Below are 226721 nucleotides of genomic sequence, written 5' to 3'. Positions count from 1 at the left end.
GCTTCGGGCCGTGCCGGTCCGATGCCAGGTGGAAATGGATTACGCCCGGCGCCGTGACGGCGACCTTGCTCTGGCTGGCGGCATCCATCGGCTTTTCGATCTATGCGGCTAATTTCGGCAGTTACAACAAGACGTTCGGCAGCCTGGCCGGGGTCATCATCCTGCTGATGTGGCTGTGGATCTCCGCCTATATCGTTCTGCTCGGCGCGGAACTGAACGGTGAAATGGAAGCCCAGACGCGCAAGGACAGCACCACGGGACCCGAAAAGCCCATGGGCGAGAGGGGCGCGGTCAAGGCCGACGTTCTTGGAAAATCCTTGACTGCCTCAGACTAGTGGATCCTGGTCCGTGACCGAATCCGCCCCCTTCGGCCGTCCGATGGAGGTCTGCAGTTCTTCTTTCAGCCAATTGCCGAACGCCCGCTTGGCTTTTGTCTCCGGCGCGTTCCGGCCACTGATAAGCCAATAGGCCATGCCTGTGGCAGCGCGTTCGGGAAAAGGGGCAATCACCTGGCCTGAATTCACCGCGTAGACGGCGAGTGTTTCCCAGGCGAGGAAGACACCCTGTCCGGCAATGGCTGCATCAAGACACAGGGAACCGTCGGAGAAGGTCGGGCCGCACTGCAAAATGCTCTCGTCCAGCCCGAACAGGTCCAGCCAGCTCTTCCAGGTAAACATCTGCCCTGGATCGTGGATGATTGGCAGCTTGCCGATGTCCTCTGGTTTCCTGATCCCTTCGGCAAGTGCCGGACTGCACACCGGGAAGACCCGTTGGTTCAGCAGTTTTTCCGCATTGACGCCCGGATAGGGGCCGCGTCCGACGCGGATGCAAAGGTCCACGTCCGACGTATCCGGATCGACCAGATCGACCGTCGCCTCCACCCGAACCCGGATGCCGGGATGCGCCTTGCTGAAGTTCTTTATGTGCCAGACGAGCCATTTGCCTGCGAAGACCGGGGCGACAGAGATCGTCAGCGCATCTTCCCTGCCGCGTTGCGTGGTCGCCACCGCAGTGGACAGTGACGTCATCGCGGAAGTCAGATGCGGTTGCATCGCCAGCATATGCGAGGTGGGAAGCAGCAGTCTGTTCTGTCGTTCGAAAAGCTGAACGCCGAGCTGCGCCTCCGTCTTCTGAACCTGCTGGCTGACGGCGCCAACGGTGACACCAAGCTCTTCCGCGGCGGCCTTGACCGAGCCGAGCCGGCCGACGGCCTCTACGGCGCGCAGACCCGATAGGTGGATGTTGATGAGGCTTTTCATTATAGGAAATCTAAATCAAAATCCAGAAGAAGTCGATTTTTATAAGGGGTTTTTGCTTCTATATTTCGAGCATAGCTAAATTCAAAAAAAGGGATTTGGCAATGAAAAGAACAATAATAAGGAAACTGAAAATCATGATGAAATTGTTTATGCGCCGCCAGCTGACCGCCAGACCGGCGTCCGCCTACGACCGCACCGACCCGCTGTCCCATCCGGCCATTGTCCGCATGAGCCAGCGCGAACTGGCCGACCTGCCGCTCGGCCGGCGCTGACGGCCCGGACCTGCTGTCGGACCGGTGCAAGCTCCGGTCCTGAAAATTCTCTGATCGGCCCCACTTCACCGGCTGGCCGATTGGACCTATCCGGTATCAGAAAACGGCGTTCGGGCTACGGCACGGCGCCGTTTCTGTTTAAGGGTCTTGACTTGGAGCCACTCCAGACCGGTAGGTTCGGAACCGCAACACACGAGCAAGGACCCATGCGGATATCGGAAGCCTCCACAAAAAGCGGCCTGAGCGCCGACACCATCCGGTTTTATGAAAAGACGGGCATCGTCCCTCCCATCGAGAGGAGCCCGGACGGATTGCGCCGCTTTTCACCGGAAAACGTCGAGTGGCTCACCTTGCTGTACTGGCTCCGCAAGACCGGCATGCCCCTGAAGGAAATGCAGCGGTTCGCGGCACTCTACCGGCAGGGCGCGGCAACTGTTCCGCAGCGCAGGGATCTGCTTTTGAAACATGAACAGCGCCTGCAGGACCGCAGGGTCGATCTCGACAGATGCGAGGAGGTGCTCGGCCACAAGCTGGCCGCATATGACAGGATCGAGGAAAGGACATCATGAAGATCATCGTCATCGGCGCCGCAGGCGCGATCGGTCAGGCGGTCTGCGCCGAACTGTCACCGCGTCATGACATCATCACCGCCGGTCGCACCTCCGGCGACATCCGCGTCGATCTGGCGGATGAGGCAAGCATCAACGCGATGTACCGGTCCGCCGGAACGGTGGACGCGGTGGTCTGTGCGGCGGGAGAAGTCGAATTCGGCCGGCTGGCCGACATGACCGGAGAAAAATACCTCTACGGGCTGAAGAACAAGGTGCTCACCCAGATCAACCTGGTGCTGGCCGGACTGAACCTGCTGGCCGAGGGCGGTTCGTTCACGCTGACGAGCGGCATTCTCGACCGGGATCCGATCCGGGTGGGTTCGGGCTCCGCCACCGCCAACGGGGCGCTGGCCGGTTTCGTCAAGGCGGCGGCCATCGACATGCCGCGCGGCCTGCGCATCAACGTGGTCAGCCCCGGCCTGCTTGAGGTTTCCGCGCAAAGATACGGCGCCATCTTTCCCGGCCATGATCCGGTCTCATCGCGCCGTGTCGGCCTCGCCTACGCCAAATGCATCGAGGGTGCCGCGACGGGGCAGATGCTGCCGGTGGACTGAGCCTGGAGCCTTTTGCGGCTCAGGACTTCTTGACGAACTCCGTCAGGATGACGATCCGCTGGTCGTTCACCCGGCCTTCGATATGGGCGGGGTTGTCGGCAACGAGGCCGATGTTGCGCACGGCCGTGCCGCGCTTGGCCGTGAACCCGGCGCCCTTGACCTTCAGGTCCTTGATCAGCGTCACCGTATCGCCTGAAGACAGCACGGCGCCATACGTGTCCTTGTGGACCACGTCAGCGGCTCCGTCGGTGGCCTCGTCAGGCGCGGTGCCGGTCAGACCGGCCCTGGCCCAGGCGAGCACATCGTCCTCAAGGTACAACATGTCCAGCAGGTCCCGGGCCCAGCTTTCCTCCGGCATTTTGGAAAGCAGCCGGTAAGCAGCAACCTGAACGGGGGGCACCTGGCTCCAGGCGGTCTCGTTCAGGCAATGCCAGCGGGTCGGGTCGATGTCTTTGGCGCCGGAGACCTGGTCCGCGCAATCGGCGCAGGCGAGGATCGCCATGTCCGCGCTGCCGTCCGCATCCGGGCCGATTTCCAGCACCGCCAGTGCCTCGGTGGCGCCGCAGAGTTCGCAGGCATTGCCGGCGCGTTCACGGAGGGTCTGCTCCATGGTCATTTCCTTCAAGTGGTCAGTCGCATTTTTCACAGGCTGGCTGTGAAGTTCAAGGTAATCTGGTGGAGACCAGCCGGCAGGGCGCCGACGTCGCGGTCTCGGAGATGCTGCCACGGCACCTCCTGCCGGGTGCCGAGGGGCGCCGGGCAGGCGCATGTGTCTGGCGGTCGTGAAGGTCCGCCGGACCTTCACGTCGGGCAACGCACGGCTGCGTTCGTCCCTTCGATTGATCCATCGGCTCAATCAATAACGCAAAGCGTGACCGCATCAGCCCGATCGACGGCGCTGCGCGCCTTGCCCTCACGGGCGTTCGAAGCTCGGCCGCCTTGGCCCGCTCGACGGTGCTGCGCACCTTACCCTCGCGTGCGTTCGAAGCTCGAAAACGTCCACCGGACCTTTTCGCCGGGCGAGGCCCAACCGCTTCTCACTCATCCATCTTCAGGGCCTGAATGAAGGCTTCCTGCGGGATTTCGACCTTGCCGAACTGGCGCATCTTCTTCTTGCCGGCCTTCTGCTTTTCCAGCAGCTTGCGTTTGCGTGTGGCGTCGCCGCCGTAGCATTTGGCGGTCACGTCCTTGCGCAGGGCCGAGATGGTTTCGCGGGCGATCACCCGTCCGCCGATGGCGGCCTGGATCGGGATCTTGAACATGTGCCGGGGGATCAGCTCTTTCAGCTTCTCGCACATGGCCCGGCCGCGGCGCTCCGCCTGGCTGCGGTGCACCAGCATGGACAGCGCGTCCACCGGCTCGTCGTTGACAAGGATTGACATCCGGACCAGGTCACCCGCCCGGTAGTCGGAAATCTGGTAGTCGAAGGAGGCGTAGCCCTTGGAGATCGACTTCAGCCGGTCGTAGAAGTCGAACACGACTTCGTTGAGCGGCAGGTCATAGGCCACAAGGGCCCGCGAGCCGACATAGGAGAGATCCACCTGGATGCCGCGCCGCTCCTGGCACAGTTTCAGGATTCCGCCCAGATAATCGTCCGGCGTCATGATGGTTGCCCGGATCCACGGCTCGCGGATCTCGGTGATCTTGACCACGTCCGGCATGTCGGCCGGATTGTGCAGGTCGATGTCCGTACTGTCCGTCAAGGTCATCTGGTAGACGACCGACGGCGCGGTCGCGATCAGGTCGAGGTCGAACTCGCGGTAAAGCCGTTCCTGGATGATCTCCAGATGCAGCAGGCCCAGGAAGCCGCAGCGAAAGCCGAATCCGAGGGCCGCGGAGGTTTCCATCTCGAAGGAGAAACTGGCGTCGTTCAGGCGCAGCTTGCCCATGGCGGCGCGCAGGTCGTCGAAATCGTTGGCGTCGACCGGGAACAGTCCGCAGAACACCACCGGCTGGGCCGGCTTGAAGCCCGGCAGGGCCTCGGCGCAGGGCTTCTTGTCCAGCGTGATGGTGTCACCGACGCGGGTGTCGGCCACTTCCTTGATAGAGCCGGTGATGACGCCGATTTCGCCGGCATGCAATTCATCCACCTGCAGGAACTTCGGGGTCATGACGCCGACGCGATCCACGTCATAGGCGGCGCCGGTTCCCATCATCTTGACCTTCTGGCCCTTCTTCAGCGAGCCGTTGATGACACGCACCAGAACCATGACGCCGAGATAGGTGTCGTACCAGCTGTCGACCAGCATCGCCTTCAGCGTGTCGTCCGGATCGCCCTTGGGGGGCGGCAGCTTCTGCACGATGGCTTCCAGCACGTCGTCCACGCCAAGGCCCGTCTTCGCCGAGATCATGCAGGCCTCGGAGGCATCGATGCCGATGACATCCTCGATCTGTTCCTTGATCCGGTCCGGTTCGGCGGCCGGCAGGTCGATCTTGTTCAGCACCGTGACGATCTCGTGATCGTTCTCGATGGCCTGGTAGACATTGGCCAGGGTCTGGGCTTCCACCCCTTGTGAGGCGTCGACCACCAGCAGCGAGCCTTCGCAGGCCGCAAGAGAGCGGGAGACCTCATAGGCGAAATCCACGTGGCCCGGCGTGTCGATCAGGTTTAGCGTGTATTGCTGGCCGTCCTTGGCGGTGTAGATCAGCCGCACTGTCTGGGCCTTGATCGTGATGCCGCGTTCGCGCTCGATATCCATGGAATCGAGAACCTGCGAAGTCATTTCGCGATCTGTCATCGTGCCGGTCATCTGGATCAGGCGGTCGGCCAGTGTCGACTTGCCGTGATCGATATGGGCAACGATGGAAAAATTTCGGATGTTGGAAAGGCTCTGCGTCGTCATGGCCGCCCCTTTACCATTGCAATTCGATTTCGACCAGTGAATTGCGCGCGCCGGAAGCCGAAATCCGTGGTTTTTTGAGGCGTGCCAGCCACTCCGGCCTGTCGCGGCCGGCAGGCATTGGATGGCCGCCTGCCCGGGTCAGGCAATTGACGTATGCCTTTCCGGTCGGGAATCATGAAAAATCGGTCTCAAAGTCCGGGCACCGGTGTGCCCAAACGCCTTTGACCGTTCGAACGAGAGACCCGCATGATCATCCAAACTGCCGAACCCGGTGACATTCCGGCCATTCTGCTGCTCTACAACCACGCCATACGCGAAACCACCGCAGCCTGGGTGAGCCGCGAGGAAACCCTGGATGACCGTCAGGCCTGGTTCGAGGGCCGCAGAAAACAGGATCTGCCGGTCCTGATCGCGTCGGCGGCTGACGGCACCTTGCTCGGCTTTGCCAGCTACGGTCCGTTCCGCCCGCGAGAAGGCTATCGGCTGACGGCGGAGCACACGGTCTATGTCGATCCGAAGGCCCAGCGGCGTGGGGTCGGCAAGGCCTTGCTGTTGCGGCTGCTCGACATGGCCAGGGCACAGGGTCTGCATGTACTGGTCGGCGCCGTCGACGGTCAGAACAAGGCCTCCATCGGCTTGCATGAAGCGCTCGGTTTCGAAGTCACTGGGCGCCTTCCGCAGGTCGGCACAAAGTTCGGCCGCTGGCTGGACCTGGTATTCGTGACCAAGGTTCTGACTGAGGAGGACGCGCCGGAGGGCTGAGGCCGGGGGGAAACCGGAAGGGCGGTGACGGAGGCCTTAATTCGCCGTCAGAACCGAGCGGCAATCGCGGGGCAGGGCGGCCAGGGCCATGGGGCGTTTCTTGACGACCTTGGGCTTTTCGCCCTTTTTCGGCGGATTTTTCGGCACCCAGGGCTCGTCCGACAGCCAGTAGGACAGGTGCTGTCCGCAGCCGTCGCCCGGCGGGGGCGGGTTCTGGTTCTTGCAGCCGGCGCTGCCGGGCGGGCAGGCCAGGCGGACATGGAAATGATAGTGGTGCCCCCACCAGGGCCGGACCTTGCGCAGCCAGGTCCGGTCGCGGCCGGTCTCGAAGTCGCACAAGGCCTTCTTGATCGTCGGGTTGACGAAAATCCGGGCAACCCGCTTGTCCGAAGCGGCGCGCCGGATCAGCCGCGCATGGGTCTTGCTCCATTTTTTCCGGTCGACCCGCCGGTCGGCGCCCTTGATGTCGAGCGGCCCCTTCAGCATTGAAATCGCCGAGATGTCCTCGCGTTCCTGCGCACTCAGGCGGCGGTCGGGCATCTGCGTCAGCCAGATATCGGCGTCGAGGCCGATCTGGTGGCTGGCATGTCCTGACAGCATCGGACCGCCGCGCGGCTGGGCCAGATCGCCGACCAGCAGGCCTTTCCATCCGAGCTTCGGCGCATCGCCGGCAAGGTCCTTCAGATAGTCGATCAGGTCCGGATGGCCCCAGTTGCGGTTCCTGGAAAGCCGCATCGCCTGCCAGGCAGGACCGTCCGCCGGCAATTCTGCGCCGCCGGCCAGACAGCCCTTGGCATAGGACCCGATCGAGCGCGCCTTGAGAGGCGCCGGGCCGTCGGCGGTGCCGAAATAATCCTTGGCCGGTTGATCGGAATACAGCACCAGCTTGGGTTTGCTGGCGACATAGCCTTCCGGCACGGCGCGTTTTTTCACCGGCAGGGGCGTTCCCGCGACGATCCTCACGCTCGGCGCATAGGGGGCCGTATCCGTGTCTGTTGCCGCGCTGGCCGGTTTAGGGTCCGGAACCGGCACCGCGGCCGCCGCCGGGGAGAAGAGAGCCGCCAGAACACCCAGACCTGCCAGAAAAGCCAGACCGGCCCGTGCGGCGGCCGGTTTGGTCGAGCCTGGCAGCGCGGCCGTCAGCGCTGATATCTTCTGAATGATCACCTTGGGACCTCTCGCGCCGGTCGGGTCGGCCAGCCGCCGGTTTCTTCCGCGCTGTTGTTCGCGGCCGCCGGGGCTGTTTCAGCCTTCAGGCAGCATGCACCAGATCGACCGCCGGCGCATCCGATTCCGGATCGCGCATGCACTCTGTCAACATGTCAGCGAAAGTGTCCAGGAAGACGGTGTTGTCCCGGATCACCCGGTCGGCGGCTCCGTTCAGGGTGATGATGTTGCCGGGACGGGCGTTGTCGGTGTCCTCGGCTTCGGGCGGCAGTTCCGCTTCCAGTCGGTGATAGGTCACATTCGGCAATTCGGCAAACAGGTGCTCCGCCTGATAGGACGCGGTCTGGGACTGTCCGTCGGCGAAGATCGACAGGATCGGCACGCCCTTGGATGGCTGCATCCAGCCGAGCGCACCCCAGCTGATCGCATCCTTGTAGAGGAAGGGCCGGCCGGGCGCCCGGCCGGTGCCCAGCGACAGGATGACGATTTCGTCGTCCCCCCAGCCGAGCTTGCGCGCTTCCAGGTAGGCGGCGATGGTCGGGTCCTTCATGAAGACGCCGCCGTCGATCAGGGCTTCCTCGCGCCGCCGGCTGAGGTTTTCCACCTTGGCCGGTTCGAAATAGGACGGGGCGGCTGTGGTGGCGCGCACCGCTTGCCAGAAGTAATAATCGTCCGGGCGGCCGCCGTCTTTCTCGGCGCCGTTGGTCATGAACACAGCCTTGCGCCGTTCGATGTCATAGGCGGTCAGGACCAGCCGGGTGAGGCCGCTCGCCATCGAGGTCCAGCCGAAACGCTCCTTGAGCAGCTTTTCCAGGGGGCGGGCGTCATAGGTCTCGTCGAACAGACCAAGGGGGTTGGTCACGGCGCGGGCGAGCCGCGCGCTGATCGATGATGTGAAAATGTCCCGGGACTCGCGTTCGAAGAAAGCCCGGAGCTCGGCCAGCGTGGTCGCGGCTTCGCCGGCGCTGCCGCCGGGGCGCGGCGCGGTGAGACCGGCGGCGATCAGACCACCGGACGAACTGCCGGCCATCAGGTCGAACACCTTGTGCATCGGTGCGGCGACGCCGCGCTGGCTCAGCCGGCTTTCCAGCGTCTCGAGGAGGCGTACGGGAATGAGGCCACGCACGCCGCCGCCGTCGATGGAAAGGATGAAACGTTTTTTCTGGGCCATGGTTTTCCCCGGGATGTCAGAGCGGAAGGTCCGGCGCCTTCCCGCGGCCGCGGCAGTCGCCTTGTCATCTGACCCACAATGTTTGCCACCAATTGCGACACTGCAATGGCAAAGACCGAAGGAAAGGCGCGTTTTTCCTGAATTGGCGAGCAACCGGTTAACGCCTTCACGCTGCCGGCCGCCAGAACGCTTCAATTCAACGGTGAAAGGCTTTAGGATCGGAGCACACTCAAATCCCGTACAGGAAAATCCATGAACATCGATCTGCTGCGCCGACTTTGCGAAACTCCGGGCGTGCCCGGCCACGAACACCGGGTGCGCGACCTGGTCCAGTCGGAAATCAAGGGTCTGTTCGACGAGGTCAGTGTCGATCCGATGGGATCGCTGCTGTGCCGCCGCGACAGCCGCAAGGCGTCCAGGAAGGCCGCGCCGAAGAAGGTCATGCTGCTGTGTCACATGGACGAGATCGGCTTTCTGGTCTCTCACGTTACCGACAAGGGATACCTGCATGTGCAGCCGGTCGGCGGGTTCGACGCGCGCAATCTGTTCTCACGCCGCGTCTTGGTGTCCACCGACGAGGGGGATTTCAAGGGTGTCATGAACCCCGGCGGCAAGCCGATCCACATCTCCTCGCCCGAAGAGCGCAAGAAGATCCCCGAGCCGAAGGACTTCGTGGTCGATCTCGGCATGGGCGAGAAGGCGAAGGACATCGTCAAGGTCGGTGACATGGTCACCATGGACGAGCCGCTGATCGAGATCGGCGACAAGGTCGTCTCCAAGGCCCTCGACAACCGCATTGCCTGCTGGCTCGGCATCGAGGCCATCAGGGGGCTGGGCAAGGCCAAGCACGGCTGCGAGATCCATGTCGCCTTCACCTGCCAGGAGGAAGTCGGCCTGCGCGGTGCCCGTACGGCGGCCTTCGCCATCAAGCCGGACATCGGCTTCGGGGTCGACACCACGCTTGCCTGCGACACGCCGGGCGTTCCCGAACAGGACCGCACCACGGTTCAGGGCGAAGGCTTCGGACTGCATGTGAAGGATTCCAGCTTCATCGCCGACCGTGACCTGGTCAGGGAAGTCGAGGCGATCGCGCTGAAGGAAAAGATCCCGTTCCAGCGCACCATGCTGGCCGCCGGCGGCCAGGACGGCGCCGCGGCCCAGCAGGCGGCGGCCGGTGCCAAGGCGGTCGGCATCGTGGTCGGCACGCGCTACATCCACACGGTCACGGAAATGATCCACAAGGGCGACCTGCAGGCCGCGCTCGACATCCTGGTGGCGTATCTCAAAAAGGCGTGAGCGGCGTCATGGAAAGGGGCGCTGCGGCGCCCCTCTGTCTGCTGACAGGCTTTGGGGCGTTCGTGCGCTCCGGTCAGCTTCGCCTCAGGCCAGCAGGCCCGCGAGGTTGGAAACCTGCTCGCCGGTGCCTGCATAGAGGTTGCTGACCGAGGCGCTCTGGTAGCTGAAGGAACCGTTGCCGGTGGACCCTTCGATGGTCGCTGCGCTGGCGGAGCGCGCCGACAGGCCCGTTTCGCTGTCATAGGAAACCCGGTCGAAGGAAACGAACTGGGCCGACAGGGTCTCCCCGCCGATTTCAGCCTCGATCGTGGTTGTGGAGATGGTCGCGCTTTCATAGGCGATCGACGCGGACGGCCCGCCGTCGCCCTCTCCAAGCGCCGACTTCAGCTGGCCGGCCGCCTTCTGGTAGTCCTCGACGGTGGCGAGGGTGCTGTCCTCGTTCTCGTCGTCGTCGTTCTTGCCCTTGTCGACCGCATCCTGCAGGGCGGCGATCACAACCGCGTCTTCCTCGGCCTTCTTGCTGGCCGCTTCCAGAACGCTGACGGCCGGTGCCTGCGCACCGCCGGTACCGCCGGCAAGTGCATCGGGACGGCCGTTGCCGCCTTCGGAGCCGCCGCCGGAAACGGACGCGGAAAACAGGCTGGTGCTCTGGACGGTGGTCTCGATGGAAATCTGCATGGCGCCGGATCCTGATTTGTCCGGCCCGTTCTGGTCCGGCAAAGATTCTGAAAGCATCCTGCAAAACCGTTAACAGGTCATTAACCTATGGCGCCGGGCATTTTCCGGTCCTGCGGACCAAAAATCCGGACTTTCAGGCAAACGCTCTTTCCAGAAACCGCCCGCCGAGCACCATGCCGCGCTCGTCGATGGAATGGCCAAGGCCGGAGAGCAGATGCAGGCTGGAAACCACCCCGGCCTGTGTCAGCGCCTGATCGGCCGCCTCGGCATGATAGGCCGGCACGACGTTGTCATCGCTGCCGTGCACGATCAGGACCGGGCTTTCGGTGCCGATTGTCTCCAGGCGGGTGGCGCCCGGTAGCAGACCTGAAAAGGCGATCAGCGCCGCCGGCGCCACCTTGCTGCGCAGGCCGCATTGAAATGCCATCATGGCGCCCTGGCTGAAGCCGACAAGGGCAAGCGCGCCGCCGTCAAGCGACAGCGCGGCAAGTTCCGCGTCGAGAAAGCGGTCCAGCACAGGTCGGGCCGCCTCCGAGCCGAGACGGTATTCATCGGGCGAACGCTCGCTGAGCGCGAACCACTGCCGGCCGCCAACCGCTTCGAACGGCAGCGTTTGCGGAGCATCGGGAGCGACGAACGCGGCGTCGGGGAACTGGCCCTGCCAGGCGCGACCCAGGTCGATCAGGTCCGCGCCGTCGGCGCCATAGCCATGCAGGATCACGATCAGCTGGCGCGCGGGACGGCCGGAGGCGGGCGCCAGGCGGGGGCCATCGAGTTGCGTTGGAGCGGGTCTGACGATCATGGGGTGTCTCTGGTATCCGTGTTTGCAGCAAGTGTCTGCTTCGCCTCCCGGCGAATGAACGGCAGGGATATCACAAGGGACGCGACGATCAGCGCACCGGCAAGCGCGAACGGGGCACCCGGAAACGAGATTGTCGCATCCGGGCCCGAGAAGGCCGCGAAAACCTGTGTCATGACCAGTGGGCTGACCACCATGGACAGGCCCGCCGCGCTGGAGATCAGGCCCTGGAGTTCGCCTTGCGCGTTGTCCGGCATGCGGTTCGACATCAGGCCGGTGAAGGCCGGTGTTGCCAGGGCGCCGAGCGCGGCGAAGCAGATCAGCCCATAGGCCATCCAGCCGGCATCCGCGACCGCAAGACCGGCAAAGGCGATCAGGTTTGCGGCCAGGCCTGCCAGCAGGGTCCGCCCGGGCCCGAGCCTGGGGTCCAGCACCCGGATCAGGTACCCCTGGACAAAGGCAAAGCCGATCCCGACAAAGGCGAGCGACAGGCCGATGTCGCCCGGCGACCAGCCATAGACCTCTTCGGAGTAGTAGCTCCAGATCGCCGGATAGACATAGTGGGCGATGTCGAACAGGAAGACCGCGATGAGAAGCGTTCTGACGGCGGGATAGGCGGCCAGTTGCTTCAACGCACCCAACGGATTGGCGCGTTTCCAGTCAAACGCCCGCCTGTTTTCGTCCTTCAGCGTTTCCGGCAGCACGAAAAAGCCGAACACGAAATTGGCGAAGGACAGGATGGCCGCCGCGTAAAAGGGCGCGCGCGGCCCGAATTCGCCCAGGTAGCCGCCGATCATCGGGCCGAGCACGAAACCGACGCCGAATCCGGCGCCGATCAGGCCGAAATTCTTGGCCCGGTCCTCCTTCGAGGACACATCCGCGATAAAGGCCGAAGCCGCGGAGAAGGTCGCGCCCGCGATGCCCGACAGCAGCCGGCCGGCGAACAGCACGGCAATGTGCCAGGACAGCGCCATGATCAGATAGTCCACCGCCATGGCGAACATGGAGACCAGCAGCACCGGGCGCCGCCCGAACCGGTCGGCAATGTTGCCGAGCGTCGGACCGAAAGCGAATTGCATCAGCGCATAGACAAGGCTGAGGGCGCCGCCCCAGCGGGCGGCATCGCTCACAGGCAGGTCGGTCAGCTCGCGCAGCAGCGACGGCATCACGGGCATCATCAGACCGATGCCCATGGAATTGAGGGTCAGCGTAACGAGGATGAAACCGAGCGCGCTGCGCCTGGAGGAGCCTGTCTGCAAGCTGGTGTCCCGGATTGCACGTTCGTTCGTCCCGAGCCGGTGTCCGGTCCGGGTTTCCTGTCCGATCTATTCGGCGGCGACCAGCGCGGGCTGCTCCCAGCGGCCTCTTTCGATATCGGCGATCTGCTTGTCGATCTGCGCAACGACGAAACGCGAGAACGGGCCGAGATGCACATAGAGCGCCAGCATCATCATCACCGGCTTGATCGCCCGGAAATTTGTGAAAGCGGTCACGAACAGGGTCTTCCAGAACGGCCCGCGATACGTGGTCTCCTTGAAGGTCATCGCCAGCATGAGCCGGCCGAACAGCTTGAGGTCGTGGAAGAAACCGGCTCCGAAAATCGAACCGTTGGCACCGCTCATGTCGAGCATGGATGCCACTTTCCTGACCCGGCCGAAATAGGCCTCAGGTCCGTAGACCCGATCGATGACCTGCTTGAAATCCTCCAGGATCTGCTCACGCGGCCGTTGCGTCGTGAAGTTGAGCCCCGCGGTGCACTGGTCGCCGTGTTCCGTATCCGGATCGTCACTGGCGAAGTCGGCGTGCAGGCGCCCTTCCTTGGCGAGACGGCGGGTGAGCTGCGTGTTGGGCAGGGCGTAAAGCAGCCCGGTCATGGCCACCGGGATGGCGGATTCCTCGATCAGGGCCGAGATTTCGTCGGCGACCTTGTCGCTCTCCCCGTCGAAGCCGACGATGAAGCCGGCCAGAACGAAGATCCCGGCGTCGTAGATCTGGTGCACGCTCTTGGCGATGTCGCGGCGGGTGTTCTGCTTCTTGCGCGTGGCGATGAGCACGTCCGGATCCGGGCTCTCGATGCCGATGAAGACCGAGAAAAATCCGGCCTGCTGCATCATCGTCAGAAGGGCCTTGTCGTCAGCCAGGTTGAGCGAGGCTTCCGTCGACATCTCGAACGGATGATTGCGCTTCTTCTGCCAGGCTGCCAGTTCCGGCAAGAACATCTTCACGGCTTTCTTGTTGCCGATCAGGTTGTCGTCGACGAAGTCGACATGGCCGCGATATCCGAGTTCATGGAGGCGGTCGAGTTCCGCCAGCATCTGGTCGTTGGTCTTGGTCCTGGGCACCCGGCCATACAGCTCGATGATGTCGCAGAATTCACAGGTGAACGGGCAGCCGCGCGAATATTGCACGCCGATCTGGACGTAATCCTCGAATTTCAGCAGGTCGAAGCGGGGCACCGGACTGGAGGTCACGTCGGCCTTGAATTTTTCGGCCGTGAACCGGCCGTTGCGGGCACCTTCGTTCCAGGCATCCACGAAGGTGTCGAGGATCCCTTCGGCTTCACCGAGAACCAGGAAATCCGCCGATTCATAGACTTCGGGGGAAGACGTGGGATCGGGACCGCCGACAACCGCCGGAATGTTTTTTTCCTGAGCTCTCCGGATCACGGCGAGGCTGTCTGCCTGCTGGGGCAGCATGCCGCCGGTCATCACCATGTCCGCCCAGTCCAGGTCGTCATTCGTGAGCGCGCCGGTGTTGCGGTCGATCAGCCGGACATTCCAGTCTTCCGGAAGCATGGCGGCAACCGTGATCAGCCCCAGCGGCGGAGCGGGATACTTTGCACCGACCATTTCGCAGGTGGCGCCGTAATTCCAGAAAGATCCGGCATTAAACCGCGGATACACCAACAAAACATTGCATTCCGACATAAACGGTCCCTCCAGACGGACACTTGCCCCCAACGGCGTCACCGTACCAAGTTTCCGCGCCGGCACAACCGCTTTGACAGACTGTCACGCGTTTCCGCTCAAGGGACCTGCCGTATGATGATGTCAGAGCTGGCTTGCGCCAGGCTTGCGGGCATGAAAGACGAGGCCGTGCACCTCCTTGCCGAGTTCATGGCGCAGCACCAGCGGTTTTTCGACCTCATAGACAAGCCCCGCGGTTTCCGCGCAGTTTTTCAGGTAGGCCGGTGTGTGGGCGTAGCGCCCTGTCGGGTCGACGCGGTAATCGGGGCCGGACGGATCGGACAGGTGCTCGACGCTGGCAACCAGCACCGCGCCCGGAGTGAGCGCGGCCCACAGCGCGTTCATGAAGGGCTGCAGATCGCCGAGATAACACAGCGTGTCGACACAGACGGCCAGGTCGAACCGGGTCGGCAGGTCGGAATTCAGGAAACCGACCAGTTCGCCTTCGACCAGAAAGTCGTAGACCTCCAGTGCCGAGGCCTTGCGCAGCATGCCCGGGGACAGGTCGATACCGGTGAGCCTCGTGCAGTGTTCGCGGATGAGCGGGCCGCACAAGCCTGTTCCGCATCCCAGATCGATAACGTCTCCAAAGGGGGACGACTGCGCGGAGGCGAGGCTGGCCACTTCCTCGGAGACCCGTTCCGGAGCCCGGTAGCCGAGATTCTTCAGGACCTCGTCGAAACTGTCGGAAAAACTGTCGAAATGCGATTTTACGTAGTCCTCGGGGGCGTGGTCCATGTCGTCGCCGCGAACGGCTGCCAACTGGTAGCGGGCGATGGTATTGCCGGGGTCCGCCGCGACCAGCGCTTCCAGATGCTGCAGGGCCCGGTCCCGGCGCCCGAGCGCGCACAGCACGCGCGCGTGCCAGATCGGATCGGTCCAGACTTCCGAGCCGAATTCCAGGCACCGCTCCAGCGCGTCCGCGGCCTCGTCCCTGTGACCCGCCAGCATCAGCGACAGGCCGAAATTGTGCCAGGCGTTGGGATTGTCCGGGTCCAGACGCACGATTTCCCTCAGGACCGGCAGCAGATCGTCATTGTTGGAGGCCCCTTCCATCATGACGTTGATGTTGCTCCAGGCTTCTTCGTGCCGGGGCTCGATCTCGACCGCGCGCACGTAGGCATCGAGCGCTTCATCAGGCCTGTCGCCGAGTTTCAGGATGTTGCCGAGATTGTTGCAGGCTGCCGCATTCCGCGCGTTGTGTTCCAGCGACTTGCGGATGAGATGCACGGCGTTGTCCGGCTTGCCGGCCTCGAAGTGCAGCAGACCGAGGAAATGCAGGCCGTCCGCGTTTTCCGGTTCGGCGGTCAGAACGTCCTTGTAGGCCGCAAGCGCGCCCTCGAGATTGCCGCTGCGATGGGCGGCAATGCCCTCCTGCAACCTTGCATCGATCTGCATGTCGCACCACTCCCGAAAATCATAATATAAAAAAAGGGCGGTCGAACCGCCCTTGTTGCCAGAAAGTTCCTTCAGGTGACCTTACAGGACTTTCAGGTCTTCAGCCACCATCCGGCCGCGGCGCCACTCCAGGTCGAAAACCACGAGCTGGCCTTCCGTCAGGGTGTCGATACCGGACCGGCGCAGGGCCGTGATGTCGACGATGATGTCCTCGCCGTCCTGGGGTTCGATAGTGCCGATACCTCGGCCCTGATCGAACCATTTTACGTTTCCATGCAGCATGGAGTCTTCTTTCCAATTTTTTTGCATCGAGGCAGGAGACCGGCACATTTAGCCGTCTTTTCCAACGCCTGGATGACAGTGTTTTTATAATAAAAAAGTAGTTATCAGGTCCTCTCGGAAATAAACCTCGTAGTGCGCAGTCGAAGTCGACCGCAGCATCCGCAAGTTCAGATCCTTCAAAGGTGGGCCCTGAATACCCGGCTCAATGGCCGGGGCTTTTTCACAGTATCTATTAGTATGGTAATGAATTTGTTAATTTCAAGACCCTGGTCACCGATCGAGCTGACCATGAATGACATATCTGAGGATATCGACCACTTGTTCGGAGGTTTGTGCGACTGCAAGTGCAGCTGCGTCAACTTCCTTGAGTGGATGGGTCAGCGACGGATCGTGAACGACGATCAGCGATTTGCCGAGCGCTGACGCATAGCCGGCATCGAACGCCGCGTTCCACTGCTTGTACTTGTCGCCGAAACGGACCACGACGATATCGGCCTTTTCGATCAGGGTGCGCGTGCGCACGGCGTTCACCTTCGCCCCCTTGTGATCGTACCAGAACTTGTTGTCCTCATTGCCCAGAATGACGGCGCCGCAATCGTCGCTGGCATCGTGATCCGTGACAGGTGCTGAAAAGGACACCGGCAGGTCCAGTGCCTTTGCGCCGGTCATGATCTTCTCGCGCCAGTCGGTGTGAATTTCGCCGGACAGATAAACGCGCCAGGTATCCATGTGATCCTCCCATCAGGTTTTTATATCCCGTTGTGAATGTCATACGGAATTGTCTTGAAGCTGGTGTCTCGCAGCGCGAACGTCAAGGACTTCGAGCGGGGCGGCCGCGAACGGTTGGTTTGCGCGCTGGGAAACCCGGGGCTCGTCCGGTCCGGCCTGGAACCGGCGCCGCGTGCCCTCACAGGGTTTTCAGCAGGTCCCGCAGCGCGACGCGATAGTCGGGGTAGCGGAACGCATACCCGAGCTCGTCCTTGAGGCGCCGGTTGGAGACCCGCTTGTTCTCGCCGTAGAACGAGCGTGCCATCGGTGACAGGTCCGCGGTCTCGAACGGGATTTCGGGTGGTGGCGCGACGCCAAGCAGCTTCGCGGCAAAAGCCACCACATCCTGGGGAGGCGCCGGTTCGTCATCGGTCACGTTGAAGATCCGGGTGGACGGCTGCGCCATCGCCGCCTCGAGCGCACCTGCAATGTCGGCCGCATGAATGCGGTTGAACACCTGGCCCGGCTTGATCAGGCGCCGGGCCGTGCCCTTCCTGAAATTCTCGAACGCATTGCGGCCCGGCCCGTAGATGCCCGACAGGCGGAAGATCTGGACGGGCAACTCATGGGCGCGCGCGAACTCCAGCCATGCCTGTTCCGCGGCCACCCGCTGCACGGAGCGTCTGGACACCGGTTTGCACAGGGTGTCTTCGTCGACCCATTGCCCGTCATGATTGCCATAGACCCCGACCGTGGAGAGGTAGCCGGTCCAGTCGGGGCGACCGGCGGCGATGTCGTCGCCATGGATCCGCAGGACAGGGTCGCCGGTCTCGCCGGGCGCAATGGACACCAGCACATGGGTGGCGCTCTTCAGCGCTCCGGCGATGCCGTCTCCCGGTTTGGTGCCGTCGAACAGGAACGGCTCGACGCCCGCCTTGTCGAGGTCAGCCGCCTTTTCAGGAGAGCGCGTGGTGCCGCCGATCCAGTCGAAGCGGTCGCGGACCTGGTCGATGAAGGCCCTTGAGGAAAACCCGGCGCCGAAAACGAACAGTTTCAAGGTTCAAAGCTCCAGATGCTTGCGGCGGATCTCGTAAAGCGCAACGCCGGTTGCGACCGCAAGGTTGAGGCTGTCCGCCTGGCCCGTCTGCGGAATGCGGATCAGCGTGCCGCAGGCGGCGGCCATGTCGTCTTCCAGGCCCTTCTGCTCATTGCCCATGACCAGCAGTACCGGCTCCTGATAATCGGGTTTGCGGTAGTCGACCGAGCCCTTCAGGTGTGTGGCCGCCACGGTGCCCGGCCAGGATCCGGCAAGCGCCTTGAACTGGTCTTTGGTCAGTTTCGCCAGCGGCACGTGGAACAGGGACCCCATGGTGGCGCGCACGGCTTCGACGGCGAACGGGTCGGTGCAGTCGCCGACCAGCATGACGCCTTTGCCACCGACCGCGTCGACCGTGCGGATGATCGTTCCGAGATTGCCCGGGTCGCGGACCCTGTCGAGGGCCACCCACACCGGGACACCCGACGGATCGATGTCCCTTGCCTCCAGGATCTGCTGTTCATAGACCCCGACGACCATCTGCGGGTTGTCCTTGCGGGTCATGGCCGACATGACGGCGGTCGAGGCTTCCAGGATGAGCGCGCCCCGCGCCTTGGCCGTGGCCGCGGCCTTCTGGGCCACCGGATTGTCACGGGCTTCCGGGCCGAGCGCGAGATAGCGCACGCCCCAGCCGGCCTCGAGCGCGTCGGTCGCCAGCTTCAGACCCTCGGCAACGAACAGACCGGACTGGCTGCGGTGCTTGCGCTGGGCGACGAGGCCCTTGATCTCCTTGACGATCGGATTGGAATGGCTGGTGATCTGCTTGACCGCGCCCTGGCGTTGCTCGCTCATCGGCCGCTCCACCGGGAGAACAGAGAACGTCGACAACGCGCGGCCATCGGTATCGTTGCTGCCCTCTTCGCGGATGACCAGTTCACCCGATTCCAGAAGACCTCCCTGAGTGGCGAGTGTTTCGGCCATCAGTTCGTGAATTGCGACGAAACTGGAGCGGATGGCGTAGGCGGTCAGGATCATGAACAGCGCATCGCCCGAGAGCAGCTTCTGCAGATCGGCCAGCATGCCGGGCAGACTGGTATAGAGATCCCATACCTCGCCCTTGGGACCGCGTCCGTATTTGGGCGGGTCCAGGATGATGCCGTCATAGGTGTTGCCGCGCCGGACCTCGCGGGCGACGAACTTGCCGGCGTCCTCGCAGATCCACCGGATCGGCAGATCTTCCAGGCCGGACAGGGCCTGGTTTTCCCGAGCAAAGCCGATGGCCTTTTTCGACGCGTCGACATGGGTGACCTGCGCGCCTTCCGCTGCCGGCAGCAGCGACGCCAGGCCGGTATAGCCAAACAGGTTCAGGATCTTCAAAGGCCTGTCGGGCGCGCGGGCGCGTTCAGCGCGGATCTTGCCGTTGACCCAGTCCCAGTGCGCTGCCTGTTCGGGAAAGACGCCGACGTGGCGGAACGACATGAAACGGCCGTTGTAGCGCACGGGGCCGTAGTTCATCGGCCAGGTCTCCGGCACATCGCCGGAGAATTTCCAGCGGCCGGGCCCTTCCTCTTCGGTGTCCCCGGAAAAGACCGCGTCGGCGCGTGTCCAGACACTTTCCTTCAGCCGGCGGCTGCCCATGGCCTGCGGTTCCGGCCGCACGATCGTGAACCGGCCGTAGCGTTCGAGCTTCTGCCCCGCGCCCATGTCGAGCAGCCGGTAGTCCTTCCAGCCCGCGGTTTCCAGAATCACCGGCAAGGTCTGCACCGGGGGCCGGCCCGAAGGAGCAAAGGAAGAGGCGCTGGTCTGATCCGCCACGTGTGTCTCTCGTCAATCTTGGTGTTGAGCCACATCACCTAGTCGGCAAGCGCGCCAAGGTCAACTTTTTGCGGTGCCGCCAAAGGAAAAGGGCGGGGAGCCGAAGCTTCCCCGCCCTTGGCCGGCAGTGAAATGAGATCAGGCGGCGGCAACCTCGGAGAGGAATTGCTCGACTTCCCGTTTCAGTTCCTGGGTCTTGTCGGTCAGCTCGCCGGACGCCGAAAGCACCATGTCCGCTGAGGACGAGGTCTGGTCGACGGCCTGGGAGAGCTGGCCCATGGAGGCGGACACGGCCCCGGTGCCTTCCGCCGCCCGCTGGACGTTCTGCGAGATTTCCGCGGTCGCGGCGCCCTGCTGCTCCACGGCGGAGGCAATGGCGGCCGTGTAGCTGTTGACCTCTGTCATGGTCTCGGTGATTTCGCCGATCGCGACAACGCTGTCCGCGGTGGCGTTCTGGATTTCGGTGATCTGGGAACCGATTTCCTCCGTCGCCCGGGACGTCTGGGTGGCCAGTTCCTTCACTTCCGCAGCGACGACCGCGAAGCCCTTTCCGGCATCTCCGGCCCGTGCGGCCTCGATGGTGGCGTTCAGGGCGAGCAGATTGGTCTGTTCCGCGATTGCCTGGATGAGCGTGACCACCTGGCCGATCTTGGTTGCAGCCTGCGCCAGACCCTCGACCTTCTGGTTGGTCTCCCGTGTGCCGGTGGTGGCCCGATCGACGATTTCCGTGGTCTGGGCGACCTGGCGCGAGATCTCGCCGATTGAAGCGGACAGCTCCTCCGCGGCGCTGGCGACAGTCTGGACATTGTGGGTGGTGTCGTCGGAGGACACCCGTGTTTCGCTTGCATAACCGGCGCTGTCGCGCGCAATTTCCGTCAGCGCCTGGGCGGTGCTGTCGAGGCCGCCCGCCGTTGCTTCGACGGAGCCCAGTGCCGCTTCCGCCGTGGACCGGAAGGACAGGATCATCGCGTCGATGCGTTCCTGGCGCTCCTGTCGTGCGGCTTCCTCCTGGGTGCTGTGCTCCTGCAGTTGCGCCCGCTCGATCGCGTTGTCGCGGAACACCTGCACTGTGCGGCTCATGGCGCCGATTTCATCCCCGCGGTGGATGCCCGGAATGTCGACTTCATTGTCACCATTGGCAAGGCGGTTCATCACGCCGGTAATGGTATGGATCGGACGGGTGATTGCAAGGTTGAGCACGAATGCCAGGCCGATGCCGCCCAGAATGGCGAGCAGGATGGTCACGATGATCTGCATTTCCGCACCGCTCGAGGCGGCTTTGGCCGCCCGGGACTGGGCGGCGGAAATCGCGGAGATATCCGCGGTGACCTTGTGCGTCAGGCTGTCGAGCTGATCGCGCTTGGCCATCAGCTCCGCCTTCGTGGTCAGCATTTCCTTGAAGGACCGGTCGAGTGAAGCGACGGAAATGGCAATCGCATTGATGGCATCGGCTGCGCTGGGCAGGGTCTTGGCGTATTGCACCATCTCCGTTTCCAGTCGCGCAAGGCCGGCGACATGCGTTTCCACCTTTGTCGCGTCGGAAGCCCCGAAGGAACCGAACAGGTAAAGCGTCTCCGCGCGCGCCGCCAGGGCCAGTTCATTGAGATTGGTTGCGTGCTGCGCAATCGACTGGATGGTCGCCAGCCGTGTCGAGGCGGTCATTGCGTCCGTCTTGGCTTTTGAAACAACCGGCTGAACCTGGGCCAGAATTTCCTGCGTAAGCGCATTCATGCCGTCGATGGCGGTACCGACCGCGTGGCGGGCTTCATAGGCTTCTGCGAAGCCGAGATCCTTGGTCAGGTTTTCAAGCGTCCCGTCCAGCTCCTTCGCCTTGGAGGCCAGTTGGCTGACGGTCTTGCGATCGATGCCCTCGATCTTCTTGTAGTTCAGTTGCTTGGTCACGCCGACCAGATCGGCGGAGGTTGCGATGGCGTTGGTGAGATCGTCACCTTCGATGTTTCCGCTGCCCTTCAGGTACAGCATGTGAACCTTGACCACTTCGTCCTTCAGCTCGAAAATGCTGCGCTGAAGATTGTTTGTGTCGTCGAGCTGGCTGTTCGCGGCGAAGGCCTCGGCACCGATCTTGGTCTCTTCCGTTTCGACCGCGTCGGAGATGCTCATGGACAGGGCTTCAAGATCGGCCGTGCTCGCCAGCAGGGTTGTCAGCCGCTCGGACTGCTGACTGCTGTGGTCGACAACCTCCGCAAAGGTTTCCGCGAATTGGGCGACCGCGTCACGGGCGTCCGAAACCTGTTGTACTGCGGCCGTGTCCCCGGCGGCATTGCCGGACAGGACAGCCAGTTCCGCTTCGAGTTTCGCAATCCCGTCTTCCACGGAGGTTCCCAGGGCGTCACCGGGATTGTTCAGATAATCCTCGCGCAACAGTGAAGTCGTCTGCACCTGGGCCGCGACCTTGGCAGCCTGGTCCGCGACCACAAATCGCGATGACAGATTGTGAATGGCGAGAAAACCCGCCCCGCCCACCAATGCCGTCAACAATAGAACAGCAAAGAAACCACCACCGACCTTGAACCCGAATTTCAGGTCGGTCAGAACATTCAAAATGCGCTTCATGTCATCCCCACACAGCTCGAAGAACCGTATTTTCGTTTTGTGACTATTGCCGATGGCCATGAAGAAGAAGTAAATCGGGAAAATTTAGATTGCTTTGGAAATGTGCAGATCAAGAAAGCTGACCGACACACGAAAGAAAATCGCAAATAAAGATATTATAATGCTGGTCTATCAATTCAGGGTTGCGCCGTCAGCTAGACGTGCTGGCCTCCATTGATGTGGATCTCGGCACCGCTGACATAAGAAGACTTGTCGGAGCATAGATAGTAGATCGTATCGGCAACCTCGGCAGGCAGTCCCAGGCGGCGCAAGGGGATGTCTTCTATCATCTTTTCCGTTCCGGGCGAGAGAATGGACGTGTCGATTTCGCCAGGCGCGATGGCATTGACCCGCACGCCGTGGGGGCCGAAATCTGCTGCCATCTCGCGGGTCAGCGAGGCCAGCGCCGCCTTGGACGTGGCATAGGCGGTGCCGGCGAACGGATGAACCCGCATGCCGGCGATCGAGGTCACGTTGACAACCGATCCCCGGGCGTTCTTCAGTTCCCTGAACAGGCCCCGGCCCAAAAGGATCGGGGCGAAGAAATTGACCTGGAACACTGTCCGCCATTCATGCATCGCGGTGGTCAGCGAATCGAGGCGCTCGCCCTCCGGGCCTTTCAGGCTGATGCCGGCATTGTTGACCAGGGCATTCAGTCGGGAGCCGTTCGGTTCCAGCCGCTTGCGGATCTCCTGGACTGCGAAGCCGAGATTTTCCGGATCGGACAGATCCACCTGGATATGGTCCTCGGGGCCCATCGGCCATGGGCACTTGTCGGAGAAGGCGTGACGCGAACAGGTGATCACCCGCCAGCCTTCCGCGGAGAACCGTTTGACGGTCGCGTGACCGATCCCGCGGCTGGCCCCGGTCAGCACGAGTGCGGGGCGTTCGTCTGCGTCAGACTTGTCTGTCATGTCGATCCCCAAATATGCGCCGATGGCCCGTAAAAAGTTGACTCTCTTGGTAGAGTTTCGATATTGCGCTGAAAAACAGCTATGACACTATGTCCGCTCATGAGGACTCACGCCGGATCCTGCAATGATCATATGCTCCTGTAACGTTCTGTCTGACAAGCAACTTCGCGAGGCGGCGAAGGAAATGCGCGCGGACCCGAACGGCAAGGTTCCGACCCCGGGAGCGGTTTTCCGGCATCTCGGGTGCCGTCCCCGGTGCGGCGGCTGTTTTTCGTCAGTCATTGACATCATCCATGAAAAAGTTTCTGAACAGACGCAGGATGCAGAATCGACGGCCGTACCGGACAAGCGGGCAGCCGAAGGGTAATTCAGGAGAGGGCCGATGAAGGGTGATCCGCGGGTAGTCGAGTACTTGAACAAGTCGCTGCGGCACGAACTGACAGTGGTCAATCAGTTCTGGGTCCATGCGCGCCTCCTGGCCGACTGGGGATTCGGCAAACTTGCCGAAAAGGAACTGGTCGAAGCCGACGAAGAGCGCCAGCACGCCCAGGAGCTGATGGACCGGATCATTTTCCTGGAGGGACTGCCGAACCTGCAGACCCTCGATCCGCTGCGCATCGGCCAGTCCCTGAAAGAGTGCCTGGAAGGCGACCTGGCGGCGGAATATGTGGCGCGTGCGCTCTACAAGGAAGCCCGCGAAGTCTGCCGCGAACTGGGTGATTTCGTTACCATGGCCCTGTTTGAAAGGCTGCTCGGCGATGAGGAAGGCCATATCGATTTCCTCGAAACGCAACTCGGGCTGATCGAGCGGATCGGCATCGACAATTACGCGCTGCTTCAGGCGAAATCGGCCGATCAGGCCGAGTAGGCTTCGCAACCGTTTTCAGATGACACGCCGTTCCGGCCAATTTCACCGGTCAGCCTTGCAAAAGGTCCCGGCTCAGGGCCGGGACGGCGCACTGCCCCGGCAGGTCTCCAACCGGTGAACCATGCCCCCGCCGGTTGTTTCGGCGTCTTCCTCATCATGAGTGACCAGCAGCACCGGCAGGCCCTTGCGCCGCGCCGCATCGAAGACCAGCGCCCGGATATCGGCCCTGCGGACCTTGTCCAGGCTTGAGAACGGCTCGTCGAGCAGCAGGGCCTTTGGTTCCGAGAGCAGATTGCGCATCAATGCAACGCGCGTCTGCTGCCCGCCGGAAAGGGTTGCCGGGTCACGGCTGCCGAACCCGGCAAGACCAACGTCCTCCAAGGCCTGTTCGGCGAGATCGCGCCGCGCGGATCGCTTCCGCACATCCGCCGGGATCGCGAACATCAGGTTCTGGAGCACGCTCATGTGCGGAAACAGCAGCGGGCTCTGGAACATCAGGCCGATGTGCCGGTCCTGCGCCGGCCGATCGGTCAGGTCCCGGCCATTCAGGAACACGCGACCGGCTGACTGGAAGTCCCGCCGCAGGAAACCGGCGATGAAATCCAGCAGGCTCGACTTGCCGCTGCCGCTCTCGCCCATGATGGTGAGGATGTCGCCTGGCGCGATCCGGCAGTCGATCTCCACGAGCGGTGCCCCGTTCAGGTGGAGACGCACCTTGTCGAGAACGAGACCGGACGCATCTGCTGGCGTGTTCATGGCGGTCATCCTCTTTCCAGCCGCATGGCGGCCCTGTTCCGGTGAACCAGCGCGGGCACCAGCGCAGCCAGCACGAAGCCGCCGAGCGGGATCAGGAGCTGCAACAGTGCATACAGGGCGGCGGCCTGCCTGCTGCCGCCGCTTGCGAGTGCAACGCTTTCGGTCGTGACCGTAACGATCCGCCCGGCACCGATCATCAGGGTCGGCAGGTATTGGCCCACGGAGACGGCGGCGGCGACCGCGAAGGTCACGAGAACGGGCCGCAGCAGCAGAGGCAGGCGGATCCGCCAGAAGATCCGCGCCCGCGAAGCGCCCAGGGAGGCGGCCGCCTTGCCATAGCGCGGGTCAAGCCGGGCCCAGGGATCACTCAGGGCGAGCACCGCGTAGGGCAGGACGAACACCAGATGGGCCAGCAGGACCGCCGCAAAGGTCCCGGTCAGTCCGGCATGGAGAAACAGCATCTGCAGGCCGAACAGAAATCCGATCTGTGGCAGAAGAAGCGGCAGGAAAACGAGAGCCTTCAGTCTGGCGCCGGTGGTCCGGCCGGCGGCATCACGTGCCTCCAGAAGCCAGAGCGTCACGGCCGTTGCAACGCCGGCGGCCGAGACGGCGAGGGCAAGGGTTGCCCACAGGGCCGGGACGCCCATGACGGCCATGTCCGCGAACCGCATCACATCCAGGTGTTGCGGAAGCGCCGCCGGAAACCACCACGAGCGCGCCAGGCTCCACAGGCCCAGAAGAACCAGCGAAAGACCCATCGCGAGAATGACGGCCAGCATGAGCAACAGCCCGGCGAGCCGGCCGGAGGTGTCGTGCGCATGCCGGTGCCCGCTGGAAAGCCGGCTGCGCAGGAGACGGACCGTGAGCCGCTCAAGTCCCAGATAGGCCAGCAGTGCGGCCGTCGTGACGGCCAGTTGCAGCAGGGCACCCGCGGAGGCCATCAGCCGGCGCGACAGGTCGGGATCGTTCATCCAGCCCACCAGCCGTGGCGCGAGCGGGGAGGGTGTCGCCGGACCGAGGATTTCGGCCACGTCGACCACCGAGGTCGCGTAGGCGATGACGGCGAGCATGGGCAACCGGATCAGCGGATAGATCTGCGGCAGGATCAGCTTGAAGAATGTGGCGATCCGGCCATAGCCGAGGCTCGCGCCGGCCCGGTAGGTGTCATGAATATGTGGCCTATTGAGTGCAGCCAGGGTCATCAGGAACAGGAACGGCACTTCCTTGGCCACGAGGCCGAGTGTCATGGCGACGCCGAACGGGTCGTTGAGGATCAGCACATCCGGCGGGCGCGTCCAGCCGGTGGCCCAGGGGGATGCGAGGCGCACCAGAAACCCCGACGGGGCGATCAGGAAAGCCAGACCGATTGCGGCGGCCGCATGGGGCACCGACAGCAGCGGCGACAGGAACCGGGCAAGCCGGCGGAAGGTGCGCGTGCCCGACCAGCCGGCGGTAAAGACCAGCACGATCGCCAGCGAGGCAAGCGAGGCGGCAAGGCCCGTGGAAAAGCTGAGCGCGGCGGATCTGGCCAGACCCGGCGTCTCGAACAGGCGCCGCATCGGCTCCAGCGACACCGTCTCGTGACCAAGGACCGGCAGATACCCGAAAGCGGGCAGCGCGGTTCCGGCCAGGCCGGCCAGAACCGGTCCCCCCAGCAACGCGATGACCAACAGGGTCGGAACGTCCACGATCCGTTTCTGCCGGATGGTCAAGGTCCCTGTCCGCCTAGTTGGCGCCGTAGCGGGCGATCCAGGCTTTTTCCAGGGCGCTGACCCAGCTTGGATGCGGCTCGGGCAGGACCGGACCGAGGTCTTCCGGTGTCAGCGTTGCGGGGCCGAGGTCCAGCGCCTCGAACAACGCTTTCTCGCGGCCGGGCAGGGCGGCGACATTCAGCACGGTCGGATCGCCCCAGAACTCAGGATCCTGCTTGCGCGACTGGGCCTCCGGCGACAGCAGGTAGTTGGCGAACACCCGGGCGCCGGCCGTGCTGGAGCTGTTGAAGGGGATTGCGACGAAGTGGGTATTGCCGATGGTGCCGCCGTCCAGAACGAAGCTGCGCACACTGGGCGGCAACTCCCCATTGGCGATCGCGCCGGACGCGTCCCCGGGATTGAAGGAAAAGGCGATGTCGAGGGCGCCGTCGGCCAGGAGCTGGCGCATGTGGGCCGCGTTCTTTGGAAAGGCATTGCCCTGCCGCCACATCAGGTCATGGAGTTCGTCCAGGTAGGCAAACACGGGCGCGCTCAGATCCGCGAACCGTGCCGTGTCGACCGGCCTCGACAAGGCGTCCCTGTCTTCGACTGTGTCGACGAGGATCTGTTTCAGGAAGGTCGTGCCATAGAAGTTCGGCGGCTGCGGGTAGGAGAACCGTCCGGGGTTGTCCCTGGCATGGGCCAGCAACGCCTCCAGACTGACCGGCGGGGTGTCGAGGCGCGCGCTGTCATACATGAACACCAGCTTGGCCATGCCCCAGGGACTTTCCTGGCCGTCCGTCGGCACGGTGAAGTCCACCTTTACGGTCGGTTTGTTCTCGATATCGACATGGCGCCAGTTGGGCAGGGTCTCCGCCCAGCCCGGCCCCGCGAGCAGGCCCTGTGATTTCATGGCAGCGAAGTTCTCGCCGTTGATCCAGACGAGATCCACGGCGCCGCCGGACGATTTTGTGACGGATTTCTCAGCCAGAACCTGGGAGACGACAGTCGCCGTGTCGCTGACCTTGACGTGGATGACGCGGACGCCGAAGTCGCGGACGACCTCGCGGGCTGCCCAGCCGATATAGGCATTGATACGCGGTTCGCCGCCCCAGGCATGAAAATAGACGGTCTGTCCCCTGGCCTCGCGAAGCACGTCCTGCCATTTCGAATCCCCGGCCGGCGCCGTCTCCTGCGCCGCAGCAGGCAACAGCAACGTCGCGAGCAGGCCGAGCGTGACAGCAAGAAGTCGGGTCATTGAAATGTCCTCAGGTTCCGGAGCGAAGGCGCACCCGTTCCCTCGCGCAGGCCGCATGGCACGGTCAAGACAAGGCTTTGTGAACTGCCTTCACACCTACACCGGCAGGATGTGAGTGTCCTTGATTTCTTCCATAACCGCGTAGGTATGGGTCCCGCGGACACCGGGAAGGGCCAGCACGACATCGGACAGAAACGCCCGGTAGGCTTCCATGTCCTGCACCCGGCTCTTGATCAGGTAGTCGAACCCGCCGGCCACCATGTGGCATTCCAGAATGTCGGGTGACCGTTCGACGGCGGTCTTGAAGGCGTCGAAGATCTCCGGAGACGTCCGCTCCAGCCGTATTTCGATAAAGACCAGCAGGCCGCGCCCGACCTTTCCGGGGTTGAGGCTCGCGGAGAAATGCTCGATGTAGCCGTCCCGGACCAGGCGCTTCATCCGCTCGGCGGTCGCGGTTGCCGACAGGCTGATCCGTTCGGACAGGTCGGTGTTGGTAATCCGGCCATCTTCCTGAAGAACCTTCAGAATGCGCCGGTCAAGTCCATCAAGCATAGTGAAAAAGCTTTCTGATATTCAATTTGAAAGAGGATTACGCTAAAAAATGTCTGAAATACAGCGATATCACACCATGAATATCGAATATTCTAGGGAAATCTGATGACCGGGCCCCAGGCCCATCGGGAGGCCCCCATGACCGCGACCACCGCTGCCAGAACGACGATTGAACAGACCGACCTCGAGCCGTTCCGCGCGGCCTATGCCCCCGGCGACAAACCGCTTGTGGACGCGCTGCTGAAGGAAGCCGCCGGCGATGTCGTGGTGGAAAAGCTGATCGACCAGCGGGCCCGCGGTTACATCGACGACATGCGCTCGGTTCAGGTGGGGCTGGGCGGTGTCGAGGACTTCATGCGCGAGTTCGGCCTGACCACACGTGAAGGCCTGGCGATGATGGTTCTGGCCGAAGCGCTGCTGCGCGTGCCCGATGCCCAGACGGCGGACAAGCTGATCGAGGACAAGCTGGCGGCGGCCCGGTTCGACGATCCGTCCGGACCCAAGTCGGACACATGGCTGGTGTCCGCCTCGTCCTGGGCGCTGGGCGTGACCTCCCGCCTGCTGCATCCCGGTGATACGCCGCAAAGCATCCTGTCGAGCCTGGTCAGGCGCATGGGCATGCCGACGGTCCGGGTTGCCACCCGCAAGGCGATGCAATTGCTCGGCCATCAGTTCGTGCTCGGCGAAACCATCCACAAGGCGCTGGAACGTGCGAAGACCCAGGAAACCAAAGGCTACCGGTATTCCTATGACATGCTTGGAGAAGGCGCCCGCACGGCAAGGGATGCCGAGCGCTATTTCCGGTCCTATGCCGATGCCATCGAGGCGATCGGCATGGCCGCTGGCGACAGGCCCTTGCCGGACCGGCCTGGTATCTCGGTCAAACTGTCCGCCCTGCATGCCCGCTACGAGGCGGTCAATGGCGAGCGGGTGCGCGACGAGCTGTTGCCGAAGCTGCGCGAACTCGTCCGGATGGCCAGGGACCGCAATCTCAATTTCACCATCGATGCCGAGGAAGCCGACCGGCTCGAGATTTCGCTGGACGTGATTGCAGCGCTGCTGTCGGATCCGGTGACCGAGGGCTGGGACGGCTTCGGGCTTGCGGTCCAGGCCTATCAGAAGCGCAGCATACACGTGATTGACTGGCTCGTCGGGGCCGCCCGCAAGACAGGACGCAAGCTGATGGTGCGTCTCGTCAAGGGCGCTTACTGGGACACGGAAATCAAGCATGCCCAGGAAAACGGCGCGCACGCCTATCCGGTGTTCACCCGCAAGGCGGCAACGGACCTGTCCTATCTGTGCTGCGCCAAGCGCATGCTGGCTGCGCGCGACGTGCTCTATCCGCAATTCGCCACCCACAACGCCCTGACCATTGCCCAGATCATCGAACTGTCCGGCGGCAAGGCGGAGGGCTACGAATTCCAGCGTCTCCACGGCATGGGAGAAAGTCTCTACAAGGCCGTTTGTGAGCGCGACGGATTTCCGTGCCGGATCTATGCGCCGGTTGGCGGCCACAAGGACCTTCTGGCCTATTTGGTCCGCCGCCTTCTTGAAAATGGCGCCAATTCCTCTTTCGTGACCATTGTCGGCGATGCCTCCGTCCCGGTCGAGGTCTTGCTCAAGCGGCCGCAGGAACTACTCGACAACGGCCACCACGCGACAAACCGGTCGATCCCGTTGCCGCGGGGCCTGTACGGGGCCAGCCGCAGCAATTCCGCGGGTGTCGAGTTCGGATGGGCCGCTGAACGCAATCTTCTGGTCAGCGGCATGGAAAAGACGGTGGCCCCGTTCACCGAGGCCGGACCGCTCGGCAAGGGCCTGAGCGCTTCCGGCGATGCCCATCCGGTGTTCGCCCCCATGGACGGCAGCACGAAAGCCGGCACCGTCCGCTTTGCCGACAAGGAGACTGCGCGCAAGGCGGTCGACAATGCGCGCAAGGGGTTCGAAACCTGGTCCCGCAGGCCCGTCGAGGAACGAGCCGCCGCGCTGGACAAGCTCGGCGATCTTCTGGAGGAGAACCGGGACAGGCTGATGACGATCCTGGTCATCGAGGCCGGCAAGTGCCTGACGGACGGGATCGCCGAAATTCGCGAAGCGGTCGACTTCTGCCGCTTTTACGCCAACGAGGCCCGCACGCAGTTCGGCGAAGGCCGGCTGATGCCGGGCCCGACCGGCGAGGAGAACCGCTACCGCCATCGGGGCCGCGGCGTGTTCGTGTGCATTTCGCCCTGGAACTTCCCGCTGGCGATTTTCCTCGGCCAGATCAGCGCGGCGCTGCTCGCGGGCAATGCGGTCGTTGCCAAGCCGGCCGAACAGACGCCCCTGATCGCCTTCGAGGCGGCGAAGCTGATGTATGCGGCAGGTGTTCCCGAGGACGCCTTCTACCTGGTCCCGGGAGAAGGCGACATCGGCGCGGCGCTGACCTCTCATCCGGCGGTCGCCGGTGTGGCCTTCACCGGCTCCACCGAAACCGCCTGGGCGATCAACGGCACGCTTGCGGCCAAACGCGGCCCGATCGTGCCGCTGATTGCCGAGACCGGCGGCATTAACGCCATGCTCGTCGACGCGACCGCATTGCCGGAGCAGGTCTGCGACAACGTCATGATGTCCGCCTTCCGCTCGGCCGGTCAGCGCTGCTCGGCCCTGCGCCTGCTCTACGTCCAGGAGGATGTCGCCGACACACTCCTGACGATGCTGGAAGGCGCCGCGATGGAACTGGCGCTCGGCGATCCGCGTCTGCCGGCAACCGACATCGGCCCGGTGATCGACGAGGAGGCACGCGACGGCATTCTCTCTCATGTCGACGACATGAGGGAAAGCCAGACGCTGCGCTATGCGGGCAGAACACCGCAAGGCAAACTCGCCAACGGCTCCTGGGTCGCGCCGCATATCGTCGAACTGGACAGCGCCGGGGCATTGACCCGTGAGGTGTTCGGTCCTGTCCTGCATGTGGTCCGTTACAAGGCGAAAGACCTCGACAAGGTGCTCGACGAGATCGATGCCACCGGCTACGGCCTGACCCTCGGCGTGCACAGCCGCATCGACGCGACGGTGAAGCGGGTGGTCGATCGGCTTTCCGTCGGCAATGTCTATGTCAACCGCAACACCATCGGCGCGGTGGTCGGCACCCAGCCCTTCGGCGGCTCGGGCCTCTCCGGCACCGGCCCCAAGGCGGGCGGCCCGGCCTATCTGACCCGGTTCGCACTGGAACAGGTGGTCTCGATCAACACCGCCGCCGCCGGCGGCAACGCGAGCCTGGTGGCCGCGTCGGACGATTGACGGGTGACGTTTGCGTGGATTTTGTAAAGCTTCGCCTTTGGGCTGACGTGATAGCCGTGCATTCGGCCTGATCCCCGTCCCCCTTGTGGGGAAGGGTCAGGGAAGGGGATAAACCGCGAAGCGGTAATCCGGAAGACCCGTTGGCACCCCCCCCACCCCTAACCCCTCCCCACAAGGGGGAGGGGGACTTTGCTGCGGCGTCCCGCATGGATGAAGTCCCCCTTTGTACAGCGCGAGCATTGAACAGCTGGCCTCTCCGTTCAGGAGGTCCTTCTGGCGCTGGAGATCTGACGGATCGTCGGAACCCTGTGGGACCGTCACAGTGCCATGTTGGAAACTGCGGAAGACCCTGGAACTCGGCCTGGTCCCCTTCCCCCTTGTGGGGAAGGGTCAGGGAAGGGGGTAAACCGCGAAGCGGTAATCCGGAAGACCCTTTGGAAACCCCCACCCCTAACCCCTCCCCACGAGGGGGAGGGGGACTTTGCTGCGGCGTCCCGCATGGATGAAGTTCTCTCTTTTACAGCGTGAGCATTGAACAGCTGGCCTCTCCGTTCCGGAACGTCCTTCTGGCGCTGGAGATCGGACGGACCGTCACAGTGCCATGTTGGAAACTGCGGAAGACCCTGGAACTCGGCCTGATCCCCGTCCCCCTTGTGGGGAAGGGTCAGGGATGGGGGTAAACCGCGAAGCGGTAATCCGGAAGACCCTTTGGAAACCCCCACCCCTAACCCCTCCCCACGAGGGGGAGGGGGACTTTGCTGCGGCGTCCCGCATGGATGAAGTCCCCCTTTGTACAGCGTGAGCATTGAACAGCTGGCCTCTCTGTTCCGGAACGTCCTTCTGGCGCTGGAGATCTGACGGACCGTCACAGTGCCATGCAGGAAGCTGCGGAAGACCCTGGAACTCGGCCTGGTTCCCTTCCCCCTTGTGGGGAAGGGTCAGGGATGGGGGTAAACCGCGAAGCGGTAATCCGGAAGACCCTTTGGAAAGCCCCACCCCTAACCCCTCCCCACAAGGGGGAGGGGGACTTTGCTGCGGCGTCCCGCAAGGATGAAGTCCCCCTTTGTACAGCGCGAGCATTGAACAGCTGGCCTCTCCGTTCCGGAACATCCTTCTGGCGCTGGAGATCTGACGGATCTTTGGAACCTTGTGGGACCGTCACAGTGCCCCGGTGTCACTTCCCCCGCGGCTTCACCCGCCGTGTCGCCTCGGCAACGGTCGGGTCGTCCGGCCAGGGGTGTCTGGGGTAGCGCCCCTTCATGTCCGCCTTCACGTCCGCCCAGGACCCGGCCCAGAAGCCCGGCAAGTCGCGGGTGATCTGGATTGGACGTTGCGCCGGAGAGAGCAGCTCCAGGATCAGCGGCAGCCTGCCGCCGCACAGGCTCGGATGGTCGCTCAGGCCGAACAGTTCCTGCACACGGATCGACAGCGTCGGCCCGGCGGCGGCGCCATAATCGATCGGCACCCGGCTGCCGGTCGGCGCCGTGAAATGAGACGGGGCCAGCGCATCCAGCCTGGCTGTGGCGTCGTAGGGAAGGAGCGCCGAAAGCGCAGTGCCGAGAACGGCGGCATCGATGGCGCCGAGACCGGTACAGCCCGCCAGATAAGGCTGCAGCCAGGTTTCAAGGCTTTTGCTCAAGGCGGCGTCCGACAGGTCCGACAGGTCTTCTGCGCCGTTTTCGCGTGCGTAGGCAACCCGTTTCTTCAGGCGTTTCTGGTCCTTGTTCCAGTCCAGCTGGGCAACGCCGCGGCGGCGGATTTCCGCAATCAGGGCGCGTTCGACGGCGTCCGGGTCCGCAGACTGGATTTGCCTCGATTTCAGCTCGACCGCCTTGTAGCGCCTGACGCGCCGCGCCTTCAGCGCGCCGTCGCCGCTCACGTGGACCTCGTCCTGTTCGATGATGTCGGCGGCAAACAGATCTTCAATGTCGTCCTTCGATATCGGCGCGCAGAGCTGGATGCGGCCGCTGGCCGCCTTGCCCTGAATGTCGGCAACCGTCAGGAACGGCTCGCGCGCCAGCCCGTGTTCCGGTTCCAGTTCGGCGCCACGGCCGTTGGCAAGGCGGAACCGGCCGGTCTGGCCGCGCTGTTGCGCGACCCTGTCCGGATAGGCCAGTGCCAGCAGCGTGCCCGCGCTTTCCATGTCGATGCCCGATCCCGAGCCGCCGGCCTGTTTCAGCCAGCGATCCGCGAGCAGCCGGCCGTCCTTCGCCCGCTGGCTGGTGTCGTGCCGGAGAGCCTGGAGACGCGCGCGCAAGTCCGGATCGCGGCCACCGAGGCCGGGCTCCGACAGGAGCAGCGCGATCAGCGCGGCCGTGCGGCCAAGCCCCAGCGCGCTTGCCTCGATCACCATATGGGCCAGGCGCGGATGCAGCGGCAATTCCGCGAGCGCCTTGCCGGCATCCGTCAGCCGGCCGGTGCTGTCGATCGCGTGCAGATCCTGGAGCAGCGTCCTGGCTTCCCGCCAGGCGGCCTGCGGCGGCGGATCGGCGAAGGCGAGATCCGCGGGATCGAACGTGCCCCAGGCGGCCAGGTCCAGAACGAGCCCGGTCAGGTCCGCCTCCAGGATTTCCGGTGCCTCGGCGCGGGGCAGGGCGGCGGTCTGGGCTTCGGTCCAGAGCCGGTAGCAGACGCCGGGTTCCGTCCGGCCCGCGCGGCCCCGGCGCTGATCCGCGGACGCGCGCGAGACACGCACGGTTTCCAGCCGGGTAAGGCCAGTCTGCGGCTCGAATTTCGGCACGCGGGCCAGACCGCTGTCGATGACGACCCGGACCCCCTCGATGGTCAGGGAGGTTTGTGCGATGGCGCTGGCAAGAACGATCTTGCGCTGTCCCGCAGCCGCCGGCCGGATGGCGGCGTCCTGCATTTTCGCGTCGAGCCCGCCGTAAAGCGGCGCGATCCGGCAATTGGCGGGAAGCTTGCCGTCCAGCAGACCGGCGGTGCGCCGGATTTCCCCTTGTCCGGGAAGGAACACCAGAACCGACCCGGTGTCTTCGTTTACCGCCTGAGAGATGGCCCGGACGACTTGCGCCTCGATCCGCTCGGTGGCGTTGCGGCCCAGATACCGGGTGTCGACGGGAAAGCTGCGGCCTCTGCTTTCAATCACGGGAGCATCGCCGAGCAGCCTGGAAATTCCGGCCGCGTCAAGGGTGGCGGACATCGGAACAAGGCGCAGGTCGTCGCGCAGGGCCGACTGGACGTCGAGCGCAAGCGCCAGTCCCAGGTCGCCGTCGAGCGAGCGCTCGTGGAATTCGTCGAACAGGACGGCGGCAACGCCGGTCAGTTCCGGGTCGTCGAGTATCAACCGGGTGAAGACACCCTCGGTGATCACCTCGATCCGGGTCCGCGCGCTGACCTTCGTGTCCATGCGCACCCGGTAGCCGACGGTCTCGCCGGGCTTTTCGCCGAGGTCGCCGGCCATGCGCCGGGCGGCGGCCCGGGCGGCCAGGCGTCGCGGTTCCAGAACAAGGATCTTGCCGTCGCCGCGCCAGGACGCGTTCAACAGCGCCAGCGGCACCCGGGTGGTCTTGCCGGCTCCGGGCTCGGCCACCAGCACCGCATTGGCCCTTGTGTCGAGCGTTTCCAGAAGCTCCGGCAGAACACCGTCTATCGGAAGCGGGGATCCAAAGGTCGGCACGGTGGTCATGGACGCTCCGTCAGGGTGTCTCCGCCGCGCCGCCAACCATCCACCGGCGTCCCTGCAGGTCGACGGCAAAGGCGCCCGGCGTGCGGGCAAAGGACGCAAGACCCTCCAGCGCGGGATCCGTGTGCAGGACAATGAAGGTCGGGATCCTGGCCATCAGGGCCTCATGGGGCGCCTTGGCCTCGAAGGCGGCCCGGAAACCGCCGTCGGTCAGGAAGCGCTTGATCCGCAGTGTCACGCCGCCGGTCAGGTAGACGCCGCCCTGGGCAAGCACGGTCAGCGCGAAATCGCCGGCCACACGGCCGAGGCAGCGGGCAAAGACCTCGAGCGTCTTGACCGCCACGGGATCATTGTCCTCGGCGGCCCGGGTCACGTCGGCCGCCGTCGTGAAAGTGCGCTCGGAATTGAGGTAGGCCGCCACGCCCCGGGCAAGATGCGGCATGCCGGTGCCGCTCAGAATCTGCTCGGCGCCAAGGCGGTCGCCATGCCGCTCCAGATGGGGCCAGATGCCGAAATCTTCGGGGCTGACGGGACCGAGTTCGACATGTCCGCCTTCTCCCGGCACCGGGATCCAGGTGCTGGCCGCATAAATCATTGCCGCCGCACCAAGACCCGTTCCGGGCCCAAGCACGAATTTGGAGCTGCCCGTGCGGCTGGTTCCCGGGCCGATCTGTTCCACGTCCCCGGCCCGATAGTCGGGCAGGGCCAGCGCCTGGGCCTCGAAATCGTTGAGAACGATCACTTCCTGAAGACCCAGCTCCGCGATCATCTTCAGGGGTTCGATCACCCACGCGGCGTTGGTCAGCGGAATCCGGTCGCCGGTTACCGGACCGGCAACCGCGATGATTGCGGTGCGCGGCTTCCGGGGCGCATCCGGCAGGACCACTTCGCGGATGGCCGACGAGATGTCCGGATGATCGGCGGTCGCGGTCTTGCCGCACATGCGTGTCTCGGCGCTGGCGTCGTCCACCAGCGCGAAACGCGCATTCGTGCCGCCGATATCGGCAACAAGAACCGGATACGCAAAGGACTTAAAACGATTTGAAAAACTCATGTGGTCAGGGAACCGACTTCGGGTGTCTCGGAGGAGGTCTTCAGGCCCTGCAGCCGGGCCGAGCGCAACAGGATGTCCGCCGTCGACGGATTGAGCGCCATGGGCATGTCGTAGACAACGGCGAGCCGCATCAGTGCCTTGACGTCGACATCGTGGGGCATGGTGGACAGCGGGTCGACGAAGAAGATCAGACCCTGGAGTTTGCCTTCCGCGATCATCGCGCCGATCTGCTGGTCGCCGCCGAGCGGGCCGCTTTTCAGGCGCTTGAGATTGAGCGTCGGGCAGGCGTCCAGGATCCGGCCGCCGGTGGTGCCTGTGCCCACAAGACTGAAATCCGACAGCTTGTCCAGGTGGCGTCTGGCGAACTCCACCATCAGATCTTTCTTGGCGTCATGCGCGACAAGCGCAAGCGTTGGAAGGGCAGGCATCGGCGGTCCTCTTCTGCACTGAAGCAACAGGCTGCGGAAAGTTGTTTAGCCTTTCAAAGCGCTTTAGGCAAAGGAAGATGCGCGGCTTCCGCGCAGAACATGTGCAGGACACCGGAGCGAAGCGGCACGAAAAAACGCCGCGCTCCGGGAGGAACGCGGCGCAAAAGAACGCGGAAGACGTAGCGTCAGTCGAACAGGTTGCAGCGGATCGGCTCGCGTGCGGAAGCCCGCTGGAAATAGGGGCCGGGTTCATGCATGTGCAGACCGGCGATCTCCATAACCAGCTTCATGCGGATGGCGTCGGCGAAGCCCTCCTGGGACCGCACCGGGATCGCGAAGGAACCGGGGCCGCCGATCACGCAATCCTCGTAGTAATGGTCGAGGTTGAGCATGGCCTGCCAGGTGTTCTTGTTCGACTTCATCATCAGCGGAAGCCCGTTGATCGTGACACCCGCGGCCACCATCCGGTCGCGCATGTCCGTGACCGAACCGCCCTGGTTGTTCGGGCCGTCACCGGAAATGTCGATCACCTGACGCAGACCCATGAACTGGTTGGTCTGCACAAGCTGCACGGATTTTTCCAGCGCCGAGGCAATTGAAGTGCGCTGCACCTGGCGCAGCGGGGCTTCTGCGATCTTGGAGGCGAAATGGGCGGCCGAGCCTTCGTCCCTGATCACGGTCCAGTCGGCGACGATGAAATGCTCGTCAACGCCGCCCCATTCCATGTAGGTCACGGCGACGCGGCCGATCGGGCCGACCTCGATGGCATCCAGGAACTCTCTGGAGGTCAGGGCCGCCACATAGCCGGCGCGCTGGACTTCCTGTTCCTCGGTGTCCATGGACTGGGAAATGTCGACAGCCAGCACCAATTCCACGTCCACTTCGCTGGCCGGGTCGTAGGTGTACTGTTTCGCCGCCTGCAACATCGGACGATAGTCCCGGGCAGCGGCGGGTGCGGTGAAGAGAACGGCCGCACAGACGATGGGTAGTATTGTCGTACTTGTCAGGTTGCACAGTTTTACTATGTCGAGACGCATTCTTTTTCTCCTTAACGACAGCCTGGCGGCTGGGTGGTCACGTCTCCCCAGTTATATTTTGTTATATTTTTACTTGTCTTCGCGGCCCTCGTGAATCTTGCCTAGTGGTCATCAAACGCCTTGTCGGGTTCAAATATTTACTTAGCAAGCTATATGCCAAAGTTACCGGCTTTTCCTTTGCTGGCAAAGATAAAGTGCACGGAGTGCGTGTCATATCCACAGGTGGGGATTGCGCGGTTTTTTTTGCCAGGCAGAATTTTCCGCCCGCATTACCGCTGGCAACCTTGATTGCCGTAAGCGTGTGTTTTTTCGCTGAAATTTCGCTCTTCAGGTCGGTTCACAACCGTGTCAACAAAGTGGCTCCGCAAGGCATTCCATCTTCTCCGGCAGGCCGAGCGAACGCCTTCGTTTCCGTCCCTGTGGAAAATGGTAATGCCGCGAAGCCGACAAAGGCGCACCAAGCGCGCCTTCCGGGCGAATCGGTCTGCCGTCAGGCGTTGGGCAGAAATTGCCGTGTTTCCAGGCAGGATTTACCGGGTTTGATTAATTTTGCGGCATCGGTAGGCAGAAATTGCCGATGCCCGGTTTCAACGGGCAAGAGGGTGACTTCCTGCCTAGGAAGGTGCCAATTGGCCAGTTTTTCGGCATTTTTTTTGGTTGACGGCAGCTATTGCGCTCGCCATGATCCGAAGAAATTCTCAGCCGGTGAAGAATTTTTCGGTACGCTCGAAGACGCGGAAAACCGGGGGCCGGCAGAGGGCGAGGCGCGGACAGCGGTGCACAGGAAAGCTCTGGCACGGCGGCCGGCGCGGCAAACAGGGGAAGGTAGCGAGGCGGCATGCAGGCGCGAGACGACTGGACGACCTATATGGCCATCCGCGCAGCCTGGCTGTCCTTTGTGGGAGGCCGGACGCAAGGCGAGATCGCCACGCAGCTCGGCATGTCTCCCGCCAAGGTGCACCGGCTCATTGCCCATGCTCAGAAGGCCGGTTTGGTGAAGTTCCAGATCGACGGCCGGCCACTGGAATGCCTGGAGCTTGAAAACGAGCTCACCGACCACTTCAAGCTGACCAATTGCCTGATTGCGCCGGATCTCGGCGGCGACGACGACAGCGCTCTGAGGGCCGTGGCCGCCTCCGCAGGCCAGTTCCTGTCCGGTCTTCTCGGCGGCTCCGGCGTCACCCGGCTGGGCGTCGGCATGGGGCGCACGCTGACCGCGGCGGTGGAAGCCCTGCCCAGGATTTCCCGGTCAGATCTTGAAATCATGTCGATCTGCGGTTCGCTGACCAGAACGCTGGCGGCAAATCCCTACGACATCGTGCAGAAGATGCAGGAGCGCACGGGCGGGATCGGATACTATCTGCCGGTGCCGTATTTTGCGGAGAACGAGGGTGAAAAGGCCATGTTCCTGACCCAGCGCAGCGTTCAGGACCTGATGACGCGCGCGCGCCAGTCGCAGGCCTTCCTGATCGGCATCGGCTCGGTCGAGAACGAGGGCCATCTGGTCCAGCGCGGCATGATTTCCAAGACCGAACAGGAAGAATTGCTGTCGGGAGGCGCTGTCTGTGATTTGATGGGCCGGTTCCTGACGCTTGAGGGAAACCTGGCACCCGATCCGCTCGGCGATTGCGCCGTCGGTCTGCACTTCGATGAAGTGCGCGGGCGCCGCGTGATTGCGCTGGTGGGTGGGGAAAGCAAGGTGGATGCCACGCTTGCGGCCCTGCGCACCGGTGTCATTACCGACCTTGTGACGGACGAGACCCTTGCCAGGGCTCTGAGGACACGGGCCGGATTGAAGCTGGCGCAGTCCGCTTGAGGCGGTTGTGTCACGAGGGGAAACGGGCGCGCCATGAGGCAGGCCCCGCATGTCGGAGGACATACACGTGAAAAAGTTTCTTACCATTGGAACGGCACTTGCCGGTCTGGCCATGTCTGTTGCAACTGCTGCCGCCGCGGACATCAAGCCGGCCGTGCTCTACGATCTGGGCGGCCGTTTCGACAAGTCGTTCAACGAAGCCGCCTATTCGGGCGCCGAAAAATACAAGGCAGATACGGGCACCGAATACCGCGACTTCGAGATCCAGAACGACAGCCAGCGCGAGCAGGCCCTGCGCAATTTCGCCAAGCGCGGCATGAACCCGATCGTCGCCATCGGCTTCTCCCAGGCGAATGCCGTCGAGAAAGTCGCCAAGGAATTTCCGGACACCCAGTTCGCCATCGTCGACATGGTCGTCGACCTGCCGAACGTTCGTTCGATCCTGTTCAAGGAACATGAAGGCTCCTACATCGTCGGCATGCTGGCCGCGATGGCCTCCGAAACCGACAAGGTCGGCTTTATCGGCGGCATGGACATTCCGCTGATCCGCAAGTTCGCCTGCGGCTACAAGCAGGGCGTCAATGCGGTCAATGCGGATGCCGAAGTGTTCGAGAACATGACCGGCACCACCGGCGCGGCCTGGAACGATCCCGTCAAGGGCGGTGAACTTGCCAAGTCCCAGTTCGATCGCGGCGCGGATGTGGTCTACCACGCCGCCGGCGGCACCGGCATCGGCGTGCTGCAGGCGGCCGCGGACGCCGGCAAGCTCGGCATCGGCGTGGACAGCAACCAGAACGCCCTGCATCCGGGGTCCGTGCTGTCTTCCATGCTCAAGCGTGTCGACATTGCCGTCTATGAGGCTTTCAAGGACGCCCAGAACGACACATGGTCGTCGGGCTTCGAGGTTCTCGGTCTGAAGGAAGGCGGCGTCGACTGGGCGCTTGACGACAACAATGCCGACCTGGTCAACGACAAGATGAAAGCCGCCGTCGAGGAAGCGACCCAGAAGATCGTTTCCGGAGAAATCGTCGTCCACGACTACATGAGCGACGAATCCTGCCCGTTCTGAGGGCACGTCTCGGACCTCCGCGCACCGAGCGCGGAGGTCTTTCCTCAAGATAATGCGCCAGCCGAACTGCGGAGAACGCCATGATACGCGTCAAGTCATGTCTGTTAACGGCCGTGTTTGCAGCGGCATTGGGGACCGCTTCCGCTGCTGCGGAACCGGCCATCGTCTATTCGGTCGGCGGCAAGTTCGACGGCTCCTTCAACGAAAGCGCCTATTCCGGCGTGACGCGGTATCAGGAGGAAACGGGCGTCACGGTCCGTGAGTTCGCTCTTGAACGCGATTCCCAAAGCCTTCAGGCCCTGCGCAACCTTGCCCGCCGCGGCAGCGCGCCCATTGTTGCCATCGGCTTCAATCAGGCCAATGCGCTGTCCCAGGTGGCCCCGGATTTCCCGGAAACGAATTTCGCGATCGTCGACATGGTGGTCGATCAGCCGAATGTCCGGTCCTACGTCTTCAAGGAACACGAGGGCGCCTATATCGGCGGCCTGCTGGCGGCGATGGCCTCCACGAGCGGAACCATCGGCTTCGTCGGCGGCATGGACATCCCGATCATCCGCCGGTTCCTGTGCGGCTACAAGCAGGGCGCCCTGGCGGCCGATCCGGACACCAGGGTGCTTTTCAACATGGCCGGCGACACGCCGGCAGCCTTCACGGATCCCCTGCGCGGTGGCGAACTGGCGATCAGCCAGATCAGGCGGGGCGCGGATGTCATCATCCAGGCGGCCGGCGGGACCGGTCTCGGCGTTCTGCAGGCCGCCGCCGACGCCGGCGTGCTCGGCATGGGCACGGACAGCAATCAGAACGGCCTGCATCCGGGCAAGGTGCTGACCTCCATCCGCAAGCGCGTCGACAATGCCGTTCATGACAGTTTTCTGACCGCCGAAAACGGCTCCTTCGAACCCGGCATCCAGGTGCTCGGACTCAAGGAGGGCGGCATGGACTGGGTCCTCGACGACAACAACCGGGATCTTGTCACGCCACAGATGCAAGCCGCAGCCGACGGTGCCGTCGCCGGTATCGCCGACGGCACCGTCAAGGTCCATGATGTCGTCACCGACGGAACATGCCCGTTCTGAATGAAACAGGTGACGACGTGAGGGGACAGGGGCGCATGATAATGACAAGGACAAACGGTCAGGCCCGGGGGAGTGCATGAGCGAAACGCCCGCAATTGAGCTGCGCAAGATCAGCAAGAATTTCGGCCCGGTACAGGCCAACAAGGATATCGACCTCGTGGTCAGGAAAGGCTCCATTCACGGGATCATCGGCGAGAACGGGGCCGGCAAGTCGACCCTGATGTCGATCCTCTATGGCTTCTATCAGGCCGATGAGGGCGACATTCTGGTGGGCGGCACCAAGGTGTCGATCCCCGATTCCAAAGCGGCCATCGGTCTGGGCATCGGCATGGTCCACCAGCACTTCATGCTGGTCGACAATTTCTCGGTTCTGGAGAACGTCGTGCTGGGAGCCGAGGACAGCCAGTTGCTGGCCGGCGGGCTGTCGCGCGCGCGCACCGAACTCAAGCGGCTCGAAGAGGAATACGAGCTGCGCGTCGACCCGGACGCCCTTATCCAGGATCTGCCGGTCGGTCTGCAGCAGCGGGTGGAGATCCTGAAGGCGCTCTACCGCAGCGCGGGCGTGCTTATCCTGGACGAGCCGACCGGCGTGCTGACCCCCGCCGAAGCCGATCACCTGTTCAAGATCCTGGAAGTCCTCAAGAACGAGGGCAAGACCGTTCTCCTGATCACCCACAAGCTGCGCGAGATCATGGCCGCGACCGACATGGTTTCCGTCATGCGCCGGGGCGAGATGGTGGCGACACGGGAGACGGCGAACACTTCCATGGAGGAACTCGCCGAACTGATGGTCGGACGCAGCGTTCTCCTCAGGGTCGACAAGAAACCAGCGGAACCCAAGGCCCCGGTCATGGAGGTCGAGAACCTGACCGTGACCGACAGCCGCGGCGTCCAGGTGGTCAAGGATGTCTCCTTCAACGTCCGCGCCGGCGAGATCGTCGGCATTGCCGGGGTGTCCGGAAACGGCCAGTCGGAGCTTCTGGAAACCCTGTCCGGCATCCGTCGGGCCACCAGCGGAACGCTGAAGATCAATGGCGAGACCATCGATCTGGGCACCAGCACGCTGGACGCCGCCGACATGCGCGACAAGAACATGGGGCATGTGCCCGAAGACCGCCACCGCATGGGGCTGATCAACAGCTTCGCCGAATACGAGAATTCCATTCTCGGCTATCATCGCGATCCGGCCTATTCCAGGGGACTTTTCCTGGACCTTGGCGCCATCCGGAAGAACGCGGTCGCCGAGATCGAGAAATACGACATCCGCCCACCGAGTCCGATGCTGAAAACCGCCAACTTTTCGGGCGGCAACCAGCAGAAGATCGTTCTTGCCCGGGAGATCGAGCGCGACCCGGAGGTTCTTCTGGTCGGCCAGCCGACACGGGGCGTCGATATCGGCGCGATCGAATTCATCCACCGCCGCCTCGTCGAACTCAGGGACCAGGGCAAGGGCATTCTTCTGGTGTCAGTCGAACTCGATGAAATCCGGGCTCTGGCCGACCGCGTGCTGGTGATGTTCGACGGCAGGATCGTCGGTGAGCGCGGCGCCGGCGCCGAGGAAGGCGATCTCGGCCTGCTGATGGCGGGTGTCGAAGACACGCACAGGAACACGATCGAGGGAGGTGTCCGATGAGTGCCGGTCAGCTTCCGCGCTGGGTCGACCTCGGTCTGATCCCGTTTTTGAATCTTGCCGCGGCCTTTCTGGTCTCCGGCCTTGTGGTGATCCTGATCGGGGAGAACCCGCTCGAGGCGGTGAAGATCCTGGTGTGGGGATCGCTCGGCTACGGCGAAGGCATTGGCTTCACCCTGTTCTATGCCACCAACTTCATCTTTACGGGGCTGGCCGTCGCGGTCGCCTTTCACGCGGGTCTCTTCAATATCGGCGGCGAGGGCCAGGCCTATCTTGGCGGCCTCGGGGTCGCGATGGCCTGTCTGGCACTCGACACTTACGTGCCCTGGTACGTGACCCTGCCTTTCGCGATCCTGGGGTCCGCCGCGACCGGCGCCGCCTGGGCGCTCATTCCCGGCTGGCTGCAGGCGACGCGCGGCAGCCACGTGGTGATCACCACCATCATGTTCAATTTCATCGCGGCGTCGCTGATGGGGTACCTGCTCAACAACATGCTCAAGGAACGCGGCTCGATGCAGACCGAGACCCGCACCTTCGAGGACGGCGGCCGCCTGCCGATGCTGAACGACCTGTTTCCGTCCTTCGGCTTCGGCTATTCGCCCGTCAACCTGTCCCTGTTCATCGCGATCCTGGCTTGTCTCCTGGTCTGGCTGCTGATCTGGCGGACCCGGCTCGGTTTTGAAATCCGGTCCTTCGGCGCCAACGCAACCGCTGCGGTCTATGCCGGCATCTCTCCCGTGCGCACCATCATCATCACCATGCTGATTTCCGGCGGACTTGCCGGAATGATGGCGATCAACGAGATCATGGGGTCCCAGCACCGGCTGTTGCTCGACTTCGTGACGGGCTACGGCTTTGTCGGCATCGCGGTGGCGCTCATGGGACGCGCCCATCCGGTCGGCATCGCGCTGGCGGCGGTCCTGTTCGGCATGCTCTACCAGGGTGGCGCGGAGCTGTCCTTCGAAATGCCGAGCATCACCCGCGACATGATCATCGTCATCCAGGGTCTGGTGATCCTGTTTGCCGGCGCGCTTGAATACATGTTTCGCCCGGCCATCGTGCGGGTGTTCACGCCCGCGCAGCCCTTGCAAGCGGAGGAGGCATGATCATGTTCGAGAGCCTCATCCTGATCCTCGACTCCACCGTGCGCCTGTCGACGCCGCTGTTGCTGGCCTGTCTCGCCGGCCTGTATTCCGAACGCGCCGGTGTCGTCGACATCGGTCTGGAAGGCAAGATGCTCGGTGCTGCCTTCGGTGCCGGTGCGGTCGCCTACATCACCGCGAACGCCTGGCTGGGTCTTCTGGCCGGGATCGCGGTTTCCGTTGCCCTAGGGCTGCTGCACGGCTTTGCCTCCATCACCAATCGGGGCAACCAGATCGTGTCGGGCGTCGCGATCAACTTCCTGGCCGCCGGATTGACGGCCCTGCTCGGGCAGACCTGGTTCCGTCAGGGCGGCAGGACACCGGCGCTTCCCGAAGGCGGCCGGTTCACCGAGATCGTCTGGCCGTTCGCGGCAGGGATCCGGGACGTGCCGGTCATCGGTCCGATCTACGCGGAACTGTTGTCGGCGCACAACATTCTGGTCTATGCCGCCTTCCTGGCGGTGCCGCTGACCTGGCGGATCCTGTTCCGCACCCGGTTCGGCCTGCGTCTGCGCGCCGTCGGTGAAAATCCCGCTGCCGTCGACACGGCCGGCATATCGGTGACCTGGCTGCGGTATCGCGCGGTCATCGCCTGCGGTATTCTGTGCGGCTTCGCCGGGTCCTACCTGTCGATCGCGCAAGGGGCCGGCTTCGGCGTCAACATGACCGCGGGCAAGGGCTTCATCGCGCTGGCGGCACTCATTTTTGCCAAATGGCGCCCGATGGCGGCCATGTTCACCTGCCTGCTGTTCGGTTTTCTGGACGCGGTTGCCATCCGCATGCAGGGGCAGGAGGTTCCGGGCATCGGTGAAATTCCGGTGCAGTTCTTCCAGGCATTGCCTTATATACTCACGGTGATCCTGCTGGCGGGCTTTATCGGCAAGGCGATCCCGCCGAAGGCTGCCGGTGTCCCCTATTTGAAGGAGCGCTCATGACCGATCTGAACGACCTGTTCGAAGCGGCCAGAACGGTTCGGAAACGGGCCTATGCTCCGTATTCGAATTTCCTGGTCGGCGCCGCCCTGCGGACACCGGATGGCTCGGTCTTCACCGGTTGCAATGTGGAGAACGCATCCTACCCGGTCAGTGTCTGCGCTGAAGGAGGCGCCGTCAGCGCGATGATCGCGGCAGGTCACCGGGAGATCTCCGAGGCGCTCGTGATCGGCGACGCGGCCCTGTGCACACCCTGCGGCATGTGTCGCCAGCGGCTCAAGGAATTCGGCACGGACACTCTTGTCGTCCATGTCGCGGATCTGGAAGGCATCCGGCGCAGCTTCACCATGGACGAGCTGCTGCCGGCGGCATTTGAACTTGAAGAAAAAAGGACTGGCTCTCGATGAGTGGTTACGGCCGTGAATGCGCGGAGATTGTCCGCGCCGCCCGCAAGGGGTCTTACAGGATCGGCATGATTCTTGGTTCCGGCCTCGGCGCGCTGGCCGACGAGGTCGAGGACGCGGTGCGCATTCCCTATTCGCACCTGACGGAATTTCCGGTGTCCTCCGTGACGTCCCATTCCAGTGAACTGGTGGCCGGAACGCTGGCCGGCGTCCCGGTGGTGATCCTGTCTGGGCGGGCCCATTTTTATGAAGGCGGCGATCCTTCCGTCATGCGCACGCCCGTGGAAACGCTGAAGGAACTCGGCTGCGAGATCCTGCTGGCGACCAATGCGGCCGGCTCCCTGCGCGAGGATGTCGCGCCGGGATCGCCAATGCTGATTTGCGACCACATCAACTGGTCCGGCAGGAACCCGCTGATCGGCGAGGAAGACGAAAAACGTTTCCTCGACATGAGCGCGGCCTATGATCCGGACCTGCGCACCGCCATGAAGAAGGTGGCCGCGGAAACCGGCGACGCGATCGCCGAGGGGGTCTACATGTGGTTCTCCGGTCCGTCCTTCGAGACCCCGGCAGAGATCCGCATGGCCAGGTTGCTCGGTGCCGATGCCGTCGGCATGTCCACGGTTCCGGAAGTCATCATGGCCCGTTTCCTGGGGCTCCGCGTTGCCGCCATGTCGATCGTCACCAACTATGGTGCCGGCATGCAGGCCAATGCGCTCTCTCATGACCAGACCAAGTCCGTCGCGCTTCAGGGCATGGACCGGATGAAGGAACTGGTGCGGGCCTTCGTGAAGGAGATTGGCGAATGACCGACATGATCGAAACGGCGAAACGCGCCCTCGGGCTGGTCGACCTGACCAACCTCAATGACGATTGCACCTCCGCGGACATCACCGGACTGGTGAGCCGGACCGTGACGGACCACGGCTCGGTCGCGGCCGTCTGCGTCTGGCCGCGTTTCGTCGCCCAGGCTGCGAATGAATTGAAGGGCACCGGCGTCAGGGTCGCCACGGTTGTCAACTTTCCGCAGGGCGGCGAGGACACCGATGCGGTGCTGGCCGAAACCCGGCAGGCGATCGCGGACGGTGCGAACGAGATAGACCTGGTGATGGCCTACAGGGCGTTCGTTTCCGGCCGCAAGGGGTTTGCCGAGGAACAGATCATCCGGGTCAAGGAAGCCTTGCCCGCGCCCGTTCTACTCAAGGTCATTCTGGAAACCGGCGAGATCGGCGATCCGCTGCTGATCCACGCGGCCTCGAATGTCGCCATCGCCGCGGGCGCGGATTTCATCAAGACCTCGACCGGCAAGGCCGAGGTCAACGCGACGCTGGAGGTCGCCGAAATCATGCTGACCGTGATCGAGGAGGCCCGGCGCGACGATGGCGAGCGGGTGATCGGCTTCAAGCCGGCGGGCGGGATCAGGACATCCGAGGACGCGGCGTCCTACCTGGCGCTCGCCGACAGGATCATGGGCCGCAACTGGGTGTCCGCCCACACCTTCCGGTTTGGTGCGAGCGGATTGCTGGATGCTCTGATTGCCACGATCGAGGGCGGTGGGCACACGCCCAATCAAGGATACTGACGACCATGTTGCCTCAGGAACTCATCCGGAAAAAACGTGACGGGGGCACCCTCGACGCGCAGGAAATCGCCTTCTTCGTGAAGGGTCTCGCCGATGGATCCGTCACGGAAGGTCAGGTGGCCGCATTGGCGATGGCGGTCTTTTTCAAGGGCCTCACCGTGGACGAGCGGGTCGCCCTGACACTGGCCATGCGCGACAGCGGCGACGTCCTGGACTGGTCCGGCATCGACGCGCCCGTTCTCGACAAGCATTCCACCGGTGGTGTCGGCGACAATGTCTCCCTGATGCTGGCGCCCGCGCTGGCGGCCTGCGGGGCGGCCGTGCCGATGATCTCCGGGCGCGGCCTCGGTCACACCGGTGGCACGCTGGACAAGTTCGACAGCATTCCCGGTTACCAGACCCAGCCCGACAACGCGCTCTTCAAGAAGGTGGTGCGCGAGATCGGCTGCGCCGTCATCGGTCAGACCGGCAATCTTGCCCCGGCGGACAAGCGCTTCTACGCCATCCGCGACGTCACCGGCACGGTGGAAAGCATCGATCTGATCACGGCCTCGATCCTGTCGAAGAAACTGGCTGCCGGCCTGCAGGGGCTGGTGCTCGATGTCAAATGGGGCACCGGCGCGTTCATGGGATCTCTGGAAGAAGCCCGCGCCCTGGCCGAAAGCCTTGTGCTCGTGGCCAATGGTGCCGGTCTGAAGACGACGGCTCTCCTGACCGACATGAACGAGCCGTTGGCCTCGGCCGCCGGCAACGCGGTGGAAATGCAGAATGCGGTCGACTTCCTGAAGGGCACTGCCATCGACAATCGTCTTTGGGACGTGACGGTCGCCCAGGGCGGCGAGCTGCTGGCCACCGGCGGCATCGCGCCCACCGCCGAGGCCGGTTGCGAGATGATGCGGCAAGCCTTTCAGAGCGGCAAGGCGGCGGAGAAATTCGCGCAGATGGTGCATGCACTGGGGGGACCGGCGGACTTCATGGACAAGGCAGAGCTCTATCTGGCCAAGGCGCCGGTGCAGGCGCCGGTCTATGCGGATCAGCCGGGCGTGGTGACGGCGGTCGATACCCGGGCGGTCGGCGTGGCCGTGGTTGCCCTTGGCGGTGGCCGCAGGGCGGCGGCGGACGTGATCGATCCGGCTGTCGGCCTGACGGATCTTGCCGGGGTCGGCAATTCGGTCGATGCGGATGCGCCGCTGGCGATCGTTCATGCGAAGACCGAACAAGACGCGGAACAGGCGGCCATCGCCTTGCGCAAGGCCTATACGCTCGGGGCGGCGATCGATGTCATCGACCGGCCGGGCGTCGTCGGCCGGATCGCGCCTTAAGCAGAAAATTGCACCGGGATGCCCCTGTCCCGGCGCCCCTCCGGTTCTGCGGAAACCGGCAAAGATAAAATTGAGGAGATGCCCATGCCTCGTGCAATTCTGTGCGTGCTGGACAGTTTCGGCATCGGCGGTGCTGCAGACGCGGAGGCCTTCGGCGATGCCGGCGCAGACACCTTGGGCCATATCGCCGAGACATGCGCGGCAGGCCTGGCGGACAAGGCCGGCCTGCGCAGCGGTCCGCTCAAGGTCCCCAACATGGACCGGCTGGGCCTCGGCGCCGCCGGCAGGCTGTCGACCGGCAAGGATGTGCCGGGACTGGGCTTTTCCGGTGATCCGGAAGGGCTGTGGGGCTATGCGGCGGAAGTCTCCAACGGCAAGGACACACCGTCCGGCCACTGGGAGATCGCCTGTGTGCCCGTGCGCTTCGACTGGGGTTATTTTCCCGAAACCATTCCGACCTTTCCGGACGAGCTGATCGCCCGGATCAGCGAGAAGGCCGGGCTGGACGGGATTCTGGGCAACAAGCATGCCTCCGGCACGGTGATCCTGGCCGAACTCGGTGAGGAACACGTGCGCACCGGCAAGCCGATCTTCTACACCTCGGCGGATTCGGTCATCCAGATCGCCGCGCATGAGGAACACTACGGCCTGGAGAAGCTCTATGAGCTGTGCGAGATAACCCGGAAATTCGCCGATCCCTACAACATCGGCCGTGTTATCGCCCGCCCGTTCACCGGTGACAGCGCCGACACCTTTCAGCGCACCGCCAACCGGCGCGACTATTCGGTGCTGCCGCCTGAGCCGACCCTGCTCGACCGGCTGGTCGCCGAAGGCCGCAAGGTCTACGGCATCGGCAAGATCTCCGATATCTTCGCCCATCAGGGGGTCTCGAAGGTCCTGAAGGGAGCCGGCAATGATGCGCTGTTCGACAAGACCCTCGAAGCCATGGATCTTGCAACGGACGGCGATCTGGTTTTCGCCAATTTCATCGACTTCGACAGCCTCTACGGACACCGCCGCGATGTTCCCGGCTACGCCGCCGCGCTTGAGCATTTCGACACCCGCCTGCCGGAAATGATCGCCCGGATGCGGGACGGCGATCTCCTGGTCCTGACCGCGGATCATGGCTGTGACCCGACCTGGAAAGGCACCGACCACACCCGCGAAAACGTGCCGGTGATCGCGACGGGTCCGGGCATCTCCGGTCGCAGCGTGGGGGGACGGGCGACCTTTGCCGATATCGGCGAGAGTGTCGCCGATCATCTCGCCATCGCGACAGGCCCTAACGGCACCAGTTTCCTGTAGCCTGTCTTCACGCAGACACGCACGACCCCGAACGAGTTTGAGGATCCGACCCACATGAGCGATGCCATACAGGTTCCCAAGGCAGAGCTGCATTGCCATATCGAGGGCGCGGCGCCGCCAACGCTGGTCAACCGTCTGGCCGACAGGCACGGCATCGATGTTTCCAGCGTCCTGGATGGCAACGGCAAATTTGTCTGGTCCGATTTCACCACCTTCCTGAAGGCCTATGACCTTGCCAGTTCGGTGTTCAGGACGCCCGCCGACTATGCCCTGCTCGCCGAGACCTATTTTCGCATGCTGGCCGCGGAAGGGGCGATCTACGGCGAGATCTTCATCTCTCCCGATCATGCCCAGGCGACCGGCCTCTCCTACCGCTCCTATGTCGAAGGGCTCGCGGAAGGCATGGAACGGGCCAAGGCCGGCACGGCCATTGAAGGCCGCATGATCGCCATCGGCGTGCGCCATTTCGGTGCCGCTGCGGTCGAACGGGTCGTCAAGGAGGTGATCGGCAATCCGCATCCGCTGGTAACAGGCTTCGGACTGGCCGGCGACGAGCGCTCAGGCCATCCGGCCAATTTTTCCAAGGCGTTCCGCATGGCGGCGGAGGCGGACCTTGGCACCACGGCCCATGCCGGCGAGTTCGGCGGTCCGGACAGCATCGTCGCAGCGCTTGAATTCCTGCGGGTCAAACGGCTCGGCCACGGGGTGCGTGCCATCGAGGACAAGGATCTGGTCAGGCGCCTTGCGGACGAGCAGATCGTGCTGGAGGTCTGTCCGGGATCGAACATCGCCCTGGGCGTCTACACCCACCTGCGCTTCCACCCGGTCAACATGCTGCGCAAGGCCGGGGTGAAGATCACGCTGAATGCCGACGACCCGCCCTTTTTCGGGACCACGCTGGGCAAGGAATATGCGTCCGTTGCCGAGACCTTCGGCTGGACCTTCGACGACCAGATGGAGGTCACCCGCACGGCCATCGAGGCCGCCTTCTGCGACGAGGCCACCCGGAAGAGGCTGCTGGTCCGTCTGGACAGCGCCAGGCAGATCCCGGGGGAGGGCGGTTAGGGTTTATCGCCGCTGCGCGAACGGCTCTGGATCTCCCCGCCGGTCTCGTCCACTTCCGACCGGGGATCGAGCACGACGGTTTCCGGCGTCGTGACCTGAGGGGTGGAAAGGACCGGCACGAAGTCGGATTTTTCCTCTGTCGTCAGAGCCGCGCGCTGGCGCATGCGCCACAGGGCGAAGCCGAGCATCGACAGATGCGCGGCGGCGGTCACCTGGAACAGGGCACCCGGATAGGTGAAGGTCATGAGGCCCGAGGCAAGCAGAGGCCCGAGCATGGTGCCGGTGCCGAAGATCAGCAGCAATCCACCGCTGATGGTCAGGAAATCCGCGCCGTCGGCGTAATCGCTCGCATGGGCGACGATCACCGGATACATCGAATAGACGACACCGCCGAAGGCGGCGATCAGAAGGACGGTCACGGCGGCGTCATTACCGCCGATGAGCGACAGGCTGGAGCCGAGCGACATCGCCACGACCGCAAGGCAGACCAGAACGAGGCGTCTGTCGAGCCGGTCCGAGAGCATGCCCACCGGGATCTGCACCACCGCACCGGCAAGCAGCGCGAGGCTCATCATGATGGCGATATCCGGCACCTCCAGCCCGATGCGGCGGCCGTAGACGGCGCCGAGCGTGCCGAATGTGCCGTTCGAGATGCCGACCATGAAGACGGCGACAACGGCGATGGGGGAGTTCTTCCAGAGTTTCTTCGGGTCGAGCCGCGCCTGCGTCAGCGGTTGCGGAGAGGCCGCCGTCGACAGGGCGGTCGGCAAAAGCGCCAAGGAGTAGATGATCGACCTGAGCACGAAGAAGAAAAAGCCGCTGGGGTCTCCCAGCGTCAGCAGCATCTGGCCCGCCGTCGTCGCCCCGAGATTGATCATTGTATAGAAGCCGAAGATGCGGCCCCGGGTCTCGCCGGTCGAGCGCTCGTTCAGCCAGCTTTCCACGATCATGGCGGCCCCGGAAAAACAGAAGCCCGTCAGAGCCCGAAGAAAGATCCAGAACACCGCGTCGATGAAGACAAGATTGAGCAGGACCGTGATGGCGGCCAGCGAGGCCAGCGCGCCGAAGGCCCGTACATGCCCGACCCTCTTCACGATGAGCGGCGTGCCGAGACAGCCGCCCATGAAACCCAGTGCCCAGCCGGCGCCCAGAAGGCCGAGAGAGGCGTCGGAGAAGCCTTGCGCCAGTCCGGCGAGCGGCAGAAGCAGGCCGTGCAGGCCGCCGGCGAGAAGCAGCAGGCCGGAACCGGCGAGCAGGGCGGCGATGGAAACGACAGAGGACATGAACAATCCTGGCAGGAGCGGCGCGGGTGAGACGTGACTTCGATGATGCCCAATGACGAAGCAATTTGACAAGTTCATGGTTGGGCGATACGCGAACCCATCCGCGCCCCGCTTGAAAAACGGGTTGCCGGCAATTCGGTTCCAGACCCGGCGGAATGTCCATGACTGAACCCAGCCCGTTGTTGACCCTGTTCCAGCCCGAAGAGGTCCACCGCAAGGCGCATCTGTTGCTGGACCGCGCCGTCGCCGGTGACCTTGAACATGTCGCGGTCAGCCTGGACAATCTCGACCGGGCGATCGAAACGGTTCTGGAAACCACGCGGGAAAACTATCCCGATTTCCAGATACCGCCCTATGGCCTCTGGCGGGACCTCGAAGCCGGCGGCATCGACCGCTGGGCGGCCCTCGCCGATGCGCGCGCGTTCGAGACGGCCGGCGAAATGCTGGTCGCCGCTGCGGATCTGGCAATCCTCGGCGCATTCATGACCACGTTGCATCCGGTGAACTGGTCCTATGAGGACCGCATGACCGAGACGCGCGTCACCGGCCGCACGGCATCGGCCCTGGCGGCCTTCCACATGTTCGCGGCCGGGTCCTTTTCCGCGCAGATGACCGACCCCTACCGGGTGGATGCGGAAACGCTTGTCCGGCTGGATCTCAAGGAGCTCGCTGCCGGTCTTCAATGGGACGTGCGTGACAACGTGGACGACCTCCTCGAGATGCAGCGGCATCTCAAGCGCCTGGGCGAGGCCCTTGCGCTGCGTCCGGACCTGTTCGGCACCGAGGAGGCGACTCGTCCGGGCCTGCTGGCGATCGCCCTGGCGCAGAATGGCGACGGCACGGTCGATGCGGGGGACCTGATCGACCGGCTTCTGGAAGGGCTGGCAGCGGTCTGGGACGGCGGCGCGGCCCTTGGTGACATGTGTTTTGGCGACAGTTTTCACCATTCCGGGCTGCCGGGTACAGCCGAGGAAACAATCGTGCCGTTTCATCTGGCCGCCCAGGAAATGGTCTATTCGCTGGTCGAACCGCTCGCCTGGGCGGGGTTCGAGTTGACAGGGCTGGACAAGCTGACCGCGCCATCCGACCGCGCTCATGCGGCGTTGTTTGCACACACGGGCGTCTTGACGGTCCGAGATGACGGGCAGGACCTGCTTCCGGACATCGCGACAGACCGGATGATCGAGATCCGAGCGGTGACGCTGGCCCTGACGGACAGGCTGGCGGATCGGCTTGCCGCAGAGCTGGGGGCCGCGCCCGGCGAGGTTCCGCTCACCTGTATTCTGGAGGGCGGGACGGCCCGGGCCGGGAACCGGATTCTGGAACAAGCCTCGGGAAACAAACGGATGCCGGGCAAATTCCTTAATCCGGGGGCTGTTTTTTGGTTGCCGTTCGGGGCATAGGTCCTGAACAATGAAAGTGTGAACCAGGTCCGCATACGCAGGCCGGAAAATGAGAGGCAGATATGTCCGGAGCCAATGTCATCAGCCACCCGCTGGTCCAGCACAAACTGAGCATCATGCGCGACAAGGGAACGTCCACCCAGGGCTTCCGTCGCCTCCTGCGCGAGATCTCGACCCTGCTGTGCTACGAAGTGACCCGGGACCTGCCTCTGGTCCGCCAGACCATCGAGACACCTGTCGCCGAAATGCAGGCGCCGACGCTCGCCGGCAAGAAACTGGTCTTCGCCTCCGTGCTGAGGGCCGGCAACGGCCTGCTGGAAGGCATGCTGGATCTGGTGCCGTCCGCGCGCGTCGCCCATATCGGCCTTTACCGGGACCCGGAAACGCTGCAGCCGGTGGAATATTATTTCAAGGCTCCGGAAGACCTGAACGAGCGCCTTGTGATCGTCGTGGATCCCATGCTCGCAACCGCCAATTCCGCGATTGCCGCCATTCAGAAACTGAAGGAACGCGGCGCCACAAACATCCGTTTCCTGTGTCTGCTGGCAGCGCCGGAAGGTGTGGCGAAATTCAACGAAATGCATCCCGACGTGCCGATCTTCACGGCGTCGATCGACGAAAAGCTGAACGAAAAGGGCTATATCGTTCCTGGTCTCGGCGATGCCGGCGACCGCATGTACGGCACCAAGTAACCGGGGTCGTGAACTGCGCGTACGGATTTCGACCGCGCAGTTCATGGCCGCTGCCTCGCTGGCCGAGGGCAACATCTGAAAAACGGGAGACGGCATGATCACTGTATTCGGGTCCATCAATCTGGACCTCGTCGTGGCCGTGCCGCGTCTGCCGACGGCCGGAGAAACGGTCAGCGGTCCGGACCATCAGACCTTTCCCGGTGGCAAGGGCGCCAACCAGGCACTGGCCGCACGGCGCGCCGGGGCCGGCGTCAGGATGGTCGGTGCGGTCGGCCGGGACGGATTCGCGGACCTGGCGCTTGCGAGCTTGCGCGAGTCCGGTGCCGATCTTTCCGGTGTTCGCGTGATGACCGGATCCACCGGCCTTGCCCTCATCGGCATCGATCCGGCCGGTGAAAACCAGATTATCGTTGCCAGCGGTACCAATGACCGCGTCGAGGCAAGCTGGCTTGAAGGCGGTCTTGCCTCCGGCGACACGCTGATGATGCAGGGCGAGGTTCCTTTTCAGGAGGCCAGGGACGCTGCCCTGCGGGCCGGTCGGGCCGGCGCCTCCGTGTTCTGGAACCCTGCGCCTGTCCCCGAAGGGGACGCGAGCGCCCTTCTGGAGGTGGCTGCCGTGGTGGTGGTCAACGAAAGCGAGGCCGCTGCCATCGCCAGAAACCTGGGCATTGACGGCGATCCCGAAAGCTTCGCGGAACAACTGGCCGGGCCGGGCCGGGCGGTTATTGTCACGCTTGGTGCCGAAGGCGTTGTCGCGCACACCGGCACGGAGCGGTACCGGTTCCGGTCTCCCGAGGTTGACGCGGTCGATTCCACCGGAGCGGGGGACGCCTTTTGCGGTGCCGTTGCGGCGGCGCTGGACAGGGGGGAGCCCTTCGGGCGTGCCGTGAAGGAGGGCGTTGCCGCCGGCGCGCTCGCCTGTACCGTTACCGGTGCGCAATCGAGCGCGCCTGTGCGCGAGGACATTGTCCGCCTCGCCGACCGGATTGTCTGATCCGGCTTTACAGCCTGCTAAGGAAACCGTGCTACCCCAGAGCGATCCCCGCAACCTCAAGGGTCGGCATGTCCCGGTTCGTCATCATTTTTCTGGTCTTGCTGGCGGTCGCGTCGCTGGTGCCTGTCGTGCTCGATCGGCTGGCTGCGCCGGAAGGGCAGACCGCGGCCAATGAACGACCCGCCCCGGCTGCGCAGGAGACCGGAGAGCGGTCCCACCGGATTTCCAGAAATCGTCAGGGCCATTTCGTGGCCTCCGCGGTTTTGAACGGGCGCGCGGTCGACATGCTGGTCGACACCGGCGCAACCCTGACCGCCCTTCCCGAAACACTCGCCGGGGACATCGGCATTTTTCTCAAGTCGTCCGATTTCAAATACCCGGTCAATACGGCCAACGGCACGATCTATGGCGCGCGGGCGGTGATCGACGGTTTCAGGATCGGCAACATTCGGTTGCGAAACATCGATGCGCTGGTGCTGAAGGACCGGAGCCTTGGGGAACCACTGCTGGGCATGTCCGTTCTCAATCAGCTGGAACGGTTTGACATGTCGGGCGGCACGCTTGTACTGGTTCAGTGACTTGGCCCTCCGTTTCCGCGGTTCGTTCCGAACCCCGCGTTTGTTGTTTGCATTGAGAGGCATTGATGTTTCCAAAACCCGTCCCGAAACTGTCGCCCAACACGCTTGAGTACGAAACGCTTCCGATGGTGAAGCCGACCGGTTTTCGCGAATACGACGCCCGCTGGCTGTACGAGCAGGAAATCAACCTGATGGGCATGCAGGCGCTCGGAATGGGCATCGGCACGCTCATTCACGAACGCGGCGTGCGCCCCGACATTGTCGTCGGTCATGATTTCCGCAGCTATTCGTCCACCATCAAGATGGCGGTGGTCAACGGTCTGATGGCGGCGGGCATCAACGTGCATGACATCGGCCTGGCGCTGTCACCGATGGCCTATTTTGCCCAGTTCGCGCTGGATGTTCCGGCAGTTGCCATGATCACCGCGTCCCACAACGACAACGGCTGGACCGGCGTCAAGATGGGCATCGACCGTCCCCTGACCTTCGGTCCCGACGAGATGGGGCGGCTCAGGGAGATCGTTCTGGAAGCCGCGTTCGAGCTCCGGGGCGGCGGCAGCTACCACTTCGTGGACGGCTTCGCGGACACTTATTTCAAGGATCTGACCGGCCGGGCGAAACTGAAACGGCCGATCAGGATCGTGGCGGCCTGCGGCAACGGCACGGCCGGCGCTTTCGCACCGAAGATCCTGGAGGCTCTCGGCGCGGAGGTCATTCCGCTCGACACGGAGCTCGACTACACGTTCCCGCGCTACAATCCGAACCCGGAGGACATGAAGATGCTGCATGCACTCCGGGACAAGGTCCTGGAAGTGGGTGCGGAAGTCGGCCTTGGCTTTGACGGCGACGGCGACCGCTGCGGTGTCGTCGACAACGAGGGCGAGGAGATCTTCGCGGACAAGGTCGGGGTGATGCTGGCAAGGGACATTTCCGCGCTGCATCCGAACAGCCGGTTCGTTGTCGACGTCAAGTCGACCGGCCTCTTCAACACGGATCCGGTGCTGCAGGCCAATGGCGCCCGGACCGACTATTTCAAGACCGGCCATTCCTACATCAAGCGCAGGGTTGCCGAGCTTGACGCGATTGTCGGTTTCGAGAAGTCCGGCCACTACTTCTTCAACAAGCCGATCGGTCGCGGCTACGATGACGGTCTGGTGTCCGCGATCGCCATCCTCGACATGCTCGACCGCAACCCGGACAAGACCATGGCGGATCTCCGAAGGGACCTGCCCAGGACCTGGGGCTCGCCGACCATGGCGCCGAAATGCGCCGACGAGGTCAAATACGACGTCGTCGACAGGGTCGTTGCCAGGTTCCAGGACATGAAGGCCAGGGGTGAGAAAGTCGCGGGTCAGGCAATCACCGACCTGATCACGGTCAATGGCGTGCGGGTTGTCAGCGAGGACGGCACCTGGGGCCTCGTGCGCGCCTCGTCCAACAAGCCGGAACTTGTCGTCGTTGTGGAAAGCCCGGTTTCCGAAGAGCGCCTGCACGCCATGTTCAAGGCGGTCGACGGCGTTCTGCGCGAGAACACGGAAGTCGGCGACTACAACCAGACGCTCTGACCCCTTGCGCGAAAGGGCGGCGGACGGGTCCGCCGCCGCCACGCCCGATCTTGTCGCCGCCCACACGGCCGGCACCTCAGCGGAGACGTTCATGATCCAGGATTTCGGTGTCCTTCCCGACGGCACCACCGTGCGGGAAATCACCTTGAAAAAGGGCCCGCTGGAAGCATCGGTCCTGACTTACGGGGCCATCACCCGCGATCTGAAGGTGGACGGGCAATCCGTGACCCTGGGATTCGAGGATCTGCAAAGCTACCTTGATCATTCGCCCTATTTCGGCGCTGTCGCCGGGCGCTGCGCCAACCGGATCGCGGGCGGGAACCTCACTGTGGACGGGGTCGGTTACCAGCTCGATCTCAACGACAATGGCCGCCATCACCTGCACGGCGGCTCTCTGGGATTTTCCGCGCGCAATTGGCAACTTGAACAACACGACAAGGCAAGCGTGCTTTTGAAACTGATCTCCGAGGACGGCGACATGGGCTACCCCGGGCAGGTGGAGGCGCTGCTGCGTTACACCCTGACCGGGGCCGGCGCGCTGCGCGTGAAAATGACCGCGACCACCAGCGCGACCACGCCGGTCAATCTGACCCAGCACGCCTATTTCAACCTGGACGGCAGCGCCGACGTTCTCGATCACACTCTGGAAATCGCCGCGGACCGGTATCTGCCTGTGGATGAGGCGCTGATCCCGACCGGAGAGATCCGGAAGGTCGCCTGGACCCCTTACGATTTCCAGGAAGGACGCAAGCTGCGGCGCAAACCGGGTGAGCAGGGCGTGCTCTACGACCATAATTTCTGCCTTGCCGACGCGCCCGTTCAGGAGCTCGCCTTCGCCGCGGCCCTTGAGGATGGCGTGGGTTCCAGACGCATGGAGGTGTGGACCACCGAACCCGGACTGCAGCTTTTTGACGCCGAAGGGATGGATGTGCCGGTGCCGGGTCTGGCCGGCAAACGGTATGGTGCCCATGCGGGCTTGTGTCTTGAGGCGCAGCGCTGGCCGGACGGTGTCAATCAGAAAGAATTCATGGATGTTTTGTTACGGCCCGGAGAGACCTATAGTCACGTAACGGAATTTCGTTTTTCCTGACTTGGAGTAGTTTTTCCGGATCGGGCCACGGCAGGCAGCCGATTGGGAGTTGGACCGGGGGCGGCGCGTGAAGACAGTATTTTCAGACACCCAGCTGGCGCATGCGCCGGCACAGGAAATCTCCGACGGCGAGTTGAAGCCGGCGGTTGAAATTCCCGCCCGTGCCAAGATCGTGCTCAAGACGATCAGGGACCGGAACGCCGGGGAGATTCTGGCGCCGGAGGAATTTCCGATCCGTCCGCTGCAACGGGTCCATTCGCCGGATTATGTCGCCTTCCTGGAAGGCTTCTGGCAGAAGTGGACCGCCGCCGGCCGGACCCGCGAGGCATTTCCGTTCGTCTGGCCGGTCCGGAGCCTGCGTGAAGATGTGTCGGTCAACCATATCGACGGCCTGCTCGGACGCTATTCGATGGATGCCGGCACACCGGTCGGGGAGCATTCCTACAAGGCCGCGCGCGCGTCCGCCGACACGGCGCTGACGGCCGCCAGGCTGATCCTCGATGGAGAGAAATCGGCCTTTGCCCTGTGCCGCCCGCCCGGCCACCATGCCGGGTTCGACTTTTTCGGCGGCTACTGTTTCTTCAACAACGCGGCCATCGCCGCGCAATATCTCCGCGACAACGGTCTCCACCGCGTCGCCATTCTGGATGTCGACTATCACCACGGCAACGGCACCCAGGCGCTGTTCTACGACCGGCCGGACGTGCTGTTCCTGTCCTTGCACGCGGATCCTAAGGACGAATATCCCTATTTCCTGGGCTATGCCGATGAAACGGGAGAGCACGCCGGCACCGGTTTCACCCGCAACTGGCCCCTGCCGCTGGGCACCGACTGGGAAGCCTATGCTCCCGCGCTGGAGGAAGCCTGCCGCTGGCTCCTGGTCTACAAACCCGAAGCGATGATCGTTTCCCTGGGCATGGATTGCTACGAGAACGATCCGATCTCCGGCTTCAAGTTCAAGAGTGCGGACTATCTGCGTCTCGGCCAGCGCCTGGCGAAGGCCGGTGTGCCCACCATTTTCGTGATGGAAGGTGGTTACGCCGTCGACGCCCTCGGCACGAATTGCGTCAATGTTCTTGAGGGTTTCGAAGGCTGAGGGGCCTGACCTGAGCATCAGGCTCCGTCTTCGGGTCCGGATCCGGGTTCAGAACCGGATCCGGACCCGGCGGCATGTCAGTGCGGCAGCAGCCGCAACTGCTCCAGATCCCCGCGCAAGCCGTCCGCGCCCTTGAAGTGATGGGCCGTCATGCCCAGCCGGCGGGCGGCCTCGACATTCGCCGGGCTGTCATCGATGAACAGACAGGCCCTCGGGTCCAGCGCATTGCGCTGGAACAGGACCTGGTAGAGGCGCGGATCCGGCTTTGCCAGCTTTTCATCCCCGGAAACGACGATGTCCAGAAAACTGGTCTTGAGGAAGGGAAAGCGGTCCTGTGCCTCGGCGAATTTTTCAGCCGAAAAATTGGTGATGGCGTAGAGCGGCAGACCGCTTTCCTTGAGCGCTGCCAGCAGCGCCGGCGTACCTGGAATTTCTCCCGGTACCATATCGTGCCAGCGCGTGTAGTAGGCCTCGATCAGGTCCGCCCTGTCCGGGTGCCGGCGCACCAACTGCGCAACCGCCTCCGGCCACGGCCGACCGAGATCCTGTTCCAGGTTCCACTCCGCGGTGCACACTGTTTCCAGGAAGGACGACCGTTCGGCGGCGTCGGGAATCAGGCGCCGGTAGAGATGTTCGGGATTCCATTCGATCAGGACATTTCCTATATCGAAGACAACGGTCGTGATAACATCGCTCATGCAGGCCGGTCCTTGTTTCGTGAAAGGGATCAGGAATGCCAGTTTCAGCAAAAGGTAAAGTCGATATTGTGTCGTTCCTGAAGAATCGGGCCATTGCGGCTGTGACGATCCTGTTGTCCGCGGCCTTCTTCGGTGCCCAGGCCCAGGACGCCGAGGACCTGCCGGACAGGCTGCGTCTGGGTGTGATCGTTGCCGCGGACGAAGGCGCGCGCGACCGGGTCGAGCCCTTTCGCCTGGCCCTGGAGGACATTGCCGACCTGCCCGTCGATCTTTTCCTGATGGAAACGATGGCCGATGCCGCCGAGGCGATTGCTGCTGGCCAGATCGATTATGCGCGCCTGTCTCCTTCCGCATATGCTGCGGTGCATCAGCTTTGCGCCTGCGTGGAGCCGCTGGTGACAGCCGGCCCCGATGATTTTCCGGCGCGCTTCTATGCCATTCTGGTCGCGGGGGCGGGCGCGGAAAAGGCCACTCTGACGAGCCTGAGAGGCACACGCCTTGCGGTCGGGGGCGCGCATGCCGTTACGGGCTACCGCGTGCCGCTCGCCAACCTGGCGGCGGACGGCATCGATGCCCGGTCGCATTTCGGCACCCTGGTCGAAGTCCAGAACCCGCTGGAGGGTCTGCGCGCCGTGCTGGACGGGCGGGTGCAGGCAGCGCTTGCATGGTCCACCCTGGCAGGTGAAGCCAAGAATGGTTACACCGCCGGAACGCTCAACGACTACTATGTTTCGGGCGGTGCCGGATTCGAGAACCTTGAAATCGTCTGGCGCTCGCCACCGATACCCTATTCCGCCCACAGCTTGCGCAAGGACCTGCCGGATGTTCTGAAGCGGCGGCTGAGGGCAGGGCTGATGGATCTGCGCCGGGAAGCGCCGGACGCCTATCTGGCGATCGAACCGGACCTGCCCGGTGGTTTCGAACCGGTCGTGCATGCGGACTACCGCCCGCTGCTGCGTACCTTCGAGGACGCCTATGCCACCGTTCTGGATCCTGCCGGCAGATAGCAGGGCTCAAACGGCCGCCGCCTCCTTGCCCAGAAGCGCATGGGTGTGACGGCGGATCATTTCCTCTTCATTGGTCGGAATGACCAGGACACTGACACGAGATCCCGGCGCGGAAATGTCCTCGCCGGCGCCCCTGTTGCGGGCCGTGTCCACGTGCAGACCCAGCCAGTCCTGATCATCGCAGACCTTTTCGCGGATCACGGCGGCGTTTTCGCCGATGCCGCCGGTGAACACCACCGTGTCCAGACCGCCCAGCACCGCCGCCATTGCACCGAGTTCGCGGCGGATGCGGAAGACGAAATAGTCGATGGCTTGCCTGGCTCGCGGATCGTCGCTTGCCGTCAGCGTCCGCATGTCCTGGCTGATGCCGGACAGACCCTTCAGACCGGAGTTCTTGTAAAGAAGATCGGAGACGTCTTCAGGGGTCATGCCCTTGGTGGTCAGAAGATAGAGCACGACGCCCGGATCGAGCTGACCGCAGCGCGTGCCCATCGGCAGGCCGTCCAGAGCGGTGAAGCCCATTGTCGAGCCGATGCTCTGGCCGTCCCGGACCGCGCACATGGACGCGCCATTGCCTAGATGAGCGACAATCACGCGGCCGGCATAGGCCTCGGGGCGCGTCACTTTCAGGTAGCTGCAGATATATTCATAGGACAGCCCGTGAAAGCCGTAACGGCGGACCCCTTCGTCATAGAGCGGTCGTGGCAGGGCAAACGTGTCGTTTACCCAGGGATGGTTGCGGTGAAAGGCGGTGTCGAAACAGGCGGTCTGCAGGGCATCTGGAAAGGCCGCGCGCGCCGCCTCGATGCCGGCCAGGTTATGGGGCTGATGCAGCGGTGCAAGGGGTTCCAGCGCCCGCAGGTCGGCCATGACCCCGTCCGTGATCCGCACCGGGGCGGCATGGGTCACACCGCCATGGACGACCCTGTGCCCGACCGCGTCGACTTTGCGTCCGCCGAGTTCGCCCTCGAGCATCGGCAACAGGGCCGCCAGCGCGGCAGCGTGGCTGCTGCCCTCGGCGGGGGACAAGGAGCGGTCGATGTGGGTCTGCGAGACCTGGGACCTCAGCGAGAGGTGCGGCGTGGCGCCAAGACCGGAAATCTGCCCGTCAAGCTGCACTCTTTCGCCGGTGTAGAGCGTGAACTTGATCGAGGACGAACCGGAGTTCAGAACCAGAATGACCCTGTCCACGATCAGCCCTCCTCACGCTCGAAGACACCGACCGGCGCGCCGCTGGTCTGCCAGTGCATGAACAGTTGCGCCAGGGCGCAGGAGGCAAGCCGCGAACGGCCGTCATCGGCCCGGCTTGTCAGCATGATCGGAACCTTGGCGCCGATCACCAGCCCGGCGGCTTCCGCATGGGCAATGAAGGTCAGCTCCTTGGCAAGCATGTTGCCCGATTCCAGGTTGGGAACGATCAGCACTTCCGCATGCCCTGCGACCAGCGAGGTGATGCCCTTGGTGCGGGCGGCCTGCACGTCGATTGCGTTGTCCATGGCCAGCGGCCCGTCGACGATCGCGCCGGTGATCTGGCCGCGTTCGGCCATCTTGGACAGGACCGCCGCGTCCAGGCTGGAGGGGATGGCGGGATTGACCGTCTCGATCGCCGACAGAACCCCGACTCTCGGCATGTCCAGTCCGAGGGAGCGGGCGGTGTCGATGGCGTTCTGGGTGATGTCGACCTTGGTGTTGAGATCCGGGGAGATGTTGATGGCGGCGTCGGAGATCAGGACCGGTGTCTTGCGGCCGGGTATGTCCATGACGAACACGTGGCTGATGCGGCGCTTCGTCCTGAGCCCGCCGTCGCGCTTGACCACATGATGCAGCAGGTGGTCCGTGTGAAGATGGCCTTTCATGATCGCCTTCACCCGGCCTTCATGGACCATGGCGACGGCTCGGCCGGCGGCTTCCATCTCGTCTTCGATATCGATCAGTTCAAAGGTGCCGATATCCTCGCCGATTTCTCTGGCGGCAGTGTCGATCCGGGATCTGGCACCGATCAGGATCGGTTCGATCAAGCCTTCGCGCGCCGCCATGATCGCGCCTTCCAGCGAGTTCGGATCGTCGGGTGCGACAACGGCGGTGGGCAGAGCCGGCAGCGTTCTGGCCAATTCGATCAGGCGGTTGAAGTGCCGGTGACGCTGGACGAGCAGAGCGGGGAGGCTGCTGGAATCGAATTCGATGGGTTCTGTCGGCGCGGCGACTTCGGCGTTTCCTTCCACCAGACGGGTGCCGTCGCCGCGGGTGACCGAGAGCTCGAACACCACGATATTGTCGGCCTTTTTCTCTGTCGCCGTCACCTTCACGGTCAGCTTGTCGCCAACGACGGCGCCCCCGAGAAAGCGGAGGGACTGGGTCTTGTAGATGGTGCCGGGGCCCGGGAGAATGTTGCCGAGCACAGCCGAAGCGAGCCCGCCGACCCACATGGCCGGCGCAACCGGCTTGTCGATCTGTCCGTCACCGGTCCAGTCCGTGTCGGGCAGATGGATCGGATTGTGGTTCCCCGATGCATGAGCGAACACCAGCAGATCGTTGGTGGAACACTCCCGCACGATTTCGGCGCTGTCGCCTATCTGGATCTGGTCGTAGGTCTTGTTTGTCGCCATCGGTCCCGTCTTCCGGTGAAAAAACAAATATTGCGGCGCAGCAATCAAAATGAATGTAGCTGTGGAATGCGACGGAGGAAATACGGGAGATCTCTTAGGAACCGAAACGCGCTATGGACAGTTGCTGCATTGGACCGTGTTGGTGAGGCGGGGACGCAGATAGTAGCTGTCGCTGAGTTCGATCAACGCATCTCTGTCGAAGTAGCTCGTGAAAATGCCGGCGAAAGGCGGTTCGTAGTCGAGCGTGGCGACGCTGACGACGATGGACGTGTTCGGCGCGGCAATGGTATCCGGCAGCGTGATCGGCGGTGCGGCACCTTCGGTCCAGGGGGCGTTGCCCGTGGAATCGTAGCTCCAGTCGACTGTGGCATCTTCGTTGTCGTCAAAGGTCACGCTCGCGATGAGGATGACCAGCTCGTCCGGCGGGTAGGGCACGAGAATCTTTTCACCGAGGTTGAAAACACCGTCGAGTTCACCCGTGGTCACCGTCTGGGCCTGTGCGACAAGGTCGGCGATCGAGTTGGAAATGCGGCTGATCTTGCGGTCATGATTCATGGCGCCGGTGATTTCAGCCATGCCGATCAGCAGGATTATCATGAATGGCAGGATCATCGCGAATTCGGTGGCCGCGATCGCATGCCGGTCCTGCCAGAGCCTGCGCAATGCAGCCGGGCATGTCGCGAGTCCGTGCCTGAGCCTGCACGCGAGCAGGCTCCTGAAATCATTCCCAGGGTTCATTGCGAAACACCATAGTTGAGGTCAGGTGGCGCTCGAAGCCGTGGTCGCCATTGTCGAATTCAAGCACGGACGACATCATCGGCCACTTGTAGACGACATTGACCACGACGATCTCGCTGGCGTTGCCGATTTCGTATTTCGTTTCGTCCCTCAGGTTGCCGTCTTCGTCATAAAGACTGTCGGTGGACTGTGCGTCGGAAAAATCCGCGATCGATTCGACTTCGATGACCATCCGTTCCTCGCCGGTGATCTCGTCCTTGTCGCACATGAATGAGGGCATGTAGCCGCAGAGCTGGGTCTTGAAAGCATCGGCGGATATATTGCCCTGGGCCTGACCGGTTCTGATCAGCCTGGAGGCTTCCACCAGCGCGTTGTCCAGCATGCGGTTCGCAAGGTGGGCAACGCCGATCTCGATGATGCCGAACGCAAGCAGGAAGAATGGCGGCGCCACAAAGGCGAATTCGATCGCGGTCACACCACTGCGGTCTTTCGCCAGCGAGTGTCCGTTCCGTCCCCTGACGGACCAGAAGTTCCGCATTTTCCGGTACATTCCTTGTTAGCTCCGAAAACGGGCCCGGCCGGTCACTTGCTGCCGGCAGCCTCGAGGGACAGACTGTTGCGAGATGTGGCCTGTTCGGCGGCTTCCTTGAACGCGTCTTCGGAATCGCCAAGCCGCAGGGTCGGTTCGCAGGTCGGATTGCACGACATGGTGACCCTGGCCGCTTTCCGGTAGACCGAGACCACATCGTCGTCGGACGCCCTGACCGTGATCACCTCGTCGACGATCGGTTTGTTGTCATCGTCCAGGATGACAAGGTTCGTGGTGCCGTAGCTCTTGCCGGTGATCACGACCGTGTTCTGGTCGAACATGGCCACGTCCGCGATGAAGGGGTTGCCGACAATGACAGCAGAGGCGCCATCATCGATACGGAAGACCTTGGCGCGGTCGACCGTCACCATGACAGGGCCGTCTTCAGCCAGAACGGTGCCGGCCTGAAGCGCCAGCACAAGCACGCCTGTCCATCTCAGTATGTTCGTCAACATGCGTGTGGGTACTCCATGTGTCCTTGTTCCTGCGACAGCATGCGGCAAACGTGGTGAACGATCTGCTAACGTGATGTTTCAAGAAGTGTAAATCACTGCTTTGTCGGGTGGGCCGATGCTTGCCTTCCATCCGGTGTATTCGTGACGTTCCGACAGAAAACTTCTGCGCCTTGAAATCAGCAGTAACATAAGATCATGACTGTAAATATTGAATTTTGATGCAATAATTAATAAAAACTGAATTGTTATTCTGAAAGAAAGGGCGGATAAATTGGTTTAGAAACAGACGGAAATGTGATATTACTTAAAAATTCCGGTAAAAATCAAAGTTTAATGATCGGATTAATAGTTTTTTATCTATACATATTGTTAACTATAGTTATATCTGCCAGTTTTTTATCGATGGCGGATGGTAAATTTAACTCGTTGGAAAGCTCTCTGTCCTAGGGTGAGTTCATGTTCGAACGGACAAAAAAAGATCCGTCGAGCTTTGAAGCTGTCAACTTAGTGGTACTTGGAGCAAACACATGAAAAATCTTCTCAAGCGTTTCGTCAACGACGAATCCGGCGCGACTGCAATCGAATACGGTCTGATCGCAGGCCTGCTGTCCATCGTCATCATCGGCGCTCTGCAGCTGGCCGGCACGTCCATGACGGCCCTGTTCACGACCATTCAGACCACCCTGACCACGGCTGCCGGTTCCTGATACACGCCAGATCGGAAACGATTTGGTGGAACCACGTCGAGAAAGCGGGCAGTCAACTGCCCGTTTTTCTGTTTCGCGGCCGCCATGGCTGCGAAACATTAACTCTTGTCCGATAGGTTCGGATGAATAGGGTTTAAAGAGTGAAAGTCCGATGATCGAGGCTGCAATCCTGGTGATCTTTCCGATGCTTGTCGCCTTTGGCGGAGCCTCGGACCTATTGACCATGACCATCCAGAACAGGGTTTCCGTCCTGCTGGTCGCCGGCTTCGCGGCTGTGGCGATCGCGATCGGCCTGCCCTTGTCGGACTGGGGTGTCCACGTGCTGGGGCTGCTTGCGGTCTTCGCCGTCTGCTTTGCCTTCTTCGCGGCGGGCTGGATGGGCGGCGGCGATGTCAAGTTCATCAGTGCCATCGCACTCTGGATCGGCTTCACCCCGGAACTTGCACAGTTCACGCTTCTTGTGACCCTCTACGGCGCGGTTCTGACACTGGGCCTGTTGTCGATGCGGCAGATGATCGTCGTGCCGGGCGCCCTGGCCCGCCAGGACTGGTTCGCCAGATTGCATGACCGCGAAAGCGGGATCCCCTACGGGATTGCGATTGCCGTGGCCGGATTGCAGATCTACCCTGCAACTCAATGGTTCAAGCTTCTCGGCCAGGCCTGATTTTACCAGCACATTCATTACAAATTGACCGGGACAATTTACCGGGCGGGGTTGGCTGTCTGCCTTTCGCGCGCCTGGAAAGCCACCGGTTTCGCTGGTTCTGTGCCAGGGTTTCTCGCAAATTGCAGTCGACTTAAGAAAGCATTCAGTAAAGTTAATGGATATTAACTGAAAACATCTACCGTTGATTAACCATGTTTTGACCAATTACCCCTCATTCTAGAGTTTGACGGTGCAAGATTGCACGGAATTATTGGGTATTGGTCATGAAATTCGCACGAATTTTCGTACTGGCAATTGCGGTTGCTGCGGGCATCATCGCCTTCCGGATGGTGATGATGTCCGGCGGCAAACCCGAGCCGCAAGTCGCGCAGGCGCCTCAGACCGACCAGCAGAAAGCCGAGGTTCTTGTTGCCGGGAAGGACATTCACCTGGGCAACAAGATCGGCAAGGATGACATGTCGTGGGCAAGCTGGCCCGAGGATGCGGTCCCCCTGGGGGCGATCACCAGGAAGCTGAAGCCGGCAGCGGAAGAAGAATACGAAGGCCGAATCGCCCGGGCCCCGATCTTTGCGGGTGAGCCGATCCGTCCGGAGCGTCTGATCAACACCGACAAGGGGTTCATGGCCGCGATCCTGCCCAAGGGCATGCGGGCCATCGCCGTCAGCGTGGAAGCGGAGACGACCGCGGGCGGCTTTATTCTGCCGGGCGACAAGGTCGATGTCATCGTGACGCGCAAATCGGATTCCGGCGCGCTCAGTGAAACAATTCTTGAAAACATACGCATTCTGGCCATCGACACGACCACCGCCGGAGAACAGGACCAGAAGAACCTGGCGCCGAAACGGACGGCGACACTGGAACTGACGCTTTCGCAATCGGAAATCGTTGCCCAGTCGCAGCAGATCGGAACGATCGCGCTGGCGCTGCGCAGTGCCCAGGATTCCGCCGACGACGCGGAAGCGGACAACAGCCGGCGGCGCGGTGTCAGCTATGTGAAATACGGCGTGACCAGCCAGGCAGGTGGGCAATGAGAACGGGCGGAAAAACGTCCAGCGAGAGGGGCGTCATGAAACACCATCTTCTTAGGTTCACAGCCGCGGCAGTCCTTTTCGGCGCCCTGCTGGGAGCGCCGCTTCAGGGGGCCCTGGCGGAAGGCAACTTCCCCAGCCAGGTGCACGTGGCTGCCGGCGAACGCGCAAGCGGGCGCATCCTCAATGTCGGGATCGGCCGGTCGGTCGTGATCAATCTTGCCGAGGACGCAGCGGACGTGCTCGTGGCCAACCCGGAAATTGCCGACGCCGTCCTGCGCACACCCCGCCGGATCTTCGTTATCGGCAACACGGCGGGCCAGTCCCGTCTTGTCCTTTTCAGCAGAAGTGGCCGTGAACTGGCCAGCTTCGACGTCCGTGTCGAAAAGGACACGTCGGACATGACGCGGATCATCCGCAAACTGATCCCCGGATCGAATATCTCTGCTGAATCCATCAACGGCAGCGTCGTGCTGAGCGGCTCCGCCAAGAGCTCGCTCGAAGCCCAGCAGGCCGCGGATATTGCCGCCAAGTTCGAAGGCGCGGAAAGTGCCTCGCAGATCGTCAATCTGATTGCGGTCGAAGGCAAGGACCAGGTTCACCTGAAGGTGACCGTGGCGGAAGTCGAAAGGTCGATCGTCAAGCAGCTTGGGGTGCAGTTTCAGGGAACCGTCGGAACCGGGAATTTCTCCCCGAACGGCTCGCTCGTGCCCAATTACACGGTGAACCCGTCCATCGTGAACCAGGCCGCCGTCGGTCTGCAGTTCGTGAGCGGTGCCACCAACATCCAGGCGGAATTGCAGGCGCTGCAGCGCGAAGGTGTCGTGCGCACGCTTGCGGAACCGACGCTGACGGCGATCTCCGGCGAGAATGCAAGTTTTCTGGCCGGTGGCGAGTTTCCGATCCCGATCTCACGCGATGACAACGAGATCACGGTCGAATTCAAGAAATTCGGTGTCGGCCTCGATTTCACGCCGGTGGTCCTGTCGGGCGGACGGATCAGCTTGCGGGTGAAGACCGAGGTCAGCGAGCTCAGCAACGAGGGCGCTGTCTCGGCCGGCGGCATAACCATATCCGCGCTGAAAGTACGGCGGGCCGAGTCCACGATGGAACTGCCCTCGGGTGGAACGCTGGTGATGGCCGGATTGCTCAAGGAATCCTACTCGCAATCGATCGAGGGCGTGCCGGGACTGATGCAGATCCCGATCCTTGGCGCATTGTTCAAGAGCCGCGATTTCCTGCGCAATCAGACCGAGCTTGCCGTCTTCGTCACACCGTATGTCGTGCGGCCGGTGGCCGTCAGCAAGCTGGTGCGGCCCGACAAGAACCTCATGGCGCCTTCCGACGCCGAAACGATCTTTCTGAACCGCCTGAACAAGATCTACAGCCCCGGCGGAAATGCCGAAGGCACGTATCACGGCCAGGTCGGTTTTATCTACAAGTAAGGACGGACGGATGATCAGGAACACTACAGTCCGCAAAACAACCGCTTCCAGGTCCGCGCTTGTCGCATTCGGATGCCTGACGCTGTTGGGATGTCAGAACCAGTCGCAGCAGCCCACAGCGCTGCTCGCATCGCACGACTACCGGCTCCAGCACCCGATCGTGGTCACCGAAGCCCCGGAAACGCTGGATCTGCCGATCGGCCGCAACACGCGCAGCCTGAACGGTCCGATCGAGGGCACGATTGCATCCTTTGCCGTCGATTCACGGCAAAGAGGCAACGGTGCGGTGGAAATTCTGGTGCCTTCCGGCGGTGCCAACGAAGCCGCGGTCCATGCGGTGACGCCACAGATCCGCAGGTCCCTGCAGCAGGGCGGTCTGTCCGGGTCGCATATCAGGACCCGCACCTACGCGGTTCAGGATCCTTCGGCCGATGCGCCCATCAGACTGTCCTATCCGCGCATGCAGGCAACCGCGGGAGAGTGTGGCGTCTGGCCGAAAAACCTCGGCGGCGGTGTCGGCGAAAACGCCAATTACGAGAATTTCGGGTGTGCCGCACAGGCGAACCTGGCTGCGATCGTCGCCAATCCGTCGGATCTGTTGACGCCGAGAGCGTCGACACCGGCAGATCAGAACCGACGGGCCGTTGTCCTCGAGAGATACAGAAAAGGCGAACTGACAGCCTCTGAATACAAGGAAGGTGTCGGAGCCGAGATCGCGGAAGACTAGGTGATAAAATGAGTGCCAATCCAGAAATGAAAGACCTGCCCGGATATATGGAGTCCTATGCGGAGCCGTCTGATCAGGGCTATGGCGGCAGCGAGGAAGGGGTCCATATCGGGTCCATTCCACGCATCACCATTCACGGGTTCTGTCTGACGGATGCGACCATGCGCGCGGCCGAGGCCGCGATGGAAGACCGCAGGATGGCCAAGGCCCATCTGAAGCTCGACATGGGCGGCATTCCGGCCGCCATCGAGACCTTCGAGCACGCGCCGACGCCCAATCTCATCATGGTCGAGACCTCCGGCAACCGGGAGGACCTGATCTCGAGCCTCGATCATCTCGCCGAGTATTGCGATGCCGGAACCAAGGTGGTCGTCATCGGCGACGTGAACGATGTCACGCTCTATCGCGATCTCATTCACCGCGGCGTCAGTGAGTACCTGATCACGCCGGTCAACGTGTTTCAGCTGATCGGAGCGATCGGCGATCTCTACGCCGATCCGGAAGCTGAACCGCTCGGCCGGACAGTGGCATTCTTCGGCGTCAAGGGAGGCTGTGGCGCGTCCACGGTCGCCCATAACGGCGCCTGGGCACTGGCGCGCTGCTTCCAGAGCGAAGTTGCGGTAACCGACATGGATCTGCCATTCGGAACAGCCGGGCTCGACTTCAACCAGGACCCGTTGCAGGGCGTCTTTGAGGCGATCTCGGCTCCGGAACGGCTCGACGAGACCTATCTCGACCGGATTCTCTCCAAGTGCAACGAGCACCTGAGCCTTCTGGCTGCTCCGGCGACACTGGAACGGACATACGATCAGGGCGAGAAGTCGTTCGAACTCCTGATCGAGACCATGCGGGCAAGCGTTCCGCACGTGGTTCTGGATGTGCCTCACGTCTGGAATGCCTGGGTCAAGCAGACGCTGCTCGGCGTGGACGAGATCGTCCTGATCGCGGAACCCGACCTGGCCAATCTGCGAAACGCCAAGAACACCGTTGATTTCCTGAAGCAGTTGCGTCCCAACGACAGGCCGCCTCATCTGGTCATGAACAAGGTCAACGTGCCGAAACGGCCGGAAATCAAGCCGGACGAGTTTGCCAGTGCGCTCGGTCTTTCGGTGCAGGCGGCCATTCCGTTCGAACCGCAGCTTTTCGGAACGGCGGCCAACAACGGCCAGATGATCGGTGAACTCGACAACAAGCATGCGATCGCGCGCATGTTCGATGATCTGGCACAGTCGGTATCCGGCAAGGCGCAGCCCAGCAGGTCGTCCGGATCCGGATTGAGCGGCTTGTTGTCAAAATTCAAGCGCAAGGCCGGCTGACCGGTCCGACAGCGGAGCAGATAGTTCGTTATGTTTGGAAGACGTGGCAGTTCATCGTCCGGTCCTCAGACCATCCGCCCGGGAGGTGTTCCCGGGTTGCAGGACCTGCCTGCTCCGGCGGAACCGGAAGACAGGGCAGAGCAGCCTGCGCCTCAGGAGCGTCAGAGCGAACCCGCGCAGGCAGCACCTGCACCAGCGCCCGTTTCCGAACCGGAACCGGAACCGGCGCCGAGCGCAGCGGCGCCACGCAAGAAAAACAGCGAGTACTACGAGACCAAGGCCCAGATCTTCAATGCTCTGGTGGAGGCGATCGACCTGTCGCAGCTGGCGCGTCTGGACGCGGAGGATGCCCGGGACGAAATTCGCGATGTCGTCAATGACATCATCGCCCTCAAGAATGTGGTCATGTCCATCTCCGAGCAGGAAGACCTGCTTGAAGATATCTGCAACGACGTGCTCGGCTATGGTCCCCTGGAGCCGTTGCTTGCGCGCGACGACATCGCCGACATCATGGTGAATGGCGCCCACACGGTCTATATCGAGACGGCGGGCAAGGTCGAGCAGACCGGCGTGAGCTTCCGCGACAACGCCCAGCTGATGAACATCTGTCAGCGGATCGTGAGCCAGGTCGGCCGGCGCGTGGACGATTCCAGTCCGATCTGTGACGCGCGTCTTCCCGACGGCTCCCGTGTCAACGTCATTGCACCGCCGCTGGCCATCGACGGCCCGGCCCTGACCATCCGTAAGTTCAAGCGGGACAAGCTGACCCTCGACCAGCTGGTCAAGTTCGGCTCGATCACGCCGGATGGGGCGACGATCCTGCAGATCATCGGCCGCTCGCGTTGCAACATCCTGATTTCCGGCGGAACGGGTTCGGGCAAGACGACCCTGTTGAACTGCCTGACGGCCTATATCGAGAACACCGAGCGCATCATCACCTGCGAAGATTCCGCCGAGCTTCAGTTGCAGCAGCCCCATGTGGTGCGCCTTGAAACCCGGCCGCCCAACCTGGAGGGCGAGGGCGAAATCACCATGCGCGATCTGGTGAAGAACTGTCTGCGCATGCGTCCGGAACGGATCATCGTGGGCGAAGTGCGCGGACCGGAGGCCTTCGATCTGCTGCAGGCCATGAACACCGGTCATGACGGTTCCATGGGCACGTTGCACGCCAACTCGCCGCGCGAGGCGCTGTCCCGCCTTGAATCGATGATCACCATGGGCGGCTTTTCGCTGCCGTCCAGGACCCTGCGCGAGATGATCGTGTCGTCCATCGACGTCGTGGTGCAGGCGGCCCGTCTGCGCGACGGATCCCGCCGGATCACCCATGTCACCGAGGTGATGGGCATGGAAGGCGACATCATCACGACCCAGGACATTTTCCTCTATGACATCGTTGGCGAGGACCCCAGCGGCCGGATCATCGGTCGCCACAGGTCGACCGGCATCGGACGTCCGAAGTTCTGGGAGCGCGCGCGTTACTTCGGCGAGGAAGCGCGCCTGGCACAGGCGCTCGATGCGTCCGAGATGGCCGAGTAGGGAGTAAACTGGGATCTCATGTCCGCATTAGCAGAGTTTCTCACACCTCAAATCACCGGTCTGGCCGTGGCGGTGCTCGTCATGCTGGCCGTTGGCGGTGTCATATTCAGCCTGTTCCAGCCGGCCCTGTCCGGAACCAAGCGGCGCGACCAGCGCATGCTGGCTGTCTCGGCGCGGCCGCAGAGCGAGACACAACGCAAGGTGCTCAGGGACACCGACCGGCGCAAGAAGTCCATACAGGATCAGCTGAAGGATTTCGAGGATCGGCAAAAGGCGAAGCAGGACAAACAGCTCAAGGTTTCCCTGAAGACCCGGATGGAGCAGGCCGGTCTGAACTGGGAAATGAAACATTTCATTATCTTCAGCATCATCTGTTGCGTGATCTTCCTTGTCGTTGGACTTCTCGTGAGCGGCAATCTCTGGATCAGCCTGGCCCTGGGTTTCGCCGGCCTGTTCGGCATGCCGCGCTGGTATGTGGGCAGCAAGCGCAAGCGCCGCTTCAATGCTTTCCTCGATGAACTGCCGAACGGCGTCGACATCATTGTGCGCGGCGTGAAGGCCGGACTTCCGCTCGGGGATTGCATCAAGGTTGTTGCACGGGAGGCGCGCGAGCCCGTCGCGACCGAGTTCCGCAAGATCACCGAGACACAGATCATGGGAGTTTCGCTTGCCGAGGCGGTGGCGAAACTGCCTGACCGGGTCCCGGTTGCCGAAGCCAATTTCTTCGCCATCGTGATCGCGATCCAGCAAAGGGCGGGTGGCGGTCTCGCCGAAGCGCTCGGCAACCTTTCCAAGGTGCTGCGCGGGCGCAAGGCGATGAAGCGGAAGATCACGGCCCTGAGTTCGGAAGCCAAGGCCTCTGCAGGCATCATCGGCGCCATGCCTTTCGGTGTCGGAGGCATCATGTTCCTGGTCGCCCCGAACTACATCATGCTGCTGTTCACGACGACATCCGGGAACATCATCATTGCCGGGGGGCTGTTCTGGATGTTCATCGGCGTCATGGTCATGCGCCAGATGATCAATTTCGACTTCTAAGGGCTGCAACATGAATCTCGAAACAATCGCCTCGACCCAGTTCCTGGCCGCCGTCCTGGCAATGGTGGCCGTTACCGGCACGATTTTCTCGCTGGTGATGCCGCTGCTGTCGAACAACACCCTGAAGACGCGGATGAAGTCGGTCGCGCTGGAACGTGACAAGCTGCGCGCCCGGGAACGGGCCCGTCTGCTGGAGCACCAGGCGGACGCGCGCGCGTCCCTGCGCAACCAGCCCAAGGCAAAGATGAAGAGCTTCGTCGACCGGCTGAACCTGAAGGAAATGCTGTCGGACGAAACCACGACCGACCGGCTGCGGATGGCAGGGTATCGCGGTTCGGCACCGCTTTACTATTTTCTGACGGCACGCATCGCTTTGCCCGGCATCATTTTTGTTTTTGCGATCACCTATGCGTTCCTGGTCCTGCCGGCGACGCTTCCGGCCCTGTCCAAGATCTGCTTTTGTATCGCGATTGCCGGCGTCGGTGCCTTTCTTCCGAACGTCTACCTGAAAAACAAGATCGACAAGCGCAAGCTGACGATCCAGAGAGCCTGGCCCGACGCCCTCGATCTGATGCTGATCTGCGTCGAATCCGGCATGGCCATTGAAGGCTCCTTCCAGCGGGTCGCCGAGGAAATCGGTGTTCAATCCGTCGAACTGGCCGAGGAATTGTCTCTGACCACCGCCGAGCTCTCCTATCTGAGCGAACGGCGCGTGGCCTATGAAAACCTGGCCAAACGAACGGGCGTCGACGGCGTCAAGAACGTGATGATGGCGCTGATCCAGGCCGAACGCTACGGAACACCCGTCGGCTCGGCCATCCGGACCATGGCCGACGACACCCGCGAGTTGCGGATGCAGATGGCCGAACAGAAGGCCGCGTCGCTGCCACCGAAACTGACGGTACCGATGATCTTGTTCTTTCTTCCCGTCCTGTTCTTCATCATCATGGGACCGGCGGTGATGCAGGTGCTCGAGGAATTCGGCAGCCCGTGACGGGCCGCGCTTCCGGTCCCGAAAACACACCGGACCGGAAATCCGACTCCAGGCTGCAGCCAAAGGACCAATGGCACGGTCCAGCCTCGTCGTCGTCATCCTCGCCAGGTGACACGCTAGCAAAGCCGTCCTGCGCGATTCAGGTCATGAAGCCGCCAAACGCGTTGCTCAAGGCTGGTGCACCTCTCATCTTGAAGGCGAATGGCGTGGCTGCCCTGGCGCGACAGGCATGGCTCCGGCAAAGCCTGAAGCTTCATGCGCCGGCCTCGTCGAAACGGCTTTCAGAACAATGGTGTAGATGGGCTGTGTACAGGTGTATGCAGCTATCGTTTTAGCGAGCTGGTCAAACATGAAGTTTGAAATTGACAACAAGATAACTGCCAGAATTCTAAATCTGGATGACGCAGATACATTATTCGAATTGATAGACCGCAATAGAGTTTACTTGCGCCAATGGCTGCCCTGGCTGGACTACAATACGAAGCCTGAGCAATCGCGTTTGTTCATTCAAGGAATTCAAAAACAACTGAGTGATGGAAAAGGGTTTGCTTGCGGCGTCTTCTTTGAAGAGAAACTCGCCGGAATATGCGGATATCATGAAATTGATGAAACAACGAGATCCGTTGTTATCGGTTACTGGCTGTCAGAAGAGTATCAGGGAAATGGCATTGTTACGCGCTGCACGAGATTCTTCACGGACTATGCATTCAAGGAATTTAAGCTCGACAAAGTGTTCATACCCGTGGCCGAAGGAAACGCGAAAAGCCGAGCAGTCTGCGAACGACTTGGCTTTGTAAGCGAAGGGTTGCAAATCGATGCGGAAAATCTGTACGGCACTTGGGTAAATCACGTTTGTTACGCAATGTCCGCAGATGATTGGCCAACTGCCTTGAAGTAATTGAAATACGTTCATCGGAATAATCAACGCTCTTTGGTATTACCCTTGTTCCGAAAGGGAAAACGCAACGCTTCGGCCGACAATGCCTGATTGGCTGTGCCTTCTTCGGCTGCCATCATGCGGAACTGGCGCTGCCCCTCCGGTGGGACTTGCCCTCCACAAGATTTGCGACAAGCCCAACCCGAACCGTTCAGCAGCCGAGTGTCGGTATCGAGTCGGGGAAATTTCTTATGCCGGGACCCGCGGGGAACGCGAAGGTGCCGTGTCAGCTGCGGCGTTTTTGCATCATGGCCTGCAGATAGGCGATATTGGCCTTTGCCTGCTGCGGATCGAGTTCGGCCTGGGCGACCTGAATGGCCTCGTCGTATTTGCCCTGAACGCCCAGGACGAGCGCCAGGTTCTGGCGCACGCGGCTGTCCGCGCCGGGCAGGTTTGCTGCCTTGCGCAGAGTGTATTCCGCGTCCGGAAGCTCGTTGGAAAGCAGGTAGGACAGGCCCAGATTGTTCAAAAGGCTGGGATCTTCAGGTGCGATCTTGAGTGCCTGCTTGTAAAGGCTGCGCGCCTTCTGATGATTGCCGGTCTGGTCGTGGATCGCCGCTTCCGCGGACATCAGTTTCCAGTCCGGCGTGGCGGGCTGCTGTGCGCGCTGCAGCACGTTGAGAGCCTCGTCGAACCGGCCGTTCATTGCCAGCACCTTGCCGTAGGCCGACGCGATTTCCCGGTCCTTGGGATGAGTGATCACGCCGGACCGGAGCACGGCCATCGCCTGGGGCATCTGGCCGTTCTGGCTGAGTGCGCTGCCGTATCCGAGGATCGCGCTGCGGTCCTTGGGTGCGCGCTGATAGGCCTTGGACCACTTCGACACCTGGGCCAGGGCTTGACCCGAGCCCGGCGATGTGAACCCGGAGGCGGGCGAGTGGGTGCCCGTGTTCGACTTGTTGGAAGCGCAGCCGGCGACAAGGACAAGCGCCGTCATGGCCATCAGCGTCGAAGCCAGTCTGGTGCGACGGGAAACGGTACCGGGTCTGGACGCGTGCATTTTCAATATCCTTGTTGTCCGCGGCAGGTCATGGCAAGAGCTGTCTCGCCTTTCGGACCAGCTCTGCTTTCCCTGAGAAAATAGATAATTAACCCTAATGCTTGGTTAAGCCGCGTTGCGGATTGCGAGAACCGACATGTGCCTGCCGCGGCATGTTGCGCTGCCGCGCAGGGGGCCTTAGGCTTCGGTGACTTGCCGATTTCAGCCGACTCGGCGAGCGGACGCCGAAGGGCCGGTAGCTCGGATGCCGGATCCCCATGCGTCTCACGCCGATTTCATTTCAACGGAGTTCTTCCCTTGCGCGAAAGTCTTGTCCGCAAAAGCGATGTTGCCAGCACCACACCCGTGATCGCCGTCACCGAGGCGACTTTGCCCGATGTTCTGGCAGAACTCGGTGACGCCGCAAGAAGCTGGTGTACCCTGAACGATTACATCGGCAGGCCGGGGACTTTTCTGCTTGTACCGGGTGCGAACGGCACCGGGGCGGCGGTCCTGTTCGGGACAGAGCAGACGGAGCTTCCCCATCCGTTCGCGCTCGGCGGTCTGGTCAACGCGCTGCCGGCCGGAGATTATCATCTTGCCGACGGGTTCCCCGATCCGGAACAGGCCGCGCTCGGTTTTGCCCTGTCCGCCTATTCCTTCGGCCGCTACCTGAAGGATGCCGGCAAGACGCGGAGGCTTGCCGTTGCCGATGAGCTCGATCTCGACCGGCTCGGCGTCATTCTGGACGGCGTGAAACTGGCCCGCGATCTCATCAATACACCTGCCAACGATCTGGGACCCGGAGAGCTTTCCCAAGCGGCCGCCGTCCTCTTCAGGCAGCATGGGGGCACCGGCCGGATCGTCATCGGCGACGACCTTCTGGAAGAGAATTTTCCCATGATTCACGCGGTCGGCCGGGCCAGTCCGCGCGCTCCGCGTCTGGCCGACTTCACCTGGGGCAGCGACAGCGATCCGAAGATCACGCTGGTGGGCAAGGGCGTGATCTTCGATACCGGCGGTCTCAACCTGAAGCCCGGCTCTTCCATGTCGCTGATGAAAAAGGACATGGGCGGCGCGGCAAACGTGCTTGGCCTGGCCGCGATGATCATGGCCACGAAGCTGCCGGTCCGGCTGCGTGTGATCATCCCCTGCGTTGAAAACGCCGTGTCCGGCAACGCCTTCCGCCCCGGTGATGTCCTTCAGAGTCGCAAGGGTCTCACGGTCGAGATCGGCAACACCGATGCGGAGGGCAGGCTTGTACTAGCCGATGGGTTGGCGCTCGGCGATGAGGAAAGCCCGGACCTGATGATCGACATGGCGACCCTGACGGGGGCGGCCCGTGTTGCGCTCGGTCCCGACCTGCCGCCGTTCTTCACCGATGACGAGGTCCTGGCCGACGACATGGCCGTCATGGCCGAGGCCGCGGCGGACCCGCTCTGGCGCCTGCCGCTCTGGCGTCCCTACATGAAATATCTCGACAGCAAGATCGCGGACATCAACCACATCAACACGTCGGGCACCGGCTTCGCCGGTTCGATCACCGCGGCCCTGTTCCTGTCGCGGTTCGTCGAGAATGCCGGAAGCTGGGCGCATTTCGACATCTACGGCTGGACCCCGATGGAAAAACCCGGCAAGCCCGCCGGCGGCGAGGCGCAGGGCATCCGCAGTCTGTTCGACCTGATATGCGATCGGTATGCGGACACACAATAACGGTTCCGAAACGTCTTTGTGGTTTGCTGTCCATGGATAGGGATACGCTCATACATGGCTGTCGACCTGCGCGCCTCCCAGGCGCTGAAATTGCTGCATGATGTCAATCTGGCGCTGGTGCGGGACGGCGAACAGGATCTGTCCGCGCGCCAGATGACCATATTGCTGATCGTCTACCTGGAGCCGCCGCCCCACACGGTGCGCGGGCTGGCGTCCAAGCTGAACGTGACCAAGCCGGCAATCACCAGGGCGCTCGACACCCTTGGCGGCATGCGCTTGCTGTCGCGCAAGCGGGACGAGGCCGACAAGCGCAACGTGATCATCACACGCACGGTTGAGGGCGCGCTCTATCTGGAGCATCTTGGCGACCTCGTGGTTGAAAAGGCCGGCGAGCTGCCGCGCTGACGTTACATTTTCCCGAAGAGGCCCCGCCAGTCATGTCCCAGGTTCTTGACCGCCGCCGTCATCCGGTCCGCCCGGATCTTGCCGCCATCGATTACCAGGGCCGCGCCGAGGCGGACCGGTTTGTCGAAGGCGAGGTCATGCGGGTCACCGCGGACCGGCTGACAATCCGGCCCGAGCCGCGCGCCGACAGGCCCATCGACACCGAAGCACTGCGCGGCGAATGGATTACCGTCTATGAGCAGACACCCGAGGGCTGGGCCTGGGGGCAGCTCGACACCGACGGCTATGTCGGCTGGCTGTCCTCCGACGGCTTGGGTCCGGTGGCAGCCGCGACCCACCGGGTCCGGGCGCTCAGGACCTACCGCTATCCCGGACCGGAACTGAAGCTGCCCCCGCTCGGGCTTCTCTCCATCGGTTCAAAGGTGACGGTCACCGGCGAGACGGAGACGCGCGGTCTCGGCTATGCGCTGCTCGGTGACGGTTCGGCGGTCGTCGCGAAGCATCTGGTGCCGGTGGACGCCTTCGAGGAGGACTGGGTCACCGTTGCCGAGGAATTCGTCGGCACACCGTATCTCTGGGGCGGCCGCTCCAGCCTCGGGCTGGATTGCTCGGCGCTGGTCCAGCTCGCCGCCCAGGCCGGCGGAATTGATCTTCCGCGTGACAGCGACATGCAGGAAGCCGAGGCCGGGGACGAAATTGCGCATGACGATCCGTCGGCGCTTCGGCGCGGCGATCTCCTGTTCTGGAAGGGCCATGTCGGGATTGTCGCCGGCCCGAACCGCCTGCTCCACGCCAACGGCCACACCATGACGGTGGCCTTCGAGGATCTGGACAAGGCCATCGAGCGTATCGCCGCGAGCGAATGGGGCGCGATCACCAGGGCGCGGCGGCTGGCGTAGGCCGTTGCGGGAAACGGTGGTGGACATTGACGCGGTCGCCTCGGCGTCCCTCCTCGGGATCGGCGGGCCGGACCGGGTTGATGTGGCGGCACTCCAATTGTGTCGCCCCGGCCGATCCGGGCGTGAGCCAAGCCGCCGCCCTCAAACGGTTCCCGCGATCTCCCGCCACAGCCGCTCTGCGTCCCGTTCCACGGGTTTGCCCGCGCGCCGGAACCAGTAGGCGGCGTTGCCGGGATCGTCCTCGATCAGGTGGCAGAGGGCGTGGATCCAGTCGTGGGCCGGATCGCCCTCCGCGCTCTGGCAGATATCATGCGCGCGCTCCCATTCCGGACCGAGGCTCAAGGAGCCCTTCGCCAGCCACCAGAGCGCCTGTTCCGGTGGCGAGAAAGTGTCCGGCGGCGCGGCGGTTGAGAGGTCCATCGGGAATTGATCGGACATGAAACCCTCCCGGGTTGAAGTGACCTGGTGAAGAAAGATTCTACGAACTGGACGGTATGGGCAATTGCGGCTCGGGGCCGGACGCATCCTCGACCGATCCCTGAACCTCGCCCAGCTCCAGATCCTCGATCTTGCGGCTGCGCTTGGATATCTTGTCGGTGGAAATGAGAATCTGGTCGATGTCCTTGTTGGCCTGGGAAAAGTGCGACTGCAACTTGCCGACCCGGTCGTTCAGCCGGCTGACATCGCTGATCAGGTGACCGACTTCGGCCTGGATCAGATGCGCCTGTTCGCGCATCTTGGCGTCCCTGAGAACCGACTGGATCACCTGGATCGACAGCATCAACAGGGACGGCGACACGATCACCACCCTGGTCCGGTGAGACTTCTGCACCAGATCTTCGAAATTCTCGTTGAGTTCGGCAAAGATGCTCTCCGACGGCACGAACAGGAACGCGGTGTCCTGGGTTTCGCCGGGCAGCAGGTATTTCCCGCCGATATCCTGGATGTGCTTGGTGAAATCGCGGCGGAACTGCGCCTGGGCGTATTTCAGCTGGTCGTCGCTGTCCGCCTTGCGCAGCAGGTTGTAAGCCTCCAGCGGGAACTTGGCATCGATGGCCAGCGGCGGCGCGCCGTTGGGCATGTGGATCAGGCAGTCCGGCCGGCTGTTGTTGGACAGGGTCGCCTGAAAGGAAAAGGTGCTCGGCGCCATCTGGTCCTGGATGATCGCCTCCATACGCCCCTGGCCGAACGCACCGCGTGTCTGCTTGTTGGACAGGATTGCCTGCAACTGGCCGACCTGGCCGGAGAGGTCGGTGATCGTGCTCTGGGCCCGGTCGATGACGGCAAGACGCTCGTGCAGGTGCCTGAGGCCGTCCTGGGTCCGCTTGCTGGTGTCGGCCATGGACAGGCCCAGCTTGTGGCCCATGCCGTCCAGGCGCTCGTTGACGGCGCGCATCATGTCGGACTGGCGCGAGCCGAACACCTCGGCCATGGTCTGCATCCGTCCGGTCATTTCCCCCTGGGATTTCAACAGCTGGGACAGGTGGCTTTCCAGTTCGTGAATGCGCTCCGCCGACGCCGTGTCCGCCTCTCCGCGCAGCCTGATCTCACGCATGGTCTTCAGCACCAGCCAGACAATCAGGCTCAGCAGCAGCAGACCGCAGGCAATCGCGGTTTCCAGGACTGTTACCGGACGGCCGCCAAACTCAAACAGGATCTCGTTCATGAAACAAACATAGAACGATTCGCGGGCCGCGCCCATCCGCATGCAGCCCGAACTGCGTCGAAAATGGCTGAGGTCCGGGAGAATTCCGCGTTGACCGGGGCAGCGTGATTGCCTATGTGAGGCAAATGAGCAAACGACCGATCATCACGATTCCCGACCCTGTGCTGCGCGAGATCTGCGCACCGGTCACCGCCGTGGACGACAGCATCCGCGCGCTGGCAGACGATATGCTGGAGACAATGTACGATGCGCCGGGCATCGGCCTTGCCGCCAGCCAGATCGGTATCCTGCAGCGTATCTTCGTGCTCGATGTCGCCCAGGAGGATGCGCCGAAGGAGCCGCTGGTGTTCATCAACCCGCAGATCGTCTGGGCCAGCGAGGACACATCCGTCTATCAGGAAGGCTGCCTGTCGATCCCGGAATTTTTCGAGGATGTCGAGCGGCCTGCGGAAGTGACGGTGAAATTCCTGAACCGCGAAGGCGGCGAACAGGAACTCAAGGCCGACGGCCTCCTGGCGACTTGCATCCAGCATGAGCTTGACCATCTCAACGGCAAGCTGTTCATTGACTACCTGTCGAAACTGAAGCGCGATCGCGTGGTCAAGAAATTCTCCAAGCAGGCAAAGATGGCCGGCAAATCCTGATAGTCCGGACACCCTGGGACGGACTGCAGGGAACCAAAAAGGGCGGTTAACCTATGGATCAGGCCTTATTCCTGAAACTCTTCGCCGCGCTCTTCGCAATCATGAACCCGATTGCCAATCTGCCGGTGTTCCTGTCGCTGACGGCGGACAAGGGCGCCGCCTTTGAGCGCAAGGTTGCCGTTACGCTGCTGATCGGTCTTGTGGCAGGGTCGGTCGTGATCGGCCTGACCGGCAGCGCGCTTCTGAAGGTCTTCGGCATCAGCCTGGACGCCTTTCGCCTTGCCGGCGGATTCCTGATCCTCCTGATCGCGCTCAATCTGATATCCGGTGAAAAGAGCAAGGCGCATCACGGCACCGAAGAGGAACAGGAACATCATGCGGAGCAGGACAACCCGGCGATCTATCCGCTGACCGTGCCGATCCTGCTGGGGCCGGGGTCGATCTCGACGATGATCATCTATCGTGGCCAGGTGAGCGATTTCTCCGGCGAGATCGCCTATGTGGCGGCCATAGCCGCCGCCATCGGACTTCTGGTCGGCACCTTCTTCGCCGCGCCCTATCTGTCGCGATTTCTCGGTCAGACCGCCACCAGTGTCATGAGCCGCCTGATGGGCATGATCCTGGCGGCGATTGCCATGGAAATGATGGTCGACAGTCTGAAAGCCCTGTTGCCGGGCCTGGCCTGACGGCGACCCGGTCCGGCAGAGCCGCTGTAAAGTCAGGCATGAAGCGTTGCCGCGAGGGATCGCGGCAAATCGGGGACCACGCGACATCGCGCTCTTGCAAGGCTCGGTCCGAGACGCAATAAGGGGCCGACTGTCTCGAACCGCTCAGGAACCTCATGTCTCTTCGCGTCATCTTTATGGGCACCCCGGACTTCTCGGTGCCGACCCTGATGGAAATCGTCGGCCAGGGCCATGACGTTGTGGCCTGCTACTGCCAGCCGCCACGGCCGGCGGGCCGGGGCATGGAGCTGAAGAAATCACCGGTGCACGAAGCGGCCGAATCCTTCGGCATCCCGGTGTTCACGCCCAGGAGCCTGAAGGACAAGGACGAGCAGGCCGCGTTCATGGCCCATGACGCGGATGTGGCTGTCGTGGTCGCCTATGGCCTGCTGCTGCCGAAAGCCATCCTGGATGCACCGCGACTGGGCTGCCTCAACCTGCATGCCTCCCTGTTGCCGCGCTGGCGCGGTGCCGCGCCGATCAACCGGGCCATCATGGCAGGGGACACCGAAACCGCTGTTCAGGTGATGCGCATGGAAGAGGGGCTCGATACCGGGCCTGTCTGTCTGTCCGAAACACTCGCCATCGGCGAGAACATGACCGCCGGTGAATTGCACGACCGTCTTTCCACCCTGTGCGGCGACCTGATCGTGCGGGCGTTGCCGGCGCTTTCCAGGGGCGCGCTCGGCGAGCAGCAGCAGCCGGAAGACGGCGTGACCTACGCGGCCAAGATCTCCAAGCAGGAAACCCGCATCGACTGGTCGAAACCGGCGCGCGAGGTTCACAACCACATTCGCGGCTTGTCGCCCTTCCCGGGCGCCTGGTGCGAGATGACGCTTGGCGGCAAGCCGGAACGGGTCAAGATCCTGCGCAGCGGTCTGGCGGAAGGCGCGGGCGCGCCGGGGACTGTTCTGGCGGCAACCGGCCAGGGCGAGGCCCCCCTGATTGCCTGCGGTTCGGGCGCGGTGCGTCTGGAGCAGGTGCAACGGGCCGGCAAGAAGCCGATGAGCGGCGCCGATTTCCTCCGCGGCACGACACTTTCTGCCGGCACGGTTCTGGACTAAGCTGGGCCACAGGAGACACGAATGACCGATGCCGCCGCTGCCCTCGGGCTGACTGTCCGGGATTTTATATCCGCCGACGAGGCGGTGGTGCGCGATCTTCTGATCGCAGCTTTTCCCTCGGACATGGAAGCGCGCCTCGTGCACACGCTGCGCCATTGCGGCGCTTTGGTGCTGGAGCAGGTCGTGCTCGATACCGACGGGCGGATCGTCGGCCATATCGCCTACAGCCGGGTAACCCCTGCCGGTGTCGGTCCGGGGCAGGCCATGCAGATCGCATGCCTGGCGCCGGTTTCCGTCTGGCCGGACAAGCAGAAATCCGGCATCGGCTCGGTCCTGATCCGCGCGTCGCTGGATCGGCTGAAGCAGCTGGGCGAGGATCTTGTGCTGGTGCTCGGACCCCCGGCCTATTTCCCGCGTTTCGGTTTTGACGCCGGCCTGGCCAGGAAGGTGCAGGGGCCCTATGCAGGCGCGGCCTTCATGGCCCTGGCCCTGACCGAGGCCGGATCGCGAGACCTGCCGATCGAGGTCGCCTTCGCGACGCCCTTTGAAGAATTCGAATAATGCCACGCTACAAGCTGACTGTGGACTATGATGGCCGTCCCTATTGCGGCTGGCAGCGACAGGCGAACGGCCCGTCCGTGCAGGCGGTGATCGAACGGGCGCTCAAGGCGTTTACCGGCGAGGACGTCTCCATCGGCGGTGCGGGCCGCACCGACACCGGTGTCCATGCCACCGGGCAGGTCTGCCATGCGGATCTGTCAAAGGACTGGCCGGCCGAGACGGTGATGCGCGCGGTCAATTTCCATTGTCTGCCGGATCCCGTGGTGGTGCTGCACGCGGAGCAGATGCACACCGGCTTTGACGCCCGCTTTTCCGCGATCAGGCGCTCCTACCGCTATCGCATCCGCAACCGGGTGCCGGCGCTGACCCATGACCGCGGCCTTGCCTGGCACATCAAGACAGAGCTCGATGCAGAGGCGATGCACGCGGCGGCGCAGGAATTCGTCGGCCATCACGATTTCACGACTTTCCGTCACACCCGATGCCAGGCGAAAAGCCCGGAAAAGACGCTGGAACATTTTTCAGTGCGCAGGGAAGGCGAGTACGTGATTGCCGAATGTGCCTCCCGTTCCTTTCTGCACAATCAGGTCCGTTCCATGGTCGGGTCCCTGAGGCTGGTCGGAGAGGGCAAATGGCAGCCGGGCGACATCACCCGGGCTCTGCAGGCGCGTGATCGCCAGGCCTGCGGCCCGGTGGCACCGGCTGACGGGCTTTACCTCACCCGGGTCGACTACCGACCGGTCGAGGTCGATCTGGAAGAGTGGCAGGACAAGAAAGCGCGCAAGGCGGCGATGGCAGCCGGGGATGACGGCGAGGCCTGAGCCTCGGGCCACACGGGAAAACCAGGCCCAGCCGTACCAGTGACCCAGGCGGCAGGGCTTCGCCTTACAGTTCCTGAAGAGCGGATTGCCGGGATATGGATACGCGTCCGCCCGATAGCAGGCGGGGCAACGATCATTCTGCCTTTTCGAGCGCCTTGTTTTCGAACAGGGCGATCAGCCGGCCTTCTTGAATTCTGACCAGATCGAACCCGTTCCGGATGAGCTGGTTACAGACCGTGGGCAACGTGCTTTCCTGATCGAAACCCCGCTCATAGCCGCAATCGACGGTCACGAATTGCGTTCGTCTCAGCGTGTCGACCGCGCCTTCCAGCACTTCCGGTTCCGCGCCTTCCGCTTCTATCTTCAGATACCTGACCGCGCCGACGCCCCTGGAGGCGCAATAGGCGTCGATCGTGGTCGCCGGCACTTCGGTGACGGTCTCGTGGCCGCCAAACTCGATCAGGGAAGAATCGGCACTGTCCGATTTTTCGTAGAACTTCAGGACGCAGGTCTCCTTCCAGAGAGCCGTCTTCTCGCAGCTCGATCCGGGATTGTTGAGGCTGCAGGCCCCGTGTTCTTCCTCTCCGGGCTCGAAGGCAATGTAACGCAGCGCTTTCCCGGCCAGCCCGAGGCCGACGCCGATTTCACCAATATTGGCGCCGCAATCGATGAAGACATCGCCGTCGCGCAGGGCTGACCGGTCAATCATGTAATCGTCGAGCAGTCCGTTGACCCTGGGCGGAACGCCGCTCTTGTAGAACGGCAGCCGGTTCTTGTGGATGATGTGCAGGCGGTTGCCCTGGCGGTCCGTGACCTGGAAGAACCGGCCGCCATCGGACACGGCGACCTTCCAGCTTTTGTTCAGTTTGGTGTAAAGGTCCAGGAGCCGGAGAAACAGGCGTCTGTTTTCAATCCGGAACAGCAGCTTCTGAGCCGTCCTCGAGCGCTTTCCGGATCTTTTTTTCTTCTTCCGCTCGGGTGTGTTTGTCATTTCGGTGCTCTTGAACTCCGGGAATGGCCTCGGGTCGCTCTGCCTGGGATCCGCGCCGCGCGGAAAGCGGGCGTCCGTCCAGGCTGGGACATGCTTGTCGATGTCATTTGGAAAAGAGTCAAGACTGCGCACCGGCCCCTTGAGCGGTCCGGGGCCGGTCTTTGCCTGATCTGGGCCCGAACAGGGTCCGGTCCTGGGCCGGTTCGGGCCCATCCGGCGGCCTTCAGCTTCGGCCCGCGTTTTCCTCCGGAGCCGCCACGCATTTCCGGTAAAGGTGCCATGTCGTGTGCCCCAGCACCGGCAGGGTGACGATCAGGCCGAGAAAGGCCGGGGCCATGGAGACAATCAGGACAGCGGTGACCACGAAGGCCCAGCCGATCATCGGCACCGGCGAGGTCACGACCGCGCGCACGCTGGTGATCATGGCGGTGATGAAGTCGCGGTCCTCTTCCAGCAGCAGCGGAAACGAGATAACCGTCAGGGAGAACAGGAGCAGCGACAGCACGGCGCCGACCACATGGCCGATTGCGAGAAACATCAGCCCTTCCGGCGTGGTGATCAGCTCGGTCAGGAACTCCCCGAAGGACGCAAAAGAGCGGAAGCCGAGAAAGAGAGCCAGCAGCAGGCGCACCTGGTACATCCACATGATCTGGATGAACAGCACGACAAACGCCATCCAGGACAGCTCCCGGCCCTTCTGTGCCCACATGGTGCCGAAGACTTTCGACCAGGACAGCTCCTGGCCGCTCGCCAGCCTGCGGCTCACCTCATAGAGCCCGACTGCGGCGAAGGGGCCGATCAGCACGAAACCGGCGGCGGCCGGATAGGACAGGTAGCTCATGTTCAGCGCCGCCGCGCTCAGGATCACGAACAGGCCGCCGACTGCGAAGAACGCCCCGATGGTGAGGCCATAGACAGGCGCCGCGCGGAAATCGGACAGCCCGGCCGCCAGCGCGTCGATCACGTCGTTGACGGTGATCCTGTTCACCCTGGGCATGGGCTTCAGCCCGTCCCCTGTGAACGCCCCGGATGTACCGTCCGGCGTCGAGGTATCGTCGGGGATCGAAGTCTTTTCGTTCATGCGCCAGCCTCCTCCCAAAAGCTCCACGCCCGCCTGCGACCGGCGGGCCTGCAATACTAGGCACGGAAAGAGCGCCCGCTCAATCGGGAGAAGGACTTACAAATGTCGGTTCAGCCGGCTTGCATTCCATTTCCGGCTTCGTCGGCGCAACAGAAAGCGCGCACCGCGGCGAGAGTGTGGAGGCGGCGGGGACGGGGCACCCGCCGACGCGCGTTATTGCGCTGCCGGCTTGATCTCCGTGGCCGCGGCTGCCGCGGCCGCCGCGGCGACGGTTTCTCTCTGCTTGTCGTCCAGATTGGCATTTTCCGGGATCTGCACGCGGACTTCCTTGCGGGCGAACTGGATGTCGTTCTCCTCGAAAGTCTGCTGCACGCGCTTGTAGATTTCCTTGCGCACGCCGAATTGCTTGCCGGGCTTGGTGGTGAACTTGCCGCGCACAACGATGCCGACATCGTCAACGTCGGCGACCCCCTGACCCTTGAAGGGCGCCAGGATGTCGTCCTTGTATTCTTCCATCTCCATGATGTCCTGGCCGATCTTCTTGAACAGTTTGCGCACCTTTTCGACGTCCGTGTCGAACGGGACGGTGAATTTCAGTTTCATGATCACCCAGTCGCGGGAGAGATTGGTGAGTTTGGGGATCTCGCCATAGGGCACGATGTGAACCGCACCGCGGGTGCCCCGCAATTGCAGCGACCGGATCGAGATCTTCTCGATGGACCCCATGGTTCCGCCGGCGTCGATAAATTCGCCCAGCCGGAAGGCGTCGTCCATCAGGAAGAAGATGCCGGCGACGACATCGCGGACAAGGGTCTGCGCGCCGAAGCCGATCGCAAGGCCGACCACGCCGGCACCTGCCAGAAGCGGCGTGATGTTGATGCCGAGCTGGCTGAGCGCCAGCAAGCCGGTGAGCGTGAGAATGGTGATCTGAAGCACCACGCGGATCAGCGGCAGGATGGTCGCCATGCGCGATTTTCCGGCTCCGCCCATCTCGGCATCGTCGTCCTGTGTTTCCGTCGGAGGCGAGTCCTTGGCCAGCTGATGGGACACCCAGAGATTGGTGATCTCCCAGGCCAGATAGCCGGCGGCCAGGATCAGCAGGAAAATCACGCTTCCGCGCGCGACCGCCGAGCCGCTGTCACTGCCGAAAGCGAGCAGGTTCAGGCCATAGATGCGCCCGACCACCAGGATCAGAAACGCAAGCAAGGCGACGCGCGCAATGCGCACATAACTGTGCCGCGTCTGCTGGTGCGCCGCCTCGGCAACCGGACCTTCGCCCTGCATGGGGGGGATGATATGAGACACGATACCGCGCACCATCGTGTCGAGGAACGGCGCGAACACAACCAGCGCGATCACACCCAGAGAGCGCCCCGCCGTCAGGGCCTCGATTCCCATGCTGGCGGTGACCTGCACCAGAAGCCAGTTGAAGGCGATGAACGCCATGGAGAAATACGGCCAGAACCGGGCCATGCGTTCCAGCCCGCTGGTCGGGTCGGAGTCGTCGCCCAGGATGATGCTTGTCAGGCCGTGACGCGCCTTCCAGATCACCACGATGATCCAGACATTGACGCCGAGGCCGAAAAAGAAACGGAACGGGCCTGCAACGCCGATCTCGCCCGACGCGAGCATGATGTTGCGCAGCACGAAGATCACGCCGACAAGGACAAAAAGGATCGTGAAGTTGCGGTAGAGCGATTTGGCGGTGGCGTCGTCCGCGGTGACCAGCCGCAGCTCCCTTCGGTGCGGGGCAAGGGCAAAGCGCAGAAGTGCGGCCACGAGCCGGGGCAGAAGCACGATCCAGTAAACGACCTGGAAGGCGAAGACGCGGGTTGACGGATCCAGGATGGCCATCCGGCCGACAGCGAAGGCCACGATGGCAAAGACGATCAGGCCGCCGAGGTCCAGGCCCGCACGGGCGGACACCAGTTTGACTGTTTCAAACAGGTTTTCCGGTTGTCGGGCCCGGATCCTGTCGCGCCGGGCGGCAAAGAGACGGTTGACCAGATATTCTGCGGTCAAACCTGCCGCCAGGATCAGGGCGACAGCACCGGCCAGTATATGCACCGGGCCGGCAACACTGCCGGCGAAAAGCGCGCCGACCGCTGTCAGAACCGCGGTAAAGAGTGCCGGCAGGCTCCGGAAATGCTCCGCGACCATGGTGCCGAACCGGTCGATCATCGCAACGGCCTGATCGGCAAGCCCCGGCGTTTCGACCGACGATGCCCCGGCGGCGTTGTTTGCCGTCGCACCTTGCTGCAGGAGTGTCATCAGGTCGGCCAGCGCCCTGACCTGCTCGGGATCAAGGTCGGATACAAGCTTTTCCAACGCCTCCGGGCGCAATTCCGGCGGCAGTTCCGCACCGCTTTCCTGCGCGGTGGCGCTCAGCGGCGGCATCAGGATTCCGGTCAGAAGGCAGGCCAGAGAAAAGGCGGCGACGAAGGCGAGGGCGGACGCCCGGATGGTCGCACAGAAGGTTCCCGAGGCGGTTGATCTTGGCTTCCTGGCACCGGTCATCGGCATGCCCCCTTCTTTATCTCAATCTGCACGGCCTTAGAGTTGACACAGCAAATGCTTGAAATCCACCAAAAAACGCAGCGTAATCAATGCGAAGCAGCTTGATGTATGAGTTCGCTGGAACCGGCGGCGATCCACCAGTTGCATGACAGAGCTTGATCCATGCCGTTTATGCGTCTACCTCCTTGCCAGACCCATCAGCAAGAGCGGGATGAATGAATACCCCTCCACCAAGCGCGAACATTTCCCCGGGACCCCTCTGGGCACTGCTCAGTCCGATCGGCCGCATCGGACGCGAGCCCTACTGGCTCTGTTTCGCGATCATCTGGATCATTTTCTGCATCGCGATGAGGATCTGGTGGCTTTCCGAGCCCGGCACCCCGACGCCTGAGGCCCTGCTGGCGGGAGACTTCATCAACACCAATCCGCTGTTTCCGGTGCTGATCCTGGTGCTGCAATGGTTCCAGCTGGCGCTGGTGATCAAGCGCTTGCAGGATGTCGGTCAGAGCGGCTTTCTGGCCCTGCTGATTTTCGTTCCGGTTGTCAGCCTGATCATGCTGATCGTTCTGGGCCTGGTGCCGAGCCAGGCCGCGCCCAACCGGCACGGTCCGCTTCCCAACAGCTACTGGCGCAAGCGCTGACTGCTGCGTTGCCGCCAACCAACGTCCATACCGAGAGACCGATTTCATGCCTTCCTCCGCCGTTGCCATTGCTCAGGACCTGATCCGTTGTCCCTCGGTCACGCCTGCCGAGGGCGGCGCTCTGGAAACGCTGGAACGGCTGCTCGCTTCCGCGGGTTTCGCCGTCTCCAGGGTCACGTTCCAGGACACGGACACCCCGGACGTGGACAATCTGTTCGCCTCCATCGGCACCGGCGCGCCCCATTTCGTCTTCGCGGGCCACACGGACGTGGTTCCGGCGGGCGCGGCGGGCGACTGGCGTCACAGCCCCTTCGAGGCGGCGATCGAGGATGGCATGCTGTATGGCCGAGGTGCCGTCGACATGAAGGGCGGTATCGCCGCCTTCGCGGCCGCCGCCCTCGATTTCGTCGCTGAACAGGGCAACGGCTTCGGCGGAACACTCTCCTTTCTCATCACCGGCGACGAGGAAGGGCCCGCGGTCAACGGCACGGTCAAGCTGCTTGAATGGGCGAAGGCACAGGGGCATGTCTTCGATGCCTGTATCGTCGGTGAGCCGACCAATCCGGAGACACTCGGCGATGCCATCAAGGTCGGCCGGCGCGGGTCGCTCTCCGGAACGGTCTCCGTCACCGGCACCCAGGGGCATGTTGCCTATCCGCATCTGGCCGATAATCCGATCCCGGGTCTCCTGCGCCTGATGGCGGCGCTCGACGCGCTCGCGCTCGACAACGGCAACGACCGTTTTCAGCCGTCCAATCTGGAACTTGTCTCCGTGGATGTCGGCAACCCGGCCTTCAACGTCATTCCCGCCCGCGCCGAAGCCCGCTTCAACGTCCGCTTCAACGACGCCTGGACGCTCGGGGCCCTCAAGGACAGGATCCGGCAGACGCTGGAACAGGTCGATACTGGAAAACTCGAACTGGGACTTGAGTTCAAGCGCGATGCCAGTGAATCATTCCTGACGCGGGACGAGACGTTGATTGCGGCGCTCAGCGATGCGGTCGCGGCTGTAACCGGCCGCACACCTGAGCTGTCGACCGGAGGCGGCACGTCCGATGCACGGTTTATTAAGAACTACTGTCCGGTAGTGGAGTTCGGTCTGGTGGGGCAGACGATGCACAAGGTCGATGAATGTGTCGCCGTCAGCGATCTGGAGCGGCTGACCGCGGTCTACAAGAGATTTCTGGACAGTTTTTTTCAGGGGTGAACGGCATTTGATCGGTTTGGGCGAAATTCGCGCGGCACTGGACGGGTCCTGGCTGCTTCTGCGCAACCGGCCGGAAGGCATGGCGTTTTTCGACCAGTCGATCGGCGGGTTCTGGCGCTCGTTCCTGGTGATCTTTCTGCTGGTGCCGGCATTTCTGGTCAGCGGTCTGGCCGAGCAACGCTTCTATTTCATCGAGAACCTTTATCATCCGGACAGTTTTCCAGGTGACGCCTTCTGGTTCGCGCAGGCGGTCGGTCTGGGGGGCGACTGGCTTGCGCTCCCGGCTGTCCTGGCTGTCCTGGCGGTTCCGATGGGCATCTCGCACCGCTACGTGCCCTTCATCGTGGTGCACAACTGGACCAGCTTGCTGGCGTCAATTCCCTACCTTGTTACCTATCTGCTGTTCCTGCTCGGCGTGATCAGCCCGGGCTTTGCCGTGCTGTTCTCGCTGACCTGCCTGGTGGCCGTGATCTGGTACCGGTATCAGGTCGCCCGCATCGCCCTTCAGACCGGCATCAGCCTGTCCATCGGCATCGTCGTTCTGGAAGTGCTGATGACCCTGGTGATCTCCCAGATCGTCGGGCTGATGTGGGGAGGTTAGGGCAGCCGGTCACAGGCGGGCGGCCTTGGTGCAGCCGCACGCCCTGCCGCTTCAGTTCGCTCTGCAACAGCGAGATATTCATCGCGTCCAGATCCAGTCCGTGCTTGACCGATAGCGCGGCGGCGACACCCGTGCCCTGTCCGGTCACCGTGCAGCACATCATGTTGCGGGTGGCGGCGGGGCCGTTCAGGACCCGGGCGTATAAAGCTTGCTGCCGACCACCGGAAGGGCCGTGCCGGTGGTTTCAGGATAGGTTGTCGGCAATCCGGCCATCAGCCGCCCGCCCAGAAATGCCATCGCCTGTGCTTCAAGCGCATCGCCGTCGATCCGGAACATGTCCGAGGTGGCAACGTCCCCGGCAAGCAGATCCGCCAGTGCCCCCATCAGAACCGGATTGTGCCGGCCGCCGCCGCAGACGATCCAGAGGCGCGGGACCCGCGGCAGCAGGGTCTCCGACTTCGCGATAGCCTGCGCGGTGAAGGCCAGCAGGGTCGCCGCACCATCCTCAAGGCCGAGGCCTTCGGCAAAAGCTCCGGAGAAACTGTAGCGGTCGAGGGATTTCGGTCCGGGCGCGCCCAGAAACGGGTGGTCCAGTGCCTGCCGCAGCCTGGTCTCATCCACCTGCCCCCTGGCGGAGATCGCGCCGCCCGCGTCGTAGTCCCCCGCGCCGTGATGGCGGATCCAGTCGTCGAGAAGCGCGTTGCCCGGGCCGATGTCGAAAGCCAGCAGGCGGTCACCGTCGACATAGGTCAGGTTGGAGACCCCGCCGATATTCAGAAAGCACAGCGGTTGCCTGTCCTGACCGACCAGGGACCGCGTCAGGGCCTGGTGGTACACGGGCACCAGGGGGGCTCCTTGCCCGCCCGCGGCCATGTCCGCAAGCCGGACGTTGCCGATCACCGGCACCTGCAACGCATTGGCGAGGGCCTGCGGATCGCCGAGCTGCACCGTTTCGCCCGCCGCCGGGTCGTGCCAGACCGTCTGGCCGTGAAACACGACGGCATCGGGGTGAAGGCCGTGCTTGTCCAGGAAACTGCGGAGCGCTGCGGCGTGGTCCTGCGTGACATCCCGGGCAAGATCGGGCCAGGCGTCGCGCCGGGTTCCCTTGCCCGCCGCCGCCTCCAGCACGCGCCGTTTCGTCTCGGGCCGGTAGGCCACCGTCTCGGCCGGGCCGAAACGGGATACGGTTGTGCCGCCGGTTTCAATTTCCGCCAGATCAATTCCATCGGCGGAGGTTCCGCTTATGGTGCCGACGACAGACCAGGTGGTCATAGGCTCTCCGCGACAGCGTCCAGGCCGGCCCGGGCAATGTCGAACATCTCGTTCACCTGCGCCTCGGTGATGATCAGCGGCGGGCAGAAGGCCATGGCATCGAGCATGTTGCGCGAGATCAGGCCCCTGTCCTGGAATTCCGCGTTGGTTCTGACGCCCAGAGCGCCGGGGGTTTCGGCCAGGGCCGCGTGAGACAATTCGGCGGCCCCGATCAGGCCGATGCCGCGGGTCTCGACCACCAGCGGGTTTTCCGCCAGTTCGGCGAGGCGCTTCTGGAACACCGGCGCCACGGCCTTCACATGGCCGACCAGGTCGCGCTCCTCGATGATCTTCAGGTTTTCCAGCGCGACGGCGGCCGCCACCGGATGACCGCTGCCGGTGTAGCCGTGACCGAGCACGCCGATCCTGTGGCTTTCATCGGCGATCGGCTGGTAGACGGCGTCATTGATCAGCAGCGCGGAAATCGGCTGATAGGAGGACGACAGCGCCTTGGACAGTGTCATCATGTCCGGCTTGAGATCATAGGTCTGGGTCCCGAACATGTTGCCTGTGCGGCCAAAGCCGCAGATGACCTCGTCCGCGACGAACAGGATGCGGTATTTCTTCAGGACCGGCTGCACCGCCTGCCAATAACCGTCCGGCGGCACGATGACGCCGCCGGCGCCCATGACCGGCTCGGCGAAGAAGGCGGCGATCGTTTCCGGGCCTTCGGCCAGTATCATGTCCTCAAGATCCTGCGCGCATCTCCCGGCGAAATCCGCTTCGCTTTCCCCGTCCTTCTTCATGGTGCGGTAATGAGGACAGGTGGTGTGCAGGACCTGGGGGATCGGAAGGTCGAAGGACCGGTGATTGTTGACCAGTCCGGTCAGGCTGGCCGAAGCGAGCGTGACCCCGTGATAGCCGCGCACCCTGGAAATGATCTTCTTGCGCTGCGGCTGGCCGAGCGCGTTGGAACGGTACCAGATCAGCTTGATCGCGGTGTCGTTGGCCTCGGAGCCGGAGTTGGTGAAATAGACCTTCGACATCGGCACCGGCGCCATCTCGATCAGCTTTTCGGCAAGTTCGATCGACGGGCCGTGGGTCTTGTAGGTGAAGGTGTGATAATAGGGCAGCTTCTGCATCTGGCGGGTGGCCGCGTCGACAAGACGCTTTTCGCCGAAGCCGACCGCTACGCTCCACAGACCGGCCATGCCTTCGATGTAACGCTTGCCGCCGATGTCCTCGACGTAGATGCCGTCGCCTTTTTCAATGACCAGCGCGCCGGTCTCCTCCTGTCGGCGGGCATCGGCATAGGAGTGAAGCTGACAGGCGGAATCGCGGGCTTCGAGTGAATTTGGCAACTGCGCCATGGGAGGCCTCATGTCGTGAGCAATGATAAGATCCGCAGGACGACCCATCCGCAGGGCGACACGGCGGTGCCGGCGCGGTCAGGACCACGTCAGGGTAGGGACCCTAGTCCCACCCGTGCGAACGGGCAATCGGTGCCGTGGGAAAAACAGGCTTGCGGAACCAGGTGCTGCCGACCCTCGGGATCGCGTCACCATTGCAGCCAGGGGGAGCAACCAGGGGGGAGCAGACGCAAAGGGCTCTTTCCAGGGTCCCTTTCAACTGGGCCCTTTCAACTGGGCAAGCCGCGGGCGAGGGGGCGGAAGGACTGCCGGGCACGTCCCGCCGCGCCCGAAACATTCGGGAAACCTTGCGTTTTTTGAGGGAATACAAGGCTTTCTTGACGAAACCCTGCCGGAGGATGCGCGCTGAAATTGCATAAACGAGAAAAAGTCGGACTATTTTTTGTAATCTGCCTTGTTTTTACCATTGTTTTCGCCTAGATAAAGCTCATCGATATTGTTTGACGAACTTTGTGACTGCGCGGCGTGCCGCGGCCCGAACGATCTTCCCTATCAACGTCGACCTAACCGCATTGTCGCGCAAAATTAGTGGCATGCATACATTCATGACCGATTGAAAGGTAATCGTTATGACCGTTGGAACCGTTAAATTCTTCAACTCCACCAAAGGCTTCGGCTTCATTCAGCCGGACGATGGCGCTGCAGACGTGTTCGTTCACATCTCCGCTGTCGAGCGCGCTGGCATGCCGCCGCTCGTCGAAGGCCAGAAGGTCAGCTTTGACGTTGTCCAGGACCGTCGCTCCGGCAAGTCCGCTGCTGACAACCTGCAGGCCGTTTAAGGCTTCGTCCCCGGTCCCTGACCACGGATGTACTGGCAGGGACGAGACGGATGAGACGAAAGGTCGGGAAATTTCCCGGCCTTTTTTTATGCGCACTTTTTGATGCGCACCTTTGAAAGGATCGGAAGTCATGTCCACGGAGACCACCGACGGCAAGCTCAGCCGGACACGGCGGGAGACAGCGGAATCAAAGGCTGAAACGACCAAGCGGATTTCGCAGGAGATCCTGCAGGCAGAAGTAGACCTGCGCGAAGCCAAGACCAATAAACTGCGCGCGGCGCGCCTGGCCATGCAGGCGGACCAGCCGGCCCCGGAACCGGCCGGCAAGACAAAAAAACGCAAACGGTCCGCTTCCTGAGGCGACCATTGCCTGCGCCCCTCAGAGAAACCGGCGCGGAGCCCGATATCAATTCCAGGGCGCGCCGATTTTTCGGCGGGAACCAGGCATCACCCGCCCAACGGAAACGCGCCGGGCAGATTTTCCCGAAGACGCAGACGCACTGAAGAGACTGTTGTGCCAGGCACCCGTTTCGCTGGACAACCGGAACACCCGAGACCAACCGCTGCCGCCGGAGAATGCCCTCTCGGCCAGGGATACAGACGCGAGCATGTCACTCCGGGTGCGAGGGGGTGCTGGGCCCGGCCGGAAAGTTCACCAGATCCACATCGGGCGCAATGATCGAAATCCGCCAGGACCAATTCGGGATATGGGCACGAGAGCCTGGATCAGTTCGGTGCTTGCCCGAGTTCTTCAGCAGCACCGCACAGGCCCGTGAAAAACTCTTTGGCGCAGGCTCACGGTGATAGCCGATGCTGCATGAACGGATTACCCTGAGCCGATGGATGTCACCGTTTTCCTGTGCCCGGTCAGTCCTGCCGACGACGCGCTGCTGCCGTCGATTTCGGCGCAGCTGATTGCCGAAGAACGTGCCCGGGCAGATCGCTTCGTCGTGCAGGGTGCACGGCGGCTCTACATCGTCGCCCACGCCCTGCTTCATCACGCACTTGGTCGGCACGGGGTGGTGGCTCGCGAGTTCGCTCTGAATGCCTACGGCAAGCCATTTCTGCCCGGCGCGTCCATTCGGTTTAACGTCAGCCATACCGAAGGCCTGGCCGCAGTCGCAATCGCAAGGGAAATCGAGATTGGAGTCGATGTCGAATTGGTACGCGACCTGCGCGACCGCGAAAGTGTGGCGCGTGCCGTCTTTTGCCAGGAGGAGATCGAGGAGATCGGCAAGTGCCGCGAGCCGCTTGAACGGTTCTTTCAACTCTGGACCGCGAAGGAGGCGGTGATGAAAGCAAACGGCCTGGGTTTCTCCATGCCTCCGAAACAAATTGGCTTCACCGGTCACAAGCCGCAGCTTGTCGCCCTGCCGCAAGATTATGGAGCGCCACAAGACTGGTGGCTCGAAAGCACGCGCATCGGGGCGCACTGGTTCGCGCTTGCAGCGAGAAGCAGGTTGAACGGGCTGAGCCGTGTCGACCTTTGCCCCAGCGACCTTGTTCCCGGCTAGTCCCGCACCGCACGGACTTCGATCAGGCATTCCGAACCAGGCTCTTCTGCGCCGCGACGCCGACTTGTCGAAAACAACAGCGCCGTCCGCTCTGCCCCCGCGAACCTGAGAAAGGACCTTGGCAGGATCAATCGCCAATATGGGGCTCTCTGACGTGGATGCCGCCATCGCTTTGGTTCCTGCAAAACCATTTTGGCGCATTCGATATCGTCGGGCGGGGGCAAAAACCGCATCGGTTCGAATTCAACGCGAAGCGGCTCCATGAAGCATTGGCCACGAAGAACCCCGGCAGAGGTCTACCGGCCCTCGCCAAGGCCTTGTCAAGGCCTGCAGGAGTAGACTATCCCTTCCATGCCCGCGATGCCCTGGGGACCGCCCGCGGCCGGATCTGCATGCATCGCAAGAAGATCAGCGTCTCGACCGTGCTGGCCGGCCAGAAGCCCGGGATCAGGGAAATGGAGAGAGCCTGCCCCGGACCTGATCCGGGGGAAACCGGCTGATCAGCTTCCTGAGCTGTGATCCGGGCTACATCGATCTGGCGCAGGGAACACCACAGACAATCGACACCCGGTTTGGCACGAGTTTGTAACTCATGTCTCCGGTATAAACTGTTACCTATGTCTCAAGGCTGGACATTTTGGGAAATGGCGCACCGGAGAGGATTCGAACCCCTGACCCCCAGATTCGTAGTCTGGTGCTCTATCCAGCTGAGCTACCGGTGCGTATTGCGAAGACCTTGCCATCGGGTTTTTCAAAGAACCTCGGGATGGCCGGTCCAGGCGCTGCGGGGCGTTTGTGCGTGCCCCGGACAGGGCGCTTAGTTACTGCGGACAGGCGGGGATTGCAAGCGACTTTTCGAACTTTTTTCAAGGAACTGTCACATTCCCCGGGAAAGCCCGCGCCTCACGCCCGATCGTGTCGAGACGGCGTTGCCGGAAGCCTCCCTCGGCCCGAAAAACCCGTTGAGAAATCCCGTTCAGAAAATCGGTCGGGAAAACCCATCGGGAAGACCGGTCGCGAAAACCGGTCTGGCACATCGTGTCAGGCGCTCCGGTCAGGCGGTCCGGTCGGGCACCTCAAGGCAGAAGCAGGTGTCAGGCTGGCTTTCATCCAGGTGGATGCTGCCGCCATGGGCTTTCACAAGTTCCGCGACGATTGCCAGCCCGAGGCCGACCCCGCCTGTCTTGGAGCCGCTGTGAAAGGCCTTGAAGAGGGCTTTCCTGGTGTTGCCGGGGATGCCCGGCCCCGTGTCCCGGATGCGGACCTGGACACAGGTGCCTGCGCGTGCGGCTTCCAGGGTGATCCGGCGCACCAGCGTCTCGTCCCGCTCCGTCTCAAGCGCCTGCAGGGCGTTGCGCACCAGGTTCAGCAGCGCCCGGAAAATCTGCTCCGGATCGGCATCGATCTCGATGTCTTCCGGGATCCGGTTGTCGAATGTCACGCTGTCATGATCGGCCAGGCCCAGCACGTCGGCGACATCGTCGCCCACCCGGCACAGGGCCAGAAGCCGCCGTTGCGGCGCGCGTTCCTGGGCCTTGCCGTAGGACATCACCGCCTGCGTATAGCCGACGGCCCGGTCGAGCGTCGCCAGGATCTTGGGAGCCAGCCGGCTGACCGTCGGGTCGGGCACGTGTTCCAGGCGTTCCAGGAACAGTTGCGCGGAGGCCAGCAGGTTGCGCAGATCGTGATTGATCTTGGACACCGCCAGGCCGAGGTCGGCAAGCCGCTGCTTCTGATGCAGGGCGCGTGACAGGGCCTCTTCCATCGCCGCCAGACGGATCTCGGCATCGCCGAGTTCGTCGCGCCGGCCGGAGATCCTGACGATGCGCGAGGCGTCTTCCGGGCTCTCGGCAAAGTGTTCCATGGAGCGCGTCAGCCGCCGCAGCGGCCGGATGAACAGCGCTCTCAGGGTGATATAGACGAGGCTGGCGGTGATGATGGAGATCACCAGGGACAGGGCCAGGATCCTTCCCGAGAAGGCGAGCATGTCCTTTTGCAGAAGCCCGACCGGCAGGACGACGTCCACCCGCTCCGTGTGCCCCATCCGCCCGGTTCCGATGACCCGCATCACACCGCCGCCGCGATATGTCAGGATCTCGAAACTGCTCAGGATCGACGACCAGGGTGTGACATCGGCCATGTCGATGACAAGGTCCACTTCGCCCGGCACATCGCTCATGGCGATCAGGCTGCGCTGGGTGCCCTGGTCCAGGGCGATCGCCAGCGCGCCGGTGGTGTTGAGCAATTCTTCCTGCAGGCGCGGAGCGATCGTATTGGTTTCGGCCAGAACGGAAGCGGCGACACCGGCCGTGGTCAGCCTGTCCATCAGCCAGGTATCGCGGAAGTTGGCGATCGAGGGAACGTAGATGCAGACCTCGGCCAGCATCACGAAGACGACGGTCAGAAGGAGCAGCTTGCCGGACAGCCCGCCGAAGCGGTAGCGTCCGAAGCTGCCGTCGGGCTCGGCAGGACTGACCGCAGCGTCATGCGGGACGGTCGATCCCCGTGGCTGGCCCTCATGTTTCATGTCACGTCTTTCCAATAGTCCATGACCCCGGCCAGGTTTCCAGGATTCCGGAAGTCCGGAAACCTGTCAGCCCCGGTGGATGGGGTCATGCGCCGGCATCTGTGCGGACCGGCAAACAATCAACCCAGTTTGCGCAACATTGCAATCACCCAGCGTACCCAAGCATTTTTGGGGGCTTGCGCATAGTAGGCAATTGCTGCAGTGCGCACCAGTTCCCCGAGGGTGGGGTAGGGCGCGATGAACCCGGCCAGGTCTTTCATGGACATGTTCCTGGTCAGGGCCAGCGAAAGAAGGTTCAGGATCTCGCCTGCCTGGGCTCCGGCAACGCCGGCGCCAAGCAGGCGTCCGCGCGGTCCGGCGATCAGTTTCAGCCGGCCTGTGGTCAGGGCCTCGGCCCGGGCCCTGTCATTGCCGGAATACTCCGCGGCCAGCACCCTGACACGGTCGCCGTACTTCTCGCGGGCCTGCGCTTCGGTAAGACCCAGGTGGCCCAGTTCCGGCGCCGTGTAGGTGACCCACGGCACGATGTCGTTGCGCATGGCGATGGGCAGGCGGAACAGGATCGAGCGGATGACCAGACCGGCCTGATGGCCGGCGACATGGGTGAACTGCAGCCCGCCGGCCACGTCTCCGATGGCATAGATCCTGCGGTTGGACGTGCGCAGGCCCTTGTCGACGCTGATTCCCTTGCGGTCGAAATCGACACCGGCCGCCTCCAGGCCAAGTCCGTCCACATTGGGCGCCCGGCCCACGGCGACCAGCAGATGGCTGGCCGTCAGCGTGACCGGTGTTCCGTCCTGCGCTTTCGCCGAGACGGCAATCCCCTGACCGGAGCTGGCAACGCCTTCGACGCTGGTCTGCTCCAGGATTTCGACACCTTCGGCGCGCACGGTGTCCAGGACGATCGCCGCCAGCTCCGGGTCGTCCTTGCCGAGCGCGCGGCTTGCTTCCAGAACGGTGACCTTCGAGCCGAGACGGCGGTGGGCCTGGGCCATTTCAAGGCCGATCGGCCCGCCGCCGACAACGGCCAGATGCTCCGGCAGGCTGCGCAGGTCGAACAGGGATTCGTTGGTGAGGAAGGGCACCTTGTCCAGCCCTTCAATCGGTGGGACCAGGGCGGTCGAGCCCGTGGCAATCACGAATCGGCGGGCCCTGATCTCGGTCTCGCCCGCGCGCACCGTGTCCGGCCCGGTGAAATGGGCCGCGCTGCGCAGAACCGTCACCCCGAGACCTTCGAACCGTTCCTGGGAATCATGCGGCGCGATGGCGTCGATCACCTGCCGGACGTGATCGTTGACGCGGGCGAAGTCGACGGTTGGTTCCATCGGCCCGACCCCGAAACCGGAGGCCTTGCGCCCCGCGGCGGCGGCCTTGGCGGCGGCCAGCAGCGCCTTGGAGGGAACGCAGCCGTAATTCAGGCAGTCGCCGCCCATGAGGTCTTTCTCGATCAGGACCACGTCGACTCCGAACGCGGCGGCGGCGGCGGCGACCGAAAGACCGGCGGACCCGGCTCCGATCACGCAAATATCCGGGGTCAGCAACTTGGCCATGAGGCAATCCTATCAGGTGCGATATTGGGAAAGGTCAGCGCGTGCGCAGCTTTTTCAGGACAAGGGGAATGAGGCTTGCCAGACCGAGCGCGAAGAAGGCCGCCAGAAGCTGCGGCGTGACCAGAGCGGAGACGTTAATCCGGCAATTTCCGGCTGCTGCGCACCCCGGGTTTGCCGCCTCCTGGGCAGCGATCACGCTGTCCAGTCCGGAGCCGATGAAGGTGAAGGCGAAGGTTCCCGGGACGATGCCGACAAAAGTGGCGAGCGCATAGGCCGGCAACGGCATGCGGAATATGGCCGGCGCGATATTGACCAGCCAGAACGGAAAGATCGGTGTCAGCCGCAGGAACAGGAGGTAATGGAAGGCGTCCTTGCGAAAGCCCTCGGCGAGACGGGCGAGAAACGGCCCGGCGCGGTCGGTCAGCAACTCCCCGAAGGACGACCGGGCCACCAGGAACACGGCGCAGGCCCCGATTGTGGCTCCGATGACGGTGGCGATGCCGCCGAGCACCCAGCCGAACAGGAAGCCGCCGGCGATGGTCAGCAGGGACGCGCCGGGGAACGACAAGGACACGGCAACGGCGTAGAGGCCGAGGTAGACGGCAAGCGCCACGCCCAGATGCGCGCCAACGAATCCAGCCAGCTCCTGGCGCTGCATGATCAGGTTCGACAGGGTCAGGGTTTCATGCAGGCCGAAGGCGAAACCGAGGGCCATCAGGAGCACCAGGGCAGCCACGGGCAGCCACCGGCGCAGCCTTGCAGGCAGGGCAGGGGGCGGCGTGCTCCCGGCGCCCGGCTTGGTGTCTTTCGGCAGCGTCATTGTTCGGCCTCGTCTCCCTGCATGTCGGTTCCCGTCATCTCTCTTTTTCGTGCAGGATCTGGCCTGTCTGTTTGTCGTGATAGGCAGATGTACCTTAAACATGGTAAAAAGAACCGCGCTTCACTGATATGTGAGGCGCCCGGCTCTGCGGGTCACCTGTACGTGATCGAAACGAAAACGCAGATTCTTGTCCGGTCAAAGTTGACTTGAGGCGGCTTGGCGCTTATAAGCGCGCTCGATCGGGACACGCATTCGGACCCAGGCTGACGGAGCCGCGCTCTTTGAAGCGCTTCGGGTGCTTCCTCCAAAGAATTTAAAAATGAACAAGGGCCGCGCTAAAAGTCGCGCGGGGAAGAACAATGAAGCGTACGTATCAACCGAGCCGTCTTGTCCGCAAGCGTCGTCACGGCTTCCGCGCACGTATGGCGACCAAAAATGGCCGTCAGATACTTGCTCGCCGCCGTTCCAAGGGTCGCAAGAGCCTCAGCGCCTGACAGGCGATCAGCCCGCAGCGCGCCGGGTTGGCGGCGTCTGCCAACACCGACCCGCCGCTATGGACACTTTGAAAAAGCGCTCCGAATTCCTGGCGGTCGCCAAAGGCGGCCGGCTGGGGCGGCGCGCTTTTGTCGTTCAGGGTCTGAAACGCGACAGCGACGACGTCTCCCGTGTGGGCTACACGGTCACCAAGAAGACCGGAAATTCGGTCGCACGCAGCCGCATCAAGCGGCGGCTGCGGTCGGCTGTTGCCGCGCTTTCGACCGACGATATTCCGCGGCAGGCGGATTTTGTGCTGGTCGCGCGCGACAGCGCACTCACTCTTCCCTTTCAAAAACTTGTTGCAGACCTTAAGTCTGGCCTACACCAGGTGCTGGATCCGCAAACGCCGCGCGGGCGGGGGAAACCACGCCGGCCGACGCGGCAGGCTGAAACGACATCGCGCAGGAAACAGGGGTAATTCCAGTTGATTTCTGAAAACCGCAACACGATTCTCGCAATCGTTCTGTCCCTGATTGTTCTGCTGGGCTGGCAGTATTTTATCGCCGGGCCCCAGATGGATCGCCAGCAGGCCGAGCTCCTTGCCGAGCAGGAAGCCTCGCGGGCCGTGGCCGGCGGCAACGTCAACCCCGACGCGCCCCAGCCGCTCACCAGCGCCCAGGGCGGCGACGCCGCCGCGCCGGCCGCGGGCCAGCAGGCTGCCTTCGCCAGCCGCGACCAGGCGCTCGCGGCCACCGATCGCGTCACCATCGACACGCCCAGCCTCGAAGGCTCGGTCAACCTGAAGGGCGGCCGTTTCGACGATCTCCGCCTGAAGGACTATCACGAGACGGTCGACAAGAGCAGCCCGACCATCGCGCTGTTTTCCCCCTCCGGCAGCCCCAACCCCTATTACACCGACTATGGCTGGGTGGCCGATCCGGGCGCGGACGTTGCCTTGCCGGGGCCGGAGACCGTGTGGTCCGCGCAAGACGGCGCACGGCTGACGCCGGAAACGCCGCTGACCCTTACCTGGGACAACGGCGCGGGTGTCACCTTCACGCGCACTTATTCGGTCGACGACGACTACATGTTCACCGTCGCCCAGTCGGTCGAGAACAATGGCAGCGCAGACGTCACGCTCTATCCTTATGGCCTGATCGCCCGCAAGGGCATTCCCGAAACAAGCGGTATCTGGATCCTGCACGAGGGCCTGCTGGGTGTCTTCGGGGAAGACGGGCTGAGCGAAGTCGATTATTCCGACCTTGAGGAAGAAGGCACGATCCGTCCCGCCAAGGTGGACAATGGCTGGCTGGGGATCACCGACAAATACTGGGCGTCGACCCTCATCCCGGTTCCGGGTGAGGAATTCCAGCCGAGCTTCAGCCATTCGACCGTGACCGGCAACTTCCAGGCGGACTATCTCGGCAATGCCGTGACGGTCGCCGCCGGCCAGACCGGCGAGAGCAGCTCCTACCTGTTCGCGGGGGCCAAGGAAACCAAGCTGCTCGACGGCTATGAGGAAGCACTCGGCATCGAGCGTTTCGAACTTCTGATCGACTGGGGCTGGTTCTACTTCCTGACCAAGCCGATGTTTTTCGCCATCGACTATTTCTTCCATCTCCTCGGCAACTTCGGCGTCGCCATCCTGGTGGTGACCGTCATCGTCAAGATGATCTTCTTCCCGCTGGCCAACAAGTCCTACGTCTCGATGAGCAAGATGAAGCTCGTCCAGCCGCAGATGACGGAAATCCGCGAGAAATACGGCGACGACAAGCAGAAGCAGCAACAGGCGCTGATGGAGCTCTACAAGAAAGAGAAGATCAACCCGCTGGCCGGCTGCCTGCCGATCCTGGTGCAGATCCCTGTGTTCTTCGCGCTCTACAAGGTGCTGTTCGTCACCATCGAAATGCGCCATGCGCCGTTCTTCGGCTGGATCCAGGATCTGTCCGCACCGGATCCCACAACGCTGTTCAACCTGTTCGGCCTGATCCCCTGGGATCCGCCGCAGATGCTGATGCTGGGTGTCTGGCCGCTGATCATGGGCATCACCATGTTCATCCAGATGAAGATGAACCCGGCCCCGCCCGACCCCACCCAGCAGATGATCTTCACCTGGATGCCGGTGGTGTTCACCTTCATGCTGGCCTCTTTCCCGGCCGGTCTGGTGATCTACTGGGCCTGGAACAACACCCTCTCGGTGACCCAGCAATACGTCATCATGCGCCGCCAGGGCGTCAAGGTGGAGCTGTGGGACAATCTGGGCGCGCTGTTCAAGCGCAAGAAAGCGGCGCCTGAAGACAAAAGCTGAGGCTGCCGGGCAACCGGACCACAGGTAACAAGACAAAAGGCCCCGCCAACCCGGTGGGGCCTTTTCGTGACGGGCTTGTTCACACGAGCTGTATGGGCTGGCCTCCGACAATCGGGGGCACGGGGGCGACCGCCGGCGCCGGCCGGTCTGCGCGGAAGCTGATGGCGTAACGATTGCCCAGCAGAAACGTCGAGATGGCCCGCATGATCCGGGCACGTGCCCTGTTGTCCTGAAACCGTAAATTGCGCAAACCGTTCACGTAGTCCGTGAAGGTGGGATCCGGCGCATTTGTTCTCGGCCGGAAGCCAATCTGCTTGTCGCCAAGCTTGACCTCGTAGCCGAACATCGCGAGCCCGAGCAGTTCGCGCGTCAGAACACGCGGGTTGTTGAAACGTGAATCCCAGAACATGCCCAGGTTCCAGCTGAAAAAGCGCTGCCAGACCATATGCCTGTATTCTTCGGTGTTTTTCAGAAAGGCGTCCGGCGGTCTGCCGCCAAATGCGTGGGCGTATCGTGCGCGCATCCGCTCCAGTTCCGGTCTTAGCGTGACCTCGCATTCCCGCCAGATACCCTGCTCATAGCGGTCAAGCGCAATCACGAAATCATGCTGTGCGGTTGCCGAACCGACGATCAGGGCGTCGTTCAGGATCGGGGTCCAGCGGTCTTCGCTGAGTATGCTGCCAACGCCGGTCACCGGGACGACCCGATTGTCGGGGTTTGCGGCGGGTGCGCCCGGCGCGCCATTTACGGCCGCGCCCGGCCTTGGTGCTTCACGATCCACCTGGGCCTCACGGGCTGCAACCACGGTTTCCCGGTCCTGAATACCGTTGACGCCGGTGATGCCGAAGCTGAAGATCAGATCCCGCGCCATGCGGATGCTGGTGCCGCCCAGGACCACGAACTCCAGCTCGTTCCGGGCCGTCGCCTCGTAGAGCCGGAAAGCCGCCCGGATATAGGCGGGCATGACACAATCATTGTCCCAGGAGGCATGGCGCCACCAGCCGACCCATCTGTTGTCCTGCCGGTAGATCGCCGTCAGCCCTTCGACTTCCCGTTTGAAAGCGTTCCATTGCAAATGCGGCATCGTCGTCTCTCCTTCGCGAGGGACAGGACCTCTGTCCGGTGGCTGTAAGGTAGAGACGGGAACGGGAAGAGACCTGTGACGCCGCGCACAGCAAAATTCGGAAATCAGATCTCTCCGTCCCCTTGACCCGGTAACCGCGACCGTGTTTTATCTCGCTCGCTGGCACCCGGCCGGGTGACAGCTCCAGTTTTCAAGGAGTGCATGGATCAATGACCCGCTAAAGCAAGACCTGATCCGCAAGGCGAAGCCGCTCACCGGCAGGTCGACCGCGCAACCAGCGCGTTTTCCTCTTCCCTTGTTTCTTGCTTATCCGGAGGTCCCATGCACGGCCCCTCTCCCGACACGCTCCACCCGTTCAATGGTGAACCGCATACGGTTTTCCTGAAAAACGTCATCACACGTCCGACCATCGAAGTCGGCGACTTCACCTATTACAACGACGAGGCCCACGCCGCCGAGTTCGAGAGCCGCAATGTGCGCTATCATTTCGACTTCATCGGCGACCGGCTGAAGATCGGAAGGTTCTGCGCCCTGGCCCAGGGCACGACCTTCATCATGAGCGGCGCCAACCACGCCATGACCGGGTTCTCCACCTTCCCTTTCAATATCTTCTGCGACGCCTGGAGGGAGACGTTCGACCCGGCAACGATCTTCGGGCATCTCAAGGATGACACGCTGGTAGGCCATGACGTCTGGTTCGGCGCCAATGCCACGGTGATGCCGGGCGTGACCATCTGTTCCGGTGCGATCATAGGCGCGAACGCAGTGGTCGCTTCCGACGTTCCGCCCTTCGCGGTCGTCGTCGGCAATCCGGCCCGGGTGGTGAAGCTGCGTTTCGACGAAGACACCATAGACCGTCTTCTGGAAATCGCCTGGTGGAACTGGCCGGTCGAAAAGATCACCCGGCATCTCGTCGCGATCCGGGGGGCGGATCTCGGCGCTCTGGAAGCTGCGGCAGCCGAGGACAACAGCAGGCTCGACGCCGTCGGGCAAGCAGGGTAGAAGGCGCTCATGAGCGAAGATCAAACCTATTCCGCGGAAGAACTGGAAGCGGGCCGGCTGTTGTTTGCCCGGCCCTGGGACTTCCTGACCAGCGTCACCGACATGGCGAACCTGCCCGAGGTCACCGGCATCGAGATCGCCTTCGCGGGACGCTCGAATGTGGGCAAGTCCAGCCTGATCAACGCGCTGACCGGGCGCAAGGGTCTGGCACGAACGTCCTCGACGCCCGGGCGCACGCAGATGCTGAATTTCTTCGTCGCCCCGGACACGCCGCTGACCATCGTCGACATGCCCGGATACGGCTATGCCCAGGCGCCGAAGGAACTGGTGGACGCCTGGACACAGCTGGTGTTCGCCTACCTGCGCGGACGTCCGAATCTGCGCAGGATCATTCTCCTGATCGACAGCCGGCACGGCATCAAGCAAAACGATCTGGACGCCATGGACCTGCTCGACAAGGCCGCCGTGGTCTATCAGGTGGTGCTGACCAAGGCGGACAAGATCAAGCCGCCGCAGCTTGTCCGGCTGATCGAGGACACCAAGGCCATTCTGGCCAAACGTGTGGCCGCCTATCCGGAGATTCTGGCGACCTCCTCGGAAAAGAACCGTGGCGTGGACGTGTTGCGCGCCGAATTGCTGTCCCTGCTGGGGTCCTGACGCAGACAGGCCTCTGGCAGACCGCTTGCAAGGCGCCGGCAGGCCTCTGGCAGGCCGCTGCCAGACCCAGATTGTGAAGACCCGGCAAACCGGCTATAGCAAAGATCCTTCGATCCTGTAATTGCCGCCAGATTGAGTATCAATCCCTCCATGACCACACCTGAATTGTCCAGCCGCGCCGAGATTATCGCCCACGCCTTGCCCTACATGCAGCGCTACGACAACAAGACCGTAGTGGTGAAATACGGCGGTCATGCCATGGGCGAACCGGAGCTGGGACAGGCCTTTGCCCGCGACATCACCCTGCTGCGTCAGTCCGGTGTCAATCCGGTGGTCGTGCATGGCGGCGGCCCTCAGATCGGCCGGATGCTGCAGCGGCTCAACATCGTCAGCGAATTCAAGGGCGGACTGCGCGTCACTGACAAGGCGACGGTCGAGGTGGTCGAGATGGTGCTGGCCGGATCGATCAACAAGGAAATCGTCCAGATGATCAATGCCGAGGGCGGCCGCGCGGTCGGCCTGTGCGGCAAGGACGGCAACCTGGTCACCGCGCGCAAGCTGAAGCGCACCGTGGTCGACCCGGACAGCAACATCGAAAGTGTTGTCGATCTCGGTTTCGTCGGCGAGCCGGCAACCGTCAATCCGACTGTTCTGAAACTGGTGCTGAAGGAAGACATCATCCCGGTGATCGCGCCGGTCGCCCCGGGCGAGGACGGCGAGACCTACAACATCAACGCCGACACGGCCGCCGGTGCCATCGCCGGCGCGCTCGACGCGACGCGCCTCTTGTTCCTGACGGACGTCCCGGGCGTGCTCGACAAGGACGGCAAACTGATCAAGCAGCTGAGCGTTGCCAAGGCCCACGAGCTGATCGCCGACGGCACCATTTCCGGCGGCATGATCCCGAAGGTCGAGACCTGCATCGAGGCGCTGGACCGGGGCGTGGAAGGTGTCGTCATCCTGAACGGCAAGGTGCCGCACGCGGTTCTGCTCGAACTGTTCACCGATGGCGGCGCAGGGACCCTGATACGACCGTGACCGGAAAACGCACCCTGCCCGGCGAGGGCGCGCATGCCCACCAACACGACCTGAGACTGTTCAAGGGGATCGAGGCCTGGGTGTTCGATCTGGACAACACGCTGTATCCGCATGAAGCCGATCTGTTCTCGCAGATCGACGACAAGATTTCGCGATATGTGCAGAAGCTGCTCGACCTCTCCCGCGAGGAGGCGAGGGCGCACCAGAAAGAACTCTATCACGAGCACGGAACGACCCTGCGCGGCCTGATGAAGCGGCACGAGATCGACCCGGACGATTACCTTCGCGCCGTCCATGACATCGATTATTCGGGGCTCCTGCCCAACCCGGATCTGGCCAGTGCGATCGAGGCGCTGCCGGGCAGGAAATTCATCTTCACCAACGGTGACCGGCCGCATGCGGAGCGCACTGCGGCGGCCCTTGGCATCTCGGATCATTTCGAGGATATTTTCGGCATCGTCGAAGCCGATCTGATCCCGAAACCCAACCGGGAAACCTATGACATGTTTCTGGCGAAGACCGGCATATCCTCGGCGCGCGCGGCCATGTTCGAGGACCTGCCGAAAAACCTTGCGGTGCCGCATCAGCTCGGCATGTGCACCACGCTGCTCGTTCCCAAAGGCACCCGCGAGGTCTTCCGGGAAAGCTGGGACCTGGAAGGCGAGCCTTACCCTCATGTCGACTTCGTTACCGACGACCTGACGGGCTTCCTGAAGGCGGTCCTTGGCGGCCTCGGCTAGGTCTTCTGCCGGACGCCTCCAGCTCGACACGTGTCGCGCGATCCATTATTGACTTAAATTCAATAGTCCGGAACCGTGCCTCATGGCGTCCCTGCGCGCACTTCATGCCTTTTCCCTGCTGGCCCGCCACGGCCGGGCGGCGCTCGCAGCCGAAAAACTGGGGGTCTCGCCCTCGGCGCTGTCCCACCTGATGCGCAAGCTCGAGAGTGAATTGGGGGCGACCCTCGTCAACCGGGACGGGCGCGGGCTGACGCTGACGGAGGAAGGCCAACGCCTTGCTCTCAGCCTCGGCGACGCCTTCGACCGTATCGGCGAAGCGGTGGACAGCTTCAAGCGGCGCGGCCGCACGGAACTCAGGATCAGCACGGTGTCCACCTTCGCGACCCGCTGGCTGATCCCGCGCCTGCCGGATTTCCAGGCCGGCCAGCCGGATGTGGAGCTGTTGTTGTCCGCGTCCACCCGCATGGTGGATCTCGACCGGGAAAATTACGATTGCGCGATCCGTCTTGGAACCGGCAACTGGCCAGGCGTGGAAAGCCGGCTCCTGTGGCAGGAACATCTGGCGGTCGCGCTGGCACCGGGTCTTCTGAAGGAGACGGCTCCGGCCGACCCGGCCGTTCTGTCGAAGCTTCGCTTGCTGCACAGCGCTTCCCGGCGCGGCGACTGGATCCGTTGGCTTGAGCAGGCCGGTCTCGAGCATCCCGACACCACTTCGGGCACCGTGCTGCAGAGCCGTGACCTTGCCATACAGGCGGCCATCGCCGGCATGGGAGCCATCGTCATCGACCGGCGCTTCGTCAGCCAGGAACTGGAAGCCGGGCACCTGGTCATGCCCGACTGGGCCGTGGTCGAACTCGATACCGGCTACTGGTTCGTCCGCTCCCCCACCCGAACGCTCACCCGTCCGGTCGCCGCATTCAGGGACTGGCTGCAGACGGCGGTGTGAACCCACCCGAAGGATTGGAAGAGACCGATGGTTACAGGAAGATGCGAATGCGGCAAGGTGATCTTCGAGGTCAATGCCGTCCGGGACACGGTGACGGTCTGTCATTGCGGCCAGTGCCGGCGTACCAGCGGCCACCTGTGGGCCAGCACGACGGCGCCTGCGGACACGCTTCGCTTCACCTGTGACGAAGGGCTTTCCTGGTACCGGTCGTCCGATTTTGCGGAACGTGGTTTCTGCAAGGTCTGCGGGTCCAGCCTGTTCTACAGGATGGACGGAGACAACACTCTGGCAATCGCGGCCGGCTGCCTGGACACGGCAGACGATCTGACCACCGGCAAGCATATCTTCGTCAAGGACAAGGCCGCTTACTACCAGATCGGCGACGGCGCGCCTCAGTTTCAAAAACTCTGAGCCGCGCGAAGCGGAAACGAGCGGTCCCTGACGGAAGGTCTGTCCGGTCGTCTTGCCTCGATCCCGGAAATGGCCCCATACTCGTCCGGCTGCCGGGACAGATGCGCTGCACCTGTTTCGGAGGCAGTTCAGGGGATTTCAAGGGCTTTCTGGGGGGGAAGTATGATGCGCAAGGGGCTGTTTAGCGCCGTAATTCTGGTGTTTTCTGTTGTTTATTCCGGTCTGGCCGCACTGCCGGCCTCGGCGGAATCTTTGCAGTGGCGCTTTGAAAGCAAGCATTCGAAGATCGTCGACGTGGAGCTCTATTCCGACACGCGCCGAGGTCATGTCTGGCCGGGCAGCAACAAGGTCTACGTTCTCGACGATTATACGGTGAAGACCATCAGCATCTCCTGCCGCCGCGGTGAAAGGGTCTGCTACGGCGCCTGGGTGCGCAATCGCTCCAACCTCTATTGGGGTGTCGGCCACAAGAATCGCAACAGTTGCTCAAGCTGTTGCTATACCTGCAACGGCGGCCAGACCAGGGTGATCGTGCTCAATCCTTGAGGCTTGACACAGCCTTGTGCCGGGGTCCCCATACGCGGCTTCAACAAGCAGGCATCGAACAACGGGGAATCACATGGCAAAGCGGGTGGGACTGGCGGTCGTCGGACTGGGAATGGGCGCGGCGCCGCATGCGCAGTCGCTGCAGGACCTTGAGGACGTGATCGATGTGCGTGGCGTTTATGCCCGCTCGGAACCTGCGCGGCGCGCGTTCGCGGATACCTACGGCTTCCGCGCGGCCGATGATCTCGATGCGCTGGTCGGGGATCCGGACGTGGACGGCCTTCTTCTGATAACACCGCCCAATGTCCGCGCCGGGATCGTTTCGCGCTTCGCCGAGGCCGGCAAGCACATCCTGTGCGAAAAACCGCTGGAGCGGACGGTTGCGGCCGCCGAAGGCATCGTCCGGATCTGCGAGGATGCCGATGTCCGGCTCGGCGTCGTGTTCCAGCACCGCTTCCGGCCGGCCTCCGAAAAGCTTGCCGCGCTGATCGTGTCCGGAGAGCTCGGTCCGATCCGGCTGGTCCGGGCCGACATTCCCTGGTGGCGTGGCCAGGACTATTACGACGAACCGGGCAGGGGCACCTATGAACGCGACGGCGGCGGTGTCCTCATGACCCAGGCGATCCACATGCTCGATCTGATGATGTCCCTGATCCCACCGGTGACCGCCGTTCAGGCACTGACCGCGACGACCGCCCTGCACACCATGGAAGCGGAGGATGTCTGCGCCGGAGCCTTCGAGTTTGAAGGCGGGGTCGGATCGCTGTTTGCCTCCACCGCCAGTTTTCCCGGCGGAGCGGAGAGCCTGACGCTGGAATGCGAACAGGCTTCGGTTCTGCTGCAATCCGGCGTTCTGACGGTCTCCTGGCGCGATGGCCGCTGCGACCGCTTCGGCGAGGAAGCCGTATCAGGCGGTGGGTCGAACCCGATGGCGTTCAAGTATCACTGGCACAAGGCGGTGATCGCCGATTTCGCCGATGCGATCGCGGCGGGCCGACCGCCTCGCATCACCGGCCGGCAGGCTCTCGCGGCCCATCGGCTGATCGATGCCCTGGAACGCTCTTCCCGGGAAGGTCTGCGGGTCGCGATGGAGTGAGACGGCGGGCCTTTTGGCCTGATGTCGAAGGGGACGCGGCGCCAAACCCTGCCTGGGGGGGCGCGTCCCGTTCCGTCTCCGGAAACCCGGCGCCCCCCGGCAGACGGTGTTCGGGACTGGCGGCCTGTCTCAGGCCTGAAGACCGGTCTGCATGTTCCGGGCGGCGACATATGTGCGCAAATGCGCCTTGAAATCGCTCTTCAGTTCGCTGTCGCCGCGACCCGCAAGGGTGATCATGCAGACAATCTGGACGGCATTGGGAAGATCGACAGGCGCGATTTCCAGACCGTCGCTGCGGTCCGCGCTCATTGCATACCGCGGAAGAATGGTCAGAAAGTCCGTGTTGCGCAGGACCTCGATGATCGCGTCAGCCGAGCCGCTTTGAAAGGCAAGGTGCATGTGATTGACGCCCATCAGCTTGAGCGCGGTTTCCATGTCATAGCGCAACACGCTGCTGTCCGAGTGACCGATCCAGGTGACATCCGAAAGGTCGCGGCCCGAGATTTCCTTTTTCCGGAAAAGAGGGTGTCCGGCGCGGCCGACAACGACGTTGATGTCCTCGAACAGGGGCTCCAGCTGCAATTGCGCATTCCGGTGATCGACGTGTTTGGACGGTGCGATGATGATGTCGATCACGTTCTGCACCAGCCGGTCCTGCAATCCGGAGAAATAGTCGGGCACGAGCTCGATATGCGCCACGGAGCGTTCGGAGACAAATTTGGCGACCGCTTCGGAAACCAGTCTCCTGCACAGGAACGGCGGGACGCCCAGCTTGAGGACGCCGGAGTTTCCCTGGGCGACAAACTGGACGCATTCCCTTGCACGCAGTTGCGCGGACCTGATCGCTTTGCCCTGGTCCGCAAGTTCAAGGGCGATGCGCGTCGGCTTGTGGGGCTTGCTGTCGCGTTCGAACAGCGCCAGTCCGATGCGGGCTTCCAGGGTCTTGATCATCCGGCTCAAGGCAGGTTGTGACGTGCCGATGATGCCGGCGGCCTCATGCAGCGTTTCCGCCTCGACGATTACAGCCAAGTGTTCCAGATGTCGTGGATCAATAAACATATCAAAATCACATAATGTTGGGCACAATAAGCATTAGACGGATATGATTTTTTCGTCAAACATCAAAGAAAACAAGAAAAGTCGATATATTTTTGTCAGGGAGGTGACAAATGAGACAGTATCTGGCTGCGATTGTTGTCGGAATCGCGATTACATTCCTGAGCATGCCGTCTTCGGCGGTTGCCAGGACACGGTTGATTGTCAATTGCTTCTGGCCGCCCCAGCATTTTGTTTGCACCAAGGTTCTGCCGGGCTGGATCGAGGAAGTCGAGCGCGTCACCGAAGGACGCGTGACAGCGAATATCCCGCCAAAATCCGTCTCGCCTCCTCCCGAACAACTGGCGTCCGTGGAAAAAAACCTCGTGGACGCCGCGGTTCAGTTCAATGGACTGATCGGCAACCGCGTGTCCGGTGCCTTAACCGGCATGCAGCCGTTTTCCGGGTCCAGGGACAGCCTTGCGATGACACAGGCCGCCTGGGAAACGAACAGGAAATTCTATCCGGACGAATTTGATACCGTTGAACTGCTGGCACAGTGGGTCATCACCCCGGGGGATCTTTATTCGGGCACCGATACGCCGATTGTGACGCTGGAAGACTTCAGGTCACGCAAGATGTGGGCGCTCCCGGGACCGTTGGCGAACATCGCCAAGGAAATCGGTGCGGGCGTGGTTGCGACACCGGCCGTGCGTTCCAACGAGGTTATCGCCAACGGTGTGGTCGACAGCCATCTGGGATTGAACGGGGACGGCCTGAAGGCCTTCCAGGTGCTTCCCTATACCAGGTCGATGACGCGTTTTTCCCGTCCCGTCTATTCAACGTCCTTCTCGTTCTTTGTGAACAAGGACAAATGGGCCGAAATTTCTCCGGAGGATCAGCAGGCCATTCGCGGCATGTCCCAGGACAAGGTCGGCATGGTGGCGGCCGGGCTGTGGGACAGCGTTTCCCGGGAAGTTCTGGCGGGTTTCGGTGACCTTGGAATTGTCGAGCTGACGGGGGACCCGGACCTGGAAGCAGCGCTTGTGAGCGCCGCTGAGCCCACGACCGCCGCCTGGAAGGCGAAGGCTGCGGAAGCCGGCATCGATGGCGAAGCGGCCCTGGCCTTCTATAGAGAGCGGGTTGCGGACCTTTCGAAATGAGCGACCGGCCCGGGAAAACGGGGTTTGCAAGGTCTGCTCTCAAGGCAGCGGTCACGATCCTCGAGAACATCTCGGGGGTCGTGATCCTGATCATGATGTTGCTGACGTTCGCCGATGTTGTTGGGCGGTACATCTTTCACAGTCCGATCTTCGGCGGAACGGAAATGATATCGGCGCTGCTGGCCCTTGCAATTTTCTCCGGGCTGGGCGTCATCAACGCGCGCGACGATCACATCGCGGTCGAGCTGTTCGATGCCCCGGTGAGGCAGTTTCTGACACCCGTCGTCTATGAGATCTCGATACAGGTGTTCTCGGTTTTCTGCATGGGGCTGATCGCCGTCGTCCTGTTCGAGCATGCATGGGACTCCTACACGCTGAACAAGCTGACCGTCGTTCTCGAGATGCCGCTCTACTATGTCACCGGGACGATCGCGGTGTTCGCGGTCATAAGCGTGATATCCCAGATCGCCGGTGTCGTTCTAAAAATACTGGACCTGAAGAAACGCTCGGCGGGCAACGGCAGATGATCACGGCTCTCCTTGGTTTTGCGCTTCTGCTGGCGCTGTGTTTCTACGGATTTCGTGTCGGCTTCGCGACGCTGCTGGTGGGCTTCGCGGGCTTCGCCCTGGAGCGCGGCTGGACCGCGTCGCTGACAATGGTCGCGCAGCAGGTGACCGAGGATGCACAGAACTACAACCTGTCGGTCATTCCGCTTTTTGTTCTCATGGGCGTCTTTATCTACCGCTCCGACATCAGCAGTGATCTCTACGATGCCGCCTACACGGCGCTTGGCCGGTTCAAGGGCGGTCTTGCTCTTGCGACCGTGTTGGCATGCGGTGGATTTTCGGCGGTGTGCGGGTCGACGCTTGCGACGGCAGCGACCATGTCGAAGGTCGCCATGCCCCAGATGAAGGCCTACAATTATTCCGACCGTCTGGCGGCCGGGACCATTGCAGCCGGCGGCACGCTCGGCATCATGATCCCGCCATCGGTTCCTCTGGTGATCTACGGCATCGTTGCCGAACAGGACATCGGCTTGCTGTTCATCGCCGGAATTCTGCCCGGCATGCTGCTGGTCCTGCTTTTCCTGCTTGCCGTGTCGGTTTCGGTACGCCTCGACCCGTCCTCCGCGCCGGCGGCGGAAGATCTGGACAACGAACGCAAACGAAAGGCGGTGCGGGGAACATTGCCGGTTGTTGCCCTGTTCACCCTGGTCCTGGGCGGTATCTACGCAGGGGTCTTCACCGCAACCGAAGCGTCCGGGATCGGCGCCATGGGAGCCGCGGTGATTGCGGCCCTGCGCGGCCATCTCAGGTCCGTCCAGGCGCTGCGGGTGTGCCTGGTCGAGGCTGCCATGACAACGGCCAAGATCTTCATAGTTCTGTTCGGAGCGGTCGTTTTCACCCAGTTCATCAATCTTTCGGGCATGCCCTACGACCTTCTGGATTTTGTCGACAACGCACAATTCTCACCGGTGGGACTGGTCGCCTTCATCTGCGTGATCGCGCTCCTGATGGGCATGGTTTTCGAAACCATCGGCATTGTGGTCCTGCTGGTGCCAGTCTTTCTGCCGGCCCTTTATGCGACCGGTGTCGACATGATCTGGTTCGGCATCATCATGGTTCTGGTGACCGAGATCGGACTGATCACACCGCCCATCGGGATGAATGTCTTTGTGGTGAAATCCGTTCTGCCCGGCGTCAAGCTGACCGACATCTTTCGCGGCGTGACGACCTATATCGTCGCGCTTGGCATCGGCCTTGTCCTGGTTTTCTCGTTTCCGCAATTCGCGACTTTTCTGCCGTCAATCGCAAGGTGAAAAATGTCAAAGATCAAAAACATCCTGTTCATCATGGCGGACCAGCTTCGTTGGGATTACCTGTCTTGCTACGGGCATCCCCACCTGAAAACACCGAACATCGACCGGCTGGCGGCACGGGGTCTGCGCTTTGACCGTGCCTATGTCCAGTCGCCGGTCTGCGGGCCCTCGCGGGCGTCGTTCTATACCGGGCGCACGGTTTTCAGTCACGGCGCGACCTGGAACCTGGTGCCACTGCCCATCGGTGAATTGACGCTGGGCGACTACCTGAGGCCGAACGGTGTCACGACCGCCGTTGTCGGCAAGACCCATATGGTTCCCGACCGCGAGGGGATGGCGCGCCTCGGCCTGAATGAAACGACGGATATCGGCTGCCTGATCAGCCAGCCGGGTTTCGACCCTTATGAGCGGGACGACGGCCTGCATCCCGACAAGCTCCTGAAACACAAGGGCGGCAAGCTGAAGTACAACGACTGGCTCCGCTCCCTGGGTTACGAAGGCGACAATCCCTGGAACGATTTTGCCAATGCGGGTGAAGGGCCCGACGGCGAGATCCTCTCCGGCTGGTACCTGAAAAACTCCAACCTGCCGGCGCGGATCCGCGAAGACCATTCCGAAACGGCCTATATGACGATGCGGGCCAAGGAATTCATTTCGCGGATGGGAGATGCGCCCTGGTTGTGCCACCTCAGCTTCATCAAGCCGCACTGGCCTTATATCGCGCCCGCGCCCTATCACGACATGTATGGTCCGGAAAGCTTTTCACCCGTTCATCGGTCCGCGGATGAAAAAACAGATCCAAATCCGGTGTTCTCGGCTTTCATGGATACGCAGGTCAGCCGGACGTTCTCCGAAGAGGGCGTGCGCGAAACGGTGCTGCCGGCCTACATGGGGCTGATCAGGCAGATCGACGATCACCTTGGCCGGCTTTTCGACTGGCTTGAGGAGACCGGGAAATCCCGCGACACCATGATCGTGTTCACGTCCGATCATGGCGACTATCTCGGCGATCACTGGATGGGAGAGAAGGAACTTTTTCACGAGCAATCGGTTCGCGTCCCCCTGATCATCCATGATCCACGCGCCGAAGCGGACGCAACCCGGGGCACCGTATCGGACGCCTTTGTCGAAGCGATCGATCTTGTCCCGAGCTTTATCGAGGCGGCGGGTGCTCCTCCTGCTTCGCACCGGCTGGAAGGACACTCCCTGATGCCGTTGCTCAGGGGCGAAAGACCTTCCGGCTGGCGGACCAGCGTGCTGTCGGAAATCGATTATGCGTTTTATACCGTCCGCGAGGCACTGGAACTGGGCCCTGCGGACGCCCGCGGCTACATGATCCGGACGGAAAACTGGAAATACGTCTACTTCAAGGGCTTTCCGCCGCAGCTGTTCAACCTTGTCGATGACCCTGATGAATTCACCGATCTGGGACGCCGGCCCGAGCACCGTCCGAAATGTCAGGAAATGCACAATCTCCTGCTGGACCGCCTTCTGGACCGGAAAAACCGGACCACGATGACAGACGAGGAGGTTCTCGGTGTCAGGGACAAGGAAGACGAACGCGGGATCATCATCGGCAAGTGGGCCGAGGTCGAAGCCGGGACGTGACGCCGGTATCGTCCGGGTCGCAAAAGATCGGAAGGGGCACGCACGCCAAGCGTGGGGACGGCGGCAACGGGCCGGGATGCCGATGTTGCCCCGTCATCCCGTCAGAACAATGCCCACCACCGCCAGCACGATCAGGGCGCAGCCCAGGATCTCGGAGCGGACGATCACTTCCCGGAACACCAGCCAGGACGCCAGGAACGTGAACACAAGTTCGATCTGGGCGAGGGCGCGCACATAAGCGACATTCTGCAGGGTCATTGCCGTGAACCAGCCGATGGAGCCGGCGACGCCGGACAGGCCGACCCAGACAGCACTGCGCCAGGCGGCAAGGCTGGCGCGCAACTGGTCCGGCTCGCGAAAACCCATCCACAGGGCCATGACCGACGTTTGCAGAACGGTCGCATAGACCAGGGCGTATGCCGCCTGCATGGGTACCCCGGTTCCCTCAAGCGACAGCGACGCCGTGCGGTAGGCAACGGCAGAGGCGCCGAACAGAGCCGCGGAGGCCAGGCCGATCAGGGCCGGTCGTCCGGCCAGGTTGCCGCGGACCGCCGAAACCGTCAGCGGCACCCGCGCCAGGGAGATGACGATCACGCCGGTTATGCCGATCAGGATGCAGACAGCAGCCGCCGACGTGACCCGTTCGCCCAGAACCACGAAGCCGAACAGGGCCGCCTGGATCGGCTCGGTTTTGGAATAGGCCGTGCCGACCGCGAAATTGCGGTAGGAAAACAGGTGGATCAGCAGGAACGTCGCCAGGATCTGCGCCAGTCCGCCAAGCGCGCCCGCGACAATCAGGGTCATCGTGGGCTGCGGCAGCCCGTAGCCGAAGCCCAGGTGCAGCACGGCCAGATAGATCATCGCGAAGGGCACGCCGTACCCGAAACGGATGAAGGTCGCTCCCGTGGTGCCGAGCCGGCTTTTCAGATGTTTCTGCAGGGCCGTGCGCAGATTCTGGCAGAACGCGGCGGCGATCGTGATGGGAATCCAGAGTTCCAAGAGAGCGGCTTTCCGAAAGGAGTTGATCTGCCGTCATCTTAGCTTTTCCCACAGACCTGACTATGCGGAGAAAAGGAAATCTTCCGGTTAGATTTGCTCAACCTTTCCGGTCTCTGCGATCGCTTCCCCCAAGGTCAGTTTCCTTGGGTCAGGCAAGGCTCGAACCTGCACCGGGATCACTCCTCCTTCCGCCGTCCCGGACTTGATCCGGGACCTGCCCCGAGGCCCCGGATCAAGTCCGGGACGGCGCAGGATGGCACATGCGGGCACGAACGGCGGACAGAAACTACTTCCTGAGGATCGTCATTGCGGCGACCAAACCGCCGAACGGGACACCCATGGGACGTGTAGCGCTTGACAGTGCGCGGCGCGGCGGCTTAGGTCCGCGCTAAATTCGACACCGCCGGAGACCTTCTGCCAGATGACCCACGACCTCGCTTCCCTGTCCAAGATTATCGATGCCGCCTTTGAAGACCGTGAATCCGTCGGCACCACGACCACCGGTGAAATCCGCGACGCGGTCGAGGAGACATTGACGCTTCTGGACCATGGCAAGCTGCGCGTGGCGGAAAAGAAGGACGGTGACTGGACCGTCAACCAGTGGGCCAAGAAGGCCGTGCTGCTGTCCTTCCGGCTCAATGCCATGGAAGTGATCAAGGGCGGCCCGGGCGACGCGGCCTGGTGGGACAAGGTCCCCTCCAAGTTTGACGGCTGGCGCGGTCTCGACTTCGAGGAAGCCGGCTTCCGTGCCGTGCCCAATTGCACCGTGCGCCGCTCGGCCTTCATCGGCAAGGGCGTGGTGCTGATGCCGTCCTTCGTCAATCTCGGTGCCTATGTGGACGAAGGCACGATGGTCGACACCTGGGCGACGGTCGGTTCCTGTGCCCAGATCGGCAAGAACGTGCACCTGTCCGGCGGCGTCGGCATCGGCGGCGTTCTGGAACCGCTGCAGGCCGGTCCGGTGATCATCGAAGACAACTGCTTCATCGGCGCCCGTTCCGAAGTGGTCGAAGGCTGTATCGTGCGCGAAGGCGCGGTGCTGGGCATGGGCGTGTTCATCGGCCAGTCGACCCGCATCGTCAACCGCATGACCGGCGAGATCAGCTACGGCGAAATTCCGCCCTATTCCGTGGTCGTTGCCGGCTCCATGCCGACCGCGACCAAGATGGGCAACGGCGAACCGGCCCCGAACCTCTATTGCGCGGTGATCGTGAAAACGGTCGACGAGAAAACCCGCTCCAAGACCGGCATCAACGAATTGCTGCGCGACTGATCGGGCCCGGCCCGGCCCGACCTGGAAGCCCGTGCGCACGCACGGGCCTCGGACCTCCCTTGCGCAAAACCCGTGTTGCCGGTAACCAGACCGTATGAACGGATCTGAAATCTACCGGCGGCTGATCGGCCTTATCGAGGAACGGGTTCTCAAACCCGGCGACCGCTTGCGCGAGGCGGATCTGGCCGAGGAATTCGGCGTTTCCCGCACACCGATCCGCGAGGGACTGAAACGACTGGAAGCCCAGGGTCTGGCCGTTCACGAGCCCAACCGAGGCATGGTCATTCCGACGCTGGACCACGGTCAGATCAACGAAGTCTATTTCATGCGCGAAGTGCTGGAAGGAACGGCGGCGGGCCTTGCCGCAAAACACGCCTCGAAGCCGGAAATCGAGATCCTGCAGGACCTGGTCACGGCCGACCGCAAGCGCATCGCCGACCGGGACAGCCTGGTGCGCTCCAACCGGGAGTTCCACCGGCGCCTGTGCCTGGCCTCGCACAACCGCTATCTGGTCGACCAGATCGAGCATCTGCGCCTGTCCCTGATCCTGATGGCCGGCACGACGCTGGACACGCCGGAACGCCGGGAGACGGCAGTCGAGGAACATGCGGACATTGTCAAGGCGATTGAACGGGGCGACTCCGAGGCAGCGGAAACCGCCGCCCGCCGGCACATCGCCCATGCCCACAAGACCCGCCTCCAGCAGATCTGACTTGCCCGGGAAAGCCCTCAAGGACGCTCGCGCTCACGGCACCTGCCGGCAATAGTCCTCGTGGTACTCGCAGATCACCTGCCGGGCGAAGGCGCCGATGCTGGCGTAGTCCGCCTCGGTCAGGTTGGCCAGGGACACCCTGGCTGAGGCGTCGACGACCGCAAAGCCCTTTCCGGGAAGAAGAACAACGCCGGTTTCTTCCGCCAGACGGAACAGGAAGTCGTAGCCCTTCCTGTTGGCGATGAACCAGTCGGCGAAGGCGTCGCCGTAAAGCCGGCCGCTCAGGTGCTGCAGGTTCACCAGCGTATAATAGTTGACGTTGTTGGGCTTGTGCTCCGGCTTGACACCCATGCTGAGTTCCAGCGTGTCGAACCGCTTGCGGATCAGGCTTTTGGCAGCGTTCTTGTAGCGGTCGTCCCTGTCGAGCAGGCCGGACAGGGCGAACAGCATCATCTGGATCTGCTGCGGTGTGGACAGGCCAGCGGTATGGTTGAGGGCGACAGCCCGGCTGTCGGCCACCAGCCGGTCGATCAGCCTTGTATCGCGCGCATGGGTGGTCAGCGATGCATAGCGCCGGTCGAGGATGGTCTTGTCCGCCTCCGGCAGGGCCGCCAGCGCCGCATCGAAGACATTGTCCTCATGCAGGGCAATCGTCCCGAGCCGCCATCCGGTCGCGCCGAAGTACTTGGAGAAGGAATAGACCAGCAAGGTGTTGCGCGGACACCTGGCGAACAGCGAGACGAAATCGTCTGCAAAGGTGCCGTAGACGTTGTCGGTCACCACGAACAGGTCCGGGCGCCTGGTTTTGACCACGGCCGCGATCCGGTCGAGACCTTCAGTAGACAGCTTGACCGAGGGCGGGTTGCTGGGATTGACGATGCAGAAGATCCGGATTGCCGGATCTTCCAGTTTGGCAAGCTCATCGTCGCTGAATTGCCAGTCCGCGCCTTCGTCCATGCGGATGTTCACGATCGGCAGGTCGTATTCAGGCAGCGGCGGAATTTCCAGGTAGGGGGAGAAGATCGGTGTGCCGAGGGCCACCTTGTCTCCCGGCTTGATCAGGCCGTTGGCCTTCAAGGTCTGGAAGACATAGGTCATTGCCGCCGTGCCGCCTTCCGTCGCAAAGACCGAGAACGGGCCTTGCCGCGGCTCGCCGCCGAACATCTCTTCGGCCAGATAGGCGCCGACGATCTGTTCCGCATGGACCAGCATGCGCGGCGGCACCGGATAATTGCAGCCGAGAAACCCTTCGACCATCTCATGGATCAGGTCATGCCGGTGGATACCGAGCTGGTCCTTTGCATAGGAAAGCGCGGCTTTCAGAAAAACGGTGCCGTCGCAATCCCCCCGCCGGTGCAGGAAGCTCTCGAACCGTTGCAGCAGCCCTTCCTTTTCCGGAAGGCCGCCAAATCCGCTGTCGAGATAGGAATAGGAGCGCTCGGCTTCCTCGACGGCGAAGTCGCCGAGCCGCAAGAAGGCCCGCCTGGGATGGGTGGCAAGAAAATTCGGATTGCCGCGTCCGGCGTTCAGCATCATGCGGTCCGCTGAAGAGGACGCGATCTCGATGAGCCTGTCCTTCAGCTCGAACGGGCTGAGGTCATGGAATTCGGAATAGTCACGTGTGCTCACGGGTGGCCTCCAGACAGGTCTGCAGGAGACCGGACGCAGGAACTATCGCGTGTTCCGGAGGGGCGGACAAGCGGGATCGGGTTACTACGGACCTGTCCGGCTCATGCCAGGAAACGGGAATTGTGATCCGTCTGATGAACCGTTCGCATCTTCCGGCGAGGCGCGTTGCATGTCAGGGCCGGCTGCCCGCCTCGCCCTGCGACCTGGTCCTTGCCGGGAAGTCACCCGAACCGGTCGGATGGATCGCACTCGACGCTCATTGGCGTCAGCACTCGACGATATTGACCGCGAGGCCTCCCTTGGAGGTTTCCTTGTACTGCTCCGCCATGTCCATGCCGGTCTGGCGCATGGTTTCGATGCAGCCGTCCAGCGGCACGAAGTGGCTGCCGTCGCCTCTCAGGGCCAGTGAGGCCGCCGTGACCGCCTTGACCGCGCCGAGGGCATTGCGCTCGATACACGGCACCTGCACCAGGCCGGCGATCGGGTCGCAGGTCATGCCGAGATGATGCTCCAGGGCGATCTCGGCGGCGTTCTCAACCTGTTCGTTGCTGCCGCCGAGCGCTGCGCACAGTCCGGCGGCGGCCATTGCCGAGGCCGAACCGACCTCGCCCTGGCAACCGACTTCGGCCCCTGAAATCGACGCATTCGCCTTGATGATGCCGCCGACGGCTGCGGCGGTCAGCAGGAAGGTGCGGATGCCGGCCTGGTCGGCGCCCTTGCAATGGTCGAGATAATAGCGTGTCACCGCCGGGATGACGCCGGCCGCGCCGTTGGTCGGAGCCGTGACCACGCGGCCGCCGGCGGCATTTTCCTCGTTCACCGCCATGGCATAGACGCCGAGCCAGTCGACAACATTGTGCTCGAAGGCCGGTTCGCTGCGGCCTTCGCGGATCAGTTTCTGGTAGATGTCGGCCGCACGGCGTTTGACCTTCAGTCCTCCGGGCAGGATGCCGGTCTGGCTGATGCCCCGGTTGATGCAGGCATCCATTGCCGACCAGAGCCGGTCGATTCCGGCCTCTATGTCTTCCTGCGGCTGGTCGCGGCATTCGTTGAGGAGCTTCATTTGTGCAATGGTCAGCTCCGCGTCACGGCCCATCTCCAGCATCTGTTTCGCGGTGCCGAATGGAAACGGTACGTCCTGCGCGACCAGTTCGTTGACAGGCTCGTTGCTCGTCTTGCGCAACTCGGTCTCGCTGACGACAAAGCCGCCGCCGACAGAATAATAGACGAATGAGTCGATCACCGAGCCGGCCGCATCGAGAAGATTGAAGGTCAGGCCGTTGGTATGAAGCGGCAACGGCGGGCCGTAGTCGAAGATCACGTCGGTTTCGGCATTGAAGCGCAGCTCCGGCAGTCCGGGAATCCGCAAACGCCCCGCCGCCTGCAGGGCGTCGAGCATCGGCTCGACCTGGTCCGGATCCAGTGTGTCGGGCCTTGCGCCCAAGAGGCCGAGGCACACGGCCTTGTCGGTGGCATGCCCCTTGCCGGTAAAGGCGAGGGACCCGTGCAGGGTGACCGTGAGCCGGGCGGCGCGCTGCTCGGCGCCGGAAAGTCCGCGCAGCCGATCCAGATAGCGGTGGACGGCCACCATGGGACCGACCGTGTGGGAGCTCGACGGGCCGATGCCGATCTTGAATATGTCGAAGACACTGATGAACATCTTTACGGGACCGAATGTCTGGGGTTCGCTGACCTTGTCAAACTAACAGATAGCGTGGCAACCGCCGGCATTCAAACGGGCAATTTTGTGTTGATTGCGACATTCTTCCGAAACAGCTGGTCTCCGTTGCTGTTGATGCGCGGCAGAACGGTTCGCGCAAACGGTTGTTTGCGGAATCCCGCTTTGATAGCGTGCGGCCTCCTTTCAATCGCAGCACCAAGACAAACGAGCCTTTAATGACCAACCGGCACCCGGCAGACCTGACAGATGTCCTGGCATCCAAGAAGGAGGCGTTCCAGCTTCCCGAGGGGGTGATTTATCTGGATGGAAATTCGCTCGGGGTGTTGCCGAAACATGTTCCCGACCGGATCGCCGAAGTGGTCAGCGGAGAATGGGGCACCAGCCTGATCAGGGCCTGGAACACCCACAGCTGGATCGACCTACCGGCGCGCACGGGCGACCGAATCGCCCGTCTGATCGGCGCGCCTGCCGGCAGCGTGGTGGCGTGCGACAGCACGTCGGTCAACGTCTTCAAGGTCCTGTCCGCGGCCCTGTCGCTGCGGCCGGAGCGCAAGGTCATCCTGTCGGACAACGGCAACTTTCCCACCGACCTTTATGTCGCCTCCGGACTGAAGCTGCTGCTGGACAAGAGCCACGAGCTGAGGATCGTGGATCCGCAAGACGTTGGGGCGTCGATCACAGCCGAGGTCGCCGCTGTCATGCTGACCCAGGTCGATTACCGGACCGGACGCGTTCACGACATGGCGGACCTGACCCGCCGCGCGCATGAGGCCGGTGCCCTTGCCATCTGGGACCTGGCCCATTCCGCCGGCGCCCTTCCGGTGGATCTGACCGGAGCCGGGGCCGATTTCGCGGTCGGCTGCGGCTACAAGTATCTGAATGGCGGTCCGGGCGCGCCGGCGTTTCTGTATGTGGCACCGGACCTTCAGGGCAGGGTGACCTCGCCGCTGACCGGTTGGATGGGCCACGAGGCGCCATTTGCGTTCGATCTTGACTACCGGCCGGTGACCGGCATCAGCCGCATGACCGTCGGTACGCCCGCGATCCTGGCGCTGTCCGCCCTGCATGCGGCCCTGGACGTGTTTGATGATGTCGACATGGCGGACATACGCCGGAAATCGGTCTCGCTCAGTGAATTGTTCATCACCGAAGTCGAGGCGAAATGCCCGCAGCTTCAACTGGCCAGCCCCCGCGATCCGGAGGCACGCGGAAGTCAGGTGTCGTTCCGTTTTGAAGACGGTTATGTAGTGATGCAGGCGCTTATCGCCAGAGGGGTGATCGGGGATTTCAGGGCGCCGGACGTCATGCGTTTCGGCTTCACGCCGCTGTACCTGTCGCATCGCGACATTGTCGAGGCGGTGGAGATCCTGCGGGACATTCTGGAAACACAAAGCTGGAACAGGCCTGAATTCAGGGCCCGCGCCAAGGTCACCTAGTGGCGGCCTTGGTCTGATCCTCCAGCATGGCCAGGAAGCGGTCTTCCGGAACCGGCCTGGAATAGAGATAACCCTGGAACCGGTGACAGCCGTTGTCCGACAGCCAGGCGCGCTGATCCACGGTCTCGACGCCTTCGGCGACGACATCCGCGCCGAGAGCCGAAGCCAGCGACAGGATCAATTTGACGATCGCCCCCCCGGAGGCGATGTCGTCCATGAACATCCGGTCGATCTTGATGCCGTCGATCGGATAATTGTGCAGATAGGCAAGGTTCGAATAGCCGGTGCCGAAATCGTCGATGACGATCCGGTAGCCGGCCTGTTTGAGAGACGACAGCGTTCCAAGCGCGTGAGGAATGTCGCCCAGAAGCACACTCTCGGTGATTTCCAGCGAGATCTTGTCCGGGGCGCATCCGCTCAATTCCGGAAGGGAGCGCATCCGCGCCACGAAATTGGGATCGGACAGCTGCCGGGGAGACACGTTCATCGACAGCGGCACGGATTGACCAAGATCTTCGAGATGCGCCTGCATCGCGGCGACCTTGCCGCTGACCCAGAGACCGATGTCGTTGATAAGACCGGTATCCTCGGCGATCGGGATGAATTCGTCCGGAGGGATCAGGCCTTTTTCCGGGTGAAACCAGCGGATCAGTGCTTCGGCGCCGATAACCTGCCCGGTCTCCGTGCAGGCGATCGGCTGATAATAGAGCACAAACTCGTTGTCGACGACGGCGTTCTCCAGATCCTTCTTGATGGCATGATGCTCGTCGCGCAACAGCCGCATGCTCTCCTGGAAACGCACGCATTGGTTCTTGGTGCCGGTCTTTGCCTGGTACAGGGCGAGGTCGGCGTGACGCATCAACTGGTCGATACCGTCACCGTCTTCCGGATACTGGGTATAGCCGACGCTGAGCCCGACTTGTCGCGGTTTGCCTTCGATGAGCTGAGGGGTGGCGAAGGCCGCCAGCAGTTCTTGCCCGAACCAGTCGGGGCCGCGGCCCCCCGGCTGTTCGAGATGGCAGATCAGGAACTCGTCTCCGCCCAGCCGCGCGACGATATCGTCCGGGCCGGTGAGGTCCCCGAGTTTTTTCGCGACAAGCTGCAGCAAACCATCGCCGGCGGCATGCCCCAGCGAGTCGTTGACGATCTTGAAATCATCCAGATCGATCAGATAGAGCGTCGCCCTGTTGTTCTGGTCGTCCGCCGTTTGCAGGACCTGGTCCACGCGTTCCTTCAGATAGGTGCGGTTGGACAGGCCGGTCAGGGTGTCGTGGCTGGCCAGATATTGCGCGCGCTCCTTGGTCTGGTGCAATTCAGTGACGTTGATTTCACTGACCAGATAGGCGGGCTGGCTCGTAACGGCGTCATGGCAAGCGCGTATCGTCAATTCGTGCCAGCGCCGGCCCACGGTTGTAGCGACATGGGCGACCAGACCGGATGTACGGCCGCGTTTCAGGTGGTCGAGCAGTCTGCGCGCATCCTTGCGATCGACGAACTGGTCTTCGAACGGGGCCTCCGGCGCGGAACAGGCGGCCCGGGAGGCGGTGTTCCGATAAAGCGGTTTGCCGTCTTGCGAGAACAGCGAAATCATCACGCTGGTGTGCATCAGGGCTTCGGCGCTTCGCAGGGTCTCCGGCTGCTGCTCGTGATGCGGCCGGCCTTCGCACAGAAGCGCCATCCGTCCGTCCTTCAGCCGGATGCCGCTCATGACCACCTGCAGAACCTGCGCCTTGCCTTTCGGATAGAGCGTCCAGATTTCGGAGAAACTCACGTCGTGTTTGCAGAAGTCCTGCTGGTACTGGCGCAGCCGCTGGTCGACAGAATGGGACATGTCGGAGCCCATGTCACGCGATTGCAGCTCTTCCACGGAGGCCGCGTCGGTGAACTCCAGGGCTTTCCGGTTCGCCCACAAGATCCGCTTTTCATCGAAATCGAAAATCCACACCCCTGTATCCAGGCGGTCGAATATCGAGAACAGCAGGTCCTGATCGATCCTGCCTTCGGCGATGTCGAGCGACTGGATATCTGGTATCCCGGCAGCGATTGGTATTTTCTCCGAACGGTCTGGCATGGATGTCCGTGTTGTTCTCCACGATGCGTATAAGCAGCCGCAACGTCCAACGAAGTTCCGAAGCAGGTATTCTGGTTCGCTACCTTCCGCAAGTGTAGTGAACAAGAATATGCCGATCAATTTAAAATAAATATAATATCGCCGAACCTTGGCAAGGATTGCAGTGGGTTGTATTTTTTAAATAACGAGTGCCGGAAAAAGATAAATTACCCATAGAAATTTACCGATGACAGAAAATGAATAATATTCGTCGGAATATATTGGCGCGGGAGCGTTAAAGATCATTGATTTCAGACAAATTCCGGCAGGAAGAAACATGGCCCTCCCGCGTCTGTTTCACGCAGAAGTTCTGCGTCGTTGCTTCGCTCCACCTTCGCCTTCCCGAAAGGTAATTCCAAAGAGTGTTGGTTACGATAAATCTGATGGCCTCGCTTGCAGGCCCTTCGGGCTGCGTTGCGCCTCTTGTCCGGTACACCGCATCGACCTGCGGCACGCGTCTGGCGTCACCCTGGCGATGCACTTTTTCAGGCCGGTTGCGGGCAAGCTGGTGATGTTGCCCCCTTCATGAAACAGCCGAGGCGTTTTCTCGCGCCGGACAGGAGATTGCTCGTTCCCTTGATTTGAGAAATCTGGAAAATCTTGCCCTTTCTGCGGTGGAACGGGGACATTATGAGTTGATTGCGCCGCCAATGAAGTTAGAAGGTTTGATGCCGCGCCGGAGCGGGCCTGTCGTGCCCGCTTTGAAATTCGCAGCGCAATGGACCCGGAGAATGAGGTCTGAAGCGCTCTGAATTGCGCGGTCAAGGGCAATAAGAAAGACCGTTGGGGGCGGCGAGGAGAGTGAATGCTGGAGCTTGATGAGCTCGTAATGGATTTCAGCGGGTTCCGGGCGGTGAATGGCTGCTCGTTCCGCGTCGAGGAAGGCAGTATCACCGGACTGATCGGCCCGAACGGCGCCGGAAAGACAACGCTGTTCAACCTGATTGCAGGGGCGTTGCAACCTACTAGCGGTACGATCCGGTTCCTGGGGGAGGATGTGACCGCGCTGGCCAGTCACCAGCTGTTTCACAAGGGCCTGGTGCGCACGTTTCAGATACCGCACGAATTCCACAAGCTGACCGCGCTGGAAAACCTGATGATGGTGCCGCCGTCCCAGCCGGGGGAGCGCCTTTTCTCAAACTGGCTGGCCTGGAGACGCGTGACGTTGGTCGAGCGTGACATCGAGACCAGGGCTTACGAGACTCTCGAGTTTCTGGAACTGACGCATGTGGCGCACGAGCGCGCAGGCAATCTCTCGGGCGGCCAGAAGAAGCTTCTGGAACTCGGCCGCACGATGATGACGGACGCCAGGCTCGTCCTGCTGGATGAACCGGCCGCCGGGGTCAACCGGACGCTGCTGCGCAAGCTGGAAACCAAGATCGCGATCCTCAACAAGGAGCGCGGCTACACCTTCATCCTCATTGAACACGACATGGAAATGATCGAGAAACTGTGCGCGCCGGTGATCTGCATGGCCGAAGGCCGGGTGCTGGTGGAAGGTGATTTTCAAACTGTGCGCTCCAATCCGCAAGTCCTTGAAGCCTATCTGGGTGAATCCACGGGGGCCACCGCATGAGTGCCCTTCTGTCGATGGAAAACCTGACCGGCGGCTATGGTGAAGCGGACATCCTGCAGGATGTGTCCCTGCATGTGGATCCGGATGAAATCGTCGCCATTGTCGGCCCGAACGGAGCCGGCAAGTCCACGGCCATGAAATCCGTCTTCGGTCTCCTGACCATCCGTGGCGGCAGGATGCTTTTCGATGGCGACGACATCACCCGCTGGGCTCCGAACCGCATCGTTCAGCGGGGCATCTGCTATGTGCCCCAGGTCGACAACATCTTTCGGGAAATGTCGATCCACGAAAATCTTGAAATGGGCGGGTTTTTGAAACAGGGCGACCTGACCGCGGCCTATGAGCGTGTCTACACGCTGTTCCCGGATCTGAAGGAACGCCGCCGCACGCCGGCCGGAAGCCTCTCGGGCGGCCAGCGCCAGATGGTGGCCATGGGACGGGCCCTGATGCTCGATCCCAAGCTGCTGTTGCTGGATGAACCGACCGCGGGCCTGTCGCCGAAATACATGGAGCAGATCTTCCAGATCTGCCGGGATGTGCGCGATGCCGGCGTCGCCATCATTCTTGTCGAGCAGCATGCCAAACAGGCGCTTGCCTTTTCCGACCGGGGCTATGTGCTTGCCGCCGGAAAGAACCGTCACGAAGGCACGGGCGCGGATTTGCTCGCCGACCGTGAAGTCGCCGAAATGTTTCTGGGGGGCTGAACGGGATGGAACTTTTCGAACTCCTGAATTTCTATCTCATCCCCGGCATCGTGCTCGGGTCCATCTATGCCCTGGGCGCGGTCGGGATCACGCTGATCTTCGCCATCCTGCGCTATGCGCATCTGGCCCATGGCGACCTGGCGACGCTGGGTGCGTTCATCGCCCTGGCCGCGGTCACGGCACTGGGGATCTCGCCGCTGCTGGCCCTGCCCATCGCGATATTGGGAACCGCGGCTGTCGCCGTCGGCATCGACAAGGTGTTCTACGAGCACCTGCGCGAGCGGCCCAAGATCGTGACCGTGATGGCGTCCCTCGGCATCGCCCTGATGGTGCGCTCCGTCATCCAGGTCGTCTGGGGCGTCGACACCCAGACCTACACCCGCGGCATCGTCCGGCCTGAAGACTATTTCGGGCTGCGCATCCGCGACCGGGAAATCTATACGGTCGTCGCGATGATTGTCCTGGTAGGCGGCTTGCAGGTCTTCCTGACCCGGTCAAAGTGGGGCAAGGCGATGCGGGCCATGTCGGACAATCCGAATCTGGCACTGCTGTCGGGCATCGACAACAAGAAGGTCGTCATGCTGACCTGGGTGATCGCCGGTGGCCTGTGCGCGGCGTCGGGCGTCTTCCTGGGGTTCAATACCGAGCTGAAATCCATGATGGGCTGGCACATGCTGCTGCCCATGTTCGCCGCCGCCATCCTGGGCGGTGTCGGCCGGGTCGAGGGGGCTGTTCTGGGTGGCCTGATCGTCGGCATCGCCGAGGAACTGTCGGTTCTGGTGATCCCGAGCGAATACAAGGCGGCGATGGCCTTCGCCATTTTGCTGTTCATGCTGCTTGTGCGCCCGACCGGGTTGCTCAAGGGCAAAGTACTGTAAGGGGGCACCATGGAATTTCTGGGACTTGTCAATTACGCCCTCTTCATGGCGATCTTCATCGGCATCTATGCGCTGCTGGTGCTCGGCCTCAACATCCAATGGGGTTTCGCCGGCCTCTTCAATGCAGGCATCGCCGGCTTCTTCGCCATCGGTGCCTACACCTCCGCGATCCTGACGACACCGGCCGATCCCGGCCGCATTGGCGGGTTCGACCTGCATTTCCTGATCGGCCTGCTCGGGGCGATGGCGGCGGCCGCGCTGGTCGCCTGGCCGATCGGCAAGATCTGTCTGCGGTTCCGCTCCGACTATCTTGCGATCGCCTCCATCGGCATTGCCGAGATCATCCGGCTGGTGGTCAAGTCCGAACCCGCGCTCACCAATGGCGCGCGCGGCATTTCCGGCATTCCCCGGCCGGCCGGCGACATCGGCTACATGGAATCGCAGATCGCCTATCTGGCGATCGTGCTCGTGATCCTGATCGTGGCCTATCTTCTGGTCGAGCGCCAGTTCAACGCGCCCTGGGGCCGGATGATGCGCGCGATCCGCGACAACGAGGATGCCGCCAGGGCGATGGGCAAGGATGTCGAGTTCCGGCGTCTGGAAGCCTTCATCTTCGGCTCGGCGCTGATGGGACTGGGCGGCGCGCTGTTCGCCCATTTCAACCGCTCGATCACGCCCGAAGCCATCGACCCGATGGTGGCGACCTTCCTCGTCTGGATCATGCTGATCCTGGGCGGATCGGGCAACAACCGGGGCGCGATCCTGGGCGCCGCTGTTGTCTGGATCATTTGGTCCGTTTCAGAGATTGCAACGGACCGGCTTCCGCATGAATATGCGGTTCAGGCAAAATACATCCGCCTGTTCCTGATCGGCCTCATGCTGCAGCTTGTGCTGCGGTTCCGGCCGGAAGGGCTCTTGCCGGAGCCTCTCAGGGGCGACCAGCGGACGACACGATCCGGTGCGGACCAACCGTAAGGCCCGTTCCCTCAGGCAGGCACGTGATCCCTCAGGTGTCTCGCCCGGAAAATCCAAAGACCCGGCAAAGACCGGATAATTGAGGAGGTACTGTTATGAAAACCAAGATTCTCGCGCTCACGGCCGGCCTGATGACGGCAACCGCGCTGGCATCCGCACCGGCCCTGGCGGACGTCAAGATCGGCCTGCTCGGCGGCGTCTCCGGCCCGATCGCGGCCATGGCGCCGGCGATGATCGACTCCGCCCAGCTTGCGGTCCAGCAGGTCAACGAGCAGGGCGGTATCGGCGCCGATGAAAAGCTCGTCGGCGTTGTCGGCGACAGCGCCTGCAATCCGCAGAACGGCACCGATGCGGCCACCAAGGCCGTGAATATCGAAGGTGTCGTCGGCATCGTCGGTCCGCATTGCTCCGGCGCCGTTCTGGCAGCGGCCGGGTCCGTGACCATCCCGGCCGGCATCACGCTGATCACGCCGTCGGGCACGTCTCCGGAAATCTCCAATCTGGAAGACAAGGGCACCGTGTTCCGCACCGTGCCGTCCGACGACTATCAGGGCCGCGCGCTGGCACGCACCCTGAAAGATCAGGGCTACGGCAAGGTGGCGGTCGCCTATCTCAACAACGACTATGGCACCGGTCTCGCCAACGCTTTCAAGGCGGAATATGTCGATGCGCTGGGCGGTGAGATCACCCAGTTCGCAGCTCATGAAGAAGGCAAGGCGTCCTACCGTTCAAACTTGGCGGAACTCGCCAAGGGCGGCGCGGACACCCTGGTCATCTTCGATTACGGTGACGGCACCGGGCTGACCATCCTGCGTCAGGCTCTGGAAAACGGCTTCTTCGAGAAATTCGTCGGCGGCGACGGCATGAAGTCCGACGCGGTCATCAACGAACTGGGCGCGGAAAACCTTGCCGCATTCGTGGCATCGTCCCCGGTCGGCGAACAGTCCGAGTCCCTGGACATGTTCAACGAAGCCTTCAAGGGCATCGGCGGCGATCCGGATGCGATCTTCGCAACCACGTCCTATGACGCTGCCTTCATGCTGGCGCTTGCCATCGAGAAGGCGGGCGGCGCCAAGGATGGTGTCGCGGCCGCCATGGTCGAAATCTCCGACGGCAAGGGCGAAACCATCCGTCCGGGCGAGTGGAAGAAGGCCAAGGAGCTGATCGCGGCCGGTACCGCCATCGACTACAAGGGCGCGGCCGGCGACCACAACTTCGACGCCAAGGGCGACGTTCCGGGCACCTATGCCCTTTGGGAAGTTGGTGCCGATGGCTACGAGGTCATCCTGGAAATGAAATAAGTTCTTCAATTGAAGAATGCGCGTTTGAAGCCGGCGGTTCGAAAGAACCGCCGGTTTTGTTTTCAGGAACGATTACCGCGATGCCAGTCCGGTTCTGCGTTCGATGTGCGTCTCACTTGTCCGCAGGAACTGGCGAGACGGCGGTGCGCAGCCTCTCTGTGCGCTCGACCGGGGTGATGACACGCCGGAAGGGCGTTGCGGCCAACTTTCCTTACCCCTGCCGGCCAACCCGTGTATAAGCCCGCCATGCGTGATCTGGATGTTCTTGTTCTCGGCGGCGGCGCGGCCGGGCTGATGTGTGCCATTGAGGCGGCCAAGCGCGGGCGCAAGGTGCTCGTGATCGACCATGCCGCCAAGCCGGCGGAGAAGATCCGCATCTCCGGAGGCGGCCGCTGCAACTTCACAAATATCCATTGTTCGCCGGCTAATTTTCTGTCGCACAACCCGCGTTTCTGCGTGTCCGCGCTGAAGCGTTACACCCAGCAGGATTTTCTGGGCCTTGTCGAAAAGCACCGCATCCCCTGGCACGAGAAGACACTCGGTCAGCTCTTTTGCGACGACAGCGCGAAGGACATCATCCGCATGCTGCTGTCGGATCTGGAAGCCGCCGGCGGCACTCTGCAACTGGAAACGGACATCAAGGCGGTCGAAAAGCCCGACGAGCGGTTTTCCGTGTCAACGTCCAAAGGGCCGCTTCGGGCTGCCTCGCTGGTGGTGGCGACCGGTGGTCCGTCGATCCCGAAAATGGGCGCGACCGGCTTCGGCTACGATCTTGCCAGGCGGTTCGGTCTTGACGTCATCGCGCCGCGTGCAGCGCTGGTGCCGCTGACCTTTTCCGACGCCAACAGGGAACTCTGCGGCCGCCTGTCCGGTGTGTCGGTGGATGCCGAGGTGTCTTTTCAAAAGACCCTCTTCCGGGAAGGACTGCTGTTCACCCATCGGGGCTTGTCCGGACCGTCCGTTCTGCAGATCTCCTCCTACTGGCAGGAAGGCCGGCCGATCTCGGTGAATCTGACACCGGGTACGGAGGTCTTCGACGCCCTGCGCCGGGCGCGGCAGGACAATCCGAAGCAGGATCTGAAAACCGCGCTCGGTCAGTTTCTGCCCAATCGTCTCGCCGACGAACTGTCCGGAGCCTTCTCGCTGAAGGGGCGCCTCGCCGACCAGTCCGACATGGTGCTGCGCCGGGCGGGCGACCAGCTCAATCGCTGGCAGCTGACGCCGGTGGGCACCGAGGGCTACCGCACGGCGGAGGTCACCCTCGGCGGCGTTGACACCAGGGAACTGTCGTCGAAGACCATGGAAAGCGCGAAGGTTCCCGGGCTCTATTTCATTGGCGAGACCGTCGATGTCACAGGCCATCTCGGCGGCTTCAATTTCCAGTGGGCCTGGTCCTCGGGGCACGCGGCCGGGCAGTTCGTCTGACGGCTGGGCAGGGCACCGCCGCATTTCTTGATGACCGTTCCTCATTCGCCGCTATACTGGCGCCGAACAGGGGGGCGAATGAAGCGAGTAACGATCCACGATGTGGCCGATGCGGCCGGTGTCAGTCTGGCCACGGTCGACCGGGTGCTCAATGGCCGGCCCGGGGTGCGCAAGACCACGATCGAGAAGGTCAACCGCGCGGTCGCGACGCTGGATTACAAGCCGGATGTCTTCGCCGCCGGTCTCGCCAAGAAGCGGCTATACCGGTTCCATTTTCTCATTCCCAACGGCCCGAACGCCTTCATGGAGGACCTGACCCGCGAGGCGTTGTCACATGCGCGCTCCATGAGCGGTGACCGCATGCATGTTCATGTGGAACCGATCGACGCCTTTGACGGCCACCGGGTCGCCGGCACGCTGGCGCTGCTGGATCCGTCTGTCTGCGACGGCGTCGCCGTTGTGGCGCCGGCCTTCCCGGAGGTGCGCGCGTCCATCGACCGGCTTCAGGACCGCGGCGTCCCGGTGGTCACCCTCGTCTCCGATCACCCCGCCTCCGCGCGGCAGCACTTTGTCGGCATCGACAACATGGCCGCCGGACGCACCGCCGGCCGGCTCCTCGGGCGGTTCCTGCCCGCAAGTCCTGGGAAGGTCGGCGTGCTGGCCGGATCCCTGGGCCTGCGCGACCACGCGGAGCGCCATGACGGCTTCCGGGAGGTGATCGAACAGGACTTTCCGCATTTGCAATTGCTCAAGGTCCGGGAAGGCCGGGACGACAACTTCCGCAACAAGGACCTCGTCGGCAAGATCGTCGCCGAGCATCCGGACCTTGCCGGTCTTTATAATATCGGCGCGGGCAACCGCGGCACGATCGCCGCGCTGACGGCCTCCGGGCGCGCGTCAGAGATCGTCTTTGTCGGGCATGAACTCACCCCGTACACACGCGAAGCGCTCCAGGCCTCTGTGCTCGATGCGGTGATCGCCCAGGATCCCGGCCACGAGATCCGCAGTGCCATCCGCATCCTGAAGGCGCTTTGCGACAAGATGCCGATCATCGAGGGGCAGGAGCGGATCGGCATCGACGTCTTCGTGAAGGACAATCTGCCGGACGACACCAACCAGAGTGCGCCGCAGCCAGCCAGTTAAGAAAAGAAATGCCGGAGAGGACGCTTGGGAGGCCTAAGATGAGTAACGCACCTCAGAAAATCACCAACCCCATTCTGCCGGGGTTCAATCCGGATCCCTCCATCTGCAGGGTGGGCGACGATTACTACATTGCGACCTCCACGTTCGAGTGGTTCCCCGGTGTCCAGATCCATCATTCGAAAGACCTGAAGCACTGGCGTCTGGTGACGCGGCCCCTGACCCGCCCGGAACAGCTCGACATGCGCGGAAATCCGGATTCCTGCGGCATCTGGGCCCCGTGCCTGACCCATGCCGACGGCCGGTTCTGGCTGGTTTACACGGATGTGAAGCGCAAGGACGGCTCCTTCAAGGACGCGCACAACTACATCGTGACGGTACCGGCCATCGAAGGCCCGTGGTCCGACCCGGTCTACGCCAACTCCTCCGGCTTCGATCCCTCGCTGTTTCATGACGACGACGGCCGCAAATGGTTTCTCAACATGATCTGGGATCACCGGGCCGGCTTCAATTCCTTCACAGGCATCGCTTTGCAGGAGTATGACCCGGTCGGGGAAAGGCTCACCGGGCCGATCAGCAACATCTTCAAGGGCACGCCTCTCGGTCTGACGGAGGGGCCACATGTCTACAAGCGTGACGGCTGGTACTATCTTCTGTCGGCGGAAGGCGGGACGGGCTACGATCACGCGGTGACCCTGGCCCGGTCGCGCCAGCTGGACGGACCGTATGAGCTGCATCCGGACGCCCATGTGGTCACCTCGCGGTTCGACCCCGACAATCCGGTCCAGAGGGCGGGGCATGGCGATATCGTCGAGACCCGGACCGGCGAGACCTACATGGTGCATCTGATGGGCCGCCCGCGTCTCGGCCAGAACCGCTGCCAGATGGGCCGGGAAACCGCGATCCAGAAATGCGTCTGGGGCGCGGACGGCTGGTTGCGGCTTGCCACCGGTGGCATGGCGCCGGAGCTGGAGGTCGACGGGCCGGATCTGCCCGCGCACCCGTTTCCCGAGGACCCCGCGCGCCATGACTTCGACACCGCCGATCTGCCGCCGGTCTTCCAGTGGCTGCGGACGCCCTATCCGGAGCGGCTGTTTTCCCTGACCGGGCGCCCGGGACATCTCCGGCTGTATGGCCGAGAATCCATCGGCAGCTGTTTCGAGCAGGCGCTCGTCGCCCGGCGCCAGACACATTACGACTACGAGGCCGAAACGCTGGTCGACTTCCAGCCGGACACCATCCAGCAGGCGGCCGGGCTGATCGCCTATTACGGACGCTGCCAGTTCTATTGTCTCGCCATTGCCGGCGACGACGACCTGGGCCGTGTGTTGACGCTGTACAGTTTTCCGGGGGGCGCTCCGGACGCCAACATGCAGGAGCCCCTGGACGCGCCTGTCCGAATACCGGAAAGCGGACCTGTCGCCATGAAGGTGACGGTCGAGGACATGGCGCTGCGCTTCTGGTTCAGGACGGAAGGCACGGACTGGCAACGCATCGGCCCGGCCTTCGATGCGACGGTTCTGGCCGATGAAGCGTCGGGCCGCGGCGCGCACGGCAATTTCACCGGTGCTTTCGTCGGCATGCTTGCCATGGACACGTCCGGGCGGGCAAGACCTGCGGATTTCGACTATTTCAGCTATCGGAACCTGACATAGGGGCCGATACCGCGCGGTTTCGGGTCTCTTTTGCTAAAAGTGGCCTGAAACATTCAAATTTTGAATTGACCTTTCGGGCAGCGCGCCTCATATCTAACGCATGCGTTTGACACAACAGACCAACTATGCCGTGCGCGCGCTCATGTATTGCGCCGTCAACCCGGACAAACCAAGCAAGGTCGCGGAGATCGCTGCCAGCTTCGACATGTCTGAAACCCATCTTTTCAAGATCATGAAGGTTCTGGTCGACGCCAACCTGATCAGGACCATTCGTGGCCGCAACGGTGGCGTGATGCTAGCCCGTCCGGCGGAGCAGATCTCTGTCGGCGAAGTCGTCCGGGCGGCTGAAGAGAGTTTCCTGCTGGCCGAGTGTTTCGATTCGGGCCGCAAGGATTGTCCGCTGATCATGTCCTGCGGCTTCAACGGTCTCCTGCACGAAGCGCTCGAAGCCTTCATGGAGGTTCTCGATGGCAAGTCGATCGCCGATCTGTCGGAAGACCGGTTCGGCATGCGCGATCTCCTGAAGATCGATGCGGGCAAGACGCCGATCGTCGCCAACGCGTAATCCGGCACTGAACCGACTTTCTGAAGGCGCCACCGTCCGGTCGGCGCCTTTTTCGTATGTGCCGTGGTTGGATATATATGGCGCTCAGTCACATGCGTCTTTCCCTTGAAGCACCATCTTCCGGCACGGCACGGCACGGCGAGGTGAGGCACGGCGGCGCTGGGCTTGTCCTGGAGAAACATCGGAAAGATTGGAACGGGAAGATCGCGGTTGCGATCCGGAAGGCAAAAGGCCGGGCTGGCTGGCCGCTGAGGGAGAGGAGAGGGCGGTTGGCTGGCCTGGCATTTTTTCCGCCGGTTGCCCGGAGGGCCTGTCTCTTCCGGAACCAGAGGACGCGATTTCCGGTTCGGTTTCGATCAGGCATTGCCTTGATAAAAAAACTTGAGTATGAGTGTCAAGTATAAAGTTGAGTTTGATACTCATCTTTAAGTCACGATGTTCACGCGTCCCGCCCCGAAGGGCCGGTTTTCAGCCGGTCCGGGCGACGCAGATAAAGGCCAAGGACCGAAAGCGCGCCATGACTTTGACTGCCAACAGCCAGAAGAACCGCCTCTCCCTGGGCATCGCAGGCCGCGAGCGCGGCATGCTTGCCGCAAAGCCGGTGCGTGAACAGAAATCGGACTACAACACTCGTGAGCTGTTCAGCGGTCAGCGTCAGATCCAGATCCGGCACAATGAAGAAACCTACCGCCTGTCGATCACCAAACAGGGCAAGCTGATTCTGACGAAGTGATGCGCTCGGCCTCTCGCCCTGTGCGTTGCCGGTGCGGCGGGAGGCTCGTTGCTGCGCCCGGGTTCTGCCTTGCTGGCTGTCGGATCCTCAGGCATGCTGACAGGTGGTGACCTCAGGCGGCAAAAATCGCCACCGGTTTGTCGACGCCGCGCAGGGCGTGCTCGCCCATCGCGTTGAGGCCGGTCACAAGATCCTCCGACAGGGACGCGCGAACCAGTTCCGTCATCAGCAGCTCGCGACCGAGGGGCTTGCACAGGGACTCCACACGGCTGGTTTCGTTGACGGCGCGGCCGATCACCGTGAAATCAAGTCTTTCCTCCCCGCCGACATTTCCGAAAAAGACTTCTCCGCGATGCAGTCCGATGCCGATCCTGACCGGGTGCCAGAGTGCCGGATCCGGAAGGCCGTCCGGCGGTGCCTCGTTCAGCGCGTCGATCGCGGCCAGTGCGACCTTTGATGCTCCCAGGGCGGCATCCGCGGCGGCAGATACCCCGAGGGATTTTTCGTCGAAGACCGCGAGCAGGCCATCTCCCATGAATTTCAGGATATCGCCACCATGGCCGAGCACCGCCGCCGAGACACGGTCGAAATAGGCATTCAGGATTGCTGTGACTTCCGGTCCGCTCAAACGGTCGGCCAGTTGCGTGAAACCGCGCATGTCGGAAATGAAGACGACGGCTTCGATCGCCTCGCCGTCGCCGCGCCGGATCTCGCCGTCCAGAACGCGTTGTCCGGCGATGGGGCCAAGATAGGTGTCGGCAACATTGCGGGCGATCCGGTGCAGGATATGACGCTCCACATGAAGGGCGAAGACGTTGATCAGTGCCCGAATCCGGTCCCTTGACTGCGGAGCGAAGCCTCCGGGCCTTGTCGAGGCAAGGGTCATCGCATTGTGCATCGCTCCGGCGGAGCTCAGCGGCCAGGCCACGTAAACGGTGTATCCCTGATCGGCCAGTTCGCCCATGAGCGGGGCTGACCCGGCGCCCTCGGCGCTCTCCAGATCCACCTTTATGGTCTGTCCTTCCGCCATCACCTTGAAGAGCGGGTTGCGGGTAAAGGTTGCATGTTTGATGGCACCCGCGTCCGCGGCAATCTCGTCGCAGAAGCCGTCCTGGCTGTTCCAGAGCCAGGAAAACCCGATCACCCGGGGATGAAGCGTGCCGATGTGCAGGCTCGCCCGGTCGATGCCGAGCCCGGCGGCCTGACAACGCCACATGAATTCCTCGAACAGCAGCATGACGCTGTCGAACCCGGTCGCCTCGTGCAGCAGCCAGTTGCGGACGTCTTCGAAATCCTGCTGCTCAGGCGCGCAGGACCTGCCACGCTGGGACCGGTCCACGAGATAGACATGGGGAGCGTAACTGCGCGGGGCGGGATCGACGGTGGTTTTCATGAAGTCTCCGGAAAGGGTGTCGTGGCCCCTTATTTCGGTCGCGGAGGCCGAAATTCAATCCACCCCCGGGCCATTGAAGGCCGGGAGGAAAATCAATGCGCGGATTTCCCGGGCCATGGGAGCGGACGGTGCTGTTCGCCGGCCTGTCGCCTCAGCCGGCCTGTCGCCTCAGAACGCCGCTTCGACGCCGCCCATTTCCACGTAGACGCTTTTCAGCTGACTGTAGTAGTCGATGGCCGCGTGGCCGTTTTCGCGGCCGATGCCGGACTTCTTGTAGCCGCCGAAGGGCATTTCGATCGGGGTCAGATTGTAGGTGTTGATCCAGCAGGTGCCGGCCTGCAGGGCATCGATCACCCGGTGGGCACGCTGGATGTCCCGGGTGAAGACCCCGGCCGCCAGACCGAATTCCGTGTCGTTGGCACGTCTGACGACTTCGTCCTCACCGGTGAAATCGAGCACGCTCAGCACCGGCCCGAAGATCTCCTCCCGGGCGATGCGCATGTCGTCGCCGACGTTGGCAAAGACGGTCGGCTGCACGAAGTAGCCATCCGGGAAACTCTCCACCGTGGCCGCACTGCCGCCGCACACGAGCCGGGCGCCCTCGCGTTGGCCGAGCTGCATGTAGTGCATGACCTTGTCGAACTGCTGGCGGGACACAAGCGGGCCGATGTTGGTGGTCTCGTCCAGCGGGTCGCCCAGGACGGCCTTGGACGTGCGTTCGGCCAGACGCGCGAGAAACGCCTCCTTGATGTCCGTGTGCACGAACACGCGCGTGCCGTTGGAGCAGATCTGGCCGGTGGAATAGAAATTGGCATTGATTGCCGCGGAGACGGCATTGTCGACGTTCGCGTCCCCGAACACGATCAGGGGAGACTTGCCGCCGAGTTCCAGCGTGGTCTTTTTCAGGTGCTCGCCGGCCAGGGCCGCGACCTTGGCGCCGGTCGGCACGGAGCCGGTCAGCGAGACCTTGGCGATGGCCGGGTGGGCGACCAGCTTCGCGCCGACATCGCCGAAGCCCTGAAGGACGTTGAAGACACCGTCCGGCAGACCGGCTTCGCTCAGGGCCTCGGCCAGCTTCAGCGCGCTGAGTGGGGTGACTTCGGACGGTTTGAAGATCATGGCATTGCCGCACACCAGCGCGGGCGCCGCTTTCCAGCAGGCGATCTGGATCGGATAGTTCCACGCGCCAATGCCGAAACAGATGCCCAGCGGCTCGCGCTTCGTGTAGGCGAAGGACCCGCCGAGGTCGATGTGCTCGCCGGTCAGCGTCGCTGCAAGGCCCCCGTAATACTCGAGGCAGTCCGCGCCCGAAGCTGCATCCGCGACAAGCGTTTCCTGCAGCGGCTTGCCGGTGTCCAGCGTTTCCAGGACCGACAGGGCGTGATTGTCCCGGCGCAGGATGTCGGCTGCCCGGCGCAGCACTCGGCCGCGTTCGGCGGGCGGTGTCGCTGCCCAGATCTTCTGGCCAGCCGTGGCGGCCTGCACGGCGGCCTCGATGATGGCATCGTCCGCCGTGTTGATCCGGGCGATCACTTCTCCGGTTGCCGGGTAAAGGGAATCGAATGGCGTACCGGCCCTGCTCTCCTGATAAGAGCCGCCGACGAAATGGGAAGCTTGCGGTTGGGCGCGCATGAGATGTGGCTCCTGCTGGTCTTGTCTGTTCAGGTCTTGTCTGATCTGGCCAGGCCGTCGTTTAGCCGGCCTCAGCGCTGACTGGTTTGCCAGTCCGGGTGGATCCAGGGCGTCTGGTTGGCGGCCGGCAGCGGGTCCTTGCCGAGAATGTGATCCGAGGCCTTCTCGCCGACCATAATAGACGGGGCATTCAGATTGCCATTGGTGATTTGCGGAAAGATCGAACTGTCCGCGACCCGGAGGCCGTCGACGCCGATGACCCGGCACTGCGGATCGACCACCGCCATCGGGTCGTCCTGGGCCCCCATGCGGCACGTGCCACAGGGGTGATAGGCGCTTTCGACATGCTCGCGGATGAAATCGTTCAGGGCCTCGTCGCTCTGGACATGGGCGCCGGGCTGGATCTCCTTGCCGCGATAGTCGGCAAAGGCTTCCTGGCCGAAGATCTCCCGCGTCAGGCGGATGCAGCGGCGGAAATCCTCCCAGTCTTCGTCGCGGGACATGTAATTGAACAGGATCGAGGGCTTTTCCCGCGGGTCGCTGGACGTCAGTCGGACCCGTCCGCGCGATCTGGAGCGCATCGGCCCGACATGGGCCTGGAACCCGTGGCCTTCGGCGGCGGCCTGGCCGTCGTAGCGCACCGCGAACGGCAGGAAGTGATACTGGATGTCCGGATATTTGACGCCCGCTTTCGAGCGGATGAAGGCGGCACTCTCGAACTGGTTGGACGCGCCGAGCCCCTGCTTGAAGAACAGCCACTGCGCACCGATCAGGGCCTTGGAGAAAAGGTTCCAGTGCTTGTAGAGCGTGATCGGCTGGGTGCAGGCCTGCTGCAGGTAAAGTTCCAGATGGTCCTGCAGATTGGCGCCAACGCCGGGCCTGTCGGCGACAACGTCGATGCCCAGAGCGCTCAGGTCCTGCGCCGGCCCGATGCCGGACTGCATCAGGATCTTCGGGGAGTTGATCGAGGAAGCGGCCAGAATGACCTCCCGCGCCGCCCGCATTTCGCGCACCGCTCCGCCGGCCTCGAATTCCACGCCGACGGCACGCTTGTCCTCGATCAGGATCTTCCGTGCCAGTGCGCCCTTGGTCAGGGTCAGGTTGCCACGCTTCAGCGCCGGTTTCAGATAGGCGTTGGCGGCGGACCAGCGGCGGCCCTTGTGGACCGTCATCTCCATGTCGCCGAAGCCTTCCTGGCGTTCGCCGTTATAGTCTTCCGTCACGCCGTAACCGGCCTGTGCACCGGCGTCCCTGAAAGCGTGAAACAGCGGGTTCCACTTGGTGCCGCGGCGCACATGCAGGGGGCCGTCGGTCCCGCGCCAGCCGCTCTGGCCGCCGTGACTGGTCTCCATACGCTTGTAATAGGGCAGCACATTGCGGAAGCCCCAGCCGCTCGCGCCCATGTCTTCCCAGGTGTCGAAGTCGCAGGCGTGGCCACGCACATAGACCATGCCGTTGATCGAGGAGGACCCGCCGATCACCTTGCCGCGCGGAGTCGCCAGGCGCCGGCCGCCCAGATGCGGTTCCGGTTCGCTTTCGTAGCCCCAGTCGTAGAGCGCCATGTTCATCGGATAGGAGAGAGCCGCCGGCATCTGGATCAGCGGTCCGGCATCGGTGCCGCCGAATTCCAGCAGCAGCACCCGGTTGCCGGGATCCTCGGAGAGCCTGTAAGCCATGGCACATCCCGCCGAACCGGCGCCGACGATGATGAAATCGAACTGGTCGCTCATTTGGAACTCCGGGGCGGTCAGCCGTTGACACTGCGCGCGACATGCACGGCAATCTGGGTTTCGACGTAGTCCTCGACCATGGCGATGGCGGCATTCCGGTCCGTCCTGGCGTCGCTGAGGGCCTGGCGGATCCAGACGCCGTCGATCATGGACGCGGTGCCTTCTGCTACCCGCAGCGCTTCCGGACGCGGCAGGAACGACAGCAGGTTATGGGTCAGATTGGAAGCAAGCCGGGCGGCATAGATCCGCAGCAGCCGGCTGTTGCCCGCCGTCGTGCGTGACTGGACGTAAAAGGCAAGCCAGGCGGCGATCACCGCCGGCTGAAACTGGTCGACGGCGAAATTGCCGGCGATGATCGCGGAAATGCGCTCGCGGGGCGTCTCCGCCTTGACAAGACCGTTTCGTATGGCGCCGCCGAGTTGCGTCAGGAGATGACGCATGGTCGCCGCCAGAAGCTGATCCTTGGAGCCGAAATAATGATGCACCAGTCCGCCGGAGACGCCCGCGCGCCTCGCGATCTGCGCCATCGTCACATCGGAGTAACCGCGTTCATGAATCGCATCGACCGTCGCGTCAATGAGACTGCGCCGCCGTTCCGCTTCCATTCCGACTTTGGGCATTTCGATCTCCTGGACAGTCCGAGTGTCTTATTTTTAATTGATTAATCAATCAATGAAAACTTGCAAATTTTTCCGGTGGATGTTTGGATCAAACTTAGGCAGGTTACCGGTCAAGGATCGGAGCGGACTTCGTGTGCGCCGACACCGCGGCTTGCGGCAAACATCTTGCGGCTTTAAAGACAAAGCCGACTTTCCAAAGGAGGTATTCCAATGAAAATTGCAGCGAAACTCGCTGGAGGACTTGCGCTTGGGTTGATGCTCACTGGCACGGCGCTCGCGAATGATCCCGAAACCTGTAAGACTGTCCGTTTCTCCGACGTCGGCTGGACCGACATCACCGCGACGACGGCGGCCACATCGGTGGTTCTGGAAGCTCTGGGCTATGAGCCCGAGGTCAAGCTCCTGTCCGTGCCGGTGACCTATGCGTCCATGAAGAACAAGGACATCGATGTCTTTCTCGGCAACTGGATGCCGACCATGGAAGGTGACATCAAGGCTTATCGGGAAGACGGTTCCGTCGAGACGGTCCGGGCCAATCTGGAAGGCGCGAAATACACGCTCGCCGTTCCCAAATACACCTACGACAAAGGCCTGAAGAGCTTTCAGGACATCGCCAAGTTCAAGGACGATCTGGACGGCAAGATCTACGGCATCGAGCCGGGCAACGACGGCAACCGCCTGATCATCGGCATGATCGACGAGAACCTTTATGGCCTGGAAGGCTTCGAGGTGGTGGAATCCTCCGAGCAGGGCATGCTCTCCCAGGTGGCGCGCGCCGGAAAACGCGACAACGACATCGTCTTCCTCGGCTGGGAACCCCATCCGATGAACGCCACGTTCGAGATGGCCTATCTTGAAGGCGGCGACGACATCTTCGGCCCGAATTACGGCGGTGCGACGGTCTACACCAATGCGCGCGCCGGCTACGTGAAGGAGTGCCCGAACGTCGGCAAGCTGCTGGAGAATCTGGAATTCTCGCTGCCCATGGAAAACGAGATCATGAGCGCGATCCTGAACGACGGCCAGGATCCCAACAAGGCTGCTGCCGCCTGGCTGAAAACGCATCCGGCGACCTTCGAAAACTGGCTCGTGGGCGTCAAGACTTTCGATGGCGGCGACAGCTTCGCGGCCGTCAAGGGCGCTCTCGGCCTCTAGCAAACAGGGTCTGACGGGGCACCGGTCTCGCGCATCCCGCGTTCAGGCGAATGTGGATCCGATGTACGATCGTTTCGGCCGGTGTCCCGTTGTCTTCAACAGAATCAAGAAGGGGCGGCGGGTTGAACTGGCTGACGGACGACAAGTTGCCGATCGGACCCTGGGTGCGCTCCCTGGTCGATTGGCTCACCGACAACGCCGATTGGGTGTTTGACGGCATTTCGATTTTCCTGGAGACACTGATCGACGGCATTCTGTGGCTTCTTCAGACCCCGCAGCCGCTGGTCGTCGTCGCCATTGTTGTCGTGCTCGGGTATGCGGTGCACCGGACAATTACCTTTGCCGTGTTCGTGGCCGTCTCGCTCCTTCTGATCATCAATCAGGGCTACTGGGAAGAGACCACGGAGACGCTGGCGCTGGTCCTGGCCGCCTCCGTTGTCTGCATGGCGGTCGGTGTGCCACTGGGGGTGCTTGGCGCCCACCATCCACGCTTCTATGCTGCCTTGCGTCCGGTGCTGGACCTGATGCAGACCATCCCGACCTTCGTCTATCTCATTCCCGCGCTGATCCTCTTCGGTCTCGGCATGGTGCCCGGGCTGATTGCCACCGTGATCTTCGCGATCCCTGCGCCGATCCGCCTGACCCAGCTCGGCGTCGCCTCCACGCCGACGGCGCTGCTCGAGGCGGGCGAGGCTTTCGGCGCGACCCGGACGCAGCTGCTCTGGAAAATCGAGCTGCCCTATGCCCTGCCGCAGATCATGGCGAGCCTGACGCAGACGATCATGCTCTCGCTCTCCATGGTGGTGATCGCCGCGCTTGTGGGAGCCGACGGTCTCGGCGTCCCGACCTTGCGCGCGCTGAACACGATGAACATCTCGCAGGGCTTCGAGGTCGGTGTCTGCATCGTCCTGATCGCCATCGTTCTCGACCGGTTCTTCCGCGCGAATGAGGGGGGCAAGTGATGAATACTTCCGATGAGACCCCCATCGTCTCCTTCAAGGATGTCGACATCGTCTTTGGCGACAAGCCCCACTCCGCACTGCCGTTGATCGACGCGGGCAGGTCCCGGCAGGAGATCCAGACCGAAACCGGCCAGATCCTCGGCGTTGCCGGTGCCAGCTTCGATATTTTCGAAGGCGAGCTCATCGTGCTGATGGGTCTGTCGGGCTCGGGAAAGTCAACTCTGCTGCGCGCTGTCAACGGGCTCAACCCGGTGATCCGGGGTGAGGTCCAGGTGCGCGACGGGGAAGGCTATGTGAACCCGGAAACCTGTTCGGAAAACGACCTGAGGGCGCTGCGCCGGCACCGCATCGCCATGGTGTTCCAGCAATTCGGTCTTCTGCCCTGGCGCACGGTCGCCGAAAACGTCGGCTTCGGCCTCGAACTGGCCGGCGTGCCGGTCAAGGAACGCGCCGAGAAGGTCACGGCCCAGCTGAAACTGGTCGGCCTTACCGGCTGGGGTGAAAAATATGTCCATGAGCTGTCGGGCGGCATGCAGCAGCGTGTCGGTCTTGCCCGGGCGTTCGCCACGGACGCGCCGATCCTGTTGATGGACGAACCGTTTTCGGCCCTCGATCCGCTGATCCGCGACAAGCTGCAGGACGAGTTGCTCGACCTTCAGAAAGAACTCAACCGGACGATCATCTTCGTCAGCCACGATCTGGACGAAGCGGCCAAGATCGGCTCGCGCATCGCCATCATGGAAGGCGGCCACGTCATCCAGCTCGGCACGTCGCAGGAGATCGTGAAAAAGCCGGCGACAAAATATGTTGCCGATTTCGTCGGTCACATGAACCCGCTGAACGTTCTCAGGGCCCGCGACGTCATGGTGCCTCCGGGCAGCTTGCCCGGTTCGCTGGCAAGCGCCCTGAATTGCGATGCCAACACACCGATCCGCGAAGTCGCCCGCCTGAAACAGACCAGCGCGGAACCGGTCGTGGTCATGAAGAACGGGGCGATTGTCGGCGTGATCGGCGAACGGGAATTGCTGGACTGCATGCTCTGAGGACACGCGCAAGGACCCGGAAAAGGCAGAGCCGGTTCCTACGTCTTTTGCGCCCCGGGACCTGCCCACGGATGAGTCTTGCCCGCGCCTGGACGTTTTTTTGAGGTTTCCGCCGCAGGCAAGGCAACTTCCCGGCAGTTTGGCCGTTCCCTAAAGGACCTTTCGACCGAAAGTCCAGAAAACGGAACGCCGCCGGATGACTTCAAGTGCCGCGACGAACAATGCGCCCGGCGCCTACCTGTATCCCAGGCGGGCGGATGTCGGCGTGTGGCCGCTGATAGAAGCCAGTCAGGCGTTTCCGGTCATCGAGGAGCTGGCGCTGGCCGCGCGCTCGGATCTGTGTTTCGGATTCCGGATCTTCGATCCGCGCACCCGCTTGCGCTCCGCCCGGTCGGCGGCTCTGAACCTGGAAACTTGGTCGGACCTGATTGCCTACAAGACCGCGAACGGAACATCCGTCCGGCTCCTGCTGACGGATTTCGAGCCGGTGGTCGCGCATGAACTTCACAAGCGGACCTGGACGGCCATCGACGGTTTCGCGCGCGCAGTCGCCGAGGCCGGTGATACGGACAGGTTCCAGGCGATGGCCGCCCTGCACGAAGGTGAATTCGGCTGGCTGGTGCGTCTTGGGCTATGGCCGTTTCTGAAAGCCCGGGCCGAGAAGATCGCGTCCGGATCCGGCCGGGCCGGCCACGTCGGCTTTCAGTCCTGGCGGCTGTTCAGGGATCGGGGCGGGCAGCCGGGCCGGACGCTCGGCGGACCACCGCGCATGTGGCCGGCGACCTATCACCAGAAATTTGTCGTCGCCGACGGTGCCCACGCGATCGTTGGTGGACTGGATCTGGACGAGCGGCGCTACGACGATCCCGACCACACGCGTCCGGCCGGGCAGACCTGGCATGACGTCAGCCTCTCGGTCTCCGGCAACGTCGCGGCGGACGTGCGGGATCATTTCAACACGTGCTGGAACTTTGAGGTGCCCCGGTTCAATGCCCGCATGACCCGGATGGGGGCACACGCTCAGGACATGGCCACTCCCGTGAAACCGGCCGTCCCGGCGCCGCGCACCGACGCGCAAGCGACCGCTCAATCGCCCTGCCTGCGCCTGATACGCACCAGCTCGATGCGGTCGCGTTCCTGGCTGTCCATCGGGCCGCGGCCGGATATCACCGAGATCGAAACGGCCCATCTGGAGCAGATCGGCAACTGCCTGTATCTGGAATCCCAGTTCCTGCGTTCACGCCGCCTGACGGACGCCCTGGTGACGGCAGGACGGGCGCAACCCGGTCTCCATCTGATCGTGCTTTTGCCCGCTGCCACGGACGAGGTCGTGTTCGATGGGGAACGTGGCCTGTCGGTCCGGCACGGGGAGTGGCTGCAGGTCAGGGCGATAGACCGGATCAGGGCGGCGTATGCGGAGCGGTGCGGCTTCTTCAGCCTGACACGGGGTACGCCCGGAACGGAGACAGGCGAACGCGATGCGGTCGAGGGCCAGGAAATCGCCTATGTGCATGCGAAAGTTGCCATTGCCGACGGCGAGACGGCGATTGTCTCCTCTGCAAATCTGAATGGCCGCAGCCTTCGCTGGGACCGGGAAGCCGGACTGTTGTGGGAAAATGCCGCCGGCGTTACCGCGTTTCAAAGAACGCTGTGGCAACAGCACTTGCGGCGCGAATACCAGGAAGAGCTGACCGTCACCGGAGCGTCGGCCTTGCAGATGTGGCGGGCCGCGGCGGACAGGGGGCCGGAAAGGGGCCCGGACGGGGAGGGCAGTGCCCAGGTGGTCGCCTATCCGTTGGAGAAGGCCAGAAAATTCGCACGGTATTGGCCGATCGTTCCGCACGACATGGTGTGATATCGGGCGTGTGGCGGCACGCTCCTGGCTCCGGGGTACCGGCTCGCAAACCATCGTCAGACACAAAAACGGAGCCTCACGGCTCCGTTTCCAGGGACTTGCAGGTTGGCAGGTCTTGTCAGATCAGACCAGCTCGAGCTGGGCGGCCTGCTTGCCGCGGCCGCGGCGGTCGTCTTCGGCGACGAAGGAAACCTTGGCGCCTTCGACCGGCGTTCCGATCCCGGCCTGTTCGAAGGCGGTCACGTGCACGAACACGTCCTTGCCGCCATCGTCCGGCGTGATGAAGCCGAAGCCACGGTCGTGGTTGAAGAATTTGATGGTGCCGTTCTCACGCATGGAGAAACCTTTCCGTTGGGTGTGCGCGCCTTCCCGGTTCCGGCAAGGTGCGGATAAACGAGAGGTCAAAAAGAAACGGAAAGCTTGGAATTTCAGAGCAACGCTAAATGAAGCACTTGCCGAAGTCAGTCTAACCGGGTCTTTACGTCAGTCCCGTACGGCACAATGCGCACCGATGAAAGTCAATGTAAGCGCCACCGGCAAATCCGGCAAGCGAAACTTGTGAGGGACAGTGTTTTGGCCGTTTTCCCGTCAAAACCGGGCCCTTGACCTGAAAGCTACCGGCTGTGACCCCGGTCACAGCGATCCTGCCGCGCCATCCCTATCTTGGTTTCATGAGCAGAGGCGAACAGGACACGCCTCACAAACAGAAGGGACACCGTCATGTTCAGGAAACTTGCACACACCACCGTCGCGCTGGCTCTTGTTGCCGGTGCCACCCTTGCAACGCAGACCCGATCCGCCAATGCCGCCGAAGGCTGGCAGGTTGGTGTCGGGATCGCTGGTGGCCTCGCGGCAGGCGCAATACTGGGCTCGGCCCTGTCCCAGCCGCGCCATCATGGGCCGCGTTACCATGCACCGCGCCGTCACCATGCGCCGCACCGATACCACGCGCCGCGGCCGGTCTATCGTCCGGCACCGGTGGTTTCCTATCGCCCGGCCCCATGGTCGCCTGCCTGGTACAACTACTGCAGCAGCAAGTACCGGTCTTTCAATCCGCAAAACGGGTATTTCCTGGCCTATTCCGGTCAGTACAAGTTCTGCCGCTAACAGCCGGGGCTCAATCGGCGCGCAAGCGTCAATCCGGCTCCTCCCTGCAAGGTGATCTCCTCCCCGCCTTGCAGGGAGTTTTCTTTTGTCCGACTCAACCGGCGCCGGTCATTCTTTTGGCGGCGCGCATGGTGGTCTCAAGCTGGTTGAGAAAGCGCGACCTGTCCGCTTTGGAAAAAGCCGGCCCGCCTTCCTTGATCTCCCCGATTTCCCTCAGATGCGTTTTCAGATCCCGCATGGCAAGGCGCATGCCCATGGCGTCCTCGCGAAAGGGCTTGCCCGTCGGTCCGATCACCAGGGCACCGGTCTTGACGCAGCGCGCGGCCAGCGGCACGTCGGCGGTGATCACAACGTCGCCCGTTTGCGCGCGCTCCGCGATCCAGTCGTCCGCCACGTCCGGACCCTCGGGCACCACCACCCGTTCGATCAGGTCGCCCTCGGGCAGCCGCATCCAGCTGTTGGAAACGAACTTGATCGGTACCTTGTGCCGCTCGCCGACCCGAACGGCTTCGTCTTTCACAGGGCAGGCATCCGCGTCCACGTAAAGAACGGTCATGTCAGCGGCCTCCTTCGGTCTTCAGATAGGCGGCGATGCCTTCGGCCGCGCGCGAAGCTGTCGCCACACAGGCCTGCAACAGGTAACCGCCTGTCGGCGCTTCCCAGTCCAGCATCTCGCCCGCGGCGAAGACACCGGGCAGTTTCCTGAGCATCAGCGCGTCGTCGAGCTCGTCCAGCGCGATTCCGCCCGCCGAGGAGATGGCCCGGTCGATGGCATAGGGCGCAAGGCAGCGGATCGGGACGGCCTTGATCCGCTGTGCGAGCGCAGCCGGGTCCGAGGGCAGGCCGCCAGAAAGGTTCTTTGTCAGTTCTCCGGCCGGGTCTAAACACTCATGCAGAAGGGCCAGTTCGACCGGCTTGGCCCGGATCGCCTTTTTCAGGAAGGTCGCGACGGACTGTTTGCCGCGTGGACGGGACAGTTTTCCGGTGAGGTCTTTGAGGCTCATCGACGGTCGCAGATCAATGGCAAGCGTGGCCTCGCCCTCGGTTGCGATGCGCTCCCGCAGGGCCGCCGACAGGGCATAGATGGCGCCGCCCTCAAGGCCCTGTTCGGAGATCACCAGCTCACCGGTCATCTTTTCTGTGCCGTGGCTCAGGGCGATGCGTTTGAGCGGCGTGCCGGCGAAACGCTCCTTCACAAAGGCGCTCCAGTCGACCTGAAATCCGCAATTGGCCGGCTGCAACGGATTGACCCGGATCCCGCGCGCCTCAAGCAGCGGAACCCAGGCGGCGTTGGACCCGAGCCTGGGCCAGCTGGCGCCGCCAAGCGCCAGCAGGACCGCCCGCGCGTGAAAGGGGACTGGCGCAGCCTTTTCCGCCTGAAGGTGTGCCGTGCCATTCTCGTCTATCCCCGTCAACATGTGCCGGGTCAGCAACCGGACGCCGTTTTTGTCCAGGCGGCGCAGCCATGCGCGCAACAGGGGCGAGGCCTTCATCGATTTCGGAAACACCCGGCCGCTGCTGCCGACGAAGGTTTCCTCGCCAAGATCGTGACACCAGTCTGTCAACGCCTCCGGCGGAAACGCGCGGATGATCGGCGCGAGAAAAGGTTCGGCCGCGCGGTAGCGCGTCAGAAAACCGGTCAGGTCTTCGCTGTGGGTCAGGTTGAGGCCGCCGCGCCCGGCCATCAGGAACTTGCGCGCGGGCGAGGGCATCCGGTCCACCACGGTTACGGTGGCGCCACCTGCGGACAAACGGTCCGCTGCGAACAGTCCGGCCGGGCCGGCTCCAACAATCAGGACATCAAGCATGGGGCCTTATAGGTCAGCTTTCGGGCCAAACACCACCGGGAATTCAGATCGCCGGAAGTTTGATGAATCCCGGTCTTAAATCCTGATTAATTCCTCAAGTATTTGTTATCTCTCTCATGAGATGCTGTTGCGGAAGTTACACGCGGATACTTCCGCATGGCGCGTCATCGCACAAGAAGGGGACCCGTATATGGACAAGATTGCGGACCTGGTTGTGGTCGCGGATCCTGACCTGGACGTCCAGGCAGGATTCCAGCGCCTGTTTGGCGCGCAGATGAAGGTCGTCTGCTTTTCCGAATCCGATCCGGCGCTGGTTTTTCTCAAGAAAAACCACGGCACCGCTGTTGTCTTTACTTGTTTCAATCTGCCGGGCCGTGGGGGCACGGCCTTCTTGCGCACCGCGGAAACGATCGTGCCGCTGGCAACCCGCGTGATGCTGACCCGGGAGACCTCCGCCGAGGCCATCAAGAAGACGATCAATGAAGGCCACGCCTTCCTGTATCTGGAAAAGCCCTGTCAGCAGACGGATCTGAAGTCCGCCATGGAAGCGGCCCTGTACCATCATCGCCAGCTCGCCAAGGAGAGGGCGCTTCTGGAGCGGACCCTGGCCGGATCCGTCAAGCTTCTGATCGACATGATGGCCCTGTTTCACCCGGACGCCTTCCGGCGCACCGGGACTGTGCGCAAACAGGCGTTGAAGCTGGCGAAACAGCTGGACATGAAAAAGACCTGGGAGCTCGAGATGGCGGTGATGCTGTCGCCGATCGGCGAGGCTCTGCTGCCGAAACAGATCCTGGCCCGCTACCGCGCCGCCCGCAGCCTGACCGAGCAGGAACGCGATATTCTCGACCGGGCTCCCGTCCAGACAAGGGACCTGTTGAAGAACATTCCCCAGCTCGAAAAGGTGTCCGAATACCTCTACTTGTCGGGGCGGGGTTTCAACGGCTCGGGATTTCCGAAAGACGGGCCCGTCGGCGAAGACATCCCGATGGTGTCCCGCATCATCAAGCTGTTGACCGATCTGTGGTACGCCAGCCCGGACAGCGGCCCGGACGCGGCCGCCTTCGAAGCGCTGGCCATAAACCGCCGCAAATACGATCCCAAACTTCTGGCACTTGCGATGACCGTTCTGGTGGACGATCTCCCGGAGTCCCGCAAGAAGCATGTCGCCCAATGCCATATCCGCTCGCTCCGTCCGGGCGACATTCTGCTGGACGATGCCCTCACTGAATCCAATCACGAGCTGGTGCTGTCGCGCGGACACACGCTGACGCCGACGACGATCCGCCGTCTGGAACACTTTCACCAGGCCTCCGGTGTGCGCCAGCCGCTGCTGGTAGAGCGGCACGAGGTCGAAAAGGTGGTCAAGGAACCGGTGTAACGGGGTGGGCTCTGGCGTTTCAAAGCCCAGGTGGGCCAAGTGTCAGGACCGGTGGGTCCGCTCCTGAAGGTCCGCCTCATGGGCCTTGGCCACGCGCAGGAAGCGGGCATGGGCATAGTTGATGGCGAGAATGAAGCCCCACCAGCCGTATTTCCAGTATCTGCGGACGACATAGGCCTTGAGGAAACTGACCGGGAACTCGCTCAGCAGGCGGAATTTCGGCAGTCTGCGGCCGCGGGCGCGCATGTCCGCGACCTGCATTCCCGAATAGCGGTTGTATTTGCCGACCTGGAAATCGAGCGAGCGGATCGACCGGTGCGCCATGATCCCGGAAAGATCGGCGATCCGCGCGCCCGGCTCCGGCCGGACGGTGTCATGGACGGTGGAACTTGAAAAGCGGCCCTTGCGGCGGTCGTAGAGCCGGATCTGGTGATAGCCGTAGGCCCAGTGTGCCGGTGCCGTCTCGTGGGCATACATGTCGCGGATCATGATGCGCCAGCCATCGGCCCGGGCGTGATTGCCTTCGGCGAAGACGGTCCTGATTTCATCGGCCAGCTCCGGCGTCACCTCTTCGTCCGCATCCAGGTTGAGCAGCCAGTCGTTGCGGCACTGGTCTTCGCCGAACCGCTTTTGCGGGCCGTAGCCCGGCCAGTCATTGTGCAGGACCCGGGCACCAAGCCTTTCGGCGACGGCAACCGTGTCGTCGTTGGAGCCGCTGTCGATGACGATCACCTCGTCGACCCAGCCGATCACGCTTTCGATCGGCCTGGCGATCCGGTCGGCCTCGTCCCTGGCGATGATGAAGACGGAAAGGGGCAGTCGGTCGGTCATGAAAGTTCCGGCGATTGAGAACGTGGCCGGAACAGCCCGGCGCGTCTATTTAGCCGCGCCGGGAAGCAAATTGAAGAGATGAAATCAGCGCTTCGCCCGGGCGAAGACCGCGTCAAGCCCGTTCAGAGAGATCCGCGCGCCATCGATCGTGCCGGTAAAGCCCGGCGCGTCGATGTTTTCCAGAGCCAGGTCCGGCACCGTGACCTCGGCCGGTTCTGCGCCGAGGTTGAACGCGCACAGGATCGTCTCGCCCTGATAGGTCCGGGTGAACACGAGGGTCTCCCCGTCGCTGTCAAGGAAGGTCATGTCGCCCTTTTTGAGCGGTTCGTGATCCTGCCGCCAGGCATAAAAGGCGCGGTTGCGGTTCAGGATCGAGGTCGCGTCCCTGTCCTGTTCGAACGCTGCCCGCGCGCGGTGCTCGGCGGCGACGGGCAGCCAGGGCTCGGCATCGGAGAAACCCGCATGGGCGTTGTCGTTTACCCACGGCATCGGTGTACGGCAGCCGTCCCGGCCCTTGTAGTCGGGCCAGAAGCGGATGCCGTAGGGGTCCTTCAGGTTCTCGAAGGGAACATCCGCCTGGGTCAGGCCCAGTTCCTCGCCCTGGTAGAGGCAGGGGCTGCCGCGCAGACTTGCGCAGAGCGCGGTTGCCAGCGGTGCGAACCGGTTCAGGTCCAGACCGTCGCCCCAGCGGCTGCCGACCCGCACGACGTCGTGGTTGGAAAGTGCCCAGCTCGCCCAGCCATCGCCGATCCCGGCATTCATCTCTTCGACGATCCGCCGGATATGGGACGCGGAATGCTGTGTTGTCAGCAGATCGAAGCTGTAGGCCATGTGGATCCGCTTGCCGGCTTCCGTGTAGGCGGCCGTGAGTTCCACTGCCTGACCGTCGGCGCCGATCTCGCCGACGGAGGTCGTGCCCGGATAGGCATCGAGCAGCGCCCGCATGCGTTCCAGGAAGACCAGGTTTTCGGGCCGGGTCTTGTCGTAGAGATGATCCTGGTAGCCATACGGATTGGACGGATCGACGGTGGACGGCGTGTCGCCGGCGCCCATCGGCGGGTTGTCCCGAAGCTGCGCGTCGTGGAAGTAGAAGTTCACCGTGTCGAGGCGGAAACCGTCCACGCCCCGGTCCAGCCAGAACCTGGCCGCATCCAGCACGGCGTCCTGGACCTCCGCGTTGTGGAAATTCAGGTCCGGCTGGCTGGCCAGGAAATTGTGCATGTAGTACTGGCGGCGGCGACTGTCCCACTCCCAGGCGGCCCCCCCGAAGATGGACAGCCAGTTGGTCGGCACCGTGCCGTCCGGTCTGGCATCGGCCCAGACGAACCAGTCGGCCTTGGAATTGTCCTTCGAGGACCGGCTTTCCCTGAACCAGGGGTGCTGGTCGGACGTGTGCGAGATCACCAGGTCGATGATCACCTTCAGCCCGCGCTTGTGGGCGGCGGTCAGCATGTCGTCGAAATCCGCGAGACTGCCGAACATCGGGTCGACGCCTTCGTAATCCGACACGTCGTAGCCGAAGTCTTCCATGGGAGATGTGAAAAACGGCGACAACCAGATGGCATCGACGCCGAGCGAGGCAATGTAGTCCATGCGCGCGCGCACCCCGTTCAGGTCACCGACGCCATCGCCATTGGTGTCGTTGAAGGACCGGGGATAGATCTGGTAGATCACCGCTCCCTTCCACCAGTCCGGGTCCCCGGTCATGCTGGCTGGTCCATTTGCTTCCAGGCCCGTTTCGGCTTCTTGTGGCATTGCCTGTCTCCGTGCGCCGCCAATCCGTCCGCAATCCCGATGAATTCTCGCCGGGGCCGACTGCAAAAGGCGGATTTTTTGTATTTCAAAGCGCTTTGAATGGCTATCTCCGGTGACCCGGCAGGTCAAGGGACAAGCATTGAAAAAGTCGTCCGATTGCCAAAAACCGGAAGCAGGGCCGGAAGCTAAACCGGAATTCGAAATCTGTTTTCGGCGGAATGGACGATCCGAAAGCAGAAACCGACCCCGCGGAGCAGGGCCGGTGGAAAATCTGAAAGGTGCAAAAACACGATTTTGTCCGGAATGCCCAAGCCTTGACCGGCGAGCATGTCAGGCATGTGAACAAATCCCGGACGCAAGCGAGCGTGGCGGCAGGCCTGATCCGGCGAATGGGCGGCAGCATCCATGTATGATCGCTTTGACGATATAATAAGATATTGAACTTAAAAACGAAAAATGAGTGTCATGACGTTTAGGTCAGTTTCCTCTTGCAAAGCGCCATGGAAGCTGGAACTGTCCAGCCACACATAGCACCTCGGCAAGGTGGACCCCATATCGGATGTGTGCGCCTGGACAGAGAAACAGATTCGCGCATCTGATTTGAACATCCGGGCGCAGCGCCCGCGGCGGTTGCTTGCCGGGAACAAACTGGAGGAAGTGTCATGACGGCAGCCATGGTGGGATGGGCGCATTTGCCTTTCGGAAAACATGCGGAAGAAACGGTCGAGAGCATGATCGTCAAGGTGGCGGTGGACGCCATCAACGATGCCGGCATTGCGCCGGAAGATGTCGACGAAATCCTGCTCGGTCATTTCAATGCGGGGTTCTCGCCCCAGGATTTCACCGCGTCGCTGGTGCTGCAGGCCGACCCGGCACTGCGCTTCAAGCCCGCGACCCGGGTTGAGAACGCCTGCGCAACCGGTTCGGCCGCCGTGCATCAGGGCGTGCGCGCCATTGCTTCCGGCGATGCCCGTTTCGTGCTTGTGGTTGGCGTCGAACAGATGACCACGACACCGGGGCCGGAAATAGGCAAGAACCTGCTGAAGGCCTCCTATCTGAAGGAAGAGGGCGATATTCCGGCGGGCTTCGCCGGGGTCTTCGGCAAGATCGCCGACGCCTATTTCCAGAAATTCGGTGACCAGTCCGACGCTTTGGCCAAGATCGCTGCCAAGAACCACAGGAATGGCGTCAGCAATCCTTATGCCCAGATGCGCAAGGATCTCGGCTTCGAGTTCTGCCGGGCGGAATCCGAGAAAAACCCGTTCGTCGCCGGTCCGCTGAAACGTACCGACTGTTCGCTGGTCTCCGACGGCGCCGCCGCGCTGGTCCTGACCGACCCGGCGACGGCCCTCGGCATGAAGAAGGCCGTGGCTTTTCGGGGCATGGCCCACGTGCAGGATTTCCTGCCCATGTCCAAGCGCGACATTCTGAAATTCGAGGGCTGCTCCAAGGCCTGGGGCCAGGCGCTCGGTGACGCCAACCTGGCGCTGGAGGATCTTTCCTTCGTCGAGACACACGACTGCTTCACCATCGCCGAGCTGATCGAATACGAGGCCATGGGGCTGACGGGCGAAGGCCAGGGTGCGAAGGCCATTCTGGAAGGTTGGACCGAGAAGGACGGCAAGCTGCCGATCAACCCCTCCGGCGGCCTGAAGGCCAAGGGCCACCCGATCGGCGCCACGGGCGTGTCCATGCATGTGCTCACCGCCATGCAACTCACCGGCACCGCCGGGGACATTCAGGTCCGGAACGCCGAAATCGGCGGCATCTTCAACATGGGCGGCGCCGCCGTCGCCAATTTCGTCTCCGTCATGCAGGCGATGAAGTAAGCTGATCGCTTTCGTCGCAAGCGGCGGTGATTTCGATCAGCCCTGACCAGCGGGCGATGATCTGGAACACTGAGAAGAGACGCCTGATGAAACAGCCCGAAATGGCAACCTAAGCATTCGAACAATTGCCGGACCGGAGTGTCGACGAAGACCGACACTCCGGTCCGGCAATTGTGTTTCTTGCGCCATAACCGATCGTTCCGGCGCGGAGAACTTCCTTGAATGCGGCAGGATGCCTGGACACGATCTTGCCATTTCGTTTTGGCATTTGATGGCGCGGAGCTGATACGGCTTGCAAAGTGTTGACCGGGCTCGGTTCGTTCAAATGGAATTTTCAACGCATATGCTGGTTTTGATTTCCACGATGGCGATGACGGTGCCATTGTTCGGAGCCCTGTGTTGTCTGATACAGGACCGAAACAAAAACGTGTTCCGGGTCCTTGCCGCTTTTTTTCTGGCAGCGGCAGTCACGGAGTTGCCGACTGCCCTGCAATTGATCGTTTCCGGCGCGGTCGGTGCGACACTGCTGGAGGCGCTGTGGCTGGTTGCCATGGCGTGCGTCACCCCCCTGATCTGGCTTTACGTCTGGATGCTGACCTCAGAAGAGGATGGTCTTCCGAAGCATCTCTATTGGCACATGTTCTTGCCTTCCTTCACACTTCTGACGAGCGTTTCGATTGCGCTTTACCTGATCGAGGCGGAACTGCAACTGGTTGGGCTCTCCGAACAAGCCCTGCGACAGTCGGCGACCGCAATAAACTGGGTATTCTGGGCGCTAGTAAACGTGGCCATCAAGCTGCAATGGGGTGTCTACATATTGCTGGTTTACAGTCGGCTGGTCTCCTATCGAATTCGCTTGAAGGATCTTTTCGCAAGCAACGAGAGCAGGGAGTTACGCTGGATTGCCTTTGTGATCGGCGCCAGTGCATTTTATTGGGTTCTGAGCCTGATATCATCACTCCTGAGCCTGATCGTCCCGGACTACGGCGGGCTCCCAAGTTCGGCATATTATCTGCTTAACTTGTCGCTGCAGACGATCATGGCTGCCTGGGGGTTGAGGCAACGACCGGGGCTCAGGCCTGCAGACAACGAAAAGCGGACGAGGGACCAGCGCTATGCGAACTCGGCCCTTACAGAAGACGCCGTCGATCGTATCTCCGGCAAACTCCGCAAGGCGATGACGGTCGACCAGCTCTATCTCAACCCAAATCTTTCGCTCTGGATTCTCGCGCGGCATATCGGTGTGAGCGAGAACTACATATCTCAGGTATTGAACGAGGCGATTGGTCAGAATTTTTTCGACTTTGTGAACAGCTACCGGATTGAAGCGGCAAAGATCAATCTGAGGAGCGGAGAAGCCTCGATCCTGGAAATCGCGCTTGAGGCCGGTTTCAACTCCCGCTCTTCCTTTTACAAGGCGTTCAAGAAAGTTACGGATCAGACGCCGACAGCCTACCGACTGGCACAGGGTACACCCGAAAAACTTGCAAGAAATCTGTCCGTCTGAGCTGAAACGGACGACACATCGTGGCGACAGGGCCTATCCGGCGAATTCTCAACCGGAGAAAACCCTATGAAACGAATACACATTTTTCTTGCAACAGCACTGACTGCGACACCTGCACTTTCGGATCTTCCATCCGAGTTCAACGGTGTCTGGCAGACCGACGGCTATGGCACAGTCGCTGAGGTGAAAGACGGCGACATTAAATTCTATCAGATGGCCGGCGACATCTGCATTGAGGAAAGCGGCGACGCGGAAGCGCTTTCCGACTTGATCGACAACAGCCGGCTTGTCATGGCCAGGGACGGCAATACTGCAACCGTTACACTGCCAATTGCGCAGCACCGGATCCGGGCCGATCGGCTTGATGCACTTCCCGATTCATGCCTGGCATCGGCTGAAAACACACCCGCAGCCAATTTTGCGGCGTTCGCGGCATTTTTTGAGCACAACTACCCGTTCCACGGCCTTTATGGTGTTGACTGGCAATCGACCGTGGCATCTGCCCGGAAAAAAATTCGGACCGAAATGTCAGATGCGGAGCTTTTCGAGGTGTTCAAACAAATGATGGCACCGCTGCAGGATGGTCACCTGGACCTCACCGCACGGATTGGCGATGAGTTCATTCGTTTCGAACCTCACCCTGATGACACGTTCAATCAGCTTTCCCGGGAAGCGAAGACAATGGGAATACCCCGGAAAGAGGTGACCGCAGCATTTTTCGAAAGCTTCTGGTACGACAGCATACCGAAGACAATTCTGGGTGGACAAGGCCGCGTTGTCGGAAATCAACGCATCCAGTACGGCGTCTTGAACGGCGACACGGGCTACCTGGCACTTGCGACCGTCGGATATTATGGTCAAAGGGGAGCGTCACCCGACGAGGAACTGGCCGCGACCAATGCCATCATGGAAGAGATTATGCAGCTCTTCCAGACATCCGGCGTGCGATCCGTCATCATTGATCTCAGTGCGAATGTCGGTGGTTACAATCACTTCGGCGGTTACGAATTTGTCGCCCGCGCAATTGCGGAACGCTTTGCCTCAAAACCGGTTCAGGCCTACGAGAAATATGCCGCTGATGCCAGGAACTCTCCGAGGACCAAGGTCACTCTTACACCGAGCGACGGAACCCGGTTCGAGGGCCCTGTCCAAGTTCTCACCAGCAGCATCACAGTGCGAGCGGCTGAGGTGCTGGTGCTGTCGCTGCGCGCGCTGCCGAACGTCAGGCATGTCGGCAAGGCCACCCGCGGTGCACCATCGGATATTGTCGGACGAACACTGCCAAACGGCTGGTATCTGTCACTGGCCAATGAAGTGCACGTGGACAATGACGGGCGGTTCTGGGAAGGCCGCGGCATTCAGCCTGATACCGAAATGAATGTGTTTGGCGATGTGGCGTCAATCCAGACGCATGTGAACCTGATTGAGGAGCTTGCCGAGCGGAACTGACATCGACCGCACAATTTATCCTGGATGCTTGGCGATTTGATTGCCAAGCATCTTCGTATCCCGACGGCGCTTTGGTCGAACGCGGAGGGCATGATGACATCCGGTCAGAGTGAGTCCCCTCGGGGAAAGTCGCGGAGCACCCGTTCAGGATCTTGGCACAATGGCAAGGGAGGTGATGTGTCTGAACATTCGGCAAAGGTCTATTCCGCTGCGCCGGCAACGGCAGCGAAAAAGTCCGGATCCGTCAATTCGACCGGGAACACCGGAGCGCCGCAGCCTTCACTGACATAGGTATCGGCGACGCCATACACGAAGACACCGCCGTCGCCAATTTCGTCTCCGTCATGCAGGCGATGAAGTAGGCGCAAGGCCCGGCCTGTCGTCCTTGCGTATGGTCGGCAGGCAACGCCGGCATTCCTTGGCTTCGCACGGATGTCCCGGAGCCGATCGATCCGGAAGCGGCAGAGCATCGTGCGTTCGTGCCGGCGCAGGATGCTCTCGTCGAAGCAGCGCGACCACGACCGAAGGCCGGCAATGTCCGGCCTTTCCTGTGTGAAGACAGCCATTCGGCGTAAGAGTTTCTACTTATCGACCTTAAGTTTAAAAGGCAGAATTATTAAGAATAATATTAACATCTTCGTCTTATCTCAATGATCAGTGGTTGTATCCGCATACAAATTGCATGCTTGATGTAGCATTGAGGAAAATGACAGTGGTAAAAACATTGAAGTCAAAGATGCTGGTCATCATTGCCGCCGTATTCGTCGTGGTGACTGCACTCAGTCTGGGGATGATTGTCAATCAGGAGACCCTGGAAGAGAATGCAGGCCGGCTGCGCGATGGCGCCGAGACATTCGCCACCGACGGGATCAATCTGGCGGTTTCCTTGCAGAACATGCAATTCGATGTCGTTCAGGTGCAGCAATGGCTGACCGATATTTCCGCAACGCGTGGGCTCGATGGACTGAACGACGGATTCGATGTGGCCGCCGAGTTCGCCGAACGCTTCGAGGCGGACAGCGTCAAGGCAACAGCCCTTGCAGACAAACTGGGATACACCGACCTGTCCGCTCAGTTAGCGGAAGTGCAATCGCGTTTCCCGGCCTACTACGATGCCGGCCAGACAATGGCGAACGCCTATGTGGCAGGCGGACCGGAACAGGGCAACAAGCTCATGGCGAGCTTCGACAGCGCGGCCGAAAACCTGACCGAAGCGGTTGAAGCCGTTCTGGACCTGCATCGGGAACACCTTGCACGCGAGCGCGCCTCCCTGGCCGAGGAAGTCGCAAGCTACAAGTCGGCTGCGGCCAACGCCGATTACATGACCTTTGCCAATCTCTTCCTTGTCCTGGCGGCCCTCGGCGTCGCGGGCTGGTTCATCATGCGTGCCGTCATTCTGCCGCTCGGCGCCTTCGCCAAGGCTGTTGGCCGTCTCGCGGAAGGAGACTACGGCGTCGATCTGCCCGAAAGCCGGCGGCCCGATGAAATCGGCGGGTTGGCCAAAGCGATCCTGGTTCTGCGTGACGGCGCGGCACAACGCGAGGAACTGGTGGCGGCCCAAAAAGTCGAGGACGCGAACAGAATTGAGCGCATGCGGGAACGCGAACAACTGGTGACCTCTTTCCGCACCGGTGTTTCGGAACTGATTGTCGATGTGACCGGGACCATGTCCAGGCTCGAGGACACGGCCGGAATGCTGAGCAGCGTCGCGGACGATACGACAGCGCATGCGGAAGGTGCATCGCATGCATCGACGTCCGCCCAGAGCCATGTCGAGACCGTTGCCTCCGCGGCAGAGGAACTGTCCGCTTCGATCGGGGAGATCAACCAGCGCGTTGCCTCGACCACAGCCGTCGTGACAGAAGCGGCTGAAACGACCCAGGCGACCAATGACAAGGTTGCGACACTGTCGACCGCGGCCCAGGAAATCGGTGAAGTGGTCCAGCTCATTTCAACGATCGCGGAACAGACCAACCTCCTGGCGCTCAACGCCACGATCGAAGCGGCACGCGCAGGTGAGGCCGGCAAGGGTTTCGCGGTCGTCGCGTCGGAAGTCAAGGAATTGGCCACCCAGACGGCCCAGGCGACCGAAAGCATCACCCAGCAGATCGCGGCCATTCAGGAAGCGACCAGCGAGGCGGCCATGTCCATTCAGCAGATCACCGAGATCATGGGCAACGTGACTGTCGAAACCACGGCGATCGCCTCTGCCGTCACCGAGCAGAGCGCGGCGACCAATGAAATTGCCCGCGGTGTCAACGAGGCATCGACCAGCACCCAGAACGCCAGCCAGAGCGTCTCGGGCCTGGAGGAAAACTCGGTCAGGTCCAAGGATGCGGCGGGAGAAGTGAGCCAGGCGGTCAATCTGGTCGCCCAGCGGACCCAGACGCTCACTCATCAGATCGAGGATTTCATCAAGGCCTTCGCCGCCTGAACAACCTGCGATACGACGTTGACAAAGCCGGCGGTTTCCGCCGGCTCAGATTGCTGACAAACTCCCAGTTGGTCATTCCGGACAAGTGCAGCGCAGCTGCGCGCTGATCCGGAACCTAGCGTATCAGCGCGAGCGAAGTCGAGCACCGGAGCAATCCAAACATTTGAAATCATTATCAAAGACGCGCCTGCGGCGCGAAGTACTCGCTGGGTTCCGGCTCTGGCCATGCAGCTGCGCTGCAGACCGGCCGGAATGACGAAATTGAGTTTGTCAACAAGCTGAGCCGGCGGTTTCCGCCGGATTTTTTGCGCGATGCTCACTGAACGGCGTTTATCGCCCGCTCGAGGCCGGCAAGCGGCAGTTCAATGGTCTGCCTGCGGTCGGCTGCGGGTGCGAAGTCGATCTGCAGCGCGTCGCCTGCCGTCATGGCGGCGATCAATTCCGGTGTTGCGCCGGTGGACAGAAAACAGCCGCGCTGGTCGCAGGTGCCGATTTCGAGTTCGCTCACCGGCTTTCCGTCAACGCCGAGCCTGATCTTGCCGGGCAGATAAAACCCGAGCGGTGCCTGCAGGCGGAGAACCGGCGCCGCCTTGCCGGCGGGGAAGACGAGGTCGACCTTGAACACCAGTTGACCGCTATCCTTCATCCGCACGCTTGCGCTCGCCTCGCAAGTGAGGGCCTCCGCTGATCTCGATGGACCGGCGCACCGTGTCTGCCAGTGAGCGTCCTCGCCCGCCTGCTGCGCACGCACCGACTGTGCCACCGCTGCCAGGCCGAAAGCCAGCGACAGAACAATACCTGTTTTGATGAATTGCATGGGTCTTTGCTCTGTTTGTGCCGAGCGTCCGGTGAAACCGTGGTCGGACGTGAAGAAATCGCCACCTGCCGCAATGCCAGGTCCGGATGGCTGAGCGTGTTGTATGCGCAGCTTGCGGAAGGACGCAAGAGCAACGGGAATTGGAATTGGTCAAACCGGCTCAGCGCAAAAAACTATTCCGCTTGTTGCCGAGCCTTTGAAACCCGGTGCCCGGCGCCGGCGGGGGCGGGCCTTTACATTAAGCATCTCGAATTGGGATTGGAGACCCTTGAGATGGCGGCGCGCACTGGCAAACTGCACAACACACTGAAAAAGCCGGAAAACCGGCTCGACGTGTTCCCGGCCTTCATGAAGGTGTCCGGGCGGCGTGTGCTCGTGGTCGGTCACGGCGGCGAAGCTGCGGCCAAGGTCCGTCTGCTGGGCGAAACCAACGCCCGGATCGTTGTTGTTTCCAGAAACCTGGACGCGGACCTTCAGGACGCCATCGCTCTCTATCAGGCCGACCATATTGCCGAGGACTTCCGCCCGGCGCATCTCAACGGGGCCGCGTTGGTCTTTTCCGCGCGCGAGGACATGGATCTGGACACGGCCGTGGTCAACGCCGCCCGGATCATGGGTGTGCCCGTCAATGCGGTCGACAAGCCCGATCTTTGCGATTTCTACACCGGGGCCCTGGTGAACCGTGCGCCCATCGCCGTCGCCATCACGTCGACCGGTGTCGGGCCGGTGCTGTCGCGCCACATCCGCGCGCGGATCGAGGCGATGCTGCCGCGGGCGACCGGTGAGCTGGCGCGTCTTGCGGAAAGTTTCCGGGACGCCGCGGTCAGCATGATACCCGACGGCGCCCAGCGTCGCGGTTTCTGGGCCCGGTTCTTCTCCGGTGCCGTCGCCGCCAACCTTTATGCCGGCAAGTCCGGTGCCGCCCGCTCCGAAGCGCAGCGCCTTCTCAACAGCGTGGCCGAGGAACCCGGTTTCGTCTGGCTGGTGGGCGCCGGACCCGGAGCCGAGGACCTTCTGACATTGCGGGCGCAGCGCCTGCTGCAGGAGGCCGACGTCATTGTCCACGACGCGCTGGTGCCCGCCGGGGTGGTGTCCATGGGCCGGCGCGATGCGCAGCGGGTTTCGGTCGGCAAGCGCAAGGGCGCGCACTCGGTGCCCCAGTCCGCGATCTGCGACCTGCTGGTAAAGCTGGGCCGCGAGGGCCGGAAGGTCGTGCGCCTCAAGGCCGGCGATCCGATGATCTTTGGCCGGGCGGCGGAAGAAATGCAGGCATTGCGCGACGGTGGCATCGGCTTTGAAATCGTGCCCGGGGTCACGGCGGCCTTCGCTGCCGCGGCGTCGGCACAGATCCCGCTGACCCTGCGCGGTGTCGCCTCCAATCTTGTCTTCGCCACCGGTCACAATGCCAGGTCCGAAACTTTGCCGGACTGGGCCGGCCTTGCGCTGAAAGGCGCGACGGTCGCGGTCTACATGGGCCGGACCGTGGCCGCGGATGTGGCCGGAAAGATGATCGGTGCGGGTCTGAAACCGGATACCCCGGTGGCCGTGATTGAAAACGCGGCGCATCCGGATGAACGCCAATTTGCCGGAACCCTGTCCGAACTCGCGGTGCTGTCGAACCGCGCGGAAATCGACGGGCCGGTGCTGATCGTGATCGGCGAGGCCGTCGGTCATGCCGCCCTGGACAAGGCTGAACCTCTGGTGCCGCTGGAAGCGGCCCGGGGTGTGGCGGCCTGAGACCTGAGAGAGTGATAGCCATGAAAGTCATTACCGCCAACCGCCTGCTGAACGGCGATGTCGTCTGGCTTGGAGACAACGGGACCTGGGTCGAGCTGATCACGCTCGCGAAGATCTTCGAGGGCAAGGAAGCCATCGCCGCCGGATTGGCCGAAGGTCTGGAAGCCGAGCGGAACCAGCAGGTCGTCAGCGTCTACGAAATGGATGTCACAGCAGCGGACGGTGTCATCGTCCCGGTGCGTCTGCGTGAAAAGATCCGGGCGAAGGGCCCGACAACCCACCCGCATTTCGGCAAGCAGGCCCAGGCCGTGTCCGCCTGAAGTTCAAAGACGATGTCAGGGCTGCGCCAGGAACGCCTGAAGGCTGACGGCAGCGCCCGCAAAGGAGAACAAGATGTACCGTTACGATGAATTCGACGCCAGCTTCGTCAGCCAGCGCACCGACCAGTTCAAGGACCAGGTCCGCCGCCGTCTCGCCGGTGAACTCTCCGAGGACGAGTTCAAGCCATTGCGTCTCATGAACGGTCTGTATCTGCAGCTCCACGCCTACATGCTGCGGGTCGCCATCCCCTATGGCACGCTCAACGGCCGCCAGATGCGCAAGCTGGCCCATATCGCCCGCACCTACGACAAGGGTTATGGCCATTTCACCACGCGCCAGAACATCCAGTTCAACTGGCCGAAGCTGGAAGACACGCCGAAGATCCTGGAAGAGCTGGCGGAAGTCGAGATGCACGCCATCCAGACCTCGGGCAACTGCATCCGCAATGTGACCGCGGACCATTTCGCCGGCGCTGCCGCCGACGAGATCGCCGACCCGCGCCCCTATGCGGAAATCCTGCGCCAGTGGTCGTCGCTGCATCCCGAATTCTCGTTCCTGCCGCGCAAGTTCAAGATCGCCATCACCGGCGCGCCGAACGACCGTGCGGCTGTCCAGGTCCATGACATCGGCCTGCAGCTCACCCGCGACGAGGCCGGCGGGATCGGGTTCGTGGTCTATGTCGGCGGCGGTCTCGGCCGCACGCCGATGATCGGCCGCAAGGTGCGCGACTTCCTGCCCGAAGAGGACCTGCTGGCCTATTCTGAAGCGATCCTGCGCGTCTACAACCGCTATGGCCGCCGCGACAACAAGTACAAGGCGCGCATCAAGATCCTGGTCCACGAGACCGGGCTGGAAGACCTGAAGGCGGATATCGAGGCAGAATTCGAAAAGATCCGCTTCGGTGTCCTGCGTCTGCCGGACCAGGAAGTACGCCGCATCGAGGCCTATTTCGCGCCGCCGCCGCTGGAAGTCGGCTCCGCCGTCTCGCAAGCGCTGGACGCGCGCAAGGACACGGATGCCGCCTTCGCGCAGTTCGTGGCCCACAACCTCAACCCGCACCGGGTGCCCGGCTATACGTCGGTGACCCTGTCCATGAAGCCGGTCGGCGGCATTCCGGGCGACGCCTCCGATGCCCAGATGGATGCGATCGCCGATCTTGCCGAGCGCTTCGGCCATGACGAGTTGCGCATCTCCCACGAACAGAACGTCATCCTGCCCCATGTGAAGCTGGACGATCTGCCCGAGCTCTTCGATCAGCTTGTCGCGGCGGACATCGCGGAAGGCAATGCCGGTCTCATCACCGACATCATCGCCTGCCCGGGCATGGACTTCTGCGCGCTGGCGACGGCCCGGTCCATTCCTGTGGCGCAACGCATTTCCGAGCGTTTCGGCACGGCGGAACGGCAGGCGGAGATTGGCGAACTGAAGATCAAGATCTCCGGCTGCATCAACGCCTGCGGCCATCACCATGTCGGCCATATCGGCATTCTCGGCCTGGAGAAGAAGGGCGAGGAATTCTATCAGGTGACGCTCGGCGGCTCGGCCAACGAAAACGCCTCCATCGGTGAAATCGTCGGCCGCGGATTTTCTTCCGAAGAAGTGATCGATGCAATCGAAAAGCTGGTCGATACCTATCTCGGTCTGCGGTCCGGCAAGCAGGAAACCTTCCTGGAAGCCTATCGCCGGGTCGGGGAGGATCCTTTCAAGGAGGCCCTGTATGGCGCTGCATGAGACATTCAGCCTGGGGGTTGATCCGGAGCTGGGATTGCAGGCGGAAGTCGCCGCTCTGAATTCCCAGTTCGAGGACGCGACCGCGCAGGAAATCCTGTTGGCCGCCATCCGGCACCAGTTTGCCGGCGGCATCGCCATGGTGTCCAGTTTCGGCGCTGACTCCGCCGTGCTGCTGCACATGGTGGCGCAGATCGATCCGTCCACGCCGGTGCTGTTCATCGACACGGTCAAGCTGTTCCCCGCCACGATACTCTATCGCGACCAGCTGATCGAGCAGCTCGGATTGACCGACGTGCGCACCTTCAAACCGGCCAGGGAGGATCTGGCGGAGACCGATCCTGCGGGCATGCTCTGGATGAGCGACACGGACGCCTGCTGCCACATTCGCAAGGTCGTGCCGCTGGCGCGTGCATTGACCGGTTTCGAGGCCTGGATTTCCGGGCGCAAGCGGTTCCAGAGCAAGACCCGGTCCGCTCTCGACGCGTTCGAGATCGACGAAGGCCGGGTCAAGGTCAATCCGCTGGCGGACTGGACGGCGGCAGACATCCTGGACTATGCCAAGACCCACGATCTGCCGACGCATCCGCTGGTCGCGCAAGGCTATCCGTCGATCGGCTGCATGCCTTGCACCAGCAAGGTCGCTCCCGGTGAGGATCCGCGCGCAGGACGCTGGCGCGGACAGGACAAGACGGAATGCGGCATTCACTGGCCGATCCACGGCAAGGAAATTGACGGCAGCGGCATCTGACCGCCACCGAATTCGAGTTTTGAGGACGCAGAGAATGACAACGATCTACAAGGACGGGGAGTTCGTCGAGGAAGCCTGGGCAAGGGCCGACGCGGAAACCGGCATCGCCATCGCCGGTGACGCGTTGGTGCCCCTGAGCCAGTTTCTGGAAGACGCCGGCGCCTGGCTCGGCCGCGACGGGCGCACCGCCGTGATTGTCGAGGCGGGCGATGACGTTGAGGGCGTCGTTCCGTTCCTGGACCGGCTGGCGCTTGTGGCTGTCGATTTTCCCAGTTTTGCCGATGGCCGCAGCTTTTCGGCAGCCCGCGTCTTGCGCGAACAGATCGGCTACACCGGCGAAATCCGTGCCCTGGGCAAATACATTTTGGATCAGGTGCCGCTGGCGCGCCGTTGCGGCGTGTCGTCCTTTGAGATCTCCAAGCCGGAGGTCCTGAAGGCCTTGAAGGCCGGCGAATGGCCGGAAGTCACCAAATACCTGCAGCCGGTCGGAACGGTCGAGGAAATCCCGGAAGGCACCCGGCCCTGGGCGAGCCGCTCTGCGCGGGATGTGGCCGTCGCCGCTGAATAACGGGTTCCTCTGTCTGTCCTCTCTCCTCCGCCCAATGCCGTTCGCGAACCGCATTTCTCGCGCCGTCCCGGACCTGATCCGGGACGGCGCTTGTCGGAGAGCCCTTACGCCAGGGTGATCCGGGGTCTAGTTCCGCAATCCGGCCAGATGCCATAACACATAGACCGGAAAGACAAGCAACGGCGCCAGGGTCAGCAGCATTCCGGCTGCCCGGCCGTTGCCGAAGCCCGAGGTGACCAGCGTGCGATAGTGCAGCAGCCGGCCGCACAGCAGCGCCCCGCCACCCGCCCAAAGCAGATACGCGGGGGCACCGCTCAGCTCCGCGGCCGCCATGGCGAGCAGGGTCATCGGCACGGTTTCGGTGAAGTTGCCGTGAGCGCGCATGCGCTTGAGCAAGGTCTCGTCGCCACCATCCTGGAACTGGATGCCGGTTTGCGCCCGGCGCAATCCGACCGCCATAGTCATCGGAACCTGCAGAAGCGCGAACAGCGCGACAAAGACCGCAGTTACCGGCAGTGCGGAAATCAATTCCATCTTGACGTCTCCGAAACGATAGGGGGGCTGGTTTATACGTCCGCCGGCGCCTCATAGGTGATCATCGCGATCACCCCGCCGACCGGATCGACGATCGTCGCCATCCGTCCGACACCCGGGATCGTCATCGGTTCGCTGGCGATGTCCGCGCCCAGAGACCTTGCCTTGCCGACACACGCGTCGACATCGTCGACGGTGACATAAGGCAACCAGCGCGGCGTGTCGGCGGCCATCGGCGGGAACCCGCCGATCTTGTCGCCTCCATTGGTGATCACGGAATAGGTCATGCCGGGCATGTCCATGTCTTCCGTGCCCCAGCCGAGCAGGCTTTTATAGAATGCCTGCGCCTTGTCCGCGTCGCCGCTGTGCAGCTCCATCCAGCTGAAGCTGCCGTGGGTTTGCATCGCATCGCTCATGTCGGTCGTCCTCTTATCCTTGGAAAATCACCTGGCAGATCCAGGTGATCAAAGGACGGGGGAGGCGCCGCGAAACCGACAGGGGGGGAGGAAACTTTAAAAATAATCCTCAAACCGCCGGGTCGCCGGCGCGGCGGCCAAATGGCAGGAGGGCGGCGCACTTGACCGGTCCGGACAAAACGGCGCCGTTCACCTGTGCTCCGGCCCCCGAAAACGCCAACCAACAGCTTGTTGCATTGTGTTCGGGAGGCCGGAGCAAAGTGAACGAGAGAGGCCTTATCTGGAGATCTGCGAGAGCAGGTCCGGATTGAGCAGCAGGTTGCGCACGCCGTGGGCGTGGTCTTCCTCGAACTCGTTGCCGCTCAGCCAGGTGCCGACGGAGGTGATGTCGAGTTTCACCACTTTGGGCCGGACGCTCCAGGTCACCTGAAACGGCGAGGCCTTTTCATTGTAGCCCGGGCCGGTGGTGGAGCCGGCATAGACGACCGGAGCTCCAAGATCGTTCGGCAGGTTCGGCGCCTGATAAAGGCCGTTGATCTCGGCGACCTTTGCCATTTCGACAAAGTCGGCCGCTTCCGGATCGTTGACCAACACGCCGACCACCGCTTCCACGCGCAATTGCGGATTGCTGATGGCATCGCTGAGACAGGTGCCCAGGGTCGGGCCGGGGGCTGCCTTGGCGGTCGAATAGACGAAGTGGATTTCGATCGTGTCACCGGGCACAAGGTCGCCGTGTTCGCTGCTGCCGATCTTGCTGCTCAGCGGATCAAGTTCGGCGGCGCTCAGGTCGCCGTTGTATTTGAAGCCCGTGCCGTAGCCATGCCCGTCGCCATTGCTGGCATAGGTCGTGAACTCGCCGCCCTTGTGCTCGGCACTCTCGTGGAAATGAATGTCGCACAGGGTCATCGCTTCATAGGCAGGCGCATCGCCGAAGGCGCGATGGTTGTTGCCTGCGGCAGCATCGATGTCCCGGGGCGACTGCGGCCCGAACCCGCCGTCCTTCGTTGCCGCCGCCAGTGCCGCGCGCTGCTCGGCGATGACCGCGTCGGAAACGTCTTCAGAACCACCGGAAGCCGCCAGGGCGAGATTGCTGACAAGGCCGGCCACCAGAGCCGTCGATACAAGCAGGCATTTTGTTTTGGGCATCAGTCATCTCCATGATTTGGCCTTGTACCGGGAAGCCGTCTTGAAAGCGGATGCTCGGGAAGGTCTCGACAATATGGGACGCATACGGTTCTCAGAAAAGACCATGAGCCGGTCATCGCCGAAATCAATCGCATAGCTCACGGGAACCGGGGCGGTGTCCGGTGTCAAGGTCGCGCAGGACTGAAAAAGCGTTTGCGGTCAACAATCCCTGAAAGCCCGTGGAGGGCGCCCGGCCGGCTTTGGCATCCCCCCTCGGCGACTCCCCCGGCAAGCGCAGCGCGACAGGGGGCCCATTCGTTCGCAGAGCGGTGGAGTGTTCGAGGCGGTTCAGCCCGGTGGTCACGCGAACCAGACACCGGGCGGTGACGTGGATTGGATCCCCGTTCAAGGCGGGGAAGGCGGCCTTGGGGTGGGGCGACGCAGCAGTCCCGGAAGGGCCTTGAGAACTAGGCACGCAAGACGGCGCAGCTTTGCTTTTGGCCTCACCTCTGTCGCACGCACCGAGCCCCTCAGCACCACCCTCACGGCCCCTTCCGGACGCAGTGCAGCACGCCGCGTTTCCCCTCGGCATTCCCCTGGCATCTCTTCCGGGCGTCTCTCCCCCGGCGTGTTCCCCTGGGCATCTCCCTCCAGCGTCTCTCCGGGCGTCCCCACTTCGGCATCTCCCCCCGGACATCCCCCCTCGGCGACTCCCCCGGCAAGCGTAGCGCGACCGGGGGTCCATTCGTTCGCAGAGGGGTGGAGTGTCCAAGGCGGTTCAGCCCGGTGGTCACGCGAACCTGACATCGGGCGGTGACGTGGATTCGATCCCCGCTCGAGGCGGGGAAGGCGGCCTTGGGGTGGGGCGACGCAGCAGTCCCGGAAGGGCCTTGAGAACCCGGCACGCAAGACGGCGCAGCCTTTTCTTTTGGCCTCACCTCTGTCGCACGCACCGCGCCCCTCAGCACCACCCTTATGGCAGCCTTCCGGACGCAGTGCAGCATCCCCCCTCGGCGACTCCCCCGGCAAGCGTAGCGCGACCGGGGGTCCATTCGTTCGCAGAGCGGTGGAGTGTTCGAGGCGGTTCAGCCCGGTGGTCACTCAAGCCTGATACCGGGTGGTGACGTGGATTGGATCCCCGCTCAAGGCGGGGAAGGCGGCCTCGTCTTTGGCGGCCACTTCGCACTGCCGCAATGCGGGACTAAGCTGCCCTTTGACATGGCCGTGTGAAGGGCAGCTTTGGGTCTCGCTTTCAGATCACGAGGAGTGGCGTGCCGATGGTGGTGCCATTCTCCAAGGAAGACTGTGCGGCGCTGGCGTCGGAAAGCGGGAATTTCGGCCCCTTTGATGTTCGCGCACCGGCCTGCAAGGCTTCTAACGCTTCTTTGATCACCGCTTCGTAGCGGACCGGGTCCGCAAGATAGGCCATCACGCTCGGCGTGTGAAACGCAAGGCTTCTCTGAGGACCGAAGTCTGTCGCTGATAGCGATTTAAGGCCTCCCCCTGCCTGACCGACGCTTGCGAAGGTGCCGAACTTCGCGGTGGCCTCTAACGATGCCCTGAACGTCGGCTCGCCAATGCCATCTATCGTGAAATCGACGCCGCGGCCGTCCGTCCATTCCCGGACTTCTTTTGCGATTTCCGCGTCGCGGCCGACGATGACTTTCTCGGCCCCCTGCGCCAGAGAGCGTTCCGCCTTCGCTTCGGTGCCGGCGGTTGCAATGATCCTTGCGCCGAGCCGCCTGGCCCAAGGCATGACGATGCTTGCCAAGCCACCTGCGCCAGCATGGATCAGGATCGTCGTTCCCGGCGTTATCTCATGGACTTTGCAAAGCAGCATATGTGCGGTGCAGGCGCGCAGCAGGCTGCTGGCGGCGAGTGCATCGGAAAGATTATCCGGCAGCTTTACAGCGCGCCAGGCAGGCAGAATCCGCGCTTCGGCGTATCCGCCCGCGATGCCGGCATATGCGACACGATCCCCCACCGTGACATGGGTAACATCTGCACCAATGGCTTCCACTACGCCTGCGCCTTCCACACCAGGAACGGCAGGCATGGCAAGCGGGTAGATGCCCTTTCGTTGATATATGTCTATGAAGTTCACGCCTGCGCCGGTCTGACGCAAACGGATTTCTCCGGGCCCGGGAACGCCGGGGTCGCGCGAAACGAGCGACAGGTTCTTCACGCCGCCGGGGGTAGATAGCTCAATAATCTGGGTCATGCTTCGCCTCTTTCGGTTCTGGTGAAGCGAAATATCGGTGACACCGAAGTCTTTTTGAATGCATAAATCATGCATAGGTTTGCTGCATAATTGCATCGAAGGGACTCTAAACTGATGGATTGGGAAAATATCCGCTTCTTTCGGGCATTGGTCGAGACCGGCAGTGTCGCTGCCGCCGCGCGAGACCTGGGCGTCGAACGGACGACTGTCACGAGGCGCATTCAGGCGCTTGAAAGCGATACGGGGCTCACTCTGTTCGACCGGCGCGGACGGTCATTGACCCTGACTGCGGCAGGGCGCGATTTTGCCGATGCGACCCGACCGATGATGGAGGCGGCCCGTGAAGCGGCCAGGTGCGCGGCGGGGATGCGCCCCGGTATGAGCGGCCGCGTCAAGATATCGGCTCCGCCCGCCCTTGCTAAGGCCCGATTGATTGCCCCGCTTCTGTCGCTCGGGTGCAAATTCCCCGACCTGGAACTTCAGGTGACCGGTGAGATCGGCTTCGTCTCTTTGCAGCGCTGTGAAGCCGATATTGCGGTGCGCCTTTCGCGGCCGGAAAAGGGCGATCTGGCGATCTCCAAGCTTGGCTCAATCGCGTTCCGTCTTTATGCGCACCGGGATTACCTTGAGAATACCTCGGAAAAGGACCGTTTGTATATTGGCCAAGGGGACGTTCCAGACGCTATGCCACAACAGGCCGCGCTCAACCGGATCGCCGGCGGCAGGTTCGCTTGCTATACGGATGACCTCGACTTGCAACTGGCGGCGGTTCTTGGGAGAGGCGGTATCGCGGCGCTTCCCGATTTTCTGGCGGCGAACCGGAATGAGCTGATGCAGGTAGGATCGACGAAACCGCTTCTTGTCCGTGACATCTGGTCCGTAACCCATAACTCGCAGCGCCATCAAGAACGGATCAGGCGAACGATCGAGGTTCTAAGGACGGCATTGATATGATGTGCCGCCACCGCGAAGACGGACAGTCGAACAAGGAGCTGCATCTTTCATTTGGGCTCGTTCCAGTCATTCGCAGCAGCCGGCATCAACGCCTGCTCCGGGCCGGAAGCCGCATCGCTTACGCACAAGCCGAATGTCTGCTGATCCAGGTTCGTTCCCGTAACTTGCCTGACAGTTTGCACCCCCCTCACGCCCCGATCTCCCCCAGCTTCCCGCGAATGAACGCCCGCTCCACCTCCGTTCCTGCCAGTTCAAGCCCGGTTTCATAGGCTTCCCGCGCCTCGCGCGTGCGTCCCAGCTCCGCCAGAAACGAGCCGCGCACCGTGTGATAGCCGGCATAGCGGGCGAGCGGGGTGGAGAGGTGGTCCAGGCGAGTGAGGCCGGCCGGGATGCCGTCGAGTTTTGCCTTTACCACGGCCCGGTTGAGGGCGACGACGGGGGAGGGGCGGATGTGTTCCAGGGCGTGGTAGAGACGGTCGATCTCGTGCCAGTCGGTGGCCTCGTAAGTGGCGGCGCGGGCGTGGGTGGCGGCGATGGCGGCCTCGATCTGCAGCGGGCCCGGGCGCCCGGCGCGCAGGGCCGCTTCCAGCAGGATGGTGCCTTCGGCAATTGGCGTGCGCTCCCACAGCGCGCGGTCCTGGTCCTCCAGCGTCACCGCCCTGCCGCAGGCGGTCAGACGGGCGCGGCGGCGGGAGTGCTGGATCAGGCACAGCGCCAGCAGGCCGCGCAGCTCCGGCTCCTCGGGGAACAGGCGCACCAGCAGGCGGGCAAGGCGGATGGCTTCCTCGCACAGGGTCACGCGGATCAGTTCGGGCCCCTGCGAGGCGGAATAGCCTTCGTTGAAGACGAGATAGACCGCATTGGCGACGGCGGACAGGCGCTGGGCCCGCCCGGTCCTGTCCGGTTCCTCATAGGAGAGCTTTGCTGCCTGCAGCCGCTTCTTGGCGCGGGTGATCCGCTGTTCCATCGTCTTCGGCTGCACCAGGAAGGCGCGGGCGATTTCCTCCACCGAAAGCCCGGCGACGATCTTGAGCGCGAGGACGATCTGCTGGTCGCGGCGCAGAACCGGATGGCAGCAGGTAAACAGCAGACGCAGGATATCGTCCCGGTAGACGGATCGGTCGAGGGTCTCAGTCAGGTCCGCCTCGGGATGAACACCGTCGAAGGCCGGTTCCAGGTCTTCCGGCGCGGACAGGGTTTCCCGGCTTCGCTTGCGCAGGACATCGATGCCTGCATTGCGCCCAGCAACGATCAGCCAGGCAACCGGATCGCCGGGCAGGGCATCCGGACGCCAGGTCTTCAGCGCCCTGAGCGACGCTTCCTGAAAGGCGTCTTCTGCAAGGTCGATGTCCCTGAACGCCCGGTTCAGCGCGGCCACGACGCGTGGCCGGGCCGCCCTAAGATGCGTTGATAACCACGCGCTCGGCATCGTGAAATTGCGCCCCCTCGAAGAACTCCACCGGCCGGATCTCGATGCGCCCGTGGTTGAGCGGCAGCAGGTTCACCGCATCGATCGCCTCGTCGAGGGTGGCACAGTCGATCAGGTAGAACCCCATGAACTGTTCCTTGGTCTCCGCGTAGGGGCCGTCCGTGATGACAAGTTCCTCTCCGTCGCGATTGACGGTGACCGCCGTTCCCGTCGACATCAGCTTGGCCGCGGCGGCAAAGGTCTTGCCGGTCTTGGTGTGCTCGTGAAAGGCGCCGTGTTTTTGCAATATGAGCGCATGTTCCTCGGGCGTGAGCGCGTCGATGAAATCCTCGCTCGCGTATATCATTACGGAAAACAGCATGTCAGATCCTCCAGTTCCTTTCGGGTCCATATCCCAGGAACGTCCGGGCCCCAACCTAACCGACAGTCACACTGAAAGAAAAATGAAATGCCCGCGAAGGTCCGGGAGGTCGGCCGCCGGTTTCGGCGGCCCGGCCAATTTGTCCCGGCCCGGTCATCCGGTTGAGCTCGAGTACCGCCTCTACGACAGCCAGCCGTCCCGCTTCAGGATGCGGTGGGCATCGTTGAGTGTTTTTTCCGCCGTCGCGACCAGGTGATCGGCTTCCTCGTGGCTCAGCACCAGAGGCGGCGAAATGATCATGCTGTCGCGCACCGCGCGCATCACCATGCCATGCTCGAAGGAAATGTCCCGGCACAATTGCCCGGCCACGCCGACATCCTTGAACGGTTTGTGCGGGTCGGTCTTGCCGGGCACCAGTTCCAGCGCGCCGACCAGACCGGTCATGCGGGCTTCGCCCACCAGCGGATGATCGCCGAGTTTCAGCCAGCGCTCCTTCAGGTACGGACCGATGTCGGACTTGACCCGCTCCACCAGACCTTCGCGCTCGATGATCTCGAGATTGGCGAGCGCGGCGGCTGCGCAGGCCGGGTGTCCGGAATAGGTGTAGCCGTGATTGAAATCGTCGCCGGCCAGCATCAGGCCTTCTGCCACCCGGTCGGACACCAGAACGCCGCCCATCGGCAGATACCCGGAGGTCAGACCCTTGGCGATCGGCATCAGGTCGGGCTTCATGCCATAATAGTCCGCCCCGAACCACTCGCCGAGCCGGCCGAAACCGCAGATCACCTCGTCGGAAACGAACAGGATGTCGCGTTCCTCCAGGATCCGGCGGACTTCAGGCCAGTAGGTGTCGGGCGGAATGATCACGCCGCCGGCGCCCTGGATCGGCTCGGCAATGAAGGCGGCAACCTTGTCCTCGCCGATCTCGTCGATCGCCTCTTCCAGCTTGCGCGCCATCTTGATGCCGAACGCGTCGGCGCTCATGTCATGGCCTTCACCGAACCAGTAGGGCTGATCGATGTGATGAACGCCGGGAACGGGCAGGTCGCCCTGCTTGTGCATGGCCTTCATGCCGCCGAGGCTTGTGCCGGCCAGTGTCGAGCCGTGGTAACCGTTCCAGCGGCCGATGATGACTTTCTTGTCCGGCTTGCCGACCTTGTCCCAATAGGTGCGCACCATGCGAAACACGGTGTCGTTGGCTTCCGATCCGGACGAGCAATAGAACACCCGGTTGATGTGGTCCGGAGCAAGCTGCGCCAGTTTGTCTGCCAGGGCGATCGCCGGAGGATGGGTCGTCTTGAAGAACGTGTTGTAATAGGACAATTCGTTCATCTGCTTGTAGACCGCGTCGGCGATTTCCTTGCGGCCATGGCCCACCTGGACGCACCAGAGACCGGCCATGCCGTCGAGAATCCTGTTGCCTTCCGAATCCGTCAGCCAGACCCCGTCCGCGCTGGTGATCACCCGGCTGCCTTCTTCGTTGAGGCTCTTCATGTCCGAGAACGGATGCCAGTGATGAGCGGCGTCGAGGTCCTGAAGCGCCTTGGTCGGGTAGATGTTGGAATGAGCCGTCATGGCGAAAACTCCAAGAGAGTGAGGGAACGGATCAGACGTTGAGCAGGAGATATTCCCGCTCCCAGGAACTGATCACGGACATGAAGGTTTCGAATTCCTCGTATTTGATCGCCCGGTAGGTCGCGACGAATTTCTCGCCGAACACCTCGATCATCTCGTTGGAATTTTCGAACTTGGCGACGGCTTCCGGCAGGCCGCGTGGCAGAGACTTTGCCCGGTCCGTACAGTCATCCGTCTTGGGCGCATCCGGCTTCAGGCCGTTGATAATGCCCAGATAACCGCAGGCAAGACTTGCGGCGATGGCCAGATACGGGTTGGCGTCCGAGCCGGGGATCCGGTTTTCCAGGCGGCGCGCCTGCGGATCGGAATAGGGCACACGCAGCCCGACGGTCCGGTTGTCGTAGCCCCAGTAGACATTCACCGGGGACGTGGAGGTCTTGGAGAAACGCCGGTAGGAGTTGACGAACGGCGCCATGATGCAGGTCACCTTCGGCAGATACTTCTGGTGTCCGGCTATGAACGACAGGAAGGCCGGTGTTTCCTCGCCGTTGTCTCCGGAAAAGATGTTGCGGCCCGTCTCGATGTCGATCACGGACTGGTGGATATGCATGGCCGATCCGGGCTGGTTGGACATCGGCTTCGACATGAAGGTGGCGTACATCTCGTGCCGCAGGGCGGCTTCGCGGATCGTGCGCTTGAACAGGAACACCTGATCGGCCAGCACCACAGGGTCGCCGTGACGCAGGTTGATCTCCATCTGCGCGGCGCCCTCCTCATGGATCATGGTGTCGATTTCCAGACCTTGCTTCTCTGACAGGTCGTAGATGTCGTCGATCAGGTCGTCGAACTCGTTGAGCGCGGAAATCGAATAGGACTGACGGCCGACTTCCGGACGGCCCGAGCGACCGCGCGGCGGTTCAAGCGGATAATCCGGATCGGTGTTCGGCTTGACCAGATAGAATTCGATTTCCGGTGCGATGACCGGCTTCCAGCCCTTGTCGTCATAAAGTTTGAGGATGCGCTTCAGCACATTGCGCGGTGCCGTTTCCACCGGTTTGCCGTCGCGGGTATAGGCATCGTGAATAAGCTGGGCTGTCGGATCCGTTTCCCAAGGGACGGTGGTCAGGGTGCTGTAGTCGGCGCGGAAATAGAGATCGCCATCCGTCGGATTATGCTGAAAGCGCTCGTCGTCTTCCGGGTAATCTCCGGAAATGGTCTGCGCGAAGATCGACGCGGGCATGGTCATCACGGGACCGGAAAAGAATTTTCCCGTCGGCATCATCTTGCCGCGCGCAACGCCGGCAAGATCCGGGACTATGCACTCGATGTCCTCGATGTTGCGCGCGCCGAGCCAGTCACGGGCGGCATTCTCATCCGGGACGCCGCGCAGGCTGTCAACAGGGTTTGCGCTTTCACTGGCGGGCGTTTCGGAAGTCACGGGAAGCTCCATCGGTCTTGAGGGTGCGGGGTCTGTGGATGCGGGGATGGCCAGCCGCTTGCGGAAGGGGTGAGCGAAGCTGGCCAGAGTTGCAGCAGGCGAAAAAAATCAGTTTGTGATCACAAAATGACACGGGTTGGGCCGGGGATCAACAGGCTCATGGCTTGGCCAGGACTTCCTTGCCCAGAAGACCCATGCCATCGGCGATGTCTGCCGCGATCGCGGTGCGCAGGGCAGGGGCGTCCGCCCGTTCGATCGCCCGGATGGCTTCCTTGTGACGGTCTTCCAGATTGGCCGTGCCGACCCGCCCGTAGACGGTGCGCATGAAGGGAGCGAATTGCAGCCACAGGCTGTCGATCAGGGGCAGGAGCACCTGGGATCCGGAAGCCCGGTAAATGCGGAAATGGAAGGCATGGTTGAGCCGCATATAGGCCTCCGCGTCGCCATTGGTCAGGCGCGCGTCGATGTCGTCGTCGATGGCCTTGAGGTCGGCTGCGTCGGCGCTGCGAAGATGCGGCAAGGCCAGTTCGGCCAGTTCCGTTTCCAGCAGCAAACGGGCCTTCAGCACTTCGTCGAAGCGGCCGGGCGTCATGTCAGGTACCTGCACCCGTCCGTTCGGTTTGACTTCCAGCGCATTCTCCGCTGCGAGCCGTTGCAGCACTTCGCGCACCGGCATCGGACTGACGCCCAGGTCTGCGGCCAGCCCCCGGATGGTCATTGATTTTCCCGGAATGAAACGTCCCGTGAGCAGGCGCGAGCGTACGGCGCTGTCGACCTGTTCGCGGGTTGCACCACGGGAGGAAGGCGCCGCGGCGGCTGCCTTGGCCGGGCCGGACTTCAGGGCGGAATGCGCATCGGTCAAGGATGATCTCCTCCATCTGTCGGGCGTGGGCGCCGGTGTCCTGGCGCTGGTTCCCGGGTGCCGGGGCCAGCGGGCAGCGTGTTGGTGAACTGGGTCCCGGAGGAACAGCGTGTCAGCGGTTCGACCCGCCGGGAGAATGAAGTTCACGATCCTGCTTGACAGGGTTTTCCGAAAGTGATCACATTTTTGACGTGGACGCAAACAAAAGCTGACGGCCGGATCCGTGAATTGGAGACGCTCGGCCGGTGGACGCCAAGGCAAGACATACCTCAGATGAACGAGTTACCTCACCAGATCCTTGAACATCCGGCCGACCCTGGCTGGAAGAGTGATTTCAACGCCTTCCTCGCGGCCCATCCGGACCTGGACACGCTCGAGGTCGTGCTGCCGGACACCAACGGCGTGCTGCGGGGCAAGTGGCTGCCGGGCAACGCCTTGCCCAAGGTCTTCGAGGGCGGGGTCGCATTTCCCTATTCCCTGTTCGGTCTGGATGTCTGGGGGCGCGAGGTCGAGGCGACCGGCATGCATCTGGAAACCGGCGACAAGGACGGTGTCTGCTGGCCGATCCCCGAAACGCTCAAGCTGGTGCCGTGGACCGACCGCAAGACCGCCCAGGTGCTGCTGTCCATGTATGACCGTGACGGCGATCCCTTCCTGGCCGACCCGCGCCATGTGCTGGAAAACATGGTTGCGCGCCTGAAGGACGAGTTCGGCGTGACCGCGACCTGCGCCTTCGAACTGGAATTCTACCTGTTCGAGGAAAGCGATGGCGACTGGACCGAACAGCCGAAACCGTTGTTTGCCACCCATCTGGGACCCGCCCGCCAGAACATGTACGCGCTTTCGGATCTGGAAGCCCTGCTGCCGGTGGTCGATGATCTGCGCAGGGCCTGCGAGGCCCAGGGAATTCCGGCGGACGCCGCGGTTTCCGAGGCGGCGCCCGGCCAGTTCGAACTCAATCTCCATCATCGCCGCAATCCGCTGCTGGCCGCCGACGACGTGGTGCTGCTGCGCCGTCTCGTGGCAGGCGTTGCCCGCAAGCACGAACTGAAGGCCTCCTTCATGGCCAAGCCGTTTGTGGAATGGCCCGGCAACGGCATGCATGTCCATGTGTCCATGGAAGACGAGACCGGCAACCTGTTCGCCGACCCGGACCTCGGTGCCGAACGCCTCGGTTACGCCATCAGCGGTCTGTTGAAGACCATGCCGGAAGCGTTGCTCCTGTTCATCTCCACCTTCAACGGCTTCCGCCGCATGCAGCCGGGGTCCTACGCCCCGGCGTCGATCTGCTGGGGCTACGACAACCGCTCGGTCGCGTTGCGCGTGCCGGCTTCAAGCCCGGAGGCTGCGCGTGTGGAACACCGTATCGCCGGTGCCGACGCCAATCCCTATCTGGTGCTGACCGGCGTGCTGGCCGGCATGATGGAAGGGTTGCGGCTGCAGAAGGACCCGCCGCCGCCGGTGACGGGAAATGCCTACCAGAAACGCAGGAAGCGGCTGACGCCCTGGATGGACGAGGCGATCGACGCCTTCGAGGCTTCCAAGCTGATGAAACAGGCCGTGGGCAAGGAAATGCACAAGGTTCTTACCGAGATCAAGCGCCACGAGCTGACCGAATTCGGACGCGAGATCTCGTCACTGGAGCGCCGGACCTATTTGTGAGCACCTGGCGCTCAAAATCGAAGCTGGACAAAATCCGGCACCATCGCCAATCTTTCGGGCACAAGACGCAAACAGCGCGATTGTCCGTTTGCAAACAGGGATCAAGGTCCGCAACGGACCGCAGTCAAACTCTGAGGGGAGTTCTCAATTGACGATCAAAACCATGCTGACCGGAGTCGCTGTGCTCGGCCTTATGAGCGGCGCTTCGCTCGCCCAGGACCGGACGGTGAATGTCTATAACTGGTCCGATTACATCGATGAATCCATCCTGAAGGACTTCGAGACGGAAACCGGCATCGAGGTCGTCTACGACGTCTTCGACAGCAACGAGGTTCTGGAAACCAAGCTGCTCGCCGGCAGCACCGGCTACGATGTGGTGGTGCCGACCGGGACGTTCCTCGCCCGCCAGATCAAGGCCGGTGTCTTTTCCGAGCTCGACAAGGCCAAGCTGACCAATCTTTCCAACATGTGGACGGACATCGAGCAGCGGGTCGAGAAATACGATCCGGGCAACCTGTACTCCATCAACTACATGTGGGGCACCACCGGCCTCGGCTACAATGTCGACAAGGTGAAGGAAGCGCTGGGCGAGGACGCGCCGGTCGACAGCTGGGACCTGTTCTTCAAGCCGGAAAATCTGGCGAAGCTGGAGGACTGCGGTGTCCACGTGCTGGATGCGCCGACCGAACTGGTGCCGGCCGCGCTCAACTATCTCGGCCTCGATCCGGACAGCAAGGATACGGGAGACATCGAAAAGGCCGGTGAGCTGCTCATGTCCATCCGCCCCTATGTGCAGAAATTCCACTCGTCCGAATACATCAACGCCTTGGCCAATGGCGATATCTGCCTGGCCATCGGCTGGTCCGGTGACGTGCTTCAGGCTCGTGACCGTGCGGCGGAGGCCGGCAACGGCGTGACCGTGGAATATGCCATTCCGAAGGAAGGCGCCCTGATGTGGTTCGACCAGATGGCGATCCCGGCAGATGCCCCGCACAAGGACGAGGCGCATGAGTTCCTGAACTACATCATGCGGCCGGACGTGATGGCGAAGGCGTCCAACGTTGTCTACTACGCCAACGGCAACAAGGCCTCCCAGGAACTTCTCAACGACGACGTCATCGGCGACCCGGCGATCTATCCGAGCGAGGATGCGGTCAAGAACCTCTACACCGTCACCTCCTATCCGCCGAAGGTGAACCGGATCGTCACCCGCACGTGGACATCGGTGAAAAGCGGCCAGTAAGGCCAGTGGGCGCCGGCCCCCGAACAAGGGTCCGGCGCCTTTCATGACGGAATGTCTCTTCGGGGTGGGGGATTGCCTTGGCGAAAAAATCGATAGGCCCGGTGCGCCGGGAATTCACCCCCTGGGAAATCCCGGGCCATCCACCCTTCATCGAATTCCGGGATGTCACCAAGAAATTCGGCGACTTCACGGCGGTCAGAAACCTTTCCCTGACCATCTTCGAGCGTGAATTTTTTGCGCTTCTGGGCGGGTCGGGCTGCGGCAAGACCACGCTGATGCGCATGCTCGCCGGCTTCGAGACGCCGACCTCCGGACAGATCTTCCTGGACGGTCAGGACCTTGCCGGTATTCCGCCCTACCGGCGGCCTTCCAACATGATGTTCCAGTCCTATGCGCTGTTTCCCCACATGAGCGTGGAAAAGAACATCGCCTTCGGACTGAAGCAGGACAGGATGCCGGCGTCGGAGATCGCGGACCGGGTTGCCGAGATGCTGCGGCTGACCAAGCTGGAGGAGTTCGCCAAGCGCAAGCCTCACCAGTTGTCCGGCGGCCAGCGTCAGCGCGTCGCCCTGGCCCGGTCTCTGGCCAAACGGCCCAAGGTGCTGCTGCTCGACGAGCCGCTCGGCGCCCTCGACCGGAAGCTGCGCGAGGAAACCCAGTTCGAACTGATGAGCCTTCAGGAAGATCTGAAGATGACCTTTCTGATTGTCACCCACGATCAGGAAGAGGCGATGACGGTCGCCGACCGGATCGCCGTCATGGACAAGGGCGAACTTGTTCAGGTGGCCACGCCCCCGGAAATCTACGAAGCGCCGAATTCCAGGTTTGTCGCCGATTTCATCGGCGACGTGAACCTGATCGAGGCGGCCGTCGCCGCGAAGTCCGATGCGGGCACTCAGCTCAGGGCGCGCAATGCGGACCTCACGCTCGACACCGACCAGGTCACGGATGCAAGTGTCGGGGAGACGGTCTGGTATGCCATCCGCCCGGAAAAGGTCCGGATCGCACAGGGGCGCCGGACCCCGGGCGCGGTCAATCAGGTCGACGGGGTGGTCTGGGACATTGCCTATCTCGGCGATGTCTCGATCATTCATGCCAAGGTTGGCGCTGACGACCGCGACACACTTCGCGCCACCTTCGCAAACGTCTCGCGGCTGGTGGAAAACCCGATCAACTGGGACGACGAGGTGGTGCTGTCGTTCGACCGGGACGCCGGCGTCATCCTGAAGGGCTAGGGCCATGGCCGAAGATCACATCGCCGCTCCTCCCCGACGCAGTCTTTCCGGCTGGCTCCTGATCGCCTTGCCCTATCTCTGGCTCCTGATCTTTTTTCTGACGCCGTTCCTGATCGTCTTCAAGATTTCCCTGTCGCAGGTGGTGGTGGCCATTCCGCCCTACACACCGACCTTTGATCTCGCCGAAGGCTGGCGGTCGATTATGGACGGTCTCGGTGAACTCACCGTGGAAAACTACGTCTGGCTGACGGAAGACACGCTTTACTGGAAGTCCTACATATCCTCGGTCACCATCGCTGCGATCTCGACGCTGGCGACGCTGGTGATCGGATATCCGATCGCCTATGGCATGGCCCGCAGCCCGCAGTCTCTGCGCCCGACACTGCTGATGCTGGTGATCCTGCCCTTCTGGACCAGCTTCCTGATCCGGGTCTACGCCTGGATCGGTATTCTCAAGAACGAGGGCCTGCTCAATCAGCTGCTTCTGATGCTGGGCCTGATCGATGAGCCGCTGGTGATCCTGAACACCAACATCGCGGTCTACATCGGCATCGTCTATTCCTACCTGCCGTTCCTGGTGCTGCCGCTTTATGCCAGCCTTGAAAGGCTGGACGGCAGTCTTCTCGAAGCGGCCGAGGATCTCGGCTGCCCGCCCTGGAAGGCGTTCTGGAAGATCACCGTACCGCTGTCGCTGCCCGGGGTCATCGCCGGATGCTTTCTGGTGTTCATTCCGGCGGTGGGGGAATTCGTCATTCCGGATCTGCTGGGCGGCTCCGAGACGCTGATGATCGGCAAGACGCTCTGGGTCGAGTTCTTCAACAACCGCGACTGGCCGGTGTCCTCGGCGGTTGCCGTCATCCTGCTGATGATCCTGGTGATCCCGATCGTGATGTTCCAGAACCAGCAGCAGAAGATGTCGGAGAAGAACGCATGACCCGCGGCCCGACCTGGTTCAACATCACCTCGCTCGTGCTGGGCTTTTCATTCCTGTATCTGCCTATCGTCTTGCTGGTGGTCTATTCGTTCAACGAAAGCCGGCTGGTGACCGTATGGGGCGGGTTTTCGACCAAGTGGTACGTGGCACTGCTGGACAACGATCAGCTTCTGGATGCCGCCTGGGTCACGCTGCGGGTTGCCTTTGCCTCGGCGACCATCGCAACGGTGTTCGGCACGATCGCGGCTCTTGTGCTTGTCCGTTCGGGGCGGTTTGTCGGCCGCTCGCTGTTCTCCGGCATGATCTTCGCGCCGCTGGTGATGCCCGAGGTGATCCTCGGCCTGTCGCTGCTGCTCTTGTTCGTGGCGATGGACACCAGCCGCGGCTTCTGGACCGTGATGCTGGCGCACACGACCTTCGCCATGTGCTACGTGGCCGTGGTGGTGCAGTCCCGCCTGGTCGGCTTTGACAAGTCCATGGAAGAGGCCGCGGAGGACCTCGGCTGCCCGCCGGTCAAGACTTTCTTCCTGATCACGTTGCCGATCATCTTTCCGGGCGTGCTCGCCGGCTGGATGCTCGCCTTCACCTTGTCCCTGGACGATCTTGTGGTCGCCAGCTTCACCACCGGACCGGGCGCGACGACCCTGCCGATGAAGATCTATTCCCAGGTCCGGCTTGGTGTCACACCCGAAATCAACGCCGTCTGCACCATTCTGGTCGCGCTGGTGACCATTGGTGTGATCGCCGCCTCGCTCGTGTCCCGGCGGCAGCAGCTGCGCCGGGAGCAGGATGAGCGCGCGGCGTTCGGAGCGGATGGCTGAATGCGGGGCTCAGCTTGAGCGGGGCGGCTGGAACAGGTAGATCACCAGCCACACGGGAACCACGATGAAGGCGCCGAGGACCATGTTCGGAACGGCCCAGTCCCGGAATTCGAGCATGTAGATCCACAGCTGCAGCGGACTGAGACCGACCGAGCCGAGAATGTCCGTTGCCGTGATGTTGACAAAGGAAAGACCCGCGCCGACGAGCAGCGAAAACACCGCGATCTTGAAGAGGGTCGACAGGAACGGATACACGGCAGGTGATTTCTTTCCAGTGGGTGTCAGGGCCCTGCCTCGCGGCAAGGTCCATGGATCTGCTTCCGGAGTCTTGATCTTAAGACTTTAAAAACCATAAACGGACCGACGGAATTCAGGCATGACGGGCGCGTTTTTGCCGGAAGACCGGCCAAATCGATTAAGTGACAGGCCGTTCATGATTTGCGCTGCGATGCGGCAAAGATGGCTTGACCGGAAAGAACCAAGCGGCGAATGTGCGCCTCACGCATTCAGCGGTCATTACTGGGAGTGAAACATGAACAAAATTTATCCGGACGCGAAGGCGGCCCTGGACGGGCTCACCTTTGACGGCATGACTGTTATGGCCGGCGGTTTCGGGCTGTGCGGTATCCCGGAAAATCTGATCGTGGCGCTCCGGGACTCCGGAGCCAGGGACGTCACCGCCATTTCCAACAACGCCGGTGTCGATGACTTCGGGCTCGGTCTGTTGCTGCAGACACGTCAGATCAAGAAAATGGTGTCGTCCTATGTGGGCGAGAACGCCACTTTCGAAAAGCAGTATCTGAACGGCGAACTGGAGCTGGAATTCAATCCGCAGGGCACTCTGGCCGAGCGGATCCGCGCCGGCGGCGCGGGCATTCCGGGCTTCTACACCAAGACCGGTGTCGGCACGCTCATTGCCGAGGGCAAGGAGCACAAGGACTTCAACGGCGAGACCTACATCATGGAAACCGGCCTGGTTGCCGATGTTGCGCTGGTCAAGGCCTGGAAGGCCGACAAGGAAGGCAATCTTGTCTACCGCAAGACGGCACGGAACTTCAATCCGATGATGGCGACCGCCGGCAAGGTCTGCGTGGTCGAGGTCGAGGAGATTGTCGAGGTCGGTGAACTCGATCCGGACAACATCCACACCGCCGGGATCTTTGTCGACCGCATCATTCTCGGCAATCACGAAAAACGCATTGAAAAGCGCACGACGCGCGCAGCCTGAGGGAGAAAACATCATGGCCTGGACACGTGATGACATGGCAAGGCGCGCAGCGCAGGAACTGGAAGACGGCTTTTACGTCAACCTCGGCATCGGCATTCCGACGCTGGTTTCCAACTACATTCCGGAAGGCGTTCACGTCACCCTTCAGTCGGAGAACGGCATGCTCGGCATGGGCCCGTTTCCGACCGATGACGAGGTCGACGCCGACCTGATCAATGCCGGCAAGCAGACCATCACCGAACTGCCGCAGACGAGCTATTTCTCGTCCGCCGACAGCTTCGGAATGATCCGCGGCGGACATATCGACCTGTCGATCCTTGGCGCCATGGAAGTCGCCGAAAACGGTGATCTTGCCAACTGGATGATCCCGGGCAAGATGGTCAAGGGCATGGGTGGTGCCATGGATCTGGTCGCCGGCGTCAAGCGCGTCGTGGTGATCATGGACCACGCTTCCAAGGCGGGCGATCCGAAGCTCCTGAAAGAATGCTCGCTGCCGCTGACCGGCGTGGGCTGCGTTGACCGGGTGATCACCAATTTCGGTGTTTTCAACGTCACCGACGGCGGCCTTAAAGTGGTCGAACTCGCACCGGACGTGACGCTCGACGAGGTCAAGGAAAAGACCGAGGCGACGCTTCTGACCTGACGTTTTAGGGCCACGACCCGGCGAAATTCCGAAAGGGCGCCTGCAGGTGATGCGGGCGCCCTTTTTCGTTGAGACGGAAGCGCCAGCCACGGCACCAGGGCAAATTGTCCTGAAACGGCACTATTGAGCAGTTTTTACGAGGAAAAACGAAATTTATTAAGATTTTCACTGGTCAATAAACCAATGAAATTCCGCGTCCTTGCCGAAAAATCCCCTCGATTCAGGCAATCTAATTTCTCCGGCTAAAGGTCGGCTTAGCGTTTACGGCATCGGCAGGTTTTACGATGTCGCGATTATCTGCCCTTCAAGACTTGTTCGTTAGGATGACCGGGTCTCTCAGGGGAGTTGGTTGTGGGTGAAATGCCGCGTGTCGTGACAAAACTTGTTGGCATCCTGTCGACATGGCTGCCAAGCCTGAGCTCGCGTTTCGTGCTGCTTGTCGCCGGCCTCTTTCTGGCGCTTTCAGTGGTCATGATCATGGTTGCCAGCTACCTCGACCTGCGCGACGAGGAGAAGCGGGCCGTCTCCGACGCCAAGGCAATCGGCGCGACCGTGAGCCGTCTCGCAGTTCCCCATCTGACCAATCATCACTATCTGATCCTGGAACAGGAACTGGAGAGCATCGCGGCAAGCGGTGTCGTCGAATTTGCCCAGGTGCACGACCCGGCGCGGACGGTCACGATCGACAGCGATCCGGACACGAGCTATTTCGACGAGACGGAAAACCACCCGCTCGTGCGGGAGATTCTCGACACCGGCCGCGACCAGCTCCGCCAGACACGCGAGCGCGTCGAGATCGCGCTTCCGGTCCGCGACATGGTCTCCGGAGACATGCTTGGCACGGCGCTCGTTTCGGTGAAACGGATGCCGGTCAACGGCATGCTGTTGTCGATCTGGGGGCGCAACATCGTCATCACGCTGGTGTTGCTGGTCTTCTGTGTCCCGGTCACCATTCATTTCGCCGAAAATTTCGTCAGGCCGATCAAGGCCCTCACGCAGGCCGCCCACACGGTCAGTTCCGGCAACTTCGACGCGCCGTTTCCGGTCAATCGAAAGGACGAGATCGGCGTGCTTGCCCGCGCCTATCGCGACATGGTGGCCACCATCCGCAACAACATGGCCCGCATTCACGAACTGGCTTACGTCGATCCGGTCACCCGGTTGCCGAACCGGGAAAGCTTCCGGCAGCATTTCAACGCCAATATGGAAGGGGCCGGCGGCAAGCCGAACCGCATGTGCGTTCTGTTCATCGATCTGGACAGGTTCAAGCGGGTCAATGACAGCTACGGCCACGACCACGGCGATGCCTTGCTGAAGGAAGTGGCCGCCAGACTGCAGCGGCTGCTGGACACAAGAGCCCGTGACGGCGCCGCCGGAAAGGAACGCGCGGACCGGAAACCGGCCTTCGCACCGCTGGTTGCCCGCCTGGGCGGCGACGAATTCGCCGTGGTCCTGCCGGCCGAAATGCCGATGGAAGACCTGCGCCTGTTTGCCGAGCAACTGGTGCAATGTGTCGAACAGCCGCTGGAGGTCAGCGGACTGACCATGGCCGTTGGCGCCAGCATCGGCGTGTCTGTCTATCCGGACGACGGCGAGGACTACACCGCGATCCTGAAGAACGCCGATATCGCCATGTATGCCGCCAAACGGACAGGCGGCAACCGGGCCTGCTTCTATCAGGAAATCGAGAGCGACTCGCATGCGCATGAGCGGATCCGCCTGGAAGCGGAGCTGAAGATCGCGCTCCTTCGTGACGAAATCACCATCGTGTTTCAGCCGAAGATCGACTGCACGTCCATGAGCGTGGTCGGGGCGGAGGTTCTGGCCCGGTGGAACCATCCGGACCGGGGCCTGCTGTCGCCGGGGTGTTTCATCGATGTCGCCGAGGAGAGCGGTCTGATCACGCGTCTGGGAGAGCGGGTCCTGGATCTTGCCTGCCGGCAGGGGCGGGTCTGGCTCGACGCCGGTCAGAGGATGCCGCTGGCGGTGAACGTCTCCATCCGGCAGATCGAGCAACCGGGCTTTACGTCACGGGTGCTCGAAACGCTCGACATCACCGGGTTCCCGGCCGAGCTGCTGCAGCTGGAAGTCACGGAGACCGTGGCCATGGCGGATCCGGAGCGGGTGTCGGAGGCGACCGGCCCGTTGCTGAAGGCCGGCATCACCTTCGCCATCGACGATTTCGGCACGGGATATTCCAGTCTGGCCCATCTCCAGCGCCTGCCGTTCAACACCTTCAAGATCGACCGGAGCTTCGTCAGCGGCCTGGCCGGCGATCACCACAGCCGGTCCATCGTCAAGACGATCCTGGCGATGGCGAAAAGCCTTCGCTACGAAGTGGTTGCCGAAGGTGTCGAAACGATCGACCAGCAGGCCTTCCTGATGGAAAACGGCTGCACCACCGCGCAAGGGTTCCTGTTTGCCCGGCCGATGCCGGCGGACCGGTTCGAAGCCTGGGCAGCCGCCTTCACACGGCCGCAGGGCGCACAGGCGGACCCGGCGTCTCCGGACAGGAACAGTGCCTCCGGGTGTGCGGCGTGAACTATTGCGCCGCGGCGTTGTGGCGGCGCTTGGCAAGTGGCCGGATGGCCGGGAAGTCCTGATCGGTGAGTGTTTCTTTTTCAAGAAGAAGCGCCGCGCCTTCGTCCAGTTCCTTGCGATGCGCGTTCAGAAGGTCCTTGGCCTGCGCGAACGCCTGTTCGACACGGGATTTGATCGCCATGTCGATCTCGCGTTGGGTCTGGTCGGAAACCTCGACGACATCGCCGCCCGGTTGGCCGAGAAAATTCTGTCTCTGCGCGGAGTAGATCCGATTGCCCAGCCCGGTCTCCATGCCGTATCGCATGACCATGTCCCGGGCAACCTCGGTAACTTTCTGGATGTCGTCGGAAGCGCCGGTCGAAATCTCGCCGAAGACGATCTCTTCCGCCGCACGCCCTCCCATCAGGACGGTCATCCGGTCTTCCAGGTCCCGGGTGGTCATCAGGAACCGGTCCTCTGTCGGCCGTTGCATGGTGTAGCCCAGAGCGCCGACACCGCGCGGGATGATCGAGATCTTGTGCACCGGATCGCAGCCTTCCAGATTGGCTGCGACCAGGGCGTGGCCCATTTCATGAAAAGCGACGGTCTTGCGTTCCTTGTCGGACAGGAGGCGGCTTCGTTTCTCGATGCCCGCGATCACGCGTTCGATGGCTTCGCTGAAATCCGGCAGGGCAACCGCGTCGCCGTTCCGGCGTGTCGCGAGCAGGGCGGCTTCGTTCACCAGCGTGGCCAGGTCCGCCCCGGTGAAACCCGCCGTCAGCTGGGCAACCTGGTCGAGGTCGGCGTCAGGCGACAGCTTGATCTTCTTCACATGGACGTCGAGGATCGCGCAACGTCCGGACTTGTCCGGGCGGTCGACAAGCACCTGGCGGTCGAAACGTCCCGCCCGCAGCAGGGCCGGATCCAGGATCTCGGGCCTGTTGGTTGCCGCGAGCAGGATGATGCCGCTCGAGGGATCGAAGCCGTCCAGTTCGGTCAGGAGCTGATTGAGCGTCTGTTCCTTTTCGTCGTTCGATCCCATCGGACTGTTGGCGCGCGCGCGTCCGAGGGCGTCGAGTTCATCGATGAAAATGATGGCGGGAGCGGCCTTGCGGGCCTGCTCGAACAGGTCGCGCACCCGGGCGGCACCGACGCCGACGAACATCTCGACAAATTCGGAACCGGAGATGGAAAAGAACGGCACGCCCGCCTCTCCGGCGACGGCGCGGGCGAGCAGGGTTTTCCCCGTCCCGGGAGGACCGATCAGCAGGATGCCCTTTGGAACATGCGCACCCAGGCGGCCATAGGCTTGCGGGTTCTGCAGGAAATCGACGACTTCCTGCAGTTCGCGTTTGGCCTCGTCCACACCGGCGACATTTTCGAAGCTGACATCCACACCGGTCTCGACATAGACCTTCGCCTTGGATTTTCCGACGGTCATCATGCCGCCGAATCCCTGTTTTTCGGCAAAGCGGCGGATGAAAAACGCCCACAGCCCGAACAGCAGCAGCACCGGCAGAACCCAGGAGAGGATATCGCGCAGGATCGTGTTCTGGACGACGCCGGTGAACTTCACATCGTATTTGCTGAGCTCTTCGGCGAGCGGGAAGTCCACGCGGGTGGTGATGAAATACTGTTTGCCGTCCTTCGAGAGCTCCTTGAACTTGCCCTCGATGACGTTCTCCTTGACGGAAATCTCGTCGATCTTGCCGTCCTTGAGATACTGTTCGAACTGGCTGTAAGGGATCTGTTCGACGGTCTTGTAGGTGGTCCACCAGCTTTGGAACATCAACACCAGCATCAAGGCCGTGAAGGCGTACCAAAGATTGATCTGGTGTTTCTTGTCCATCGAAGGATCCGTCCCCTGTTGACCGGCGGTATGGCGCCATTGGGAGGATTTGGCGGGGCCCTGTCAAGTTGCGATAGGGTCACAGGGAACCCGCCTTACGCGGATCAGACCGCCGGTCCCGGCTGACGCTTGGAAAGCCGCGTGCGGAACGACGACGCGCTGGTGCGGGCGAGATAGATCACCGGGATCAGACCGACCAGAACGATGGCCAGCGAGGGCAGTGCCGCCTCCTCGAAAGCTTCCCGAGAGGCAGCTTCGAACACGGTTGTCGCCAGGGTCTCGAAATTGAAGGGGCGCAGCAGGATCGTGGCCGGCAGTTCCTTCATGCAGTCGACGAAACTGAGCAGGGCGGCCGACAGCAGCACCGGTTTGAGCATCGGCAGGTGAACCTGCGTCAGGGTCTGGCCGCTGTTGCGGCCAAGTGTCCGCGCGGCCATGTCCAGATGGGGCGTGATGCGGCCGAACCCGCCTTCCACCTGGCCGTAGGAAACCGCGAGGAAGCGCACCACATAGGCGTAGACCAGGCCTGTGCCGCTTCCCAGCAGCAACAGCCCGGTGTTCAGGCCGAACCATGCCTCCATGCGCGCATCGAGCAGATTGTCGAAATTGGCCATCGGGATCAGGATGCCGATCGCCAGCACCGTGCCGGGAATGGCATAGCCGATGGACGCCAGCCTCACCGCACCCTTGAGCGGGCCGTTCGGGCTCAGGCGCAGCGCATAGGCCAGGCAGATGGAAATCACGACGGTCAGCAGCGCGGCGACTGCGGCGAGGCTGAAACTGTTCCAGACGGTGGTCAGGAAGCCGTCGGTCAGAACGAAGCTCAGCCGCCGGCTGGCACGGTCCGCCAGCAGCACGCCCGGAACCACGAAGCCTGCGAAGACCGGAACCAGGCACAGGACGAGTGCGAGCTTCGCCTGCCAGGGGTTCAGGTCGAACCGCGTCGGCGGACGGTGCTTGGCATCCCCGCGGCTGTCGAAACGTTGTTTGCGCCGTCCGAAGCGTTCCAGCCACAGCAGAAGAAGCACCATGAAGAGCATGGCCAGGGCAAGCTGGGCGGCGCCCCCGAGGCTCGAGCGGTTCAGCCAGGTGTCATAGACCGAAAACGTCAGGGTCTTGACCCCGAAGAATGTCACTGCGCCAATGTCGTTGAGGCATTCCATCAGCGCGAGTGAAATGCCGATGGCGATCGCCGGTCGGGCCAGGGGCAGGGCCACGCGGAAGAACAGGCCGTAGGGAGAGGCGCCGAGGGTTCTGGACACATCCAGCGTCGAAGCCGACTGGATCAGGAAACTGGCGCGGGTGGTGAGATAGACATATGGGTAGAGCACCGCGCCCATGACGAAGATCGCGCCGCCGAGCGAACGGATTTCCGGGAACCAGTACTCCCGGGACGTCTGGTAGCCGAACAGGTCGCGGACCAGGCTCTGGACGGGCCCCGTGTAGTCGAGGACTTCCACGTAGGCGAAGGCGACGATGTAGGTCGGGACGGCAAGCGGCACCAGCAGGGCCCAGTCCAGGACGCGCCGGCCCGGAAAATTGCACATAGTGACAAGCCAGGCGGTCGCGACACCGGTGAGACCGGTGACCAGGCCGACACCCAGCATCAGCAACAGCGTGGTCCGCAGCGCTCCGGGCAGGACGGTCGTCAGCAGGTGGCCCCAGACGGCGCCGGACGGCGTGAATGCGATCCAGACAATCGCCCCCAGCGGCAGCAGCACAAGCGCGGCGATAAACAGCGCTGCGGCTTGCCAGAAACGGTCGACAAGGGAATGGGTGGGCGTGCGCAGCAAGAGCGGACTTTTCATTGAGAATTGTTCGCAGGAAGCTCTAACGGCAAATGCTGAAAAAAGCAAAAAGCGCCGCGATTGGCGGCGCTTCAAAGGGGGGGCAAACCCACGGGATCATTCCGGCCGGTCTGCAGCGCAGCTGCATGGCCAGAGCCGGAAACCAGCGATTACTTCGCGCCAGAGGCGCGTCTTTAATTTTGATTTCAGATATTTGACCTGCTCCGGTGCTCGCGTTCGCTCGCGCTGATGCGCCAGGTTCCGGATCAGAGCGCAGCTTGGCTGCACTTGTCCGGAATGACCAACTGGGAGTGTGTCAACAAGCAAAAAGCGCCGCTATGGGCGGCGCTTCTCGTTGGTCTCGATAGGAAACGTTCCTCAGGAAGCAGGGCCGTCGTCGAAGCCGACCTTGTCGACCAGCTCACTGGCGGTCTTGCGGTTCTTGGCGATCTCGGCGAGGGACAGCGCGTCCGGCTTCAGGTCGCCCCAGCTCTGGACGCGCTCCGAGACTTCCACGCCCGGGGTGACCGGGTATTCGAAGTTGGATTCAGCGTAGATCTTCTGGGCGTTCTGGGAAGACAGGAACTCGACCAGGCTGACCGCATTGTCCTTGTTCGGAGCGTGTTTGGCCAAAACGACACCGGCCAGATTGACGTGGCTGCCACGGCCATCGGCATTCGGGAACAGGATACGAACGCTGTCGGCCCAGTCCTTCTGTTCCGGCTCTTTGTCGTTGGTCTGCATCTTGCCCATGTAATAGGTGTTGCCGAGCGCGATATCGCATTCACCGGCAAAGATGGCCTTGACCTGTGCCCGGTCGTTGCCGGCAGGCTTGCGGGCCAGGTTGTCGCGAACACCCGCGAGCCATTCCTCGGTCTCCTCGGCGCCGTGATGCGCGACCATGGAGGCGATCAGGCCGATGGTGTAGACATGCTGTCCCGAGCGTGTGCAGATCCGGCCCTTCCACTTGGGATCGGAGAGCTCTTCATAGGTGATGGCGTCCTGTGCGACACGATCCTTGGAGGCGTAGACGATACGCGCGCGGTTGGTCAGTCCGACCCAATGGCCTTCCGGATCACGAAACTGTTCCGGAATGTTCCCGGAGACGACATCGGAAACGATCGGCTGGGTGACGCCGAGCTGCTTGGCGCCGTCGAGACGGCCGATGTCCACTGTCAGAAGCACGTCTGCCGGAGAGTTCTCACCTTCCGCGGCGATCCGTTCGCCAAGGCCCTTCGAGGCAAAGACGACGTTCGTCTTGATGCCGGTCTCTGCCGTGAATGCATCCAGAAGCGGCTGGATCAGGAACGGCTGGCGATAGGAATAGATGTTCACTTCACCGTCGGCGAACGCGGGCGCAGCGGCAAGGGATGCCGAAGTCAGTGCGAGGGCGCCTGCCAGGGTGCGGAAAGTGGCGTGCATGTTTGGTCTCCCGATCATCTGGTTATTCTGGCCTGGGTCGAATGGCCTCAGATTTGGACCGCACTATGTCGTTGCGTCAGTAAGAAGTCAATAAATCAAGCAAAATCAATAGTTTAGAATTATTCAAAACTAACTGGAGACTTATACTCCAGTATTGAGCGGGAAAAGGAAGCTAAAACAGGAGTTTATCACTCGACTTTGGCGGACGGCTGTCCCGAACCGCGATCCGGTGCAGTGATCACGAATGTGTTACCGGTCGGCTCGGGAAAGATCTCTGGCCGGGACCCTGTCCGATGCGCCGTCCGGGGGGCGGCGACATTCATGCCGCCGGTCATCCCAGATGCCGCAAGGCAAATGCGCCGCGCGGCAAAGACGCCGGCACGGTCAGTCCGGCCGGTCTGTCATTCCGACAGCACCCGCTGGGTCGGAAAGAGGATTTCCACCAGAGTGCCCTGGTCCGGTGTCGAATCGATGTGAAAACTCGCCCGGTTGGCTTCCACCAGTGCCTTGGTCAGCGGCAGACCGAGGCCGGTGCCGCCCCCGCGGCTGGAGGTATGAAGCTGCCTGAAGGGTTCAAGCGCCGCCGCGAGCTGCTTGGTGGTCATGCCGGTGCCGGTATCGCGCACCCGAAGGGCGACCTCTCCATTGCTTTCCAGAGCCGTCGACAGGATCACCTGCCCGCCGGAGCGGTTGTACTTGATGGCATTGGACAGGAGGTTGAGCACGATCTGGCGCAGGGAACGCGGATCGGCAACCACATCGGGCACCGATTCCGGCAGGCTTGCCCGAATGATGACCCGCTCCCGGTTCGCCTGCGGCTGCATCAGCGCCACACATTCGTTGATGACGTCGTTGGTCGATACGGCGGAGAAATTCAGGTCCAGTTTGCCGGCCTCGATCTTCGACAGGTCCAGAAGATCGTTGATGAGGCTCATGATGTGCGAGCCGGACGTGCGGATGTCCTTCAGATAGTCCTTGTAGCGGTCGTTGCCGATCGGGCCGAACCGTTCCTCCATCATCACCTCGGAAAAGCCGATGATGGCATTCAGCGGCGTGCGGATCTCGTGACTGATCTTGGCGAGGAAGTCCGATTTCTGCGAGCTTGCGTTCTCCGCCTGCCGCTTGGCCTCGGTGAGCTCCTCCTCGGCGGTTTTCCACTGGGTGATGTCGCGCAGGACCGCGCAGTACTTGGCATCGTCCTGACTGCCGTTGATGCGGCCCATGGTCATGAACAGCGGGATCAGACCGCCCGCCGGCATCTGGCCGAGGACCTCGCGGCCATCGTTCAAGATGCTGGCCACGCCGTTGCGCGACAGGCCGTCCAGATAGTCGGCGGCGGACCGGTGGCTTTCCGGGGCGAGGAACTCGGTGAAGGGCGCGCCGATCATGTCCGAGCGGCTGGCGCTGAACAGCGCCTCGGCGGAGCCGTTCACCTTCAGGATCGTCCCGTGCAGGTCGAGCACCAGGACACCGTCCGTCGCTGTCTCCAGGATGGTGTCCATCTCGGCAATCTGGTTGCGCGCGCTGTCCAGTTCCGCGCGCACTTCTGCGAAGAAATTGGGCGATGCGGGCGTGGCCGGAGCGGAGACCGGCTGGGCCGCCGTCCCCTTGCGTTCGGTAATCGAGATCATCAGCCCGTGGCCGCCGTTCCAGGGCACGGAATGCATGTGCGCATCGACATTCAGCACACCACCATCGGACAGGCGCAGTTTCATCGCCTCGTCGACTTCGCCATCCATGTCCTCCGCGTCCGGGAGTTCCTCCGCGTCGTCGATAAAGAGCGCTTCCAGCCCGCCCGCCTGTGACAGTTTCGCGATCGACCTGTAGCCGAGCATGGCAAGCAGCGCCTTGTTGGCGTAAAGCACTTCGCGGTCATCCACGATGGCGATCCCGATGGGCAACCGGTCGAGCAGGCTCGGGTCGATCGGGCCGGCTTCCGGCACCTCCGGCGGCAGATCCTCTTCCGGTTCCGCCTCCCGGTCCGGAGCATCGAAATCCTCCAGATCGCCTTCCAGCCGAGCTCCGAGTGCCTCGGCGATCTTGCGGAAAGCCTGCCGCTCGGGCCTGGAAAGACTGGAGGTGTCGACCGGAACGACACGGGGCCGGGCTGTCGCCAGCGCAATGACTTCACCGGTCCTGGGAGGCTCCGGCGTTTCGTCTCCACCGGACGCCTCTTCGGCGGCCCGGTCCTCGGTTTCGAAAGCCGCTGTTTCCTCGAAGAACTCGCGCTCGTCCGTCGTTGTCTTTTCCGTTGTGTCACCGGCGTTCGGGACGTTCGGGGCGTTCGGCGCGTCCGTCCCCGGCGCCCCGGCTTCGTCCGCCGACACGTTGTCAGGCACGGGCACAGGACCAGGCGCAGGAACTGGCGCTGTGTCAAGCGTTGCCGCTGTCTGCTCGATCATCCGGCTATCTTCATCGACAATGTCGAACTGGCTGTCTTCAAGGGCGGGCACGAGCGCGTCCCTTGCGTCGTCTGCCCCGTCCTTCGGCAAGACGTCGTTCGCCGGATTGTCAGCGTCCACCGGCGGGCGTGTCGCGGCACCTGCGGGACTTTTGGCCGTCGGGTCGTCCGTGGTGCCTGCAGCCGTATCGCCGTCATCTGCCGGCTCTGTTTGCGAAGGGGCCGCCTCGCCCGGAGGCGCGTCGAACAGGTCGCGGGATTTCTTTTCCGCCGTCTTGTAGGATTTTGCCAGCGACTTGACGGCACTTTCAATCTCGGCGGGCTCGAGCGGCGCCGTTCCTGAAATGCCGGTCGGCTCGTCGGCCTCTGCCGCGTCCCGGCCGCCTTCCGCGCCACCATCGACAGCATCACCGTTGCCGTCACCTTCGTCCGGATCCATGAGGGCGCTGGCGCGGTTTTCCGCTTCAATCTCCGAGCTCTGCGCGCCAGCGTCTTCGGAGAGGGGATCTTCTGCCGCCTGGAGCAGGTCGTCCTGCCGCTCGGCGTCTGCCGGGTCCCGCGGGCTTCCGGCCGGTACGGACTGGCCGGTCTGCAATGCTTCCAGCCTGGAGTCCAGGGCGGCGCCGGGCAAGTCGTCCGCATCCTCGACAGCCGCGTCGTCCGCGAGGTGCGAAGACGTGGTGCCTGCGCCCGCAGCAAGAGTGGTTTCGGAATTCACGGAAGGGTCCGGGGCGGCTGATGGCTCTGACGGGCCGGAGACGTCCGGCTCGGTGGGAGCTGATTTTCCGGTAAACCGGGAAAGCGAGCCGACCAGCGCGGCTGCGCTGGCACCGAGAAAGGTTTTGCCGGCAAATGAATCCGGTTGAGCGGGTTTCAGGTCTTCGAGCGATGAGGCCGCGTCGGACGCCTTGTCCTGGCCGGAAGGCATGCCTGCCTCGGAGGTGTCCTCGTTCTCATCCCTGTCCGTTTCATGGTCAGGGGTCCCCTTGGCAGCGGTGTCGTCTGACCCGGCATCCGTCTGCACGGGAGACATTTGATCGATATCCGGGGCTTCGATCGCCGGCTGGTCCGCGACCGGACGGTCCACGCCTGATGGCGCGACCCCGGACACGTCTTCCTGCGGGGAGGCGCTTTCGATCGGGTCGGCGAGGCGCCGGTCCTCATCGCTGCCGAGAGGATCTTCAGCCTGGTCTCCTGCTACCGCATCAGCCTCCGCTTCGACATCCGGGCCGGTGGCCGCGTGTTTTACGCTGATGCCGATACCGGAGGCGGGCCCTGCCTCGGACAGGTCTGCGCCCGGCAGCGGTCCATCGGGGTCGCTGATCGCATCGGCGGTCCGGCAGACGCCGAACCCCCGGTATCCCTCGAACCGGCGATTGCGGTCGAAGGCGGGCAGGGCGGCCATGTCCACGGGAACACGCAGCGCCGCGCCGCTGACCGGCCAATCGACCGTCTTGCCGCTCCAGGTGTCGCGGCGATCGAGCGCCCGGGCGATCTGGCCGCGCGGATCGAGACCGTATCTGGCGGAAACCGCTTCCCAGGTCTGCCCGACGATATCGGTTGCCGCCGGACCCAGCACATCCGAAAATTCATCGGACAGGAACGTGAACCGCTGGTCGATATCCATCTTCCAGGCAAAACGCACCGGCCGCCTGCGCGGCTGGAACACAAAGACATTTTCCGGCTCGTCCGGCAGGTCGGCTGATGGCGCATCGGTGCCGGCCGCAGCGCCGGTCCTGGCGGCATCGGTCTCCGGTTCGCCAGCCTCATCGCTACCGGTCTCATCGCTGCCAGTCTCATCGCCACCGGTGTCGATTGACGCAGGCGGCGCGTCCGGCTCTGTTACCGGATCCGCCGTCGCGTCAGGAACCTCGGGCGTGGCGTCAGGCTCTTCGTCAGCGCGGTCCTGCGCGTCGGTGCTCGCGTCACTTCCTTGCACAAGGGCGCCTTCATCCTCGGGTGCCTGAACGTCCTCGAGGTCCTCGCCCGCGTCGGCCGGGGTCTCGGCAACAACGTCGTCATGGTCGGGCACGCCGCCGGAGGCGTCGTCATGGTTGTCCGCCGGGTCCGGCGCGGTTTCGTCCGTCGGCGGAGCGGCAAGCGCCGTGGCACCTGTTGCCGCGAAAGTGGCAACAGCGGTTGCACCGGCATCTTCGGGGGTGCCGTCTTGTGGGCGGTCCGCGTTCGCCTGGCCGTTGTCGGCTTCACCGCCGTCTGCGTCCTCATCGCCGAGCGCGGCATTTTCCAGAACGACGAGTCTGTGCTGGTCGGTCACCTGCAGGACAACGCCGTCGTGATAACAGCCGTCGAGTTCGATCGCGCCGAACAGGGCAATCTGGTCCTCGGGCAGGTCGAGGTCCTCGGGGGTGCCTTCGAGTTCGCCGATCCGCTCGACGACCGCCCCGGCGGAGGTCATGAAGACGGTGGTCGTTTGCGAGCCGAGCAATTCGGCGAAGGCCGGGAGCGGGTCCCTGGTCGCCGCCAGGCCCTTGTCGCCGCAAACGATCAGCGCGGCGGCGGTGCCGTCGGCAAGCACGATCCGTTTGCATTGACAGGTCAGCAGCATGACCCTCAAGCCGCGATAGAACCGCAACCTGTCGATGCTGAACTTGTCGATCGGGCCGGCTTCCGCGATACGGGCGATATGCGGACGGGCGGGGGAGCGCTCAAGCGCTGTCAGACGGCCCAGATCCGAAATCGAATGGGCGGAGAAAAAAGCAGCGCCGGCGGCGTTGGACCACAGAATGCGCGCGCCATCGTCCGACCAGAGCCAGGCGGCTCTCTTGTCAGCAACAAGCTGAACCAGTTCATCCCCGGCGGACAGCTCCAGAAATGATTGGGTCTGTTGGTCCATGGCTCTGCTCCAAACGGATCTGCAATCCCGGTTGACGGGTGAGTGGCCGCCGGATTTGCCTGCAGTGGTAAACAGTCTGTTAATACAAGCAAACTCCGGCGTCGTCCACGTAAAGCAAGGTTGCTAAAGGGGTTACATGAAGGCGTGGTTAATCCGATCGACCAAGTTTGCCCGAATGCCGTCGCCGTGTTACGAATTTTTGGCATGGAAGGATTTCAGGAGAGCTGCCTGATCACTTCCGTCGACCCGAGGAGCGCCGACATGACTACAGACAAGACAGGTTTCGAAGTCCCCGATCAGATGCGGGAATTCGCTGAAAAGAGCGTCGATCAGGCCCGCAAGGCCTTTGACGATTTCATGGGAGCCACCCACAAGGCGGTCAGCAATGCGGAAGACAGCGCGAGCGCGGTTCAGGTCGGCGCGGCGGATGTCAACAAGAAGGCGCTGACCTACGCCGAAGAGCATGTCGATGCCGCATTCAAGTTCGCGCAGCAGCTGGTCACGGCCGGCAATGTCGAGGACATGATGAAACTGCAGCAGGACTATCTGCGCTCGCAGATGGAGTCGCTCGGCGAACAGGCCCGCGAATTCTCCAACTCGGCCACCAAGGCCGTTCAGGACGCCGCCAAGGCCGCCCAGAAAAAGTGATTTTCCGGAACACCGCGCAGGGCGCATCCGCCCTGCGCCCTCAGGAAAACTACTGCATTGCACAATGCGTGTTTCGGTTGTAAATTTCCTTTCTGCGCCCACGCATTTCCGAGATGTCGCCCGTTGCCCTATTCAGGTGGCCATCTTCAAGTGTCCGTCGCGACCTCAATCCCCGTTTGAGGCGGGCCCCCTGGAGACAGGACCCGGCCGCAAAATCCGAGACCTCCCCGACGGAAACTTATTGTGCAACGCAAAAAAATGTTGCAATGCACAATAACATCCCTTATGTAGGGGATGCGGATGACGACAGGGCCCGCCGGCACATGATCGGCGGAAACAACAGAACCAATGATCGCATCCGAACTCAAGGAGATGAGATCATGACTGATACCAACACCACCGCATCGGCAAAGACCGCCCCGAAGGCTCGCACCACCAAGGCAAAAGCTGCCCCCGCCGGTGCCGCATTCCCGGATTTCGAAGCATTTGCCATGCCGAAAATGGAAATTCCGTCCGTGTTCCGTGAAGCCACGGAAAAGGGCATCGACAACGCACGCGACGCTTACGCCAAGGTGAAAACCGCTGCCGAAGACGCGACCGACCTGATGGAAGACACATTCGAAACGTCCCGCCAGGGCGTTGTCGAGTTCAACCACAAGGCCGTTGATGCTGCCAAGACCAACGCCGATGCGGCCTTCACTTTCTTCAAGGACATCATGTCCGCGAAAAGTGTCGCGGAAGCCATCGAGCTGCAGTCCAGCTTTGCGCGCCAGCAGTTCGACACCCTGAGCACCCAGACCAAGGAAATGCAGGAGCTGGCCACCAAGCTCGGCACCGACGTTTCCGCACCGGTCAAGGAAGCCATGGAGAAAAACTTCAAGGACCTGAAGGTCAACTGAACCGACCTGGCCGCTTTTTGAGCGACAACACGACTGGATGCCCGGGGAACGCCCCGGGCATTTGCTTTTCAACAGGCCGGATTTTCCGAAATTTCACGCTTGCCGGTTGGAAAAAACGCGTTTAAAAGACGCCCACGCATCTGGCGCCCTGCCCAACAGGGCCCGCGCCGGATTGACGACCTTAGCAGACGTAGCTCAGTTGGTTAGAGCGTCGGATTGTGGCTCCGAAGGTCGGTGGTTCGAACCCACTCGTCTGTACCATTTCTCCCTGACAACCGAACTTCCATCTCTCCCTCTTCGCGGATGCTTCTAGGCTCCGTGAGGATTCGGGTCTGAACCGGTTCCGTGCGATGCTGCGTTCTTTCCCGGCAGAGGCCAGGAGCGGGAGGGAGATTGACATGTCTGAAGATACACCAGGTCTCGGAGACCGGCTGTTGCGCTTGCCGGGTCAGCTGCTGCTGGCCCTTGTGAACGCTACCGCGGTGCTCGTCATTGCCGCCTGCGTGCTGGCAATTCTGGTTCTGAACCGGGTGGATGAAGCCGGTGAACGGATCGCGGGAGCCGTGACCGAAGCCGCGCTCACGCGCCTGCAGGTGACACCGGCGGACCTCAAGGCGCGCCTTGAAGCGATTGACGGACGGATTGACGGCCTGCGCGCGCAGCTCGACGATCCGGATCGTCAGGACCATTGGCAGGTGAACGACCAGTTGAAGGACCTCAATCGCAATCTCGCCGGGATCAGGGCCGCCGCGGAAGGCCTGGGCGCTGCCGGACCGGATGTTGCCGCGGTTGCCTTCAATGAGGCCGGTGATCTTGTCACGCGGGCCCTGTTCGCCCTCAGGGGCTGTGAGGCGGTTGAAAAGCCGACCGATCCGGCCGGCATGCATGGGGCCAAGCCCTCGAGCTGAGCCGATGATCCGCCGGATTGCGAGGTCCGTTACCCCTGGAAGACATCCGCCCATTGTGGATGTTTCTGGTATTGCGCTTTCACGTAAGGACAGAGCGGAATGATCTTCACCTGCTTCTTGCGGGCGTCATCCACCAGCCGCTCCACGAGGATCTTGCCGACGCCGAGGCCACGCAGCGTGTCAGGGACAGCAGTGTGATCGGCGATGATCAGGTGATCGTTGACGATCGAGAAGGTGAGTTCTGCGACCCCGTCAATGCCGTTGGCGATGGCCACATAGCGGCCCTTGGCGCCGTCCTGTTCCAGCGAGATTGACGGTGAAAGAACTTCGGTCATGGGGTTCTCCGGAAATTTGCATGGCGACCCGCGCCAGCGTCTGAAATCAATTTCGTCCTCGTTCTGGGAAAGCCGGAAACGCTGTCGCGAAGACCGGGCGGCTTGCTCTGGAGCTTGCCGCCCAGCCTTCGCAGCGGACCGGCACCCGTGTCCCGGTCCGCCTATGCCGCCAGGTCGAACAGCAGGAATTCGGCATCCTCACGGGCGGTCAGCCAGACGGTGCCGGTCTCCAGCAGACCAAGACCGTCTCCGGCCGAAAGTGCCTGGCCCTCAACGTCGAGGACGCCGTTCACCACCTGTATCCAGACCTTTCGTTCGGACCGAATGTCGTGCGCAAGGCGCCGGTCCGCGCCCAGAAGCGAGGCATACAGCGCGACATCCTGATGGATCACGACGGAGCCGTCGCGACCGTCGCGCGAGCCGATCAGGCGCAGTGCGTCCTGCCGCTCCACTTCGGGAAACGCCTTCTGTTCATAGCCCGGTTCCAGACCGTCCTGTTCCGGCACGATCCAGATCTGCAGAAAATGGACCGGGTCGGTGCCGGAGTGATTGTACTCGCTGTGCCGGACACCGGTGCCCGCGCTCATGCGCTGCAAGTCGCCTGGGCGGATCACCGAGCCGGTGCCGAGCGAGTCCTTGTGTTCCAGGCCGCCTGAAACAACATAGGAGACGATCTCCATGTTCTGATGGGGATGTGTCGGGAAGCCGGCGCTTGGCGCCACCTTGTCCTCATTGATCACGCGCAGGGCGCCGAACCCGATGTGGTTCGGGTCGAAGTAATTGCCGAATGAGAAGGTGTGTCTGCTTTTCAGCCAACCGAAGTCAGCGGCGCCACGCGACTCGGATGGACGTAGTAACCGGGGCATGTTTCAATCCTTTCCAGATCACGGGCTCGAAAAACGCCGCCCGCTGTTGGGACCAAGATCGGATCGACCGGTTGGATTTACAATTCCGCCTGAAATTGACTACTTGTCGTCGATTCCTGAACAGTGACTTATTGCACGGACCTGGGCGCCCGTGACCGCAGACGGTTCCGGTCCGCGATCTGCCGCGCCGTGTTGCCGTTCACGGTGACGGCGTTGCCGGCCGGATCGAACGCCGCCTTGAAGGTGAAAGCCTCGGGCGAGGGGCCGTTGTCGCCCAGCAGTTCGAACCGCTCGACGGCTTCGGACCAGTCCGGCCGGTGGTTTTCCGGAACCCACCACAGCACATATCCCGGATAGTCGGTGGTTTCACGCATGAACAGGGGCCCCTGTTTCAGGATCTCGGCATGCGGTCCCCGGTAAACAGCGGCGAGCGTCGTCTCCAGGTCCTGCCAGAGAGCAACGATGGAAGGGGCCCAGCCATCGCCATTGTCGGTCCAGTATTTCGGAAACACCTGCTCGCCCCAGCTCTCCGGTCCGGGTTCGTCGTCGTAGCCTGATACCAACCTCAACAAATAGGAACCCATTGGATGGCTTGTTCAGGGCTGACGGCAAGGAGCGGTGCGCAGATCGGCCTGGTTGGCCGGTCAAGAGGCGCAACGCAGTCCGGTGGGCCTGAACAAGCCACCGGAGGCCATGACATGAGAGTGTTCCGCCGCGTCGCGCGTCTTGGTCGATGTCCCACATCGCCCTGCGACACGCTCCTCACGGAACACTCTCATGTCATGGTCGAACAGGTTTCTATTTATTGAGGTTGGTATGAGCGGGCAAGAAACCCCTCTGCGCATTCCATGACGTCCCAGACACCGGGCTCCGCCGTGTGAAACGGTTCTGCATCCGGATGATCCGCCCGCGTGCGGAACTCTCCGAATGTGTAGATCGCGAGCCAGTAGCGGGTCATTCGTTCTCCCGGGAAGGATCCTTGAGGCCCACATTGTCCGCATCGGCAGCCGGATTCAAGTCGCAAACAACCATAAATCCGATCCGCGAAAACAGTTAGTCCGTCAACGCGGCTGGCAATTTCCGCCGGGCTGGTCTAAGCGCAGGAAACAAGGTGGCAGCGCCATCATCCCGACATGAGGAGACCCGCGTGGAAGATCTCAGTTTACTTTCCCTTGGCCTTCTGGCCGCCGCGCTTCTGGCGACGGGGGTTGTCGCGGGCATCATCGCCGGGCTGCTTGGCGTCGGCGGCGGCATCGTCATCGTGCCGGTGCTCTATTACATGTTCACCGCCCTCAAGATCGATCCCTCCGTGATGATGCATGTGGCCGTCGGGACCTCGCTTGCCACGATCCTGGCGACCGGCGCCTCCTCGGCGCGCGCTCACTACAAGCGCGGCAGCGTCGACATGGACCTTCTCAAACGATGGTGGTGGGCGATCGCGCTCGGCGTGATCGTGGGCGCGACCCTGGCCGGCAACATTTCCGGCGGCGCGCTGACACTGGTGTTCGGCATCGTCGCGCTGGCCGTGGCCGCCAACATGCTGCTGCGCAAGGACGGGTCCCACCTGGCCGACCAGTTGCCCGGCGCGCCCTTGCGCGAAGTGCTCGGTTTTCTGATCGGCGGCATCTCGGTCATGATGGGCATTGGCGGTGGAACGCTCGGCGTGCCGACGCTGACGCTGTTCAACTATCCGATCCGCAAGGCCGTCGGCACCGCCGCCGCCATCGGCCTGATCATCGCCGTGCCCGGCACGTTGCTGTCGATCTGGTTCGGCATGGGAGCCGAAGGCCGGCCGCCCTTCTCGCTCGGCTATGTCAATCTGATCGGGTTCGCGCTGATCATTCCCGCGTCCACCCTGTCCGCGCCGCTGGGGGCGAAGATCGCCCATGCGATCGACCCGTCCAGGCTCAAGCTGGTCTTCGCCCTGTTTCTGGGCGTCACGGGCCTGCGCATGATCTACGGCGTGTTTTTCTGATCGTGCGTGCGGGGCCAGCAGCAAGACTGATGGGTGGATCAAAAGGTTTCATTGGTGCCCCGTCCATGAATGCAGGATACTGAAGGCTCTCCACACGGCGCACCCGCCGTTTCCGAAACCTTGGACAGACATGCTGGATAAAAACGTCACCCTCAGCCGGAAAGGCTGCGTGCAGGGCGCCGCGATGTGCATCCCGGTGTCTCCGGGCATCATCGCGCTCGGACTGGTTTTCGGCACGGTGGCCGCTCAAAAGGGGCTGAGCCTTCTGGAAACCGTGCTGATGAATTCGCTGGTCTTTGCCGGGGCCAGCCAGTTCGTGGCGATGGAGGTCTATGGCGATCCGCTGACCTGGGGCCTCGTCGTCGCGATGATCGGGGTGACGGCCGCGGTCAACATGCGCATGCTGCTGATCGGCGCGAGCCTGCGGCCCTGGCTCGGTCAGGTGCCGGCCTGGCAGACCTATCCGTCCCTCTTCATCCTGACCGATCTCAACTGGCTGCTGGCGCTGTCGGCCTATGACAAGGGCACCCGCGACTGGGGCATCTACCTTGGCAGCGGCCTGTTCACCTGGTCGCTCTGGTCTATTGCGGTCGTGCCGGGCTATTTCGCGGGCAGCCTCGTGTCCGATCCGAAGGTCTTCGGTCTCGACGTCGTCCTGCCGGCCTTCTTCGCAGCCCTTCTCGTGCCGCTCTGGAAAGGCCGCCGGCAAACGGTCAGCTGGCTGGTCGCCGGTGCCGTCGCCGCCCTGACCTGGTATCTTTTCGGCGGCTACTGGAGCATCTTCACCGGGGCCATCGCCGGGGCTTTCGCGGGGGCCTATCTCGATGACTGAGGGTCTCCTGTCCGCCGATCCGATGTTCCTGATCACCGTGCTCGGCATGACCATCGTGACCTACGCGCTCAGGGCCGGCGGCTACTGGATCATGGGGCGGGTGCCGATCACGGCGCGTGCGCGCCGCGGGCTGGAAGCCCTGCCCGGCGCGATCATCGTCTCGACCATCCTGCCGATTGTGCTGCAGGGCGGCCTGGCGGTGGGCCTGTGCCTGATCGTGGCCGCGCTCGCACAGATCGGTCTGCGGAAGGAATATGTCGCCGTTTTCTTCGCCGCCGCCGCCGCCGCCGCTCTCAGGGCGGGCGGCCTGTAGGGCCACGCCTTATACCGACCTCAATAAATAGAAACCTGTTTGTTGAGGTTGGTATCAAAGGTTCAGGGCCTGCCGCGCACGGGCGAGTGTCTCTTCCTTGCCGTTGCCGGCGTCGATCCGGGACCAGGTCATCTCCCCCAGGTCGTATCCGAGTTGCAGCTCCACTACATCCGCCGTCGCATCCGATGCGTCCCGCGCCCTTGCGCTCACGCGTTCCTTCAACACATGTGCCGGCGCGGTCAGCCACACGCCGGCAAAACCCGCTTCGACCCGGGCCGCGATGGCACCGATCTGCGCCCGTTCGCTCTCGGCGGCGAAAACCGCGTCGTAAATGGCCGAATATCCGGCGGCAAGCACGCCCTGTACGCTCTCGTCCAGAACCTCATAGACGCGCCGCGAGGCTTCAGGCGTATAGGCCTCTGCCGGTGCCGTCTCGGTTTCCGCGATGCCGAGCAGGCGCTTTCGCATCACATCCGTGCGCAGCACCCGTGCCCCGGGCGCCCGTCCGAGGTCCGGAGCCAGGGCGCAGGCAAGCGTGGTCTTGCCCGTGCCGGACAGGCCGCCAATGGCCACCAGTTGCGGCGAAGACGGTTCCAGAAAGGCAAGCGCATGGCGGAAATAGGCGCGCGCCTGCGCCTGCTGCTGCCGTTTGTCTTCCGGATCGGACTGGGCAAGGGCCGCGCTCGCGGCGATCTTGGAGCGGATCGCGGCGCGCATCATCAGATAGAAGGGCAGGGCGGCGAGACCTTCGGGATGACTGTCCAGCCGGCTCGCATCGAGATATCGGTTGAACACCCGGTTGGCCGCGCCCGGCTGGCCGCGTTCCCACAGATCCATCAGCAGGAAGGCGAGATCGTAGAGAATGTCTCCGGTGGCGATGGCATCGGAAAATTCGACCGCGTCGAACAGCACCGGTGCCCCGTCGATCAGCACGATATTGCGCAGATGCGCATCGCCGTGGCAGCGCCGCACCAGACCCTGCGTGCCCCGCCGCAGGATCAAGTCGCGAAGATCCGCCAGCACGGAGCGGGAGGTTTCGGTCAGATGGCGCACGTCCCCGGCGGGGAAAAGGTCCGGATGTTCCAGAAAGGCGGCTTCGTTCTGGTCCACATAGCTGGCCAGCTCCCGATGAAAACCGGCGCCGTCACGCAGTGGGGCAGTGTCGTGCGCGGCCACCATCATGTCGGCGAGCCTGTCGGAAAGATCGTCCGGTAACGGGCTTCCTGCCGCCATCACATCGAGTTCGTCGCGCCGCTCGAAGCGGTTCATTTCGACCGCCCATTCAATCGGCTCGCCGGAACCGTCCAGAGCCAGGCCGCCGGCGGCCTCGCGCGTGATCGGCAGGGCCCTGCGGTAGATCTGCGGGGCGTTGGGCCTGTTGAAGGTGATTTCGGCCTTGCAGGCCTCCGCGCGCAGGGAAAGCGTCGAATAGTCGAGGAACGGAAAACGGACCGCCCGCTTGACCTTGTAGGCCTTGCTGCCGACCAGGATGACGATGTTGGCATGGGTGTCGATCCGCCTGGCGCGCGGGTGCGCCGGATCGTCGGACGCCAGACCCGTCAGGAAATTCAGGGCCTCTGCCTGGGGTCCGTTCCGGCTTTCGTCCTGAGCCCCGTTCCGGGAGTTTTCCTGAACCATGTTCCGTCCTCGCGTTGTCGCCCGGCCAGCATGCCCCACGCACTATCGGACCGGTTTGATCCTTCTCAATGTGAGATGGCAGCGATGTGGCACAAGTAGAAAGGATTGTCAGTAAAGGAGGGCACCATGAGCGACCACCAGGGTTTGAAAAAGATCAGGCTGAACCTGGCCAGGACCAAGGAGTATCCACAAGGCTCGGCGCGCCATGGCTACGAATTCACCGCACCGCTTGATGAAACCGGTCACATCGACGCCACGCACTGGAAGAAGGAACGCGACCATTGCCGTGTACGTCGTTTCTGGGGGGGCGAGGAAGAGGAGATCGGTCACCTGATCCACCGTCCGGGCGGATCCTGGGCCTTTCGTTACGACATTGACGGAGACGATGACGACGAAGCAGGCTACCGCTTCGGCGCTCATGCCTTCAATCCGGGTGAATATGTCTCCATCAAGGATGAAGACGGTGAATTGCACACCTTTCAGGTGGTGACTGTGCAGTCGATCTGACCAGTACCGCCGGAACTCCGGCGCGGATCTTCTTGCGACCGTGAAGGGGAGCGCCGGGAAACCGGCGCTCGATTTGTATGTCTTTCCATTCCGGAATGATCTCATTGCCAAATAACCTGATTTCCCTTTCTGACAGGCGGGTCTTCCATACGCTATAGAATGACCAGGCATTTCTGACTGGGATTGAGAGCATGGACCAGAAGACCGGCGGCGAATTACTGGTGGAGGCGCTGGAGCGCCATGGGGCGGACCGCGTCTTCTGTGTGCCGGGGGAGAGTTATCTGGCTGTGCTCGACGCGCTCCACGACGCGGACATTCCGGTCACCGTCTGCCGCCAGGAAGGCGGCGCAGCGATGATGGCCGACGCACACGGCAAGCTGACGGGCAAGCCGGGCATCTGCATGGTCACGCGCGGTCCGGGTGCCACCAACGCGTCGGCGGGGGTTCATGTGGCGGCGCAGGACTCCACGCCGATGATCCTGTTCATCGGCCAGATCGAACGCGGCATGCGCGAGCGCGAGGCCTTCCAGGAAATCGACTACCGCCAGATGTTCGGCGGCATCGCCAAATGGGTCGCGGAAATCGATCACGCCGACCGGGTGCCGGAATTCATCTCCCGGGCCTTCCATGTCGCCACATCCGGGCGCCCCGGCCCGGTGGTGCTGGCCCTGCCGGAAGACATGCTGGTCGAGCGCGCCGCGGCGGAACAGCCGCCGGCCTGGACCCAGGTAGAGACCTATCCGGGCCTGACCCAGATGGCCGATCTGCAAAAGCGCCTGTGGGCGGCGGAGCGGCCGGTCGCGATTCTCGGCGGCAGCCGCTGGTCGGAACAGGCGGTTGCCGGGTTCACGCGATTTGCCGAGCGCTTCGAGCTGCCGGTGGCCTGTTCCTTCCGCCGGCAGATGCTGTTCGACAATCTGCACCCCAATTACGCCGGCGACGTGGGCATCGGCATCAATCCGGAGCTGCTCACCCGTATCAAGGGCTCCGACCTGATCCTGCTGGTGGGCGGGCGGCTTTCGGAAATGCCGAGCCAGTCCTATGCGCTGCTCGACATTCCGTCCCCGAGCCAGCAACTCGTCCATGTTCATCCGGATGCGGAGGAACTCGGCCGCGTCTACCGTCCGGCGCTGGCGATCCACGCCAGCCCGACCGCCTTCTGCAAGGCGGCGGAAGGTCTGCAGCCGCCTGCGGCTCTCAAGGGGGCGGGCGCGGCGGCCAAGGCGCACCAGGCGTATCTGGACTGGTCCGGCGCACGGCCGCAAACGCCAGGAGACCTGCAGATGGCCGGGGTCATGGACTGGCTGGAAGCACATCTGCCCGAGGACGCGATCTGCACCAACGGGGCCGGCAATTACGCCACCTGGCTGCACAGGTTCCACCGCTTCCGCCGTTATGGCACCCAGGCAGCCCCGATCTCCGGATCCATGGGCTACGGCCTGCCGGCGGCCGTCGCCGCCAAGCTGGCCTTCCCCGAGCGCGAAGTTGTCTGTTTCGCCGGCGACGGCTGCCTGCAGATGACCATGCAGGAATTCGGCACCGTCTGCCAGAACGGCGCGAACATCATCGTGCTGGCGATCGACAACGGCATGTACGGCACCATCCGCATGCATCAGGAACGGCATTATCCGGGCAGGCCCTCGGCAACCGATCTGGTCAATCCGGACTTCGCGGCGTTTGCGAAAAGCTATGGCGCATTCGGCGAGACGGTCGCGCGCACCGGGGATTTCGGCCCTGCCTTCGAGCGCGCCCGCGCCGCCGGCACGCCGTCCCTCCTGCATCTGAAGCTCGACCCGGAGGCCATCACCCCGGCGGCCAGCCTCAGCCAGATCCGGGCGGCGGCCGAGGCAAAGTAGAGCGCTGCTTTCAAAGGTCTGCTTTCCGGGCGCGCGGTGCGTGGCTTGCTCTGGGAAAGCAGGCAGGCCTCACATCTCGTCGGGAACCTTCGCCACGGCAAGGGTCACCAGCGCGACGCCGGGGTCGTCCGGCGAGGTGCCGACCGTGAAGCCGAGGGCCTGGCACATGGAGATCATCGAGGTGTTTTCCTTCAGGACTTCCCCCTTGATGACCTCGATACCGTCTTCCCTGGCGTAGAGGATGATCAGTTTCATCAGCGCCCAGCCGAGGCCGAGGCCCTTCAGGTCCGAGCGCACCATGATTGCGTATTCCCCGGTCTGGTGGTTGGGGTCCGCGTGCAGGCGGACCACGCCGAGCAACTTGCCGTCCTGCGGATCGATCGCGGCGAAGGCGATCGCGCGGGCATAGTCGAGCTGGGTGAGCCGCGACAGGAACCGGTGGCTGAAGTCACGCACCGGCGCGAAGAAACGCAGCCGCAGGTCCTCGTGTGTGACCGCCTCGAAAAAGGCCTTGAAGAGATCCTCGTCTTCCGGCCGGACCGGCCGGAAAAAGACTTTGCGTCCGTCTTTCAGTGTCTGTGTCTGTTCCCATTCCTGAGGATAGGGCGTGATCGCCAGGCGTGAGCCGCCGGTGCGGCCGGGACGTTTTTGCGGATGGCACAACGTCATGCGGGCGTCGAGCGCGATCAGGCCGGACGGCAGCGAGACCATCGGATTGATGTCGAGTTCCTGGATTTCGGGGATGTCGATGGTGATCTGCGAGAGTTTGACCAGCGCCTGGCTGAGCGCGGTCCGGTCGAGGATCGGGCGGGACGGCCCGCCGTCGAGCAGGCGCGCGGTCCGCGTCCGGCTGATCATGGCTTCGGCCAGGTTCAGGTCGAGCGGCGGCAGTTCCAGCGCGATGTCGATGCTGTCCTCTATGGATGTGCCGCCGTGGCCGAAGACAAGAACGGGCCCGAATTCCGGTGTTTCGGCCAGTCCCATGTAAAGTTCCAGCCCGTGCCGGTCCTCCAGCATCGGGTGAACGGAAATGCCCGCGATGTCGGCCTGCGGAAAGTCACGGCGGGCTTTTTCAATCAGGTCTTGGGCGGCGAGGCGTACGGCCTCGGGGCTTTCCAGTCCGAGTCTGACGCCGTCGATCCGGGACTTGAAGGGAAGGTCCGGCGAAATCAGCTTGGCCACGCAGTGGGTGGCGACCAGGAAGAACGGCCGCGACAGCTCTCCCGCCTCCTCGGGTGACGCGGCCAGCTCCGTCGCCATGATCGGAAGGTCGTATGCGGTGAGAACCGCGACGACTTCCGGCGGTGTCAGCCAAGTGCGGTTCTGTGCGAGGGCCGCCTCCACGATGACGCGCGCATTGGCGGTGTCCGGTGAGAAGGAACTGGGCAGGCTGGGCGGTGCCGCCATCAGGAATTCGCGCGATTTCGCGTCATGCGCCAGATACATCAGGCTGCGCGCGGCCTCTGCGGGACTGGCGTAATTCGGGATCCTGGCATCGGAAAGGGCCGCGCGGACCGTGCTGTCGCCACCGATCAGTCCGGCGACCAGGGCCTTGCGCCGTCCGGTCCGCCGCCGGTCCGCCGCCGCCGCGTCGACGATCGCTCCGGCGATCGTCGACAGGGACTGAAATGCGCTGGCCGCCTGCAGGACGATCGCTCCGTCGACTTCCGGATCCTTCAACACCGTGGTGATGGCGCCGGTGATCTCCTCCGGCGTGACGTTCTCCCTCAGGATCACCGAACCGCTTGCCGCCGGCGTTGCGTCGAGGTCGGGGTTGGCGCGGCTGACATCCTTCAGGGAGGCTCTGGATTCCGCTCCCAGGTCGGCGAATGCGCCGTCCAGATCCATCAGCCGGTCGACCGCAAGACTTGCCAGGCTGCGGCCATTGGCGATGACCGCGAGCTTGTTGCAGCGGGGCACGCGGATATAGGAAAGCGTTTCCAGCGCCTCGAACATTTCGTCGAGATCGTGGACCCGCAACAACCCGGTTCTGCGGAACACGGTTTCATAGACAAGATCGGTCCTGGCCAGACGTCCGGCATGGGTCTTGCCGGTGCCGCCGGTGTCCCGGCTCTTGCCGGACCGGATCACGATCACCGGTTTGCTGCGCGCGGCCGCACGTGCCGCGGAGATGAACTTGCGCGGCACCGCGATGCCTTCCAGATGCATGACGATGGCGCGGGTCTTGTAGTCCTGGGCGAAGTAGTCAATCAGGTCGCTGACATCGACATCCATCCGCGCGCCGAGCGACACGATCGCCGAAAAACCGGATTTATGCGCCTTTGCCCAGGACAGGGTCGCGTTGAGAACAGCGCCCGAGCGCGAGAAGAAGGCAATGTCGCCCTTGTCCGGCCGTTCGGCGCTCAGCAGGGCATTGAGACCGCTCGCGGGCACGGCGATCCCCAGGGTGCCCGGACCGATCAGGCGCAGGTTGGTGGGGCGGGCGGCCTCCCGGCAAGCCTGCAACAGATCGTCCGGCCAGGTCTCGAAGCCGGGGGAGGGGATCAGCACGGCTTTCGTGCCTCCGGCCGCCAGCATCCGGATGGTGTCCGGAAGCGCCTCGGCCTGTGCCAGATAGATCGCGAGATCCGGCATGGTGTCCAGAGCGTCCAGCCCGGAGACTGTCTTGCCGCTGAAGGGAACATCCTCGTCGAAGCCCACCAGTGTCACCGGATGACCGGCATCGATATCCTTGAGGCAGTCGATCAGCTTGTGCGTCAGGACACCCGGATGTCTGCAGGGACCGAATACGGCAATGGAGTGCGGCGCGAAAAAGCCGTCCAGATTTCGAATGGTCACCTGCGCAGTCCTTTTCAAAATGTCCGAGATGATGCCGGCATCCAGATGGAAACATAACAAAACCCGCGGACCCGATTGTGTCAGGTCCGCGGGTCCTATGCACCGCAAAATTCAGGTCGGCGAGATCCTAGTGGGCCATCAGAACCGGGACGGTCATGGCTTCCAGAACTTCCCGTGTCGCACCGCCGAACAGGAACTCGCGCATGCGGCTGTGGCCGTAACCGCCCATGACCACAAGGTCGTTGCTGTTGTCGGACACGTGGTTGAGCACGGCATCCGCGACGCCCGTCTGCGGGTTGGTGACCACTTCGACCGTGACGTCCATGTTGTGGCGGGCCAGGTAATTGGCGACTTCGGCACCGGGTTGGCCGGCGCCGGCCTGCTTTGCCTTCTCGATGACGAGAACGGTGATCTTGTCGGCCTTCTCCAGCACCGGCAGGGCCGCGTGGATCGCGCGGGTTGCCGTTGAGCTGCCGTCCCAGCAGACCAGGACGTTTTCCGGCTGGAAGGTCGTGCTGCCGATGTATGGCACCAGCAGAACCGGCACGCCGCTTTCGAACAGGATGGTTTCGATCAGGAGCTCACGCATCGGCTCGGGCTTGTCCGGATTGGCCTGGCCGATGACGACAAGATCGGTCGGTCGGCAATTGACCAGCACGTTTTCCAGCGGCCCGCCTGTCAGGATCTCCGCCATGCGGCTTTCGCATTTGACCCCGGCGATCCGCGCCAGTTCGTCAAAATCCTTCTTTGCCTCGTTCGCAGCAGCGATCGCCTGTTCGTGTGCCGCCTGAAGGTAGTCGACCGGCATCGGCGCGGCTGCGAAGGCCGGCACGACCGGTTCGAACGACACAGCCAGACCGGTCACATGCGCGTCGTAATTGCGACCGAACTCCAGTGCGTATTTGGCTGCGGGCTGATCACCCGACAGGTCCAGAACCGTCAATATGTCTTTGATAGGCATCTGTCTCTCCATTGGCCGGTGTCAAAGCGGCGACCCGGCCTCGGTAAAAATCTATAGGACCGAATGAACCATCGTCCTTGACGCGTATCAACTGCAAGCCCGTATAGGTGGCGGCACCGGAAAAAATGCGCAATATGGGGCATGTCGAAACGCTGGCTCTATTTTGCGCTGCCACCGCTCGTGATCGTGGCCGCCGCCTTTGTGGTCGTTCAGCTTTTCCTGGAGCTGGACGAGGACAGGGTCGACCGCAAGGCGGCCGAGCGTCTGACGCTCTACCGTCAGACGATCCTGGGCGAGTACCAGAAATACCGTTACCTGCCCTACATGATCGCGCGGGACCCGCGGGCGACCGCCGCCCTCGGCCTCGGCCGGCCTGTCGAAAGCGCCAACCGGTTCCTTGAGGAAATGGCGGCGAATTCCGGCGCCGACCTGCTCTACGTCATGAATGGAGACGGGACTACGCTGGCCGCGAGCAACTGGCGCGACGACCTGTCTCTGGTCGGTCGCAACTACGGATTCCGGCCGTATTTCAAGTCCGCGATTCAAGGTGAGGAGGGCCGGTTCTTCGCAATCGGCGCCACGCTGCTTGAGCCGGGACTGTTTCTTGCCCGGCCGACGCCGGTCGCGGGCGCGCCAAGGGGCGTGGCCGTGGTCAAGGTCGACATGGGGCCCCTGGAGGACGCCTGGGCCGAAGGTGGCGAGACGGTGTTCGCCTCCGATGCGAACGGCGTGATTTTCCTGTCGAGCCAGCCGGAGTGGCGCTATCGCACGCTCGACGCCCTGCCGGACGACGTGCGCCGGTCCATCGAGAGCACACGGCAATATGGCGACCAGAGCCTGGAGCCGGTGGGCGAGCAGCCCGCGCAAACTCTGGAACAGCTTCAGATCGACGGCAAGGCGTATCGGCACAACACCGCAAAGGTCGGTCTTCTCGGCTGGACGCTGCATTTTCTCGTGCCGGTGGAGGAGACGCGCAAGAGCGTCCTGCCCATCTGGGCAGCCGCCATCACGTTCTGTCTCGTCTATGCAGTCATCGTCCTGATGCTGCGCGGCCGCAGGCTGCGCAAGGCGTCGGTGCTGCTGCGCCGGGAATCGGCGAGCCTGAAGGAACTGAACACCCGTCTCGTCGACGAAGTCCAGGAGCGCCGCCGTGTGGAACGGGAACTGCTTGAGGCACAGCGCGGGCTTGCCCGGTCGAACCGGCTGGCCGCCGTCGGTGAAATGTCGGCGGCGGTCGTGCATGAATTGAGCCAGCCGCTGGCCGCCCTCAGGATGTTTGTTGCCGGCACGCGCAAGTTTCTGGAAAAGGGCGATACGGAAACGGCTGCGGAAAATCTCGACGAAATCGACTCCCTGCAGATGCGCATGGCCAGTCTCACGCAGGAACTCAAGCGGTTCGCCCGGCCGGGAGAAAGCCGGATCGAGAAAACGGATCTCAGGGAATGCGTCAGGGTGGCGGAGAAAATCGCACGTCCCCGGTTTGAGGAAACCGGCGTGTCCCTTGAACTGGATCTGCCGGACACCCCGCTGGAGGCCGAAACCGCCCCCCTCAGGATCGAGCAGGTCCTGGTCAATCTTCTGCGCAACGGAGCGGATGCGGCGGCGAGTGAGGACCGCGGTACCGTCACGCTGTGTGCGGAGCGTCAGGACGGTCAGGTGATCGTGCGGATCTCCGACAACGGTCCGGGCATTCCGGCCGATCTGCGCGAGCGGGTTTTCGATCCGTTTTTCTCCACCAAGGCCAGTTCCGGCGGCATGGGCCTCGGTCTGGCGATTTCGATCCGTCTCGCCGAGGACCTGGGCGGTGGCTTGTCAGTCGGGACGAACACCCCTAAAGGAGCTGTGTTCGAGCTTGCCCTGCCGGCGCTCACACCCGCACAGGCCGGGCATGCCCCCTCGCCGGAGCTGAAATCCGAAGCTGCTGAATGACAGATACCCTTCCGAAAGTTCCCGTCCTGATCGTGGACGACGATCCCTCCATGCGGGCGGCGCTCAGGCAGTGGATCCGGCTGGCCGGTTTCGAAACGCAGGAAGTTGCGGCGCCGGACCAGGCCATGGCCCGCCTGACGCGGGACTTCGCCGGCTGCGTGGTCTCCGACGTGATGCTTGACGGCGAGGACGGTTTGTCGCTGCTGCGGCGGATCGGGGAGCTGGATGCCGGCCTTCCGGTGGTGTTGATCACCGGCCATGGCGATGTGCCGATGGCGGTCGAGGCGATGCGATCCGGAGCCTATGATTTCATCGAAAAGCCTTTCGATCCCGAACACATTGCCGAAGTGGTTCGCCGGGCTTGCGAAAAACGCGCGCTGGTGATGGAAAACCGCGCTCTCAGGATGCAGCTCACCGATACCGCCGGGCTCGAGAGCCGGCTGATCGGGGCCAGTCCGGCAATGCAGGCGCTGCGCCGGCAGGTTCTGCATTTCGCCAACACGGACGCGGCTGTGCTGATCATCGGCGAGACCGGAACCGGCAAGGAAGTCATCGCCCAGGCCTTGCATGATTTCAGCCCGCGCAAGGATGGGCCGTTCGTGGCCATCAATGCGGCGGCGCTGCCGGAGGCCATGGTCGAGGCGGAATTGTTCGGCCACGAGGCAGGCGCCTTCACGGGTGCGGACCGCAGACGGACTGGCCGGATCGAGGCGGCCGGCGGCGGCGTGCTCCTGCTCGACGAGATCGTTTCCATGCCCACCTCCCTGCAGCCCAAGCTGCTGCGGGTGCTGCAGGAGAAGAAGGTCGACCGGATCGGGGGCACGCGGCCCGTGGATGTCGATATCCGCCTGATCAGCGCCGCCAACATCGAGCCCGAGGAGGCCGTGCGGTCCGGCCGGCTGCGCGAGGATCTTCTTTTCCGCCTCAACACGATCGAACTGCGTGTGCCGCCGCTGCGCGAACGCGGCAGCGATGCGCTGCTCCTGTTCGATACGTTCGTCAACCGGTTCGCCGTCCGCTACAGCCTGGATGCGCCGGCGGCCAGCGCGCGCGACGAGGCGTTCCTGCAGACCTATGCCTGGCCGGGCAACGTGCGCGAACTGCGCAACGCGGCAGAACGTTTCGTGCTCAACGCACCGGTCAGCCCGCAGCCGCTTGAGGCGTTGGTGACGGGTCGGCAGGATCCCGGTCCATCGCCCGTGGACGGTGGACTGAAGGACCTCATGGATGCCTATGAGCGCAACCTGATCGAAGGTGCGTTGCGCCGCCACGGCGGGCGCGTTCTGGACGTCATGCGCGAACTCAATCTGCCGCGCCGGACGCTCAACGAGAAAATGGCGCGCCTGGGCCTGAGCCGCGACCGATCCGGTCTGTCGGATACGGGCGAGGGCTGACTTTCGGCGAAATTTCGCCGACATGGCGTGACTGTCGGCAAGATTTTGCCGAGCTGCGCTGCAGCATTGTCAAAACCATCAGGGAAGATGCCCGGGATTCCGCAATTGAGGTGTTGTCAATTCGAACTGGCACGGGTCATGCTATGGGACCATCGACCTGATCCGGGCCTGCGGCATGAGAAGTGTCCAGGCTGAGCGACCAGGGAAATGAGCAGGGCCATGTTTCTCGTCTGAAGCATGGCCGATGATCTCGGGAGGATTGCATGCTCTTTTCACTCAAGTCCGCGACCGCTGTGTCCGCGGCTGCGCTGTCCGTTGTTTTTGCCACCGAAACCTTCGCCGCTGACGTGACCTGGAATGTGTCGCTGTGGGGCAAGCGCCGCGCCTTCACCGAGCATGTCGAGAAGCTGGCTGAAGAAGTGGCTGCGCGGACCGACGGGAAATTCGAAATCAAGCTCCACTACGGCGGTGCGTTGTCCAAGTCCCGTGAGAACCTTGACGGGATTTCCTTCGGTGCATTCGAGATGGCGCAGTTCTGTGCCTCCTATCATGCCGACAAGAACCCGAGCCTGACAGTTCTGGAACTGCCGTTCCTCGGTGTTTCGGATCTGGAAACCGAAGTGAAGGTCTCCAAGGCACTCTACGCGCACCCCGCCGTACAGGCCGACCTCGGACGCTGGAACGCCAAGCTGCTGATGCCTTCGCCGATGCCGCAGTACAACTTTGCGGGCAAGGGCGATGTGCCGGAGAGCATCGCGGACTTCGACGGCATGCGTGTGCGCGCGCTGGGCGGTCTCGGCAAGCTGATGGAAGCCGTCGGTGCCGTGCCCACTTCCGTCACCGCGTCTGAAACCTATCAGGCGATCGACTCCGGCACCGTGCAGGCCGCCGGCTTTGCACCGCATGCGCACCTGTCCTTCAAGGTGGTTGAAGTCGCCGACTGGTGGACCAAGAACCTCAATCCGGGCACCGTGCATTGCCCGATCGTGGTCAATATCGAGGCTTACGAGGCCCTGCCGGACGACCTGAAGGCCGCGCTGGACGCGTCCGTGGATCCGGCGATCGCGCATTACCTCGACACCTACGCGAAGGTCTACGACAAGTGGTGGCCCGAGCTGGAAAGCCGCGGCGTCACGCAGATCGAGTTTTCCGACGAGGAACTGGCCGCCTTCGCCGAAAAGGCCGGGCCGATCCAGAGCGCCTGGGTCGAAGAGCAGTCCGCCAATGGTCTGCCCGCTCAGGAACTGCTCGACATGGTCAAGAAGACCATCGCCGAATAAACCGGCACTTCCTGATTGACCTCATGCTTTCTGGCGCACATCCAAGGGTGCGGCGCCAGAAAGCCCTGCTCGGGGCTGACACTCATGATGACAATTGATCCCGGTAGCCGTTCCGCTTCGGAACGCCCGGTTACCTTTATTCGTTTCGACGGCTGGCTCAGCCACGTCGAAAACGCCTTCAACCTGTTCGCGGCCTTCTCGATCCTCGCCTTGATGCTGCTGGCCGTCGCCCAGGTCCTGGGCCGCCTGTTGTTCAACATGCCGGTTCCGGGCTTCATCGATATCACCGAACAGGCGATGGCGATTTTCGCCTTCGCCGGCGTGGCCTATTGCCAGCGCGTCGGCGGGCATATCCGCATGGAAATCGTGCTCGGCAAGTTGAGTGGCCGTACGCTTTACGTTTGCGAGATGCTTGGTGTCATCCTGATCGCCGTCACGGTCGCACTGCTCATCTGGGGGTCCTGGTACCACTTCGGCCGCTCCTGGGGGATCGGCGACAGCACCATGGACATACGTCTGCCGACCTGGCCGTCGAAGCTGATGATACCGGCGGCGCTCGGGCTGCTGTTCCTGCGTCTGCTCATGCAGATCTACGGCTATAGCCGCCTGGTCGCGGATCCGACGCGTGACGCGGTCGCCGTGCCGGTGATCGAGGGTGTCGAGGAACATGCCAAACACGAGATCGAGGAAGCCCTTGGCGAGGACACGGGCGAAGGAGAAGCCAGATGACGCCGTTTGATGTTGGCATCATGATGACCGGCGTCCTGCTGGTTCTTGTCGTGATCGGCGTGCGGGTCGCGTTCGCCGCTGCCTTTACCGGCCTGGTCGGCCTGATCGTGCTGTTCTCCATGAAGATGGGCTTCGAGCGCGGGTTTTTCGTGGCGCTCAAGATGGCCGGAACGATCCCGCATTCCAAGTCCGTCACCTACGCCCTGTCGGTCTTGCCGACATTCATCCTGATCGGTTTCCTGGCGTTCTACGCCGGTTTCACCAAGCAATTGTTCGAGGCCGCCAAACGCTGGCTCGGATGGTTGCCGGGCGGCATGGCCGTTGGAACGGTGTTCTCCACGGCCGGCTTCGCAGCCGTCTCCGGAGCCTCCGTCGCGACCGCCGCGGTGTTCGCCCGTGTGGCCATTCCCGAAATGCTGGCCGCCGGCTATTCCAAGCGGCTGTCGGCCGCCGTGGTTGCCGCCGGCGGAACGCTCGCGTCGCTGATCCCGCCCTCTGCCATTCTGGTGATCTACGCGATCCTGGTGGAGCAGTCCGTCGGCAAGCTTCTGATCGCCGGTTTCCTGCCCGGCGTGTTCTCCGCGCTGGTCTACGTCGGCATCATCGTGGCGGTCTCCGCCTGGCGTGGCGACGCTCCGGCGATCAAGGGCTACACCTGGAAAGAGCGTTTCGAAAGTGTTCCGGGCACTCTGCCGATCATCGCCGTGGTGGCGATCATCTTCTGCTCGTTCTTCTTCGGACTGGCAACGCCGACCGAGGCGGGGTCGCTCGGCGCCTTTGTGGTGCTTGTGGTCGCCTTTGCCAAAGGCATGCGCGGCCGGCAGCTAGGCCAGGCCTTGCACGAGACGGCAAAGCTCACCGTGATGATCTTCACACTGATCTGGGGCGTGCTGGTCTATGTGCGCTTCCTGGGCTTTGCGGGCCTGCCGGACGCTTTCAAGGACTTCATCGTCGCGCTCGAATTCTCGCCCTGGATCGTGATGATCTGCATCCTGCTGGCCTATGCCGTTCTCGGCATGTTCATGGATGCGATCGGCATGCTGATCCTGACCCTGCCGGTGGTCTATCCGGCGGTGATTGCGCTCAATGGCGGCGAAGGCGTTACGGCAGCGGACAGTGCCTTCGGCATGTCGGGAGAGGCCTGCGCGATCTGGTTCGGCATCCTGGTGGTGAAAATGGCGGAGCTCTGTCTGATTACGCCCCCCATCGGCCTGAACTGCTTCGTGGTTTCCGGGGTCCGGCCGGATATTCCGGTGCAGGAAGTCTTCCGCGGCTGCGTGCCGTTCTTCATCGCGGACGTCCTGACGATTGGTGGCCTTCTGGCCTTCCCGGCGATCATCACCATCCTGCCGGAACTGATGGGATAACAGGTCTGCCGAAACCGAAAAAAGACGCCGCCGGAGCCTGTCTCCGGCGGCGTCTTGCGTTGAACAAAGAGGGCGTCAGTCGAAGATGGCTGCCTGACTGCGGCCGGAGTCGAAGCGGTTCGGTCCCTGGGTTCCCGGAAAAAAGCCATTGACAACAAACAGATAGAGGGCGAAGAACGCGCCGATGATCGGGATGAACATGATCAGGATCCACAGACCGGAGGCATCCCGGTCGTGGCAGCGGCGGACTTCGAGGGAAAACAGGCAGACCGTCAGGGCGACGAACGCGAGCAGGTAAATCATGCCGGTGCCGGTGTCCATAAAGCCGCCAAGCACCGCCGCGGAATCGAGCTGGGCGCTGTTCGCCGGAAGGCTGCCGGCATAGGCGATGGCCGCGGCGATCATCAGGATGAAGCGGACAATGCCGATGCCCCAGTACTCCATTCGGCCGATGCGCCCCTGAAAGCTGAACAGCATTCCGAACACGGACCCGATGCCCGCCAGGGACATGCCGGTGCCTTCGTCTGCATCTGAGCCATAGCCGGGCGCGGCATAAGCCGGCGCTGCCGATCCGTACCGGGTTTGCGAATTGCCCCAGCCCGTCGCTGATTGCTGCGCCAGGCCGCGTTTTCCAAAGTGCTTGCGTGGTGTCGGCATCGATGCCCCCCGTCCGAAAGTCAATTGACAGAATGACATGACGTTACGATAGGTGGTTTAAGATTGGTGTAAGGGAATAGGTTAAAACCGACCGAAGCAGGCTGTGCCGCCAGGTTGCGCCGCCAGGTTGTGCGATTGGATGCCGGGCTGCGATCCGGCGCGGTGCCGCGCGCGCGACATCGTCGGTTGCCCCGGTTTGTCTCGCTCAGGTCGACTGCCGCTGTCGGGTGCGTCCGGTCGGCAGGTGTCAGAACAGGTCGCCCTGACCGGCAGGCTTGGGTTTTCCCGAGGCGGCCTTCTTCGGTCTGGCTTTTGCGGGAGCGGGCGTTTCGCCCGCGCCGGCGGCAACCGCGTCGATCGATCCGTCGGCCAGTTCGATGGAGAGGGCAGCGCCCGGAGCCACGGCATCTGCGGAGCGGACCGGATGGCCTTCGTCATTGCGGACAACCGCATAGCCACGCGCGAGCACATCCTTGTAGGACAGCGATTTGAGCAGTTTCTGCAGACCGTCGAGCCGGGCTTTTTCCTGGGAAACCCGTGCGACATAGGCCCGCTCCAGGCGCTCGCCGAGACCGGCGAGGCGCTCCTGGCCGAGCACCGTCTGCTGGGCCAGGCGGCTCGGCGTCAACCGCGCGGCCAGCGCGGCATAGGCCTGCCGTTTCTGGGCAACCGCGACCTTGAGCGCGCGTTGCTGGCGCTCGCTGTTCTGGACAAGGTCCTGGCGCGCTTTGCTGGTCAGGCGCGTCAGCAGCATTGGCGACAGGCGCCCGTGAAGGGTCTGGAAGTGGGTCCGGTGGGTCCGCGTGCTGACGATCAGCGAGCGTTCCAGGCTGTTTGCGAGATTGTCGAATTTCTGACGCGGCAGGGCGAGCAGGTCCTGCGGCTGGGGCAGCGCCGCACTGGCGGCCCGCAATTCGGTCCGGCGCCCGGTGACAAACCGCACCAGCCCGGAATTGAGCCGCCGCGACCGGTCGTCGACCATCGCCATCAGCTCCGCTTTCACCGGAACGGCGATTTCGGCGGCGCCGGTCGGGGTCGGCGCGCGCAGGTCGGCGGCAAGGTCGATCAGCGTCCAGTCGGTCTCGTGACCGACCGCCGAGATCAGCGGAATGGCGCTGTCGGCGGCAGCGCGCACGACGGCTTCCTCATTGAAGCCCCACAGATCCTCGATGCTGCCGCCACCACGGGCGACGATCACAAGGTCCGGGCGCGGAATTGATCCGCCGGGGGTCAGCGCATTGAACCCGCGAATGCCGTTGGCCACTTCCGCGCCGGACGTTTCTCCCTGCACCCGCACCGGCCAGACCAGAACGTGGATGGGGAAACGGTCGGAAATCCGGTGCAGGATATCGCGGATGACGGCGCCGGTCGGCGAGGTGACCACGCCGATCACCTTCGGCAGCGGCGGCAGTTTTTTCTTGCGGTCCTCGGCGAACAGCCCTTCCGCGGCGAGCTTTTTCTTGCGTTCTTCCAGAAGCGCCATCAGGGCTCCGGCGCCCGCGGGCTCGAGCGCGTCGATCACCATCTGGTATTTCGACTGTCCGGGAAAAGTCGTGATCTTGCCGGTGGCGATTACCTCGAGGCCCTGTTCGGGCTGGATCTTCAACTTGGAGGCGACGCCTCGCCAGATCACGCCGGACAGAACCGAGCGATCGTCCTTCAGGTCCAGATAGATGTGACCGGATCCGGGCCTGGAAATCCGTCCCAGTTCACCGCGCACCCGCACATAGCCGAATGTGTCCTCCATCGTGCGCTTGATGGAGAAGGAGATTTCGGAGACGGAGAACTCCGCGACATTGGACTGGGATTCGCTCAAGCAGGTGATTCCTTCTGACCGGAGAAAACTGGCTGCTTGCGGGCGAAGGGTCAAGAGCCGGCCACAGGCATGCGGACTGGTGACGGACCGCCCGGGGCAAAGAAGACGGTTCGTATGTCGCGGAACCGGCCGATCCGCCTTGAATCCCACACAATCGCGGCTACGGTCTGCTCATGGCCAAATACGAGTTCAACATGCAAAGACTATTCCTGCGACACATCCTTGCCGACGGTGCACGCATCGAGGCGGATCGCGGTCAGGCGAACTACCTTTTGAATGTGCTGCGGCTCAGGGACGGCGATTTCGTGCTTGTCTTCAACGGCAGTGACGGCGAATGGCTGGCGAAGATTTCCAGCAACAGCCGGCGCGATTGCACGTTGCAACTGGTCGAACGCCTGCGCGAGCAGACCGCGCGGAACGACCTGATCTACATGTTCGCGCCGCTCAAGCACGCTCGGCTGGACTACATGGTGCAAAAGGCCGTGGAGATGGGCGCCGGCAGCCTGAAACCGGTGATGACCCAGCACACACAGGCAAGCCGGGTCAATCTTGAACGCATGGAGGCCAATGTGATCGAGGCCTCCGAGCAATGCGGCGTGCTCTGCGTCCCCGAGGTTCTGGCGCCCCAGCCCCTGCAGGAGGTCCTGGACGGCTGGCCGGAAGCGCAACCCGGCCGGCGGCTGCTGTTTTGCGATGAAGGCGAGGGCACCGACAACCCGCTGCTGGCACTGGCCCAGATGAAGGACGCAGGTGCGCCGCCCCTCGCGGTTCTGATCGGACCCGAAGGCGGCTTTTCCGAAGAGGAGCGGGACAGGCTGCGCAGCCTGGACTTTGTCACACCCATTCCTCTCGGCCCCCGTATCCTGCGGGCAGACACGGCGGCGGTTGCCGCGCTCGCCATCATCCAGGCGACCCTGGGCGATTGGAGATAGGCCCATGACCCCGGAGGTCCCGCCGAAGCAGGAGCCGGTCACCGGCAGTGGCCGCAACGCCGGGGTGGAGGAACGGGACAAGCAGGGGGACGGCCCGCCCGGCCGCAAGGGCCACCTGCGGGTCCGGTTGCCTGTCGGCGTGACGCTCGGCCTGGTCTTCTCTTTGCTGCTCGTGCTGATCTGCGGCATCATCATTACCTACATGGCCGCGGCGGACCGGCGTATTGCTGGACGCCTGCTGGACGAGCAGGGCCTCGCCGTCCTGAACGGCAACGAGGCGGTTCTGCAAGGGTTCTTCGCGCAACAGGAACTGCTGTTGCGTTCGTTCGCGGCCCATGTGGCGGTGACCGGAAACCGGCTCGGCGACACGGATCTGGAAGTCTACGGCAAGCTGTTGCCCGAGGGCGCGAGGCTGGAGCTCGGCGGCACGGTGACGGCGGACGGCCCGGCCGGTCGGCTGTCCCCGCTGCGCTGGTTGGAGTTCCGCCACCTGGACGGGTTCCGGACCGGTGTCATGTCAGCGGACATTGACCTCGGCAACGGCCAGGTGCTGTCGGCTCACTATCCCCAGCCGGTCTTCGCGGCACTCGCAAAAACCATGGAGTGGGAGGGCCGCCAACAGGTGTTTCTTCTGGCCGGGCGGGACCGGGCGATCGTGGTCGGCGGACTTCCGGAAAGCGCGTTTGCCGCAAGCGCCGATGCACCGTTGCCTGCCCTGGGCAGCCTGACCGGATCGCCGCTGCATCTCATCTGGAAGGACCAGGACAGGGCTTTCGACATGAGCGGCGGGATCTCGGGCAGGG

The 226721-nt window shown here is 62.7% G+C and carries 205 protein-coding genes, 2 tRNA genes and 2 pseudogenes (2 of these 209 only partly in view); 123 read left to right on the top strand and 86 right to left on the bottom strand.

The window, feature by feature from the left end; all coding sequences use genetic code 11:
- Positions 1–335: the 3' portion of a YihY/virulence factor BrkB family protein gene (locus tag AC0VX3_RS24455; RefSeq protein WP_475522689.1), read on the top strand. The gene continues 619 nt to the left of window position 1, outside the view; 335 of the gene's 954 nt are visible here — the last part of the coding sequence; its start codon lies beyond the left edge, outside the window; the stop codon is at positions 333–335.
- On the opposite strand, the gene AC0VX3_RS24450 is transcribed toward AC0VX3_RS24455, so the two are convergent.
- Complete coding sequence (locus AC0VX3_RS24450; RefSeq protein ID WP_342891327.1) at positions 327–1259, bottom strand: LysR substrate-binding domain-containing protein; 933 nt, start codon at positions 1257–1259, stop codon at positions 327–329. The genes AC0VX3_RS24455 and AC0VX3_RS24450 overlap by 9 nt on opposite strands.
- 134 nt (positions 1260–1393) lie before the next feature.
- Here AC0VX3_RS24450 and AC0VX3_RS24445 point away from each other — a divergent pair, with 134 nt between their 5' ends.
- From AC0VX3_RS24445 to AC0VX3_RS24435, 3 genes are all read left to right on the top strand, one after another.
- Positions 1394–1531 carry a hypothetical protein gene (locus tag AC0VX3_RS24445; RefSeq protein ID WP_342891326.1) on the top strand — a complete coding sequence of 46 codons (138 nt, stop codon included), beginning with the start codon at positions 1394–1396 and terminating at the stop codon, positions 1529–1531.
- Positions 1532–1737: 206 nt separating this feature from the next.
- On the top strand, positions 1738–2100 hold the full coding sequence (locus AC0VX3_RS24440) for a MerR family transcriptional regulator (protein WP_475522688.1): 363 nt from the start codon (positions 1738–1740) through the stop codon (positions 2098–2100).
- Positions 2097–2696: a short chain dehydrogenase gene (locus AC0VX3_RS24435; protein ID WP_475522687.1), complete on the top strand. Its 600-nt coding sequence runs from the start codon at positions 2097–2099 to the stop codon at positions 2694–2696. Before AC0VX3_RS24440 ends, AC0VX3_RS24435 begins: the two co-directional genes overlap by 4 nt.
- A 19-nt stretch (positions 2697–2715) precedes the next feature.
- On the opposite strand, the gene AC0VX3_RS24430 is transcribed toward AC0VX3_RS24435, so the two are convergent.
- Positions 2716–3306 carry a PhnA domain-containing protein gene (locus tag AC0VX3_RS24430; protein WP_475522686.1) on the bottom strand — a complete coding sequence of 197 codons (591 nt, stop codon included), beginning with the start codon at positions 3304–3306 and terminating at the stop codon, positions 2716–2718.
- 427 nt (positions 3307–3733) lie between these two features.
- Positions 3734–5539 carry a translation elongation factor 4 gene (lepA, locus tag AC0VX3_RS24425; RefSeq protein WP_475522685.1) on the bottom strand — a complete coding sequence of 602 codons (1806 nt, stop codon included), beginning with the start codon at positions 5537–5539 and terminating at the stop codon, positions 3734–3736.
- Between the two features lie 246 nt (positions 5540–5785).
- On the opposite strand from lepA, the gene AC0VX3_RS24420 reads away from it, so the two are divergent.
- Complete coding sequence (locus tag AC0VX3_RS24420; protein ID WP_475522684.1) at positions 5786–6301, top strand: N-acetyltransferase family protein; 516 nt, start codon at positions 5786–5788, stop codon at positions 6299–6301.
- A 36-nt stretch (positions 6302–6337) separates the two neighbouring features.
- Here AC0VX3_RS24420 and mepA read toward each other — a convergent pair whose 3' ends face one another.
- Together mepA and AC0VX3_RS24410 are read right to left on the bottom strand one after the other, a co-directional pair.
- A complete protein-coding gene (gene mepA, locus AC0VX3_RS24415; RefSeq protein WP_475522683.1) occupies positions 6338–7468 on the bottom strand; it encodes a penicillin-insensitive murein endopeptidase in 1131 nt (376 codons plus the stop codon).
- Positions 7469–7553: 85 nt separating this feature from the next.
- Positions 7554–8639, bottom strand: a complete 1086-nt coding sequence (locus AC0VX3_RS24410) for a patatin-like phospholipase family protein (protein WP_475522682.1) — start codon at positions 8637–8639, stop codon at positions 7554–7556.
- A 252-nt stretch (positions 8640–8891) separates the two neighbouring features.
- Here AC0VX3_RS24410 and AC0VX3_RS24405 point away from each other — a divergent pair, with 252 nt between their 5' ends.
- Positions 8892–9935 carry a M42 family metallopeptidase gene (locus AC0VX3_RS24405; protein WP_348145805.1) on the top strand — a complete coding sequence of 348 codons (1044 nt, stop codon included), beginning with the start codon at positions 8892–8894 and terminating at the stop codon, positions 9933–9935.
- An 84-nt stretch (positions 9936–10019) separates the two neighbouring features.
- Here the strand turns inward: AC0VX3_RS24405 and AC0VX3_RS24400 are convergent, their stop codons facing one another.
- The 12 genes and pseudogenes from AC0VX3_RS24400 to AC0VX3_RS24345 all read right to left on the bottom strand — a co-directional run bounded on the left by AC0VX3_RS24400 (position 10020) and on the right by AC0VX3_RS24345 (position 23144).
- Positions 10020–10613: a hypothetical protein gene (locus tag AC0VX3_RS24400; protein WP_475522681.1), complete on the bottom strand. Its 594-nt coding sequence runs from the start codon at positions 10611–10613 to the stop codon at positions 10020–10022.
- 133 nt (positions 10614–10746) lie between these two features.
- Positions 10747–11415, bottom strand: coding sequence for an alpha/beta hydrolase (locus AC0VX3_RS24395; protein ID WP_475522680.1), 669 nt, complete (start codon positions 11413–11415; stop codon positions 10747–10749).
- Entirely contained in the window at positions 11412–12671 is a 1260-nt protein-coding gene (locus tag AC0VX3_RS24390; protein ID WP_475522679.1) for a TCR/Tet family MFS transporter, read from the bottom strand. The genes AC0VX3_RS24395 and AC0VX3_RS24390 overlap by 4 nt, the downstream gene beginning before the upstream one ends.
- Positions 12672–12737: 66 nt before the next feature.
- Entirely contained in the window at positions 12738–14339 is a 1602-nt protein-coding gene (locus AC0VX3_RS24385; protein ID WP_475522678.1) for a B12-binding domain-containing radical SAM protein, read from the bottom strand.
- Between the two features lie 123 nt (positions 14340–14462).
- The gene (locus tag AC0VX3_RS24380; RefSeq protein ID WP_475522677.1) at positions 14463–15776 is read right to left on the bottom strand and encodes a methyltransferase; all 1314 of its coding nucleotides are present in this window, start codon (positions 15774–15776) and stop codon (positions 14463–14465) included.
- A gap of 81 nt (positions 15777–15857) precedes the next feature.
- Complete coding sequence (locus AC0VX3_RS24375; RefSeq protein WP_342891310.1) at positions 15858–16058, bottom strand: cold-shock protein; 201 nt, start codon at positions 16056–16058, stop codon at positions 15858–15860.
- 270 nt (positions 16059–16328) lie between these two features.
- Complete coding sequence (locus tag AC0VX3_RS24370) at positions 16329–16787, bottom strand: YtoQ family protein (protein WP_342891309.1); 459 nt, start codon at positions 16785–16787, stop codon at positions 16329–16331.
- A 178-nt stretch (positions 16788–16965) separates the two neighbouring features.
- A complete protein-coding gene (locus AC0VX3_RS24365; RefSeq protein WP_475522676.1) occupies positions 16966–17823 on the bottom strand; it encodes an SDR family oxidoreductase in 858 nt (285 codons plus the stop codon).
- 3 nt (positions 17824–17826) lie between these two features.
- A complete protein-coding gene (locus AC0VX3_RS24360) occupies positions 17827–18654 on the bottom strand; it encodes a TrmH family RNA methyltransferase (protein WP_475522675.1) in 828 nt (275 codons plus the stop codon).
- Positions 18651–19617 (bottom strand): annotated as a pseudogene (locus AC0VX3_RS24355) (class I SAM-dependent methyltransferase). The gene AC0VX3_RS24360 and the pseudogene AC0VX3_RS24355 overlap by 4 nt, the downstream one beginning before the upstream one ends.
- Positions 19618–19755: 138 nt before the next feature.
- Complete coding sequence (locus tag AC0VX3_RS24350) at positions 19756–22191, bottom strand: methyl-accepting chemotaxis protein (protein WP_475522674.1); 2436 nt, start codon at positions 22189–22191, stop codon at positions 19756–19758.
- Between the two features lie 194 nt (positions 22192–22385).
- Entirely contained in the window at positions 22386–23144 is a 759-nt protein-coding gene (locus AC0VX3_RS24345; protein WP_342891304.1) for an SDR family NAD(P)-dependent oxidoreductase, read from the bottom strand.
- Between the two features lie 124 nt (positions 23145–23268).
- Here AC0VX3_RS24345 and AC0VX3_RS24340 point away from each other — a divergent pair, with 124 nt between their 5' ends.
- Positions 23269–23511, top strand: coding sequence for a (2Fe-2S)-binding protein (locus AC0VX3_RS24340; RefSeq protein WP_342891303.1), 243 nt, complete (start codon positions 23269–23271; stop codon positions 23509–23511).
- 15 nt (positions 23512–23526) lie between these two features.
- On the top strand, positions 23527–24012 hold the full coding sequence (gene bfr, locus AC0VX3_RS24335; RefSeq protein WP_348145771.1) for a bacterioferritin: 486 nt from the start codon (positions 23527–23529) through the stop codon (positions 24010–24012).
- Positions 24013–24084: 72 nt separating this feature from the next.
- Here bfr and AC0VX3_RS24330 read toward each other — a convergent pair whose 3' ends face one another.
- The 4 genes from AC0VX3_RS24330 to AC0VX3_RS24315 all read right to left on the bottom strand — a co-directional run bounded on the left by AC0VX3_RS24330 (position 24085) and on the right by AC0VX3_RS24315 (position 28269).
- Complete coding sequence (locus tag AC0VX3_RS24330; protein ID WP_475522673.1) at positions 24085–24768, bottom strand: ATP-binding cassette domain-containing protein; 684 nt, start codon at positions 24766–24768, stop codon at positions 24085–24087.
- A 5-nt stretch (positions 24769–24773) separates the two neighbouring features.
- Positions 24774–26480, bottom strand: a complete 1707-nt coding sequence (locus tag AC0VX3_RS24325; protein ID WP_475522672.1) for an ABC transporter permease — start codon at positions 26478–26480, stop codon at positions 24774–24776.
- A 13-nt stretch (positions 26481–26493) separates the two neighbouring features.
- Positions 26494–27717 carry an ABC transporter substrate-binding protein gene (locus AC0VX3_RS24320; RefSeq protein ID WP_475522671.1) on the bottom strand — a complete coding sequence of 408 codons (1224 nt, stop codon included), beginning with the start codon at positions 27715–27717 and terminating at the stop codon, positions 26494–26496.
- Positions 27718–27813: 96 nt separating this feature from the next.
- A complete protein-coding gene (locus AC0VX3_RS24315) occupies positions 27814–28269 on the bottom strand; it encodes an Lrp/AsnC ligand binding domain-containing protein (protein WP_342891298.1) in 456 nt (151 codons plus the stop codon).
- A gap of 138 nt (positions 28270–28407) precedes the next feature.
- Here AC0VX3_RS24315 and putA point away from each other — a divergent pair, with 138 nt between their 5' ends.
- Positions 28408–31548, top strand: a complete 3141-nt coding sequence (putA, locus tag AC0VX3_RS24310; protein WP_475522670.1) for a bifunctional proline dehydrogenase/L-glutamate gamma-semialdehyde dehydrogenase PutA — start codon at positions 28408–28410, stop codon at positions 31546–31548.
- A 1174-nt stretch (positions 31549–32722) separates the two neighbouring features.
- On the opposite strand, the gene hrpB is transcribed toward putA, so the two are convergent.
- The 4 genes from hrpB to AC0VX3_RS24290 form a co-directional block, all read right to left on the bottom strand.
- Positions 32723–35194, bottom strand: a complete 2472-nt coding sequence (hrpB, locus tag AC0VX3_RS24305; RefSeq protein WP_475522669.1) for an ATP-dependent helicase HrpB — start codon at positions 35192–35194, stop codon at positions 32723–32725.
- 10 nt (positions 35195–35204) lie between these two features.
- Positions 35205–36245, bottom strand: coding sequence for an ROK family protein (locus AC0VX3_RS24300; RefSeq protein ID WP_475522668.1), 1041 nt, complete (start codon positions 36243–36245; stop codon positions 35205–35207).
- A complete protein-coding gene (locus AC0VX3_RS24295) occupies positions 36242–36673 on the bottom strand; it encodes a methylglyoxal synthase (protein WP_475522667.1) in 432 nt (143 codons plus the stop codon). Before AC0VX3_RS24295 ends, AC0VX3_RS24300 begins: the two co-directional genes overlap by 4 nt.
- Before the next feature lie 185 nt (positions 36674–36858).
- Positions 36859–37710: a DUF1194 domain-containing protein gene (locus AC0VX3_RS24290; protein ID WP_475522666.1), complete on the bottom strand. Its 852-nt coding sequence runs from the start codon at positions 37708–37710 to the stop codon at positions 36859–36861.
- An 838-nt stretch (positions 37711–38548) separates the two neighbouring features.
- Here AC0VX3_RS24290 and AC0VX3_RS24285 point away from each other — a divergent pair.
- The 12 genes from AC0VX3_RS24285 to AC0VX3_RS24230 all read left to right on the top strand — a co-directional run bounded on the left by AC0VX3_RS24285 (position 38549) and on the right by AC0VX3_RS24230 (position 51053).
- Complete coding sequence (locus AC0VX3_RS24285) at positions 38549–39526, top strand: sugar-binding transcriptional regulator (RefSeq protein ID WP_342891292.1); 978 nt, start codon at positions 38549–38551, stop codon at positions 39524–39526.
- Positions 39527–39593: 67 nt separating this feature from the next.
- Entirely contained in the window at positions 39594–40595 is a 1002-nt protein-coding gene (locus AC0VX3_RS24280; protein WP_475522665.1) for a BMP family lipoprotein, read from the top strand.
- Positions 40596–40675: 80 nt separating this feature from the next.
- Positions 40676–41671, top strand: a complete 996-nt coding sequence (locus AC0VX3_RS24275) for a BMP family lipoprotein (RefSeq protein ID WP_475522664.1) — start codon at positions 40676–40678, stop codon at positions 41669–41671.
- A gap of 76 nt (positions 41672–41747) precedes the next feature.
- On the top strand, positions 41748–43304 hold the full coding sequence (locus AC0VX3_RS24270) for an ABC transporter ATP-binding protein (protein ID WP_475522663.1): 1557 nt from the start codon (positions 41748–41750) through the stop codon (positions 43302–43304).
- A complete protein-coding gene (locus AC0VX3_RS24265) occupies positions 43301–44407 on the top strand; it encodes an ABC transporter permease (protein ID WP_475522662.1) in 1107 nt (368 codons plus the stop codon). Before AC0VX3_RS24270 ends, AC0VX3_RS24265 begins: the two co-directional genes overlap by 4 nt.
- Complete coding sequence (locus AC0VX3_RS24260) at positions 44404–45378, top strand: ABC transporter permease (RefSeq protein WP_475522661.1); 975 nt, start codon at positions 44404–44406, stop codon at positions 45376–45378. The genes AC0VX3_RS24265 and AC0VX3_RS24260 overlap by 4 nt, the downstream gene beginning before the upstream one ends.
- The gene (locus AC0VX3_RS24255; protein ID WP_348145736.1) at positions 45375–45782 is read left to right on the top strand and encodes a cytidine deaminase; all 408 of its coding nucleotides are present in this window, start codon (positions 45375–45377) and stop codon (positions 45780–45782) included. The genes AC0VX3_RS24260 and AC0VX3_RS24255 overlap by 4 nt, the downstream gene beginning before the upstream one ends.
- A complete protein-coding gene (locus tag AC0VX3_RS24250) occupies positions 45779–46588 on the top strand; it encodes a purine-nucleoside phosphorylase (protein ID WP_475522660.1) in 810 nt (269 codons plus the stop codon). The genes AC0VX3_RS24255 and AC0VX3_RS24250 overlap by 4 nt, the downstream gene beginning before the upstream one ends.
- Positions 46585–47361, top strand: a complete 777-nt coding sequence (gene deoC, locus AC0VX3_RS24245; RefSeq protein ID WP_475522659.1) for a deoxyribose-phosphate aldolase — start codon at positions 46585–46587, stop codon at positions 47359–47361. Before AC0VX3_RS24250 ends, deoC begins: the two co-directional genes overlap by 4 nt.
- Before the next feature lie 5 nt (positions 47362–47366).
- Positions 47367–48683, top strand: coding sequence for a thymidine phosphorylase (gene deoA / locus AC0VX3_RS24240; RefSeq protein ID WP_475522658.1), 1317 nt, complete (start codon positions 47367–47369; stop codon positions 48681–48683).
- A gap of 84 nt (positions 48684–48767) precedes the next feature.
- A complete protein-coding gene (locus AC0VX3_RS24235; RefSeq protein WP_475522657.1) occupies positions 48768–49988 on the top strand; it encodes a phosphopentomutase in 1221 nt (406 codons plus the stop codon).
- A gap of 54 nt (positions 49989–50042) precedes the next feature.
- Entirely contained in the window at positions 50043–51053 is a 1011-nt protein-coding gene (locus tag AC0VX3_RS24230) for an adenosine deaminase (RefSeq protein WP_475522656.1), read from the top strand.
- Here the strand turns inward: AC0VX3_RS24230 and AC0VX3_RS24225 are convergent.
- Entirely contained in the window at positions 51050–52336 is a 1287-nt protein-coding gene (locus AC0VX3_RS24225; RefSeq protein WP_475522655.1) for an MFS transporter, read from the bottom strand. The genes AC0VX3_RS24230 and AC0VX3_RS24225 overlap by 4 nt on opposite strands.
- Before the next feature lie 161 nt (positions 52337–52497).
- Here AC0VX3_RS24225 and AC0VX3_RS24220 point away from each other — a divergent pair, with 161 nt between their 5' ends.
- The 7 genes from AC0VX3_RS24220 to AC0VX3_RS24190 all read left to right on the top strand — a co-directional run bounded on the left by AC0VX3_RS24220 (position 52498) and on the right by AC0VX3_RS24190 (position 59754).
- Positions 52498–53739: a DUF1688 family protein gene (locus tag AC0VX3_RS24220; RefSeq protein ID WP_475522654.1), complete on the top strand. Its 1242-nt coding sequence runs from the start codon at positions 52498–52500 to the stop codon at positions 53737–53739.
- Positions 53740–53801: 62 nt separating this feature from the next.
- Positions 53802–54431: a uracil phosphoribosyltransferase gene (upp, locus tag AC0VX3_RS24215; protein ID WP_342891279.1), complete on the top strand. Its 630-nt coding sequence runs from the start codon at positions 53802–53804 to the stop codon at positions 54429–54431.
- A gap of 94 nt (positions 54432–54525) precedes the next feature.
- On the top strand, positions 54526–55425 hold the full coding sequence (locus AC0VX3_RS24210; protein ID WP_475522653.1) for a ribokinase: 900 nt from the start codon (positions 54526–54528) through the stop codon (positions 55423–55425).
- Between the two features lie 68 nt (positions 55426–55493).
- Positions 55494–56003 carry a retropepsin-like aspartic protease family protein gene (locus AC0VX3_RS24205; protein ID WP_475522652.1) on the top strand — a complete coding sequence of 170 codons (510 nt, stop codon included), beginning with the start codon at positions 55494–55496 and terminating at the stop codon, positions 56001–56003.
- 65 nt (positions 56004–56068) lie between these two features.
- Positions 56069–57568, top strand: coding sequence for a phosphomannomutase/phosphoglucomutase (locus AC0VX3_RS24200; protein ID WP_342891276.1), 1500 nt, complete (start codon positions 56069–56071; stop codon positions 57566–57568).
- A 91-nt stretch (positions 57569–57659) separates the two neighbouring features.
- Positions 57660–58658: an aldose epimerase family protein gene (locus AC0VX3_RS24195; protein WP_475522651.1), complete on the top strand. Its 999-nt coding sequence runs from the start codon at positions 57660–57662 to the stop codon at positions 58656–58658.
- Positions 58659–58725: 67 nt separating this feature from the next.
- Positions 58726–59754: a histone deacetylase family protein gene (locus AC0VX3_RS24190; RefSeq protein ID WP_475522650.1), complete on the top strand. Its 1029-nt coding sequence runs from the start codon at positions 58726–58728 to the stop codon at positions 59752–59754.
- A gap of 77 nt (positions 59755–59831) precedes the next feature.
- On the opposite strand, the gene AC0VX3_RS24185 is transcribed toward AC0VX3_RS24190, so the two are convergent.
- On the bottom strand, positions 59832–60452 hold the full coding sequence (locus tag AC0VX3_RS24185) for an HAD family hydrolase (protein ID WP_342891273.1): 621 nt from the start codon (positions 60450–60452) through the stop codon (positions 59832–59834).
- A gap of 35 nt (positions 60453–60487) precedes the next feature.
- Between AC0VX3_RS24185 and AC0VX3_RS24180 the strand changes: the two genes are divergently transcribed.
- Entirely contained in the window at positions 60488–61459 is a 972-nt protein-coding gene (locus AC0VX3_RS24180; RefSeq protein WP_475522649.1) for a PhnD/SsuA/transferrin family substrate-binding protein, read from the top strand.
- A gap of 6 nt (positions 61460–61465) precedes the next feature.
- Here the strand turns inward: AC0VX3_RS24180 and AC0VX3_RS24175 are convergent, their stop codons facing one another.
- From AC0VX3_RS24175 to AC0VX3_RS24155, 5 genes are all read right to left on the bottom strand, one after another.
- Positions 61466–62650 (bottom strand): acetate/propionate family kinase, encoded by a 1185-nt coding sequence (locus AC0VX3_RS24175; RefSeq protein ID WP_475522648.1) that lies wholly within the window; start codon positions 62648–62650, stop codon positions 61466–61468.
- A 2-nt stretch (positions 62651–62652) separates the two neighbouring features.
- A complete protein-coding gene (locus tag AC0VX3_RS24170) occupies positions 62653–64065 on the bottom strand; it encodes a bifunctional enoyl-CoA hydratase/phosphate acetyltransferase (RefSeq protein ID WP_475522647.1) in 1413 nt (470 codons plus the stop codon).
- Between the two features lie 111 nt (positions 64066–64176).
- Complete coding sequence (locus AC0VX3_RS24165; RefSeq protein WP_475522646.1) at positions 64177–64803, bottom strand: TadE/TadG family type IV pilus assembly protein; 627 nt, start codon at positions 64801–64803, stop codon at positions 64177–64179.
- On the bottom strand, positions 64787–65353 hold the full coding sequence (locus AC0VX3_RS24160) for a TadE/TadG family type IV pilus assembly protein (protein ID WP_475522645.1): 567 nt from the start codon (positions 65351–65353) through the stop codon (positions 64787–64789). The genes AC0VX3_RS24165 and AC0VX3_RS24160 overlap by 17 nt, the downstream gene beginning before the upstream one ends.
- Positions 65354–65385: 32 nt before the next feature.
- Positions 65386–65847: a pilus assembly protein N-terminal domain-containing protein gene (locus AC0VX3_RS24155; RefSeq protein ID WP_342891268.1), complete on the bottom strand. Its 462-nt coding sequence runs from the start codon at positions 65845–65847 to the stop codon at positions 65386–65388.
- A gap of 527 nt (positions 65848–66374) precedes the next feature.
- On the opposite strand from AC0VX3_RS24155, the gene AC0VX3_RS24150 reads away from it, so the two are divergent.
- The 10 genes from AC0VX3_RS24150 (at position 66375) to AC0VX3_RS24105 (ending at position 76203) form a co-directional block, all read left to right on the top strand.
- The gene (locus AC0VX3_RS24150; RefSeq protein WP_342891267.1) at positions 66375–66554 is read left to right on the top strand and encodes a Flp family type IVb pilin; all 180 of its coding nucleotides are present in this window, start codon (positions 66375–66377) and stop codon (positions 66552–66554) included.
- Positions 66555–66705: 151 nt separating this feature from the next.
- On the top strand, positions 66706–67218 hold the full coding sequence (locus AC0VX3_RS24145; RefSeq protein WP_342891266.1) for an A24 family peptidase: 513 nt from the start codon (positions 66706–66708) through the stop codon (positions 67216–67218).
- A gap of 266 nt (positions 67219–67484) precedes the next feature.
- Complete coding sequence (gene cpaB / locus AC0VX3_RS24140; RefSeq protein ID WP_475522644.1) at positions 67485–68252, top strand: Flp pilus assembly protein CpaB; 768 nt, start codon at positions 67485–67487, stop codon at positions 68250–68252.
- A 35-nt stretch (positions 68253–68287) separates the two neighbouring features.
- Entirely contained in the window at positions 68288–69694 is a 1407-nt protein-coding gene (locus AC0VX3_RS24135; RefSeq protein ID WP_475522643.1) for a type II and III secretion system protein family protein, read from the top strand.
- A 10-nt stretch (positions 69695–69704) separates the two neighbouring features.
- Positions 69705–70421: a CpaD family pilus assembly protein gene (locus AC0VX3_RS24130; RefSeq protein WP_342891263.1), complete on the top strand. Its 717-nt coding sequence runs from the start codon at positions 69705–69707 to the stop codon at positions 70419–70421.
- Between the two features lie 8 nt (positions 70422–70429).
- Positions 70430–71737 (top strand): CpaE/TadZ family protein, encoded by a 1308-nt coding sequence (locus AC0VX3_RS24125; protein WP_342891262.1) that lies wholly within the window; start codon positions 70430–70432, stop codon positions 71735–71737.
- A gap of 30 nt (positions 71738–71767) precedes the next feature.
- Positions 71768–73273: a TadA family conjugal transfer-associated ATPase gene (locus AC0VX3_RS24120; RefSeq protein WP_342891261.1), complete on the top strand. Its 1506-nt coding sequence runs from the start codon at positions 71768–71770 to the stop codon at positions 73271–73273.
- 18 nt (positions 73274–73291) lie between these two features.
- Positions 73292–74311 (top strand): type II secretion system F family protein, encoded by a 1020-nt coding sequence (locus AC0VX3_RS24115; protein WP_475522642.1) that lies wholly within the window; start codon positions 73292–73294, stop codon positions 74309–74311.
- Positions 74312–74321: 10 nt separating this feature from the next.
- Positions 74322–75305, top strand: a complete 984-nt coding sequence (locus AC0VX3_RS24110) for a type II secretion system F family protein (protein ID WP_475522641.1) — start codon at positions 74322–74324, stop codon at positions 75303–75305.
- 349 nt (positions 75306–75654) lie between these two features.
- On the top strand, positions 75655–76203 hold the full coding sequence (locus AC0VX3_RS24105) for a GNAT family N-acetyltransferase (protein WP_475522640.1): 549 nt from the start codon (positions 75655–75657) through the stop codon (positions 76201–76203).
- A gap of 23 nt (positions 76204–76226) precedes the next feature.
- Here the strand turns inward: AC0VX3_RS24105 and AC0VX3_RS24100 are convergent, their stop codons facing one another.
- Both AC0VX3_RS24100 and AC0VX3_RS24095 read right to left on the bottom strand, forming a co-directional pair.
- The gene (locus tag AC0VX3_RS24100) at positions 76227–76397 is read right to left on the bottom strand and encodes a ribbon-helix-helix domain-containing protein (protein WP_475525242.1); all 171 of its coding nucleotides are present in this window, start codon (positions 76395–76397) and stop codon (positions 76227–76229) included.
- Positions 76398–76468: 71 nt separating this feature from the next.
- The gene (locus tag AC0VX3_RS24095; RefSeq protein WP_475522639.1) at positions 76469–77242 is read right to left on the bottom strand and encodes a tetratricopeptide repeat protein; all 774 of its coding nucleotides are present in this window, start codon (positions 77240–77242) and stop codon (positions 76469–76471) included.
- A gap of 297 nt (positions 77243–77539) precedes the next feature.
- Between AC0VX3_RS24095 and AC0VX3_RS24090 the strand changes: the two genes are divergently transcribed.
- From AC0VX3_RS24090 to AC0VX3_RS24075, 4 genes and pseudogenes are all read left to right on the top strand, one after another.
- Complete coding sequence (locus AC0VX3_RS24090) at positions 77540–78934, top strand: leucyl aminopeptidase family protein (RefSeq protein ID WP_475522638.1); 1395 nt, start codon at positions 77540–77542, stop codon at positions 78932–78934.
- 54 nt (positions 78935–78988) lie between these two features.
- Positions 78989–79339 (top strand): MarR family transcriptional regulator, encoded by a 351-nt coding sequence (locus tag AC0VX3_RS24085; protein ID WP_342891256.1) that lies wholly within the window; start codon positions 78989–78991, stop codon positions 79337–79339.
- Between the two features lie 32 nt (positions 79340–79371).
- Positions 79372–79593, top strand: a pseudogene (locus AC0VX3_RS24080) (glycoside hydrolase); the annotation flags it as partial.
- A gap of 345 nt (positions 79594–79938) precedes the next feature.
- Positions 79939–80238, top strand: coding sequence for a C40 family peptidase (locus tag AC0VX3_RS24075; protein WP_475525241.1), 300 nt, complete (start codon positions 79939–79941; stop codon positions 80236–80238).
- 141 nt (positions 80239–80379) lie between these two features.
- On the opposite strand, the gene AC0VX3_RS24070 is transcribed toward AC0VX3_RS24075, so the two are convergent.
- Together AC0VX3_RS24070 and AC0VX3_RS24065 are read right to left on the bottom strand one after the other, a co-directional pair.
- Positions 80380–80676, bottom strand: coding sequence for a hypothetical protein (locus AC0VX3_RS24070; protein WP_475522637.1), 297 nt, complete (start codon positions 80674–80676; stop codon positions 80380–80382).
- A 40-nt stretch (positions 80677–80716) separates the two neighbouring features.
- On the bottom strand, positions 80717–81904 hold the full coding sequence (locus tag AC0VX3_RS24065) for a DNA recombination protein RmuC (protein ID WP_475522636.1): 1188 nt from the start codon (positions 81902–81904) through the stop codon (positions 80717–80719).
- Positions 81905–82029: 125 nt separating this feature from the next.
- Between AC0VX3_RS24065 and def the strand changes: the two genes are divergently transcribed.
- From def to truA, 5 genes are all read left to right on the top strand, one after another.
- The gene (gene def, locus AC0VX3_RS24060) at positions 82030–82548 is read left to right on the top strand and encodes a peptide deformylase (RefSeq protein ID WP_475522635.1); all 519 of its coding nucleotides are present in this window, start codon (positions 82030–82032) and stop codon (positions 82546–82548) included.
- 53 nt (positions 82549–82601) lie between these two features.
- Positions 82602–83234, top strand: coding sequence for a MarC family protein (locus tag AC0VX3_RS24055; protein ID WP_342891251.1), 633 nt, complete (start codon positions 82602–82604; stop codon positions 83232–83234).
- Between the two features lie 155 nt (positions 83235–83389).
- Positions 83390–84337, top strand: a complete 948-nt coding sequence (gene fmt / locus AC0VX3_RS24050) for a methionyl-tRNA formyltransferase (RefSeq protein WP_475522634.1) — start codon at positions 83390–83392, stop codon at positions 84335–84337.
- Positions 84338–84358: 21 nt separating this feature from the next.
- On the top strand, positions 84359–84898 hold the full coding sequence (locus AC0VX3_RS24045; protein ID WP_475522633.1) for a GNAT family N-acetyltransferase: 540 nt from the start codon (positions 84359–84361) through the stop codon (positions 84896–84898).
- The gene (gene truA, locus AC0VX3_RS24040) at positions 84898–85719 is read left to right on the top strand and encodes a tRNA pseudouridine(38-40) synthase TruA (RefSeq protein WP_475522632.1); all 822 of its coding nucleotides are present in this window, start codon (positions 84898–84900) and stop codon (positions 85717–85719) included. Before AC0VX3_RS24045 ends, truA begins: the two co-directional genes overlap by 1 nt.
- Before the next feature lie 133 nt (positions 85720–85852).
- On the opposite strand, the gene AC0VX3_RS24035 is transcribed toward truA, so the two are convergent.
- From AC0VX3_RS24035 to AC0VX3_RS24025, 3 genes are all read right to left on the bottom strand, one after another.
- Positions 85853–86710: an FkbM family methyltransferase gene (locus AC0VX3_RS24035; RefSeq protein ID WP_475522631.1), complete on the bottom strand. Its 858-nt coding sequence runs from the start codon at positions 86708–86710 to the stop codon at positions 85853–85855.
- Between the two features lie 223 nt (positions 86711–86933).
- Positions 86934–87707 carry a DUF2189 domain-containing protein gene (locus tag AC0VX3_RS24030; RefSeq protein ID WP_475525240.1) on the bottom strand — a complete coding sequence of 258 codons (774 nt, stop codon included), beginning with the start codon at positions 87705–87707 and terminating at the stop codon, positions 86934–86936.
- 297 nt (positions 87708–88004) lie between these two features.
- The gene (locus AC0VX3_RS24025; RefSeq protein ID WP_475522630.1) at positions 88005–90314 is read right to left on the bottom strand and encodes a mechanosensitive ion channel family protein; all 2310 of its coding nucleotides are present in this window, start codon (positions 90312–90314) and stop codon (positions 88005–88007) included.
- Positions 90315–90523: 209 nt separating this feature from the next.
- Here AC0VX3_RS24025 and AC0VX3_RS24020 point away from each other — a divergent pair, with 209 nt between their 5' ends.
- From AC0VX3_RS24020 to AC0VX3_RS24010, 3 genes are read left to right on the top strand one after another with little or no spacing between them, the layout of a single operon-like run.
- Entirely contained in the window at positions 90524–90949 is a 426-nt protein-coding gene (locus AC0VX3_RS24020; protein ID WP_475522629.1) for a DUF805 domain-containing protein, read from the top strand.
- 46 nt (positions 90950–90995) lie between these two features.
- Complete coding sequence (gene dapE / locus AC0VX3_RS24015; RefSeq protein WP_475522628.1) at positions 90996–92156, top strand: succinyl-diaminopimelate desuccinylase; 1161 nt, start codon at positions 90996–90998, stop codon at positions 92154–92156.
- A 7-nt stretch (positions 92157–92163) separates the two neighbouring features.
- Complete coding sequence (locus AC0VX3_RS24010) at positions 92164–92757, top strand: hypothetical protein (protein WP_475522627.1); 594 nt, start codon at positions 92164–92166, stop codon at positions 92755–92757.
- A gap of 186 nt (positions 92758–92943) precedes the next feature.
- Here the strand turns inward: AC0VX3_RS24010 and AC0VX3_RS24005 are convergent, their stop codons facing one another.
- The gene (locus AC0VX3_RS24005) at positions 92944–94029 is read right to left on the bottom strand and encodes an anhydro-N-acetylmuramic acid kinase (RefSeq protein WP_475522626.1); all 1086 of its coding nucleotides are present in this window, start codon (positions 94027–94029) and stop codon (positions 92944–92946) included.
- Positions 94026–95378 (bottom strand): aspartate aminotransferase family protein, encoded by a 1353-nt coding sequence (locus AC0VX3_RS24000; protein WP_475522625.1) that lies wholly within the window; start codon positions 95376–95378, stop codon positions 94026–94028. The genes AC0VX3_RS24005 and AC0VX3_RS24000 overlap by 4 nt, the downstream gene beginning before the upstream one ends.
- A gap of 629 nt (positions 95379–96007) precedes the next feature.
- Here AC0VX3_RS24000 and AC0VX3_RS23995 point away from each other — a divergent pair.
- The 3 genes from AC0VX3_RS23995 (at position 96008) to AC0VX3_RS23985 (ending at position 97731) form a co-directional block, all read left to right on the top strand.
- Entirely contained in the window at positions 96008–96217 is a 210-nt protein-coding gene (locus tag AC0VX3_RS23995) for a cold-shock protein (protein WP_342891239.1), read from the top strand.
- A gap of 130 nt (positions 96218–96347) precedes the next feature.
- Complete coding sequence (locus AC0VX3_RS23990; RefSeq protein ID WP_342891238.1) at positions 96348–96575, top strand: hypothetical protein; 228 nt, start codon at positions 96348–96350, stop codon at positions 96573–96575.
- A gap of 481 nt (positions 96576–97056) precedes the next feature.
- On the top strand, positions 97057–97731 hold the full coding sequence (locus tag AC0VX3_RS23985) for a 4'-phosphopantetheinyl transferase family protein (protein WP_475522624.1): 675 nt from the start codon (positions 97057–97059) through the stop codon (positions 97729–97731).
- 645 nt (positions 97732–98376) lie between these two features.
- On the opposite strand, the gene AC0VX3_RS23980 is transcribed toward AC0VX3_RS23985, so the two are convergent.
- From AC0VX3_RS23980 to AC0VX3_RS23965, 4 genes are all read right to left on the bottom strand, one after another.
- Positions 98377–98453, bottom strand: a tRNA-Arg gene (locus AC0VX3_RS23980).
- A 332-nt stretch (positions 98454–98785) separates the two neighbouring features.
- The gene (locus tag AC0VX3_RS23975; RefSeq protein WP_475522623.1) at positions 98786–100258 is read right to left on the bottom strand and encodes a sensor histidine kinase; all 1473 of its coding nucleotides are present in this window, start codon (positions 100256–100258) and stop codon (positions 98786–98788) included.
- Between the two features lie 119 nt (positions 100259–100377).
- Complete coding sequence (locus AC0VX3_RS23970; protein ID WP_475522622.1) at positions 100378–101808, bottom strand: dihydrolipoyl dehydrogenase family protein; 1431 nt, start codon at positions 101806–101808, stop codon at positions 100378–100380.
- Between the two features lie 34 nt (positions 101809–101842).
- Positions 101843–102628, bottom strand: a complete 786-nt coding sequence (locus AC0VX3_RS23965; RefSeq protein WP_475522621.1) for a TVP38/TMEM64 family protein — start codon at positions 102626–102628, stop codon at positions 101843–101845.
- Between the two features lie 359 nt (positions 102629–102987).
- Between AC0VX3_RS23965 and rpmH the strand changes: the two genes are divergently transcribed.
- The 3 genes from rpmH to yidC are packed head-to-tail and all read left to right on the top strand — an operon-like array spanning position 102988 to position 105413.
- Positions 102988–103122, top strand: a complete 135-nt coding sequence (rpmH, locus tag AC0VX3_RS23960; RefSeq protein ID WP_342891231.1) for a 50S ribosomal protein L34 — start codon at positions 102988–102990, stop codon at positions 103120–103122.
- A gap of 59 nt (positions 103123–103181) precedes the next feature.
- On the top strand, positions 103182–103583 hold the full coding sequence (gene rnpA / locus AC0VX3_RS23955; protein ID WP_342891230.1) for a ribonuclease P protein component: 402 nt from the start codon (positions 103182–103184) through the stop codon (positions 103581–103583).
- 6 nt (positions 103584–103589) lie between these two features.
- On the top strand, positions 103590–105413 hold the full coding sequence (gene yidC, locus AC0VX3_RS23950; RefSeq protein ID WP_475522620.1) for a membrane protein insertase YidC: 1824 nt from the start codon (positions 103590–103592) through the stop codon (positions 105411–105413).
- Between the two features lie 79 nt (positions 105414–105492).
- On the opposite strand, the gene AC0VX3_RS23945 is transcribed toward yidC, so the two are convergent.
- Positions 105493–106497 (bottom strand): hypothetical protein, encoded by a 1005-nt coding sequence (locus tag AC0VX3_RS23945; protein WP_475522619.1) that lies wholly within the window; start codon positions 106495–106497, stop codon positions 105493–105495.
- 321 nt (positions 106498–106818) lie between these two features.
- On the opposite strand from AC0VX3_RS23945, the gene AC0VX3_RS23940 reads away from it, so the two are divergent.
- The 8 genes from AC0VX3_RS23940 to AC0VX3_RS23905 all read left to right on the top strand — a co-directional run bounded on the left by AC0VX3_RS23940 (position 106819) and on the right by AC0VX3_RS23905 (position 112933).
- The gene (locus tag AC0VX3_RS23940) at positions 106819–107499 is read left to right on the top strand and encodes a CatB-related O-acetyltransferase (protein ID WP_475522618.1); all 681 of its coding nucleotides are present in this window, start codon (positions 106819–106821) and stop codon (positions 107497–107499) included.
- Between the two features lie 9 nt (positions 107500–107508).
- Entirely contained in the window at positions 107509–108156 is a 648-nt protein-coding gene (gene yihA / locus AC0VX3_RS23935; RefSeq protein ID WP_475522617.1) for a ribosome biogenesis GTP-binding protein YihA/YsxC, read from the top strand.
- A 150-nt stretch (positions 108157–108306) separates the two neighbouring features.
- Entirely contained in the window at positions 108307–109194 is an 888-nt protein-coding gene (gene argB / locus AC0VX3_RS23930) for an acetylglutamate kinase (RefSeq protein ID WP_342891225.1), read from the top strand.
- On the top strand, positions 109191–109934 hold the full coding sequence (locus AC0VX3_RS23925) for a pyrimidine 5'-nucleotidase (protein ID WP_475522616.1): 744 nt from the start codon (positions 109191–109193) through the stop codon (positions 109932–109934). Before argB ends, AC0VX3_RS23925 begins: the two co-directional genes overlap by 4 nt.
- 82 nt (positions 109935–110016) lie before the next feature.
- The gene (locus AC0VX3_RS23920; RefSeq protein WP_475522615.1) at positions 110017–110880 is read left to right on the top strand and encodes a LysR substrate-binding domain-containing protein; all 864 of its coding nucleotides are present in this window, start codon (positions 110017–110019) and stop codon (positions 110878–110880) included.
- A 27-nt stretch (positions 110881–110907) separates the two neighbouring features.
- On the top strand, positions 110908–111291 hold the full coding sequence (locus AC0VX3_RS23915; protein ID WP_475522614.1) for a GFA family protein: 384 nt from the start codon (positions 110908–110910) through the stop codon (positions 111289–111291).
- 162 nt (positions 111292–111453) lie between these two features.
- On the top strand, positions 111454–111837 hold the full coding sequence (locus AC0VX3_RS23910; RefSeq protein WP_475522613.1) for a hypothetical protein: 384 nt from the start codon (positions 111454–111456) through the stop codon (positions 111835–111837).
- A 73-nt stretch (positions 111838–111910) separates the two neighbouring features.
- Positions 111911–112933 carry a Gfo/Idh/MocA family protein gene (locus tag AC0VX3_RS23905; protein ID WP_475522612.1) on the top strand — a complete coding sequence of 341 codons (1023 nt, stop codon included), beginning with the start codon at positions 111911–111913 and terminating at the stop codon, positions 112931–112933.
- A 129-nt stretch (positions 112934–113062) separates the two neighbouring features.
- Here AC0VX3_RS23905 and AC0VX3_RS23900 read toward each other — a convergent pair whose 3' ends face one another.
- The gene (locus AC0VX3_RS23900; protein WP_475522611.1) at positions 113063–113962 is read right to left on the bottom strand and encodes a LysR family transcriptional regulator; all 900 of its coding nucleotides are present in this window, start codon (positions 113960–113962) and stop codon (positions 113063–113065) included.
- Between the two features lie 140 nt (positions 113963–114102).
- On the opposite strand from AC0VX3_RS23900, the gene AC0VX3_RS23895 reads away from it, so the two are divergent.
- Genes AC0VX3_RS23895 through AC0VX3_RS23880 form a run of 4 tightly spaced genes read left to right on the top strand, consistent with a single transcriptional unit; the run spans position 114103 to position 118558 of the window.
- Entirely contained in the window at positions 114103–115131 is a 1029-nt protein-coding gene (locus tag AC0VX3_RS23895) for a type 2 periplasmic-binding domain-containing protein (protein WP_475522610.1), read from the top strand.
- Positions 115128–115658 carry a TRAP transporter small permease gene (locus AC0VX3_RS23890; protein WP_475522609.1) on the top strand — a complete coding sequence of 177 codons (531 nt, stop codon included), beginning with the start codon at positions 115128–115130 and terminating at the stop codon, positions 115656–115658. Before AC0VX3_RS23895 ends, AC0VX3_RS23890 begins: the two co-directional genes overlap by 4 nt.
- Positions 115655–116950 carry a TRAP transporter large permease gene (locus tag AC0VX3_RS23885; RefSeq protein ID WP_475522608.1) on the top strand — a complete coding sequence of 432 codons (1296 nt, stop codon included), beginning with the start codon at positions 115655–115657 and terminating at the stop codon, positions 116948–116950. The genes AC0VX3_RS23890 and AC0VX3_RS23885 overlap by 4 nt, the downstream gene beginning before the upstream one ends.
- 3 nt (positions 116951–116953) lie before the next feature.
- On the top strand, positions 116954–118558 hold the full coding sequence (locus AC0VX3_RS23880; RefSeq protein ID WP_475522607.1) for an alkaline phosphatase family protein: 1605 nt from the start codon (positions 116954–116956) through the stop codon (positions 118556–118558).
- A 93-nt stretch (positions 118559–118651) separates the two neighbouring features.
- Here AC0VX3_RS23880 and AC0VX3_RS23875 read toward each other — a convergent pair whose 3' ends face one another.
- Positions 118652–119557 (bottom strand): DMT family transporter, encoded by a 906-nt coding sequence (locus tag AC0VX3_RS23875; RefSeq protein WP_475522606.1) that lies wholly within the window; start codon positions 119555–119557, stop codon positions 118652–118654.
- A gap of 421 nt (positions 119558–119978) precedes the next feature.
- On the opposite strand from AC0VX3_RS23875, the gene dapD reads away from it, so the two are divergent.
- Together dapD and AC0VX3_RS23865 are read left to right on the top strand one after the other, a co-directional pair.
- Positions 119979–120830: a 2,3,4,5-tetrahydropyridine-2,6-dicarboxylate N-succinyltransferase gene (gene dapD / locus AC0VX3_RS23870; protein ID WP_475522605.1), complete on the top strand. Its 852-nt coding sequence runs from the start codon at positions 119979–119981 to the stop codon at positions 120828–120830.
- 94 nt (positions 120831–120924) lie between these two features.
- Entirely contained in the window at positions 120925–121542 is a 618-nt protein-coding gene (locus AC0VX3_RS23865; RefSeq protein ID WP_342891212.1) for a GntR family transcriptional regulator, read from the top strand.
- 33 nt (positions 121543–121575) lie between these two features.
- Here AC0VX3_RS23865 and AC0VX3_RS23860 read toward each other — a convergent pair whose 3' ends face one another.
- Together AC0VX3_RS23860 and AC0VX3_RS23855 are read right to left on the bottom strand one after the other, a co-directional pair.
- Entirely contained in the window at positions 121576–123171 is a 1596-nt protein-coding gene (locus tag AC0VX3_RS23860) for a bifunctional aspartate transaminase/aspartate 4-decarboxylase (RefSeq protein WP_475522604.1), read from the bottom strand.
- Between the two features lie 265 nt (positions 123172–123436).
- A complete protein-coding gene (locus AC0VX3_RS23855) occupies positions 123437–124831 on the bottom strand; it encodes an L-serine ammonia-lyase (protein ID WP_475522603.1) in 1395 nt (464 codons plus the stop codon).
- A 236-nt stretch (positions 124832–125067) separates the two neighbouring features.
- Between AC0VX3_RS23855 and kynU the strand changes: the two genes are divergently transcribed.
- Complete coding sequence (gene kynU / locus AC0VX3_RS23850; protein ID WP_475522602.1) at positions 125068–126288, top strand: kynureninase; 1221 nt, start codon at positions 125068–125070, stop codon at positions 126286–126288.
- Here the strand turns inward: kynU and AC0VX3_RS23845 are convergent.
- Positions 126281–128359, bottom strand: coding sequence for a putative bifunctional diguanylate cyclase/phosphodiesterase (locus AC0VX3_RS23845; protein ID WP_475522601.1), 2079 nt, complete (start codon positions 128357–128359; stop codon positions 126281–126283). The two genes, kynU and AC0VX3_RS23845, sit on opposite strands and share 8 nt — an antisense overlap.
- 844 nt (positions 128360–129203) lie before the next feature.
- Here AC0VX3_RS23845 and AC0VX3_RS23840 point away from each other — a divergent pair.
- From AC0VX3_RS23840 to hemP, 10 genes are all read left to right on the top strand, one after another.
- Positions 129204–129974 (top strand): ABC transporter ATP-binding protein, encoded by a 771-nt coding sequence (locus AC0VX3_RS23840; RefSeq protein ID WP_475522600.1) that lies wholly within the window; start codon positions 129204–129206, stop codon positions 129972–129974.
- Positions 129971–130678, top strand: a complete 708-nt coding sequence (locus AC0VX3_RS23835) for an ABC transporter ATP-binding protein (RefSeq protein ID WP_475522599.1) — start codon at positions 129971–129973, stop codon at positions 130676–130678. Before AC0VX3_RS23840 ends, AC0VX3_RS23835 begins: the two co-directional genes overlap by 4 nt.
- A 5-nt stretch (positions 130679–130683) precedes the next feature.
- Entirely contained in the window at positions 130684–131556 is an 873-nt protein-coding gene (locus tag AC0VX3_RS23830) for a branched-chain amino acid ABC transporter permease (RefSeq protein WP_475522598.1), read from the top strand.
- Between the two features lie 9 nt (positions 131557–131565).
- Positions 131566–132531 (top strand): branched-chain amino acid ABC transporter permease, encoded by a 966-nt coding sequence (locus AC0VX3_RS23825; protein WP_475522597.1) that lies wholly within the window; start codon positions 131566–131568, stop codon positions 132529–132531.
- A 95-nt stretch (positions 132532–132626) separates the two neighbouring features.
- On the top strand, positions 132627–133832 hold the full coding sequence (locus AC0VX3_RS23820) for an ABC transporter substrate-binding protein (protein WP_342891203.1): 1206 nt from the start codon (positions 132627–132629) through the stop codon (positions 133830–133832).
- Positions 133833–134078: 246 nt separating this feature from the next.
- On the top strand, positions 134079–135257 hold the full coding sequence (locus AC0VX3_RS23815; protein ID WP_475522596.1) for a BaiN/RdsA family NAD(P)/FAD-dependent oxidoreductase: 1179 nt from the start codon (positions 134079–134081) through the stop codon (positions 135255–135257).
- 78 nt (positions 135258–135335) lie between these two features.
- The gene (locus AC0VX3_RS23810; protein WP_475522595.1) at positions 135336–136400 is read left to right on the top strand and encodes a LacI family DNA-binding transcriptional regulator; all 1065 of its coding nucleotides are present in this window, start codon (positions 135336–135338) and stop codon (positions 136398–136400) included.
- Between the two features lie 38 nt (positions 136401–136438).
- Positions 136439–138052, top strand: a complete 1614-nt coding sequence (locus AC0VX3_RS23805) for a glycoside hydrolase family 43 protein (protein WP_475522594.1) — start codon at positions 136439–136441, stop codon at positions 138050–138052.
- Between the two features lie 100 nt (positions 138053–138152).
- Positions 138153–138617 (top strand): Rrf2 family transcriptional regulator, encoded by a 465-nt coding sequence (locus AC0VX3_RS23800; protein ID WP_475522593.1) that lies wholly within the window; start codon positions 138153–138155, stop codon positions 138615–138617.
- Positions 138618–139134: 517 nt separating this feature from the next.
- Positions 139135–139350 (top strand): hemin uptake protein HemP, encoded by a 216-nt coding sequence (gene hemP, locus AC0VX3_RS23795; protein WP_342891198.1) that lies wholly within the window; start codon positions 139135–139137, stop codon positions 139348–139350.
- Between the two features lie 112 nt (positions 139351–139462).
- Here hemP and AC0VX3_RS23790 read toward each other — a convergent pair whose 3' ends face one another.
- From AC0VX3_RS23790 to betI, 4 genes are all read right to left on the bottom strand, one after another.
- The gene (locus tag AC0VX3_RS23790) at positions 139463–140743 is read right to left on the bottom strand and encodes an adenylate/guanylate cyclase domain-containing protein (protein ID WP_475522592.1); all 1281 of its coding nucleotides are present in this window, start codon (positions 140741–140743) and stop codon (positions 139463–139465) included.
- 168 nt (positions 140744–140911) lie between these two features.
- The gene (gene betB, locus AC0VX3_RS23785; protein WP_475522591.1) at positions 140912–142375 is read right to left on the bottom strand and encodes a betaine-aldehyde dehydrogenase; all 1464 of its coding nucleotides are present in this window, start codon (positions 142373–142375) and stop codon (positions 140912–140914) included.
- A gap of 71 nt (positions 142376–142446) precedes the next feature.
- On the bottom strand, positions 142447–144105 hold the full coding sequence (gene betA / locus AC0VX3_RS23780; RefSeq protein ID WP_475522590.1) for a choline dehydrogenase: 1659 nt from the start codon (positions 144103–144105) through the stop codon (positions 142447–142449).
- Between the two features lie 17 nt (positions 144106–144122).
- The gene (gene betI, locus AC0VX3_RS23775) at positions 144123–144725 is read right to left on the bottom strand and encodes a transcriptional regulator BetI (RefSeq protein WP_475522589.1); all 603 of its coding nucleotides are present in this window, start codon (positions 144723–144725) and stop codon (positions 144123–144125) included.
- 210 nt (positions 144726–144935) lie between these two features.
- On the opposite strand from betI, the gene AC0VX3_RS23770 reads away from it, so the two are divergent.
- From AC0VX3_RS23770 to AC0VX3_RS23755, 4 genes are all read left to right on the top strand, one after another.
- Positions 144936–145880, top strand: coding sequence for a choline ABC transporter substrate-binding protein (locus AC0VX3_RS23770; RefSeq protein ID WP_342891193.1), 945 nt, complete (start codon positions 144936–144938; stop codon positions 145878–145880).
- A 122-nt stretch (positions 145881–146002) separates the two neighbouring features.
- Positions 146003–146842 (top strand): choline ABC transporter permease subunit, encoded by an 840-nt coding sequence (gene choW / locus AC0VX3_RS23765; protein WP_342891192.1) that lies wholly within the window; start codon positions 146003–146005, stop codon positions 146840–146842.
- The gene (choV, locus tag AC0VX3_RS23760; RefSeq protein WP_475522588.1) at positions 146842–147885 is read left to right on the top strand and encodes a choline ABC transporter ATP-binding protein; all 1044 of its coding nucleotides are present in this window, start codon (positions 146842–146844) and stop codon (positions 147883–147885) included. The genes choW and choV overlap by 1 nt, the downstream gene beginning before the upstream one ends.
- Before the next feature lie 196 nt (positions 147886–148081).
- Complete coding sequence (locus AC0VX3_RS23755) at positions 148082–149740, top strand: phospholipase D family protein (protein WP_475522587.1); 1659 nt, start codon at positions 148082–148084, stop codon at positions 149738–149740.
- A 123-nt stretch (positions 149741–149863) separates the two neighbouring features.
- On the opposite strand, the gene AC0VX3_RS23750 is transcribed toward AC0VX3_RS23755, so the two are convergent.
- The gene (locus AC0VX3_RS23750) at positions 149864–150076 is read right to left on the bottom strand and encodes a cold-shock protein (protein WP_342891189.1); all 213 of its coding nucleotides are present in this window, start codon (positions 150074–150076) and stop codon (positions 149864–149866) included.
- Between the two features lie 384 nt (positions 150077–150460).
- Between AC0VX3_RS23750 and AC0VX3_RS23745 the strand changes: the two genes are divergently transcribed.
- Positions 150461–150847, top strand: a complete 387-nt coding sequence (locus AC0VX3_RS23745) for a BA14K family protein (protein WP_475522586.1) — start codon at positions 150461–150463, stop codon at positions 150845–150847.
- A gap of 94 nt (positions 150848–150941) precedes the next feature.
- On the opposite strand, the gene AC0VX3_RS23740 is transcribed toward AC0VX3_RS23745, so the two are convergent.
- A complete protein-coding gene (locus AC0VX3_RS23740) occupies positions 150942–151403 on the bottom strand; it encodes a YaiI/YqxD family protein (protein ID WP_342891187.1) in 462 nt (153 codons plus the stop codon).
- Position 151404: 1 nt separating this feature from the next.
- Entirely contained in the window at positions 151405–152655 is a 1251-nt protein-coding gene (locus AC0VX3_RS23735; protein WP_475522585.1) for a BaiN/RdsA family NAD(P)/FAD-dependent oxidoreductase, read from the bottom strand.
- A 190-nt stretch (positions 152656–152845) separates the two neighbouring features.
- Here AC0VX3_RS23735 and AC0VX3_RS23730 point away from each other — a divergent pair, with 190 nt between their 5' ends.
- Entirely contained in the window at positions 152846–154036 is a 1191-nt protein-coding gene (locus tag AC0VX3_RS23730) for an HD domain-containing phosphohydrolase (RefSeq protein ID WP_475522584.1), read from the top strand.
- Between the two features lie 42 nt (positions 154037–154078).
- Here AC0VX3_RS23730 and AC0VX3_RS23725 read toward each other — a convergent pair whose 3' ends face one another.
- Entirely contained in the window at positions 154079–154867 is a 789-nt protein-coding gene (locus tag AC0VX3_RS23725) for a glycosyltransferase family 2 protein (RefSeq protein WP_475522583.1), read from the bottom strand.
- 84 nt (positions 154868–154951) lie between these two features.
- Complete coding sequence (locus AC0VX3_RS23720; RefSeq protein WP_475522582.1) at positions 154952–156622, bottom strand: alpha-glucosidase family protein; 1671 nt, start codon at positions 156620–156622, stop codon at positions 154952–154954.
- Between the two features lie 662 nt (positions 156623–157284).
- On the opposite strand from AC0VX3_RS23720, the gene AC0VX3_RS23715 reads away from it, so the two are divergent.
- The 3 genes from AC0VX3_RS23715 to AC0VX3_RS23705 all read left to right on the top strand — a co-directional run bounded on the left by AC0VX3_RS23715 (position 157285) and on the right by AC0VX3_RS23705 (position 161407).
- Positions 157285–158451 (top strand): acetyl-CoA acetyltransferase, encoded by a 1167-nt coding sequence (locus tag AC0VX3_RS23715; protein ID WP_342891182.1) that lies wholly within the window; start codon positions 157285–157287, stop codon positions 158449–158451.
- A gap of 325 nt (positions 158452–158776) precedes the next feature.
- On the top strand, positions 158777–159958 hold the full coding sequence (locus tag AC0VX3_RS23710; RefSeq protein WP_475522581.1) for a helix-turn-helix domain-containing protein: 1182 nt from the start codon (positions 158777–158779) through the stop codon (positions 159956–159958).
- 66 nt (positions 159959–160024) lie between these two features.
- The gene (locus AC0VX3_RS23705) at positions 160025–161407 is read left to right on the top strand and encodes a S41 family peptidase (RefSeq protein WP_475522580.1); all 1383 of its coding nucleotides are present in this window, start codon (positions 160025–160027) and stop codon (positions 161405–161407) included.
- A gap of 200 nt (positions 161408–161607) precedes the next feature.
- Here the strand turns inward: AC0VX3_RS23705 and AC0VX3_RS23700 are convergent, their stop codons facing one another.
- A complete protein-coding gene (locus AC0VX3_RS23700; protein WP_475522579.1) occupies positions 161608–161973 on the bottom strand; it encodes a hypothetical protein in 366 nt (121 codons plus the stop codon).
- Between the two features lie 146 nt (positions 161974–162119).
- Here AC0VX3_RS23700 and AC0VX3_RS23695 point away from each other — a divergent pair, with 146 nt between their 5' ends.
- Complete coding sequence (locus tag AC0VX3_RS23695; RefSeq protein ID WP_475522578.1) at positions 162120–163841, top strand: methyl-accepting chemotaxis protein; 1722 nt, start codon at positions 162120–162122, stop codon at positions 163839–163841.
- Here AC0VX3_RS23695 and AC0VX3_RS23690 read toward each other — a convergent pair.
- The gene (locus AC0VX3_RS23690; RefSeq protein WP_475522577.1) at positions 163805–164161 is read right to left on the bottom strand and encodes a hypothetical protein; all 357 of its coding nucleotides are present in this window, start codon (positions 164159–164161) and stop codon (positions 163805–163807) included. The two genes, AC0VX3_RS23695 and AC0VX3_RS23690, sit on opposite strands and share 37 nt — an antisense overlap.
- The gene (locus AC0VX3_RS23685) at positions 164158–164658 is read right to left on the bottom strand and encodes an invasion associated locus B family protein (protein ID WP_475522576.1); all 501 of its coding nucleotides are present in this window, start codon (positions 164656–164658) and stop codon (positions 164158–164160) included. Before AC0VX3_RS23685 ends, AC0VX3_RS23690 begins: the two co-directional genes overlap by 4 nt.
- 273 nt (positions 164659–164931) lie before the next feature.
- Between AC0VX3_RS23685 and cysG the strand changes: the two genes are divergently transcribed.
- From cysG to AC0VX3_RS23660, 5 genes are all read left to right on the top strand, one after another.
- A complete protein-coding gene (gene cysG / locus AC0VX3_RS23680) occupies positions 164932–166395 on the top strand; it encodes a siroheme synthase CysG (protein WP_475522575.1) in 1464 nt (487 codons plus the stop codon).
- Between the two features lie 20 nt (positions 166396–166415).
- A complete protein-coding gene (locus AC0VX3_RS23675; RefSeq protein ID WP_475522574.1) occupies positions 166416–166715 on the top strand; it encodes a DUF2849 domain-containing protein in 300 nt (99 codons plus the stop codon).
- A 73-nt stretch (positions 166716–166788) separates the two neighbouring features.
- On the top strand, positions 166789–168447 hold the full coding sequence (locus tag AC0VX3_RS23670) for a nitrite/sulfite reductase (protein ID WP_342891174.1): 1659 nt from the start codon (positions 166789–166791) through the stop codon (positions 168445–168447).
- The gene (locus tag AC0VX3_RS23665) at positions 168434–169195 is read left to right on the top strand and encodes a phosphoadenylyl-sulfate reductase (RefSeq protein WP_342891173.1); all 762 of its coding nucleotides are present in this window, start codon (positions 168434–168436) and stop codon (positions 169193–169195) included. Before AC0VX3_RS23670 ends, AC0VX3_RS23665 begins: the two co-directional genes overlap by 14 nt.
- A 34-nt stretch (positions 169196–169229) precedes the next feature.
- The gene (locus AC0VX3_RS23660) at positions 169230–169763 is read left to right on the top strand and encodes a DUF934 domain-containing protein (protein WP_475522573.1); all 534 of its coding nucleotides are present in this window, start codon (positions 169230–169232) and stop codon (positions 169761–169763) included.
- Positions 169764–169889: 126 nt separating this feature from the next.
- On the opposite strand, the gene AC0VX3_RS23655 is transcribed toward AC0VX3_RS23660, so the two are convergent.
- From AC0VX3_RS23655 to AC0VX3_RS23640, 4 genes are all read right to left on the bottom strand, one after another.
- Positions 169890–170297, bottom strand: coding sequence for an MAPEG family protein (locus AC0VX3_RS23655; RefSeq protein ID WP_475522572.1), 408 nt, complete (start codon positions 170295–170297; stop codon positions 169890–169892).
- 32 nt (positions 170298–170329) lie between these two features.
- Positions 170330–170713, bottom strand: a complete 384-nt coding sequence (locus tag AC0VX3_RS23650) for a VOC family protein (protein ID WP_475522571.1) — start codon at positions 170711–170713, stop codon at positions 170330–170332.
- 276 nt (positions 170714–170989) lie between these two features.
- On the bottom strand, positions 170990–171859 hold the full coding sequence (locus AC0VX3_RS23645) for a delta-class carbonic anhydrase (protein WP_475522570.1): 870 nt from the start codon (positions 171857–171859) through the stop codon (positions 170990–170992).
- 1231 nt (positions 171860–173090) lie between these two features.
- The gene (locus AC0VX3_RS23640; RefSeq protein ID WP_475522569.1) at positions 173091–174059 is read right to left on the bottom strand and encodes a quinone oxidoreductase family protein; all 969 of its coding nucleotides are present in this window, start codon (positions 174057–174059) and stop codon (positions 173091–173093) included.
- Between the two features lie 114 nt (positions 174060–174173).
- Between AC0VX3_RS23640 and AC0VX3_RS23635 the strand changes: the two genes are divergently transcribed.
- On the top strand, positions 174174–175013 hold the full coding sequence (locus tag AC0VX3_RS23635; RefSeq protein ID WP_475522568.1) for a LysR family transcriptional regulator: 840 nt from the start codon (positions 174174–174176) through the stop codon (positions 175011–175013).
- 187 nt (positions 175014–175200) lie between these two features.
- On the opposite strand, the gene AC0VX3_RS23630 is transcribed toward AC0VX3_RS23635, so the two are convergent.
- From AC0VX3_RS23630 to AC0VX3_RS23610, 5 genes are all read right to left on the bottom strand, one after another.
- Complete coding sequence (locus AC0VX3_RS23630) at positions 175201–176442, bottom strand: RNA polymerase sigma factor (protein WP_475522567.1); 1242 nt, start codon at positions 176440–176442, stop codon at positions 175201–175203.
- Positions 176411–176803, bottom strand: a complete 393-nt coding sequence (locus AC0VX3_RS23625; RefSeq protein ID WP_342891165.1) for a YciI family protein — start codon at positions 176801–176803, stop codon at positions 176411–176413. The genes AC0VX3_RS23630 and AC0VX3_RS23625 overlap by 32 nt, the downstream gene beginning before the upstream one ends.
- A gap of 180 nt (positions 176804–176983) precedes the next feature.
- Positions 176984–178378 carry an aspartate aminotransferase family protein gene (locus tag AC0VX3_RS23620; protein ID WP_475522566.1) on the bottom strand — a complete coding sequence of 465 codons (1395 nt, stop codon included), beginning with the start codon at positions 178376–178378 and terminating at the stop codon, positions 176984–176986.
- Between the two features lie 31 nt (positions 178379–178409).
- Positions 178410–179828: a glutamine synthetase family protein gene (locus AC0VX3_RS23615; RefSeq protein ID WP_348145456.1), complete on the bottom strand. Its 1419-nt coding sequence runs from the start codon at positions 179826–179828 to the stop codon at positions 178410–178412.
- 145 nt (positions 179829–179973) lie between these two features.
- Entirely contained in the window at positions 179974–180678 is a 705-nt protein-coding gene (locus AC0VX3_RS23610; protein WP_475522565.1) for a GntR family transcriptional regulator, read from the bottom strand.
- A 273-nt stretch (positions 180679–180951) separates the two neighbouring features.
- On the opposite strand from AC0VX3_RS23610, the gene AC0VX3_RS23605 reads away from it, so the two are divergent.
- The 5 genes from AC0VX3_RS23605 to AC0VX3_RS23585 all read left to right on the top strand — a co-directional run bounded on the left by AC0VX3_RS23605 (position 180952) and on the right by AC0VX3_RS23585 (position 186573).
- Positions 180952–182340 carry a glutamine synthetase family protein gene (locus tag AC0VX3_RS23605; RefSeq protein WP_475522564.1) on the top strand — a complete coding sequence of 463 codons (1389 nt, stop codon included), beginning with the start codon at positions 180952–180954 and terminating at the stop codon, positions 182338–182340.
- Positions 182341–182503: 163 nt separating this feature from the next.
- Entirely contained in the window at positions 182504–183583 is a 1080-nt protein-coding gene (locus tag AC0VX3_RS23600) for a polyamine ABC transporter substrate-binding protein (protein ID WP_475525239.1), read from the top strand.
- A 77-nt stretch (positions 183584–183660) separates the two neighbouring features.
- On the top strand, positions 183661–184818 hold the full coding sequence (locus AC0VX3_RS23595; RefSeq protein ID WP_475522563.1) for an ABC transporter ATP-binding protein: 1158 nt from the start codon (positions 183661–183663) through the stop codon (positions 184816–184818).
- A gap of 4 nt (positions 184819–184822) precedes the next feature.
- Positions 184823–185752, top strand: a complete 930-nt coding sequence (locus AC0VX3_RS23590; RefSeq protein ID WP_475522562.1) for an ABC transporter permease subunit — start codon at positions 184823–184825, stop codon at positions 185750–185752.
- On the top strand, positions 185749–186573 hold the full coding sequence (locus AC0VX3_RS23585; RefSeq protein ID WP_342891158.1) for an ABC transporter permease: 825 nt from the start codon (positions 185749–185751) through the stop codon (positions 186571–186573). The genes AC0VX3_RS23590 and AC0VX3_RS23585 overlap by 4 nt, the downstream gene beginning before the upstream one ends.
- A gap of 9 nt (positions 186574–186582) precedes the next feature.
- Here the strand turns inward: AC0VX3_RS23585 and AC0VX3_RS23580 are convergent, their stop codons facing one another.
- Positions 186583–186828: a DUF6460 domain-containing protein gene (locus AC0VX3_RS23580; RefSeq protein ID WP_475522561.1), complete on the bottom strand. Its 246-nt coding sequence runs from the start codon at positions 186826–186828 to the stop codon at positions 186583–186585.
- Between the two features lie 277 nt (positions 186829–187105).
- On the opposite strand from AC0VX3_RS23580, the gene AC0VX3_RS23575 reads away from it, so the two are divergent.
- From AC0VX3_RS23575 to AC0VX3_RS23565, 3 genes are all read left to right on the top strand, one after another.
- Positions 187106–187801 (top strand): CoA transferase subunit A, encoded by a 696-nt coding sequence (locus tag AC0VX3_RS23575; protein ID WP_342891156.1) that lies wholly within the window; start codon positions 187106–187108, stop codon positions 187799–187801.
- A gap of 13 nt (positions 187802–187814) precedes the next feature.
- The gene (locus tag AC0VX3_RS23570; protein WP_475522560.1) at positions 187815–188444 is read left to right on the top strand and encodes a CoA transferase subunit B; all 630 of its coding nucleotides are present in this window, start codon (positions 187815–187817) and stop codon (positions 188442–188444) included.
- A 372-nt stretch (positions 188445–188816) separates the two neighbouring features.
- Positions 188817–190985 carry a putative bifunctional diguanylate cyclase/phosphodiesterase gene (locus AC0VX3_RS23565; RefSeq protein ID WP_475522559.1) on the top strand — a complete coding sequence of 723 codons (2169 nt, stop codon included), beginning with the start codon at positions 188817–188819 and terminating at the stop codon, positions 190983–190985.
- 1 nt (position 190986) lies between these two features.
- On the opposite strand, the gene ftsH is transcribed toward AC0VX3_RS23565, so the two are convergent.
- Together ftsH and AC0VX3_RS23555 are read right to left on the bottom strand one after the other, a co-directional pair.
- The gene (gene ftsH / locus AC0VX3_RS23560) at positions 190987–192813 is read right to left on the bottom strand and encodes an ATP-dependent zinc metalloprotease FtsH (protein ID WP_475522558.1); all 1827 of its coding nucleotides are present in this window, start codon (positions 192811–192813) and stop codon (positions 190987–190989) included.
- Positions 192814–192917: 104 nt separating this feature from the next.
- On the bottom strand, positions 192918–194621 hold the full coding sequence (locus tag AC0VX3_RS23555; RefSeq protein WP_475522557.1) for an ABC transporter permease: 1704 nt from the start codon (positions 194619–194621) through the stop codon (positions 192918–192920).
- A gap of 32 nt (positions 194622–194653) precedes the next feature.
- Here AC0VX3_RS23555 and AC0VX3_RS23550 point away from each other — a divergent pair, with 32 nt between their 5' ends.
- The gene (locus AC0VX3_RS23550; RefSeq protein ID WP_475522556.1) at positions 194654–194818 is read left to right on the top strand and encodes a hypothetical protein; all 165 of its coding nucleotides are present in this window, start codon (positions 194654–194656) and stop codon (positions 194816–194818) included.
- Between the two features lie 160 nt (positions 194819–194978).
- Here AC0VX3_RS23550 and AC0VX3_RS23545 read toward each other — a convergent pair whose 3' ends face one another.
- Entirely contained in the window at positions 194979–196022 is a 1044-nt protein-coding gene (locus AC0VX3_RS23545; protein WP_342891151.1) for a Fe(3+) ABC transporter substrate-binding protein, read from the bottom strand.
- Between the two features lie 401 nt (positions 196023–196423).
- Positions 196424–201277 carry an ATP-binding protein gene (locus tag AC0VX3_RS23540; RefSeq protein ID WP_475522555.1) on the bottom strand — a complete coding sequence of 1618 codons (4854 nt, stop codon included), beginning with the start codon at positions 201275–201277 and terminating at the stop codon, positions 196424–196426.
- A gap of 261 nt (positions 201278–201538) precedes the next feature.
- Here AC0VX3_RS23540 and AC0VX3_RS23535 point away from each other — a divergent pair, with 261 nt between their 5' ends.
- The 4 genes from AC0VX3_RS23535 (at position 201539) to AC0VX3_RS23520 (ending at position 203732) form a co-directional block, all read left to right on the top strand.
- A complete protein-coding gene (locus AC0VX3_RS23535) occupies positions 201539–201925 on the top strand; it encodes a phasin (protein WP_342891149.1) in 387 nt (128 codons plus the stop codon).
- Between the two features lie 380 nt (positions 201926–202305).
- Positions 202306–202824 carry a phasin gene (locus AC0VX3_RS23530; protein WP_342891148.1) on the top strand — a complete coding sequence of 173 codons (519 nt, stop codon included), beginning with the start codon at positions 202306–202308 and terminating at the stop codon, positions 202822–202824.
- 184 nt (positions 202825–203008) lie between these two features.
- Positions 203009–203085 (top strand) — tRNA-His (locus AC0VX3_RS23525).
- 137 nt (positions 203086–203222) lie between these two features.
- Positions 203223–203732, top strand: a complete 510-nt coding sequence (locus AC0VX3_RS23520; RefSeq protein WP_475522554.1) for a hypothetical protein — start codon at positions 203223–203225, stop codon at positions 203730–203732.
- A gap of 29 nt (positions 203733–203761) precedes the next feature.
- Here AC0VX3_RS23520 and AC0VX3_RS23515 read toward each other — a convergent pair whose 3' ends face one another.
- The 4 genes from AC0VX3_RS23515 to AC0VX3_RS23500 all read right to left on the bottom strand — a co-directional run bounded on the left by AC0VX3_RS23515 (position 203762) and on the right by AC0VX3_RS23500 (position 205891).
- Positions 203762–204067, bottom strand: a complete 306-nt coding sequence (locus AC0VX3_RS23515) for a GNAT family N-acetyltransferase (protein WP_475522553.1) — start codon at positions 204065–204067, stop codon at positions 203762–203764.
- Between the two features lie 161 nt (positions 204068–204228).
- Entirely contained in the window at positions 204229–204933 is a 705-nt protein-coding gene (locus AC0VX3_RS23510) for a pirin family protein (protein WP_475522552.1), read from the bottom strand.
- A gap of 128 nt (positions 204934–205061) precedes the next feature.
- Positions 205062–205517 (bottom strand): DUF3291 domain-containing protein, encoded by a 456-nt coding sequence (locus AC0VX3_RS23505; RefSeq protein WP_475522551.1) that lies wholly within the window; start codon positions 205515–205517, stop codon positions 205062–205064.
- Positions 205518–205735: 218 nt separating this feature from the next.
- Positions 205736–205891 carry a hypothetical protein gene (locus AC0VX3_RS23500; protein ID WP_475522550.1) on the bottom strand — a complete coding sequence of 52 codons (156 nt, stop codon included), beginning with the start codon at positions 205889–205891 and terminating at the stop codon, positions 205736–205738.
- A gap of 189 nt (positions 205892–206080) precedes the next feature.
- Here AC0VX3_RS23500 and AC0VX3_RS23495 point away from each other — a divergent pair, with 189 nt between their 5' ends.
- The 3 genes from AC0VX3_RS23495 to AC0VX3_RS23485 all read left to right on the top strand — a co-directional run bounded on the left by AC0VX3_RS23495 (position 206081) and on the right by AC0VX3_RS23485 (position 208053).
- A complete protein-coding gene (locus AC0VX3_RS23495; protein WP_475522549.1) occupies positions 206081–206908 on the top strand; it encodes a sulfite exporter TauE/SafE family protein in 828 nt (275 codons plus the stop codon).
- A 130-nt stretch (positions 206909–207038) separates the two neighbouring features.
- Positions 207039–207740, top strand: a complete 702-nt coding sequence (locus AC0VX3_RS23490; RefSeq protein WP_475522548.1) for an AzlC family ABC transporter permease — start codon at positions 207039–207041, stop codon at positions 207738–207740.
- Positions 207733–208053, top strand: a complete 321-nt coding sequence (locus tag AC0VX3_RS23485; protein ID WP_348145433.1) for an AzlD family protein — start codon at positions 207733–207735, stop codon at positions 208051–208053. The genes AC0VX3_RS23490 and AC0VX3_RS23485 overlap by 8 nt, the downstream gene beginning before the upstream one ends.
- 54 nt (positions 208054–208107) lie before the next feature.
- Here the strand turns inward: AC0VX3_RS23485 and AC0VX3_RS23480 are convergent, their stop codons facing one another.
- The gene (locus tag AC0VX3_RS23480; protein ID WP_475522547.1) at positions 208108–209691 is read right to left on the bottom strand and encodes a bifunctional aminoglycoside phosphotransferase/ATP-binding protein; all 1584 of its coding nucleotides are present in this window, start codon (positions 209689–209691) and stop codon (positions 208108–208110) included.
- A 126-nt stretch (positions 209692–209817) separates the two neighbouring features.
- On the opposite strand from AC0VX3_RS23480, the gene AC0VX3_RS23475 reads away from it, so the two are divergent.
- Entirely contained in the window at positions 209818–210198 is a 381-nt protein-coding gene (locus AC0VX3_RS23475; protein ID WP_342891142.1) for a hypothetical protein, read from the top strand.
- 191 nt (positions 210199–210389) lie between these two features.
- On the top strand, positions 210390–212054 hold the full coding sequence (locus AC0VX3_RS23470; RefSeq protein WP_475522546.1) for a thiamine pyrophosphate-binding protein: 1665 nt from the start codon (positions 210390–210392) through the stop codon (positions 212052–212054).
- 69 nt (positions 212055–212123) lie between these two features.
- Here the strand turns inward: AC0VX3_RS23470 and AC0VX3_RS23465 are convergent, their stop codons facing one another.
- Both AC0VX3_RS23465 and AC0VX3_RS23460 read right to left on the bottom strand, forming a co-directional pair.
- A complete protein-coding gene (locus AC0VX3_RS23465; protein WP_475522545.1) occupies positions 212124–214853 on the bottom strand; it encodes a bifunctional acetate--CoA ligase family protein/GNAT family N-acetyltransferase in 2730 nt (909 codons plus the stop codon).
- A gap of 127 nt (positions 214854–214980) precedes the next feature.
- Entirely contained in the window at positions 214981–215814 is an 834-nt protein-coding gene (locus tag AC0VX3_RS23460; protein ID WP_475522544.1) for a universal stress protein, read from the bottom strand.
- 141 nt (positions 215815–215955) lie between these two features.
- Here AC0VX3_RS23460 and AC0VX3_RS23455 point away from each other — a divergent pair, with 141 nt between their 5' ends.
- The 5 genes from AC0VX3_RS23455 (at position 215956) to AC0VX3_RS23435 (ending at position 222513) form a co-directional block, all read left to right on the top strand.
- Positions 215956–217743: a sensor histidine kinase gene (locus AC0VX3_RS23455; RefSeq protein ID WP_475522543.1), complete on the top strand. Its 1788-nt coding sequence runs from the start codon at positions 215956–215958 to the stop codon at positions 217741–217743.
- Entirely contained in the window at positions 217740–219137 is a 1398-nt protein-coding gene (locus tag AC0VX3_RS23450; RefSeq protein WP_475522542.1) for a sigma-54-dependent transcriptional regulator, read from the top strand. The genes AC0VX3_RS23455 and AC0VX3_RS23450 overlap by 4 nt, the downstream gene beginning before the upstream one ends.
- Positions 219138–219400: 263 nt before the next feature.
- Positions 219401–220417, top strand: coding sequence for a C4-dicarboxylate TRAP transporter substrate-binding protein (locus AC0VX3_RS23445; RefSeq protein WP_475522541.1), 1017 nt, complete (start codon positions 219401–219403; stop codon positions 220415–220417).
- Positions 220418–220501: 84 nt separating this feature from the next.
- The gene (locus tag AC0VX3_RS23440; RefSeq protein ID WP_475522540.1) at positions 220502–221146 is read left to right on the top strand and encodes a TRAP transporter small permease subunit; all 645 of its coding nucleotides are present in this window, start codon (positions 220502–220504) and stop codon (positions 221144–221146) included.
- Positions 221143–222513 (top strand): TRAP transporter large permease, encoded by a 1371-nt coding sequence (locus AC0VX3_RS23435; RefSeq protein ID WP_342891134.1) that lies wholly within the window; start codon positions 221143–221145, stop codon positions 222511–222513. The genes AC0VX3_RS23440 and AC0VX3_RS23435 overlap by 4 nt, the downstream gene beginning before the upstream one ends.
- Positions 222514–222588: 75 nt before the next feature.
- On the opposite strand, the gene AC0VX3_RS23430 is transcribed toward AC0VX3_RS23435, so the two are convergent.
- Positions 222589–223170, bottom strand: a complete 582-nt coding sequence (locus AC0VX3_RS23430; protein ID WP_475522539.1) for a DUF805 domain-containing protein — start codon at positions 223168–223170, stop codon at positions 222589–222591.
- 247 nt (positions 223171–223417) lie between these two features.
- A complete protein-coding gene (gene xseA, locus AC0VX3_RS23425) occupies positions 223418–224986 on the bottom strand; it encodes an exodeoxyribonuclease VII large subunit (protein ID WP_475522538.1) in 1569 nt (522 codons plus the stop codon).
- A 173-nt stretch (positions 224987–225159) separates the two neighbouring features.
- On the opposite strand from xseA, the gene AC0VX3_RS23420 reads away from it, so the two are divergent.
- Both AC0VX3_RS23420 and AC0VX3_RS23415 read left to right on the top strand, forming a co-directional pair.
- Positions 225160–225918, top strand: coding sequence for a 16S rRNA (uracil(1498)-N(3))-methyltransferase (locus AC0VX3_RS23420; RefSeq protein ID WP_475522537.1), 759 nt, complete (start codon positions 225160–225162; stop codon positions 225916–225918).
- 4 nt (positions 225919–225922) lie between these two features.
- Positions 225923–226721: the 5' portion of an adenylate/guanylate cyclase domain-containing protein gene (locus AC0VX3_RS23415; protein WP_475522536.1), read on the top strand. It continues 968 nt past the right edge of the window; 799 of the gene's 1767 nt are visible here — the first part of the coding sequence; its start codon is at positions 225923–225925; its stop codon lies beyond the right edge, outside the window.

The organism is Roseibium sp. QJM3NY_11 (assembly GCF_056173175.1).
Note: the sequence above shows the minus strand (reverse complement) of the source record. Positions and strands in the feature narration are given on the sequence as shown.

Bases quoted from the DNA above. Each gene is read 5' to 3' on its own strand.
- AC0VX3_RS24450 (WP_342891327.1), bottom strand. From the start codon at position 1,259: ATGAAAAGCCTCATCAACATCCACCTATCGGGTCTGCGCGCCGTAGAG.
- AC0VX3_RS24445 (WP_342891326.1), top strand. From the start codon at position 1,394: ATGATGAAATTGTTTATGCGCCGCCAGCTGACCGCCAGACCGGCGTCC.
- AC0VX3_RS24440 (WP_475522688.1), top strand. From the start codon at position 1,738: ATGCGGATATCGGAAGCCTCCACAAAAAGCGGCCTGAGCGCCGACACC.
- AC0VX3_RS24435 (WP_475522687.1), top strand. From the start codon at position 2,097: ATGAAGATCATCGTCATCGGCGCCGCAGGCGCGATCGGTCAGGCGGTC.
- AC0VX3_RS24430 (WP_475522686.1), bottom strand. From the start codon at position 3,306: ATGGAGCAGACCCTCCGTGAACGCGCCGGCAATGCCTGCGAACTCTGC.
- lepA (WP_475522685.1), bottom strand. From the start codon at position 5,539: ATGACGACGCAGAGCCTTTCCAACATCCGAAATTTTTCCATCGTTGCC.
- AC0VX3_RS24420 (WP_475522684.1), top strand. From the start codon at position 5,786: ATGATCATCCAAACTGCCGAACCCGGTGACATTCCGGCCATTCTGCTG.
- AC0VX3_RS24410 (WP_475522682.1), bottom strand. From the start codon at position 8,639: ATGGCCCAGAAAAAACGTTTCATCCTTTCCATCGACGGCGGCGGCGTG.
- AC0VX3_RS24405 (WP_348145805.1), top strand. From the start codon at position 8,892: ATGAACATCGATCTGCTGCGCCGACTTTGCGAAACTCCGGGCGTGCCC.
- AC0VX3_RS24400 (WP_475522681.1), bottom strand. From the start codon at position 10,613: ATGCAGATTTCCATCGAGACCACCGTCCAGAGCACCAGCCTGTTTTCC.
- AC0VX3_RS24395 (WP_475522680.1), bottom strand. From the start codon at position 11,415: ATGATCGTCAGACCCGCTCCAACGCAACTCGATGGCCCCCGCCTGGCG.
- AC0VX3_RS24385 (WP_475522678.1), bottom strand. From the start codon at position 14,339: ATGTCGGAATGCAATGTTTTGTTGGTGTATCCGCGGTTTAATGCCGGA.
- AC0VX3_RS24380 (WP_475522677.1), bottom strand. From the start codon at position 15,776: ATGCAGATCGATGCAAGGTTGCAGGAGGGCATTGCCGCCCATCGCAGC.
- AC0VX3_RS24375 (WP_342891310.1), bottom strand. From the start codon at position 16,058: ATGCTGCATGGAAACGTAAAATGGTTCGATCAGGGCCGAGGTATCGGC.
- AC0VX3_RS24370 (WP_342891309.1), bottom strand. From the start codon at position 16,787: ATGGATACCTGGCGCGTTTATCTGTCCGGCGAAATTCACACCGACTGG.
- AC0VX3_RS24360 (WP_475522675.1), bottom strand. From the start codon at position 18,654: ATGAGCGAGCAACGCCAGGGCGCGGTCAAGCAGATCACCAGCCATTCC.
- AC0VX3_RS24350 (WP_475522674.1), bottom strand. From the start codon at position 22,191: ATGAAGCGCATTTTGAATGTTCTGACCGACCTGAAATTCGGGTTCAAG.
- AC0VX3_RS24345 (WP_342891304.1), bottom strand. From the start codon at position 23,144: ATGACAGACAAGTCTGACGCAGACGAACGCCCCGCACTCGTGCTGACC.
- AC0VX3_RS24340 (WP_342891303.1), top strand. From the start codon at position 23,269: ATGATCATATGCTCCTGTAACGTTCTGTCTGACAAGCAACTTCGCGAG.
- bfr (WP_348145771.1), top strand. From the start codon at position 23,527: ATGAAGGGTGATCCGCGGGTAGTCGAGTACTTGAACAAGTCGCTGCGG.
- AC0VX3_RS24330 (WP_475522673.1), bottom strand. From the start codon at position 24,768: ATGAACACGCCAGCAGATGCGTCCGGTCTCGTTCTCGACAAGGTGCGT.
- AC0VX3_RS24320 (WP_475522671.1), bottom strand. From the start codon at position 27,717: ATGACCCGACTTCTTGCTGTCACGCTCGGCCTGCTCGCGACGTTGCTG.
- AC0VX3_RS24315 (WP_342891298.1), bottom strand. From the start codon at position 28,269: ATGCTTGATGGACTTGACCGGCGCATTCTGAAGGTTCTTCAGGAAGAT.
- putA (WP_475522670.1), top strand. From the start codon at position 28,408: ATGACCGCGACCACCGCTGCCAGAACGACGATTGAACAGACCGACCTC.
- hrpB (WP_475522669.1), bottom strand. From the start codon at position 35,194: ATGACCACCGTGCCGACCTTTGGATCCCCGCTTCCGATAGACGGTGTT.
- AC0VX3_RS24300 (WP_475522668.1), bottom strand. From the start codon at position 36,245: ATGAGTTTTTCAAATCGTTTTAAGTCCTTTGCGTATCCGGTTCTTGTT.
- AC0VX3_RS24295 (WP_475522667.1), bottom strand. From the start codon at position 36,673: ATGCCTGCCCTTCCAACGCTTGCGCTTGTCGCGCATGACGCCAAGAAA.
- AC0VX3_RS24290 (WP_475522666.1), bottom strand. From the start codon at position 37,710: ATGCGTCTCGACATAGTAAAACTGTGCAACCTGACAAGTACGACAATA.
- AC0VX3_RS24285 (WP_342891292.1), top strand. From the start codon at position 38,549: ATGCAGGCGCGAGACGACTGGACGACCTATATGGCCATCCGCGCAGCC.
- AC0VX3_RS24275 (WP_475522664.1), top strand. From the start codon at position 40,676: ATGATACGCGTCAAGTCATGTCTGTTAACGGCCGTGTTTGCAGCGGCA.
- AC0VX3_RS24270 (WP_475522663.1), top strand. From the start codon at position 41,748: ATGAGCGAAACGCCCGCAATTGAGCTGCGCAAGATCAGCAAGAATTTC.
- AC0VX3_RS24265 (WP_475522662.1), top strand. From the start codon at position 43,301: ATGAGTGCCGGTCAGCTTCCGCGCTGGGTCGACCTCGGTCTGATCCCG.
- AC0VX3_RS24260 (WP_475522661.1), top strand. From the start codon at position 44,404: ATGATCATGTTCGAGAGCCTCATCCTGATCCTCGACTCCACCGTGCGC.
- AC0VX3_RS24255 (WP_348145736.1), top strand. From the start codon at position 45,375: ATGACCGATCTGAACGACCTGTTCGAAGCGGCCAGAACGGTTCGGAAA.
- AC0VX3_RS24250 (WP_475522660.1), top strand. From the start codon at position 45,779: ATGAGTGGTTACGGCCGTGAATGCGCGGAGATTGTCCGCGCCGCCCGC.
- deoC (WP_475522659.1), top strand. From the start codon at position 46,585: ATGACCGACATGATCGAAACGGCGAAACGCGCCCTCGGGCTGGTCGAC.
- deoA (WP_475522658.1), top strand. From the start codon at position 47,367: ATGTTGCCTCAGGAACTCATCCGGAAAAAACGTGACGGGGGCACCCTC.
- AC0VX3_RS24235 (WP_475522657.1), top strand. From the start codon at position 48,768: ATGCCTCGTGCAATTCTGTGCGTGCTGGACAGTTTCGGCATCGGCGGT.
- AC0VX3_RS24230 (WP_475522656.1), top strand. From the start codon at position 50,043: ATGAGCGATGCCATACAGGTTCCCAAGGCAGAGCTGCATTGCCATATC.
- AC0VX3_RS24225 (WP_475522655.1), bottom strand. From the start codon at position 52,336: ATGTCCTCTGTCGTTTCCATCGCCGCCCTGCTCGCCGGTTCCGGCCTG.
- AC0VX3_RS24220 (WP_475522654.1), top strand. From the start codon at position 52,498: ATGACTGAACCCAGCCCGTTGTTGACCCTGTTCCAGCCCGAAGAGGTC.
- upp (WP_342891279.1), top strand. From the start codon at position 53,802: ATGTCCGGAGCCAATGTCATCAGCCACCCGCTGGTCCAGCACAAACTG.
- AC0VX3_RS24210 (WP_475522653.1), top strand. From the start codon at position 54,526: ATGATCACTGTATTCGGGTCCATCAATCTGGACCTCGTCGTGGCCGTG.
- AC0VX3_RS24205 (WP_475522652.1), top strand. From the start codon at position 55,494: ATGTCCCGGTTCGTCATCATTTTTCTGGTCTTGCTGGCGGTCGCGTCG.
- AC0VX3_RS24200 (WP_342891276.1), top strand. From the start codon at position 56,069: ATGTTTCCAAAACCCGTCCCGAAACTGTCGCCCAACACGCTTGAGTAC.
- AC0VX3_RS24195 (WP_475522651.1), top strand. From the start codon at position 57,660: ATGATCCAGGATTTCGGTGTCCTTCCCGACGGCACCACCGTGCGGGAA.
- AC0VX3_RS24185 (WP_342891273.1), bottom strand. From the start codon at position 60,452: ATGAGCGATGTTATCACGACCGTTGTCTTCGATATAGGAAATGTCCTG.
- AC0VX3_RS24180 (WP_475522649.1), top strand. From the start codon at position 60,488: ATGCCAGTTTCAGCAAAAGGTAAAGTCGATATTGTGTCGTTCCTGAAG.
- AC0VX3_RS24170 (WP_475522647.1), bottom strand. From the start codon at position 64,065: ATGGCGACAAACAAGACCTACGACCAGATCCAGATAGGCGACAGCGCC.
- AC0VX3_RS24165 (WP_475522646.1), bottom strand. From the start codon at position 64,803: ATGAACCCTGGGAATGATTTCAGGAGCCTGCTCGCGTGCAGGCTCAGG.
- AC0VX3_RS24160 (WP_475522645.1), bottom strand. From the start codon at position 65,353: ATGTACCGGAAAATGCGGAACTTCTGGTCCGTCAGGGGACGGAACGGA.
- AC0VX3_RS24155 (WP_342891268.1), bottom strand. From the start codon at position 65,847: ATGTTGACGAACATACTGAGATGGACAGGCGTGCTTGTGCTGGCGCTT.
- AC0VX3_RS24150 (WP_342891267.1), top strand. From the start codon at position 66,375: ATGAAAAATCTTCTCAAGCGTTTCGTCAACGACGAATCCGGCGCGACT.
- AC0VX3_RS24145 (WP_342891266.1), top strand. From the start codon at position 66,706: ATGATCGAGGCTGCAATCCTGGTGATCTTTCCGATGCTTGTCGCCTTT.
- cpaB (WP_475522644.1), top strand. From the start codon at position 67,485: ATGAAATTCGCACGAATTTTCGTACTGGCAATTGCGGTTGCTGCGGGC.
- AC0VX3_RS24135 (WP_475522643.1), top strand. From the start codon at position 68,288: ATGAAACACCATCTTCTTAGGTTCACAGCCGCGGCAGTCCTTTTCGGC.
- AC0VX3_RS24130 (WP_342891263.1), top strand. From the start codon at position 69,705: ATGATCAGGAACACTACAGTCCGCAAAACAACCGCTTCCAGGTCCGCG.
- AC0VX3_RS24125 (WP_342891262.1), top strand. From the start codon at position 70,430: ATGAGTGCCAATCCAGAAATGAAAGACCTGCCCGGATATATGGAGTCC.
- AC0VX3_RS24120 (WP_342891261.1), top strand. From the start codon at position 71,768: ATGTTTGGAAGACGTGGCAGTTCATCGTCCGGTCCTCAGACCATCCGC.
- AC0VX3_RS24115 (WP_475522642.1), top strand. From the start codon at position 73,292: ATGTCCGCATTAGCAGAGTTTCTCACACCTCAAATCACCGGTCTGGCC.
- AC0VX3_RS24110 (WP_475522641.1), top strand. From the start codon at position 74,322: ATGAATCTCGAAACAATCGCCTCGACCCAGTTCCTGGCCGCCGTCCTG.
- AC0VX3_RS24105 (WP_475522640.1), top strand. From the start codon at position 75,655: ATGAAGTTTGAAATTGACAACAAGATAACTGCCAGAATTCTAAATCTG.
- AC0VX3_RS24095 (WP_475522639.1), bottom strand. From the start codon at position 77,242: ATGCACGCGTCCAGACCCGGTACCGTTTCCCGTCGCACCAGACTGGCT.
- AC0VX3_RS24085 (WP_342891256.1), top strand. From the start codon at position 78,989: ATGGCTGTCGACCTGCGCGCCTCCCAGGCGCTGAAATTGCTGCATGAT.
- AC0VX3_RS24070 (WP_475522637.1), bottom strand. From the start codon at position 80,676: ATGTCCGATCAATTCCCGATGGACCTCTCAACCGCCGCGCCGCCGGAC.
- AC0VX3_RS24065 (WP_475522636.1), bottom strand. From the start codon at position 81,904: ATGAACGAGATCCTGTTTGAGTTTGGCGGCCGTCCGGTAACAGTCCTG.
- def (WP_475522635.1), top strand. From the start codon at position 82,030: ATGAGCAAACGACCGATCATCACGATTCCCGACCCTGTGCTGCGCGAG.
- AC0VX3_RS24055 (WP_342891251.1), top strand. From the start codon at position 82,602: ATGGATCAGGCCTTATTCCTGAAACTCTTCGCCGCGCTCTTCGCAATC.
- fmt (WP_475522634.1), top strand. From the start codon at position 83,390: ATGTCTCTTCGCGTCATCTTTATGGGCACCCCGGACTTCTCGGTGCCG.
- AC0VX3_RS24045 (WP_475522633.1), top strand. From the start codon at position 84,359: ATGACCGATGCCGCCGCTGCCCTCGGGCTGACTGTCCGGGATTTTATA.
- truA (WP_475522632.1), top strand. From the start codon at position 84,898: ATGCCACGCTACAAGCTGACTGTGGACTATGATGGCCGTCCCTATTGC.
- AC0VX3_RS24035 (WP_475522631.1), bottom strand. From the start codon at position 86,710: ATGACAAACACACCCGAGCGGAAGAAGAAAAAAAGATCCGGAAAGCGC.
- AC0VX3_RS24030 (WP_475525240.1), bottom strand. From the start codon at position 87,707: ATGCCCAGGGTGAACAGGATCACCGTCAACGACGTGATCGACGCGCTG.
- AC0VX3_RS24025 (WP_475522630.1), bottom strand. From the start codon at position 90,314: ATGCCGATGACCGGTGCCAGGAAGCCAAGATCAACCGCCTCGGGAACC.
- AC0VX3_RS24020 (WP_475522629.1), top strand. From the start codon at position 90,524: ATGAATACCCCTCCACCAAGCGCGAACATTTCCCCGGGACCCCTCTGG.
- dapE (WP_475522628.1), top strand. From the start codon at position 90,996: ATGCCTTCCTCCGCCGTTGCCATTGCTCAGGACCTGATCCGTTGTCCC.
- AC0VX3_RS24005 (WP_475522626.1), bottom strand. From the start codon at position 94,029: ATGACCACCTGGTCTGTCGTCGGCACCATAAGCGGAACCTCCGCCGAT.
- AC0VX3_RS24000 (WP_475522625.1), bottom strand. From the start codon at position 95,378: ATGGCGCAGTTGCCAAATTCACTCGAAGCCCGCGATTCCGCCTGTCAG.
- AC0VX3_RS23995 (WP_342891239.1), top strand. From the start codon at position 96,008: ATGACCGTTGGAACCGTTAAATTCTTCAACTCCACCAAAGGCTTCGGC.
- AC0VX3_RS23990 (WP_342891238.1), top strand. From the start codon at position 96,348: ATGTCCACGGAGACCACCGACGGCAAGCTCAGCCGGACACGGCGGGAG.
- AC0VX3_RS23985 (WP_475522624.1), top strand. From the start codon at position 97,057: ATGGATGTCACCGTTTTCCTGTGCCCGGTCAGTCCTGCCGACGACGCG.
- AC0VX3_RS23975 (WP_475522623.1), bottom strand. From the start codon at position 100,258: ATGAAACATGAGGGCCAGCCACGGGGATCGACCGTCCCGCATGACGCT.
- AC0VX3_RS23970 (WP_475522622.1), bottom strand. From the start codon at position 101,808: ATGGCCAAGTTGCTGACCCCGGATATTTGCGTGATCGGAGCCGGGTCC.
- AC0VX3_RS23965 (WP_475522621.1), bottom strand. From the start codon at position 102,628: ATGACGCTGCCGAAAGACACCAAGCCGGGCGCCGGGAGCACGCCGCCC.
- rpmH (WP_342891231.1), top strand. From the start codon at position 102,988: ATGAAGCGTACGTATCAACCGAGCCGTCTTGTCCGCAAGCGTCGTCAC.
- rnpA (WP_342891230.1), top strand. From the start codon at position 103,182: ATGGACACTTTGAAAAAGCGCTCCGAATTCCTGGCGGTCGCCAAAGGC.
- AC0VX3_RS23945 (WP_475522619.1), bottom strand. From the start codon at position 106,497: ATGCCGCATTTGCAATGGAACGCTTTCAAACGGGAAGTCGAAGGGCTG.
- AC0VX3_RS23940 (WP_475522618.1), top strand. From the start codon at position 106,819: ATGCACGGCCCCTCTCCCGACACGCTCCACCCGTTCAATGGTGAACCG.
- yihA (WP_475522617.1), top strand. From the start codon at position 107,509: ATGAGCGAAGATCAAACCTATTCCGCGGAAGAACTGGAAGCGGGCCGG.
- argB (WP_342891225.1), top strand. From the start codon at position 108,307: ATGACCACACCTGAATTGTCCAGCCGCGCCGAGATTATCGCCCACGCC.
- AC0VX3_RS23920 (WP_475522615.1), top strand. From the start codon at position 110,017: ATGGCGTCCCTGCGCGCACTTCATGCCTTTTCCCTGCTGGCCCGCCAC.
- AC0VX3_RS23915 (WP_475522614.1), top strand. From the start codon at position 110,908: ATGGTTACAGGAAGATGCGAATGCGGCAAGGTGATCTTCGAGGTCAAT.
- AC0VX3_RS23910 (WP_475522613.1), top strand. From the start codon at position 111,454: ATGATGCGCAAGGGGCTGTTTAGCGCCGTAATTCTGGTGTTTTCTGTT.
- AC0VX3_RS23905 (WP_475522612.1), top strand. From the start codon at position 111,911: ATGGCAAAGCGGGTGGGACTGGCGGTCGTCGGACTGGGAATGGGCGCG.
- AC0VX3_RS23895 (WP_475522610.1), top strand. From the start codon at position 114,103: ATGAGACAGTATCTGGCTGCGATTGTTGTCGGAATCGCGATTACATTC.
- AC0VX3_RS23890 (WP_475522609.1), top strand. From the start codon at position 115,128: ATGAGCGACCGGCCCGGGAAAACGGGGTTTGCAAGGTCTGCTCTCAAG.
- AC0VX3_RS23885 (WP_475522608.1), top strand. From the start codon at position 115,655: ATGATCACGGCTCTCCTTGGTTTTGCGCTTCTGCTGGCGCTGTGTTTC.
- AC0VX3_RS23880 (WP_475522607.1), top strand. From the start codon at position 116,954: ATGTCAAAGATCAAAAACATCCTGTTCATCATGGCGGACCAGCTTCGT.
- dapD (WP_475522605.1), top strand. From the start codon at position 119,979: ATGACCCACGACCTCGCTTCCCTGTCCAAGATTATCGATGCCGCCTTT.
- AC0VX3_RS23865 (WP_342891212.1), top strand. From the start codon at position 120,925: ATGAACGGATCTGAAATCTACCGGCGGCTGATCGGCCTTATCGAGGAA.
- AC0VX3_RS23855 (WP_475522603.1), bottom strand. From the start codon at position 124,831: ATGTTCATCAGTGTCTTCGACATATTCAAGATCGGCATCGGCCCGTCG.
- kynU (WP_475522602.1), top strand. From the start codon at position 125,068: ATGACCAACCGGCACCCGGCAGACCTGACAGATGTCCTGGCATCCAAG.
- AC0VX3_RS23845 (WP_475522601.1), bottom strand. From the start codon at position 128,359: ATGCCAGACCGTTCGGAGAAAATACCAATCGCTGCCGGGATACCAGAT.
- AC0VX3_RS23840 (WP_475522600.1), top strand. From the start codon at position 129,204: ATGCTGGAGCTTGATGAGCTCGTAATGGATTTCAGCGGGTTCCGGGCG.
- AC0VX3_RS23835 (WP_475522599.1), top strand. From the start codon at position 129,971: ATGAGTGCCCTTCTGTCGATGGAAAACCTGACCGGCGGCTATGGTGAA.
- AC0VX3_RS23830 (WP_475522598.1), top strand. From the start codon at position 130,684: ATGGAACTTTTCGAACTCCTGAATTTCTATCTCATCCCCGGCATCGTG.
- AC0VX3_RS23825 (WP_475522597.1), top strand. From the start codon at position 131,566: ATGGAATTTCTGGGACTTGTCAATTACGCCCTCTTCATGGCGATCTTC.
- AC0VX3_RS23820 (WP_342891203.1), top strand. From the start codon at position 132,627: ATGAAAACCAAGATTCTCGCGCTCACGGCCGGCCTGATGACGGCAACC.
- AC0VX3_RS23815 (WP_475522596.1), top strand. From the start codon at position 134,079: ATGCGTGATCTGGATGTTCTTGTTCTCGGCGGCGGCGCGGCCGGGCTG.
- AC0VX3_RS23810 (WP_475522595.1), top strand. From the start codon at position 135,336: ATGAAGCGAGTAACGATCCACGATGTGGCCGATGCGGCCGGTGTCAGT.
- AC0VX3_RS23805 (WP_475522594.1), top strand. From the start codon at position 136,439: ATGAGTAACGCACCTCAGAAAATCACCAACCCCATTCTGCCGGGGTTC.
- AC0VX3_RS23800 (WP_475522593.1), top strand. From the start codon at position 138,153: ATGCGTTTGACACAACAGACCAACTATGCCGTGCGCGCGCTCATGTAT.
- hemP (WP_342891198.1), top strand. From the start codon at position 139,135: ATGACTTTGACTGCCAACAGCCAGAAGAACCGCCTCTCCCTGGGCATC.
- AC0VX3_RS23790 (WP_475522592.1), bottom strand. From the start codon at position 140,743: ATGAAAACCACCGTCGATCCCGCCCCGCGCAGTTACGCTCCCCATGTC.
- betB (WP_475522591.1), bottom strand. From the start codon at position 142,375: ATGCGCGCCCAACCGCAAGCTTCCCATTTCGTCGGCGGCTCTTATCAG.
- betA (WP_475522590.1), bottom strand. From the start codon at position 144,105: ATGAGCGACCAGTTCGATTTCATCATCGTCGGCGCCGGTTCGGCGGGA.
- betI (WP_475522589.1), bottom strand. From the start codon at position 144,725: ATGCCCAAAGTCGGAATGGAAGCGGAACGGCGGCGCAGTCTCATTGAC.
- AC0VX3_RS23770 (WP_342891193.1), top strand. From the start codon at position 144,936: ATGAAAATTGCAGCGAAACTCGCTGGAGGACTTGCGCTTGGGTTGATG.
- choV (WP_475522588.1), top strand. From the start codon at position 146,842: ATGAATACTTCCGATGAGACCCCCATCGTCTCCTTCAAGGATGTCGAC.
- AC0VX3_RS23755 (WP_475522587.1), top strand. From the start codon at position 148,082: ATGACTTCAAGTGCCGCGACGAACAATGCGCCCGGCGCCTACCTGTAT.
- AC0VX3_RS23750 (WP_342891189.1), bottom strand. From the start codon at position 150,076: ATGCGTGAGAACGGCACCATCAAATTCTTCAACCACGACCGTGGCTTC.
- AC0VX3_RS23745 (WP_475522586.1), top strand. From the start codon at position 150,461: ATGTTCAGGAAACTTGCACACACCACCGTCGCGCTGGCTCTTGTTGCC.
- AC0VX3_RS23740 (WP_342891187.1), bottom strand. From the start codon at position 151,403: ATGACCGTTCTTTACGTGGACGCGGATGCCTGCCCTGTGAAAGACGAA.
- AC0VX3_RS23735 (WP_475522585.1), bottom strand. From the start codon at position 152,655: ATGCTTGATGTCCTGATTGTTGGAGCCGGCCCGGCCGGACTGTTCGCA.
- AC0VX3_RS23730 (WP_475522584.1), top strand. From the start codon at position 152,846: ATGGACAAGATTGCGGACCTGGTTGTGGTCGCGGATCCTGACCTGGAC.
- AC0VX3_RS23725 (WP_475522583.1), bottom strand. From the start codon at position 154,867: ATGACCGACCGACTGCCCCTTTCCGTCTTCATCATCGCCAGGGACGAG.
- AC0VX3_RS23720 (WP_475522582.1), bottom strand. From the start codon at position 156,622: ATGCCACAAGAAGCCGAAACGGGCCTGGAAGCAAATGGACCAGCCAGC.
- AC0VX3_RS23715 (WP_342891182.1), top strand. From the start codon at position 157,285: ATGACGGCAGCCATGGTGGGATGGGCGCATTTGCCTTTCGGAAAACAT.
- AC0VX3_RS23710 (WP_475522581.1), top strand. From the start codon at position 158,777: ATGGAATTTTCAACGCATATGCTGGTTTTGATTTCCACGATGGCGATG.
- AC0VX3_RS23705 (WP_475522580.1), top strand. From the start codon at position 160,025: ATGAAACGAATACACATTTTTCTTGCAACAGCACTGACTGCGACACCT.
- AC0VX3_RS23700 (WP_475522579.1), bottom strand. From the start codon at position 161,973: ATGGCTGTCTTCACACAGGAAAGGCCGGACATTGCCGGCCTTCGGTCG.
- AC0VX3_RS23685 (WP_475522576.1), bottom strand. From the start codon at position 164,658: ATGCAATTCATCAAAACAGGTATTGTTCTGTCGCTGGCTTTCGGCCTG.
- cysG (WP_475522575.1), top strand. From the start codon at position 164,932: ATGGCGGCGCGCACTGGCAAACTGCACAACACACTGAAAAAGCCGGAA.
- AC0VX3_RS23675 (WP_475522574.1), top strand. From the start codon at position 166,416: ATGAAAGTCATTACCGCCAACCGCCTGCTGAACGGCGATGTCGTCTGG.
- AC0VX3_RS23670 (WP_342891174.1), top strand. From the start codon at position 166,789: ATGTACCGTTACGATGAATTCGACGCCAGCTTCGTCAGCCAGCGCACC.
- AC0VX3_RS23665 (WP_342891173.1), top strand. From the start codon at position 168,434: ATGGCGCTGCATGAGACATTCAGCCTGGGGGTTGATCCGGAGCTGGGA.
- AC0VX3_RS23660 (WP_475522573.1), top strand. From the start codon at position 169,230: ATGACAACGATCTACAAGGACGGGGAGTTCGTCGAGGAAGCCTGGGCA.
- AC0VX3_RS23655 (WP_475522572.1), bottom strand. From the start codon at position 170,297: ATGGAATTGATTTCCGCACTGCCGGTAACTGCGGTCTTTGTCGCGCTG.
- AC0VX3_RS23650 (WP_475522571.1), bottom strand. From the start codon at position 170,713: ATGAGCGATGCGATGCAAACCCACGGCAGCTTCAGCTGGATGGAGCTG.
- AC0VX3_RS23645 (WP_475522570.1), bottom strand. From the start codon at position 171,859: ATGCCCAAAACAAAATGCCTGCTTGTATCGACGGCTCTGGTGGCCGGC.
- AC0VX3_RS23640 (WP_475522569.1), bottom strand. From the start codon at position 174,059: ATGACCCAGATTATTGAGCTATCTACCCCCGGCGGCGTGAAGAACCTG.
- AC0VX3_RS23635 (WP_475522568.1), top strand. From the start codon at position 174,174: ATGGATTGGGAAAATATCCGCTTCTTTCGGGCATTGGTCGAGACCGGC.
- AC0VX3_RS23630 (WP_475522567.1), bottom strand. From the start codon at position 176,442: ATGCCGAGCGCGTGGTTATCAACGCATCTTAGGGCGGCCCGGCCACGC.
- AC0VX3_RS23625 (WP_342891165.1), bottom strand. From the start codon at position 176,803: ATGCTGTTTTCCGTAATGATATACGCGAGCGAGGATTTCATCGACGCG.
- AC0VX3_RS23620 (WP_475522566.1), bottom strand. From the start codon at position 178,378: ATGACGGCTCATTCCAACATCTACCCGACCAAGGCGCTTCAGGACCTC.
- AC0VX3_RS23615 (WP_348145456.1), bottom strand. From the start codon at position 179,828: ATGGAGCTTCCCGTGACTTCCGAAACGCCCGCCAGTGAAAGCGCAAAC.
- AC0VX3_RS23605 (WP_475522564.1), top strand. From the start codon at position 180,952: ATGAACGAGTTACCTCACCAGATCCTTGAACATCCGGCCGACCCTGGC.
- AC0VX3_RS23600 (WP_475525239.1), top strand. From the start codon at position 182,504: ATGCTGACCGGAGTCGCTGTGCTCGGCCTTATGAGCGGCGCTTCGCTC.
- AC0VX3_RS23590 (WP_475522562.1), top strand. From the start codon at position 184,823: ATGGCCGAAGATCACATCGCCGCTCCTCCCCGACGCAGTCTTTCCGGC.
- AC0VX3_RS23585 (WP_342891158.1), top strand. From the start codon at position 185,749: ATGACCCGCGGCCCGACCTGGTTCAACATCACCTCGCTCGTGCTGGGC.
- AC0VX3_RS23575 (WP_342891156.1), top strand. From the start codon at position 187,106: ATGAACAAAATTTATCCGGACGCGAAGGCGGCCCTGGACGGGCTCACC.
- AC0VX3_RS23570 (WP_475522560.1), top strand. From the start codon at position 187,815: ATGGCCTGGACACGTGATGACATGGCAAGGCGCGCAGCGCAGGAACTG.
- ftsH (WP_475522558.1), bottom strand. From the start codon at position 192,813: ATGGACAAGAAACACCAGATCAATCTTTGGTACGCCTTCACGGCCTTG.
- AC0VX3_RS23555 (WP_475522557.1), bottom strand. From the start codon at position 194,621: ATGAAAAGTCCGCTCTTGCTGCGCACGCCCACCCATTCCCTTGTCGAC.
- AC0VX3_RS23550 (WP_475522556.1), top strand. From the start codon at position 194,654: ATGCTGAAAAAAGCAAAAAGCGCCGCGATTGGCGGCGCTTCAAAGGGG.
- AC0VX3_RS23545 (WP_342891151.1), bottom strand. From the start codon at position 196,022: ATGCACGCCACTTTCCGCACCCTGGCAGGCGCCCTCGCACTGACTTCG.
- AC0VX3_RS23540 (WP_475522555.1), bottom strand. From the start codon at position 201,277: ATGGACCAACAGACCCAATCATTTCTGGAGCTGTCCGCCGGGGATGAA.
- AC0VX3_RS23535 (WP_342891149.1), top strand. From the start codon at position 201,539: ATGACTACAGACAAGACAGGTTTCGAAGTCCCCGATCAGATGCGGGAA.
- AC0VX3_RS23530 (WP_342891148.1), top strand. From the start codon at position 202,306: ATGACTGATACCAACACCACCGCATCGGCAAAGACCGCCCCGAAGGCT.
- AC0VX3_RS23520 (WP_475522554.1), top strand. From the start codon at position 203,223: ATGTCTGAAGATACACCAGGTCTCGGAGACCGGCTGTTGCGCTTGCCG.
- AC0VX3_RS23515 (WP_475522553.1), bottom strand. From the start codon at position 204,067: ATGACCGAAGTTCTTTCACCGTCAATCTCGCTGGAACAGGACGGCGCC.
- AC0VX3_RS23510 (WP_475522552.1), bottom strand. From the start codon at position 204,933: ATGCCCCGGTTACTACGTCCATCCGAGTCGCGTGGCGCCGCTGACTTC.
- AC0VX3_RS23505 (WP_475522551.1), bottom strand. From the start codon at position 205,517: ATGGGTTCCTATTTGTTGAGGTTGGTATCAGGCTACGACGACGAACCC.
- AC0VX3_RS23500 (WP_475522550.1), bottom strand. From the start codon at position 205,891: ATGACCCGCTACTGGCTCGCGATCTACACATTCGGAGAGTTCCGCACG.
- AC0VX3_RS23490 (WP_475522548.1), top strand. From the start codon at position 207,039: ATGCTGGATAAAAACGTCACCCTCAGCCGGAAAGGCTGCGTGCAGGGC.
- AC0VX3_RS23485 (WP_348145433.1), top strand. From the start codon at position 207,733: ATGACTGAGGGTCTCCTGTCCGCCGATCCGATGTTCCTGATCACCGTG.
- AC0VX3_RS23480 (WP_475522547.1), bottom strand. From the start codon at position 209,691: ATGGTTCAGGAAAACTCCCGGAACGGGGCTCAGGACGAAAGCCGGAAC.
- AC0VX3_RS23475 (WP_342891142.1), top strand. From the start codon at position 209,818: ATGAGCGACCACCAGGGTTTGAAAAAGATCAGGCTGAACCTGGCCAGG.
- AC0VX3_RS23470 (WP_475522546.1), top strand. From the start codon at position 210,390: ATGGACCAGAAGACCGGCGGCGAATTACTGGTGGAGGCGCTGGAGCGC.
- AC0VX3_RS23460 (WP_475522544.1), bottom strand. From the start codon at position 215,814: ATGCCTATCAAAGACATATTGACGGTTCTGGACCTGTCGGGTGATCAG.
- AC0VX3_RS23455 (WP_475522543.1), top strand. From the start codon at position 215,956: ATGTCGAAACGCTGGCTCTATTTTGCGCTGCCACCGCTCGTGATCGTG.
- AC0VX3_RS23450 (WP_475522542.1), top strand. From the start codon at position 217,740: ATGACAGATACCCTTCCGAAAGTTCCCGTCCTGATCGTGGACGACGAT.
- AC0VX3_RS23445 (WP_475522541.1), top strand. From the start codon at position 219,401: ATGCTCTTTTCACTCAAGTCCGCGACCGCTGTGTCCGCGGCTGCGCTG.
- AC0VX3_RS23440 (WP_475522540.1), top strand. From the start codon at position 220,502: ATGATGACAATTGATCCCGGTAGCCGTTCCGCTTCGGAACGCCCGGTT.
- AC0VX3_RS23435 (WP_342891134.1), top strand. From the start codon at position 221,143: ATGACGCCGTTTGATGTTGGCATCATGATGACCGGCGTCCTGCTGGTT.
- AC0VX3_RS23430 (WP_475522539.1), bottom strand. From the start codon at position 223,170: ATGCCGACACCACGCAAGCACTTTGGAAAACGCGGCCTGGCGCAGCAA.
- AC0VX3_RS23420 (WP_475522537.1), top strand. From the start codon at position 225,160: ATGGCCAAATACGAGTTCAACATGCAAAGACTATTCCTGCGACACATC.